The sequence below is a fragment of the Mesorhizobium sp. J428 genome (assembly GCF_024699925.1).
Classification (GTDB): Bacteria; Pseudomonadota; Alphaproteobacteria; order Rhizobiales; family Rhizobiaceae; genus Mesorhizobium_A.
Map to the genome: position 1 here is coordinate 4,032,023 of NZ_JAJOMX010000001.1, position 224,505 is coordinate 4,256,527.

At 65.5% G+C, this 224,505-nt stretch carries 209 protein-coding genes, 1 tRNA gene, 19 pseudogenes and 1 riboswitch (2 of these 230 only partly in view); of the genes and pseudogenes, 125 read left to right on the forward strand and 104 right to left on the reverse strand.

All coding sequences use genetic code 11. From position 1 onward, the window contains the following. From LRS09_RS20230 to LRS09_RS20265, 8 genes and pseudogenes are all read left to right on the forward strand, one after another. A protein-coding gene (locus tag LRS09_RS20230; protein WP_257808682.1) for a cytochrome c-type biogenesis protein crosses the window boundary here: on the forward strand, positions 1-336 show its 3' portion. The gene continues 135 nt to the left of window position 1, outside the view; 336 of the gene's 471 nt are visible here — the last part of the coding sequence; its start codon lies off the left edge, out of view; it ends in the stop codon at positions 334-336. A gap of 90 nt (positions 337-426) precedes the next feature. Next, positions 427-669, forward strand: coding sequence for an AbrB/MazE/SpoVT family DNA-binding domain-containing protein (locus tag LRS09_RS20235; protein WP_257808683.1), 243 nt, complete (start codon positions 427-429; stop codon positions 667-669). Then, positions 659-1,003 carry a type II toxin-antitoxin system PemK/MazF family toxin gene (locus tag LRS09_RS20240; protein WP_257808685.1) on the forward strand — a complete coding sequence of 115 codons (345 nt, stop codon included), beginning with the start codon at positions 659-661 and terminating at the stop codon, positions 1,001-1,003. Before LRS09_RS20235 ends, LRS09_RS20240 begins: the two co-directional genes overlap by 11 nt. 127 nt (positions 1,004-1,130) lie before the next feature. After that, positions 1,131-2,698, forward strand: a pseudogene (locus tag LRS09_RS20245) (Do family serine endopeptidase). Between the two features lie 186 nt (positions 2,699-2,884). After that, on the forward strand, positions 2,885-3,556 hold the full coding sequence (locus tag LRS09_RS20250; RefSeq protein ID WP_257808686.1) for a response regulator transcription factor: 672 nt from the start codon (positions 2,885-2,887) through the stop codon (positions 3,554-3,556). A gap of 1 nt (position 3,557) precedes the next feature. After that, positions 3,558-4,949 (forward strand): annotated as a pseudogene (locus tag LRS09_RS20255) (ATP-binding protein); the annotation flags it as partial. A 12-nt stretch (positions 4,950-4,961) separates the two neighbouring features. After that, positions 4,962-8,004, forward strand: a pseudogene (locus tag LRS09_RS20260) (bifunctional [glutamine synthetase] adenylyltransferase/[glutamine synthetase]-adenylyl-L-tyrosine phosphorylase). After that, a complete protein-coding gene (locus LRS09_RS20265) occupies positions 8,001-8,456 on the forward strand; it encodes an EF-hand domain-containing protein (RefSeq protein ID WP_257808687.1) in 456 nt (151 codons plus the stop codon). Before LRS09_RS20260 ends, LRS09_RS20265 begins: the two are co-directional and overlap by 4 nt. Positions 8,457-8,488: 32 nt before the next feature. On the opposite strand, the gene LRS09_RS20270 is transcribed toward LRS09_RS20265, so the two are convergent. Both LRS09_RS20270 and pepN read right to left on the reverse strand, forming a co-directional pair. Beyond that, positions 8,489-10,819, reverse strand: a complete 2,331-nt coding sequence (locus LRS09_RS20270; protein ID WP_257808688.1) for a PAS domain-containing sensor histidine kinase — start codon at positions 10,817-10,819, stop codon at positions 8,489-8,491. 244 nt (positions 10,820-11,063) lie between these two features. Next, on the reverse strand, positions 11,064-13,709 hold the full coding sequence (gene pepN / locus LRS09_RS20275) for an aminopeptidase N (RefSeq protein WP_257808689.1): 2,646 nt from the start codon (positions 13,707-13,709) through the stop codon (positions 11,064-11,066). 161 nt (positions 13,710-13,870) lie between these two features. Between pepN and LRS09_RS20280 the strand changes: the two genes are divergently transcribed. Both LRS09_RS20280 and LRS09_RS20285 read left to right on the forward strand, forming a co-directional pair. Further along, positions 13,871-16,168 (forward strand): xanthine dehydrogenase family protein molybdopterin-binding subunit, encoded by a 2,298-nt coding sequence (locus LRS09_RS20280; protein WP_257808690.1) that lies wholly within the window; start codon positions 13,871-13,873, stop codon positions 16,166-16,168. Positions 16,169-16,170: 2 nt separating this feature from the next. Then, positions 16,171-17,109, forward strand: coding sequence for a DMT family transporter (locus tag LRS09_RS20285; RefSeq protein WP_257808691.1), 939 nt, complete (start codon positions 16,171-16,173; stop codon positions 17,107-17,109). Between the two features lie 2 nt (positions 17,110-17,111). Here the strand turns inward: LRS09_RS20285 and LRS09_RS20290 are convergent, their stop codons facing one another. After that, on the reverse strand, positions 17,112-17,918 hold the full coding sequence (locus LRS09_RS20290) for a helix-turn-helix domain-containing protein (RefSeq protein WP_257808692.1): 807 nt from the start codon (positions 17,916-17,918) through the stop codon (positions 17,112-17,114). 124 nt (positions 17,919-18,042) lie between these two features. Between LRS09_RS20290 and LRS09_RS20295 the strand changes: the two genes are divergently transcribed. Continuing rightward, on the forward strand, positions 18,043-18,438 hold the full coding sequence (locus tag LRS09_RS20295) for a hypothetical protein (RefSeq protein WP_257808693.1): 396 nt from the start codon (positions 18,043-18,045) through the stop codon (positions 18,436-18,438). Positions 18,439-18,498: 60 nt separating this feature from the next. Here the strand turns inward: LRS09_RS20295 and LRS09_RS20300 are convergent, their stop codons facing one another. Together LRS09_RS20300 and LRS09_RS20305 are read right to left on the reverse strand one after the other, a co-directional pair. After that, positions 18,499-19,329 (reverse strand): uracil-DNA glycosylase family protein, encoded by an 831-nt coding sequence (locus LRS09_RS20300; protein ID WP_257808694.1) that lies wholly within the window; start codon positions 19,327-19,329, stop codon positions 18,499-18,501. A 72-nt stretch (positions 19,330-19,401) separates the two neighbouring features. Next, positions 19,402-19,998 carry a hypothetical protein gene (locus tag LRS09_RS20305; RefSeq protein ID WP_257808695.1) on the reverse strand — a complete coding sequence of 199 codons (597 nt, stop codon included), beginning with the start codon at positions 19,996-19,998 and terminating at the stop codon, positions 19,402-19,404. A 245-nt stretch (positions 19,999-20,243) separates the two neighbouring features. Here LRS09_RS20305 and LRS09_RS20310 point away from each other — a divergent pair, with 245 nt between their 5' ends. Both LRS09_RS20310 and LRS09_RS20315 read left to right on the forward strand, forming a co-directional pair. After that, positions 20,244-21,923, forward strand: coding sequence for an electron transfer flavoprotein-ubiquinone oxidoreductase (locus LRS09_RS20310; protein ID WP_257808697.1), 1,680 nt, complete (start codon positions 20,244-20,246; stop codon positions 21,921-21,923). A 74-nt stretch (positions 21,924-21,997) separates the two neighbouring features. Then, positions 21,998-22,591 carry a DUF922 domain-containing protein gene (locus tag LRS09_RS20315; RefSeq protein WP_257808699.1) on the forward strand — a complete coding sequence of 198 codons (594 nt, stop codon included), beginning with the start codon at positions 21,998-22,000 and terminating at the stop codon, positions 22,589-22,591. An 82-nt stretch (positions 22,592-22,673) separates the two neighbouring features. On the opposite strand, the gene LRS09_RS20320 is transcribed toward LRS09_RS20315, so the two are convergent. After that, on the reverse strand, positions 22,674-23,309 hold the full coding sequence (locus LRS09_RS20320; protein WP_257808700.1) for a TetR/AcrR family transcriptional regulator C-terminal domain-containing protein: 636 nt from the start codon (positions 23,307-23,309) through the stop codon (positions 22,674-22,676). 17 nt (positions 23,310-23,326) lie between these two features. On the opposite strand from LRS09_RS20320, the gene LRS09_RS20325 reads away from it, so the two are divergent. Continuing rightward, the gene (locus tag LRS09_RS20325; protein ID WP_257808702.1) at positions 23,327-23,773 is read left to right on the forward strand and encodes a hypothetical protein; all 447 of its coding nucleotides are present in this window, start codon (positions 23,327-23,329) and stop codon (positions 23,771-23,773) included. A 185-nt stretch (positions 23,774-23,958) separates the two neighbouring features. Then, the gene (locus LRS09_RS20330) at positions 23,959-24,549 is read left to right on the forward strand and encodes a DUF922 domain-containing protein (RefSeq protein WP_257808703.1); all 591 of its coding nucleotides are present in this window, start codon (positions 23,959-23,961) and stop codon (positions 24,547-24,549) included. Here the strand turns inward: LRS09_RS20330 and LRS09_RS20335 are convergent. From LRS09_RS20335 to LRS09_RS20355, 5 genes are all read right to left on the reverse strand, one after another. After that, positions 24,530-25,561 (reverse strand): endonuclease/exonuclease/phosphatase family protein, encoded by a 1,032-nt coding sequence (locus tag LRS09_RS20335; RefSeq protein ID WP_257808705.1) that lies wholly within the window; start codon positions 25,559-25,561, stop codon positions 24,530-24,532. The two genes, LRS09_RS20330 and LRS09_RS20335, sit on opposite strands and share 20 nt — an antisense overlap. A gap of 44 nt (positions 25,562-25,605) precedes the next feature. Beyond that, positions 25,606-27,105: an AMP nucleosidase gene (locus tag LRS09_RS20340; RefSeq protein WP_257808706.1), complete on the reverse strand. Its 1,500-nt coding sequence runs from the start codon at positions 27,103-27,105 to the stop codon at positions 25,606-25,608. 56 nt (positions 27,106-27,161) lie between these two features. Next, positions 27,162-27,377, reverse strand: coding sequence for a hypothetical protein (locus tag LRS09_RS20345; protein ID WP_257808707.1), 216 nt, complete (start codon positions 27,375-27,377; stop codon positions 27,162-27,164). 24 nt (positions 27,378-27,401) lie between these two features. Beyond that, positions 27,402-27,566: a hypothetical protein gene (locus tag LRS09_RS20350; protein WP_257808708.1), complete on the reverse strand. Its 165-nt coding sequence runs from the start codon at positions 27,564-27,566 to the stop codon at positions 27,402-27,404. 197 nt (positions 27,567-27,763) lie between these two features. Further along, the gene (locus tag LRS09_RS20355) at positions 27,764-28,105 is read right to left on the reverse strand and encodes a DUF2147 domain-containing protein (protein ID WP_257808710.1); all 342 of its coding nucleotides are present in this window, start codon (positions 28,103-28,105) and stop codon (positions 27,764-27,766) included. Between the two features lie 450 nt (positions 28,106-28,555). On the opposite strand from LRS09_RS20355, the gene LRS09_RS20360 reads away from it, so the two are divergent. Continuing rightward, positions 28,556-28,822, forward strand: coding sequence for an SEL1-like repeat protein (locus LRS09_RS20360; RefSeq protein WP_085464738.1), 267 nt, complete (start codon positions 28,556-28,558; stop codon positions 28,820-28,822). A 113-nt stretch (positions 28,823-28,935) separates the two neighbouring features. Here the strand turns inward: LRS09_RS20360 and LRS09_RS20365 are convergent, their stop codons facing one another. Next, a complete protein-coding gene (locus LRS09_RS20365; RefSeq protein ID WP_257808712.1) occupies positions 28,936-29,562 on the reverse strand; it encodes a YitT family protein in 627 nt (208 codons plus the stop codon). Positions 29,563-29,670: 108 nt separating this feature from the next. Between LRS09_RS20365 and LRS09_RS20370 the strand changes: the two genes are divergently transcribed. Further along, the gene (locus LRS09_RS20370) at positions 29,671-30,753 is read left to right on the forward strand and encodes a DUF1353 domain-containing protein (protein ID WP_257808713.1); all 1,083 of its coding nucleotides are present in this window, start codon (positions 29,671-29,673) and stop codon (positions 30,751-30,753) included. Positions 30,754-30,783: 30 nt separating this feature from the next. On the opposite strand, the gene LRS09_RS20375 is transcribed toward LRS09_RS20370, so the two are convergent. Then, entirely contained in the window at positions 30,784-32,718 is a 1,935-nt protein-coding gene (locus LRS09_RS20375) for an acetyl/propionyl/methylcrotonyl-CoA carboxylase subunit alpha (RefSeq protein WP_257808715.1), read from the reverse strand. Between the two features lie 139 nt (positions 32,719-32,857). Between LRS09_RS20375 and LRS09_RS20380 the strand changes: the two genes are divergently transcribed. The 5 genes from LRS09_RS20380 to LRS09_RS20400 all read left to right on the forward strand — a co-directional run bounded on the left by LRS09_RS20380 (position 32,858) and on the right by LRS09_RS20400 (position 36,582). Further along, positions 32,858-34,606 (forward strand): ABC transporter ATP-binding protein/permease, encoded by a 1,749-nt coding sequence (locus tag LRS09_RS20380; RefSeq protein WP_257808716.1) that lies wholly within the window; start codon positions 32,858-32,860, stop codon positions 34,604-34,606. A gap of 223 nt (positions 34,607-34,829) precedes the next feature. After that, positions 34,830-35,297, forward strand: a complete 468-nt coding sequence (locus LRS09_RS20385) for a hypothetical protein (RefSeq protein WP_257808717.1) — start codon at positions 34,830-34,832, stop codon at positions 35,295-35,297. A 5-nt stretch (positions 35,298-35,302) separates the two neighbouring features. Next, complete coding sequence (locus LRS09_RS20390; RefSeq protein ID WP_257808718.1) at positions 35,303-35,689, forward strand: hypothetical protein; 387 nt, start codon at positions 35,303-35,305, stop codon at positions 35,687-35,689. 123 nt (positions 35,690-35,812) lie between these two features. After that, the gene (locus tag LRS09_RS30095) at positions 35,813-36,103 is read left to right on the forward strand and encodes a hypothetical protein (RefSeq protein WP_308240321.1); all 291 of its coding nucleotides are present in this window, start codon (positions 35,813-35,815) and stop codon (positions 36,101-36,103) included. Next, complete coding sequence (locus LRS09_RS20400; protein WP_257808719.1) at positions 36,100-36,582, forward strand: hypothetical protein; 483 nt, start codon at positions 36,100-36,102, stop codon at positions 36,580-36,582. The genes LRS09_RS30095 and LRS09_RS20400 overlap by 4 nt, the downstream gene beginning before the upstream one ends. An 11-nt stretch (positions 36,583-36,593) precedes the next feature. Here the strand turns inward: LRS09_RS20400 and LRS09_RS20405 are convergent, their stop codons facing one another. Beyond that, a complete protein-coding gene (locus tag LRS09_RS20405; protein WP_257808720.1) occupies positions 36,594-37,619 on the reverse strand; it encodes a fatty acid desaturase in 1,026 nt (341 codons plus the stop codon). Between the two features lie 352 nt (positions 37,620-37,971). On the opposite strand from LRS09_RS20405, the gene LRS09_RS20410 reads away from it, so the two are divergent. Continuing rightward, positions 37,972-38,124 (forward strand): hypothetical protein, encoded by a 153-nt coding sequence (locus tag LRS09_RS20410; protein WP_257808721.1) that lies wholly within the window; start codon positions 37,972-37,974, stop codon positions 38,122-38,124. Here the strand turns inward: LRS09_RS20410 and LRS09_RS20415 are convergent. From LRS09_RS20415 to LRS09_RS20435, 5 genes and pseudogenes are all read right to left on the reverse strand, one after another. Continuing rightward, positions 38,121-38,486, reverse strand: a complete 366-nt coding sequence (locus LRS09_RS20415) for a DUF982 domain-containing protein (RefSeq protein WP_257808722.1) — start codon at positions 38,484-38,486, stop codon at positions 38,121-38,123. The two genes, LRS09_RS20410 and LRS09_RS20415, sit on opposite strands and share 4 nt — an antisense overlap. Before the next feature lie 8 nt (positions 38,487-38,494). Then, a pseudogene (locus tag LRS09_RS20420) lies at positions 38,495-38,585 on the reverse strand (DUF2200 family protein); the annotation flags it as partial. Positions 38,586-38,616: 31 nt separating this feature from the next. Continuing rightward, positions 38,617-39,531, reverse strand: coding sequence for a S1C family serine protease (locus tag LRS09_RS20425; RefSeq protein WP_257808723.1), 915 nt, complete (start codon positions 39,529-39,531; stop codon positions 38,617-38,619). 117 nt (positions 39,532-39,648) lie between these two features. Next, positions 39,649-40,002 carry a DUF2200 domain-containing protein gene (locus tag LRS09_RS20430; protein WP_257808725.1) on the reverse strand — a complete coding sequence of 118 codons (354 nt, stop codon included), beginning with the start codon at positions 40,000-40,002 and terminating at the stop codon, positions 39,649-39,651. Between the two features lie 53 nt (positions 40,003-40,055). Continuing rightward, complete coding sequence (locus LRS09_RS20435) at positions 40,056-41,000, reverse strand: LysR family transcriptional regulator (protein WP_257808727.1); 945 nt, start codon at positions 40,998-41,000, stop codon at positions 40,056-40,058. 79 nt (positions 41,001-41,079) lie between these two features. On the opposite strand from LRS09_RS20435, the gene LRS09_RS20440 reads away from it, so the two are divergent. Further along, positions 41,080-41,949, forward strand: coding sequence for an oxidoreductase (locus tag LRS09_RS20440; RefSeq protein ID WP_257810270.1), 870 nt, complete (start codon positions 41,080-41,082; stop codon positions 41,947-41,949). 50 nt (positions 41,950-41,999) lie between these two features. On the opposite strand, the gene LRS09_RS20445 is transcribed toward LRS09_RS20440, so the two are convergent. Further along, positions 42,000-43,607 (reverse strand): carboxyl transferase domain-containing protein, encoded by a 1,608-nt coding sequence (locus LRS09_RS20445; protein ID WP_257808728.1) that lies wholly within the window; start codon positions 43,605-43,607, stop codon positions 42,000-42,002. A 307-nt stretch (positions 43,608-43,914) separates the two neighbouring features. Here LRS09_RS20445 and LRS09_RS20450 point away from each other — a divergent pair, with 307 nt between their 5' ends. Next, complete coding sequence (locus LRS09_RS20450; protein ID WP_257808729.1) at positions 43,915-45,051, forward strand: PcfJ domain-containing protein; 1,137 nt, start codon at positions 43,915-43,917, stop codon at positions 45,049-45,051. A gap of 32 nt (positions 45,052-45,083) precedes the next feature. Here the strand turns inward: LRS09_RS20450 and LRS09_RS20455 are convergent, their stop codons facing one another. Together LRS09_RS20455 and LRS09_RS20460 are read right to left on the reverse strand one after the other, a co-directional pair. Next, the gene (locus LRS09_RS20455) at positions 45,084-46,244 is read right to left on the reverse strand and encodes an isovaleryl-CoA dehydrogenase (protein WP_257808730.1); all 1,161 of its coding nucleotides are present in this window, start codon (positions 46,242-46,244) and stop codon (positions 45,084-45,086) included. 101 nt (positions 46,245-46,345) lie between these two features. Beyond that, positions 46,346-46,942, reverse strand: a pseudogene (locus tag LRS09_RS20460) (TetR/AcrR family transcriptional regulator); the annotation flags it as partial. Between the two features lie 219 nt (positions 46,943-47,161). On the opposite strand from LRS09_RS20460, the gene LRS09_RS20465 reads away from it, so the two are divergent. Further along, entirely contained in the window at positions 47,162-48,175 is a 1,014-nt protein-coding gene (locus LRS09_RS20465) for an NADP-dependent oxidoreductase (protein WP_257808731.1), read from the forward strand. Positions 48,176-48,191: 16 nt separating this feature from the next. Here the strand turns inward: LRS09_RS20465 and LRS09_RS20470 are convergent, their stop codons facing one another. From LRS09_RS20470 to LRS09_RS20495, 7 genes are all read right to left on the reverse strand, one after another. Continuing rightward, positions 48,192-49,301, reverse strand: a complete 1,110-nt coding sequence (locus LRS09_RS20470; RefSeq protein ID WP_257808732.1) for a pyridoxal phosphate-dependent aminotransferase — start codon at positions 49,299-49,301, stop codon at positions 48,192-48,194. A gap of 115 nt (positions 49,302-49,416) precedes the next feature. Next, positions 49,417-50,511 (reverse strand): porin, encoded by a 1,095-nt coding sequence (locus LRS09_RS20475; RefSeq protein WP_257808733.1) that lies wholly within the window; start codon positions 50,509-50,511, stop codon positions 49,417-49,419. 336 nt (positions 50,512-50,847) lie between these two features. Beyond that, a complete protein-coding gene (locus LRS09_RS20480; RefSeq protein WP_374684863.1) occupies positions 50,848-51,393 on the reverse strand; it encodes a hypothetical protein in 546 nt (181 codons plus the stop codon). Beyond that, positions 51,311-51,727: a porin gene (locus LRS09_RS30395; RefSeq protein WP_374684864.1), complete on the reverse strand. Its 417-nt coding sequence runs from the start codon at positions 51,725-51,727 to the stop codon at positions 51,311-51,313. Before LRS09_RS30395 ends, LRS09_RS20480 begins: the two co-directional genes overlap by 83 nt. Further along, positions 51,624-51,995, reverse strand: a complete 372-nt coding sequence (locus tag LRS09_RS20485; protein ID WP_257808735.1) for a porin — start codon at positions 51,993-51,995, stop codon at positions 51,624-51,626. Before LRS09_RS20485 ends, LRS09_RS30395 begins: the two co-directional genes overlap by 104 nt. A 379-nt stretch (positions 51,996-52,374) precedes the next feature. Then, on the reverse strand, positions 52,375-53,427 hold the full coding sequence (locus tag LRS09_RS20490) for a serine hydrolase (RefSeq protein ID WP_257808736.1): 1,053 nt from the start codon (positions 53,425-53,427) through the stop codon (positions 52,375-52,377). Between the two features lie 139 nt (positions 53,428-53,566). Further along, complete coding sequence (locus LRS09_RS20495; protein WP_257808737.1) at positions 53,567-54,901, reverse strand: porin; 1,335 nt, start codon at positions 54,899-54,901, stop codon at positions 53,567-53,569. 155 nt (positions 54,902-55,056) lie between these two features. Further along, positions 55,057-55,259, forward strand: a riboswitch (cobalamin riboswitch). Positions 55,260-55,410: 151 nt separating this feature from the next. Here LRS09_RS20495 and LRS09_RS20500 point away from each other — a divergent pair. The 7 genes from LRS09_RS20500 to LRS09_RS20530 all read left to right on the forward strand — a co-directional run bounded on the left by LRS09_RS20500 (position 55,411) and on the right by LRS09_RS20530 (position 62,826). Further along, positions 55,411-57,210 carry a TonB-dependent siderophore receptor gene (locus tag LRS09_RS20500; RefSeq protein ID WP_257808738.1) on the forward strand — a complete coding sequence of 600 codons (1,800 nt, stop codon included), beginning with the start codon at positions 55,411-55,413 and terminating at the stop codon, positions 57,208-57,210. A gap of 245 nt (positions 57,211-57,455) precedes the next feature. Further along, complete coding sequence (locus tag LRS09_RS20505) at positions 57,456-58,268, forward strand: ABC transporter substrate-binding protein (protein ID WP_257808740.1); 813 nt, start codon at positions 57,456-57,458, stop codon at positions 58,266-58,268. After that, positions 58,265-59,254, forward strand: coding sequence for an iron ABC transporter permease (locus LRS09_RS20510; protein WP_257808741.1), 990 nt, complete (start codon positions 58,265-58,267; stop codon positions 59,252-59,254). The genes LRS09_RS20505 and LRS09_RS20510 overlap by 4 nt, the downstream gene beginning before the upstream one ends. Further along, a complete protein-coding gene (locus LRS09_RS20515) occupies positions 59,254-60,033 on the forward strand; it encodes an ABC transporter ATP-binding protein (RefSeq protein ID WP_257808742.1) in 780 nt (259 codons plus the stop codon). Before LRS09_RS20510 ends, LRS09_RS20515 begins: the two co-directional genes overlap by 1 nt. After that, positions 60,030-61,478, forward strand: a complete 1,449-nt coding sequence (locus LRS09_RS20520) for an energy transducer TonB (protein ID WP_257808744.1) — start codon at positions 60,030-60,032, stop codon at positions 61,476-61,478. The genes LRS09_RS20515 and LRS09_RS20520 overlap by 4 nt, the downstream gene beginning before the upstream one ends. An 81-nt stretch (positions 61,479-61,559) precedes the next feature. Beyond that, positions 61,560-61,650 (forward strand) — tRNA-Ser (locus tag LRS09_RS20525). Positions 61,651-62,199: 549 nt separating this feature from the next. Further along, the gene (locus LRS09_RS20530; RefSeq protein WP_257808745.1) at positions 62,200-62,826 is read left to right on the forward strand and encodes a transglutaminase-like domain-containing protein; all 627 of its coding nucleotides are present in this window, start codon (positions 62,200-62,202) and stop codon (positions 62,824-62,826) included. A 38-nt stretch (positions 62,827-62,864) separates the two neighbouring features. Here LRS09_RS20530 and LRS09_RS20535 read toward each other — a convergent pair whose 3' ends face one another. Then, positions 62,865-63,521, reverse strand: coding sequence for a DUF5074 domain-containing protein (locus LRS09_RS20535; RefSeq protein WP_257810271.1), 657 nt, complete (start codon positions 63,519-63,521; stop codon positions 62,865-62,867). A gap of 9 nt (positions 63,522-63,530) precedes the next feature. Continuing rightward, positions 63,531-64,751: a helix-turn-helix domain-containing protein gene (locus LRS09_RS20540; protein ID WP_257808746.1), complete on the reverse strand. Its 1,221-nt coding sequence runs from the start codon at positions 64,749-64,751 to the stop codon at positions 63,531-63,533. Positions 64,752-65,145: 394 nt separating this feature from the next. Between LRS09_RS20540 and LRS09_RS20545 the strand changes: the two genes are divergently transcribed. From LRS09_RS20545 to LRS09_RS20555, 3 genes are read left to right on the forward strand one after another with little or no spacing between them, the layout of a single operon-like run. After that, positions 65,146-65,850, forward strand: coding sequence for a DUF899 domain-containing protein (locus LRS09_RS20545; RefSeq protein WP_257808747.1), 705 nt, complete (start codon positions 65,146-65,148; stop codon positions 65,848-65,850). 44 nt (positions 65,851-65,894) lie between these two features. Further along, on the forward strand, positions 65,895-67,208 hold the full coding sequence (locus LRS09_RS20550) for an MFS transporter (RefSeq protein ID WP_257808748.1): 1,314 nt from the start codon (positions 65,895-65,897) through the stop codon (positions 67,206-67,208). Next, a complete protein-coding gene (locus LRS09_RS20555) occupies positions 67,177-67,929 on the forward strand; it encodes a DUF899 domain-containing protein (RefSeq protein ID WP_257808749.1) in 753 nt (250 codons plus the stop codon). The genes LRS09_RS20550 and LRS09_RS20555 overlap by 32 nt, the downstream gene beginning before the upstream one ends. A gap of 865 nt (positions 67,930-68,794) precedes the next feature. Here LRS09_RS20555 and LRS09_RS20560 read toward each other — a convergent pair. Both LRS09_RS20560 and LRS09_RS20565 read right to left on the reverse strand, forming a co-directional pair. Then, positions 68,795-71,107: a molybdopterin cofactor-binding domain-containing protein gene (locus LRS09_RS20560; protein WP_257808750.1), complete on the reverse strand. Its 2,313-nt coding sequence runs from the start codon at positions 71,105-71,107 to the stop codon at positions 68,795-68,797. Between the two features lie 11 nt (positions 71,108-71,118). Continuing rightward, positions 71,119-71,580, reverse strand: coding sequence for a (2Fe-2S)-binding protein (locus LRS09_RS20565; protein WP_257808751.1), 462 nt, complete (start codon positions 71,578-71,580; stop codon positions 71,119-71,121). 327 nt (positions 71,581-71,907) lie between these two features. On the opposite strand from LRS09_RS20565, the pseudogene LRS09_RS20570 reads away from it, so the two are divergent. Both LRS09_RS20570 and LRS09_RS20575 read left to right on the forward strand, forming a co-directional pair. Continuing rightward, positions 71,908-72,635 (forward strand): annotated as a pseudogene (locus LRS09_RS20570) (response regulator). A 345-nt stretch (positions 72,636-72,980) separates the two neighbouring features. Beyond that, positions 72,981-74,060, forward strand: coding sequence for an ATP-binding protein (locus LRS09_RS20575; protein WP_257808752.1), 1,080 nt, complete (start codon positions 72,981-72,983; stop codon positions 74,058-74,060). Positions 74,061-74,356: 296 nt separating this feature from the next. On the opposite strand, the gene LRS09_RS20580 is transcribed toward LRS09_RS20575, so the two are convergent. Continuing rightward, positions 74,357-74,689: a helix-turn-helix transcriptional regulator gene (locus LRS09_RS20580; RefSeq protein WP_257808753.1), complete on the reverse strand. Its 333-nt coding sequence runs from the start codon at positions 74,687-74,689 to the stop codon at positions 74,357-74,359. A 163-nt stretch (positions 74,690-74,852) separates the two neighbouring features. On the opposite strand from LRS09_RS20580, the gene LRS09_RS20585 reads away from it, so the two are divergent. Then, the gene (locus LRS09_RS20585) at positions 74,853-75,332 is read left to right on the forward strand and encodes an OsmC family protein (RefSeq protein WP_257808754.1); all 480 of its coding nucleotides are present in this window, start codon (positions 74,853-74,855) and stop codon (positions 75,330-75,332) included. Here the strand turns inward: LRS09_RS20585 and arsH are convergent. Then, positions 75,269-76,000 carry an arsenical resistance protein ArsH gene (gene arsH, locus LRS09_RS20590; protein WP_257808755.1) on the reverse strand — a complete coding sequence of 244 codons (732 nt, stop codon included), beginning with the start codon at positions 75,998-76,000 and terminating at the stop codon, positions 75,269-75,271. The two genes, LRS09_RS20585 and arsH, sit on opposite strands and share 64 nt — an antisense overlap. Positions 76,001-76,275: 275 nt before the next feature. On the opposite strand from arsH, the gene LRS09_RS20595 reads away from it, so the two are divergent. Next, entirely contained in the window at positions 76,276-77,190 is a 915-nt protein-coding gene (locus LRS09_RS20595; protein WP_257808756.1) for a DMT family transporter, read from the forward strand. Between the two features lie 38 nt (positions 77,191-77,228). Here LRS09_RS20595 and LRS09_RS20600 read toward each other — a convergent pair whose 3' ends face one another. From LRS09_RS20600 to LRS09_RS20620, 5 genes and pseudogenes are all read right to left on the reverse strand, one after another. Beyond that, entirely contained in the window at positions 77,229-77,894 is a 666-nt protein-coding gene (locus LRS09_RS20600) for a molybdopterin-binding protein (RefSeq protein WP_257808757.1), read from the reverse strand. Next, positions 77,869-78,366, reverse strand: coding sequence for a hypothetical protein (locus tag LRS09_RS20605; protein ID WP_257808758.1), 498 nt, complete (start codon positions 78,364-78,366; stop codon positions 77,869-77,871). Before LRS09_RS20605 ends, LRS09_RS20600 begins: the two co-directional genes overlap by 26 nt. 125 nt (positions 78,367-78,491) lie before the next feature. Then, on the reverse strand, positions 78,492-78,875 hold the full coding sequence (locus LRS09_RS20610) for a cytochrome c family protein (protein ID WP_374684865.1): 384 nt from the start codon (positions 78,873-78,875) through the stop codon (positions 78,492-78,494). Positions 78,876-78,943: 68 nt separating this feature from the next. Continuing rightward, a pseudogene (locus LRS09_RS20615) lies at positions 78,944-81,410 on the reverse strand (arsenate reductase (azurin) large subunit). Between the two features lie 11 nt (positions 81,411-81,421). Then, positions 81,422-81,946: an arsenate reductase (azurin) small subunit gene (locus LRS09_RS20620; RefSeq protein WP_257808759.1), complete on the reverse strand. Its 525-nt coding sequence runs from the start codon at positions 81,944-81,946 to the stop codon at positions 81,422-81,424. A 413-nt stretch (positions 81,947-82,359) separates the two neighbouring features. Between LRS09_RS20620 and LRS09_RS20625 the strand changes: the two genes are divergently transcribed. Genes LRS09_RS20625 through LRS09_RS20635 form a run of 3 tightly spaced genes read left to right on the forward strand, consistent with a single transcriptional unit; the run spans position 82,360 to position 85,854 of the window. Beyond that, positions 82,360-83,082: a PhnD/SsuA/transferrin family substrate-binding protein gene (locus LRS09_RS20625; RefSeq protein WP_308240363.1), complete on the forward strand. Its 723-nt coding sequence runs from the start codon at positions 82,360-82,362 to the stop codon at positions 83,080-83,082. Beyond that, complete coding sequence (locus LRS09_RS20630) at positions 83,079-84,542, forward strand: sensor histidine kinase (protein WP_257808760.1); 1,464 nt, start codon at positions 83,079-83,081, stop codon at positions 84,540-84,542. Before LRS09_RS20625 ends, LRS09_RS20630 begins: the two co-directional genes overlap by 4 nt. Beyond that, the gene (locus LRS09_RS20635) at positions 84,520-85,854 is read left to right on the forward strand and encodes a sigma-54 dependent transcriptional regulator (RefSeq protein ID WP_308240322.1); all 1,335 of its coding nucleotides are present in this window, start codon (positions 84,520-84,522) and stop codon (positions 85,852-85,854) included. The genes LRS09_RS20630 and LRS09_RS20635 overlap by 23 nt, the downstream gene beginning before the upstream one ends. A gap of 332 nt (positions 85,855-86,186) precedes the next feature. Here LRS09_RS20635 and LRS09_RS20640 read toward each other — a convergent pair whose 3' ends face one another. From LRS09_RS20640 to LRS09_RS20655, 4 genes are all read right to left on the reverse strand, one after another. Next, entirely contained in the window at positions 86,187-86,354 is a 168-nt protein-coding gene (locus LRS09_RS20640; RefSeq protein ID WP_257808761.1) for a hypothetical protein, read from the reverse strand. A gap of 67 nt (positions 86,355-86,421) precedes the next feature. Continuing rightward, positions 86,422-86,814 carry a hypothetical protein gene (locus tag LRS09_RS20645; protein ID WP_257808762.1) on the reverse strand — a complete coding sequence of 131 codons (393 nt, stop codon included), beginning with the start codon at positions 86,812-86,814 and terminating at the stop codon, positions 86,422-86,424. Between the two features lie 74 nt (positions 86,815-86,888). Next, entirely contained in the window at positions 86,889-88,517 is a 1,629-nt protein-coding gene (groL, locus tag LRS09_RS20650) for a chaperonin GroEL (protein WP_257808763.1), read from the reverse strand. Positions 88,518-88,558: 41 nt separating this feature from the next. Further along, on the reverse strand, positions 88,559-88,876 hold the full coding sequence (locus LRS09_RS20655) for a co-chaperone GroES (RefSeq protein WP_257808764.1): 318 nt from the start codon (positions 88,874-88,876) through the stop codon (positions 88,559-88,561). Between the two features lie 497 nt (positions 88,877-89,373). On the opposite strand from LRS09_RS20655, the gene LRS09_RS20660 reads away from it, so the two are divergent. The 7 genes from LRS09_RS20660 to LRS09_RS20690 all read left to right on the forward strand — a co-directional run bounded on the left by LRS09_RS20660 (position 89,374) and on the right by LRS09_RS20690 (position 93,421). Next, a complete protein-coding gene (locus tag LRS09_RS20660) occupies positions 89,374-89,637 on the forward strand; it encodes a hypothetical protein (RefSeq protein WP_257808765.1) in 264 nt (87 codons plus the stop codon). Continuing rightward, the gene (locus LRS09_RS20665; protein ID WP_374684866.1) at positions 89,634-89,936 is read left to right on the forward strand and encodes a hypothetical protein; all 303 of its coding nucleotides are present in this window, start codon (positions 89,634-89,636) and stop codon (positions 89,934-89,936) included. Before LRS09_RS20660 ends, LRS09_RS20665 begins: the two co-directional genes overlap by 4 nt. A gap of 171 nt (positions 89,937-90,107) precedes the next feature. Beyond that, positions 90,108-90,350 (forward strand): hypothetical protein, encoded by a 243-nt coding sequence (locus tag LRS09_RS20670; protein WP_257808766.1) that lies wholly within the window; start codon positions 90,108-90,110, stop codon positions 90,348-90,350. After that, positions 90,347-90,682: a hypothetical protein gene (locus tag LRS09_RS20675; RefSeq protein WP_257808767.1), complete on the forward strand. Its 336-nt coding sequence runs from the start codon at positions 90,347-90,349 to the stop codon at positions 90,680-90,682. Before LRS09_RS20670 ends, LRS09_RS20675 begins: the two co-directional genes overlap by 4 nt. Further along, positions 90,679-90,942, forward strand: coding sequence for a DUF1488 domain-containing protein (locus tag LRS09_RS20680; RefSeq protein WP_257808769.1), 264 nt, complete (start codon positions 90,679-90,681; stop codon positions 90,940-90,942). Before LRS09_RS20675 ends, LRS09_RS20680 begins: the two co-directional genes overlap by 4 nt. Positions 90,943-90,953: 11 nt before the next feature. Then, positions 90,954-91,841, forward strand: a complete 888-nt coding sequence (locus tag LRS09_RS20685) for a transglutaminase family protein (RefSeq protein ID WP_257810275.1) — start codon at positions 90,954-90,956, stop codon at positions 91,839-91,841. Between the two features lie 653 nt (positions 91,842-92,494). Further along, positions 92,495-93,421 (forward strand): GGDEF domain-containing protein, encoded by a 927-nt coding sequence (locus LRS09_RS20690; RefSeq protein WP_257808770.1) that lies wholly within the window; start codon positions 92,495-92,497, stop codon positions 93,419-93,421. A gap of 78 nt (positions 93,422-93,499) precedes the next feature. Here LRS09_RS20690 and LRS09_RS20695 read toward each other — a convergent pair whose 3' ends face one another. After that, positions 93,500-94,036 carry a MarR family winged helix-turn-helix transcriptional regulator gene (locus tag LRS09_RS20695; RefSeq protein ID WP_257808771.1) on the reverse strand — a complete coding sequence of 179 codons (537 nt, stop codon included), beginning with the start codon at positions 94,034-94,036 and terminating at the stop codon, positions 93,500-93,502. Between the two features lie 164 nt (positions 94,037-94,200). On the opposite strand from LRS09_RS20695, the gene LRS09_RS20700 reads away from it, so the two are divergent. Together LRS09_RS20700 and LRS09_RS20705 are read left to right on the forward strand one after the other, a co-directional pair. Next, a complete protein-coding gene (locus LRS09_RS20700; RefSeq protein WP_374684867.1) occupies positions 94,201-94,671 on the forward strand; it encodes a hypothetical protein in 471 nt (156 codons plus the stop codon). Between the two features lie 224 nt (positions 94,672-94,895). After that, complete coding sequence (locus tag LRS09_RS20705) at positions 94,896-95,768, forward strand: NAD(P)-dependent oxidoreductase (RefSeq protein WP_257808774.1); 873 nt, start codon at positions 94,896-94,898, stop codon at positions 95,766-95,768. An 18-nt stretch (positions 95,769-95,786) separates the two neighbouring features. Here LRS09_RS20705 and LRS09_RS20710 read toward each other — a convergent pair whose 3' ends face one another. The 10 genes and pseudogenes from LRS09_RS20710 to LRS09_RS20755 all read right to left on the reverse strand — a co-directional run bounded on the left by LRS09_RS20710 (position 95,787) and on the right by LRS09_RS20755 (position 105,246). Continuing rightward, positions 95,787-96,677: an amidohydrolase gene (locus LRS09_RS20710; protein WP_257808776.1), complete on the reverse strand. Its 891-nt coding sequence runs from the start codon at positions 96,675-96,677 to the stop codon at positions 95,787-95,789. Then, positions 96,674-97,795 carry a VWA domain-containing protein gene (locus LRS09_RS20715; RefSeq protein ID WP_257808778.1) on the reverse strand — a complete coding sequence of 374 codons (1,122 nt, stop codon included), beginning with the start codon at positions 97,793-97,795 and terminating at the stop codon, positions 96,674-96,676. Before LRS09_RS20715 ends, LRS09_RS20710 begins: the two co-directional genes overlap by 4 nt. Next, positions 97,792-98,664 (reverse strand): MoxR family ATPase, encoded by an 873-nt coding sequence (locus LRS09_RS20720; RefSeq protein WP_257808779.1) that lies wholly within the window; start codon positions 98,662-98,664, stop codon positions 97,792-97,794. Before LRS09_RS20720 ends, LRS09_RS20715 begins: the two co-directional genes overlap by 4 nt. A gap of 40 nt (positions 98,665-98,704) precedes the next feature. After that, positions 98,705-99,712 (reverse strand): xanthine dehydrogenase family protein molybdopterin-binding subunit, encoded by a 1,008-nt coding sequence (locus LRS09_RS20725; RefSeq protein ID WP_257808781.1) that lies wholly within the window; start codon positions 99,710-99,712, stop codon positions 98,705-98,707. Position 99,713: 1 nt separating this feature from the next. Then, positions 99,714-101,081 (reverse strand): xanthine dehydrogenase family protein molybdopterin-binding subunit, encoded by a 1,368-nt coding sequence (locus tag LRS09_RS20730; protein ID WP_257808783.1) that lies wholly within the window; start codon positions 101,079-101,081, stop codon positions 99,714-99,716. 10 nt (positions 101,082-101,091) lie between these two features. Then, entirely contained in the window at positions 101,092-101,574 is a 483-nt protein-coding gene (locus tag LRS09_RS20735; protein ID WP_257808785.1) for a (2Fe-2S)-binding protein, read from the reverse strand. Positions 101,575-101,622: 48 nt separating this feature from the next. Continuing rightward, positions 101,623-102,422 (reverse strand): annotated as a pseudogene (locus tag LRS09_RS20740) (xanthine dehydrogenase family protein subunit M). 20 nt (positions 102,423-102,442) lie between these two features. Next, positions 102,443-102,886, reverse strand: a complete 444-nt coding sequence (locus tag LRS09_RS20745; protein WP_257808786.1) for an SRPBCC family protein — start codon at positions 102,884-102,886, stop codon at positions 102,443-102,445. Positions 102,887-103,133: 247 nt separating this feature from the next. Next, positions 103,134-103,964, reverse strand: coding sequence for an AraC family transcriptional regulator (locus LRS09_RS20750; protein WP_257808788.1), 831 nt, complete (start codon positions 103,962-103,964; stop codon positions 103,134-103,136). Between the two features lie 73 nt (positions 103,965-104,037). Next, positions 104,038-105,246 carry an NADH:flavin oxidoreductase/NADH oxidase gene (locus LRS09_RS20755; RefSeq protein WP_257808789.1) on the reverse strand — a complete coding sequence of 403 codons (1,209 nt, stop codon included), beginning with the start codon at positions 105,244-105,246 and terminating at the stop codon, positions 104,038-104,040. A 210-nt stretch (positions 105,247-105,456) separates the two neighbouring features. On the opposite strand from LRS09_RS20755, the gene LRS09_RS20760 reads away from it, so the two are divergent. From LRS09_RS20760 to LRS09_RS20795, 8 genes are all read left to right on the forward strand, one after another. Continuing rightward, entirely contained in the window at positions 105,457-107,088 is a 1,632-nt protein-coding gene (locus LRS09_RS20760; RefSeq protein WP_257808790.1) for a long-chain-fatty-acid--CoA ligase, read from the forward strand. Positions 107,089-107,195: 107 nt separating this feature from the next. After that, on the forward strand, positions 107,196-108,326 hold the full coding sequence (locus LRS09_RS20765; RefSeq protein ID WP_257808791.1) for an acyl-CoA dehydrogenase family protein: 1,131 nt from the start codon (positions 107,196-107,198) through the stop codon (positions 108,324-108,326). A 17-nt stretch (positions 108,327-108,343) separates the two neighbouring features. Continuing rightward, on the forward strand, positions 108,344-109,120 hold the full coding sequence (locus tag LRS09_RS20770; protein WP_257808793.1) for an enoyl-CoA hydratase/isomerase family protein: 777 nt from the start codon (positions 108,344-108,346) through the stop codon (positions 109,118-109,120). Next, positions 109,120-110,277, forward strand: a complete 1,158-nt coding sequence (locus tag LRS09_RS20775) for an acyl-CoA dehydrogenase family protein (RefSeq protein WP_257808794.1) — start codon at positions 109,120-109,122, stop codon at positions 110,275-110,277. Before LRS09_RS20770 ends, LRS09_RS20775 begins: the two co-directional genes overlap by 1 nt. Positions 110,278-110,336: 59 nt before the next feature. Next, complete coding sequence (locus LRS09_RS20780) at positions 110,337-111,134, forward strand: ABC transporter ATP-binding protein (protein WP_257808796.1); 798 nt, start codon at positions 110,337-110,339, stop codon at positions 111,132-111,134. Beyond that, positions 111,127-111,870, forward strand: a complete 744-nt coding sequence (locus tag LRS09_RS20785; RefSeq protein WP_257808797.1) for an ABC transporter ATP-binding protein — start codon at positions 111,127-111,129, stop codon at positions 111,868-111,870. The genes LRS09_RS20780 and LRS09_RS20785 overlap by 8 nt, the downstream gene beginning before the upstream one ends. After that, the gene (locus LRS09_RS20790; RefSeq protein WP_257808800.1) at positions 111,867-112,757 is read left to right on the forward strand and encodes a branched-chain amino acid ABC transporter permease; all 891 of its coding nucleotides are present in this window, start codon (positions 111,867-111,869) and stop codon (positions 112,755-112,757) included. Before LRS09_RS20785 ends, LRS09_RS20790 begins: the two co-directional genes overlap by 4 nt. Continuing rightward, a complete protein-coding gene (locus LRS09_RS20795; protein ID WP_257808801.1) occupies positions 112,757-113,731 on the forward strand; it encodes a branched-chain amino acid ABC transporter permease in 975 nt (324 codons plus the stop codon). Before LRS09_RS20790 ends, LRS09_RS20795 begins: the two co-directional genes overlap by 1 nt. 17 nt (positions 113,732-113,748) lie before the next feature. On the opposite strand, the gene LRS09_RS20800 is transcribed toward LRS09_RS20795, so the two are convergent. Continuing rightward, positions 113,749-114,528 (reverse strand): IclR family transcriptional regulator, encoded by a 780-nt coding sequence (locus LRS09_RS20800; protein WP_085464784.1) that lies wholly within the window; start codon positions 114,526-114,528, stop codon positions 113,749-113,751. 189 nt (positions 114,529-114,717) lie between these two features. On the opposite strand from LRS09_RS20800, the pseudogene LRS09_RS30400 reads away from it, so the two are divergent. The 13 genes and pseudogenes from LRS09_RS30400 to LRS09_RS20865 all read left to right on the forward strand — a co-directional run. After that, positions 114,718-114,987: pseudogene (locus tag LRS09_RS30400) on the forward strand (LLM class flavin-dependent oxidoreductase); the annotation flags it as partial. 88 nt (positions 114,988-115,075) lie between these two features. Continuing rightward, positions 115,076-116,032 carry an LLM class flavin-dependent oxidoreductase gene (locus tag LRS09_RS20810; protein ID WP_257808803.1) on the forward strand — a complete coding sequence of 319 codons (957 nt, stop codon included), beginning with the start codon at positions 115,076-115,078 and terminating at the stop codon, positions 116,030-116,032. A gap of 34 nt (positions 116,033-116,066) precedes the next feature. Next, the gene (locus LRS09_RS20815; RefSeq protein WP_257808804.1) at positions 116,067-116,825 is read left to right on the forward strand and encodes an SDR family NAD(P)-dependent oxidoreductase; all 759 of its coding nucleotides are present in this window, start codon (positions 116,067-116,069) and stop codon (positions 116,823-116,825) included. A gap of 86 nt (positions 116,826-116,911) precedes the next feature. Further along, positions 116,912-118,231 carry an ABC transporter substrate-binding protein gene (locus LRS09_RS20820; RefSeq protein ID WP_308240323.1) on the forward strand — a complete coding sequence of 440 codons (1,320 nt, stop codon included), beginning with the start codon at positions 116,912-116,914 and terminating at the stop codon, positions 118,229-118,231. Beyond that, positions 118,228-119,121 carry an SMP-30/gluconolactonase/LRE family protein gene (locus LRS09_RS20825; RefSeq protein ID WP_257808806.1) on the forward strand — a complete coding sequence of 298 codons (894 nt, stop codon included), beginning with the start codon at positions 118,228-118,230 and terminating at the stop codon, positions 119,119-119,121. The genes LRS09_RS20820 and LRS09_RS20825 overlap by 4 nt, the downstream gene beginning before the upstream one ends. Then, a complete protein-coding gene (locus LRS09_RS20830) occupies positions 119,121-121,235 on the forward strand; it encodes an acetate--CoA ligase family protein (protein WP_257808807.1) in 2,115 nt (704 codons plus the stop codon). The genes LRS09_RS20825 and LRS09_RS20830 overlap by 1 nt, the downstream gene beginning before the upstream one ends. A gap of 10 nt (positions 121,236-121,245) precedes the next feature. Then, complete coding sequence (locus LRS09_RS20835) at positions 121,246-121,767, forward strand: nuclear transport factor 2 family protein (protein ID WP_257808809.1); 522 nt, start codon at positions 121,246-121,248, stop codon at positions 121,765-121,767. 224 nt (positions 121,768-121,991) lie between these two features. After that, a complete protein-coding gene (locus tag LRS09_RS20840) occupies positions 121,992-122,492 on the forward strand; it encodes a flavin reductase family protein (protein ID WP_257808811.1) in 501 nt (166 codons plus the stop codon). 42 nt (positions 122,493-122,534) lie between these two features. Beyond that, entirely contained in the window at positions 122,535-124,136 is a 1,602-nt protein-coding gene (locus LRS09_RS20845) for an SDR family oxidoreductase (protein WP_257808812.1), read from the forward strand. Then, complete coding sequence (locus tag LRS09_RS20850; protein WP_257808813.1) at positions 124,133-124,426, forward strand: hypothetical protein; 294 nt, start codon at positions 124,133-124,135, stop codon at positions 124,424-124,426. The genes LRS09_RS20845 and LRS09_RS20850 overlap by 4 nt, the downstream gene beginning before the upstream one ends. A 34-nt stretch (positions 124,427-124,460) precedes the next feature. Next, the gene (locus LRS09_RS20855; RefSeq protein ID WP_257808814.1) at positions 124,461-125,534 is read left to right on the forward strand and encodes an LLM class flavin-dependent oxidoreductase; all 1,074 of its coding nucleotides are present in this window, start codon (positions 124,461-124,463) and stop codon (positions 125,532-125,534) included. A gap of 587 nt (positions 125,535-126,121) precedes the next feature. Further along, positions 126,122-126,904, forward strand: coding sequence for a porin (locus tag LRS09_RS20860; protein WP_257808815.1), 783 nt, complete (start codon positions 126,122-126,124; stop codon positions 126,902-126,904). Continuing rightward, on the forward strand, positions 126,864-127,205 hold the full coding sequence (locus LRS09_RS20865; RefSeq protein ID WP_257808817.1) for a hypothetical protein: 342 nt from the start codon (positions 126,864-126,866) through the stop codon (positions 127,203-127,205). The genes LRS09_RS20860 and LRS09_RS20865 overlap by 41 nt, the downstream gene beginning before the upstream one ends. A 244-nt stretch (positions 127,206-127,449) precedes the next feature. On the opposite strand, the gene LRS09_RS20870 is transcribed toward LRS09_RS20865, so the two are convergent. Next, complete coding sequence (locus LRS09_RS20870) at positions 127,450-128,334, reverse strand: alpha/beta fold hydrolase (RefSeq protein WP_257808818.1); 885 nt, start codon at positions 128,332-128,334, stop codon at positions 127,450-127,452. A gap of 75 nt (positions 128,335-128,409) precedes the next feature. After that, a complete protein-coding gene (locus LRS09_RS20875) occupies positions 128,410-130,572 on the reverse strand; it encodes a transglycosylase SLT domain-containing protein (RefSeq protein WP_257808819.1) in 2,163 nt (720 codons plus the stop codon). Between the two features lie 210 nt (positions 130,573-130,782). Here LRS09_RS20875 and dapA point away from each other — a divergent pair, with 210 nt between their 5' ends. Continuing rightward, positions 130,783-131,664 (forward strand): 4-hydroxy-tetrahydrodipicolinate synthase, encoded by an 882-nt coding sequence (dapA, locus tag LRS09_RS20880; RefSeq protein WP_257810276.1) that lies wholly within the window; start codon positions 130,783-130,785, stop codon positions 131,662-131,664. Positions 131,665-131,668: 4 nt separating this feature from the next. Further along, positions 131,669-132,146 (forward strand): annotated as a pseudogene (gene smpB, locus LRS09_RS20885) (SsrA-binding protein SmpB). Positions 132,147-132,151: 5 nt separating this feature from the next. On the opposite strand, the gene LRS09_RS20890 reads toward smpB, so the two are convergent. Then, the gene (locus LRS09_RS20890; RefSeq protein WP_257808820.1) at positions 132,152-132,823 is read right to left on the reverse strand and encodes a uracil-DNA glycosylase; all 672 of its coding nucleotides are present in this window, start codon (positions 132,821-132,823) and stop codon (positions 132,152-132,154) included. An 18-nt stretch (positions 132,824-132,841) separates the two neighbouring features. Beyond that, positions 132,842-133,423, reverse strand: coding sequence for an NYN domain-containing protein (locus LRS09_RS20895; RefSeq protein ID WP_257810277.1), 582 nt, complete (start codon positions 133,421-133,423; stop codon positions 132,842-132,844). A 274-nt stretch (positions 133,424-133,697) separates the two neighbouring features. Between LRS09_RS20895 and rpoZ the strand changes: the two genes are divergently transcribed. The 7 genes and pseudogenes from rpoZ to era all read left to right on the forward strand — a co-directional run bounded on the left by rpoZ (position 133,698) and on the right by era (position 139,893). Then, complete coding sequence (gene rpoZ / locus LRS09_RS20900) at positions 133,698-134,102, forward strand: DNA-directed RNA polymerase subunit omega (RefSeq protein ID WP_257808821.1); 405 nt, start codon at positions 133,698-133,700, stop codon at positions 134,100-134,102. 109 nt (positions 134,103-134,211) lie between these two features. Further along, positions 134,212-136,440, forward strand: coding sequence for a bifunctional (p)ppGpp synthetase/guanosine-3',5'-bis(diphosphate) 3'-pyrophosphohydrolase (locus tag LRS09_RS20905; protein WP_257808822.1), 2,229 nt, complete (start codon positions 134,212-134,214; stop codon positions 136,438-136,440). Positions 136,441-136,450: 10 nt separating this feature from the next. Next, the gene (pyrE, locus tag LRS09_RS20910; protein WP_257808824.1) at positions 136,451-137,029 is read left to right on the forward strand and encodes an orotate phosphoribosyltransferase; all 579 of its coding nucleotides are present in this window, start codon (positions 136,451-136,453) and stop codon (positions 137,027-137,029) included. 1 nt (position 137,030) lies between these two features. Beyond that, positions 137,031-137,430: pseudogene (gene acpS / locus LRS09_RS20915) on the forward strand (holo-ACP synthase). A 77-nt stretch (positions 137,431-137,507) separates the two neighbouring features. Continuing rightward, on the forward strand, positions 137,508-138,254 hold the full coding sequence (gene lepB / locus LRS09_RS20920; RefSeq protein WP_257808825.1) for a signal peptidase I: 747 nt from the start codon (positions 137,508-137,510) through the stop codon (positions 138,252-138,254). Continuing rightward, on the forward strand, positions 138,254-138,967 hold the full coding sequence (gene rnc / locus LRS09_RS20925; protein WP_257808827.1) for a ribonuclease III: 714 nt from the start codon (positions 138,254-138,256) through the stop codon (positions 138,965-138,967). Before lepB ends, rnc begins: the two co-directional genes overlap by 1 nt. Further along, positions 138,964-139,893 carry a GTPase Era gene (era, locus tag LRS09_RS20930; RefSeq protein WP_257808829.1) on the forward strand — a complete coding sequence of 310 codons (930 nt, stop codon included), beginning with the start codon at positions 138,964-138,966 and terminating at the stop codon, positions 139,891-139,893. Before rnc ends, era begins: the two co-directional genes overlap by 4 nt. A gap of 15 nt (positions 139,894-139,908) precedes the next feature. Here era and LRS09_RS20935 read toward each other — a convergent pair whose 3' ends face one another. Further along, complete coding sequence (locus LRS09_RS20935) at positions 139,909-142,005, reverse strand: EAL domain-containing protein (RefSeq protein ID WP_257808830.1); 2,097 nt, start codon at positions 142,003-142,005, stop codon at positions 139,909-139,911. Between the two features lie 159 nt (positions 142,006-142,164). Here LRS09_RS20935 and recO point away from each other — a divergent pair, with 159 nt between their 5' ends. From recO to LRS09_RS20950, 3 genes are all read left to right on the forward strand, one after another. After that, positions 142,165-142,917: a DNA repair protein RecO gene (gene recO, locus LRS09_RS20940; RefSeq protein ID WP_257808832.1), complete on the forward strand. Its 753-nt coding sequence runs from the start codon at positions 142,165-142,167 to the stop codon at positions 142,915-142,917. Next, complete coding sequence (locus tag LRS09_RS20945) at positions 142,914-143,429, forward strand: PaaI family thioesterase (RefSeq protein ID WP_257808834.1); 516 nt, start codon at positions 142,914-142,916, stop codon at positions 143,427-143,429. The genes recO and LRS09_RS20945 overlap by 4 nt, the downstream gene beginning before the upstream one ends. Positions 143,430-143,494: 65 nt before the next feature. After that, the gene (locus LRS09_RS20950) at positions 143,495-146,260 is read left to right on the forward strand and encodes a DUF2339 domain-containing protein (RefSeq protein WP_257808836.1); all 2,766 of its coding nucleotides are present in this window, start codon (positions 143,495-143,497) and stop codon (positions 146,258-146,260) included. Here LRS09_RS20950 and LRS09_RS20955 read toward each other — a convergent pair. Continuing rightward, a complete protein-coding gene (locus LRS09_RS20955; RefSeq protein WP_257810278.1) occupies positions 146,214-147,413 on the reverse strand; it encodes an MFS transporter in 1,200 nt (399 codons plus the stop codon). The genes LRS09_RS20950 and LRS09_RS20955 overlap by 47 nt on opposite strands. 281 nt (positions 147,414-147,694) lie before the next feature. On the opposite strand from LRS09_RS20955, the gene LRS09_RS20960 reads away from it, so the two are divergent. The 4 genes from LRS09_RS20960 to LRS09_RS20975 all read left to right on the forward strand — a co-directional run bounded on the left by LRS09_RS20960 (position 147,695) and on the right by LRS09_RS20975 (position 151,682). After that, positions 147,695-148,213: an RNA polymerase sigma factor gene (locus LRS09_RS20960; RefSeq protein WP_257808837.1), complete on the forward strand. Its 519-nt coding sequence runs from the start codon at positions 147,695-147,697 to the stop codon at positions 148,211-148,213. Further along, complete coding sequence (locus tag LRS09_RS20965; protein WP_257808838.1) at positions 148,210-148,998, forward strand: anti-sigma factor; 789 nt, start codon at positions 148,210-148,212, stop codon at positions 148,996-148,998. The genes LRS09_RS20960 and LRS09_RS20965 overlap by 4 nt, the downstream gene beginning before the upstream one ends. A gap of 125 nt (positions 148,999-149,123) precedes the next feature. After that, positions 149,124-150,218 carry a GNAT family N-acetyltransferase/peptidase C39 family protein gene (locus LRS09_RS20970; RefSeq protein ID WP_257808840.1) on the forward strand — a complete coding sequence of 365 codons (1,095 nt, stop codon included), beginning with the start codon at positions 149,124-149,126 and terminating at the stop codon, positions 150,216-150,218. Beyond that, positions 150,219-151,682: a RimK family protein gene (locus tag LRS09_RS20975; RefSeq protein WP_257808842.1), complete on the forward strand. Its 1,464-nt coding sequence runs from the start codon at positions 150,219-150,221 to the stop codon at positions 151,680-151,682. It abuts the gene before it with no gap. Between the two features lie 3 nt (positions 151,683-151,685). Here LRS09_RS20975 and LRS09_RS20980 read toward each other — a convergent pair whose 3' ends face one another. After that, on the reverse strand, positions 151,686-152,288 hold the full coding sequence (locus tag LRS09_RS20980) for an HD family hydrolase (protein WP_257808843.1): 603 nt from the start codon (positions 152,286-152,288) through the stop codon (positions 151,686-151,688). Then, the gene (locus LRS09_RS20985) at positions 152,288-153,148 is read right to left on the reverse strand and encodes a folate-binding protein YgfZ (RefSeq protein ID WP_257808844.1); all 861 of its coding nucleotides are present in this window, start codon (positions 153,146-153,148) and stop codon (positions 152,288-152,290) included. Before LRS09_RS20985 ends, LRS09_RS20980 begins: the two co-directional genes overlap by 1 nt. Positions 153,149-153,244: 96 nt before the next feature. Between LRS09_RS20985 and LRS09_RS20990 the strand changes: the two genes are divergently transcribed. Beyond that, positions 153,245-154,579, forward strand: coding sequence for a dihydroorotase (locus LRS09_RS20990; protein WP_257808845.1), 1,335 nt, complete (start codon positions 153,245-153,247; stop codon positions 154,577-154,579). A 53-nt stretch (positions 154,580-154,632) separates the two neighbouring features. On the opposite strand, the gene LRS09_RS20995 is transcribed toward LRS09_RS20990, so the two are convergent. The 5 genes from LRS09_RS20995 to LRS09_RS21015 form a co-directional block, all read right to left on the reverse strand. After that, positions 154,633-154,950 carry a four helix bundle protein gene (locus LRS09_RS20995; RefSeq protein ID WP_374684868.1) on the reverse strand — a complete coding sequence of 106 codons (318 nt, stop codon included), beginning with the start codon at positions 154,948-154,950 and terminating at the stop codon, positions 154,633-154,635. A 114-nt stretch (positions 154,951-155,064) separates the two neighbouring features. Further along, positions 155,065-155,865, reverse strand: a complete 801-nt coding sequence (locus LRS09_RS21000; protein WP_257808846.1) for a hypothetical protein — start codon at positions 155,863-155,865, stop codon at positions 155,065-155,067. Between the two features lie 51 nt (positions 155,866-155,916). Beyond that, positions 155,917-156,174: a hypothetical protein gene (locus LRS09_RS21005; protein ID WP_257808847.1), complete on the reverse strand. Its 258-nt coding sequence runs from the start codon at positions 156,172-156,174 to the stop codon at positions 155,917-155,919. Between the two features lie 134 nt (positions 156,175-156,308). Further along, the gene (locus LRS09_RS21010) at positions 156,309-156,683 is read right to left on the reverse strand and encodes a TIGR02301 family protein (protein WP_257808848.1); all 375 of its coding nucleotides are present in this window, start codon (positions 156,681-156,683) and stop codon (positions 156,309-156,311) included. A gap of 44 nt (positions 156,684-156,727) precedes the next feature. Then, positions 156,728-157,132 carry an NUDIX hydrolase gene (locus tag LRS09_RS21015; protein WP_257808849.1) on the reverse strand — a complete coding sequence of 135 codons (405 nt, stop codon included), beginning with the start codon at positions 157,130-157,132 and terminating at the stop codon, positions 156,728-156,730. 83 nt (positions 157,133-157,215) lie between these two features. On the opposite strand from LRS09_RS21015, the pseudogene LRS09_RS21020 reads away from it, so the two are divergent. Next, positions 157,216-157,975: pseudogene (locus LRS09_RS21020) on the forward strand (SOS response-associated peptidase). Between the two features lie 6 nt (positions 157,976-157,981). Here LRS09_RS21020 and LRS09_RS21025 read toward each other — a convergent pair. Both LRS09_RS21025 and LRS09_RS21030 read right to left on the reverse strand, forming a co-directional pair. Continuing rightward, positions 157,982-158,140: a transcriptional regulator gene (locus LRS09_RS21025; RefSeq protein WP_257808850.1), complete on the reverse strand. Its 159-nt coding sequence runs from the start codon at positions 158,138-158,140 to the stop codon at positions 157,982-157,984. A gap of 111 nt (positions 158,141-158,251) precedes the next feature. Then, positions 158,252-158,443, reverse strand: a complete 192-nt coding sequence (locus LRS09_RS21030) for a hypothetical protein (RefSeq protein WP_257808852.1) — start codon at positions 158,441-158,443, stop codon at positions 158,252-158,254. Between the two features lie 122 nt (positions 158,444-158,565). On the opposite strand from LRS09_RS21030, the gene cysS reads away from it, so the two are divergent. The 11 genes and pseudogenes from cysS to rarD all read left to right on the forward strand — a co-directional run bounded on the left by cysS (position 158,566) and on the right by rarD (position 168,198). Further along, complete coding sequence (gene cysS, locus LRS09_RS21035) at positions 158,566-160,056, forward strand: cysteine--tRNA ligase (protein WP_257808853.1); 1,491 nt, start codon at positions 158,566-158,568, stop codon at positions 160,054-160,056. Positions 160,057-160,298: 242 nt separating this feature from the next. Continuing rightward, entirely contained in the window at positions 160,299-160,721 is a 423-nt protein-coding gene (locus LRS09_RS21040; RefSeq protein WP_257808854.1) for an endonuclease domain-containing protein, read from the forward strand. Further along, positions 160,718-161,101 carry a VOC family protein gene (locus tag LRS09_RS21045; RefSeq protein ID WP_257808855.1) on the forward strand — a complete coding sequence of 128 codons (384 nt, stop codon included), beginning with the start codon at positions 160,718-160,720 and terminating at the stop codon, positions 161,099-161,101. Before LRS09_RS21040 ends, LRS09_RS21045 begins: the two co-directional genes overlap by 4 nt. A 3-nt stretch (positions 161,102-161,104) precedes the next feature. Continuing rightward, positions 161,105-161,596 (forward strand): GFA family protein, encoded by a 492-nt coding sequence (locus tag LRS09_RS21050; RefSeq protein ID WP_257808856.1) that lies wholly within the window; start codon positions 161,105-161,107, stop codon positions 161,594-161,596. Beyond that, positions 161,593-162,072: a GFA family protein gene (locus LRS09_RS21055; RefSeq protein ID WP_257808857.1), complete on the forward strand. Its 480-nt coding sequence runs from the start codon at positions 161,593-161,595 to the stop codon at positions 162,070-162,072. The genes LRS09_RS21050 and LRS09_RS21055 overlap by 4 nt, the downstream gene beginning before the upstream one ends. Before the next feature lie 49 nt (positions 162,073-162,121). Beyond that, positions 162,122-163,738: a citramalate synthase gene (gene cimA / locus LRS09_RS21060; protein WP_257808858.1), complete on the forward strand. Its 1,617-nt coding sequence runs from the start codon at positions 162,122-162,124 to the stop codon at positions 163,736-163,738. A 656-nt stretch (positions 163,739-164,394) separates the two neighbouring features. Beyond that, a pseudogene (locus tag LRS09_RS21065) lies at positions 164,395-164,656 on the forward strand (alpha-isopropylmalate synthase regulatory domain-containing protein); the annotation flags it as partial. Positions 164,657-164,704: 48 nt separating this feature from the next. After that, entirely contained in the window at positions 164,705-165,283 is a 579-nt protein-coding gene (locus LRS09_RS21070) for a hypothetical protein (protein ID WP_257808859.1), read from the forward strand. A gap of 58 nt (positions 165,284-165,341) precedes the next feature. Continuing rightward, entirely contained in the window at positions 165,342-165,743 is a 402-nt protein-coding gene (locus LRS09_RS21075) for a MarR family winged helix-turn-helix transcriptional regulator (protein ID WP_257808860.1), read from the forward strand. A gap of 87 nt (positions 165,744-165,830) precedes the next feature. After that, on the forward strand, positions 165,831-167,126 hold the full coding sequence (locus tag LRS09_RS21080; protein WP_257808861.1) for an MFS transporter: 1,296 nt from the start codon (positions 165,831-165,833) through the stop codon (positions 167,124-167,126). Between the two features lie 136 nt (positions 167,127-167,262). Beyond that, entirely contained in the window at positions 167,263-168,198 is a 936-nt protein-coding gene (gene rarD / locus LRS09_RS21085; protein ID WP_257808862.1) for an EamA family transporter RarD, read from the forward strand. Positions 168,199-168,201: 3 nt separating this feature from the next. Here the strand turns inward: rarD and LRS09_RS21090 are convergent, their stop codons facing one another. Together LRS09_RS21090 and LRS09_RS21095 are read right to left on the reverse strand one after the other, a co-directional pair. Beyond that, entirely contained in the window at positions 168,202-169,197 is a 996-nt protein-coding gene (locus LRS09_RS21090) for a CorA family divalent cation transporter (RefSeq protein WP_257808863.1), read from the reverse strand. Positions 169,198-169,217: 20 nt separating this feature from the next. Continuing rightward, positions 169,218-169,823 (reverse strand): TIGR00730 family Rossman fold protein, encoded by a 606-nt coding sequence (locus tag LRS09_RS21095; protein WP_257808864.1) that lies wholly within the window; start codon positions 169,821-169,823, stop codon positions 169,218-169,220. 151 nt (positions 169,824-169,974) lie between these two features. Between LRS09_RS21095 and LRS09_RS21100 the strand changes: the two genes are divergently transcribed. From LRS09_RS21100 to LRS09_RS21120, 5 genes are all read left to right on the forward strand, one after another. Further along, positions 169,975-171,462 (forward strand): LysM peptidoglycan-binding domain-containing protein, encoded by a 1,488-nt coding sequence (locus LRS09_RS21100; protein WP_257808866.1) that lies wholly within the window; start codon positions 169,975-169,977, stop codon positions 171,460-171,462. Positions 171,463-171,586: 124 nt separating this feature from the next. After that, the gene (locus tag LRS09_RS21105) at positions 171,587-171,871 is read left to right on the forward strand and encodes an ArsR/SmtB family transcription factor (protein WP_374684928.1); all 285 of its coding nucleotides are present in this window, start codon (positions 171,587-171,589) and stop codon (positions 171,869-171,871) included. A 28-nt stretch (positions 171,872-171,899) separates the two neighbouring features. After that, positions 171,900-173,792, forward strand: coding sequence for an ABC transporter ATP-binding protein/permease (locus tag LRS09_RS21110; protein ID WP_257808869.1), 1,893 nt, complete (start codon positions 171,900-171,902; stop codon positions 173,790-173,792). Positions 173,793-173,891: 99 nt separating this feature from the next. Continuing rightward, positions 173,892-174,590 (forward strand): phosphatidylserine decarboxylase, encoded by a 699-nt coding sequence (locus LRS09_RS21115; RefSeq protein ID WP_257808870.1) that lies wholly within the window; start codon positions 173,892-173,894, stop codon positions 174,588-174,590. A gap of 7 nt (positions 174,591-174,597) precedes the next feature. Then, positions 174,598-175,443, forward strand: a complete 846-nt coding sequence (locus tag LRS09_RS21120) for a phosphatidylcholine/phosphatidylserine synthase (protein WP_257810280.1) — start codon at positions 174,598-174,600, stop codon at positions 175,441-175,443. Here LRS09_RS21120 and LRS09_RS21125 read toward each other — a convergent pair. After that, positions 175,440-177,665 carry an AMP-binding protein gene (locus LRS09_RS21125; RefSeq protein ID WP_257808871.1) on the reverse strand — a complete coding sequence of 742 codons (2,226 nt, stop codon included), beginning with the start codon at positions 177,663-177,665 and terminating at the stop codon, positions 175,440-175,442. The genes LRS09_RS21120 and LRS09_RS21125 overlap by 4 nt on opposite strands. Before the next feature lie 310 nt (positions 177,666-177,975). Between LRS09_RS21125 and LRS09_RS21130 the strand changes: the two genes are divergently transcribed. Together LRS09_RS21130 and LRS09_RS21135 are read left to right on the forward strand one after the other, a co-directional pair. Continuing rightward, a complete protein-coding gene (locus tag LRS09_RS21130; RefSeq protein WP_257808872.1) occupies positions 177,976-179,751 on the forward strand; it encodes an SLC13 family permease in 1,776 nt (591 codons plus the stop codon). Positions 179,752-179,815: 64 nt separating this feature from the next. Further along, positions 179,816-180,160: a RidA family protein gene (locus LRS09_RS21135; RefSeq protein WP_257808873.1), complete on the forward strand. Its 345-nt coding sequence runs from the start codon at positions 179,816-179,818 to the stop codon at positions 180,158-180,160. 33 nt (positions 180,161-180,193) lie between these two features. Here LRS09_RS21135 and LRS09_RS21140 read toward each other — a convergent pair whose 3' ends face one another. Then, positions 180,194-181,684, reverse strand: coding sequence for an NAD(P)/FAD-dependent oxidoreductase (locus tag LRS09_RS21140; protein ID WP_257808874.1), 1,491 nt, complete (start codon positions 181,682-181,684; stop codon positions 180,194-180,196). Positions 181,685-181,781: 97 nt separating this feature from the next. Next, on the reverse strand, positions 181,782-182,234 hold the full coding sequence (locus LRS09_RS21145; RefSeq protein ID WP_257808875.1) for a cupin domain-containing protein: 453 nt from the start codon (positions 182,232-182,234) through the stop codon (positions 181,782-181,784). Positions 182,235-182,465: 231 nt separating this feature from the next. On the opposite strand from LRS09_RS21145, the gene LRS09_RS21150 reads away from it, so the two are divergent. Next, entirely contained in the window at positions 182,466-183,434 is a 969-nt protein-coding gene (locus tag LRS09_RS21150) for an AraC family transcriptional regulator (protein WP_257808876.1), read from the forward strand. A 3-nt stretch (positions 183,435-183,437) separates the two neighbouring features. On the opposite strand, the gene LRS09_RS21155 is transcribed toward LRS09_RS21150, so the two are convergent. From LRS09_RS21155 to LRS09_RS21185, 7 genes and pseudogenes are all read right to left on the reverse strand, one after another. Continuing rightward, a complete protein-coding gene (locus LRS09_RS21155) occupies positions 183,438-183,671 on the reverse strand; it encodes a hypothetical protein (RefSeq protein WP_257808877.1) in 234 nt (77 codons plus the stop codon). Between the two features lie 74 nt (positions 183,672-183,745). Further along, entirely contained in the window at positions 183,746-184,492 is a 747-nt protein-coding gene (locus LRS09_RS21160; RefSeq protein WP_257808878.1) for an SDR family NAD(P)-dependent oxidoreductase, read from the reverse strand. Between the two features lie 11 nt (positions 184,493-184,503). After that, positions 184,504-185,970, reverse strand: a complete 1,467-nt coding sequence (purF, locus tag LRS09_RS21165; protein WP_257808879.1) for an amidophosphoribosyltransferase — start codon at positions 185,968-185,970, stop codon at positions 184,504-184,506. Positions 185,971-186,019: 49 nt separating this feature from the next. Next, positions 186,020-186,617 (reverse strand): annotated as a pseudogene (locus LRS09_RS21170) (CvpA family protein). Positions 186,618-186,635: 18 nt separating this feature from the next. Further along, positions 186,636-188,033, reverse strand: a complete 1,398-nt coding sequence (radA, locus tag LRS09_RS21175; RefSeq protein ID WP_257808880.1) for a DNA repair protein RadA — start codon at positions 188,031-188,033, stop codon at positions 186,636-186,638. Next, complete coding sequence (alr, locus tag LRS09_RS21180) at positions 188,033-189,199, reverse strand: alanine racemase (RefSeq protein WP_257808882.1); 1,167 nt, start codon at positions 189,197-189,199, stop codon at positions 188,033-188,035. Before alr ends, radA begins: the two co-directional genes overlap by 1 nt. 2 nt (positions 189,200-189,201) lie before the next feature. Further along, positions 189,202-190,693 (reverse strand): annotated as a pseudogene (locus LRS09_RS21185) (replicative DNA helicase). 280 nt (positions 190,694-190,973) lie between these two features. Here LRS09_RS21185 and LRS09_RS21190 point away from each other — a divergent pair. After that, positions 190,974-191,612, forward strand: coding sequence for an exopolysaccharide biosynthesis protein (locus tag LRS09_RS21190; RefSeq protein ID WP_257808883.1), 639 nt, complete (start codon positions 190,974-190,976; stop codon positions 191,610-191,612). Here the strand turns inward: LRS09_RS21190 and LRS09_RS21195 are convergent, their stop codons facing one another. The 6 genes and pseudogenes from LRS09_RS21195 to LRS09_RS21225 all read right to left on the reverse strand — a co-directional run bounded on the left by LRS09_RS21195 (position 191,613) and on the right by LRS09_RS21225 (position 196,916). Then, positions 191,613-192,884: a cyclopropane-fatty-acyl-phospholipid synthase family protein gene (locus tag LRS09_RS21195; RefSeq protein ID WP_257808884.1), complete on the reverse strand. Its 1,272-nt coding sequence runs from the start codon at positions 192,882-192,884 to the stop codon at positions 191,613-191,615. It lies immediately after the preceding gene. Positions 192,885-193,015: 131 nt separating this feature from the next. Beyond that, positions 193,016-193,591 carry a 50S ribosomal protein L9 gene (gene rplI, locus LRS09_RS21200; RefSeq protein WP_257808885.1) on the reverse strand — a complete coding sequence of 192 codons (576 nt, stop codon included), beginning with the start codon at positions 193,589-193,591 and terminating at the stop codon, positions 193,016-193,018. Positions 193,592-193,785: 194 nt separating this feature from the next. After that, on the reverse strand, positions 193,786-194,034 hold the full coding sequence (gene rpsR / locus LRS09_RS21205; RefSeq protein WP_085467663.1) for a 30S ribosomal protein S18: 249 nt from the start codon (positions 194,032-194,034) through the stop codon (positions 193,786-193,788). Further along, positions 194,034-194,510, reverse strand: coding sequence for a 30S ribosomal protein S6 (gene rpsF, locus LRS09_RS21210; protein WP_257808886.1), 477 nt, complete (start codon positions 194,508-194,510; stop codon positions 194,034-194,036). Before rpsF ends, rpsR begins: the two co-directional genes overlap by 1 nt. A gap of 222 nt (positions 194,511-194,732) precedes the next feature. Continuing rightward, a pseudogene (locus LRS09_RS30405) lies at positions 194,733-196,695 on the reverse strand (LTA synthase family protein). 59 nt (positions 196,696-196,754) lie between these two features. Further along, a complete protein-coding gene (locus tag LRS09_RS21225; protein ID WP_257808891.1) occupies positions 196,755-196,916 on the reverse strand; it encodes a hypothetical protein in 162 nt (53 codons plus the stop codon). Here LRS09_RS21225 and fabD point away from each other — a divergent pair. The 7 genes from fabD to gmk all read left to right on the forward strand — a co-directional run bounded on the left by fabD (position 196,900) and on the right by gmk (position 203,317). Beyond that, positions 196,900-197,841 carry an ACP S-malonyltransferase gene (fabD, locus tag LRS09_RS21230; RefSeq protein ID WP_257808892.1) on the forward strand — a complete coding sequence of 314 codons (942 nt, stop codon included), beginning with the start codon at positions 196,900-196,902 and terminating at the stop codon, positions 197,839-197,841. The genes LRS09_RS21225 and fabD overlap by 17 nt on opposite strands. Positions 197,842-197,891: 50 nt before the next feature. Further along, entirely contained in the window at positions 197,892-198,629 is a 738-nt protein-coding gene (fabG, locus tag LRS09_RS21235) for a 3-oxoacyl-[acyl-carrier-protein] reductase (RefSeq protein WP_257808895.1), read from the forward strand. A gap of 211 nt (positions 198,630-198,840) precedes the next feature. Further along, positions 198,841-199,077: an acyl carrier protein gene (locus LRS09_RS21240; RefSeq protein WP_085464877.1), complete on the forward strand. Its 237-nt coding sequence runs from the start codon at positions 198,841-198,843 to the stop codon at positions 199,075-199,077. Between the two features lie 70 nt (positions 199,078-199,147). Then, the gene (gene fabF / locus LRS09_RS21245; protein WP_257808896.1) at positions 199,148-200,410 is read left to right on the forward strand and encodes a beta-ketoacyl-ACP synthase II; all 1,263 of its coding nucleotides are present in this window, start codon (positions 199,148-199,150) and stop codon (positions 200,408-200,410) included. Positions 200,411-200,517: 107 nt separating this feature from the next. Continuing rightward, a complete protein-coding gene (gene mltG, locus LRS09_RS21250) occupies positions 200,518-201,726 on the forward strand; it encodes an endolytic transglycosylase MltG (RefSeq protein WP_257808898.1) in 1,209 nt (402 codons plus the stop codon). Between the two features lie 43 nt (positions 201,727-201,769). After that, positions 201,770-202,657 (forward strand): YicC/YloC family endoribonuclease, encoded by an 888-nt coding sequence (locus LRS09_RS21255; RefSeq protein ID WP_257808899.1) that lies wholly within the window; start codon positions 201,770-201,772, stop codon positions 202,655-202,657. A gap of 3 nt (positions 202,658-202,660) precedes the next feature. Continuing rightward, positions 202,661-203,317, forward strand: a complete 657-nt coding sequence (gene gmk, locus LRS09_RS21260) for a guanylate kinase (protein WP_257808900.1) — start codon at positions 202,661-202,663, stop codon at positions 203,315-203,317. 5 nt (positions 203,318-203,322) lie between these two features. On the opposite strand, the gene rsmA is transcribed toward gmk, so the two are convergent. The 7 genes from rsmA to LRS09_RS21295 all read right to left on the reverse strand — a co-directional run bounded on the left by rsmA (position 203,323) and on the right by LRS09_RS21295 (position 211,918). Next, positions 203,323-204,156 (reverse strand): 16S rRNA (adenine(1518)-N(6)/adenine(1519)-N(6))-dimethyltransferase RsmA, encoded by an 834-nt coding sequence (gene rsmA / locus LRS09_RS21265; RefSeq protein WP_257808901.1) that lies wholly within the window; start codon positions 204,154-204,156, stop codon positions 203,323-203,325. Continuing rightward, on the reverse strand, positions 204,153-205,157 hold the full coding sequence (gene pdxA, locus LRS09_RS21270) for a 4-hydroxythreonine-4-phosphate dehydrogenase PdxA (protein ID WP_257808902.1): 1,005 nt from the start codon (positions 205,155-205,157) through the stop codon (positions 204,153-204,155). Before pdxA ends, rsmA begins: the two co-directional genes overlap by 4 nt. A gap of 13 nt (positions 205,158-205,170) precedes the next feature. Beyond that, positions 205,171-206,106 carry a peptidylprolyl isomerase gene (locus LRS09_RS21275; RefSeq protein ID WP_257808903.1) on the reverse strand — a complete coding sequence of 312 codons (936 nt, stop codon included), beginning with the start codon at positions 206,104-206,106 and terminating at the stop codon, positions 205,171-205,173. Positions 206,107-206,192: 86 nt separating this feature from the next. Beyond that, the gene (locus LRS09_RS21280) at positions 206,193-208,517 is read right to left on the reverse strand and encodes an LPS-assembly protein LptD (RefSeq protein ID WP_257810281.1); all 2,325 of its coding nucleotides are present in this window, start codon (positions 208,515-208,517) and stop codon (positions 206,193-206,195) included. 161 nt (positions 208,518-208,678) lie between these two features. After that, complete coding sequence (gene lptG / locus LRS09_RS21285) at positions 208,679-209,767, reverse strand: LPS export ABC transporter permease LptG (protein ID WP_257808904.1); 1,089 nt, start codon at positions 209,765-209,767, stop codon at positions 208,679-208,681. Continuing rightward, positions 209,764-210,969 carry an LPS export ABC transporter permease LptF gene (gene lptF, locus LRS09_RS21290; protein ID WP_257808905.1) on the reverse strand — a complete coding sequence of 402 codons (1,206 nt, stop codon included), beginning with the start codon at positions 210,967-210,969 and terminating at the stop codon, positions 209,764-209,766. The genes lptG and lptF overlap by 4 nt, the downstream gene beginning before the upstream one ends. 184 nt (positions 210,970-211,153) lie before the next feature. Further along, the gene (locus LRS09_RS21295; protein WP_257808906.1) at positions 211,154-211,918 is read right to left on the reverse strand and encodes a phosphatase PAP2 family protein; all 765 of its coding nucleotides are present in this window, start codon (positions 211,916-211,918) and stop codon (positions 211,154-211,156) included. A 197-nt stretch (positions 211,919-212,115) separates the two neighbouring features. Between LRS09_RS21295 and LRS09_RS21300 the strand changes: the two are divergent. Continuing rightward, positions 212,116-213,601 (forward strand): annotated as a pseudogene (locus LRS09_RS21300) (leucyl aminopeptidase). 11 nt (positions 213,602-213,612) lie between these two features. Further along, a pseudogene (locus tag LRS09_RS21305) lies at positions 213,613-214,050 on the forward strand (DNA polymerase III subunit chi); the annotation flags it as partial. Positions 214,051-214,192: 142 nt separating this feature from the next. On the opposite strand, the gene LRS09_RS21310 reads toward LRS09_RS21305, so the two are convergent. After that, positions 214,193-214,354 carry a hypothetical protein gene (locus LRS09_RS21310; RefSeq protein WP_257808908.1) on the reverse strand — a complete coding sequence of 54 codons (162 nt, stop codon included), beginning with the start codon at positions 214,352-214,354 and terminating at the stop codon, positions 214,193-214,195. Between the two features lie 138 nt (positions 214,355-214,492). Here LRS09_RS21310 and LRS09_RS21315 point away from each other — a divergent pair, with 138 nt between their 5' ends. Together LRS09_RS21315 and LRS09_RS21320 are read left to right on the forward strand one after the other, a co-directional pair. Further along, complete coding sequence (locus LRS09_RS21315; RefSeq protein ID WP_257808909.1) at positions 214,493-215,083, forward strand: hypothetical protein; 591 nt, start codon at positions 214,493-214,495, stop codon at positions 215,081-215,083. Between the two features lie 452 nt (positions 215,084-215,535). Further along, positions 215,536-215,994, forward strand: a complete 459-nt coding sequence (locus LRS09_RS21320; RefSeq protein ID WP_257808910.1) for a hypothetical protein — start codon at positions 215,536-215,538, stop codon at positions 215,992-215,994. A gap of 87 nt (positions 215,995-216,081) precedes the next feature. Here the strand turns inward: LRS09_RS21320 and LRS09_RS21325 are convergent, their stop codons facing one another. Together LRS09_RS21325 and LRS09_RS21330 are read right to left on the reverse strand one after the other, a co-directional pair. Further along, on the reverse strand, positions 216,082-216,888 hold the full coding sequence (locus tag LRS09_RS21325) for a crotonase/enoyl-CoA hydratase family protein (protein ID WP_257808911.1): 807 nt from the start codon (positions 216,886-216,888) through the stop codon (positions 216,082-216,084). Next, positions 216,885-218,762, reverse strand: coding sequence for an ABC-F family ATP-binding cassette domain-containing protein (locus LRS09_RS21330; protein ID WP_257808912.1), 1,878 nt, complete (start codon positions 218,760-218,762; stop codon positions 216,885-216,887). The genes LRS09_RS21325 and LRS09_RS21330 overlap by 4 nt, the downstream gene beginning before the upstream one ends. A gap of 247 nt (positions 218,763-219,009) precedes the next feature. Between LRS09_RS21330 and rpsU the strand changes: the two genes are divergently transcribed. Then, positions 219,010-219,276 carry a 30S ribosomal protein S21 gene (gene rpsU, locus LRS09_RS21335; RefSeq protein ID WP_257808913.1) on the forward strand — a complete coding sequence of 89 codons (267 nt, stop codon included), beginning with the start codon at positions 219,010-219,012 and terminating at the stop codon, positions 219,274-219,276. 29 nt (positions 219,277-219,305) lie between these two features. On the opposite strand, the gene LRS09_RS21340 is transcribed toward rpsU, so the two are convergent. Then, complete coding sequence (locus tag LRS09_RS21340; protein ID WP_257808914.1) at positions 219,306-219,818, reverse strand: DinB family protein; 513 nt, start codon at positions 219,816-219,818, stop codon at positions 219,306-219,308. Positions 219,819-219,880: 62 nt separating this feature from the next. Between LRS09_RS21340 and LRS09_RS21345 the strand changes: the two genes are divergently transcribed. Both LRS09_RS21345 and ndk read left to right on the forward strand, forming a co-directional pair. Then, entirely contained in the window at positions 219,881-220,576 is a 696-nt protein-coding gene (locus tag LRS09_RS21345) for a glutathione S-transferase family protein (RefSeq protein ID WP_257808915.1), read from the forward strand. A gap of 82 nt (positions 220,577-220,658) precedes the next feature. After that, the gene (gene ndk, locus LRS09_RS21350; RefSeq protein WP_257808916.1) at positions 220,659-221,081 is read left to right on the forward strand and encodes a nucleoside-diphosphate kinase; all 423 of its coding nucleotides are present in this window, start codon (positions 220,659-220,661) and stop codon (positions 221,079-221,081) included. 49 nt (positions 221,082-221,130) lie between these two features. Here the strand turns inward: ndk and LRS09_RS21355 are convergent, their stop codons facing one another. The 4 genes and pseudogenes from LRS09_RS21355 to pgsA all read right to left on the reverse strand — a co-directional run. Next, entirely contained in the window at positions 221,131-223,317 is a 2,187-nt protein-coding gene (locus LRS09_RS21355) for a bifunctional diguanylate cyclase/phosphodiesterase (protein WP_257808918.1), read from the reverse strand. Positions 223,318-223,627: 310 nt separating this feature from the next. Beyond that, entirely contained in the window at positions 223,628-224,089 is a 462-nt protein-coding gene (locus tag LRS09_RS21360) for a molybdenum cofactor biosynthesis protein MoaE (RefSeq protein WP_257808919.1), read from the reverse strand. 2 nt (positions 224,090-224,091) lie between these two features. Further along, positions 224,092-224,358, reverse strand: a complete 267-nt coding sequence (gene moaD / locus LRS09_RS21365) for a molybdopterin converting factor subunit 1 (RefSeq protein WP_257808920.1) — start codon at positions 224,356-224,358, stop codon at positions 224,092-224,094. Next, positions 224,351-224,505 (reverse strand): annotated as a pseudogene (pgsA, locus tag LRS09_RS21370) (CDP-diacylglycerol--glycerol-3-phosphate 3-phosphatidyltransferase) (it continues 437 nt past the right edge of the window). Before pgsA ends, moaD begins: the two are co-directional and overlap by 8 nt.

The window sequence follows — 224,505 nt, forward strand, 5'->3', positions numbered from 1 at the left end:
GGCCTGCGCTGCATGATCTGCCAGAACCAGTCGATCGACGAATCGGATGCGGACCTTGCGCGCGACCTGCGCATCCTGGTGCGCCAGCGGCTCGTCGCAGGCGACACGGACCAGCAGGTGATCGCCTATGTCGTCTCGCGCTACGGCGAGTTCGTGCTGCTGAAGCCCATCTTCAATTGGCGCAACGCGCTTCTGTGGGGCACCCCGGTGCTGCTGCTCCTCGCGGGCGGAGGCTATATCCTGCTCGCTGCGCGCCGGCGCCGGCCGGCGCCCGCCCAGGCTCTCTCCGACGAGGAGAAGGCAGCCCTCGCCGATGCGCTGCGGCGGGAGGAGTAAGACGTTCATCAGGCTTTCGTTGCGAACCGGCTCCGGATCGACTATGTATCGTCAATGTAGATACTCTGCGCGTCAGCCGGGAGATGTTGAATGATCGCCACCGTAGCGAAATGGGGAAACAGCCTGGCTGTGCGGATTCCGGCCGCGTTCGCACGGGAAACCGCGATTGGCGACGGTGTTTCGGTGGATATTTCCGTGGTGGACGGAATGATCGTCATGCGGCCGGTAAACGACCCGCACGCCTACGACCTGAACGATCTTCTTGCCGGAATAACGGACGACAACCGCCACGGTGAAGTGGCTACCGGTCAGGCGGTCGGCAATGAGGTCTGACAAGCCCTACTGCCCTGACCGCTTCGACATCATTCATATCCAGTTCAACCCGCAGGCCGGCCGGGAACAGGCGGACAAGCGCTATGCGTTCGTGCTGTCGCCGAGAAAATACAACCAGATCGCACGCCTGTGCGTCCTGTGCCCGATTACCACGCAGGTGAAGGGATACCCCTTCGAAGTCGCGATACCCGATGGCGGCAAGACGCGAGGCGTGGTCCTGTCGGACCAGATCAAAAGCCTCGACTGGTCGGCCCGCGGCTCCGAGTTCCACGAAAACCGACCTGATATCGCTCCGCCGCTGATCGGCAAGCTGAAGGCGCTTCTGCCGTTCTGAAACCGGAGGGCCTCACGTCCCCGCCAACATTACGAAACTTTCATTTCCCGGAAAGAACGCCGTAATGTGACCGCCTCTATCTCTCATGTCCGACGGTGCGCAGGGCGCATCAGATTCTGGAAAGGACATGATCGAGATGAGCAACGTTTCTTCCCCGGCGAGAAAGCGACTGCTGGCTGCGGCCGCTTCCCTCGCGATCGCCGGCGCGATCGGCGTCGGCGCAGTGACCAGCGCGACGATCCCCGTCTTCGCCGAGGCGGTGCGGGTCGATGCCCCGCAGGCTCCGGCTTCGCCGACGTGGTCGAGAAGGTTTCCCCGGCAGTTGTGAGTGTGCGCGTCAAGTCGCGCATCGAGTCCGCCTCGGACGATTCCGGCTCGCTCTTCGGCGGCCCAGGCGGTGGCTTCTTCAACGGTCCCGGTTTCGACGAGCTTCCCAACGACCATCCGCTCAAGCGCTTCTTCCGCGAGTTCCGCGGCGACGGTCCCCGTGCCGAAGGTCCGCGTTCGGAGCGCCGTCAGGAGCGCCAGCAGCGCCGCGCCGAGCGGATGCGCCCGTCCTCGCAGGGCTCCGGCTTCTTCATCTCCGAGGACGGCTACCTCGTCACCAACAATCACGTCGTGAGCGGCGGTGCTGAATACACCGTCGTGATGGACAATGGCGACGAGCTCGACGCCAAGCTGGTCGGCACCGACGAGCGGACCGATCTTGCCGTGCTCAAGGTCGATGCCCAGCGCAAGTTCACCTATGTGGCCTTTGCCGACGACTCGAAGATCCGTGTCGGTGACTGGGTCGTGGCGGTCGGCAATCCGTTCGGCCTCGGTGGCACGGTGACGGCCGGCATCGTCTCGGCGCGCGGCCGCGACATCGGCGCCGGCCCTTATGACGACTTCATCCAGATTGACGCGGCGGTTAACCGCGGCAACTCCGGCGGCCCGGCTTTCAACCTCAACGGGGAAGTGGTCGGCATCAACACGGCGATCTTCTCGCCTTCGGGCGGCAATGTCGGCATCGCCTTCGCCATCCCCGCGACCACGGCCAAGGACGTCGTCGCCAAGCTGATGGACGGTGGTTCGATCCAGCGCGGCTGGCTGGGCGTCCAGATCCAGCCGGTGACGGACGAGATCGCCGAATCGATCGGCCTCGACAAGCCGCGCGGCGCGCTGGTGAGCGAGGCGCAGGCGGACGGCCCGGCCAAGGCGGTGGGCATCGCCGCGGGTGACGTGATCGTCTCGGTCGACAAGAAGCCCGTGGCCTCGCCGCGTGAGCTCGCCCGACTGGTCGGCAACATCGACCCCGGCAAGAACGTATCGGTCGAGGTGTGGCGCGCCGGCAAGTCGCAGACCTTCGAGGTCAAGCTCGGCACGCTGCCGGGCGCCCAGGACCGCGCCGACACGACCCCGGACAAGGCCACGCCCGAGACCGGTTCGCTCGAGGGCTTCGGCCTGACCGTCACCAAGGCGGAAGACGGCAAGGGCCTCGTCGTGACCGACGTCGAATCCGACAGCGAAGCCGCCGATCGCGGCATCCAGGCGGGCGACGTGATCACCGCGGTGAACTCGAAGGAAGTCTCCAGCGCGGCCGATGTCGAGGCCGCGGTGCAGGAAGCCTCAAAGGCCGGCCGCAAGGCGGTGCTATTCCAGGTGACCCGCGACCAGACCAACCGCTTCGTCGCCCTTCCGGTGGCGCGCGGCTGACGATCCAGGGGCCGGCCGCTTGTGAGGAGCGGCCGGCTTCGCGGACAGGCGCGGGCCGTTCGACTCTCGCGCCGGCGGCAGCGGGCTCCCCCCATCGCCCGCTGTCCGCTTTTCAGGCAGGTCGATCGCGAGATCGGGCGGAACGCGCAGTCCTGCTTTTTCCGCCAGATCGCCTATATGTGACGCATGAAGATTCTGGTAATCGAGGACGACCGCGAGGCGGCGGAATATCTGGAGCGGGCGCTCACCGAGGCCGGCCATACCGCCCATGTCGCGCGCGACGGCGAGACGGGCTTCAGCCTTGCAGATTCCGGCGATTACGACATCCTCGTCATCGACCGCATGCTCCCGCGCCGCGACGGCCTGTCGGTCATCGCGGGGCTCAGGGCACGCGGCAACGAGACGCCGGTGCTGATCCTCTCCGCGCTCGGCGAGGTCGACGACCGAGTCACTGGGCTGCGCGCCGGCGGCGACGACTATCTCACCAAGCCCTATGCCTTCTCCGAACTCCTGGCGCGCGTCGAGGTGCTGAAGCGGCGCGCGACCTCGCGCGACAGCGAGACCACCTACCGGACGGGCGACCTCGAGCTCGACCGCCTGTCGCACGCGGTGCGGCGCGCCGGCAAGGAGATCGCGCTGCAGCCGCGCGAGTTCCGCCTGCTCGAATACCTGATGCGGCATGCGGGGCAGGTGGTGACCCGCACCATGCTGCTGGAGAACGTCTGGGACTATCATTTCGACCCCCAGACCAACGTGATCGACGTTCACGTCTCGCGGCTGCGCTCGAAGATCGAGAAGGGCTTCGAGAAGCCGCTGCTCCACACCGTCCGCGGCGCGGGCTACATGCTCCGGGCCTGACATGGGCCGACTGCCCGCGATCTTCCGCACGACGGCCGCCCGGCTGTCCGCGCTCTATCTCCTGCTCTTTGCGGCGTCGGCGCTGGTGCTGGTCGTCTACATGACGTCGCTGTCGACGCGCATGCTGACCGACCAGACGCGCGAGACGATCCTGGAGGAGGTGCTGTCGCTCTCGCGCTTCTACGAGAGCGGCGGCCTGTCGCGGCTCGTGCGGGTGGTGTCACAGCGCTCTCGCCAGCCTGGCGCCTATCTTTATCTCCTGACCGACCCCAACGGCCGCCCGCTGGCCGGCAATGTCGAGAGCCTGGAGCCCGGCGTTCTGGAGACGGACGGCTGGACCGAGCGGCCGTTCTCCTATCGCCGCTACGGCGATGCGAACAACCAGGCCCAGACAGTGGACGGCCACAGGGCGATTGCACAGGTGGTGCGGCTGCCCAACACCATGATCATCCTGGTTGGCCGCGATCTCGGCGAGCCGGAGCAGTTCCGGCTGGTGGTTCGCCGCGCCCTGACCGCGGCATTGGCGCTGATGGGCATCGGCGCCTTCGTCATCTGGTTCTTCGTCGGCCGCCAGGCGCTGCACCGCATCGACAACATCTCCGACGCCTCGAAGCGCATCATGGGCGGCGACCTTTCCGGCCGGCTGCCGGTGACGGGCACGGGCGACGAGTTCGACCGGCTGTCGGAGAACCTGAACGGCATGCTCGCCCGCATCGGCGCGCTGAACGACGGCCTGAAGCAGGTTTCGGACAACATCGCGCATGACCTCAAGACGCCGCTCACCCGGCTGCGCAACCGCGTCGAGGCGACGCTCGCCGGCTCGCGCACGGAGGCCGAGTATCGCGAGGCGCTGGAGGCGGCGATCGCCGAATCCGACCAGCTCATCCGCACCTTCAACGCGATCCTGATGATCTCGCGGCTGGAGGCCGGCTATTCGGCGGAGGCGACGGACGAGGTCGATCTCGCCGCGATCCTGCGCGACGTGGTGGAACTCTACGAGCCGGCCGCAGAGGAAGCGGGCGTGACGCTGACCGCCGAGGACAATGCGGAGGCGAAGATCACCGGCAACAGGGAACTGATCGGCCAGGCGCTGTCCAATATTGTCGACAACGCGATCAAGTATTCCGCCGGCGCCGACGGCGGGGCGAAGGTAACCGTGTCCATCACCCGGCAGGACGGAACTTTCCGCCTCGGCGTCGCCGACAACGGGCCGGGCATCCCGCCCGAGGACCGCGTGCAGGCGACGGAACGCTTCGTGCGGCTGGAGAAGAGCCGGTCGCAGCCCGGCTCCGGCCTGGGTCTCAGCCTTGCCAAGGCGGTGATGACATTCCACGGTGGCACGCTGGAACTGTCCGGGAGGGAGCCCGGCTTGCTGGTGGAAATGGTGTTTCCGCGTCAGGGGGGGATGATGGCAAAGGCAGCGGCCGCGAAAGAGGCGGCGGGGGAGGGGAACTGGTTCGGGGCTGCTCCGGCGCGGCTCGTGCCGCTCGACGCGGGGGCGGCGAAGGCCGAATTTGCCGACCTGATCTCGAATGCCGGCGAGGCGGGACTGGACGGTCTTGTGGCCGATCTCTCACGCGCTGGCGCGACGGTGGATTTCCTCGAAGCGGCGCTCGACCTCTCGTCCTTCCTGCGCGACAGCATGCGCCGCGCACCGCAGATTCTCGACCACCTGCGCGCCGCGCCCGCGCCCGAGCGGATCGACGCCATCCTGGGGGAGGTGGAGGCCCTCGGCCGCGCGCCCGAGATCGCCGAGGCAAGGCTGATGGCCGAGCTCAGACGGCTCAAGACGGAAGCGCATGCGCTGATCGCGCTATGCGACCTCGCGCGTGTGTTCGATGCCGAGGCCACCGTCCACCGGCTGAGCAGGCTTGCCGATGCGGCGATCGGCGCGGCGGTCTCGTTCCTGCTGCGCGACGCCCACAACCAGGGCAAGATCACCCTGCCTGATCCGTCCGACCCGTCGAAGGAGTCCGGCTGGATCCTGCTTGCAATGGGCAAGCTTGGCGCACATGAGCTCAATTTCTCCTCCGACATCGACCTGATCTCGTTCTTCGATCCGGAAGCGCGGGCGATCACCGATCCCTACGAGGCGAACGAGTTGTTCGCGCGGCTGACGCGGCGGCTGGTGCGTATCCTCCAGGACCGCACCGAGGACGGCTATGTCTTCCGCACCGACCTGAGGCTCAGGCCCGACCCGGGCTCGACGCCCCTGGCGATTCCCGTCAGCGCGGCGCTGCACTACTACGAGAGCCGCGGCCAGAATTGGGAACGGGCGGCGATGATCAAGGCGCGGCCGGTCGCAGGCGACATCGAGGCGGGCAGCGCCTTCCTCGCCGAGCTGAAACCTTATGTCTGGCGCAAATACATGGACTTCGCCGCGATTGCCGATGTCCATTCGATCAAGCGGCAGATCCATGCCCATAAGGGGCACGGCGACATCGCGGTCAAGGGCCACAACGTCAAGCTCGGGCGCGGCGGCATCCGCGAGATCGAGTTCTTCGTCCAGACGCAGCAACTGATCGCCGGCGGCCGCTTCCAGGAACTGCGCGGGCGCGAGACGGTGGCGATGCTGGGCGAGCTCGCGAACCGCGGCTGGATCTCGCCCGAGGCGCGCGACGCGTTGGTCAAGCAAGTACTGGTTCCTGCGCGACGTCGAGCATGCGATCCAGATGGTGGCGGACGAGCAGACGCATCTCTTGCCCGAGGACGACGAGGGGCTGGAGCGCATCGCGCATATGCGCGGCTACAAGGATGCGACCGCCTTCTCCGCCGACTTCCGCGCCTCGCTGCAGGTGGTGGAGAAGCACTACGCGGCGCTGTTCGAATCCGCGCCGCAGCTTTCCGCGGGCGTCGGCAATCTCGTCTTCACCGGCGATGTCGACGATCCCGACACGCTGCAGACGCTGTCGCAGCTCGGTTTCGAGCGGCCGAGCGACATCTGCCGCGTCATCCGCACCTGGCATTTCGGTCGCTACCGCGCAGCGCAGTCCGCCGAGGCGAGGGAACGGCTGACGGAGCTGACGCCAGCACTCCTGCAGGCCTTCGGCAACACACGGCGCGCCGACGAGGCGCTGATGCGCTTCGATGCGTTCCTCGCCGGCTTGCCGGCGGGCATCCAGCTCTTCTCGCTGCTCCAGTCCAACCCGGCGTTGCTGAACCTTCTGGCGATGATCATGGGCGCTGCACCGCGGCTGGCGGCGATCATCACCAAACGGCCGCACGTCTTCGACGGCCTGCTCGACCCGATGCTGATGGCGGAGCTGCCGGACCGGCGCTATCTCGCCGGGCGTCTCGGCGCCTTCCTCGAGGCCGTGAGCCTGCACGAAGAAATCCTCGACCGGCTGCGCATCTTTGCGGCGGAACAGAAATTCCTGATCGGCATCCGCCTGCTCACGGGTGCGATCGACGCGACGCGCGCCGGCAAGGCGTTTTCCGACCTCGCCGACCTCACCATCGGGGCGGCGCTGGAGGCCGTCCGTGCCGAGTTCTCCGTCCGGCATGGCAGGGTGGCGGGCGAGAAGGTGGCCCTGCTCGGCATGGGCAAGCTCGGCAGCCACGAACTCACCGCAGGTTCCGACGTCGACATGATCCTGCTCTACGACCATTCGGAGGCCGCCGAGGAGTCCGACGGCGAAAAGCCGCTGGCGCCGGCGCTCTATTTCACGCGGTTGACGCAGCGCCTGATCGCAGCCGTGTCGGCGCCGACGGCGGAGGGCGTTCTCTACGAGATCGACCTGCGCCTGCGGCCCTCCGGCAACAAGGGTCCGGTCGCCACCCACATCGTTTCGTTCCGCAAATACCAGCGCGAGGAGGCCGAGACCTGGGAGCACATGGCGCTGACCCGGGCGCGCGTGGTGGCGGGCGACGCCGATTTTGCCGCCGCGATCGAGTTGGAGGTCGCGGGCGTCGTCGCGGCGCCCCGCGATTTCGCCTCCGTGGCGCGCGAGGCGCGGCAGATGCGGGCGCTGATCGAAAAGGAGAAGCCGCCGGCCGACGAATGGGACCTGAAGCTGGTGCCGGGCGGGCTGATCGACCTTGAATTCGTCGCGCAGGTCGCATCGCTGACCGACCGTGTCGAGGGCGAGGGGCGGACGACCGCCACGGCCGAGGTGCTGCGCCGCCTCGCGGACGACTTCGCGGGCGCGCAGGTTCGTGGCGACCTCTTCGAGGCGCATCGACTCTATACAGGCCTCACGCAGGTAATGCGGCTCTGTCTGACCGAAAACTTCGATCCCGCCGATATTCCGCCCGGTTTGTCCGATCTGCTCATCCGCAGTGCCGACGCGCCGGACCTCGGTGTCCTGCGCGCGCTGCTGCACGATACGACCGGGAACGTGCGAAAGCATTTCGACGCTCTCCTAAGTGGAAATCCGCATCGCGGTAGTGGAAATGACATGATCCGGTGCCCATGTGCGGATCAGGTCGAAGAATGGAGCAGAGAATGAAGAAGTCGGTTCTAGCCTGGACTTTCGTGGCGTTTGCCGGTGCTATCGGGGCCACCGCGTCCCAGGCTGTCGCGCAGGACGAGGCGCGTTTCGAACGTCTGGATGCGGACAAGAGCGGCGATATCTCGTTTGAGGAATTCGTTACAGTGGTCAAGGATCGCCTCGAGAAGGCGGACTCGGATGGTGACGGCAAGCTGACGGTCGAGGAGATTTCCACGACCTTCCAGGGGCCGCAGGCCAAGGATCAGGCGGCGACGCTCGTCAAACACTTCGATGCGGACAAGGACGGCACTGTCACCCTCACCGAGGTGGAGGAGCGTCGCAAGCAGCGCTTCGCCAAGCTGGACACCAACTCCGACGGCAAGCTGGTGAGGGAAGAGATGTCCAGCGGGGCGGCCGCGCCGGCCCGCAGCACCGGTAAGGGTGACCGGCTGAAGGCGTCGGCCGACTGAGGCCGGCCGGCGGCCGTATCGGGGCCGCCTCGTCAGGCAGCCTTTCGTGACGGCTGCGCTGCCGCCTTCTTCTTCACCGGGATGCGCACGGAGACGATTGTCCCGACGCCTTCGGTGGAGCGGATCTTGAGGGCGCCGCCATGCAGTTGGGCCAGCGATCGCGAGATGGCGAGCCCTAACCCGGAACCGGCATGGCTCTTGGTGAACTGGTTCTCGACCTGCTCGAAGGGCTTGCCGAGCTTCTTGAGCGCTTCGCGCGGGATGCCGCAGCCATTGTCCTCAATGGTGAGGATGACCGCGCCGGAGGTTTTTCGGGCGCGAAGGGAAATCTTGCCGCCGGGACCGGTGAACTTGACCGCGTTCGACAGGAGGTTGATCGCGATCTGCTTGATCGCGCGGCGGTCGGCGTTCAGCGTCATCGAATCCGCGATCTTGGTCTCGATCGTGATCGATTTCTGCGCCGCCTGCAGCGAGATTACTCGCACGGTCTCACGCACCAGCGGGCAGAGGTCGATCTGCTCGCGGTCGATCGAGAAGCGGCCCGCCTCGATCTTGGACATGTCGAGGATGTCGTTGATGACGCCGAGCAGGTAGTTGCCGCTGCCCTGGATGTCGCGGACATATTCCTCGTAGCGTTCCGAGCCGAGCGGGCCGAACAGACCTGACTGCATCAGCTCCGAGAAGCCGATGATCGCATTGAGCGGCGTGCGCAACTCGTGCGACATGTTGGCGAGGAATTCCGACTTGGCGCGGTTGGCAGCCTCGGCGCGCTCCGTCTCGCGCATGCACTTCTTGTTGAGTTCCGCCAGCTCGCGTGCACGGTCCTCCTCGGCCTTGCGGGCGACGGACAGGTCGTGGATCGTCGCCATGAGGCGGCGCTCGCTGTCGACCAGCTTTTCCTGGTGCTGCTTGATCTGGGTGATGTCGGCGCCAACCGACACGATGCCGCCGTCGCGCGTCACCATCTCGTTGACCTGCACCCAGCGGCCGTCCTTGAACTGGCGCTCATAGGTGACCGCGCCGTTGCGGCCATTGCCATTGGCGAGCCGGCGCTCGGAGGCGAACGCGGTCATCCGCTCCTCGATCGTGGCGCGCGGCGTTCCCTGCTCGACGTCTGCATCGGCGAGGCCTGCCTGTTCCTGGAAGCGCGTATTGCACATCACCAGCCGCTGGTGCGAATCCCACAGCACGAAGGTCTCGGAAATGTTCTCGATCGCGGTGCGCAGACGGGCGTCCGCTTCCTCCGACTGCATGGCGAGGTGATACTGCTCGGTGACGTCGATGGCGATGCCGAGCAAATGTACGTCCTGCGCATCGGGATCGATGATCTGCGCCCTTGCCCGCACCCACACCCATTGCCCGTTGGCGTGGCGCATGCGGAAGACCCGGTCGATCTGGTCGACCTCGCGGGCGGCGAGCGCCTTGGCCACCGTGAACAGGTCGCCGTCTTCTTCGTGGATGATCTCGTTGACCTCGCCGAAGGACAGCATCGCGTCGCTGGGTTCGTAGCCCAGCATCTCGTACATCGAGCGCGACCAGAACAGCCGCCCGCGGCCCATATCCCAGTCCCACAGGCCGCAGCGGCCGCGCAGCAACGCGGAGTCGATGCGCTGATGGGCTTCCGAATAGATCCTGTCGGCGGCCTGCGCCCGCGCCGCCTGGGCGAAATAGGCGTAGAGGATGACGATCAGCACGCTCGAGGTCAGTACGAACAGCGTCACGTTGAGCGAGACGAGCTTGCGCCAGTCGGCGAACACGGCGTCGGCGGACACCAGCGCCACGGCCGCAAATTTGCGATCGGGCCCGAGATCCGCCGCGGCGAACCAGTGATTGCCGTCGATCGTCACGTCCATCACCCCGGCGCGCTTGCCGAACATGAAGAGCGGCTGGCCGCCGCCGATCTGGCTCTCGAGCCAGCGGCCTTCCCAGCCGATGTCGCGGGGGGCGGCCGCCGTCACGCGGAAGCTGCTGTCGGTCACCAGGAGAACGTGGGTCTGTGCGAGGTTGCCGGTCTGAGCCGCCGCGTCCACCGCGCGCCGGTGGAGGTCGGCGGCGTCCGGCGAAGCGGCCATTTCGGCCTTGAGCGTGGCGGCGATCTCCGATGCCGCGAGCGCCACCATCGAACGCGCGTCGCGCTCGATGTCGTCACGCAGCGCCAGCAGCGAAAGCGCCCGCGTCGCGGCCACGACGATGAGGAAGATGACGATCAGCGCCGGGATCGACCGCCGCAGATAAGGCTCCGCCGCCAGCAGCCGCTTGTAGGCGGGCGCGACGATGATGTCCGGGATTTTCGTCCGTTCGCCGCCTCGTCCGCCGGCAAAAAAACGCCCGCCAGTCGCCCCCCAGGCGCCTGTCTTTCCCATTGAAGGGCCCCGCAAAAGTTGTTGTTCCGGCTATCTGTTCGGAAACGCCGCACATCCGAATCGCCGTATAAGAATCAAACGTGATTCGCCTTGTCCAGAGGCCGATTCAGAAAATCTTTACGATTTGGAATTTTGGCGCCGAAAGTCGCGCTCAAGGCCCTGTGCAGGTGCCTGAGGAGGGCTCTTTGCGCTCGACATCGTTCACCGAGGCCGGCAGGCATTCTTGCCGCCGGCTCGGGGGTCTCTAGGCCAGCGTCCGTTCCACGATGTCGCGCAGGTCGGCCGACAGCGCAGGCGCGGCCTTGATCCGCGACAGCGTCGCACGCGCGCGCTCCCTGCGGGCCTCTTCGAGCGACCGCCAGGAGCGGAACGCCGTGGCGAGGCGCGCCGAGAGCTGCGGGTTCTTTGGATCGACCGACAGCGCGATCTCGGCCAACAGCTCATAGCCCGCGCCGTCGATGCGGTGGAAGCCGGTCTGGTTGGCCGTCGTGTAGGTGCCGATCAGCGACCGCACGCGGTTGGGGTTGCCGAGCGAGAAGCCGGGATGTGTCATCAGCGCGCGCACGCGGTCGACCGCGCCGTCGCCGGGCGCGATCGCCTGAATCTGGAACCACTTGTCCATCACCAGCGGATCGTTGCCAAACCGCGCCTCGAAATCCGCCAGCGCGTCGGCGGCCTCGGCCGAACCCGGATGGCGCATCGTCAGCACCGAAAGGGCCGCGGCGCGGTCCGTCATGTTGCCCGCCTCGCGATACTGGCGCGCGGCGATGTCCGGCGAGGCGGTCGCGAGGGTGACATAGTCGAGCATGACGTTGCGCAGCGCCCGCCGCCCGCCGCTCGCCGCGTCGGGGGAATAGCCGCCGGTGTCGGCAAGGCTCTCGTAAGTCGACAGGAAGCTGTCGGCGTTCGCCGTGGCGATCACGCCGGCGAGCAGGTTGCGCGCCGAAAGGATCGCGTCCGGATCGATGTTCGAGCCGATCTCGCGGGCGATGTCGGCCTCGGCCGGCAGGGTCAGCGCCAGCGCCTTGTAGGCCGGTTCCAGTGCCTGGCTGCGCACCGTCTCCAGGCAGATCTGCGAGAGTTCGGGCGCGATCTTCGCCGCCTTGCCGCCGCGGATGGCGCCGGCCGCGTCGATCAGCGCGCCGGACATCAGGCTGGTCAGCGCCTGCCAGCGTGAGAACAGGTCGCTGTCGTTGCGGGCGAGAAGCATGCGTTCCTGCAGCGGCTGGTCGAAGGCGATTGTCACCGGGGCGGAGAAGCCGCGGTTGAGCGAGATCGCCGGCCGCTCGGCCAGACCCTCGAAACGGATGACGTGCCGGCGCTTCTTCAGGTGGATGACGCCGTCCTCGACGGTGGCGCCGCTGACCGACGAGCAGGCGATGTCGTTTCCGTCGGCGCCGACCAGACCGAAGGCAAGCGGAATATGCATCGCCTTTTTGCGGCTCTCGCCGGGGGTCGGCGGCACCGACTGCTCGATCTCCAGCGTCAGCGTCGCGGCATTCGCATCATGCGTGGCCGAGACCATCAGGTTCGGCGTGCCGGCCTGGTGATACCAGAGCGAGAACTGCGAGAGGTCGCGGCGCGACACGTCCTCGAAGACCTTGACGAAATCCTCGATCGTCGCGGCCTCGCCGTCGTGGCGCTCGAAATAGAGGTCCATGCCGCGCCGGAAGTCCTCCGCGCCGAGGATGGTGCGGATCATGCCCACGACCTCCGAGCCCTTCTCGTAGACGGTGGCCGTGTAGAAGTTGTTGATCTCGCGATACCGCCGCGGACGGACGGGATGCGCCAGCGGCCCCTGGTCCTCGGGGAACTGGTGCGCGCGCAGCGTGCGCACGTCGGCGATGCGCTCGACCGCGCGCGAGCGCTCGTCCGCCGAGAATTCGTGGTCGCGGAAGACGGTCAGCCCTTCCTTCAGGCAGAGCTGGAACCAGTCGCGGCAAGTGATTCTGTTGCCTGTCCAATTGTGGAAATACTCGTGCGCGATGATCGCCTCGATATTGGCGAAATCGGCGTCCGTCGCGGTCTCGCGGTCGGCCAGCACGTATTTGTCGTTGAAGATGTTGAGGCCCTTGTTCTCCATCGCGCCCATGTTGAAGTCGGACACGGCGACAATGTTGAACACGTCGAGATCGTATTCACGGCCGAACGTCTCCTCGTCCCAGCGCATCGAGCGCTTCAGCGCGTCCATCGCATAGGCCGCGCGGCCCTGCTTGCCGTGCTCGACGAAGATGCCGAGCCGCACCTTGCGTCCGGACATGGTGACGAACTGATCCGCCACTTCGGCGAGATCGCCGGCGACGAGCGCGAAGAGATAGGACGGCTTCGGATGCGGATCGAACCATTCGGCGAAGTGCCAGCCGTCGGCGAGCTCGCCCGCAGCCCCCGGATTGCCGTTGGCAAGCAGCAGCGGCGCCTCGGCGCGCCGTGCCTCGATCCGGACCGTATAGACCGAGAGCACGTCGGGCCGATCGAGGAAATAAGTGATCCGGCGGAAGCCTTCCGCCTCGCACTGGGTGCAGTAATTGCCGCCCGAGCGGTAGAGACCCATCAGTGCCGTGTTTGCGGACGGCGCGGTCTCCGTCTCGATCGCCAGCCGGAAGGAGCGCGTGCGCGGCGGTGTCGCGATTGTCAGTTGCTGCGGTGTTGCCTCGTAGCTGCCGGGCTCCAGCGCCACGCCGTCGATCGAGATCGCGAGCAGCGCGATGCCGTCGCCATCGAGCACAAGCGGGGTCGAGGCGGTCACGCCGTCGCGCCGCTCGATCGTCAGCTCGGCGATCACGCGCGTCCTGTCAGGATCGAGCCGGAAGGTCAGGGATGTCCTGGGAATGAGCCAGTCGCTCGGACGATAATCCTCGAGCCTGAACACCTGGCCTGTATCTGTGCGCATGCAACGTCTTTCGGGCTCGGCCGCGGCCTTGGTCCAAACGGTCGAAGCCCTTGGCGCGACAAACTGTTATGCTAGGTCTTTACACGAAACATCGGCTCGTCAAAACTCACGGTGCGTAAGCATTCGCACCCGCACCAGCCGCAGATCCACGAGGAAAGACCATGACTGTTCAAACTCCCAAGTTTGGAATGGGCGCATCCGTGCTGCGCAAGGAGGATGACGCGTTCATCTTCGGGCGCGGACACTACACCGACGATTTCGCGCCGGCAGGCATGCTGCACCTCTATGTCCTGCGCTCGCCCACTGCGCGGGCGAAGTTCACCATCGTCTCGACGGAGGCCGCGAAGGCGGCGCCGGGTGTCCATCTGGTGCTGACCGCCGCCGACATCGATCTCGGCGACCTGAAGTCCGGCGCGATGCAGAAGCAGCCGGACGGCACGCGCGCGACGCCCCGCGACATCCCGATCCTGTGCCGCGACGAGGTGTCCTATGTCGGCGACGCGGTGGCTTGCGTCGTTGCGGAAAGCCGCGCGCTGGCGCAGGACGCGGCGGAACTGATCGAAATCGACTACGAGGACATGGAGCCCGTTGCGTTGACGGCGCAGGCGCTCGATGCGGATGTGCCGCTGGTCTGGCCCCAACACGGCAGCAATCGCGCCTTCCGCTATGAACTCGGCGACGCGGCAAAGACCGAGGCGGCCTTCGCCAAGGCGAAGCACGTGACCAGGACCGTGTTCCGCAACAACCGCCTCGTCTGCAACTACATGGAGCCGCGCGCGGCGCTTGCGGAGTGGAACGCGCAGGAGGAGAGGCTGGTCCTGACCGTCGGGTCGCAGGGCGTGCATTCGATGCAGCGGATCCTTGCCGGCGTGTTGGGCATTGCGCCCGCCGGCCTGCGCGTCGTCACGCCGGATGTCGGCGGCGGCTTCGGCCCGAAGACCTTCGTCTATCGCGAATATGCGCTGGTGCTGGATGCCGCGCGCCGTCTCGGCCGGCCAGTGAAGTGGGCGAGCGACCGCACGGAGCACTTCCTCACCGATGCACAGGGACGCGACAATGAGGTGGTGGCAGAGATGGCGATGGACGCGAACGGCCGCTTCCTGGGCCTGCGCGTCGGCCTGGTTGCCAATCTGGGAGCCTATTGCTCGCAGTACGGACCGTTCATCCCCTATGTCGGCGCGACGATGTCGACCGGCGTCTACGACATCAAGGCGCTGCATGTCGAGATCGACGGTGTCTACACCAACACCTGCCCGGTGGACGCCTATCGCGGCGCCGGCCGGCCGGAAGCGGCCTATCTGCTGGAGAAGCTGGTCGACGCCTGCGCGCGCGACATGAACCTGTCGCCCGCCGAGATCCGCCGCCGCAATTTCATCCGGCCGGAGCAGTTCCCCTATACGACTGCGACGGGTCGCAGATACGATGTCGGCGAGTTCGACGGGCACATGACGCTGGCGCTGGAACGAGCCGACTGGAACGGCTTCGAGGCGCGCCGGCAGGCATCGAAAGCGGCCGGCAGGCTGCGCGGCATCGGCATGGCGACCTATGTCGAGGCCTGCGCCTTCGCCGGCTCCGAAGCCGCCCACCTGACGCTGAACGGCGACGGCACCGTGACGCTGTTCATCGGCACCCAGACCAACGGCCAGGGCCACGCCACGGCCTATTCGCAGTTCGTCGCCGAGAAGCTCAACCTGCCGATCGAGAAGATCCATGTCCGGCAGGGCGACACCGACGAGTTGGACAAGGGCGGCGGCACCGGCGGCTCGCGGTCAATTCCGCTCGGCGGCGTCTCGGCTGCCTATGCCGGCGAGAACCTCGCCGAGAAGATCAAGAAGATCGCCGCGGACGAACTGGAGGCGGGCGCTGCCGACATCGAGCTCGTCGACGGCACCGCACGCATCGTCGGTACCGACCGCTCGCTCGATTTCGCCGCGATCGCGAAGGCTGCCAAGAGCCCGGAGGACCTGAAGGGGTTCGGCGAGTTCGTCCAGGACGAGGCCACCTATCCGAACGGCACCCATATCTGCGAAGTCGAGATCGATCCGGCTACCGGCATGACGGAGATCCTGCGCTACACGATCGTCGACGACTTCGGCACCGTGGTGAACCCGATCCTGCTCGCGGGACAGGTGCATGGCGGCGTCGTGCAGGGCATAGGCCAGGCGCTGACCGAGGACGCGGTCTACGGCGAGGACGGGCAATTGCTGACGGCGAGCTTCATGGACTACGGCATGCCGCGGGCGGATCTGATTCCGTTCATTGACTTTTCGACCCGCAACGTGCCCTCGACCACCAACGCGCTCGGCATCAAGGGCGCGGGCGAGGCGGGCACGATCGGCGCCACGCCGGCGGTGATGAACGCGGTGACGGATGCGCTGTGGCAGGCCCATCGCATTGGCCACATCGAGATGCCGGCGACGCCCCTGAGGGTCTGGCAGGCGATCCGGGACGCTGCCTGAACGTGCCACATTTCACGTTCTCGCGGCCGGTGGCCGCGATCATCCTGAAAACGTCGTCGATCGCGGTTTTTGTGGGGATGCAGTCCTTCATCAAGCTGGCCGGGGTCGTCCCGGCCGGCCAGATCGTGTTCTTCCGCTCCTTCTTCGCGTTGATACCGATCCTGATCCTGCTGGCCTGGACGGGCGAACTCAGGACGGCGTTCTATACGAGCCGTCCGGGACGCCACGTGGTGCGCGGCCTTGTCGGCGTCTCGTCGATGGCGCTCGGCTTCTTCGCCCTGACGCGGCTGCCGCTGCCCGAGGCGATCATGCTCAACTACGCGCAGCCCCTGCTGGTGGTCGTCATCAGCGCGCTGGTGCTGGGCGAGGTGGTGCGCGTCTTCCGTTGGACGGCGGTCGCGGTCGGCTTCCTCGGCGTGCTGATCATCTCATGGCCGAAGCTTACCCTGTTCACGTCGCCGGACGGGATGGGAAGCGCCGAGGCGGTCGGCGTTGCTGCGGCCCTCGTCGCGGCCGCCATCTCGGCCGTCGCGTTGCTGCAGGTTCGATCGCTGGTTCAGACGGAAAAATCATCGACGGTTGTCATTTGGTTCTCGCTCACCGCCTCGGCTGCGGGCCTGTTCACGCTCCCTTTCGGCTGGGCGCCGCTGACGGGTTGGCAGTTCTTTTACCTCGTGATGAGCGGCATCTGCGGCGGTGTCGCCCAGGTGCTGATGACTGAATCCTACCGCCACGCCAGCGTCGCGACGGTCGCGCCCTTCGAATACACCTCGATCCTGTTCGGGCTCGCGGCGGGATATCTACTGTTTGGCGATCTTCCGACTGTCCATTCGATCGTCGGCGGGGCGATCGTCGTGGGGTCCGGCCTGATGATCATCTGGCGCGAGCAGCGGCTGGGGCTGGAGCGCGGCAAGGCGCGCAAGGTCATGCCGCCACAATAGGCTCAGGCAGACGCTCTGGCCGCGGCAAGCGCCCGCAGCGTTTCGGCCGTCTGCGCGTCGGCCGGGAAGAAGGATTCGATCGCAATCTCCGACACCGTCACGTCCAGCGGCGTGCCGAAGACGGTGACGGTCGAGATGAACGACAGGCTGACACCGGCCGCCTTGATGCGCAACGGCACGGCGATGTTCGAATAGTCATGCCTGACCGGGCCGCCGTTCGAGCGGCCAGGATAGGCGCGAAGCTCGGCTTCGAGGTCCGCGACCTCCGGATTGCCGCTCGCTGCCGCCAGCCGCTTCAGCCGCTCCAGCACATGCGCGCGCCATTCCGCCAGGTTCTCGATGCGCGGCGCGAGACCGCCCGGATGGAGGCTCAGCTTGAGCACGTTGATCGGCGGCTCGAGCAGGCTCGCTTCTTCGATATCTTGGAGGAATGGCGCGATCGCTGCGTTCGCGCGGATCAGGTTCCAGCACCCGTCGACGGCGAGCGCCGGGTTCGGCTCGTGCGCCGCGAGCACGCGGCCGATCGCCGCCATTGCCGGCGCGAAGGCTTCATCCTCGACCAGCCGCTCGGGATAGGTCGGCGCATAGCCGGCCGCGAGCAGCATCCGGTTGCGCTGGCGCAGCGGCAGGTCGAGGCGCTCGGCGAGCCGGATCACCATGTCGCGCGACGGAGCCGCGCGCCCGCTTTCGAGGAAACTCAGATGCCGCTGGGAGATCTCGGCCTCGAGAGCAAGGTCGAGCTGGCTCATGCGGCGGCGGGCGCGCCACTCACGCAGCAGGTGGCCAACGGAGGTGTGCGGCGTATCCATGCCGCAAAGCTAGCCCGGTTCGGGAATGGTTGCCATTACCTGGCACGTAATCGCCAACACGATCCGCGCGATCGATGATCCGCAGCAATCCGGTCGATGCCGGTGCAACTGAAAGGACCGCAACATGTCTATCGCCGTTACCCCCTATGTCCGCAACGTCCTCCTTCTCGATGGTCTCGTCAGCGGCGCGGCCGGAATCGTCATGGCGGCCGGCGCTTCGCTGCTCGCTCCGCTCCTGTCGCTTCCGGTCGATCTCCTGTTCTGGGCGGGCATCGTGCTCTTGCCCTGGTGCGCGGCGCTCGTTTTCCTCGCGCGCCGGTCGGCCATCTCCCGGATGCTGATGCTGGACGTGATCGCGATCAACGCGCTCTGGGTCGCGGCGAGCTTCGGCATCATGGTCGCCGGCCTCGTCCAACCCAACCTGCTCGGCGTGCTGTTCGTTACGGCGCAAGCGCTGACGGTGGCGCTGTTCGTCGCGTTGCAGCTTGGCGTCATGCTACGCGCCGGCGCAGCGGCCTGAGACGACCTGCGTGGAGGCCGGGGCCGGAGAGGCCGCGCTCCGGCTTTCGCATCTCGGCGGTCAGCCGGCGTCCCGCAGCTTCGCCTTCACTTCCAGGAAATCGCGCCAGGCGAGCTTCTTGTGGGCGGGGTTGCGGAGCAGATAGGCCGGGTGCAGCGTCGGCATCAGCGGGATTTCGACGCCGGTGCCGATCGAATGCGCCTTCCATGCCCCGCGCAGCCGCATGATTCCGGTTTGGGTCTTCAGCAGCGCCTTGGTCGATGCGTTGCCGAGCGTGACGAGCACGTTGGGATTCACCAGTTCGATCTGCCGCTCGATGAACGGGCGGCAGATCTCGGTCTCCATCGGCGACGGATCGCGGTTGCCCGGCGGCCGCCACGGAATGACGTTGGCGATGTAGACGGACGTGCGGTCGTATCCGATCGCCGCGAGCATCCGATCCAGCAGCTGGCCCGAACGGCCGACGAAGGGCAGGCCCTCCAGATCCTCCTCGCGTCCGGGGGCCTCGCCGACGAACATCACCGACGCTGCAGGATTGCCGTCTGCGAAGACCAATGACTTGGCCGTGAATTTGAGATTGCAGCCGTCGAAGCCGGCGAGAATCTCCCTCAATTCGTCGAGCGAGCCGGCGGAGCGTGCGGCCTCCCGGGCGCGCGCTGCCTGCGCCTCGTCGGGCACGCTGGCGGCAATTGCCGGAGCTGGCGGTCTCGCGGCGGCTTGCTGCCGCGGCACCTCGACCGGGGCCGGGGGAGCGGCGGGCGGCGGCGCGGCCCTGGCCGACAGGGCGAACCGATCCACGGGCGCGTCGTCGAGCGCCTCGTCCACGCCCGTCTCGGCGTAGAAGCGCAGAAGCTCCTCGAGGGAGGCGCGGGTGTCGATGGCGTCGGTCATGGTCAATTCGCGCGGCCATACTGCCGCTGCCCATTCAATAGGGCGGTGCCGGTCCTGCGTAAACCTCCATGCTCACGACAGCGGAATGCGCGGGTCCTGCCGGAGGTAGAATTCCAGCTTCGGCGTGAAGTCCGTGACGAAGAACTTGAAGTCGGCGGTTTCCAGCGGATCGACATGGCCGTCGGAGAAGACGATGCGATCGTTCGGCTCGAAGTCGGTATCGTGGATGCGGAAGGAATCCGACGACCGGTTTTCCGGATTGACGCGCCTCTGGTCGAAGGAGAGGCCGTCGCCGTGCACGCTCGGAATGCCGAGCTGCTCCTGCAACTCGAACTCGTATTCCGTCCAGGCGATGCCGCTGTTGTTGAGCGAGCGGATGCGGAGGTGCATCATGCCGGTGGCAAATTGGCCCGGCTGGCCTTGGGTGCGGATCTGGGAGGCGACCCGGATGACGAGTGTCACGGGGCTCGCCGACACCATCTCCTGTTCGATGACGAACGGATCGGCCTTCGTGCCGATGCCAGACACGCCAAGAAGGATGAAACCGCCGAGCTCGTCGGAGAAGGAATAGGCGCCGGAGCGCCACACATGCGGTTCGCCACCCTCCGCCACAGCGAGGAAGGGCAGGGCGGCAAGACATCCTGCGATCACCTTCCAGAGAGCAGCCATCGTCTCGTCCGGCAGAACGTGCTTGGGCGAGGATAGACTCGTTCGACGGCAAATGGATACGGCGAATCCATAGGCGCCGGAAATCGCCGGGCGAAATCGGGAATTGAATTGACGTTTACGTTAAGGTAAATTTATAGCAATTAATCTAACGAACGTTAGAAATATGCGACGCTTTCGCGCGGCAGCGGGTCTGGTGCAGGCGTGAGAATTAAGGCAAGAGGATCGGCGACCGGCCGGAGGACGAGATGAGCGAAGTCGAACGCGAGAGCATGGAATTCGATGTGGTGATCGTCGGAGCGGGCCCCGCCGGCCTGGCCGCCGCCATCCGGCTCAAGCAGGTCAATCCCGAGCTCTCGGTCGTCGTGCTCGAGAAGGGCGGCGAGGTCGGCGCGCACATCCTCTCCGGCGCCGTGGTCGACCCGATCGGCATCGACAGGCTGCTGCCGGACTGGCGCGAGGATGCCGACCACCCGTTCCGGACCGAGGTCAAGGATGACCATTTCCTGGTGCTCGGACCGGCCGGCTCCGTGCGCATGCCCAACATCCTGATGCCGCCGCTGATGAACAATCACGGCAACTACATCGTCTCGCTCGGCAATGTCTGCCGCTGGCTCGCGACCAGGGCCGAGGCGCTGGGCGTCGAGATCTATCCGGGCTTCGCCGCCGCGAACCTCACCTATGACGAGAACGGCGCGGTCACCGGCGTCATCACCGGCGACATGGGCGTGGAGAGGGACGGCACGCCGGGCCCCGGCTTCGCCCCCGGCATGGCGCTCTACGGCAAATATGTGCTGATCGGGGAGGGCGTACGCGGCTCGCTCGCCAAGCAGCTCATCGCGCAGTTCAAGCTGTCCGACGGCAAGGAGCCGCAGAAATTCGGCATCGGCCTCAAGGAACTCTGGCAGGTCAAGCCCGAGAACCACAAGCGCGGGCTTGTGCAGCATTCCTTCGGCTGGCCGCTCGGCATGTCCACCGGCGGCGGGTCGTTCCTCTACCATTTCGACGACAACCTGGTCGCGGTCGGCTTCGTCGTCCATTTGAATTACAAGAACCCGTATCTCTCACCCTTCGAAGAGTTCCAGCGCTTCAAGACGCATCCGGCGATCCGTGGCACCTTCGAGGGCGCCAAGCGCCTTTCCTATGGCGCGCGCGCGATCACCGAGGGCGGCTGGCAGTCGGTGCCGAAGGTGTCGTTTCCGGGCGGTGCGCTGCTCGGCTGCTCGGCCGGCCTCGTCAACGTGCCGCGCATCAAGGGCTCGCACAATGCGGTGCTCTCCGGCATCCTCGCGGCCGAGCATGTGGTGGACGCGATCGCCGCCGGCCGCCAGCACGACGACCTGATCTCCTACGAGGAGGCCTGGCGCGCGAGCGACATCGGCAAGGACCTGAAGCGCGTGCGCAACGTCAAGCCGCTCTGGTCGCGCTTCGGCACGCTGATCGGCGTCGGCCTCGGCGGGCTGGACATGTGGACGAACCAGCTCTTCGGCCTGTCGCTCTTCGGCACGCTGACGCACGGCAAGACCGATGCAGCCTCGCTGGAACCGGCCGCCAAGCACAAGAAGATCGCCTATCCGAAGGCTGACGGCGTGCTGACCTTCGACCGCCTGTCGTCGGTGTTCCTCTCCAACACCAACCATGCCGAAGACCAGCCGGTGCACCTGCAGGTCAAGGACATGGCCCTGCAGAAGACCTCGGAGCACGACGTCTTTGCCGGCCCGTCGACCCGCTATTGCCCCGCGGGCGTCTACGAATGGGTCGATGCGGAGGGTAACGCCGCCGCCGACAAGATGGGCGTCGACGTCAAGTTCGTGATCAACGCGCAGAACTGCGTCCACTGCAAGACCTGCGACATCAAGGATCCGAACCAGAACATCAACTGGGTGCCGCCGCAGGGCGGCGAGGGGCCCGTTTACGTTAACATGTAACCGGACTGCACGCGCAGATTGCCATCACGCCCGCCGCATGTTTTTCTGGCGTGGGTTTGGGAGCAGTGGCGGGAATGCGTGGTTTCGCAAAGCTTGGGATGGTGGTCGGCGCTGCCCTGATAGCGTCGACCCTGGCGGTCCGCGCGGATGTGACCGTCAAGACGAAGTATTACGACATCAAGGGCAAGACCGGCCTCGAACTGTTCTATGACATGAACAGGAAGGGGCCGCGCCACGGCTTCCTCACCAAGGCGATCGCCCAGACCCAGTTCAAGACCGACATCAAGGGCGACCTGGTCTATTCGAAAGGCATCTGTCGGACGCAAGGCGCGAAGATGGTGATGGAGATAACCTACGTTTATCCCCGTCCGGTCGACAAGCTGCCTGCCGCGCTCGCCCGCCGCTGGAAAAGGTTCCAGGCGACGAACGTCGCGCATGAGGAGATGCACGGCAGGCTCGCCAAGAAGATGGTGAGCGACGTCAACCGCACCTTGCGCGGCTTCAGGATGGCCGACGGCCAGTCCTGCCGCAAGGCCAACGCGAAGCTGATGAAGGATCTCGACAGGATCATTGTCGCCTACAACAAGTCCCAGGTCGACTTCGACAAGCGCGAGCACCGCGACGGCGGGCCGGTGGAAAAGAGCGTCCTGGCGCTGGTGGCCCGCTGAACGGGGCGACTTGAAGGCCGCCGTTATGCCCCTTGCCGGCCTGCCCCGGCCCCGTTGAGAGCCGCAAACCGCATCACTTGCATCAACTCTTTAATGCGGCGAGCCCGTTGACGACGAGATCGACGCCGAAATCGAAACGCGTATCCTGGTGGGTTTCCAGCAGTTCCGGCAGGCTCGCCCGGATGTTTGGATAGCCCTCCGACGAGGCGAAGAATGCCTCAAGCGGCCCGGCGAGCGGGTGCGCGCCGGCGCAGTGTCGGCTCTTCTCTGCCAGCGCCTGCTCCTCGATGACGAAACCCATCACATAATACATCAGCGAGAATACCGCTCGCGGGGCGACGCTGTCGTCGAAGCCCGCCCGGCGCAATGATCCGACGAGAATCTCTCCCAATCCCAGCACATTGGCCCGGGCGACGAAGGTTCCGGCGAATACGCGCGCGCCGTCGCGGCGGGACAGGAGGGCACGGCGCATTTCCTGCGCACCGCTGCGCAGGACCTCCCCGTAGTCGCCGCCGACCGGAATCCTGTCCGCCACCCCGGCGACAAGAGCCTCGGCCATTTCGTCCAGAAGGGCCGGCTTGCCCGAAAAATGCCAGTAGAGGGCGGGGGCCTGCACCTGAAGCGCGTCGGCCAGCCGTCGCATGCTCAGCCCCTCGACCCCCACTTCATCCAGCAGATCCAGCGCGTGCGCGACAATTCCGGAACGGGTGAGAGCCATGCGAATCCTCTTGCCGAGTGACCTTAACAGCGTTAAGTCAATTTAACGATGTTAAATTGGAGATGGCTATGCGACTTGATCTCGACGAACTTCCGATCATCTGGATGCGCGACCATGACGAAGGCGAGGTGCATGACGATGAGGAGGACAATCGACGTTTCCTTGCCGTGCTCCAGCGCGGCGAGCCTTTCGTCATGATTGCGGAGCGCGCGCCGTCATTGCCTGATTTCGCTAAGGTGGATGCCGAGGAACGGCGGAGGCGGGCCAAGCTGCTCAAGGACCACAGACGCGACCTCGCGCGGCTGTGCCGGGGTATGATCCTCGTCGGTCGTGCCGCCAACTTGCCGATGCCGATACGAAAGGGGATCGAGGCCATCTCGTCGGCCGCCGGGATCGCGCTTCTGTTCGCCGACAGCGAGCCGGCGGCGCGTGACCTTGCCCGGGCGCGACTCGCGGATCGATAGGTTGCTTTCCCGCTTCGAGCCTTAGGAAGCCGGCGCCGGCGTCCGCGCAGCATTGGAAGGGGCGTGAGTCGACGCCGATTTCCGCTTGGTCAACACGCAGCACTCCCGAATTGGTGAACGAATAGTCAACATTGTCTTGAAACCGTTGGTTTCTTGTGATGCACTTGGGGCGACGGAGATACCGCATGCGCCTGTTTGCCTGTTCATGCTGTTTTCTTGCCCTCCTCGGCGTGATCACGCCGGCGAAGGCTGGTCCTAAGGTTTCGTCGCGAACGACGAGCTTCCCGATCTCCGGAGAAACGGGCGACGCACTTCTCAGGCAGCTCGAGCAGAAGGGGCCGAAGCACGGCTTCACCTCTCGCGCGATCGCGCAGACGCGCTACACGATGAATTCGGAAGCGGACTGGGTCCACACCGACGGCATATGCAAGGTGACGCGGCCCCAGGTCCGGCTCGACATCAATTACATCTATCCCGAAGTGAAGAGCGAAGTCAGCGGCCCGCTGCGCAGCCGCTGGCAGCGCTTCATGGCCGGCATCAGGAAGCACGAGGAACAGCACGGCCGCATCGCGCGCGAAATGGCCGCGGAGGCCGATCGCACCATCGCGGGCCTGAAGGTCGCGGACGGCAAGTCCTGCGGCAGGCTGCGGGCGGAGATGAAGCGGGTCGTGGCTGCGATCGTCGCCCGCTACGAGGCGCGCCAGCGCCAGTTCGACGTGGTCGAGCACTCGAGCGGCGGCAACATCGAAGGCCTGGTCAAGCGCCTGGTGAAGTAGCAGCGGGCTTCAGCACCACCGTCGTGCCGGACGCCTCCGGCCTGGCCTGCGAGGGCACCCAGAACTCGGTCAGGACCGGCAGGTGGTCGGAGCCGACACCCTCCGCGCGTTCCAGCTTCGTGACGATCACTCCGGCGCCCGCCAGCACATGGTCGATGCCAAGCCCGACCGCGCGCCGCAACGCATCCGGTAGGCTGCGCGGCAGCCAGGACGGGCCGACCGGGCCTGCATCCTCCAGCCGCGAGGATGCGGCGATCTTCGAGAATGTCTGGCTCCAGCGCGCCGCGTTGAAATCGCCGGCGAGAATCGTGGCATCCGGCAATTGCGACAGGCGCGGCGCGATGCGTTCGACCTGCGCCGGCTGCTCGAACGGCCACGGCCAGTAGAGATGAAGTGCTGCGACCGTCACGATCTCTCCGGCGAAATCGATCGGAGCGATGGCGAGCGTGCCGCCGTCGATGCATTCGCCCGTGGCACCCTGCGCGAGGGGTCTGCGCGACAGGATCGCAACGCCGCCGACCTCGCCGCGCGCATCGCAGAATGTGCTGTAGGGGTACGCGGCTGACAGTGTCTCCAGCCGCTGCCGCCACATCGCCGACACCTCGTTGACGGTCACGACATCGGGATGCAGCCGCGCGATCAGCGACAGGAAGCGACCCGGCTCCGAATGATCGAACCGGGCATTGAGGTGCAGCAGCCGATAGGTTGCGCGGTCGTCGGGCGCGGCGGACGCCTTCGCCTGGTTGCTGATGGCGTTGTCGAACCAGGTTCCCGGCGTGACGAAGACAGCGCCCGTGGCAAGCGCAAGCCCGGCGAAGGCCTCACGCCGGAAGCCCGCCGGGATCAGTCCGAACGCACCCACCGCCAAGAGAGCCGCGAGATGCAGCCGGAAATGCGAGAAGGAATCGAGGGCCGGGTGCAGCCTGCCAAGGAAGCCGAGCCCGATCGCTGCGGCAGCGACGCCGCACACGACGAGCAACAGAAGGGACAGGACGGTGGCGGCGCGCGTCATGCGCGCTTCCTCGCCTGCGATTGCGGCAGGGATAGGGACGGACCCTATTGGAACGCGGTCTCGGAGAAGCTCCTCAGCTTGCGTGAATGCAGCCGTTCGGGCGGCATCGCGGCGAGCTTTTCCACGGCCCTGATGCCGATGGTGAGGTGCTGGGCTACCTGGCGCTTGTAGAACTCCGTCGCCATGCCGGGCAGTTTCAGCTCGCCGTGCAGCGGCTTGTCGGAGACGCACAGCAGCGTGCCGTAGGGCACCCGGAAGCGGAACCCGTTGGCAGCGATGGTGGCGGATTCCATGTCGAGGCCGATCGCGCGCGACTGCGACAGGCGCTGGACCGGCCCGCGCTGGTCGCGCAGCTCCCAGTTGCGGTTGTCGATCGTCGCGACCGTGCCGGTGCGCATGATGCGCTTGAGCTCGAAGCCGGAGAGGCCGGTCACCTCGGCCACCGCCTCCTGCAGCGCCACCTGCACCTCGGCCAGCGCCGGGATCGGCACCCAGACCGGCAGGTCGTCGTCGAGCACGTGGTCCTCGCGCACATAGGCATGCGCCAGCACGTAGTCGCCGAGCGCCTGCGTGTTGCGCAGGCCGGCGCAGTGGCCGAGCATCAGCCAGGCATGCGGCCTCAGCACCGCGATATGGTCGGTAATCGTCTTGGCGTTGGACGGCCCGACGCCGATATTGACCATCGTGATGCCGGAATGCCCGGGCTTGACGAGGTGATAGGCCGGCATCTGCGGCAGGCGAGGCGGGTGCGAGCCTTCGGATGGCCCGGATTCACCCGCCTGCGTGATCAGGTTGCCCGGCTCGACGAACGCTTCGTATCCGCCGCCGCCGTTGACCATCAGCTCGCGGGCGTGATTGCAGAACTCGTCGATGTAGAACTGGTAGTTGGTGAACAGGACGAAATTCTGGAAATGGTTGGGGCTGGTCGCCGTGTAGTGCGACAGGCGGTGCAGCGAATAGTCGATGCGCTGTGCGGTGAAGGGCGCGAGCGGCATCGGTTCGCCCGGCGCCGGCTCGTAGGTTCCGTTGGCGATCAGGTCGTCGGTCGCGTTGAGGTCCGGCACGTCGAAGATGTCGCGCAGCGGCCGCATCAGCCGGTCGGCGATTGAGCCTTCCACATGCGTGCCTTCGAGGAAGGCGAAGTGGAGCGGTATCGGCGTCTCGGATTCGGCGATCGTCACCGGCACGCCGTGATTGCGCATGATCAGCCCGAGCTGATCGACGAGATAGGTCTCGAACAGGTCCGGCCGGGTGATGGTGGTCGAATAGTGCCCCGGGTCATACATGTGGCCGTAGGCGTAGCGGGAGTCGATCTGCGCGTAGGACGAGGTCGAAATCCTCACCTCGGGATAGAAGGCCCGGAACCGGCGCAGAGGCTGGTCCTTGGCGAGGCTCGCGAAGGACTCGCGCAGGAAGGCGGTGTTGCGCTCGTAGAGGTGGCGCAGGAGCTGCACCGCCTCGCGAGCGTCGGTGAAACTCTGCCGGGCGAACGGCTCCGGGGTGACGACTGTTTCGATCGGCTTGGGATAGATTCTCTTTTCCATGCTCCATTATAGTCGAGCAGCATGACGCTTGGGAGTATCTCCCGCGAGAATCAGTTTCAACGCATCCGCTGCAATCCGACCGCGAGAACGAAGCCGACGCCGCTGGGCTTGGCGATCTGGCCGCCGACCAGCATGACGTCGGTCACGATAGCCTCGGGCGCGGCGTTGACCTTGCTGACGGCAAGGGCGGTCGAGCCGATGAACAGCGCGATCAGTGCGAGCCGCGGCAGCATCCGGACGATGTCGGCAATGGGGTTGGCGTAAGTGGTCATCTTCTTGTCTCGTTTCGTTCCGGATCAGAGCTCGGCGCCGCCGCATTTCACCGCGGTATCGAAGACGCAGGGCACGACTTGGTTCGTCTTCCAGCGGCGATCCCGGCCGGCCTCGGCCACGATCATCGCGAACACCATTCCGAACAGGATGGTCATCAGGCTGACGATGGTGAGGCGGCGGGCGAGCATTGGTTGATCCCTCAGTGTTGAGGGGAAGATGCCAGATGCGCTCTGAACTCATCCTGAGACGGCCGTTCATCCGCGGTTCAGGGAAGTAAACACGCTTTTCCCGGTGATCCTGGATGGAGCCGCATGGCCAGGACCGGTCGGGAGAAACAAAAGGGGCCGCGCGTGGCGGCCCCTTCTTCGTCCGAATATGATCGATGCTACTGCCGGGTCAGGCTTTCCGACTTGCAGATCACCCCGCCGAGGACGCAGCCGGACAGCGACAGCGTATTGCCCTTCACGGAGGCCTTGCCGTTGTAGGTCTTGCCTTCGTCGAGCTTGTTGACCTTGCCCTTGTAGGAGCCGTCGGCGCCCTTCATGCAGCCGATCGACTTGCCCTTGTATTCGCCGGTCAGCACCGTGCCGCAGAAATTGCCGCCGGAGCCGGCATATTGGATAAGCGTACCGTTCGGCCGCTTCCAGGTGCCTTCGATGGGGTCCGCGAGCGCAGCGCCGGCCATCATCAGCGTTGCCGCGGCCGTCGCCATTGCAATTCGATACATGTTTTCCTCCTGCGCGGGATCGGCGGCGGAGCGGGACCTCCCATCCGCATGCGCCTTACGCAAACGTCAACGTAAACCAGCCGTGGGCGAAACGGAAGCGGTGCGATGGCGGCGGATCGAGGAATTTCGCCATCGCCCGCCAGCACATTTCAGATCTCCCGCCACCCGCTTCCCCTCGATGCGCGACGATCGAAAGATGAGCCGTGGTTAGCGGAGTCTTTCGTCGCGACGACGGGATTTTATGCGCATTCGAACGGAATCGCGAGAAGTCCGGCAGCTTCGATGCTTAACGGAATCTGCCGTTTACCTATTGTTTTAGCTTTGTTTTCCGCAAATTAAGCACGCCTGTTCACCCGCAATTCAAGCCTCCCCGCCATTCTCGAACCCATCAGACAACGCCTCGGAACGGACCAAACCGGCGGGGCAACAGCGACAGACAGGGGACAGAAAATGGCACGTTTCGAGATGTTTGAGGCAGGCTTCGGATCGATGGGCGCCAACGCCCAGGCGGACATCCTTTTCGAGCTGGGCATGATGTATGCGACCGGCCGCGACTGCGAGGTCGATCCGGTGGCGGCGCACAAGTGGTTCAACATCGCTGCGATCAAGGGCTCCGCCCGCGCCGCCGAGCTGCGTGCCGAGCTGGCGGTGTCGATGTCCAAGCCGGAACTCGCCCGGGCGCTCCGTGAGGCGCGCGAATGGATGACCATGCACTGATTGCTGTCACGCGAACAGGGCGGTTCGCGTCGTCTGGGCGGGGGACGCCGTGACGACGTGGAAAGGCCGCGACCGGCAGGGGACAATGCCGGCGCGGCTTTTCTCTTTTTCGCTCAGCTCATGCCCATGTAACGGCCGGGCTTGTGGTTGATGCCCAGGATCAGGTTGACCACGGCGGCACCGACGAGCGATAGCGCCACCTTTTCCAGCGGCAGGACGAAAAAGGCGGCGACGAGGATCATCACGTCCACCGCAAGCTGGAACCAACCCGCTCGCATGATGCCCTTGTCTTGCAGATAAAGGGCAAGAATGTTCAGCCCGCCAAGTCCGGCGCGATGGCGGAACAGGATTAAGAGGCCCATGCCGATCAGCCCGCCCCCGGTCGCAGCCGCGTAGAGCGGGTCGAGCGCCGCGATGTCGATCCAGCCCGGCGTTAGGCGTGAGAACAGCGACAGAAGCGCCACGGCCGCGAAGGTGCGCAGCGTGTAGGGCCAGCCCATCCGCAGGATCGCCAGCGCATAGAACGGCAGGTTGACGACGAAGAAGATCGGGCCGAAGCCGTAGCCGGTCAGATAGTTCACCAGCATGGAGACACCGGCAACGCCGCCCGTGGCCAGCGTCGCCTCGGTGTAGAGCGTCACGCCGAGAGAAGCGAGAAGCGTGCCCAGCAAAAGCGCAAGCACGTCCTCATAGAGACGGTGCTTCTGTTCGGGTAACCTGCCGGCATCTTCGACGCTCATGCTGCAAGTGCTAACAGCGGCGATTGCGGCGTGCAATGGAGCCGGAACATTTTGACTTCCGAATTATGGAGAAGTATTTTTATGAAGTAATTGGAGGAAGGGGGATAAATGAAAAGAGCTATCTGTTTTATTTTCGCTGCCTTGTGCGTTCAGGATGCTCTTTCCCAAGAAAACGGGAAGTTTGTAGGTACGCCGGTCATCCTCGAGCAGCATCCAGGTGGAAAGCCGAAACCTTTCAAGCTGTTCCGAGAGGTCATCTATACAGATCCGTCGGGAGATGATTGGAAAGTGCCGGCCGGTAGCTTCACCGACGGAGCGACGATTCCCTGGCTGGCGGAACTGATCACGGGCGACAACTACAGCGGCCCTTACCTTGCCGCAGCGGTCGTGCACGATTTCTATTGCTGTGTTCAGACCCGGGACCAGGTCAAGACCCATCACAACTTCTACTATGGTATGCGGGCCGACAACACCGACGGCTGGCTTGCGTGGCTGATGTATGCCGCGGTGCGGCTTGGCGGTCCTACCTGGTCGGATCTGAAGTCTGAGAATGGCGAGATCAGCGGCGAATGCGTCGTGGGCGGCCCGATGGCGGTCAGCAAGGACCTCGCCGCTCCCGCTGCCACCTGGCCCGTGACCGGACCGACGGCAGCCTTCGCAGGCGCGGCTATATCCGCAGAGAAGGAACGCAACCGTTTCGTCGCAAGCAAGGTCGTCGCGATCGCGAAGACGTTGAGGGAGACGGATGGACAATATCTGGACGTCGGCCCCGACGGCAGGATCGAGGCGTCCTTCGAAGGCGTCGAGACGATCGTGTCGGCGGCGCGCGCGGCCGTGACGTTCAACAACTACACCGGCGGCACGACAGATTTTAGAAATCTTGGATTGCTCGCTCCCATCGAAGGAGATCTAGAGGAATTTGTTGCTGCGGTGGCTTCGCAAGGTGGGCTGGCCAAGACCGCGACGGAGTGGAACGCCTCGGAACTCTCCACGATCGGCATCGCGGCTGCAGAACTCCCTTCTGTTCTTCCTGGGGACTATCTCGCCAATGTGCCGGCGGCCTCGATCTACGACAAGGTCGGCGTCGGCTGGGCGAATCCGGCGCTGAAGGTCGAGGACAAGGTGATCTGGAACAATGCGATCACCGCTGACAAGGTGATCCAGGACTGGCAGGCGAACTTCCAGCGATAAGTCCACCGCGGAACTGTGTCGGATCGCGGTTCATTCCGCAAATCGCACCAGCACGGTTCCGTCGGTCACCTGCTGCCCTTCGGCGACGATATCGGCCACCTCGCCGTCATGGGGGGCGGCGATGGTGTGTTCCATCTTCATGGCTTCCAGCACCAGCAGCGCCTGACCCTTGCTGACATGCTCGCCGACGCTGGCCCGCACCACCTTCACCAGTCCCGGCATCGGCGCGCGCAGGCTGCCCGTGCCGGCGCCGGCATCGGCGGCATCGGCAAACGGGTCGGGCGCCTTGAAACTGTGGGCGACGGCGCCTTCGAACACCGTTACGTGTCCCGGCCATGCCGCCACGCGCGCCGCTGCGGGGGCGGGGCGTTCCGCGCCGTCGATCTCGACCCCGAGCCGCCCGGCCCTGACCTGCACCGAGGCCGTGACCTCCGTCTCGCCATAGCCGAGCGCCACCTTGCGCCGCACCGGGCTCCAGTGCGCGTAGCCGGAAAGGGCGTCCCACGGATCGGCGCTGGCCGGCGTCAGGCTCGCACCCGACGCGGCCACGGCGGCTGCGGCGACCGCTTCCACCGAGGGCGGGGGAAGCGCGGTCAGCGCCGCCTGCTTGCGGCCGATCAGGCCGGTGTCGACATCGCCGGATGCGAAATCTGCGTCGGCGGCGAGCGCGGCGAGGAAGGCCGTGTTGACGGTCGAGCCGGCGATCTCGGTGCGCCGCAGCGCTGCACCGAGCGCGGTAAGCGCGCCGCCGCGGTCCGCCGCGTGGACGACGAGCTTGGCGATCATCGGATCGTAGAAGGGCGAGATCGCATCGCCCTGGCGCACGCCCGTCTCGATGCGGATCGCGGTTCCCTCCGCGCCGGAGGTCGGGAACTTCAGGTGATGTAGCGTGCCGATTGCCGGCAGGAAGTCGCGCGTCGGGTCTTCGGCATAGATGCGCGCCTCGAAGGCGTGGCCGGACAGGCGGATTTCGTCTTGCGACAGCGGCAGCTTCTCGCCAGCCGCGACACGCAGCTGCCATTCGACCAGGTCGACGCCGGTGACCATCTCCGTCACCGGATGCTCGACCTGGAGGCGCGTGTTCATCTCCATGAACCAGAAGCGGTCGGGCCTGAGGCCCTCGGATCCGTCGACGATGAACTCGATCGTGCCGGCGCCCGAATAGCGGATCGCCTTCGCAGCCTTGACGGCCGCATCGGTCATCGCCGCCCGCATCTCGGCCGTCATGCCGGGGGCAGGGGCCTCCTCGATCACCTTCTGGTGCCGGCGCTGCGCCGAGCAGTCGCGCTCGAAGAGGTGGACGGCATTGCCGTGATTGTCGCCAAACACCTGCACCTCGATATGGCGCGGCTTCTCGACGTATTTCTCGATCAGCACCGCCTCGTCGCCGAAGGCCGCTTTGGCCTCGCGCTTGGCGGAGGCCAGCGCATCGGCGAAATCGTCGGGATGGTCGACGCGGCGCATGCCCTTGCCGCCGCCGCCGGCCCGCGCCTTGATCAGCACGGGATAGCCGATCTCCTTGGCCTTTCCGGCAAGCAGAACCAGCGCCTGGCCGGCGCCGTGATAGCCGGGCACCACCGGAACGCCGGCCTTTTCCATCAGTGCCTTGGCCGCGTCCTTCAGGCCCATGGCGCGGATCGAGGCGGCGGACGGGCCGATGAAGACGAGACCGGCGGCAGTCACCTGGTCGACAAAGCCGGGGTTCTCGGAGAGGAAGCCGTAGCCCGGGTGGATCGCCTCGGCCCCCGCGGCAAGCGCGGCCTCAACGATCCGGTCGCCGCGCAGATAGCTTTCCGAAACCGGCGCCGGCCCGATCCGCACCGCCTCGTCGGCTTCGCGCACGAACAGCGACGCGGCGTCCGCATCCGAATGGACCGCCACGGTGGCGATGCCCATGCGGCGGGCGGTCCGGATGATGCGGCAGGCGATCTCGCCGCGGTTTGCGATCAGGATCTTCTTGAACATGCACGATCCATAGCCTTGCGGCGAACGGATATGAAGGCCCCTTCGAATGTCGATCGCCTGCTGTCAGGCGGGCGACCTCTCCCGCCTGTCCTTCTGCTGGGCTAGTGTCCCGCTTCCGATCACCAGAGGGTTTCGATTCATGGATGCCGTCGCCCCGCAGGGACTTCGCGCGCAGTTCGCGACGATGTGGACCGCACTCTGGGCATCGCCGGTGCGGCGCGGCATCCTGATGCTCTACTTCGGCATCACGGCCGTGATCCTCGCGACCGCGTTCGGCCAGGTGCTGCTGAACCGCTGGAACCAGCCCTTCTACGATTCGCTGGAAAAGCGCGACCTCACGGCCTTTCTCGACCAACTCCTGGTCTTCGGCTACATCGCCGGCTCGCTGCTGGTGCTGAACGTGGCACAGGCCTGGCTGAACCAGATGCTGCACATCAAGCTGCGTGAAGGCCTGGCGCGCGATCTCATCGGCGAATGGATGAAGCCCCGCCGCGCCTTTCGCCTCGGCTATGCCGGCGACATCGGCGTCAATCCAGACCAGCGCCTGCACGAGGATGCGCGGCATCTCGCCGATCTGACCGCCGACCTGTCGATCGGCCTGATGCAGGCGACCATACTGCTCGCGAGTTTCGTCGGCGTGCTGTGGTCGATTTCCAGCAACTTCACCTTCGTCGTCGGCGGCCGGAGCCTCGACATCCCGGGCTACATGGTATGGGCAGCCTTCCTCTATGCCGGCCTGGGCTCGGGACTGAGCTGGCTCGCCGGCCGCCCGCTGATCCGCCTCAACGAGGCGCGCTACGCGCGCGAGGCCGAGCTGCGCTTCTCGCTGATGCGGGTCAATGAACGCGTCGATGCCATCTCGCTCGCCGGCGGCGAAGCGGACGAGAAGGCGAGGCTGGAACGCGACCTGCAGACCGTGCTGGCGGCGGCACGGCGCATCATGAGCGCGGCGGTGCGGCTGACATGGGTGACGGCCGGCTACGGCTGGATCACTGTCGTGGCGCCGATCGTGATCGCCTCGCCGGTCTACTTCTCGGGCAGCCTCTCCTTTGGCGGGCTGATGATGGCGGCAGCCGCCTTCAACCAGGTCAACGGCGCGCTGCGCTGGTTCATCGACAATATCGGCGGCATTGCCGACTGGCGCGCGACGCTGCTACGCATCGCCACCTTCCGCACCAGCGTGGTGGCGATGGATGCGCTGCACGGCTCGAAGGAGCGGATCGCGGTCGTTTCGGATGAGCCGGACCGTTTGACGCTGGACAATCTCTACGTCGCCTCGCCGGACGGCTGCGCCCGGCTTTCGGTGCCGCAGGCGCATGTCGAGGCGGGCGGGCGGCTGCACATCGTCGGCGAGCCGGGCGCGGGCAAGACGCTGCTCTTCCACGCGATCGCCGGCCTGTGGCCCTGGGGCGGCGGCACGATCCGGTTGCCGAAGGATAAGACGGTCGCTTTCCTGCCCGGCCAGCCCTTCATCCCGCGGGGCACGCTCGCGGGCGTGCTGGCCTATCCGCTCTCCACCCCGGTCGCTGAGGCAGAGGCCGTGCATGCGCTGGAGCGCGTCGGCCTCACCCGGATCAAGGGCCGGCTGGACGAGGGCGAGCGCTGGGACAGGGAACTGAGCGATGACGACCAACGCCTGCTCGCCTTTGCCCGGGTGCTGGTGCAGAAGCCGGACTTCATCGTCGTCGACGAGGCGCTGGACGCGCTGGGCGAGACGGCGCGCGAGCGCGTGCTGGACGCGCTGGAGGAGGTCCTGCCGGGAACGGCGCTGCTGACCATCGGTACAGTGGCGCCCAGGGATACGCGCCTCGGCCCGGTCGTCGGCCTGCGCTTCGACCGGAACGGAAAGGCCCTCGGCAAGAACGGGGAAAAGGCCGCGACCGCCTGAGGCAGCCGCACCGCCCGGCCTCGTCTGGGGCGTGGGTCGCCTTGATGTCCCCTTACGCCGCGAGTCGGATCGGAGTGGGACAGCACCTCGAAATACAGAGAAACGTTATTCATATGTAGGCAAACAAGATAGAATTGGAGCATTTCTCTCCACTTTCTAAGTACAATACTCTGTTAACCATACTATACGACCATGAATCAAGAATTCCTGCGGGAGAGGTGTCATGGAATTTCGAAATCCGATCTTCGTCGTGTCTGCTTTGATTTGTATGCACACGAATAATGCGGGTGCGGCGACGAGCAACGTCATCTTCGATGCAACCGTCGACGCCACCTGCACGCTGCAGGTCGTCTCCGACGGCACGATGGCGGTGAGCACCAACCTGCAGAACCTCAGTTCCAAGAATGCGGGGGGCAGCGCCGGCAGCGTCACGCTTTCGACGACCGGAGGCGTGGAGATCGGCGTCAATCCGACGGTCGTCGCAACTCCTCCCTCGGGCGATTCCGCGACCACCTGGACCCCGGAATACTCTGTCTCGGGCGCTCATACCGTGGCATTGACGAGCACGGACACGGCGCTTTCCACCGCGGGCACATCGAATGTCACTGTACATTTGACCGGCACCAAGAGCGGTAGCGACCGGTTCACCAACGGCGCCTACCAGGCCGTCGTCACGGTCACCTGCGAGTAGGCGCCATGTGGAAGCGCCTTCTCCTGTCCTCGACCTTGGTGGCGATGGCCGCGCCCTCCCTGGCGCAATCCATGTCGCCGATGCGCGGCGAGATCACCAGCTTCACCGATTCCTTCGCGGTGAAGGTCTTTCCGGCCAATCCCTACGGGCACTGGATCGACGTCTCGGTGAAGGTCTATGACCAGAATTTCCGCCCGGTCGACGCAAGAATATCTCCCGGAACCTTCAAGCTTGCGGGCGGGGCGTCCCGGTCCGTTATTGTCGTTGTTCCTTTCGATGGCAGCACGTCGCGTAAGATACGTATCTGTACGGAAAGCGTTCCTTTTCCAGGCCAGCAAACCCAGATAAGGGCACAGATATGTGGCAGGTTCCTTGCGCAGCGGCGGTCTTGAGCCAGATCCTGCTTGCCACGCCGGCTTACTCCGAGGACGTCTACAATCTCTACCAGCGCCAGACCGGCTTCTCGCTGCCGGGCGTGACCTTGCCGCAGGGCCAGGACGAGGTGCGCGCGGCGGATGGGCACGACCTGCCGTTCGGCGGTGTCGGGCTCGGGCGCCTATCTCGACGTCGGCGTGATCCAGGGCGCGGCGCGCGACACGGGCGAGACGGCAGCCTATGGCCGCGTCGTCATCCCTCTGGAGCGGCCGCGCAAGCGCGTCGACTGCACACGCCTCTATGAGCTCGAGGTTGAGCGGCTGCAGATGGAGATCCGGCTGCTCAAGATGGGCCTTGCCGATGGAAGCGGTGCGACGCGCACGCAGAAGGCCGGCTGGGCCGAGGAAGGCTGGACGAACGCGGGCCAATGAGGACGGGGCGCATCGCTGGATCTGTCACCGCGCTCGCAGCGGGGGCAGCGTTCCTGACAGGCTCGCCGGGAGCAGGGCTCGCGGCGGTGATCGGCTCCTGCACCATCGTGGTGCAGTCCAGCGGCACGATGAAGGTCGCGCCCTCGCTCACCGCCATGAGCTCGCGCAATTCCGGCGGCAGCGCTGCCCAGGTGTCGGTCAATCCGCAATCGCTGGTCTGCAACATCCTGGCGCTGCTCGACTGCTACTCCATCTCGACGCCTGCGCCCGCCTCGTTCCTGACCTGGCCCTCCGGCTGGAGCGGCTCGGCCTCGTTCGTCTCGGCCTTCACGATCAACGGCGGCGTCGAGCGCCCGGGCAATACGCCGGTGATGGTCGCCAACGGAACGAAGACGCTGGATATTCATCTCGACGCCACCGGCAGCGGCATCTTCCGCGCCGGCGCCTATCAGGCGCAGGTCACCGTTCGGTGCGAATAAGGCCGCAGTGGCTATGCCATCGCCTCGCGGAACGACACCAGGCGCCTGGCGCGCTCGTCCCAAAGCACCAGCTTCACGCAGCGCAGGCTGTCGAGGATGGTGATGCGGCCGATCTCGGACAGTTGCGGATGGTCGCGCAGCACTTCGGGCAGCCGGTAGAACGGCACGCGGCTCGACAGATGGTGCACGTGATGGATGCCGATATTGCCGGTCAGCCATTGCAGTGGGCGCGGCAGCAGGTAGTTCGATGCGCCGTGCAGCGCGCTCTCCTCGAACGTCCACTCCGATCCGTCCGACCAGTGCGTGTCCTCGAACTGGTGCTGGACGTAAAACAGCCAGATGCCCGCCGCTCCCGCCAGAACCGCGATTGCGAGATGCACGGCGAGGAACGGTACGATGCCGGTCAGCCAGATCAAAAACGCGCCGAGCGCGACGATAACCAGATTGGTCAGCATGGTGGACCGCCACGGCATTCCGGTGACCCGGAAGGTTTCGAACGGCCAGCGGTGCTTCAGCACGAACAGGTAGACCGGCCCGATCACGAACATCACCAGCGGATTGCGGTAAAGCCGGTAGCGCAACCTGCCCCAGCGCGACAGGGCACGATATTCCGCCACCGTCAGCGTCAGGATGTCGCCGACGCCGCGTTCGTCGAGATTACCGGCCGAGGCATGGTGCGTCGCATGGGCCGCCCGCCAGTAATCGTAGGGCGTCAGCGTCAGAATGCCCAGCGTCCGGCCGGTCCAGTCGTCTGCGCGGCGGTGGGCGAAGAAGGCGCCGTGACCGCAGTCGTGCTGGATCATGAACAGGCGCAGGAGGAAGCCGGCAGCAGGCACGATCAGCACCAGGCCCCACCAGAAGCCGTAATGGGCCGACGCCAGCGCCAGCCCCCAGAAGACGAGGAAGGGAGCAAGCGTCACGACCAGTTCGAACAGGCTGCGGCGGCGGTCGGGCTGGCGATAGCGGCTCAATGCCTTCAGCCACGACTTGGCGGAGGGCGGGGCAGCGGACTGCATTGGCGCGACGTGGACGTTCATCCGAGGCCTCCAAAGGCACGGCGCGAAGCGCATGGCCTGGGTGTTGGCGCATTGTGCGGCGCCGTTGGGTGAGGTCTGGCGGATTGACCGTCCCGGCGTTTGCCACGGGCAGGCGCGCTTGGCAATCGGAAAGCTCGAACCGGCGCCGGCAGGGAGGCAAGGCGAGAGCCGGGATGGCGCGCCCGTAAGACCTCTCCGATCATCGTTTCATTTCTTTCCGGGGTAGCGAATAGCGCGGAACGGCAAGAAGTTGGCCCGGCCGGATGCTGAAATCGGCATCCGGCCCGCCGCCTGCGCAGGTTGCTTTGCGCACTCGATCCCAATAGGCAGGGTCCATCCAAGGAGATCGACTATGCCGAGACCGCCGAACTACAATCACGAACGCCAGGAGCGGGATCGCGCCAAGGCGAAGAAGAAAGCCGAGAAGCTCGCTGCGAAGGCGGCCGCGAAAGAACGAGGCATCGACAAGGTCGATACCGAAGCGGAGGTTGAGTCGGAGGATTAGCCTGCCGCGATCGTCGCTTTCTGATCGACGAACACGCCGGCTTCGCGGGCCGCGGCGACGAAAGCGCGCCGCGCTCCGATGGGTGGTTTGCCGCCATTCTGGACGTCAGAACAGGCCTGGAGGGCCGCCCGATGCTTTTCGGTGCGTTTTCCGGGCCATCGGTTGAGGAGGAAATCCGAAGTGTCGCGGGCGGTTCGGAGGGTGAGCAGTCCACCCGTCGCGTCGACCTTGACGAGGATGGGCATATCGAATTGATCTTTTTCCATCGCCGCTCTTACGGCAATGGAAGGACAGAAGCGAGGAAATACCTGCCCGACCTGCCAATGTGGGTGGGCGAACCGGAACGCGGGCCAGCGTGACATGCGCGCCGTCACGCCTTCCGCAAGATCTTCTCCATCGTCTTGCCCTTCGCCAGTTCGTCGATGAGCTGGTCCAGATTAGCGGATCTCGCGCATCAGCGGGTCCTCGATCTCTTCGACCCGGATGTCGTAGCTAGTTCCGCGGCGCGTTCGGCCCGTGCCGCAGCAACGCGTCGCGGTCGGCCGAGCGGATCCGCACCCAGTTCTCCCGCCCGTCGCGCACGACGCGCAGCGGCACCTCAATGCCGGCCGGCCCGCTCGACCAGAGCGTGCGGTAGAAATCGGCGAGGCCGTGGACCTCCTTGTCGCGCAGCTCGGCGATCACATCGCCCTGGCGAAGCCCTGCCTCCTCCGCGGGCCCGCCCTCGGCGACGGACAGCACGACCACCGTGCCGTTGCGCTCGGCCGAATAGGCGCCGAGCCAGGGACGCGGCGGGGCGGGCGTGCGGCCGCGCCGCACCAGATCGTCGAGAATCGGCTTCAAAAGGTCGATCGGCACCGACATGTTGATGCCGGAGGTCTCGCCGTCCTCCATCATCTCCAACCGCAGCGAACCGATGCCAATGAGCCGGCCGTCCTCGCCGACGACAGCAGCACCTCCCCAGGACGGATGCGCCGGCGCAGTGAAGATTGCCTCCTCCAGCAGATATTCCCAGTAGCCGGCGAACTCCTGCCGCGCCACGATCGCACCCTCGACGAAGCGGCCGGCGCCGTCGGCAAAGGTGATCCTGTCGCCGACTCCTACCTCGGCGGAACTGCCGAGCGGCATCGCCGGCAGATCGAGCCGGCCGAGCGCTTTGACAAGACCGAAGCCGGTCTCCTGGTCGTAGGCGAGGGGATGCGCCGGCACGACACGGCCGTCATGCCGGGTGAGCCATATTTCGTCGGCCTCCGTGATCAGGTAGCCGATGGTGAGCACCAGCCCGTCCGCATTGATGACGACACCGGACCCCTCGCGCTCGGTGCCGAGTACGCCGGCGGTGAAGGCGTCGTCCGGAATGCGAGCGCGAAGCGCCACGATGGAGGAGCGGATGGAGGATCTGGGCATGACGGCACTCCGGCGCTGCGTGCGACTGAGGGATCACAATATAGGTATTCCGCCGGCCAGGAGATGCAAGGTATCGCTCCGCTGCCCGTTTGCGGAGGGGACAGTCGTTCAAGACCCTCACCCCTCCCGCAATATCTTCTCCATCGTCTTGCCCTTCGCCAGCTCGTCGATGAGCTTGTCCAGGTAGCGGATCTCGCGCATCAGCGGATCCTCGATCTCCTCCACCCGGATGCCGCAGATCAGGCCTTTGATCTGGGCGCGGGACGGGTTGGGGTGAGGGGCCTTGGCGAAGAACGTTTCGAGGTCGGTCTTGTCCGAGAGGATGGCCTCCAGTTCGTCGGGGCCGTAGCCCGTCAGCCAGGAGATGATCTTGTCAACCTCGGCCTTCGTGCGGCCCTTCTTTTCCGCCTTGGCGATGTAGTGCGGATAGACGCTGGCGAAGCTGATCGAATAGATCCGGTGCCTGGGCATGGCGGGTCCTCCAACGATGACATCAAAGCACGGATAGCTAAGGCCATCCACGGCTACACCGTGGCATCCAGGCTCTTGCCATCTGCCGAGAGGCGTTGCGTCGCGATGTGGTCGACAAAAGCGCGCAAGGGCGTAGGCATGAACCGGCTGGAAAAATAAAGGCGCGGCCCGTCGAAAGCGGGCCACCAGTCGCGCAGGAGAGGCACGAGCGCTCCGCTCTCCAGATGCGGATCAAGCCAGTTTCGAAAGGTGTTGATCAGCCCATGCCCGGCGATCGCAAGCCCTATGGCCGCCGCCGCGCTTGCCGCACCGATGATCAGCCGCGCGGACGGATCGATGATCAATGTTTCCCCCGCCTTCTCGAATTCCCACTCGGTTACCGCCCCGCCGGCAAGCCGCATCCTGATGCAGTCATGCTCAAGTATATCGCGCGGATGCGCCGGCGCGCCGCGTCGGCTGACATAATCCGGCGAGGCGGCCACCGCGCCCCATTGCCGGTGCGGACCGATGGGCACCGCTATCATATCCTGCGCCAGATGCTCGCCATAGCGTATGCCGGCGTCGCAGCCGGCTGCGTTGATGTCGACCAGTCGGTCGTCGACCATCACCTCCATGCGCACTTCTGGAAACTTGGCGAGAAAGCCGTCGATCAGCGGAGGCAGGATATCGACCATCACCGCGCCGGGGACGTTCAGCTTCAGCCGCCCCCGGATCTTGCCTTTCTGGCTCGCCGCGTCGTCCAGGGCAGCGCGAGCCTCGGCCATGACGGGTTCGAAACGCTCGGCCAGCGCTCGGCCTGCCTCCGTGAGCTGAACGCTGCGGGTGGTCCGGATGAGAAGCGGAACGCCGAGCCGCTGCTCCAGCCGCGTGATTGTCTCGCTCACCGTTGACGGCGACACCCCAAGCCAGCGCGCGGCGGTGCGAAATCCGTTGCCTCTCGATACCGCGAGAAAGACGGAAACGTCATCGAGCGGCGGAAACGAATGATTGTTCGGCATGGCGAACAGCCTATTCGCCTCGGGTATGGTTATCAAGGCTCAACCGATCAGCCATATGCTCGGCAAAGGAGACCGCACAATGACCAATCTTCCTGCTTCCGCCGCCGGCCGCTTCACGTTCCCCGGCACCTCGATTTCAGTGAACCGCATGGGCTATGGCGCCATGCAACTGGCCGGCCCGCATGTGTTCGGCGAACCCAAAGACCCCGACGAGGCGCGCGCTGTGTTGCGCGAGGCGCTGACGCTCGGCATCGATCACATCGATACGAGTGATTTCTACGGTCCGCACGTAACCAATCGCCTGATCCGCGAAGCGCTTCACCCCTATCCCGCAAACCTGACGCTGGTGACGAAGATCGGCGCCTGGCGCAACGATGAAGGCGACTGGATCCTCGAACATGGCGCCGATTTTCTGCGCAGGTCCGTCGAAGACAATCTCGAGCGACTGGGCCTGGAACGCATGGCGATCGTCAACCTGCGCATCGAGGGCCCGCAGCAGGACGTCGCCGGTCCGATGCGCACCATACGAAAGATGCAGGAGGAAGGTCTGCTCGAACACATCGGCATTAGCACGGTGGACATGGCGCAACTGCGAGCCGCCCGCGATATCGCTCCGATTGTCTGTGTCCAGAACCACTACAACCTCGTCCACCGCGATGACGATGCCATGATCGATGCGCTGGCCGCAGACGGCATCGCCTATGTTCCCTATTTCCCGCTGGGCGGCTTCGCGCCGTTGCAGACGGAAGAGCTGAATCGGGTGGCCGGCGAAATGGAGCAGTCGCCGCAGAGCGTTGCGCTTGCCTGGCTGCTGCAGCGCAGCCCGAACATTCTGCTTATTCCGGGAACGTCCCGGCGGGCACATCTGCACGCGAACGTCGCGGCCGCTCAGCTAACGCTGAGCGAGGCGCAAAGGGCAAGGCTGGACGCGATAGCCGGCCTGAGTTGAAGGATAGCGGCGGGCCACCGTCGCACCCGCAAAAAGTGGAGATGAGGGCGCTACATCCTGAACACGCCGACCCTCGTCTCCTCCACCTCCGCGTTGAGCGCGGCGCTGAGGCTCAGCGCCAGGACCTCGCGGGTGTGGGCCGGGTCAATGATGCCGTCGTCCCACAGCCGGGCGGAGGAATAGAGCGGGTGGCCTTCCTTCTCGTATTTCTCCAGGACCGGCGCGCGGAAGGCGGCTTCCTCCTGGGTGCTCCATGACCCGCCCTTGCGCTCGATGCCCTCGCGCTTGACCAGCGCCAGCACCGTGGCCGCCTGCTCGCCGCCCATCACCGAAATGCGCGCATTGGGCCACATCCACAGAAAGCGGGGCGAATAGGCCCGCCCGCACATGCCATAGTTGCCGGCGCCGAACGAACCGCCGATGATGACCGTGACCTTGGGCACTTTCGCGGTGGCGACGGCGGTGACCAGCTTGGCGCCGTCCTTGGCGATGCCGCCGGCCTCGTATTTGCGCCCCACCATGAAGCCGGTGATGTTCTGTAGGAAGACCAGCGGAATCTTCCGCTGCGTGCACAGCTCGATGAAATGCGCGCCCTTGAGCGCACTTTCCGAGAACAGCACGCCATTGTTGGCGATGATGCCGACCGGCAGGCCGTGGATGCGGGCGAAGCCGGTGACCAGCGTCGTGCCGTAGTTCGCCTTGAACTCGTCGAGCTCCGAGCCGTCGACCACGCGCGCAATGACCTCGCGCACGTCGTAGGGCTGGCGCGTGTCCTGCGGCACGATGCCGTGGATTTCGCCCGGGTCGAACAGCGGCGGGCGCGGCGGCTCGGTCGCAAGCTGCAGGCGCTTCGTCCGGTTGAGGTTGCGCATGATCTTGCGGGTGATGGCGAGCGCATGCGCGTCGTTCATCGCATAGTGATCGGCGACACCCGACTGACGGGTGTGGACCTCGGTGCCGCCGAGGTCCTCGGCCGAGACCTCCTCGCCGGTCGCCGCCTTCACCAGCGGCGGGCCGCCGAGGAAGATGGTCGCCTGGTTGCGTACCATGATCGTCTCGTCCGACATCGCCGGCACATAGGCGCCGCCGGCGGTGCAGGAGCCCATGACGCAGGCGATCTGCGGAATGCCGGCGGCCGAGAGGTTCGCCTGGTTGAAGAAGATGCGCCCAAAGTGCTCGCGGTCGGGGAAGACCTCGTCCTGGTTGGGCAGGTTCGCGCCGCCGGAATCGACGAGATAGATGCAGGGCAGGTTGTTCTCCCGCGCGATCTCCTGCGCGCGCAGATGCTTCTTCACCGTCATCGGATAGTAGGTGCCGCCCTTCACGGTGGCGTCGTTGACGACGATCATGCATTCGCGGCCTTCGATCCGGCCGATGCCGGCAATCATGCCTGCGGACGCGATGTCGCCGCCATACATGTCCCACGCCGCGAACTGGCCGATTTCGAGAAAGGGCGCGCCTGTGTCGAGCAACTGGGCCAGGCGGTCGCGCGGGAGCAGCTTGCCGCGCGACACATGCCGCTCCCGCTGCTCCTCCGGCCCGCCCTGTTCGACGATCGCAGCCTTGGCCCGGATATCGGCGACGAGCCCGCGCATCTTCTCGGCATTGGCCCGGAAGGCATCGGAAGTGGGGGAAATCTGGGACTGGATGACGGGCATGTGCTCCCTCTGGCTTCTATGGCCTTGGCACGGGTTTAGCAGCGGCGAAGGAAACGGGGTAGGGGTCGCAGGCCCATCGCGGAGGGAGCCACCCTTCCAAGTCTGCTCGATGTTGCTCCCTTAGCAGAGGAGCGCCCGCCACAATCCCGCCCCGATCCACCCCTAGCAGCCCGTTCCCGCCGCTTCCGCTGGGGAAGAGGCTGTTCGTCCGAGGAGACCGTCATGACCGGCCAACCGAGAGCCACGCACATCGCGCCGGCGCTCGCATTGCGTCCGGCAGACAGGACTCCAGTGAGGATAAACGGCCATGGCACGTTCCCAATTGAAACAGCGGCGCGACGCCGAGCGCCAGCGCATCGAGGCCTATGAGGCGACGCTCCGGCGCGTCTTTGCGGCACCTCGGCCCGCGCCCGATTTCGAGAACGCGATCGACGAGGTCAAGCGCGGCTTCGTGAACGACATCGTGCGGCCTTCGCACGAGTGGCGGCCGAAGCTGAAGACGCGCGACCCCGGCCGGCTCAGGCTGGCCGCGGCGCGCCATCTCTTCGCGCGCTATGCCGTGCCCGCCCATCTCGAGCGGATCTGGATCGAGCCGGGAGGGCTCGACCCGGCCGAGGCGATGCTGCGCAGGCGCTGGTATGTGGCGGCGGCCCGCGGCGACTCGCTCTACAAGGCCGGCGCTTCCGAGTGGCTCAGCCGCAAGGAGGTGCACGCCTTCCTGCGCGCGCGGGGAGACCTGCGCTTCGAAGAGGCGTTCTGGCTCGCCATCGCCCAGGGCATATCGGAAGATCCGATGCTGGCGCTGCGGATCGCGCGGTCGCGGATCGCCGCGACGCCGCGGGCCGAGCTCGGCTTCTGGCGCGAGGCGGCGTGCTTTTTCTGCGCCCACCCGACGAGCCGCGAGGAGATCGACGATCTCTGCGACTATATCGTCGCCGCGCGTGAGCGCGACCGTCGCTTCAGTCTGAAGGGGCGCACGCTCGCCTCGCTCCGGCGCCTGTCGGCAGAGTGGCATCGTGACATGGCGGCGGTGGCGCGGATCGAGGCAATGCGCAGGCGGCTGGCCGGGCCGCAGGCGGCAAGCGAGACGCGCTGGGCCGGCTCCAGGCTGCAGAACTGGAGCTGGCAGCCGCCGGGCAAGGAGGCGAGGGCGCGGCGCGAGGAGTTCGTGATGGTTCAGTTGACCAGCGCGGAGGACCTCGTTGCCGAAAGCCGCGCGATGCACCACTGCGTGTGGACCTATGCGGGCAAGTGCATCGCCGGTCAGGCCTCGATCTGGTCGCTGCGGAGGAAGGCAGGCAAGGACGCCTCGCGGCTGCTCACCGTCGAGCTCGACCGCGATGACCGTGCCGTGCAGATCCGCGGCTTCGGCAACCGGCTGGCCTCGGCGGACGAGACCAAGGTGCTCGACCGCTGGGCGCAGGCCAGGGGCGTGTCACTGTGAAAAGGCCTCGCGCGGCGCGAATGCCGCGCGGGTCATCCCTCAGCCATGATCTCGCGGCCGATCAGCCAGCGCCTGATCTCGCTGGTTCCGGCGCCGATCTCGTAGAGCTTGGCATCGCGCAGCAGGCGGCCGGTGGGGTAGTCGTTGACGTAGCCGTTGCCGCCGAGGAGCTGGATGGCGTCCAGCGCCATGAGTGTTGCCTTTTCGGCGGCGTAGAGCACGCAGCCGGCGGAGTCCTTTCGCGTGGTCTCGCCGCGGTCGCAGGCCTGGGCCACGGCGTAGACATAGGCTCTGGCCGCGTTCATCGTCGCATACATGTCGGCCAGCTTGCCCTGGACGAGCTGGAATTCGCCGATCGGCTGGCCGAACTGCTTGCGCTCGTGCACATAGGGCACAGCGACGTCCATGCAGGCGGCCATGATGCCGACCGGGCCGGCGGCGAGCACGACGCGCTCGTAGTCGAGCCCGCTCATCAGCACCTCGACGCCACGGCCTTCCTCATGCAGCACGTTCTCGAACGGCACCTCGACGTCATCGAAGACCAGCTCGCCGGTGTTCGAGCCGCGCATGCCGAGCTTGTCGAGCTTCTGCGCGACCGAAAACCCTTTCGTGGCGGTGTCGAGGATGAAGGCGGTGATGCCGCGCGAGGCGCGCTCGGGATCGGTCTTGGCATAGACCACCAGGGTGTGCGCATCAGGCCCGTTGGTGATCCACATCTTGGAACCGTTGAGCACGTAGCGGTCGTTCCTTTTCTCGGCCCGCAGCCGCATCGACACGACATCGGACCCCGATCCGCTCTCCGACATGGCGAGTGCGCCGACATGCTCGCCGGAACAGAGCGCTGGCAGGAAGCGCTGCTTCTGCTCAACCGTGCCCCAGCGGGTGATCTGGTTGACGCAGAGGTTCGAATGCGCGCCATAGGACAGGCCGACCGAGGCCGAAGCACGCGAAATTTCCTCTACGGCGATTACCTGCGCGAGGTAGCCAAGCCCCGTGCCGCCGAAATCGGGCTCGGCGGTGATGCCGAGCAGGCCGAGATCGCCGAACTCTTTCCAGAGCTGTTGCGGGAACTCGTTTGAGCGGTCGATGCCGGCGGCTAGCGGCGCGATGCGCTCCTGCGCAAAGCGGCGCACCAGGTCGCGCAGCGCGTCGATCTCCTCGCCGAGGCCGAAATTGAGCGTATTGGTATACATGTCGCTCCTCCTGACGGTGCCAATCTATCCCCGCGCCTTGCCCTTCCCCGCAGCCGGAAGGGGGAGGGGTAAGGGGTAGGGGTGTCTCCCAAAATTCCCGTCGCCGACGCCGCGCCCACCAGCCGCATCGTCATCGTGTGGTAGGTCTCCGCCACTTCCTCGACCGACAGGCGCTCGTCGGGGCGGAACCAGACGATGACGCCGGTGATCATCTGGATGATCGCCATGGCGGTGAGCCCGACGTCATCGATGGCGAAGGCGCCGCTCTCGGCTCCCTCGCGCAGGATCCGGCGCAGCTCCTTCTCATAGGAGTTTCGCAGCCGCAGGATTTCAGTCAGCCGAGCCGGCGACAGGCTCCTGAGCTCGAGGTTCGAGACATGCGTCGAATGCCGCCGCGCGACGTGGAAGGCGATATGGTTGCGCACGAAGGCCGACAGGCCGCCTCGCGGATCGCGCGCCAGCGGCCGGGCCGCCTCCCAGGACGCGATCAGGCCTTCCATATGCTCGCGCATCAGCGTGAAGAGCAGGTCTTCCTTGGTGGGGAAGTAACGGTAGAGCGCGGCGGCCTGCACGCCGACCTCCTCGCCGAGCTGGCGCATCGACACCGCGTCGTAGCCGTGTCGCGCGATCAGCTTCAGCGCCGCCTCGCGGATCGCCGCCTCGGTGCGTTCGCCGTCGGATCCCGTCGTGCGCGCCATGAGCTCCTCCCAACAAATGCAGTAATAAAACGATCGTTCATTTAATTCAAGATGACTCGGCCGGTGTGACGACGGTGGCCCGCGGAACGACCGCTCCGCCTGCATATATGTGAAGCGGAAACGGAAGGCTGGCGTTTCGAAGCCGGGTCGGGCATCTGAGGACGGCATCCGTCCCCGCTGTGTCGAGGCCGGGCCGGACCGTTTGATGGAGGATAAGCGATGCCCACGAATACAAGGATCGTTCTCGCCGCCAGGCCGCAGGGCCGTCCGAAGCCGACCGATTTCCGCATCGAGACGGTCGATGCGCCGCAACCGGCGGAGGGCGAGGTGCTGCTGAAGATTCTCTATCTCTCGCTCGACCCCTACATGCGCGGCCGTATGAACGACGCCAAATCCTACGCCAAGCCGGTGGACATCGACGCGGTGATGGAAGGCGGCACGGTTGCCGAGGTGGTGGCGTCGCGAAATCCGAAATTCGCCGTGGGCGACGTCGTGCTGTCCCATTCGGGCTGGCAGAGCTTTGCGATCTCCGATGGCGCGGGGCTGCGGAAGCTCGATGCCTCCGCCGCACCGTTGACCACCGCGCTCGGCGTGCTGGGCATGCCGGGCTTCACCGCCTATTCCGGCCTGCTCACCATCGGCAAGCCGAAGCCGGGCGAGACGGTCGTGGTGGCGGCGGCGAGCGGCGCGGTCGGCTCGGTCGTCGGGCAGATCGCGCGCATCAAGGGCGCGCGCGCCGTCGGCATCGCGGGCGGACCGGAGAAATGCGCCTTCGTGCGCAACGAACTTCGCTTCGACGCCGTGGTGGACCATCGGTCACCGGACTTCGCCGCCGAGCTGAAGGCCGCCTCCCCGGACGGGATCGACGTCTATTTCGAGAATGTCGGCGGCCATGTCTGGGATGCCGTCTTCCCGCTGCTGAACGAGTTTGCGCGCATTCCGGTCTGCGGGCTGATCGCTCAGTATAACGCCACCGAGCATGCGGGAACGGACCGCCTGCCGACGATGATGCGCGAGGTGCTGAGCCGCAGCCTCAACATCCGCGGCTTCATCCAGCGCGAGTTCGTCGACCAGCGGAAGGATTTCTATCGCGACATGGCGGGCTGGATCGCGGATGGCTCCGTGCGCTACCGTGAAGACATCGTCGACGGCCTTGAGAACGCGCCGCAGGCCTTCATGGGCCTGCTGGAGGGCAAGAACTTCGGCAAGCTGGTGGTGCGCGTCGCGTCGTAGGCGGTGCGCACTTCAGTCAGTTGCCGCGCGCGGTGGCCAGAGCGCCCGGCAGTTCCTCGGCGAAGATGGCGAGCTCTTCTTCCGGACCGGTGCTGACCCGGATGCAGCGGTCGAGCCTAGGGGCCATCGGCTTGCGCACGAACACGTCGCGGTCGATCAGCGATTGCATGACCTTCAGGGCGAAGGCGCCGTCGCCGCCGCAATCGATCGTGACGAAGTTCGTCGCGGAAGGCAGCGCGGCGAGGCCGTTGTCCGATGTGATGCCCTCGATGCGCCGTCGGCCGTCGGCGATGCGTTCCAGCACCTCCGCGAGCCATGCTTGGTCCTCGACCGCCGCGGCGGCCGCGACCTGCGTCATCCGGCTCATGCCGAAATGGTTGCGCACCTTGTCAAATGCGCGGATCGTCTCGGCCTCGCCGATCGCATAGCCGCAGCGCATGCCGGCAAGCCCGTAGGCCTTGGAGAAGGTGCGCATGCGCAGCACGTTCGGCCGGGCGATGTCGAGGGGAGGGCGTGAGGAAGCGGGTGCCATCTCCGTATAGGCCTCGTCGAGCACGAGCAGCGTCGTGTCCGGCAGCGCCTCTATGAAACGCTGGATCTCGCCGCCCTCCCACCATGTGCCCATCGGATTGTCCGGATTGGCGAGATAGACGAGCGGTGCTGCCTCGCGCTCCACGGCATCGAGCAGCGCCTCGATGTCCTCGCGGTCATCGCGATAGGGCGCGGCAACGAGCCGGCCGCCGAAACCCGCGACGTGATAATTGAAGGTGGGATAAGCGCCGAGCGAGGTGACGACCGGCTGCCCCGGTTCGACGAAGAGGCGCACGATGAGGCCGAGCAGGCCGTCGATGCCTTCGCCGATCATGATGTTTTCGGGCGCGACGCCATGATGGGAGGCCACCAGCTGCCGCAACTCGTGGTTCTCGGGGTCGCAGTATTTCCACATCTCAGGTGCTGCCGCTGCGATCGCGGCCGCGACGCGCGGCGACGCGCCGAAGCCGTTTTCGTTGGCGCCGATCCGGGCGCGGAACGGCCGTCCGCGCTGCCGCTCCTGTGTTTCCGGTCCGACGAAGGGAACCGTGGCCGGCAGCGACTGGGCAAGGGAGGTGAGGCGGGGGCGGCTCATGCGGGAGGCTCTGTTGTTTGCACTTCCTTAGAGAAATAGGAGGTTGGCAACAATCGCCCTGAGCAGAAAAGGCCCGGCACACGGCCGGGCCTCTCCAAAGGATCGTCTGTGCGGCTCAGAACGAGCGCTGGAAGCGCAGGTAGCCCGAAACGGTGCCGCTAAGCGTCTCGATCTTGTCATGCTGGATTTCCGAGCGGACCTCGAAGTCGGTCACGGGCACCCAGACCAGCGACAGTTCGGCCGAATGACCGTCCAGGCCGGTCTTCACGTCCGTGCCGCCAATGTAGAAGTCGCTGAAATGCTGATAGCCGACCGAGGCGCCGAACGTGTCGGTGAACTGATGCCCGTAGGAGGCCAGGATCGACCATTCGGAATTGCCGTTACCACCATTGATCGTTTCGAAGGCAGTGGCGGCAGGGCCGTGCAGCGTGCCGTAGGTGTGATCGCCGTCGGCATAGTAGCCGATCAGGCGGAAGGACGAGCCTTCCATGTTCGGCACGTTGACCTGCAGGCCGAGCGAACCCGCGAAGCCGCCGCTGTTGGTGCCGGGAACACCACCGAGGACGTAGGACGAACCGTCAAAGCTCTCAGCGTAGCCAACACGCCCCCAGACGCCACCCCAGCCGGCTGCATAGCCGAGCACGCCGACGACGTCGGGCATGTAGCCCTCACCGGCCAGCGCGTCGTCCTCGAGCGACAGCACGCCGAAGAAGCCATTGCGCTCGAAATTGTACTGCATGATCGCGCGCTGCTGGTCGCCATAGGACATGGAGTTGTCCGAGTGCGAGCCGGTAGTCGCGACGTCGCCGACGACTGTGTCGGCCCAGGCCGATTCGGAGTAGCCAGCACGGAAGCCTCCGAGGCTGAGCCAGGCCTGATCGGCGCGGACTGGCCCGTCGTTGACGCCGTTCCACGACGCCTGGAAGCGGATGTAGGAACGCAGTGTGCCCCATTCGGTCTCGGAGCGAGCATCAAAGTTGAGACGGGCACGTACCGTCTTGTCCCATGCGTCCACGGCGAAGCCGTTATAGTTCGGCGTCTCGCCATCGCTGGAGGTGCCGATCTGGTAGCGGACATAACCGGAAATGCGCAGGCAGGTTTGGGTACCTGGAATGTAGAAGAAGCCGGCGCCATAGACGTCGCAGATACGGACGTATTCAATGGGTTCAGGCTCGGGAGCCATCACGGCGTCGGCGGCATACGCCGACATGGCTGAGGCCGCCAACATGGCTGCGGCTGAGGTGTAGCTGAGAATTCGCATATTTTACCCTTCTGACGAGCCGATCCGCAAATCTGGAGTCACCCGCTTGGGGGAATTCGGCAGGATGAAACGACAGCAGAACTGCTGCAGGCGGATGAACGGCTCCGGCCCTTCTGGATTCCCGTTCGAGGAACGAATAGAGGGCTTCGTTCTTGGTTTTGTGACTGTCGTATGAACTGTGCAATGAAATGAGAGGTGAGGCACACAGGACACACACTTCTCCTTGCGTCTTCGCAACGCCGAAAGCCCGGCCAAAGGCCGGGCTGGAATTGATGGACGCTGTGCTTAGAAGAAGCGGGTGAACCGCAGGTAGCCGGACACGGTTCCGTCCAGCGTCTCGATCTTGTCGTGCTGGACCTCGGAGCGGACCTCGAAGTTCGTCACCGGCACCCAGACCAGCGACAGTTCGGCCGAGTGGCCGTCCAGGCCGGTCTTCACGTCGGTACCGCCCCAGTAGAAATCGCTGAAATACTGATAGCCGACCGAGGCCCCGAACGTCTCGGTGAACTGATGCCCGTAGGACGCCAGGATCGACCATTCGGAGTTTCCGTTGCCACCATAAATCGTTTCGAAGGCAGTGGCGGCAGGGCCGTGCAGCGTGCCGTAGGTGTGGTCGCCGTCCGCGTAGTAGCCGATCAGTCGGAACGACGAGCCTTCCATGTTCGGGACGTTGACCTGAAGGCCGAGCGAACCAGCGAAGCCGCCGCTGTTGGTGCCGGGAACACCACCTAGGACGTAGGACGAACCGTCAAAACTCTCGGTGTAGCCGACGCGACCCCAGACTCCGCCCCATCCGGCTGCATAGCCGAGGACCGCGACAGCGTCGGGCACGTAACCCTCTCCGGCTAGCGCGTCGTCTTCCAGCGACAGCACGCCGAAGAAGCCGTTGCGCTCGAAATTGTATCTGCATGATCGCGCGGCGCTGGTCGCCGAAGGACATTGCGTTGTCGGAATGCGATCCGAACGTCCCCACCTCGCCGACGACCGTGTCGGACCAGGCCGATTCGGAATAGCCGGCGCGGAAGCCGCCGAGGCTCAGCCATGCCTGGTGGGCCGTGACCTCACCATCGCCGACGCCGTTCCAGTCGGCCTGGAAGCGGATGTAGGAGCGCAAGGTGCCCCATTCCGTCTCCGAGCGGGCGTCGAAATTCACCCGCGCGCGCACGCCCTTGTTCCAGCCGTCCGGCTCGAAGCCATTGTAGTTGGGCGTCTCGCCATCGCTTGCCGCGCCGATCTGGGTACCAGACATAGCCGGAGATCTGCAGGCAGGTCTCGGTGCCGGGGATGTAGAAGAAGCCGGCGCCATAGGCATCGCACACACGGACATATTCGACCGGCTCGGGTTCAGGCGCCAGCACCGCGTCCGCCGCGAATACGACGCCGGGCGACACCGACAGCGCGCCGGCGATGGAGAGGAGTTTCAAGGACTTCATGGTTGACCCCGGTTATGTTGCATTGCGCCGGGCTGACGTGGATCTGTCGGGGCCCCGGCATACGCACGCTGCGGACACATGGTCCGAATGGTGCGTAATGTAATAACATTACACAGCTATATGATGGCGCGAAAGCGCTAGTTTCAGCTGGCGAGGATGTCACGCCTCAGAAGTGCATTCCTGCAACACCTGAAACGCCGACGATCGCTCGCCTATAGAATATACATGATAAAAATTATCAAGATATTTTGTGCCGCCTTCAATCACAAACGCGCCGCTATTTGTGACAGCATGGCAAAATCCAGCACCGTCGCGGCCTCGTCGCTCGGCAGCGGCACGGTCGAGAACTTGACGATCACCACCCTGGAGACGGGGTCGATCAAAAGGCGCTGCCCGTGGATACCTTCTCCCGCGAAGTGGTCATGCGGCGTGCCGAGCTGGTACCCAGCACGACCTGTAGCGTCCGTCCGGGAAGGAGGCGGAAAAATTTCCGTCGATCCAGGCCTGCCGGTCTCCGTTCCTGCGCATATCGTCGATCCAATCGCCTGGAATGACCTGCTGTCCGTCGTGACGGCCTCCATCGAGCACGAGCTGGCCAAAACGCGCCAGGTCGCGTGCCGTCACGCACATTCCTCCTGCGGCACGGGCCGCACCAATGCGATCGACGGTGACATAAGCAGGCCCACGAGCGCCCATCGGCGTCCAAAGCCGGTCGCGCATTGTACTCGTGCAATCGGATTCCGGTGGCGCGCTCGATCACGATGCCGAGCATGTCCGTGTTGGGGGAGGCATAGGCGAAGACTTTCCCGTGCGGTCCGTCGGCTTTGGGCAGCCCGATCAGCACGGCTTCCATGCTTTCCGGCTTCGTTCCGGACCTCTCCGGGTTCCACAGCATCGAACGGCGGTAGCGATCGAAGTCGCCTTCGAGGTCCAGATAGTCTTCGACGAAACCCAGGCTGACGGTCATGTCGAAGAGGTGCCGCACGGTGGCCGTTTCGTAAGCCGAGCCCGCTGGAACCTGCACATAGTTCGACACCGGCGCCGACGGATCGAGCTTGCCGTCGCCGACGGCGATCCCTGCCAGCATGCCCGTCACGGATTTCGAGATGGAAAATATGAGGTGCGGTCGGACTGTCGATCCGTGGGGCGCGTTCCATTCGGCAACGACGTTGCCGTTGCGCATTGCGACAAAGCAGTCGCCATGTGCCAGGGCGAGGTGCTCGGCGGCCGGTACCTGTGTTCCATCCGGCCGCGTCAGCGTCATGGTCTCCAGGCGTGATGCGCCCGGGCTGCCCGCATTGCTCTCAATCCCGCTGGTAATCGTCGCGGTTGGAACGAATTCGCTGACGTTGGCAAAGCTCCATCGATGATACGGCGCCTCGCGCCAGTTCGAGAGCGTGATGTTCTGGCGAGTAAAGGGAATGGCTGTCATCGGGAGGATCTCAGTGCGCAGACACTATTGCGTCGCGAGCGCGGTCCGGCAATCCCGATCGGGTTGGTTCAGCCGGAAAAGAAAAACCCGGCGGTTGCCCGCCGGGTCTTCTGGATATCACGCTGATCTGATCTGTCGATCAGAAGAAGCGGGTGAAGCGGAGGATGCCGGAAAGCGTGCCGTCCTCAAGATCATTATCGTCATAATTGAGTTCGGTCCGAACCTCGAAGTTCGTGACCGGCACCCACACCAAGCCGAGGTCAGCAGACCAGCCATCGACGCCCGACGAAATATCAGTTCCGGCGAGGTAGAAATCGTTGAAATACTGCACGCCGACCGATGCCCCGAAGGTCTCGGTGAACTGGTGATAGTAAGACGCCAGCACAGACCATTCGGAGTTGCCCATGGTGGAATAGGCAGTCCAACTGCTGCCAGCACCATACTGATGGTCACCATCAGCATAGTAGCCGATCAGTCGGAAGGACGAACCTGGCATGTTCGGCACGTTGATCTGGGTGCCGATCGAAGCCGCGAAGCCACCATCGTTTACACCGCCAAAGCCATCCGGGGTGCCATCAAAGCTCTCATCGTATGCCGCACGCGCCCACACGGCGCCCCAGTCGGCACCGTATCCAATCAACGCCACGACATCAGGCACATACCCTTCGCCGTCCAACGTATCGTCTTCCAGCGAAATCGTGCCGAAGAAGCCATTGGAGGAGAAGTTATACTGAATCAGAGCACGCTGCTGGTAACCGTAATAGAGGCCACCCCAAGTGTGCGAACCGAAGCTCGAAATACCATTGACTGTCTCGGCCCAAGCCGATTCGGTGTAACCCATCCGAAGGCCACCCAATTCGATGAAAGCCTGATCAGCTGCGACTTTGCCGTCGCCGACGCCGTTCCAGTCAGCCTGGAACCGAATATAGGAGCGGAGAGTACCCCACTCGGTCTCAGACCGCGCGTCGAAGTTCACACGAGCGCGCACGCTCTTGTTCCATCCGTCACGGGCAAAAGCCCAATAGTTCGGAGTGTCACCAGCGCCCTCGCTTGTCGCACCGATCTGGTACCACACATAGCCCGAGATCTGCAGGCAGGTTTCGGTGCCGGGGATGTAGAAGAAGCCCGAACCATAGGCGTCGCAGACGCGAACATATTCCACCGGCTCCGGCTCGGGCGCCATGACGGCGTCCGCGGCATTCGCACTGGTCGCCGCTGCGAGGGCAGCCGCCGAGCCGAGAAGAAGGCCCCTAATATTCATTGTTATGCTCTCCGTTTCGAACTGTTCCCGAAAGCGCCAGCGGTCGGCTGCTGTGCGTCCCTTGCCGAATTTGTGCGGGACTTCTTTTGCCAGTTCAACAGGAACGTCGCCGTTTGGCCGCATTTCCGGCCAGTTGCGGCGGCTCTGTTGCGGAAATGTGACTGTTGGCTGACTGCGAATTGTGCAGATGGCGTGGTTTCGGTCGCTCTGCACCCGGCATTGGCTAGTTGCGCGCATTTTCAGGGGACTAGTCAATCGGTCGAACCGTTTCGAATCGCTGGAGAATCGGCAAACTGAAGCACGTCGCTCCCTCCGCTCTGTCTGGTTCGCCGCTGTGCCGCGCAATTGACCGCGCCCGGGCGGCTTGTTACGAGATTCCCGCCGAAGGTTTCCGCGTCCTCGGGGCGCGGATGAAAAGGGAATACGGAACGGGATCGTCCCCAGGCCGTAGCTGCCCCCGCAACTGTGAACGGTGAGGCGCATTCACGAAGCCACTGGGCGCAATGCCCGGGAAGGCGAATGCGCCGACGAGCCGTGAGCCAGGAGACCTGCCTTCGACGTCACCTTCCGGATGCGGGGAGCTTCCGGGGCTGTTTCGAACAGCGGTGGCGAGAAGTCATCGCTGGGTCGGGATCGCAACACCCCACCAGCGCAAACGCAGTCTGATCCGGCAGGGACCGGTGGGGGATGATATGAAGGTTTACGGGGCAAGGACACTTACATTGGCGGCGCAGACGGCGCTTGCTGCCATTCTTCTTGCGGGGACGGCGCCGGCAGAAGCGCAGGAAATCGACATCGGCGAGATTGTGGTGACGCCGAACCGCACGCCGGGCGACAAGACTAAAACCGGCTCCAAGGTAGAGAAGGTCACGAAGAAGGAGATCGAGGAGAGGTCGCAGCCGACGGTCATCGACTATCTCGATACCGTTCCGGGCGTCGCGATCAGCCAGCCGGGCAGCGTCGGCGGCGAGGGGTCCCTTGCCGTGCGCGGCCAGCCCAAGCGGTATGTGAAGACCTTGTTCAACGGCATAGATATCGGCGACCCGACCGCGCCGCAGGTCCAGACGTCCTACCAGTACCTGCTCACCGGCGGGATCGAGGAGATCGAGGTTCTCAAGGGATCGCAAAGCACGCTCTACGGTTCGGAAGCGATCGCGGGCGTGATCAGCCTTTCGACGTTGACCGACTACAAGATCGGCGTGCAGCACCTCTTCCACATCGAAGGCGGCTCCAACGGCACGGCGCTTGGCCGCTACGGCCTGCGCGCCGCGACGGAGATGTCCCGCGCCGGGATAAACATCACCGGATTCCGCACGGACGGCATCTCGTCAGCGGCGAACGGCACTGAACGTGACGGCTATGAAAACGTGACCGTCGATGCTGCTGCCGAGCATCGCTTCAACGAGAATTTCTCGGTGTTCGGTTCGCTTCTCTACATCAATGCCTCGGCCGAGTTCGACGATTCCTTCCCGATCGGCGACAATCTGACCGCGACCAACCACAGCCGCCAGCTGGCGGGGCGCATGGGTTTCAATCTCGATCTCATGGACGGCCGCGCGCGCAACACCTTCTCCGTGCAGGGTTTCGACATCGACCGGTCGATCACCGGCACGTTCTTCGACGGCGAATATCTCGGCGATCGCGTGAAGGCGGACTATCAGGGCGCTTTCGACGTGACGGAGCGGATCACGCTCCAGTATGGCGCCGACTACGAGCGCCAGTCGATTGAGGTGCCCGGCGCGTCTGCCGATTTCACCATCGGCGGAGTGTGGGGACAGGCGGTTTTCCAGCCCGTCGACAGCCTGACGCTGACGGCCGGCGGCCGCTATGACGACCATAGCGCGTTCGGCGGCTACGGGACCTATCGCGCCTCGGCCTCCTATGCCTTCCCGACCAACACCCGACTGCACGCCTCGGTCGGCACGGGCTTCCGCGCGCCGAGCCTGAACGAACTGTACGGCCCGTTCGGCGCCAACCCGCTCCTGCAGCCCGAGACGAGCATCAGCTACGACATCGGCGTCGAGCAGAGGCTGGCGAACAATCTGATCGCCGACGTCACGTTCTTCCAGATCGATATCGACAACCTGATCGCCTATTCGGGCCCCGGCTACAACCAGGTCCCGGGCGTGACGACCTCGCGTGGCGTCGAGACGTCGGTTGCGTGGACGGCGACCGAGTGGCTCAGCCTCGCCGGCTCCTACACCTACACGGACTCGCACACGGCAACCGGCGCGCGCAACATCCGTATTCCGCGCCATGCGATCGGCCTGTCGACGGTCGTGCAGCCGGCGGAGAAGTGGACGTTTTCCGCCTCCGGCAAGGTCGCGCTCGATACGGTCGATTCCGGCGATTTCCAGCTGGACGACTATTTCCTGCTGAACGCGAAGCTCGCCTACAAGCCGACGGATGCCACCGAAGTCTATGTCCGTGTCGAGAACGCCTTCGACGTCGACTACCAGACGGTCCGGGGCTACGCCACGCCGGGCTTCTCCGCCTTCACGGGCGTGAAGGCGACGTTCTGATGGATGAGCGTCCGGCGGCAGAGGGGAAAGGCGGCGCCCTGCGACGCTCCCCTCCGTCCTGCCGGACATCTCTCCCCGCAGGGGGGAGGTTCCCAGGCTCCGCGCTTTCGTCCACCTTGCACCGCTGGGGTTCGGCGAAACCTTCCGAGACAGCCAATCTCCCCCCTCGTGGGGGAGATGTCCGGCAGGACAGAGGACGGCGCCACAGAGCGCCTATCCTCGCATTCGGCCTGAGCCTTGGGTTTGTGAGCGTCGCGGTCGCCGCGCCGCCCTCCCGCGTGATGTCGCTCAACGTCTGCACCGATCAGTTGGCCATGCTGCTCGCCACGCCCGGCCAGCTCGTCTCGGTGTCGGAGCTCGCGTCGGACCCTGGCCTTTCCTTCCATTCCGCGCTCGCGACTTCCTATCCGCACAATCGCGGGCTGGCGGAGGAGGTGCTGGTAGCGAAACCGGACGTGGTCATCACGGGCGCCTATTCGCTGCACAACACCACGCCGCTCCTGCGCCGCCTCGGCTACCGGATCGAGGAATTCCAGTATTCGCAGACGCTGGACACGATCCCGGGCGAGATCCGGCGCATGGGGGCGATTCTTGGTGCTACCTCCCGCGCCGAAGAGATGGCGTCTTCGTTCGAAAGCGAGCTGTCGCGCATCGAGGCCGGGCGGTGCGGATCGCCGCCGACCGCCATCGCCTACGACCAGAACGGCATCGCCATGGGTGCCGGCTCGCTGGTCGACTCGGCGATGCAGGCGGCGGGCCTGCGCAACATCGCAGCCGAGCTTGGTTATTCCGGCATGGCGCCGTTTCCGCTTGAACTGCTGGTCGAGAAGAAGCCCGACATCGTCGTGCTGCCCGAGCCGCTGGCCGACACGCCGGCGCTGGCCGACCTGATCGCCTCGCATCCGGCGATCAGGGCCCTGGGGCAGGGCACGCTGCGCATTCATCTGCCGCGCGGTTCAGCTTCCTGCGGCGGGCCGTTCGTCATCGAGGCGGTGAAGGCGTTGGCCGAGGCGCGGCGGCGTGTCGTCTCTTGCCCGCCAGGCGGGTCCGCGCCATGAGCCGCCGCGCGCTCATCGGGCTGCTCGCCGCCACGACGGTGGTCTTTCTCCTGCTGTCGCTGCTGACCGGGCCTGCCAGCTACGGCCCGCTGGAGAGCATCCGGGCGCTGGTCGCAGGCGGCGACGAGGCAGCATCGATCATCCTGCGCGAAATCAGGCTGCCGCGCGCCCTGCTCGGTCTCATGGTGGGTTTCGGCCTCGGCGCTTCGGGCGCGGCCCTCCAGGGATTCCTGCGCAATCCGCTGGCCGAGCCCGGGATCATCGGCGTCTCGGCCTCGGCGTCGCTCGGCGCTGTGACGGTGTTCTACAGCGGCCTTGCCGGTGCTTCGATCCTGGCCTTGCCCGCCGGAGCACTCGTCGGGGCCGCCGCCTCGGTGCTGCTCCTGCTCGGCATATCCGCCCGGCACGGTTCGACTTTGACGCTCATTCTCTCCGGCGTCGCGCTGTCCAGCCTTGCCGGCGCGCTCACCTCGCTGGCTCTCAACCTCTCGCCGAATCCTTTCGCCAGCTACGAGATCATCTTCTGGCTGCTCGGTTCGCTGAAGGATCGCTCGATGGTCCACGTTTTTATCGCGCTGCCCCTGATGGTAGTTGGTGCTGCGCTCCTGTTCGCCTCCAGCCGCGCGCTCGATGCGCTGACACTGGGTGAGGAGAGCGCGGCAAGCCTTGGCATCGACATGCGCCGGGCGCGGCTGTCCGTCGTTGCCGGTGTGGCGCTGATGGTAGGGGCGGCCACCGCCGTGGCGGGCGCCATCGGCTTTGTCGGCCTCGTCATGCCGCACCTGATCCGCCCGCTTACCGACCGCATGCCTGGCAGCCTGATCCTGCCGGCGGGACTGGGCGGCGCCGCGCTGCTTCTCGCCGCCGATGTTGCGGTGCGGGTTGCTATCCCCGCGCGCGAATTGAATGTTGGCGTGGTCACCGCGCTCATCGGCGCGCCGTTCTTCCTCTGGCTCGTCGCGCGTACAAGGCGGGAGACGTTGTGATGCGGCTTTCGGCGCGCGAACTTTCGATCAGTCTCTCCGGCCGCCGGGTCCTGGACGGCGTCTCGATCGACCTCGAACCGGGCCAGGTGGTCGGCCTGCTCGGTCCCAACGGCGCCGGCAAGTCTACCCTGATGCGCACGCTCGCCGGGCTGATCGAAACGCAGCAGGTGTGGCTGGACGACCGCTCCCTGTCGGCGATGGGCTCGATCGAACGCGCACAAAAAATCGCCTTCCTGCCGCAGCAGCGTTCCATCGGCTGGTCGCTGGCGGTGGAGCAGGTGGTGATGCTCGGGCGCATACCGTGGCGGGCTTACGGACAGCGGCCGTCCGAACAGGATGAGGCGATCGCCGCCGACGCGATGCGCCTGCTGCAGGTCGACGGCCTCGCCGCGCGGCCGGCCACCGAACTGTCCGGCGGGGAGCAGGCGAGGGTGCTCGCCGCCCGCGCAGTCGCGCAGGACACGCCGTTCCTAATTGCCGACGAGCCCGCATCCGGGCTCGATCCCGCGCACCAGATCTCGATGATGCAGGCTTTCCGCGCGGTGGCGGCGAAGGGGCGCTGCGTGCTCGTCTCGCTGCACGACCTGACGCTCGCGGCGCGCTGGTGCGACCGGATCATCGTGCTGGATGGAGGAAGGGTCGCTGCGGACGGTGAGCCGGGAGCGGTGCTCGACGCCGAACTGCTCCAGTCCGTCTATGGCGTCACCGCCCATGTCGCGCACGAAGGCGGCAAGCTGGTGCTTGCGCCGCTCGCCCTGTCGCAGGCGAGGCAGCCGTGATCCAGTGGCCGTCGATCCTGCCGGCGAAGACGGACGGGACGGTGCCCGAGCCCGTCGCGCTGCCGGTCGAGACGGCTTCCGGCGCGGATAGATTTCGGTTCGAATTTCCGCGGCTTGCGCCCGATGGTGAAAGTGCCGGGGAAGCCTCGTCCGACATCGCCGCGCCCGGCGCAGAAGTGGCGACGCCGCTCGCCAGGACCCGTTGGAACGCCGCCGCGCTGGCGGTGTCGCTGGTCTTCCATGCGGTCGCCGTCGCCGGGCTCGGCATGCTCGTCTGGCATGAGGGTGTCGAAGCCGAAACGGACGCCATCTCGGTCGAGATCGTGGCCGATCCGGCGCCTGAGCCATCGGAAGAGCCCTCCGTCGCGGGCGATGCCAGCGAGATGCTGGATGCAGCTGCGCCCGCCGATCGGCCGGAACCCGGCGCGGAGGATGTCGAGAAGCAGGCCGATCTCGCCGAGGCCTCCGTGGCGGAAACGCAAGAACCGCCGTCCGCCGATCCTGTCGTTCCGGCTCCGCTGCCGCAGTTTCAGCCTCTGCCGCCGCTGACGGAGATGGACATTGATCAGCCTGTGCCGGGCGCGGCTGTCGCTCTCGAATCGGATGCCGAAGCCGATCTCGCAGCGGTCACGCCGGATGTGTCGCCGTCGTCCCAGCCGGCCGGATCGCCCGGCGAGGCCGCCGCGACACGTCGGGATGTCGTCGACAAGCCGGCGCCGGACGCGCCGCCGGAGGCCGGGGAAACAAACGACGCGAGCGCGGCAGTTCCCGTGCTTGCCGCGCGCCCCTCGCTCGAATCGATGCTGCCGGCGATCGCCGTCCCCGAACAGCCGCTCTTCCCGGCGGCCGCTATGCCGGAGCCACCCGCGCCGGCGCAGGCGAAGCAGGCCGACGCACCGAAGATTGCCAGGTCTGCCCCAGTCGAAACAAATCGCAAGCCGCCGGCCAAGGCAGCGCCTACGCAAAAGAAGGCCGAGCCGACCAGATCGGCCAAAGCCCAGGACCAGCCCCGCAAGACAGACACGAAGCCGGCCGCGCGGGCGGACAAGCCCGAACGGCGCGAGCGCGGCACGGCGGCGCCGACCGGCGGGGCCAAGGCCAGGGACAAGGCCCGCCCGGCAAGCCAGGCGGGCTCCGTCGCCTCCGCCGCAGCGTCGTCCGGCGACCGCGAAGCCTACGGCCTCAAGGTCAACGGTCACGTCCAGCGCTACAAGCGCTACCCGGACGCCGCCGCGCGCGGCGGTATGAAGGGAGCGGTGAAAGTGTCGATCAGCATCGGCGGCTCAGGCAATCTCGCCTCTGCGCGGGTCACGGCGAGTTCCGGCTACCCTGTGCTCGACAGCGAGGCGCTCGCCACCGTGCGCCGCGCAGCGCCCTATCCGAAGCCTCCGGCGAGCTTCGGCGGCACGGCGCGCTTCTCACTGACGCTGCGCTACAGCCGGTAGCCTTCCGGCCGCTTCGCGATTTCGCTATTTCGCGAATGCGTTGTTGATTGTGCCCGGGCTTTTCAGTATCGGGAAGCCACCGGAGAGGTGGCCGAGTGGTCGAAGGCGCTCCCCTGCTAAGGGAGTAGAGGTCAAAAGCTTCTCGAGGGTTCGAATCCCTTCCTCTCCGCCATTTCGGAACAGAAATGGACACTGATTTCGTTGAGGTTCTAACCTCACCCGTGCCCGTCAATGTCCTCGTAGCTCGTACTCCCTTCTGCGGGAGGTGCGCGCTTTGGCTGCTAATGGCTCGAGTCGCGTAAATTTATGGCAAGGGGCGACAGTGCAGGACCTCGCAGATGCCGTAGGCCCGTGGTCATCGCTGTCGCAGAACTTGGGCACAGAATTGCCGCTTTGAGCGGGATTTTCGAGACAAGCGCCTGATTGACAACTTTTGAAAATTTGCCCTCCTTGTCGTGTCTCAATCCTTCACTGGAAGAGACAGCCATGCGCAAATCCTACTATACTTCCCACAGCATCTACTCCGGGCCTAGGTCGTATCGCGAAACGTTGATGCGCGGTGGCATCGAGCCTGAGTCGGTTGCCCAGTGGATTTGCTCGTTCATGCAGCATCCTCGCGGGGCCGAGTCCAAAGAACGAGGCTTCACACCCGAACAGGCCGCCGACCTGGAGCTTCGTTCCGTCGCGGAGATTCTGTCTGTACTCGTAAAACGCAATTTGCTTGAAGGGGATACGGGCACAGCCCAAAGTCGGCGGCGTATGCCGGGATTTCGCTATACTGGCGTTCAGCACATTTCGTGAGCGCGGCATCCCGGCTCGTCTCCGCGTCGGGTTTGCCGACCATTTGGTGCCTGGCCGTTGGGAAGATCATTGGCTTTGCGAATGGTATGACGGCGAGCGCTGGAAACGGCTCGATGTGGAGTTTGCAGCTGTCCACGGGATTTCCTTCGACACCTTGGACGTGCCGCGCGAGCGATTCCTGACAGCAAGCGAGGCATGGTTTCGGATCCAAGGGATGCCCGAGATCGCTTCGCAATTTGGCGTGTCGAGCCTCGACCTTGGTGGCGAGTGGTTCGTGGCGGGAAGCCTGTTTCGCGAAATCGCAGCTTTGCGCGGGCTGGAACTGAAACCGTGGAATTATTGGGGTCTATCAGAGGAACCTTTCCTGCGTTTCGGCCGAATGGTCGCAAGAGGCGTGGGCCCTACTCGACCAGCTCGCTTACGGCTCAAGGGCGCCGATGTCGACAGGGACGGCGAGCCGGAAGCTGTAGCCGATTGGCCCTTACCAGAGCAGGTTATCAGCTTCCCATACAGCGAGCCTGTGGCCGTCGTGTTGCGATGTTCCTGAACTGCGTGACAACGCTACTCAGACCCCTTCTCCAAGCCTCAAAGGACTCCACGCGCGATCGATCGCCTCGGCCTGCGTATCGTGCGAACTTTGGCGCTATCTACAGCCCCGCAGAAAAAACGGTCGCGTCCGTCGGATTCAAGCCCCGAAACTCCAATTCCCCGTGGCATGTCCAGTCGTTCCAGCACTTCACCGGTCGAAGGATCGATACGGCGAACATCGCTTTCGTTGTTCTCCCATGTGCCGTGCCAGAGCTCGCCGTCGACCCAGGTGACGCCGGTGACGAAACGATCGGTTTCAATCGTGCGCAGCACCGTTCCCGTCTCGGGGTCCACCTGATAAATCCTGCGGCCGCGATGCTGTCCGACCCAGAGCGTGCCTTCGGCCCAGGCAAGGCCTGAATCGTCGCGATTGCCGGGCGCCGGAATCGTGGCGAGCACCTCGCCCGTCTTCGGATCGATCCTCCGGATCACCGCGTCTGCGATCTGGAACAGGTGCTCGCCATCGAACGCCGTGCCTGCATCGGCAGCAACATCGAGCGAGGTCTGCATCTCCCCGCTGTCGGGATCAAAAGCGCTCAGCCTGTCACCGGTCGCCATCCAGACCCTGCGGCCGTCAAAGCTGACCCCGTGGACGCGTTCCACTCCGGGAAACGGACCATATTCGCGAATGATCTCGGCGGCTGAGCGTTTCATGTCCACATCCTAGCCCACGACGCCGATGGCGGGGAGTAACAAGCTCGTCGGGAAACCCGGAACGCTCATCGCGATCCAGCGACGTGCGCGTCCCTGGCCGAACCATTCCGCCTTGCCATCTGCCGCAAGGCCGTCGAGCGCCCGCTGCACCGTACGCGGACTGACATCGAGCGCCAGCGCCAGCGCGGAACTGGACCAGGCCTCGCCATCGGCCAGAAGGGCCAGCACCTCGCCATGCTCGTCTTCAACGGGCGGTGCGAACACCGCGACCACGTCGGCCTGCTGTGGTTCGAGTACGAACCCCCGCTCGGTGGCATGTATCTTCGCCAGGGGCCTGATCGCGTCGCGCAAGCGCCCAATCTCGACCCGCAGTCGCGCGCGATGCGATTCGTCTGCCTCCCGGGCGCGAAAGACGCGAGCGAGAAGCTCTTCTCGGGATGCATCTTCCGGCCAGACCTCACCGAGCACACGCATCAGCGCGAACAGGACCGGGCGATTGGCCAGAGAAATGCGGGCTGTCTGGCCGCGCACTGCATTGCGGCACGCGTCGACGACGAGCGCCTCCGATGCGACCAGCGCCTCGATCTCGTCGAGACGAAGAAGCCGTCCTCCATCGCGCGCGACCAATCGCGCGGCGGGCGCTTCGAACGCCCGCACGGCCCGGTCGGCCTCGGCCTTCAATGCCGCATTCCCGACGCCGGCGGCCGTGCGTCTCGCGCGGTCGAGCGCATCGCGGGCCGGTCCGGCGCGTATGCGGCGTATCGCAATCCCCGCGACCACCAGCTCGTAGCCCACCCGCGATATCGCCGGCAACGCACCGGCATCAAGACCGCCCAGAACCCGCTCCGCCTCGTCGAGGCGACCGATCAGCAGCAGAGCCCGCGCTTCGAGATAGCGGGCATGCGCTGCGTTCGCGAGGTCTCCGAACGCTTCCAATGTCGCTCTGGCGCCGCCCAGCTTCTCCACGGGCCGGCCAAGGTCGCGTGACACGAGCGCAATCTCGGCCTCGGCGAGGCTGCATCGGGCACGGGCGGCAGGCTCCTTATCGCCGAAAAGGCGCGCTGCGTTTCCCAGCAGTTCCTTCGCGCGGACGAGATCGCCGAGCTGCGCCATTGCGATGCCACGCAAGGCAAGCGCCGGAGCGTCGTCGCGCAATGAGACGCGCTTGAGCGCCGCAAGCGGATCGCCGGCAGCCAGCGCGCTCGCCGCGGCAGCAATCAGAGGGTCCATGTGTTTCCCGTCACACTTGTTACTCACACCTTCCTGCCGTGCGCCCGTACATCTTTCCCAGGTTCAACGCCGTAACGGCGAAGCTCAACTGGACGTTCAGAAATGACGACATCCATCGTAGCAAAAAGGCGCTCTCCGGATACCCGGCGGACCCGCCATGACGCGCGCTGGCTCGGACTTGCGGCGTCGCCGACCTTCGCATTGATGGCCTGGGTTTCGGCGAATGACATGCAGAACATGCTGTGCGTGTCCGCACCCGGCGCTCTGCCCATTGGCGGCATGGCCTTCATGTACCTGCTGATGAGCTTTTTCCACCTGCCGCCCTGGCTGAAGCTCGCGCCCGCCTTTCGCGAGAACCGACGCAACTACCATCCCCAGACCGAGGAGACTGACCATGCATCCAACCATCGTTTCACGCGAAGACTGGCTCACCGCGCGCAAGGCGCTTCTGGCCAGGGAACTCGACATGACCCATGCGCTCGACGCCTTGCGCGCCGAACGCCGGCAGATGCCCTGGGTCAGGGTCGAGAAGGGCTACGTCTTCGACGGTTCCGACGGCAAGTGCACCTTGCTCGACCTGTTCGGCGACCGCAGCCAGCTCGCCATCTATCATTTCATGCTCACGCCGGGCTCGGACCATCTCTGCCCGGGGTGTTCCTATACGATGGATCACGTCGACTCCGCGCGGCAGCATTTCGAGCAGGCCGATCTTGCCTTCGCAGCCATATCGCGTGCGCCGATCGCGCGGATCGAGCAGGTGAAAGCCCGGATGGGCTGGACGTTTCCCTGGGTCTCGTCCGGAGACGGCGACTTCAACTACGACTTCGGCGTGTCCTTCACCGAGGCAGATCGTGCTGCCGGGCGTGCGCTCTACAACTACGACAAGACCAGGATCCGGAAGTCTTCGGACATGTTCGGCATCAGCGTCTTCGTCAAAGACGGGGACGACGTCTTCCACACCTATTCGACCTACCATCGCGGCACCGAACTGCTGATGGGCGCCTTCAACTGGCTCGACCTCACGCCCAGAGGCCGCAACGAGACCGACGGAACCATGAGCTGGGTTCGTCTGCACGACGAATACCCGCAATCGGAATAGCCCCACGCTGCGACCCGCCGCGACACCAGGAACAGGAGGATATCATGTCCGCAGCCGTCGCAAATCGAACCTCTTGGCCGATCTCGACCTGGCTCTCCGTCGTGTCGCTGACCTTTGGCAGCTTTGCATTGATCAGCAGCGAATTGCTGCCCATGGCAGTGCTTACACCAATGGCCGCTGATCTCGGTATTTCAGAAGGCGCTGCCGGCCAGGCGGTGACACTCACGGCCTTGTGTGCCGGTATCGCGGCGCCGACGGTGGCGCTCATCATCGGGCGCCTGGACCGCAAGCTGATCAATCTGACCCTCTGCGCCCTGGTGATTGCTTCGAACCTCGCTGCTGCCCTCACCTCCGATTACTCCGTGCTGCTGGCCGCCCGCATGCTCCTGGGCATCGCCATCGGCGGCTTCTTTGCTCTGGCCGGGGCCACTGTCGTCCGGCTCGTCACTATGGAAGACATGGGCAAAGGCATGTCGATCGTCTTCATGGGCCTCTCGGCGGGGCTTGTCGCCGCTCCGGCGCTTGCCACCCTGATCGGAGAAGCCTTCGGCTGGCGCACGGCATTCATGGCTGCCGCTGCCTGCGGCCTGCTCGCATTGCTCTTGCAGGCCGTCTGTCTGCCGAGCGTGCCGGCGACAGGCGCAACGAGCCTTTCGAGCCTGTTCAGCTTGTTGAAACGGCGACCTGTAAGGGTCGGACTGTCGGTCGGGCTGCTGTTCTTCGGAGGCGAGGTAAGCGGCTTCACCTTCATGCGACCCTATCTCGAAACCAATGGCGGACTGAGTGCGACGTCCATCGCCCCTGTCCTGCTGGTGCTCGGTCTCGCCAGTCTGCTGGGAAGCGCAGTTGCCGGAGCGGTTGCAGATCGCGTGCTGCGCGAAGGTTTTGCCGCCACTTTCCTGATGCTGGCGATCGCCACGGCGGGCCTGTTGGCGCTCAGCAATGCTTACGTTGCGGTCTTCGTCTTTGCTGCTGCCTGGGGCATCGCCATAGGCGCCGGGCCGGTGATGACCCAAACGTGGATGGGACGTGCCGCGCCCGACCAGCTCGAAGGCGTGGGCGGCCTGTTTCTCGCCGTCATTCAGCTCGGCGTCACCTTGGGCGCGGTCGCTGGTGGTATCGCCGTGGAGGTCGTCGGAACAAGCGCTCCGCTCTATGTCACTTTAACCTGTGCCGTTCTGGCGGTCACGCTGATTGCAACGCAAGGGGCTCCTGATGGGCTGTCGCAGACGCCTCTCTCGCCATGGATCCGGCCGGATGACCGGAGGTGGAGAACCGCCATGGCCTCACTCCTTCACTTCCATTCAAAGACAAGAGGAGACGATCATGCCCCACAAGACAGATTATGCAGCCCCTGAACTCGTCGATCGCGCTACATTCCAAACAGAATTGGACGCATTGCGCCTTCGCGAGAAGGCGCACACAAGGGAGGGTGACGCCATATCAGCCGCCCGCCGGCGGCTGCCGATGGTGAAAGTCGATGGCGACACGTCCCTCATAGGCGACAGTGGAGCGGTCACATTGCTGGATGCATTCGAGGGACGCCGAATGCTCATCGCCTACTATTACATGTGGTTCGATGGCCAGCCCGCGTCTGAGCAATGCGAGGGTTGCACCTTCTTCACAACCCAGGTGCGCGAGCTGTCCCATATCCATTCGCGCGATGCTACCTACGCCACGTTCTGCCAGGGATCATATGAGGAAAGCGTCAGATACCGCGATTTCATGGGCTGGAAGATGCCATGGTATTCTGTGCCAGAGGCATCACTCCAGACGCTTCTTGTCGGCCGCCGGCCGCGCATGATGTATCTTGTCTGCTATCTGAGGCGGGGATCGGACGTCTTCGAGACCTACTGGACGACCCGCCGCGGCGTGGAGGCGATGGACAACAGTTACCGTCTGCTCGACCTGACGGTCTATGGGCGGCAGGAGGATTTTGAGGACTCGCCCGCCGGCTGGCCACAGCATTGGGGCGAAACCAACCATCCGTTTCGACGCGATGGCCGTCCCATCTCCCAATGGCGCCGTTTGGAGGCGGGGCATTACGACAGTCTTCGAGCGGATAACGACCGGAATTGAGCCTGCAACAAGCGGACTCTCTTCGATAGCTTTGGCTTTGCAAAGGGATTTTCGTATCGTGCTTATTGGTCATGCCCGCTCATAGGAGCGCCTACGCCGCCGGCGGAAACCAAGAGACGGCGCGTCACCGTCGAGTTCATTGACAGATTGGAAGGCAGCTTTCGCCGCGTAACCGCCCAAGACCTGCCGGACCGTTTGCCACCAATTCGGAAGTTTGGAAGGCGAGTGAAGTGCCGCGATTCCACCTTTTCGCAGGTATTCGAGGCTTGGCACGAAGCCTCTCCGCACGAACGGATTGGGCGCCGCATAATGTCGGGACTTTTTATCTCGAGCGCCGAACGATGAAGATGGCCGCGATCGGAAGCCGCCCGAGTTCAGGTAGGCAGGGAGGGGCGAGGTAGCTCCGCGCTGAATTCTCGGGAGGGGCGGTTCCTTCCTCCGATAAGGGTTCCCTTTTTCCTGCTCTTGCCGCTTCGACGACGGCCAACCAATTCGAACAGTTCACCTAGGTGTCTTCCTGTCGGAAGCAGGGCCAGTCAGGCTTGGAAGCGGTGACCTTAGCCGGTCCTCTGCAGCGCGTCGATACGGAAGAGCCGACAGGTCCGAAAGCCGTTCACCGCTGATTTGCGAGGACGGGCCGTCGCTGGCAGCGCGGGAGTGTCAGGATATTGTCTGTGTAAGGCGTCACGATATCCTCGGAACTGACGCGGGAAGAGTTTCGGGAACAGCGTCGCGACGACGCTGTGGAGGTAGCGCATGGCCTCACGATCGCGCTCCTTCCACGCTGCGAAGGGATGTCCTTCCCTGCCTTCTTCACGATGTGTTCCTTCTGGCAACGGCGTTCGTCCCGGGTCAGACCCTCGCGTCAGGCCGGCAGGACCGTCCTTGTCCGCCGCTCGCCGATCGTCTCGGTGACCGCCAGCGGCAGCGATCGCAGGCGTCGCCCGGTGGCGGCAAAGATTGCATTGGCGACGGCTGCGGCGGCCGGCACGACGCCCGGCTCGCCGACGCCGCAGGGCGGCTCGTCGCTCTCGACGATGGCGACCGTCACCTCGGGCGCGTTGGCGAGGCGCTGGATCGGGAAGTCGTGGAAATTAGTTTCCATCACCGCGCCGTTCTGCACGGTGATCTCGCTCATCAGGGCACTGGTGACGCCGTACAGCGCGCCACCCTCGATCTGAGCGACCACCTGATCGGGGTTGATGATCAGGCCCGCGTCGATTGCGCAGAAAATCCGGTCGACACGCAGTTCCCCGTCGTCGGCGACGGTGACCTCGGCGATCTGGGCAACGACGCTGCGATAGCACTCCTCGATCGCGATGCCGCGCCCGCGCCCCGGCGCCATCGGACCTCCCCAACCCGCCAGCTCCGCGACACGATCGAGGACCGCCAGATGGCGCGGGCTCTCGCGCAGCATGGCGCGACGATAGGCAAGCGGATCGGCACCGGCCGCCAGCGCGCATTCATCGATGAAACTTTCGGTGAAGAAGGTGTTGAACGAGAAGCCGTTGGAGCGCCAGAAGTGGATCGGCAGGTGCGTGGGCACGTGCTGGCTGCGGGTGCGTCGGTTAGGCATAGAGTAGTGAAGCTTGTCGAGGCCCTCGATGGTGAGGTAGTCGCCGTCCGGTCCAGGCGTGAACGGCATGTTGCGGCTGCCCATGGAGTTGAAGATGGACTGCGAGGCAACGAGCGCGTCGTAGGCGATCGGCAGCCCGTTGGGGCCTAGCGCCATGCGCAGGCGAGCCGCAGCCTGGCTGCGGTAAAGGCCGCGTCCGATATCCTCCTCGCGCGACCACATCACCTTGACCGCGCGGCCCGCGTGGCGGGCGGCAAGGAAGCAGGCCTCCGCAATCACGTCCTGGTCGCTGCGCCGCCCGAAGGCACCGCCATTCATGGTGATGTGCAAGGTGACGTCACGAGGGCTCACGCCTGCCCAACCCATGCCCCGGCCAACCCCTGATCGCATGGTCACCCGGTTCTGCGACGGCGCCCAGACCTCTGCCGTTGCGCCATCGCGCAGGATCGCGGTGGCGTTCATCGATTCCATGCAGGCGTGAGTGACGAAGGGAACGCGATAGTCGGCTTCAATCACCGAAGCGCCGGCCGCCGAAAGCGCGGATGGCGCATCGCCATCGTCGATGTGGCCATAGGCGGTCTCGGACGACAGCGCCGCCTGAAGGCGTTCCGACAGGGTTGTGCTGTTCTCGTCATCGGCCTCCGTCTGCGTCCACTCGACATCGAGAAGCCAGGCGGCCTGTTCGGCCTGCCACCAGGATGCGGCAACGACTGCGACGTGTCGGTTGTCGATCACGGCCACGTCGACGATGCCCGGCGCGGCGCGCACTGCAGCCTCGTTCCCGATCCGCACGACCTGCGCGCCGAAGACCGGCGCATGGCGCATCGAGGCATGCAGCATGTCCGGAAGCACGACATCCATGCCGAAGACGGGCTCTCCGCGCACCTTCGCCGGAATGTCGACGCGCTGCTGCGGGCGACCGATGATCCGCCATTCGGACCGAGGCTTGAGCTCGGGAGCGGCCGGCGGCGACAGCTGCGCGGCAGCCTGCGCAAGGTCGCCATAGGCGATGCGACGCCCGGTCGCCTCATGATGGACCGCGCCTTCGCGCGTGGACAGTTCGCTCTCCGGCGCGTTCAGTCGGAGAGCGGCCGCTGTCACCAGCATCGCGCGCGCCGCAGCGCCGGCAACCCGCATCGGGTGCCAGAGACCCATTGTCGAGCCGGAAGCGCCGGTGGCGATGAAACCCATCTGTCCAAGCACGCGCCGCCCCAGCCAGACGACGGGGCCGGCGGCTTCTTCGGGGCGGACCTGCAGGACGTTGAACCAGGCGGAATAGGCTGGATGGGCCTCGGTGGGAAACTCGACCCTGATGCGGTCGTCGAACGGCAAATCCATCTCCTCGGCCACGACCATGGCTAGGCCGGTGTGGATCCCCTGGCCCATCTCGGTGCGGGGCACGTTGATGACGACGCTGCCGTCCGAATAGAGGACGACGAAGGCGTTCAGGCTCGCCCGCTCGCCATCGACAGAGCCGCCGCGCAGACCGTCGACGTCGACCGTGGACAGGAACCCGACACCGCCAACGGCGGCAACGAGCGCCGTGCCGCCCAGCGCGGCGCCCGTCATGAGGAAGGCGCGTCGGGATAGGATCCTTGGCATGGTCTGCTCCTCTATTCGCGCGCGAGTGCGGCTGCGCGGTGGATGGCGCGGCGGATGCGCGGATACGTCCCGCAGCGGCAAATGTTGGTGATGGCGGCGTCGATCTCGTCGTCGGAGGGATCGGGGTTCTGTCGGAGCAGGTCTGTCGCCGCGACCAGGAAACCCGGCTGGCAGAAGCCGCATTGCGGCACCTGTTCCTCGATCCACGCTTGCTGGACGACGGAAAGGTTACCCTGCGCGTCGGCGAGACCTTCGACGGTGACGACGGATGCGCCTTCGACATCGCCGACGGGCACGATGCAGGAGGGCGTCGAGACACCGTCGATCAGCACCCGGCAAGCGCCGCACTGGGCGATGCCGCAGCCATATTTGGGACCCAGGATCTCGAGGTCTTCGCGAAGCACCCACAGAAGTGGCTTGTCCGCGTCGACCGACACATCGGCGGGCGTGTTGTTGACGATAAAGGCGACCATGACGGCTCCTGACGGCGACGCGTGTTCAAAGACGAGGCGACAAGGCGCGCGCTGCCGCGCGTCGCGTTCCGGAAGCAGAGGGTGGAGGTCGATATCCGGCGACGGCCCGCCGGATAGTCTGTGGAACCCCGTGTTTCCAGGCTGAAGCTATCGGCGGCGCGTCGCACCGCTGTGCCTGACATGTCGCGGAGTGTATCGATGTGTATCGGAGTGGATGGTCGCGGCCTGAGAACGCGCCGATCCGGTTACAAACGGATACACTTTCGCCCGAGCCGCAGCGCACAGACGGCGTTATAAGAGGGCATGTTTTAGCCTTCGAGATCTGCCATGGAGCGTGTGCCCCACATTGCCGTCGTCGACGACCACCGCGAAATCCGCGACCTCGTCGGGAAAGCTACCTGCAGCAGCAAGGCTATCGCGTCAGCACGGCGGAGAACGGCACCGCGCTTCGGCGGCTACTCGAAAGGGGCGCCCCCGATCTGGTCGTTCTCGACATCATGATGCCCGGCGAGGACGGCCTCACACTTTGCCGCGATCTACGCGCCCGGTCCGGGCCGGCCATTCCCATCATCTTCCTCACCGCCCGGACGGAGGAGACTGATCGTGTTATCGGGCTCGAACTCGGGGCCGACGATTATCTCATCAAGCCGTTCTCCTCGCGCGAACTCCTGGCGCGGATCAAGGCCGTCCTGCGGCGCGTCAACAGCCTGCCGCCGCAGCGTGCGGCGCGACGTATGGGTTCCGTGCGCTTCGAGCGCTGGGTGCTCAGCCTGGCCCGGCGCGAATTGCAGAGCGACGACGGGATCGGCGTTCCCCTGTCAACGGCGGAATTCCGGTTGCTCAAGGTCTTCGTCGACCACCCCGGCATGGTTCTCAGCCGCGACCAGCTGCTCGACCTCACCGTCGGTCGAGAGGCCGAACCGTTCGACCGGTCGATCGACAACCAGATCAGTCGCCTGCGACGCAAGGTCGAGATCGATCCGAAGAACCCGACGATCATCCAGACTCATCGCGGCGGCGGCTACAGTTTCATACCGGAGGTCTACGCGGAATGAAGCCGCTGCTGGCGCTCTGGCAGAAGAGCCTCATGGTGCAGCTCCTTTCATGGATGCTCATCGCGCTGTTTGCCTCCCAGGCGATCAGCCTTGCCATCTTGTGGGACTATCTGCAGGCCGATCTTCGCGCATCCGCGCGCGCCGAAATCAGCAGTCGAGCGGCTGCGGTATCCCGGCTTGTCGAGACGGCGCCGCCAGACCTACGCCAAGACCTCATACGCATCAGCAGTACCGAGACCTCTCGCTTCTGGGTGTCCGATGGGCGCCCGGTGACGCTGGAGGACTGGGTCCGGCAGGCGTTCGTCCAATTCGAAATCCCGCTGGCGAAGCTGCTGACGGCCACCGATGAAGCCACCGCTGTCAGCGCCGCAGACGAGAGCCATCTTCCGGCGGGGCATGGACCCGCAATACTTCCTCTCCGGCGCGACATGGACGATGCCGGCGCAGGATCAGGGCGAACTGCCGGTCATGGCCAGATATCTCGACTTCGCCAAGCTGAACGGCGCCGGGGTGATCGTCCCGCTGGCGGATGGTCGGGTTCTCAACGCCGCGTTCTACAAGAACATCTCGCCCTCGGTCTGGCGCACGCACCTGCCCTTGTCGCTGACACTGACGGCAATCCTCGTCGCTCTCGCGGGGTTCTTGACGGTTCGTCGGATCGCAAGCCCGCTGCGTCAGCTCACGCAGGCCGCAGAGACACTGGGCCGTGGCGAAGCCGTCTCGCCGCTGGTCGAGCGCGGGCCTGAAGACATTCGTCGCACGACGATCGCCTTCAACGGTATGCAGGAGCGCATTCATCGCTTCGTTGCCGACCAGACGAGAATGCTCGCTGCCATCGGCCACGACCTGCGCACGCCGTTGACGACCATGCGGTTGCGCGCCGAACTCATCGAAGACACCGAACTCCAGGAGCGGATGCTCGACACGATCGAGGAAATGCAGGCATTGACGGAGTCGGCGCTCGCCTTGGCGCGCCAGGAGACCAGCGCCGAGCCCACCCGCACGATCGACCTGGCCGCTCTCGTGGAGAGCGTCTGCGACGACCTGGCAGACATAGGCCAGCCTGTGCGCTTCAAGCCCGGCGAGCGGATCACCTATCGCTGCCGTCCCGACGGTTTGAGGCGCGTGATCCGAAACCTGATCGAGAACGCGGTGCGGTATGCCGGAGGCGCCGATGTCAGCCTCGCTGCCGAGGCGGCCAGTGTAAAGATCCTCGTGGAGGATGACGGTCCGGGCATCCCGATCGACAGCATCGAAGACGTCTTCGCACCCTTCTTCCGCCTGGAAGGCTCACGTTCGCGCGAGACCGGGGGCAGCGGGCTCGGTCTCTCAATCGCCCGCGCGATCGCCCGTCAGCATGGCGGCGACATCATTCTCTCACCACGCGCGCCCGGACTTCGGGCCATGGTTGTATTGCCAGGATGACTTGACGGCAGCGCCGGTGTCGCCTCGACGGGGGATCGAGGCCGAGGTGCAATTCGCGCCGAAAGGAGAAGTCGGGGCGGAAACCGGTCGCGACGACAATGCGATCGACTTTCTCGACCCCTCCGCGCCTATCGGATTCCACCGCGACCAGGTTCCCGGCGCATCGATAATCGCGCCAGAAGGCGGTGTACGGCCTCAGCATCGCGATAGCGCACGACGAAGGGCGCGTCGGCGCGACCGTCAGTCGACATCAGGTCGTGTCCCTGCCGTGCGATCCCGGTCACCTCGGCGCCGAGCTATGCGCGTTCTGTCATCTTTCGGCGTGCCGGCTCTGGCGGACAGCTTCCGTCCGCGCAGCATTCGTCCGCGAGGTAGCCGATCAGAGCCTGCATCGACGGATACTCGGCGCGACAGATGAGCGTTGTCGCATGCCGCTCCTGGCTCACCAGCCCCGTCTCGATCAGCCGCTTGCAGTGATGCGAAAGCGTGGACGCCGGGATTCCGAGCCTCTCCTGGATGCTGCCGACCGGCAGTCCCTCGTCGCCTGCGCGCACAAGGATTCGGTAGATGTTCAGGCGTGTGGGGTTGCCGAGCGCTTCGAGTTGCGATGCTGCCTGTTCGAGCTTCATGCGAGGAGCGTAATCATTCCGAAGCCGACGGTCAATCGAATTTCGATGAATCTCGAAATTCGATTGACCAAGGATGCCTGAAACTCTCGCTCATTTTGATCTCGATCAGCACGCGCTTGCGCCGAAGAGGATATGGGGGAGGGGATCATTTGGAGTCGATGCGATGCTGGAATACCGGGTCGAAGCGAAACGCGTGGATGCGCATGGAAGCATGGCGCGTTGCAAGGACGCCGAGGTGCGGCTCGACACGGACGTGAACGACCGTCGCGATGCCTTCAATCCGGCCGAAATGCTGCTGGCATCGCTGGCGGCTTGCATGATCAAGGGGATCGAGCGCGCGGCGCCTGTGCTTAAGTTCCATTTCCGGGGTGTCGAGGTGCGCCTGCACGGGATGCGCCAGGACGCCCCGCCGCGAATGTCCGAAATGGACTACGAGATCGTCGTCGATACCGATGAAGACGACCGTCGTATCGAACTGCTGCACATCAATGTCCGGAAATACGGCACGATCTTCAACACGGTTCCGCCGCAGCCAGTCTGTCCGGCCGGATGGTCCGAAAGGGCTGAACTGCCCGCGCTTCAGATCGACTGCTGGTTCACCCGCTTCGACACTTCCTCCGCGCTTTCCACGCGCTCCGAGTAGCGATCGGTCAGGTAGTCCGATCGGTCGCGCAGAAGGAGCGTGAACTTCATCAGTTCCTCCATCACGTCGACGATGCGGTTGTAGTAGGGCGACGGCTTCATCCGCCCCTCGGCATCGAACTCGTTGAAGGCCTTGGCCACCGAGGACTGGTTGGGGATGGTGACCATGCGCATCCAACGGCCCAGCACACGGAGCTGATTGACCGCATTGAAGCTCTGAGAGCCCCCGCAGACCTGCATCACCGCAAGCGTCCGCCCCTGCGTCGGCCGCACGCCACCGAGCGACAGCGGAAGCCAGTCAATCTGCGCCTTCATGATCCCGGTCATCGAACCGTGCCGCTCCGGCGAGCACCAGACCTGTCCCTCCGACCATGTCGACAATTCGCGCAGTTCCTTGACCTTCGGGTGATCCGCCGGGACCGAGTCTGGAAGTGGCAAGCCCGCCGGATTGAAGATGCGCACCTCGGCGCCCAGCCGCCGCAGGATCCGCGCCCCTTCCTCTGTCGCCAGCCGCGAATAGGAGCGCTCGCGCAGCGACCCGTACAGCATCAAGATTCGCGCCGGATGTAACGATCGGGGCGCGTCGAACAAGGCCCCGGGGTCGATGGCCTGGAACTGTGCCTCGTCGAGATTGGGGCATGAGACGATGGGCTCGGCTGCTTCGGTCATGTCGTCCTATTTGAATCCCTGCAATGCGACTTTATTTCGAAGAAATTAGAAATATTGAAACCAGTCGCTCGGCGTCAAGGATATTTCGGCCATCATCGAAATTCCTTTCGCCCGTCGCTGGGGAATGATAGGCTTCCGTGTCTCATAAGCATTACAAGGCCATGTCCCGACCTCCCAGAAGACCCGGTTACGACCGCTGCGATGCGGATGGGTGCGACAGCCGCCACGGCTGACCTGTTTCCTCCCGCCCGTAACCACTTCTGGAGTTCCGTCTCATGCGCACATCCCTGCGTCTGCCTCCTGCCGCCTTGCTCATTCTCGCCTGCGCCCTCTGGGGCGGCGCAACCGTCCTCAATAAGGCGCTTCTCGCTTCGATCCCTCCCGTGCCGCTGCTGGTCTTGCAGCTTGCGCCAAGCGCGATCGTTCTCTGGTTGACCTTCGGCCTCTCCAGTCGAAAGGCCGCTCCGAAATCCGTTATCCTGCCGCTGGTTCTGCTCGGCCTCCTCAATCCCGGCATTTCCTACACACTCAGCCTGATGGGACTGGCCCACATATCGGCGAGCGTCTCCACGCTGCTATGGGCTGCCGAACCGTTGATGATCCTGGGCCTTGCCGCGATCTTTCTGCGGGAGCCGGTCACGCCGCGCCTGTTGGGGGTGATGCTCGCCGGCATGTTCGGCGTTCTCCTGGTTGCAGATGCACTGGGAGGCTTCCAAGGCAACGACCCCGCCGGGGTCCTGCTCCTGCTTTCCGGTATTCTGTGCTGCGCGTTCTACACGGTCTTCTCCCGGAAGCTTAGCGAGGCGGCGGACTCGCTGTATATCGTGGCGGTGCAGCAGACGGCTGGACTGACATGGGCGGCCGCGCTGTTGGTTGCGGGCACGTCCTACGGCAGTTTGGCGGATATCGCTGACGTGCCGCTCGAGCGTGCGGCGGTAGCGGCGCTGTCTGGCCTCCTGTACTACGCCGCGGCTTACTGGCTCTACATCGCGGCGCTCCGGTCGGTTCCTGCGGCGGTCGCGGGGAGCTATTTCAACGCAATCCCCGTATTCGGCGTCACCTTCGCATTCCTGTTTCTCGGCGAAAGACTGACATCGATCCAGTGGGTAGGCGCGGCGGTCATCCTCGTGTCCGTCTTCGAACTCGTAAGGCTGACCCGTACAGATGCACGCCAGCCCGGGACCACTTAGCCGCCGTTCTGCTGCCGTCAGATGTAATTCTGATCGACTCAGATGGCTTCGAACGCGACCCGCATTCCGGGCTCGACACGGTTCACGCCGGGCGGCAGAAGCACGATCCCGTCGGATTGAGAAATTGCCCGCAGGCTAGCGGACGAGCCGCGGCCGAGCATGGTCAGGCGCGGCAATCCATCGGACCCTGCGGCGGCGAGGCGCACCGGCACGAACTCGGTGCGGTCGGGACGCTTCTCGTAAGTGAAATCGGCAACCGCCTGCGCCCATATCGGCGCGGTGTTCGACAGGCCCGCCAGTCTGCGCAGGGCCGGCAGTGCGATCATGCGGAAGGTGACGAGCGTGGCATTCGGGTTGCCGGGGAGCCCTAGGAATAGCGCCGGACCCAGCCGTCCCACCTTCACCGGCTTGCCGGGCCGCATGGCGACTTTCATCACGTCGAGCATGCCGCCGCTGGAGCCGACAGCCCAGGTGACGTGGTCTTCCTCTCCGGCGGACACGCCGCCCGTGGTGATGATTGCGTCGCATCGCGCGGCTGCGTCGGCCAGAGTTGCGGCGATCGCGGCGCGCGTATCGGGCACGATGCCGAAGTCGAGCACCTCGGCCCAGCGGCACGCATCGAGGCTGGCGCGCAGCATCGCGCGGTTCGAGTTGAAGATCTGGCCGGGATGAAGCAGCTCACCCGGCTCGCGCAGTTCGGGCACCGGTCGAGATCAGTCCGATGCGGACCTTCCGGCGAACGTCGATCGCGGCCATTCCCTGACCGGCGAGGAGTGCGAGGTGCTGCGGTTTCAGCGTGATACCGGCATTCAGCAGGAGCTCGCCCCGGCGCACGTCTTCTCCGGTGATCCGCACATTCTGGCCTGTACGCGGCTTCTGGTCGATGACGATGGCGTCGCCGTCGAGACGGCATTTCTCCTGCATGACGACGGTGTCGAAACCGTGCGGGACCGGCGCCCCGGTCAGGATGCGGACCGAGCTTTCGAAGGATTGCGTGGGCTTGTCGCCCGCCGCAATGCGCCCCGTCACCTCGAGCCGCCACGGCCCCTGTCCCGCGAAGCTGTTCGACATCACCGCGTACCCGTCCATCGCGGAGGCATCGAACGGCGGAAGGTCCCGGCTCGCGCGTACATCCGAAGCGGTCACACGTCCGATCGCGGCGAGCAGGTCGAGCATTTCTGTTTCCGCCACCGGAACCGCCGTAGCGATCGCCTTGGCCGCGGCGATGTCGACGGGAATGACCGCCCCGGTCGCGCCGGCTTCGCAATGATCCGGAAGAGCAAGGGCAGACACTGTCATGGTCACTCCGGCAGGGTCTTGAGATAGGCGACGAGGTTGGCGAGTTCGTCCGGCTTCTTGATGCCGGCGAATGCCATCTTCGTGCCCGGAACCTTGGCCTTCGGCGCGACAAGATATTCGGTCAGGTGCGCATCGTCCCAGACGAGACCGGCGGCGCCAGCGTCCTTCATGGCCTTCGAGTAGTTGAAGCCTTCGACGGTGCCGGCTGTCCGGCCGATCACATCGCCGAGATGCGGGCCGACCTTGTTGGTCGTCGTATCGGTTGCGTGGCAGGCGACGCACTTCCTGAAGGCGGCCTTACCGGCCTCGATGTCCTGGGCGTAAGCCATGGTTGCGACGAGGACAAAAGCTCCCGTCGCCACGGTTTTGGCGGTCAATGATTTCACGATGCACTCCGGTCTGATGCTGACGACGCCGCCGGGCTGGCGTGGCCCGGCGGCGCAAGGCGCGGCGGTCAGCCCGCGCTGTATTCCATGGACTTGAACGACAGGTCCGCCGCCGAGGCCGGCGCATCCGAGATTTTTCGGATGTTGGCCCAGGTATGCTTGTAGTTCGGCAGGATCAGCTCGTTCGTCCCCGCATTGACGATGTTGCCCTGGGCGCCGTTAGGCGCGCCGAATACCATGAAGGTCTCCTTCCGCCGCGCGGTCGGCGTCGGATAGACCAGCGCCTGCGTCGCGCCGACGTCGTTGAAGACCTCGACCAGGTCGCCGGCCTTGACCCCGAGTTCGGCCATGTCCTCCGGGTTTATCTCGATATACGGGATCGGGAAGCGGTCGGAGACGAAGTCGTTGGCCTTATCCAGGAACCAGTTCTGCCAGATGACGTTGGCGCGGCCGTTGTTGATGAGGAACGCGTAGTTGTCCCTCTGGTAGGCCTTGCCGGGCGCCTGCAGCCCGCGCCACTCGCCGCCGCAGAACAGCGCCTTGCCATCCTCGCGGCCGTGGCGGGTGAACTTCCCGTCGGTGTAGAGGCGCTTGGTGCCGACAAGTTGGCCGTTCTCGAAGCCGACCACCGGCTCCTGCACTCCGTTGTTGCCCATGGCGCGCAGCCGGTCGTAGGTCACTTCCGGATTGCCGGAGTGATAGCCGTCCATGAAGGCGTCTTCCTCGGTCTTCCAGTCATAACCCTTGAACTGGTCGGCATAGGCGTCGCGGCCATCCTCCCGCAGCACCCGCTCCAGGTTCTGTGCGAGGCCCGCCGCGATCAGGCAGTCCGGCTTAGAGTTGCCCGGGCCGTCCATGTATTTCTCGACGAGGCGCATCCGGCGCTCGCCGTTCATGGAGGTCAGGTTCATCTCGCCGGATTCGACCGCCGGCAGGATGACGTGAGCGGCTTGGCCGATCTGGCTGTGGATGATGTCCACGTTGACCGAGAACAGCCCGCCCGCGTTGATCGCGCCGACGATCGCCTCGACGAGTTCTTCCCGCGTCGCGCCCGCATGAGCGTCCATGGCGTCCTTCACCATGTTGGTCCGGCGATTGTATTCGCGCTTGAACTCGGTCGCGTTGAGCGTCGTCTTATAGTGATCGTTGGCCCAGATGTGATGCACCTTGCCGTGCCCGGCGATGATCAGCTGGTCGATATAGGGCGCGGGCCGCCCGACATGCGCGTCCGAGGGACGGAAGTAGCCTTCCTGGTGGCCGCCCAGGCGGCAGACGCCACCGCCCTCGCGGCCGATGTTGCCGGTCGCCAGGCCGATGTTCACCAGAGCGCCGATGACGCGATAGTTGTCGTTGCCCCAGATGATGCCCTTCTCGTAGCCCGTGGCGCACTTGCGGCGTGAGCCGTCTTCCTTCGGTTTCGCGATCCACTCGGCTGCTTTGACGATGTCGGCTTCTGCAAGCCCGGTGATCGACGCACCCTCGGCCAGTGACATCTTGCCCTTGGCCCGCGCCATCTCGAACGAGCCGAGCGCCGCCGGATGCTGTTCGTCCTGCGGAACCGCAATGTCGCCCTGCAAAGTCGAGGCGGCGATGAAGTCCTTGTCCACCCAGCCCTGGTCGGCGATGTAGGTGAAGAGCGTGTTGAACAGCGCCAGGTCCGTGCCGGTCTTGATCGCCAGATGCAGCACGTTCTCCGCGCCCGCCTCCACTTCGCAGGCGTTTGCCGTCACGGTGCGGCGCGGATCGACGATGATCACCTTTGCGCCGTTCCGCATCCCCGGCACCATGTGGTTCAAGAACAGGTTGGTCTGGCATTCGAGCGGGTTGGTTCCCACCAGCATGATCGTGTCGGTCAGCGTGTAGTCCTCGTAGGCGTAGTTCAGTTCGTCGACGCCCATGTCGCGGGTGGAGTGGACCTCGGAATTGTAGGCCGGACGGTTGTGGATTCGGCAGTTCTTGACCTTCATCGATCCGAAATAGAGCTTGCCCGTGCCCCAGGTGTTCTCGTAGCCGCCGGCCGATCCGCCATGGTCGAACATCGAGACGAACAGGTCGTTCTCGTCGTCCTTGTCGATGACCCGGGCGGTGACGCGCGCGACGAGGTCGAGCGCGTCGTTCCAACTGGTCGGCTGCCAGGTGCCGTAGCGCCAGACCATCGGCTCGGTCAGCCGCTGCTGCTGGGTGCCGGTCTTGTCGGAGCGGCGGTTCTCGGCCATACGCGCGCCGCGCACGGAGCCGAGGCCGGAATTCACCACGCAGCCGTGGTCCGGCTTGATGACGAGATGGACGTCCTTCCCGTCCTGCTTCACGACGTTGTACATCGACGGCGCATACCAGGCGTCGGTGTCGGCCGGCTGCTGCTCGGCGAGGTTCACGCCGAAGGCGTTGGCGGCGGCGTCGATGCCGCCCTGCTTGTTCACCGGCCATGTACGCATGGTAGCCGCAGCCGACGATGCAGTAGTGGCAGGTCACATTGTGCTTCTTCGCATCCGCCGGGATGATCGGCAGGCGATCGATATGTCGCTTGTAAGCCATGGTTTCCTCCCTCAGAGCACGTTCGACAGGCGGCCGTAGAGAAGCTCGTCGACGCCCTCGGCGTAGATGTCGCCCTTCTCGTCCACCCTCAGCGCGTATTGCGGCAGGTTCTGCGTGGCCTGGCCCCAGATCTGCTGTCCGCCCGCCTCGCAATCGAAGCGGGAGTAGTGGCCGGGGCAGTTCAGCGTCCGGTCAGCGGCGACGTAGTTGAGCGGGAAGCCCTTGTGCGGGCAGATGGTGGAAAAGCCGACGATGTCACCGTCGGGGCCTGCGCCACCTTCGACCGACGTGCCGAGCTTCAGGAGCACGCCCGGCGCGTTCTCGTCCGGATATGTCACGTCGAACGGCTCGTTCGGCTTGAGGTCGGCGACGTTGCCGAGGCGGTTCGACGGATAGTCGAGACGCGCGAGCGCCACCTGGGCCCTTGCCGGCGCTGCCGGAAGAGCCACTGACGTCGCCGTGGCCGCGGCCGCAAGCGCGCCGCCGCGAAGAAACTGTCGGCGACCGACATCGACCAATTTGTTGCACCTATCCATCCCATCCTCCCTGGTTCGCGACTGGGTACGGTTGGGATGGTGCAAGGAGGGTGCCAGTCGCGGGAAACGGGCCGGCACCCTCCAAATCCAGCGTCTTACGGCAGGCGCGAATTGGTCGCGTCCGGATTTCCGGACATGCTGCGCCGCCGTTGGTCCGGAAACCCGGACGTAGCCCAGAAGTGTAGGATTCCGGTCGATTTCGATGCCCTGGAGCGTTAGTCTGTCGGCTCAGGGAGGATGGAGTTCTTGTTCGTACGTACCCAGCCACGAGCCAGGTATTCAACCGTCGATCGGCGTTTGCACTGATCGGCAGCGCCGCGCTTTCTCTTGCACTTGCGCCGCCCCGTGCCACCGCTCAGGACGGGTTCAAGTTCGGTCTGACGCCGGTCTTTCTGTCAAACGACCTCGAACTGCTGGCACTCCTTCGCGCCTACCTGACCGAGGCGATCGGCGAGCCGGTTGAACTGGTCAGCCGACGGACCTATCAGGAGATCACGGCGCTGCTCGTCGCGGGCCAGCTCCATGCGGCGTGGATCTGCGGCTATCCCTATGTCCAGTTCAAGTCGGATCTTGATCTCGTTGCCGCGCCGTCCTGGCATGGCAAGCCGCTCTACCAGTCCTACCTGATCGCCGCCGCCGACAGGCCTGTCGACCGATGGGAAGACTTGAAGGGCGACATCCACGCCTTTTCCGACCCGGACTCCAATTCCGGCTTCCTCGTGACCCGCGCGCTTCTGGCCGAGAACGGGTTGAAACCGGAAGGCTTCTTCGCCCGCACCTTCTACACCTACGGCCACCGTAACGTGATCCGCGCAGTCGCGTCGGGGCTTGCCCAGTCCGGCAGCGTCGACGGTTATGTCTGGGACGTGACGCGCGAGATGGAGCCGGACCTCGTTAACCAGACGCGGATCGTGCGCCGGTCCGAATGGCTCGGCTTTCCGCCCGTGGCCTCGCCCAGGGCGCTTGCCGGCGACCCGCGGATCGCCCGTCTCAAGGCTGCGCTGACGGCGATGGACCGTCACGAGGAGGGCCGCAAGGTCCTGGCGCTGCTGCGGCTCGACGGCTTCGTCGCTGCCGAGCCGGCGCTCTTCGACACGATTGCCGCCAAGGTCGATACTGTGAGGCGGTTCGGATGAGGTTCTTCGGTCGCTTCCGCGCCATTCCGGTCTCGTACCGCGTGCCCATCCTGGTGGCACTCCTGATGGTGGCGATCAGCGCGGTGATCTCGGAGCGGGTGCTCGACCGCCTGTCCCGCACGCAAGAAGCCTTCATCGATGGTCTTGCCGGCAGCTATCTCGACGGATTGACCGCTGCCATTCTGCCGGCCGTTCTGCGTGGCGACGTCTGGGAAGTCTTCGACGCGCTCGACCGTTCCCAGAAATCCTACCAGGCGCTGTCGCCGATCGAGGCAGTCGTCACGGGTGCCGACGGCAAGGTAATCGCAGCCACGGACCCGACCCGCATCCCGTCCTTCTCGGCGCTTCCGGAGGCCTATGCGTCGCGCTACGGCGCGCACACCGTGACCTTCGACCGCGAGGCGGACACCGGCTTCGCCTTCCGCGACCTCGTCTATCAGGGCCAGAAGATCGGTGCGATCCACACCGCCTTCGATGCCTCTCATATCTTCGCCGAGCGCCGCGAGATCCTGGCGACGCTACTTGTCACCAACGGCGTCCTCGCCGCCATCTTCTCGCTCGGCGGCTTCCTGCTGGTCCGCCGCATGATCGAGCCGATGCGGGTTCTGGAGGATCACATGCGCGCGGCCGCCAACGGCGTTGCCGAGCCCATCTCGTCGCGCGAGTTTCCGTCGCGCGGTGGCGAGGTCGCGAGCCTCTTCAATGGCTATAACGCGCTGGTGCATGCCGAACGGGAACGCGCCAATTTTGCGATGCAATTGGCCGAGGAGGAGAAGCTGGCGAGCCTCGGACGCCTCGCCTCCGGCATGGCGCACGAAATCAACAACCCGCTCGGCGGGCTGTTCAACGCCATCGACACGCTGAAGACGCATGGGCGGACGCCGGGCGTGCGCGACACGTCGATCAGCCTGATCGAACGCGGGCTGAACGGTATCCGCGAGGTCGTCGAGGCGGCACTCGCGACCTATCGGCCCGAACGATCCGCCCGGCCGCTCAGCGCCGACGATCTGGAGGACGTCAGGGTGCTCATGAAGCCTGAGCTGCGCCGACGCCGGCAGAGGCTGGACTGGCGGGTCGACTGGCCGGCCGAGGTCGCCGCGACGATCCCCGGCGGCCCGGTGCGGCAGGCGGTCCTGAACCTGCTGCTCAACGCCAGCGCCGCTACACCCGAGGGCGGCACAATCGGCCTGGGCGTCGATCGGACGACGGAACGGCTGAAGATTTCGGTCTCCGACGAAGGTCCGGGCATGCCAAGGGATTCGATCGCAATGCTGAGCGATGACGATCCCGGACCTGCGGTGCGTGCCGGACGAGGACTGGGTCTATGGATGGTCCGCCGCATGGTCGACGCCTGCGGAGGAAAGGCCAGCGTCGATCCAAGACCATCGGGAGGGTCGGTCGTGACCCTGATTCTGCCGATCCCGGAGGAAACACGGAATGAACGCAGCCATGCTGCCTGAACGCGCCCACGTCGGACTGGTCGAGGACGATCCCGTCATGGGCGGTTCCATCGTCCAGCGACTGGAGCTTGAAGGCTGGGACGTCACCTGGTGGCAGACCGGGGGCGAGGCTGTCGCGGGACTGGGCCGCCTCGCCGGCTCCCTCGACCTCGTGATCTGCGACATACGACTGCCGGACATGTCCGGCGAGGCGGTGTTCGAGCAAATGACTCGGCAGCCGAACGCGCCTCCGTTCCTGTTCGTCACGGGCTTTGCCGAGATCGACCAGGCCGTCCGCCTCATGCGCTCCGGAGCGGTCGACTTCATGACCAAGCCGTTCGCCATGGACGATTTCCTGAAGCGGATCGCCACTGGCCGGCGGAGCACGCGCTCCGGCATACGGCTGAGGGAATACGTGCTTGGGCAGTCGCCGGCGATCCAGCACGCCGAAGACCTCATTCATCGCTACGCTGCGCATGACCTGCCGGTGCTGATCACCGGTGAGACCGGATCCGGCAAGGAGGTCGCGGCGCGGCTCCTGCATCAGGTCTCGGCCCGCGCGGAGCAGCCCTTCGTCGCGGTGAACTGCGCCGCGATCCCCGCCGATCTCTTGGAAAGCGAGCTGTTTGGCCACGAGAAGGGTTCCTTCACCGGCGCACACCAGAGGCATCTCGGCTACGCCGAGCGCGCTCGGGGCGGCACGCTCTTCCTCGACGAGATCGGCGACATGCCGCCAGCACTTCAGGCCAAGCTCCTGCGCCTGATCGAGAGCGAATCCTTCACCCGCCTCGGCGGCGAGGCAGCCGTCCCCTTTCGCGCCCGGATCGTCGCGGCCACGCATCGCGCCCTGGCGCCTGGCCAGGCATCCGGCTTCCGCGAGGACCTCTACTTCCGGCTCGCCGTGCTTCCGGTCGACATCCCGCCGCTCAGGCAGCGGCCGGAGGACATCGTTTGGCTGCTCGACCGCTTTCTTGAAAATGCCGCCGCTCGCTCCGACGCCCGCATCCGCGGCTTCAGCGCCTTGACAGAAGAAGCAGCGCTTTCACACCCGTGGCCGGGCAACGTTCGCGAGCTGCGCAACCGCGTCGACCGCGCCGTGGCACTGACGGCGTCGGAATGGATCATGCCGGGCGATCTCTTTCCGGATCGTCCGGGAAAGCAGGCCAGACCAGGTTTCCTCCCGCTGGCCGACGTCCGCGACGCGGCAGAGCGCCGGCAGATCGAGCGGGCGCTCGAACAGACCGATGGCCAGGTCATCAAGGCTGCAGAACTGCTCGGCATCGGCCGCTCGACGCTGTGGGAGAAGATGACGCGGCTGGGGGTTAGAGGCTAGGCTCGCTCCCACACTGAGCGCCGAATTGAAGGCTGGATCGGGGCCGAAAACGGACCGGCCGCGCCTCTACGATCAGTAACGTGAGCTGGGCGGGCGGCTGGATACCGGAGATATGCTGATCGCATCCCCATGCCCATCCGTCATCCCAATGTCGGCGTGGATCGGTGAGGCTGGCCTGCACCTCAGTCAATAGTTAATGCTGGTCAGAACCATGTAGACGATCGTTGCAGCAACTCCACCGACCAGTAACATCAGGAGCCAGAGGGACGGTTCTGCCTTCATTCGATCGCGATATCGCATCGGCGCCTGCCTTTCCGAGCTCGATATGCACCTCAGACCAATCTGTTGTCCTCGGCCTTCTGGCGGTCGCGGCGACGTGTGCCGTCGGTGTCCGACTTGCGGTGCCGTTCAGCCGCTGCCTTCCTGATCTGCTCGAAGCGATTGTCGTCGACTTGCTCAGGCGGTTGCTGCGGATTCGGCTTCTTCTCAAACGAGATCATGACTGAAATCCTTTCCCTTCGCGGGAGCGCTCGGGCGTGAAGCCGAGCGCCGCCGAGATAGGTGTTTCTATGCCGACAGGGCGGTGGCGCAGGCTTCGGCACCGCGCCTGTCAGGCGTGGTCTGTCCGGGCATCGTCGCCCAGCCACCGGCTTCGACGAACTGCCGCTTCTTGTAGATGTCAGTGATCACCTTGAACTCGGCGAGTTTCGCCGCGGAATCCGGTGCCGCGTTGAACCGTTCAACGCATATGGCGGATGCCAGCTCTCCGCGGGCCGTGTCACCGGCCGCTTTCGCCATGGTTTGCGAGGTGCCGCCGGTGACCCAGCCGCCCCAGCTGAACCCGACGACAATCGTGGCGATCATCGCCGCGATACATGCCCAGACCAGAACGGTCTTCGAAGGCTGGTAGTCTTCCCATCGGCGGGAGAGGGATGGTTTTGTGGTGCTTTGCGTGGCCATGGAGATCTTCCTTCCAGATTGTGGTGAGGATTGCTTCGTCCGGCCGCGCCGGCCGAACGGTTCAGGCACTGTTCTCAGTATCCGCCCATGCCGCCATTCCCGGCGGCGGGCGCGGAATCTTTCGCGGGAATGTCGGCGATCATCGCTTCGGCGGTGATCAGCAGGGAGGCGATCGAGCCGGCGTCCTGAAGTGCGGTTCTGACGACCTTTGCCGGATCGACGATGCCGGCCTTGATCATGTCGACATAGGTTTCGGTCTGGGCGTCGAAGCCCTGGTTGCGGTCCTTGCTGTCGGTCAGCCTGCCGACGACGATCGAGCCCTCCACGCCGGCGTTCTCGGCGATCTGCCGGACCGGAGCCTCCAGCGCTCTGAGCACGATTGAGATGCCGGCGGTCACGTCGGCGTTGGCGCCCGTCAGCGAGGTCAGCACGGTCCTGGCGCGCAGCAGCGCCACGCCCCCGCCCGGCACGATGCCTTCCTCGACAGCCGCGCGCGTGGCGTTCAGCGCGTCGTCGATACGGTCCTTCTTCTCCTTGACCTCGGCCTCGGTCACGCCGCCGACGCGGATGACCGCGATGCCGCCGGCGAGTTTCGCCAGCCGCTCCTGCAGCTTTTCCTTGTCGTAGTCCGAGGTGGTCTCCTCGATCTGCGCCTTGATCTGAGCGATGCGCGCAGCGATCCCGGTCTTGTCGCCGGAACCGTCGATGATCGTCGTCGTATCCTTCTCGATGACGACGCGCCTGGCACGGCCGAGCATATCGAGCGTGACGTTTTCGAGCTTGATGCCGAGGTCTTCGGCAATCAGCTGGCCGGCAGTCAGCACGGCGATGTCTTCCAGCATGGCCTTGCGGCGATCGCCGAAACCGGGAGCCTTGACCGCCGCAACTTTGAGACCGCCGCGCAGCTTGTTGACGACCAGCGTGGCCAGCGCCTCGCCCTCGACGTCTTCGGAAATGATCAGCAGCGGCTTTCCGCCTTGCACCACGGCTTCCAGAATCGGCAGCATGGCCTGCAGATTGCCGAGCTTCTTCTCGTGGATGAGGATGTAAGGATCATCCAGTTCCACGCGCATCTTCTCGGCATTGGTGACGAAGTAGGGAGAGAGGTAGCCACGATCGAACTGCATGCCCTCGACCACGTCGAGTTCGGTCTCGGCCGTTTTGGCTTCCTCGACGGTGATCACACCCTCATTGCCGACCTTGTCCATCGCCCTCGCAATCATCTCGCCGATGGTCCCGTCGCCATTGGCGGCGATCGTGCCGACCTGCGCGATCTCAGCCGACGACTTGACCTTCCTGGCGCGTGACTGGATCTCCTTGACGACGGCCGCGACGCCAATGTCGATGCCGCGTTTCAGGTCCATCGGGTTCATCCCGGCGGCGACAAGCTTGGCACCCTCTCGCAGGATCGAGGCCGCGAGCACCGTTGCAGTGGTGGTTCCGTCGCCGGCGAGGTCGTTCGTCTTGGATGCCACCTCGCGCACCATCTGTGCGCCCATGTTCTCGAACTTGTCGGCAAGCTCGATCTCCTTGGCGACGGTGACGCCGTCCTTGGTGATGCGCGGTGCGCCATAGGCCTTGTCGATGACGACGTTGCGTCCCTTCGGCCCGAGCGTCACCTTGACCGCATTGTTCAGCAGTTCGACGCCGCGCAACATGCGGTCGCGGGCTTCGCCGGCGAATTTGATTTCCTTGGCAGACATGATGTTCGTCCAGTTCGGTCTTGAGATCGGGTATAGGCCGCTCAGGCGGCCTTGCTGGTGGCCGCTTCGGTCTTCTCGACGATGCCCATGATGTCGGACTCCTTCACGATCAGGAGTTCCTCGCCGTCGAGCTTGACCTCGGCGCCGGACCACTTGCCGAACAGGATCAGGTCGCCCACCTTGACGTCGAGGGGAACCAACTGGCCGCTTTCGTCACGGGAGCCCGGGCCGACGGCGATCACCATGCCTTCCTGCGGCTTTTCCTTCGCGGTGTCGGGGATGATGATCCCGCCTTTGGATTTGAGTTCGCCGTCCGCACGTCGCAGGACGACGCGGTCATGGAGGGGCCGGAATTTCATGAGAATTCTTTCTGGGGTCGGCGCATAGGGCGACCGCTTCAGATACATAGCGGCTTTGGCACTCGAATGATAGGAGTGCCAGAATTATTTCGAAGGCCTAAGAATATTGATCAATCAGGCTGTCGCACCCATCCTCGTCAAAAGGAAATTCGATCGGATTTCAGAAATATTTTTCCGGAGATTTATTTTGCTGCATGCGCAGAAATAAATAAAAATGCTGATCGCCTTGCAGGAGGCGCGATCTTAGTCCATATATGAATCTCGTTGATTTGGCCGATTTGGCTTCGCGGTGTCAGAGACTACGACCCGCCATTCACCACCGAATTCTCGATAGCGAATGCATTTAGCGCCGATCCGGCGCGCATATCGCTCTGTTCGAACATGGGAATGAATCCCGCGGCTGACCACGGATGTACTGGCAGCACGGAGGTTCGTTCCGGTTCGAATGGGATGATGCGGGAGGCGCGTTCGCGCCCTTTTCGCGGAGGTATCGACCCATGACAATGCGCACGACGCAAACCGTCGTCCGATTCTCCGCACCCTTCATGCTGGCCGGTTTCAACGCCCCGCAGCCCGCCGGCGACTATCGTGTGGACCACGATGAAGAACTGCTGGAGATATCCTCCCGCCTCGCCTGGAGACGTGTAGGCGCCTTTATTCACCTGCCGGCCATCGGCATCGATGGCCACACACATCAGATGGCGCCGATCGATCCTGCCGTTCTCGACGCCGCACTTGAAAAGGATCACCAGAGGTCATGATATCGACGAGCTCCAGCCGGCCAACAGCCCGCCGCGCCCGACACGAGTCTCCTACCCATCTCTTCACGATCGGTCAGGCTGTCCGGTTGCGAGGCGGATTTGGCAGGCTGCCTCAACATGCAGAAATCTACCGCATCACCGGCACATTGCCGCCGCGAGGAGATTCGCTCCAGTATCGCATCCGCAACGATGACGAGCGTCATGAGCGGGTGACAACGCAAGACAGCCTCGAGCCGGTCGACATGTCGCAATCCGGCGGCGGCGCAACGCTCATCGAAAGGACGTTCGGAGATGGCTAAGGGTCAGAAGCGAAGCAGTCGCGAGATCAGAAAGCCGAAGCAGGAGAAGGCTCCGTCCAAGCCGGAAAGCAGCTTCGGGAGCCAGGTCAAGGTTGCCGCAAATGCCAATGGACCTGGCGGCAAGGGTAGAAACTGAGTTCAAGATGCTCCTGCGGGCGAGGAAGGATGACGATGCACGTCGTGGTCGAATTCTATCGCACCCGGGATGTGGATGATGCGCACGCCGTGGTCGGTCGCGAGACCACGGAAGCGGCCGACCTCGACGATGCCGTGGAAGTCGCGCGACGACTTTCGGAAACGCTCGACATGCCGCAACGACCCGACGCGATGACGATCACCGATGCGGCCGGCGCGGTGCTCTATGCCGGCGCGGTCGAGGCCGACGCATCCGATGAAGAAAGACAACGATCATGAATGCCCACGACAACGACGCCGAGCGGCAGCAAGATGCCGCAGCCTTCGCCATCGACGTATGGGAAAACGAGGGCGGCGCGCAGTGCCGTGATTCCTTGGACCATCACTATGGCCGGCGGGTCGAAATGGATCGGTCCTGGACCGTCTATCATGTCTTCACTGGCGTCCCGGCGCGTATCGGCGGCATCGCGATGGTCGGCCTGAGCCGAAAGGCGGCAACCGACGGCATGCTGTCGCTCAATCGCCGCAACCAATCGCGCCGCCGAGATGGAGGCAGCCTGATGTCCGTCATCCGGACCGCATCACATACAGCAGAGGAATGCCAACGGTGACCCTCGAATTTCCCAACCCGAGCCGCAGCTTCGACGAGGTGCGCAACGCTGTTCGCTTTATCGGCCATGACGGCATGTTCGAAGTGCCGTTCTTTGTCGAGACCACCGCGCTCGCACAGTCCGGAAGGACGCCCCGGTCAGAGAGTGATTTCCTTGCCGCTTTCGACTCAGCGCGCAGTTCGATCCAGGACGTCGCGCGCGAGGCCTATTCCAATGGCCGACGCGCCTCCTACACGCTTACTGCCATCGATTTCCGATGAGGCATCATTCGATGCTGATCCGCTACGGCTACGAGATCACGTTGACCTGCCAGCAGCCAACCGCGCTGGTGTGCCTGCTATCCGTGCACGAAGATCGCGCGGCCGACATCAGGGTGCCGGAGACGACGTTCACGACACCCGATGTTCCCATTTCGACCTACCGCGATCTGTTCGGCAACCGCTGCCGGAGGCTGGTCGCGCCTGCCGGCGACCTGACCATGTGGGGCGATGCGACGATCTGGGACGACGGACAGCTGGACAGGGTGGTGCCAGACGCACGCGAACTCGCGGTCCCGGAGCTGCCGGACGGTTGCCTCGTCTACCTGATGGGAAGCCGCTACTGCGAGACTGACCGTCTCAGCCAGATCGCCTGGGATCTGTTCGGCACAATCCCCGCCGGTTGGGGGCGCGTGCAGGCGATCTGCGACTTTGTCCATGACCACATCCGCTTCGACTACATGCAGGCGAGGTCGACACGCACGGCTTTCGAGACCTTCAACGAACGCGTCGGCGTCTGTCGCGACTTCGCGCATCTGGCAGTGACCTTTTGCCGATGCCTCAACATCCCCGCGCGCTACGTCAACGGTCATCTCGGCGATATCGGCGTCCCGGTCGTCGACCCGATGGACTTCAGCGCGTGGATGGAAGTGTTCCTCGATGGCGAATGGCACACCTTCGATCCCCGCAACAACGTGCCCCGTATCGGCCGGATCGTCGTGTCGCGCGGCCGCGACGCGACCGACATACCGCTTGTCAACTCATTCGGCCCGCATGTTCTCAAGGCATTCAGGGTATGGACCTATGAGGTAACGGGCTTGCAACCGGTGCAGGGACATTCCCGGCCGGGCGATGCGCGACCGGACACCCTGGTTACAGGCGACACCGCAAAGCATACCTGAAGCGCCGCAGGCCTTTCAAAAGACAACCCGCTTCAGTCAGGCACCGACCATGGCGCGCTGACCGTGGTTGACGTCACGCGCCTCCCGTGCGAGCGCCAAGAGCGTTGAATGACGGATTTCCCCGCAGCCAGAAGCGGACCGGCAACAACCCGCCCCGCGACAGGCAGGTAGGTTAAGCATCGCGCGACTAAGCGGCGGTCTGCGCCGCGTCGGATGGCTGTCAATGTCAGATTTACGGTGCGGCGAGGCCGGTCATTGTCTTGGCGCCCCGGCGGATGTAGATGCACCGCGGGCATCACGCTTAAAATTTGACTAAAAAGCCGCGTCGACGGTTAGCGGGGAGCAAGCAACAGGTCCCGTAAAACGGGCCGTTCGGAGGTGCTTCGTGTCGACGAATGTCTATGTCCTGCTGCTCAATCCGGCCATCGCCTGCATCCTGGCTTCGGCGATGTTGATCATCTGGTATCATCGGCCGAGCGCGGACGCCATGCGGACGGCTGCGATCGGGCTCTTCGCGTTCGCCGTGGCGTTCGTGCTTCAGGACATCGTCCCTGCGATGCCTATCCCGGCTTTCGAACCTGTTCACGAACCTGGCATTTCTGTCGGCCGTAACACTGATCTGCGTCGCGGTCATCGAGACGGCGGGCGGCAAGGTGCCATTGCTAGCACTCGGCCTCACTGCTCTCGCGACGGTCGGCGCCATCCTGTGGTGGCTCTATGCCGACAACGACCTGACCGCCCGCATCCATGTGATGAACGTCTCGCATGCCGTGATGTCCCTGGTGACGCTGATCGCCACCTTCCGCTCGCGATCGCGGGGATGGGGCAGGTCCCTCGCCATCGCGGTCTCGACCCTCGCGCTCCTCAACTTTTCCTGGCGTCCCCTGCAGGTGATGTGGGAAGGCAATTTCTACGCGGACCAGAACGCGCTTCACAATTCGATCTACTGGAACACCACGCGTCTCGGCTCCCCCATCCTGGCCGTGTTCGCCGCCTTGTCGCTGCTCGTCGGCCTGGCAGTCGTCCTGATGAAGGAGCTCAAGCTGGAGGCCCGTCTCGACAAGCTCTCGGGCTGCCTCAACCGCCGTGGCTTCGAGGAGCAGTCGCTGCACCTCCTCCAGGCGCCCGACCGTTCGACGCTGCGTCTGACGATGATCGTCGCCGACATCGATCGTTTCAAGCAGATCAACGACACGCTCGGCCACGCGACGGGCGACGCGGTGATCCGCGCATTCGGCCGAACTCTCATGGAGACGATGCCTCCGGATGCCGTCGTTGGACGCATCGGGGGAGAGGAATTCGCCGTACTGCTCGCCGGCGAGGGCGCCGACCGGGCGCACGAGATCACCGTGTCGTTCCAGAAGGATCTTTCAAAAACGCTCCAGGGCCAGGACCTCCCGCTCGCCACCGCAAGCTTCGGGATCTACAATTGCGGCTATCAGGACGATCTCAGCACCGTCCTGAGCCGCGCGGACCTCGCGCTATACGAAGCCAAGAACGACGGCCGGGACGCCATTCGAATGCATCATCCCCGTCTGAGGACCGTTCGAACGAGAGCGAAGAAGGCTACCGGCTCCTGAGTGCTCGCCGTGCGCGCCGGAGCCGGGCACGTTCCCTTAGCTCACTTCCAGCTCGCAGCCGTTCGCAGGTCCCGCTGCCTATTCCCTTTGTTCGGCTGTTGGTTCGGCGCCGGATCTGATGTTCTCGGCCGTCACATTCCGCGGTCCGGGAAATCCAGGCTCCGGTTTCTTGAGGGCGCCGACAAAATCGACTGAAACGGCATGCGCCTTGTTCATGAAACCGATGATGAGTTCCAACTGCTCCTCGTCGTAGTCTTCGTAGAGGGCTTCCATTTTTTCCTGAAGCGGAGCGTAGATCCGAAACAATTCGCGCATCTTTTCGGCCTGCGGTGCCGCCAGCACGCGCCTGCGATCTGTGGGATCGGGTAGGCGTTGTATGAAGCCGGCCTGCTCGAGCCGATCCAGGAGCGCCGTCACCGCGCCGCTCGTCAGGCCGGTCCACTGCGCAAGCTCGCCTGCGCTCGCCCGTCCCCGCATCTCAAGAATGTCCAGGCATTCCATATCCGTAGTGTTCAGTTTGACCTGTGCCGCGACGGCCTGGCTGACGAGCAGCGATTGCGCGCTCGCTCGTCTGATCGCGTCGGTGAGTTCTCGGTGTAGAGTGTCTCTTGACATTCAAGTATCTCGATAATTAAGATATTGTAGTTATCAAGATAGCGGATCGAAGCAGGCAGGACCAGCGCCCTGTGCAGTTCGCGGCGCGAACGCTCGCCGGGGAAGGCATAGCGTGCGGCAGGCATCGTCATGCTCCGCAACCGTTCTCACATGGGATGGACAAATTGTTCGAACCCGCGGCCTTCTATTCAATCATGGCTCCCGCAATTGCCGGCACCGTAGGTTTGGGCGGCGGCTTCTACGAGACCCTTCTGGTCGACAAGGCATGGCCGAAGATGCCGGCCATGATCCAGCCCGACCGCGGAGGAATCAATCGAAAGCTTTTCTGGGGACCTGTCCACGGGCTGTTCGAGCTGGGACTGCTCGCCGCCATCTGGTCGACGTGGTCCCTTCCCACGGTTTGCTTTTGGGTATGGTGCGCGTTCGCCGCGCATCTCGTCGTCCGCATCTGGTCGTTTGCATATTTCATCCCAATGGCGATTCGGTTCGAAGCGGGATCGGTAGGCGATTCCGACACGACGTCCCGGGCGGCGAGAAAATGGATCAGGTTGAGCCGTCTGCGGCTTCCTCTCGAGTTCCTTGCGGTCGCTCTGCTCTTTGTCGCGCTCGGACAGTACGCTGCGGCCGGATCTTAGGAACGTCGCCTGCCGAAGAGGCAAGGATTCGATCCACCGCACCATGCACTCCGTCACATTTCGACAACCGATGGCTGGCAACGGTGCGGCCACCCTCTTCCACGGCAACGTACCTGTGCCCATGCGGTCGGGCGACTGGGTCTTGCCTGCTGCGCGAGGCTCGGTCAAACCTTCCACGGCGTCTCGGCAGCAGTTGGGATGCTGCGTGAAACGAGGAACTGCGGATGAATGAACGGGTCGGCATGATCGGCGTGGGTCTGATGGGCCACGGGATCGCGAAGAACATCGCGCTGAAGGGCTGGAGCCTGCGCTACCTGCGCCATCCCGGCAACCAGCCGACGGACGATCTCGACCGCGCGGGCGCGCAGGGCTGCGACACGGCGGCGGAGCTTGCCGGCGCGAGCGACATCCTCGTCCTGTGCGTGACCGGCACGCCGCAGGTCGAGGACGTGCTCCTGGGCAGCGGGCGGGTGCTGGAGGCGCTGCGCCCCGGCATGGTCGTGATCGACTGCTCGACGGCCAACCCCACCTCGACCGTGTCGCTTGCCGCCAAGGTGGCGGAGAAGGGCGCGCATTTCGTCGATGCCGCCATGACCCGCACGCCGAAGGAGGCGGAGGAGGGCAGGCTGAACTTGCTCGTCGGCGGTGACCCCGCAACTGTGGCGCGGGTCAGGCCGCTGCTCTCGGCCTTTGCGGAGAACATCTTCGAGGCCGGCGGGGTCGGCACCGGCCACCAGCTCAAGCTCCTGCACAATTTCGTCTCGCTCGGCTCGGTGACGCTGATCGCCGAGGCCGTGGCCTGCGCCGGCAAGGGCGGCGTGTCGATGGACGCGCTGGTCGAATGCCTCGCCAAGGGCGGCGGCGGCGGGGTCGCGCTGGAGCGGCTGCGTCCCTACATCGCGAGCGGCGAGACGGCGCAGCTGCGCTTTTCGATCGCCAATGCCGCCAAGGACCTGTCCTATTATCGTCGGCTCGCGGAAGACCTGGGCGCGGCGGATCTCGTCGCCCAAGGCGTCTCGCGAACGCTCGAAGGCCTGGTCGGCCGCGGCGAGGGCGAGGCGTTCGTGCCGGAAACGATCAGGCTGCTGCAAGGCTGACATCTCGGCCTGCGCCGGTCAAACCGGCCGATATACCCGTTCCGCCGTCTTCCAGAAGATGTTCTCCCGGTCCTGCGGCGGAAGCTTCGCCGCGGCCGCGATATGTGCGGCGACAAGCGACGGGTAGTTGGTCCACAGCTTCTCGATCGGGAAGTTGGAACCGAACATCAGTCGCTGGCTGCCGAGGATGGCGTTGGCGCGCGCGACGATGAAGGCGATCAGGTCCGGATCGTTGCGGTGGACGAAGGTGCCGAGGCCGGACAGTTTGGCGGAGAAATTGTCGAAGCCCGCCATGGCGGCAAGGCCTGCTTCCCACGGGTTCACCGTCTTCGCCTCATGATCGACCAGCATGCCGGTGTGGGTGAGGATGAAATCGATCCCGGGGTTCTCGCCGACCAGCACCGCGCCGTCGCGCATCTGGCCGGGGAAGAGCTGCAGGTCGAAGGAGAAGCCATAGTCCTTCAGCCGCGCCACGTTGCGCCGCACGGTCGCGTCGATCACCTGGTCGGCCGAAGCGGCGAAGCGGAACTGCGGGGTCTCGTGCCAGTGCAACTGCATGCGCACGCCGCGCACGCGCGGATAGGCTTTCAGCCGGTCGAGCTGCGGGCGCACGTCGTCCACCGTCATGTCGGCATAGGCGACGATGGCGTGCGGCCAGCCGGTCGCGTCGGCGGTCTCCTGCAGCCAGGCCGCCTCCTTCTCGAAATCCTCTTTCGCCCAGTTGGTCTGGACATAGACCGCCTTCTCGACGCCGGTGCCCGCGCGGTCCGCGAGATATTCGCTCATCGGATAGTCGCGGCGGATCGGCTCATGCGGCCCGAAGATGCGCGGCACCATCGGCCCCACCAGCCAGGGCTGGTCTGCCTGCCGCCAGACGTGGAAGTGGGAATCGATGATCCTCTGCGTCATGAGGCCCTCCAGAGTGTCGCCGCGTCGGGGGCGGGGCGGGCGAGCGAGAGAAGAAAGCCGGACAGCGCCTCGACCGACGATCCGTCCACCAGATCGTCCAGCCAGGGAAGGATCGCCTTCAGCGCCGCGGTCTCCGGGCGAAAGCGCGGATCGCCCGCGAGCGGCGTCGCCAGCGCCAACCTGCACGCGCTCGCCGACAGCCGCCGGAACGCGGTCTCCATCTCGGCATGCCCGCCGCGCTCCAGCCCGTCGGAAAGGACCACGACGGATGCGCCCCGCGCCATGGCCGCGTAGCGCGGCACCGAAAGGAAGGCGGCAAGCGACGGCCCGATCCGCGTGCCGCCGTCCCAGTCGTCGACGAGCGCGGCCGCCTTCGCCAATGCCTGCGCGCGGTCGCGGACGCGCAGCGCGGGCGTGATGCGGGTGAGCCGGGTGCCGAAGGTGAAGATTTCGGCCCGGTCTGCCGCCTGGACGGCAGCATGCGCCACGCCGAGATAGTCGGTCGTATGCAGTTTCATCGATCCGGAGACGTCGATCAGAAGCACCAGCGGACGTGCAACGACCTTGCGCCGCCGCAGCGGAGGATCCGGCACGTCGCCGTCGGCGCGCACGATCAGCCTGAGCGCGCGGCGCAGGTCGGTCGCCCCGCCGGAGTTCATCCGCTGCGACCGGAAGGAGCGACGCTTCGGCAGCGCGGCGGCGAGCTGGCGGCACAGCTCCGCCAGCATGTCTCCGTCGCGCTGGAAGCTGCGTGTCCCGGCCCGGTCGATCGTGGACGCGAGCGCGCCGCTCGCCTCCAGCCTGGGTGCCGCCACTGTCTGTTCGAGATGGCCGCGATCGTCCTTGACCTCCGTCTCTTCGTCGTCGCCGTCGGCGACAAGGCTCTGCTCGCCGTGAAAATAGGCGCGGAACAGCACCTCGAACTCGTCGCGCCGGTCCGGATCGATGGCGAAGGTTGCAAGCGCCGCGAGACGGATGTCGTCGATCGTGCGCGGCCCGAGCAGCGTGATCGAGCGCATGAAGGCCTCGGCCTGCTCCGGCGCGATCCTGAAGCCGAAGCTGCGCAGGAGGCGGGCGAAGCCGGGAAAAGGGCGGGCGGCGCGGGGCAGGGCGTTCATGCCAGCGCCTCCTCGAGTATCGCATCGAGCTCGGGCGCGAGGCAGGCGAGGTCCTCCTCATCCTTGACCACGACGCCGATCGCGCGGCGGAAGGCTTCCGGCCACGGACTGCCGGACTTTTCCAGCATCGTCGCCGCATTCGCCCACTCGACCGCCTCGGCGATGCCGGGCGGCTTGGCGAGCGGCTGGCGGCGGATGTCGCGCACCGCGTTTGCAACTGCCCTCGCGGTCTCCCGCGCGACGTCGCCGGCCCGCAGCATGATGATCTCCGCCTCGCGCGCCGCGTCGGGATAGCCGATCCAGTGGTAGACGCAGCGCCGCCGCAGCGCCTCGGCGAGCTCGCGCGTGCGGTTGGAGGTCAGGATCACCACGGGCCGCGTCGCAGCAGCGATCGTGCCGCGCTCGGGGATGGTGATCTGGAAGTCGGACAGGAACTCCAGCAAGAGCGCCTCGAACTCATGGTCGGAACGGTCGATCTCGTCGACCAGCAGCACGCGGCGCTCCGGCGCGCGCAGCACCTGCATCAGCGGCCGGTCGATGAGGAAACGGTCGTCGTAGATGTCGACCTCGCGCTCGCCCGCCTGCCGGATCGCAAGCAACTGGCGCTGGTAGTTCCACTCGTAGAGCGCATGCGCGGCGTCGATGCCCTCGTAGCACTGCAGCCGCACCACCTCGCGTCCGAGCGCCGCGGCGATCGCCTTCGCGGCCTCCGTCTTGCCGACGCCCGGCGCGCCTTCGAGCAGCAGCGGCTTGCCGAGCCGGATCGCGAGGAAGATCGCCGTGGAGAGGCCGTCGTCAGCGATGTAGTCCGCGCCCTTGAGCATCGCGGCGACCGCTTCCGGGGAGGCGATGGAGTCGGCGCCGTTCATGCGCCGGACCTGCCAGCGGACGGAAGCAGTTCCATCGTCGTTACGCCGCCGCCCGCTGCGCTTTGAGCGCGCGCAAAATCTTTTCCGGCGTGATCGGCAGCGAATCGATCCGCACGCCGACCGCGTCGAACACGGCGTTCGCCACCGCCGGAATCTGCGGATTGGCGCACATCTCGCCGACGCCCTTCGCCCCATAAGGTCCGTCCGCCGCCGGCCGCTCCAGCACGATCGTCTCGGTCTCGGCGAGGTTTCCCGGTCCCGGCATCAGATATTCATTGAAGTCGCGCCCGCCGTGCTCGCGCGCCGGATAGTAGGGCTCCGTCGTCTCGTAGAGCGCGTGGCTGATGCCCATCCAGGAGCCGCCGACGAGTTGCTGCTCGACAATGCGCGGATTGAGCGCGCGGCCGACCTCGAAGACGTTCTTCACCGAGACGACGTCGACCTCGCCGGTCTCGTCGTCGACCTCGACATCGACCACCGTGCAGGCATGTGCGTAGCAGGTCGCCGGCTTCATCGCGCCGGTCTCTGTCTCGGGGAAGGAGCGCGGCACAAGGAACATGCCGCGCCCGGAAATCGAGCGGCCATATTTGAAATGTGCCGCAAGCGCCGTGTCGAACACCGAGATCGACTTCTGCGGCGCGCCCTTGACGTGGATCATGCCCTTGCCGTCGGTGTCGAGGTCGCCCGCATCCACCTCCAGCGCCTCGGCCGCCACTTCCAGCATCACCTGCCGCGCCTCGCGCGCGGCTTGCGCCACCGCGTTGCCGATTCGGTGCGTACCGCGCGAGGCGAAGGTGCCCATGCAGTGCGGACCGGTGTCGGTGTCGGCGGTGTCGATCGTCACCTGCTCGGTCGGGATGCCGATCGTCTCGGCGCAGATCTGCGCCATCACCTGCCGCAACCCCTGGCCGAGGTCGACGGAGGACAGGGTCACCATGAAGGCGCCGGTCGGCGTCGAATGCACCAGCGCCTGGCTCGGGTCGCCGCCGAGGTTCATGCCGGTCGGATAGTTGATCGCGGCGACGCCGCGTCCGCGTCTCAGCGCCATCTCAGGCCTCCCTGCGTTTCGACGACATCTTCATGAACCGCTCCGCCACCGGCCAGCCGGCGGCGATCGAGGCTTCCTGCATGCACTCGACAAGGGCTGCCCCCTCCGTCGGCTGGCGATGCGCCTTCATGTCGCCGTCGCGGTAGGCGTTGATGAAGCGGAACTCGAGCGGGTCCATGCCGATCAGCCGCGCCAGCTTGTCCATCTGCACTTCGAGCGCGAAGTCGGCGATGGTGACGCCGAAGCCGCGCATGGCCGAGGAGGGCGTCCGGTTGGTGTAGACGCAGTAGGTGTCCACCCAGACGTTCGGGATCGTATACGGGCCGGGATAGTGCGCCGCCCCCTTCTGCGCGCCATAGGGCGAGTGGCGCGAATAGGCGCCCGCATCGGTGTAGCCGGTGACCTGGCGGGCGATGATCCGCCCGTCCTTCATCACCCCGTCCTTGATCGTGATCGTCTCCGCCGCGCGCGGCGAGGAGATCTGCATCTCCTCCTCGCGGCTGTAGATGAACGACACCGGACGGCCGGTCAGCCGCGCCGCCAGGATCGCGATCGGCTCGACCGTCACGTCGACCTTGCCGCCAAAGCCGCCGCCCGCCGTTCCGCCCACCATGTGCAGCTTGTGGCCGGGCATCTGCAGGATGATCGAGGCATTGTCGAGCGTGAAGAACATCGCCTGGGTATTGGTGTAGCAGGTGAAGCGGTCGTTGCCCTCGGGCGCGACGATGCAGCCGGTCGTCTCCGTCGGCGCCTGCTCGATCGGCGAGGAATGGTAGGTCTCCCCGAGCACGAAGTCGGCTTCCGCGAACCCTTTCTCGACGTCGCCGAAGCGCACCTTGCGCGAAGCGCCGCTGTCGTACCGGTAGTAGTTCTGGCCGTGATGTTCGTTGACCAGCGGCGCGTCCGGCTTCAGCGCCTCCAGCATGTCGAAGACGGCCGGCAGCACCTCGTAGTCGACCTTGACCTTGGCCGCCGCCTCGTTGGCTGCCCGCTCGCTGTCGGCCAGCACCGCCACCACAGCCTCGCCCTTCCAGCGCACCTTGCCCTCGGCCAGCACGTGCTCGTCCGGCGGGCCGACCTGGATCAGGATCAGGATCGTGTAGAGGTTCTGCGGCACGTCCTTGGCGGTGAGGATGCGCACCACGCCCGGATGCTTCTCCGCCTCCGACAGGTCGATGCCGCGGATGCGCGCATGATGGTGCGGGCTGCGCACCATCTTGAGGTGCAGGAGATTCGGAAAGGTCCGGTCGGCGAAGAACGCGGTCATGCCGGTCACGTGGTTGGGCACGTCGGACCGCTGCAGCGACTGGCCGATCTCGTTCAGGTCGTCCTTGCGCTCGTCGGCGAAGTAGCTCTTGCGCAGTTCCATCAGACCCTCCTCAGGCCGCGTTCTGCGAGTTCGACCGTGCGGCCGAGAGGATCGCCTGGATGATCGGTTCGTAGCCGGTGCAGCGGCAGATGTTGCCGGAGATCGCCTCGACCACGTCCTCGCGGGTCGGGTTCGGCACGCGGGCGAGCAGCGCCTTGGCGGCCATGATCATGCCCGGGGTGCAGAAGCCGCATTGGGCTGCGAAACCGTCGAGGAAGGCGCGCTGCAGCGGATGCAGGATCCCGTCGCTGGCAAGCCCCGCAGTGGTCTCGATGTGCGCGCCGTTGCAGGTTTCGGCCAGCGTCAGGCAGGAGAGTTTCAGGTCGCCGTCGACGATGACCGAGCAGGCGCCGCAGGTGCCCTGGTGGCAGCCGCCCTTGGGCGAGGTGTCCCCGAACCGGTCGCGCAAGGCGTTCAGCAGCGTCAGCCCGCTGTCGATGAACTCCGCGCGCTCTGTGCCGTTGAGCGTGAGCTGGACTGGTACCTTCACCATGTTTCCTCCCTGCGTGGCTCTGGCTGCGTCGGGTGTTCCGGGTCCGCGTTACTCCAGGAGAAGGCGCCCGAGATGCACGGGCAGGACTTCCGCCCGGTGCACCAGCCACTGGCGATGGCGTCGGTGATCGGCGAGGTGCCGTCGGTGGCGACCGTCAATGCAGCGGCGATGCCCTCGGCGGTCCGCGCCTTGCCCGACAGCGCTGCCTCCGCCGCCCTCGCGCGCATCGGCCTGTCGGCCATGCAGCCGAGCGCGATCCGCGCCGAACTGATCACGCCGCCATCCTCCTCGATGACCGCCGCGATGCTGAGCACGGAGACGCCCTTGGGCTTCACCCGCGAGACCTTCTTGAAGCGGAACGCTCCGGCCGCCGGCAGGGCGAAACTCACCCCGGTCACGATGCGCCCGCGCGGCAGCATATCCCGCCCTGCCAGGAAGGCTTCGATCGGCTGGTCGCCATCGGAAAAATGCACGGTCGCGTCGAGCGCCAACAGCGCCACGGCGAAGTCGCCATAGGGCGCGGCAGCGAAAAGGTTGCCGCCCACCGTCGCCATGTTGCGGACGGCGGGCCCTCCGACCGCGCGCGCCGCCGCCGCAATCGTCGCGAGATCCGGATGGCGCGCGATGGCTGCCATCGTCACCGATGCGCCGAGCCGGACCCGCCCGCCTTCGACCAAGATCGCGGCCAGCGTCGGGTCGGTGACGCGCACCAGTTTCGAGAAGGACACGTCGCCCTCGTTGTTCGCCCGCACCGCGAGCGTGCCGCCGCCGAGATAGCGTGCGTCGACAGCGTCGAGTGCTGCGGCAGCGTCGGCGACGGAGGGGAAGCTCTGCAGGGTCAGTCCCATGGCGGCCTCCTGGTTCGAGCTCAGGCCTGCCCGGAGAAATGGGCCTTCAGCGCGTTGAAGCCGCCCTGGAAGACGTTGTCGCCCATCCCCTTGGCGATCTCGTCGCCCTTGTCGGCCGGCGCGTCGAACGTACTTGTCCAGACCGCGAAGGCACGGTCCCCGTCCGTCACGCGTTCCAGCTTCAGCGTCGCCGTGTGGTTCGAGATCGGGGCAGGGTGCTCGATGATCGAATAGGTGGTCAGGTGGTCGGTGTCGGAGAAGGCGATGAGCTTTTCGCGGATGGTCGCCCCCGACGCCACCTTGAACTTGCGGACGCAGCCGATGTCGGTCGCCTTCTTGCCGTCCTCGATCTCGCTCTCGACCATGCGTGGATGCCAGGAGGGCAGCCCGTTGAAGTCGCGGACGCGCGCCCAGACCTTTTCGATGGGAGCGTCGATGACGCTGGAGATGGTGACCGATGCCATGTTCGCCTGCCTCGCGGGTTGGATGAGGTCAGGCTAGGGCGTCTTCGGAGGCCGCGCTTATCAAGGAGTCTTGTCGGCTTATCGATCCGTCTGAAAATCGTTCAGAGACTGTTTCGAAACTCGCTCTGGCGACTCAGATGGTGGCGTTCTCGAGAACCGGAGCGCAGCGGACATTTGGGTCCGTGAGCACCGGAAGCGCAGAAAACGCCATCAGATGGCCGCCAGAGTAGAGTTTCCAAGCAGTCTCTCAGAGGCCGGCCCGCGCCGCCTCGCGGTATAGCGTCGGCGGCACGCCGGCATGGTCGCGGAAGAAGCGCGAGAAGTTTCCCGCCGTGGTGAAGCCGAGCTGGCAGGCGACGGAGATCAGCGGCTCCTGTGTCGAGCGCAGCTGCCGCAAGGCCTCGTCCATCCTCAGCGTGTTCCAGTAGACGTTGGGGGTCAGCGAGGTCTGCTCCTTGAACAGGGCGAAGAAATGCGGCCGCGACAGGCCGACCTCGCGCGCAACGTCGTCCAGGCTCATCCGCTCGCAGACATTGCCCTTCATCAGCTCGATCGCCTTTCGGATGCGGTGGTCGAGCATGGCGTTCGCCGCCAGGCCGCGCAGCCGGCGCGGATGCGCCTCGTCCGCGGCGTCGAACAGGCTGTCGATCAGCCGTTCGATCTCATAGGGCGCCAGGTCGTCCAGCCCGTAGTCGTCGCAGAGCTGGTCGAGCAGGGATGCGGCGGCGCGGTGCAGCCAGGGCTCCAGCGGAATGGTCGGCTCGACAAAGAGCGGCGCGCCGGACGACAGTCCCCGCCGCAGCCGCGCCCAGGCCGGGTCGATGTAGAACGCGAGGAACAGGCCGGGTCGGCCCTCGCAGGCGAGGTCGTGGCTGTGCGGTTCGAGCGGGTTGATCGCCGCCGCCGTCGCCGCACCCAGATGCACCGCGCCGTCGCCGATGGTCATGCGCCCGGCAGCGCCCTCGATCCAGACGATGATATGCGCTTCGGGATGCGCATGGGTGACGAAATCGCTTTCGACGTTCAGCACAGACACATGCCCGAACGCGCCCTTGAAGAGCCGGATCGAGGTGGCCATCGTTTCCTCCCGGGGCGCTTGTTCTGTCGTTTTGCCCCGTCTTCGGAAATCTTTGTCCTCAACTCGGCGCGCGTCAAGCGGCCGTGGAAGGCTTTTCCGGCGCCGCCGGCCTGTCCCACGACGACACGCTCTTTGGCCGGTCGAGCTGCAGCGTCGTCGCCGGCGGCTTGGCGTCGGGATGGACGAAGCCGAAGCCCAGCCAGTTGTTCGGCCGGGCGCGGATATATTGCGGCGGGTAACGGATGTCGGCCCCAAGTGCCGCCGCCGCATGCAGACCCCAGCGCGGATTGTCGAGCATCGGCCGCGCAAGCGCCACGAAGTCGGCCTCGTCGGAAGCGATGATCGCCTCGGCCTGTTCGGGCTTGGCGATCATTCCCACCGCCATCGCCGCAAGCCCGGTTCTCCTCTTGATCGCGGTTGCGAACGGAACCTGGTGACCCGGCGTCGCCGGCGGGATCGCGATGCCGGGCCTGATGTTGCCAGACGACATCACGACATAGTCCAGCCCTTGCGCTTCCAGCGCCTTCGCCAGGTCGACCGCGTCGTCCAGCGTCGAGCCTTCCGGGGTCCAGTCGGTGCTGTTCATCCGGAAGCCCAGCGCCTTGCTGCGTGGCCAGACGGCGCGCACCGCACGCACGATCTCGATCGCGAAGCGGTTGCGCCTGTCCGTCGACCCGCCCCAGCCGTCGGTACGCCGATTGGTGATTGGCGACAGGAAGGAGTGGATCAGATAGCCGTGCGCGCCGTGGATCTCGACCAGGTCGAACCCCGCGCGATCGGCCCGCACGGCCGCATCCGCGAAGGCCTCGATGATGCTCCGGATGCCTTCGTCGGTCAGTTCTTCCGGCTCCTGCCAGCCGGCGTCATAGGCGATGGGGGAGGGGGCTACCGGCTTCCACGCGCCTTCCTCCGGCGGCAATGGTTCGCCGCGCCAGCGCTCGGGGATTGTGCGCGTCGCGGCCTTGCGGCCGGTGTGGGTCAACTGGATGCCGAGCCTGGCGGAGGAGAGGTTGCGCGCCTGCGCGACGAGAGATCCGAGCGCTTGCTCCTGCTCGTCGGTGTAGAGGCCGAGGCAGCCATGGGTCCCGAGGCCGGCTGCCTCGACGGAGGTGGCCTCCATGATCACGAGTCCCGCGCCCGACATCATCAGGTTGCCGATGTGGATCAGGTGCCAGGGCTGCGCGACGCCGCGCTCGCCGCTGTATTGGCACATCGGCGAGACGACGATGCGGTTGTCGAGGTCGAGGCCGCCCAGTCTGCCTTGGGAAAACAGCGCGCTCACTCCGGTCTCCTCCCGATGTCGCTCCAAACGCCCTTTTCCCCGAGCCTCCGCCTGCATGCAAACGGCCGCCGCGCGCATGTCCGACTTTCAAGGATATGAAACTCTCTTACTCATCCGAGTTTGAATTGACTCCACAGCCTTCCGCCGGGATTTTCCGCCGCAAGATGCCGCGACCCGTCCGGGGACAGCGGTCGCGCAGGAGGAAACCCCATGTTTGGCCTGATGCAGGACCAGCCGCTGCTGATCTCGTCGCTCATCGAACATGCGGCGCGATTCCATCCCCATTCCGAGATCGTCAGCCGCACCTGCGAAGGCCCGACGGCGCGCCTGACCTATTCCAGCCTGCGTGCCCGCGCTGCGAAACTCGCCAACGCGCTGCTGCGCATGGGCATCAAGCCGGGCGACCGCGTCGCCTCGCTCGCCTGGAACACGCACCGGCATATGGAGCTCTATTTCGCCGTCTCCGGCATCGGCGCCGTGCTGAACACGGTCAATCCGCGTCTTTTCCCCGAGCAGATCGACTACATCGTCAATCATGCCGAGAACCGCGTCCTGTTCTTCGACATCACCTTCGCCGGCCTCGTCTCGGAGCTGAAGCCGAAGTTCTCGACCGTCGAGCGCTTCGTGGCGCTGACCGATACCGACCACCTCCCGAAGGAGGTCGACGGCGTGGTCGCCTACGAGGACCTGCTGGACGTCGAAAGCGACGCCATCTCCTGGCCGGTCTTCGACGAGCGCCAGGCGTCCGCGCTCTGCTACACCTCGGGCACCACGGGCAACCCGAAGGGTGTGCTCTATTCGCACCGCTCCACCATCCTGCATTCCTTCATGGTCTGCACGACGGACGGCTTCAAGCTCGGCCGCGCCGACAGCGTGCTGCTCGTCGTGCCGCTGTTCCATGTCAACGCCTGGGGCATCCCCTATGCCTCCGCCATGTGCGGCGCGAAGCTCGTGCTGCCCGGGCCGAAGCTCGACGGCAAGAGCCTGTTCGAACTCGCGGTGAAGGAGGAATGCACCTTCTCGCTCGGCGTCCCGACCGTCTGGCTCGGCTTCTTCAAGCATATCGACGACACGCCGGGCCTTGACGTGTCGAAGCTCAAGCTCGAGCGCGTGGTGGTGGGCGGCTCCGCTGCCCCGCGTGCGATCATCGAGCGTTTCCGCCGCGACCACGGCGTCTTCGTCCTGCATGCCTGGGGCATGAGCGAGACGAGCCCGGTCGCGACGATCGGAAACCTGCTGCCGGCGCACGAGAACCTGCCGGTGGACAACCAGATCGACATCCAGGCCAAGCAGGGCAGGCCGGTCTACGGCATCGACATCAAGATCACCGGCGAGGACGGTTCCGACCTGCCGATGGACGGCTCTGTCTCTGGCGATCTCAAGGTGCGCGGCCCCTGGGTTACCAAGGGCTACTTCAAGGGCGAGGGCGGCAATGTCCTCGACGCCGAAGGTTGGTTCGCCACCGGCGACGTCGCCAAGATCGATGCCGAGGGCTACGTTCAGCTCACCGACCGTTCCAAGGACGTGATCAAGTCCGGCGGCGAGTGGATTTCCTCGATCGACCTTGAGAACGCGGCGGTAGGCCATCCCGCGGTGCAGGAGGCCGCGGTGATCGGCCTGCCGCATCCGAAGTGGCAGGAACGCCCGCTTCTCATCGTCGTCCGCAAGCCCGGCGTTGAGGCCTCGCGCGAAGAGCTGCTCGACTTCCTGTCCACCCGCGTCGCCAAATGGTGGCTGCCCGACGACGTCGCCTTCGTCGACGAGCTGCCCCACACCGCGACCGGCAAGCTCCTCAAGACGAAGCTGCGCGACCAGTTCAGGAATCACGCGCTGCCCGCCTGACTCGATTCACATCCGTGAAAGTATGCTGCACATCGATGCAGTGATTGTGCCACGCCGCCTGATCGCCTAGCCTTTGCGCGACAGCACGGCCCCATCCGGGAGGAATGATGCCGCAGACAGTTTTCGACGATCCCGATGGCACGCTTGCGATGCTGCGCGACAGCGTGGCGACGCTGGCGTCGCGTCAGCCGGGAGCAGCATCCCTGCGCGCCAAGCGTGCCAGGTCGGGCGATGTCGACCGCGATCTCTGGAACTCCATGGCTGAAGCCGGCTGGACCGGCCTGCTGCTGCCCGAGGATCTCGGCGGTGCGGGTCTCGGCCTCGCCGAACAGGCCGTGCTCTCGGAGTCCCTGGGCCGGGCGCTGATTTCCGAGCCGGTCGGCGCGGGCGCGGTCTTCGCCTCCACCCTTCTGCGCGACGCGCCGGCTTCCGCCGAGCGCGACCGTCTCGCGGCCGGTCTTGTCTCCGGCGAGCTCTTCGTCTCTCCGGCCTGGCAGGACCCGTCGCAGCATGTGCATGGCGCGCCGCTCAAGGCGGCCGTGGACGCCGATGGCGTCGTGCTCACCGGCGATCGCCACTTCGTCGACGGCGCGAGCTCTGCGACTGATTTTCTGGTCGTGGTGGATGCCGGCAGCGAGGCGCTTGTGGTGTCCGTGCCTGCGAATGCATCAGGCCTCTCGGCGTCGGAGAAGGCAGGCGTCGACGGCGCAGCCATCGGCCGCTTGCACTTCGAGCGCTGCCGCGTCGCGGCAAGTCGCGTGATCGGCCGTGGCCCGAGTGTTGCTGCGCTCGTGGAAGCCGCCGTGACCAATGCGCGGATCGCCATCGCGGCGGAGCTCGCGGGCATCGCCAGCAAGGCCATCGAGATGACGATCGCCTACACCAAGGACCGCATCCAGTTCGGCAAGCCGATCGCGAGCTTCCAGGCGGTGCAGCACCGCATGGTCGAGATGTGGAGCGATGCGGAATTCGCCTGCGCCTCGGTCGTCAACGCGGTCGTGCGCCAGTCGGAAGACGATGCGAAAGAAGCGGCCATGGCCGTGCTCGCGGCAAAGGCGCGCTGCGGCGACGCGGCGACCTCGATCTGCCGCCGCGCGGTGCACCTGCACGGCGCCATGGGCTTCACCGATGAGCACGACATCGGCCTCTACCTGAAGCGCGCCATCGCGCTCAGCGCGACGCTCGGTCAGCCCGAGGCGATGCGCCTGGAATTCGTCGAAGTAGAACGCGCGGCCTGACTGCGGGAGGAAATGCAATGCGTAACAATCTGATCAAGGTCGACATCGCCGACCACATCGCGCTCGTGAAGATGGACAGCCCTCCGGTCAACGCCTACTCGCGTGACTTCTCCGAGGAGATGATCGAGACCTTCGACGAGCTGAACGATACGCCCGAAGTGCGCTGCATCGTCATCACCGGCCGCGAGAAGATCTTCTCCGCCGGCGCCGACATCAAGAACCGCCAGGCCATCGGCGACATCAAGGGCGAGACCTACCGTCATATGCGCCGCGCCCGCGAGGTTTCCAACTCGATCATGGAACAGAACCGGCCGGTCATCGCCGCCGTCAACGGTCCCGCGCTCGGTGCCGGCATGGGCCCGGTCATCGCCGCCGACATCATCGTGGCGTCCGAGAACGCCGTGTTCGGCCTGCCGGAGATCGACATCGGCCTGATGGGCGGCGTCAGCCACATCACCACCATCTTCCCGAAGTCGCTTGCCCGCCGCATGGTGCTCACCGGCTACCGCGTGCCGGCCGCCGAGGCTTACCGCCGCGGCATCATCGAGGCCTGCGTGCCGCTCGAGGACCTGATGGAAGAGGCGATGAAGCTCGCCCGCAACATCGCCTCCAAGAGCCCGAAGGCGCTGTCGCTCGCCAAGCGCGCCATCAACACGGTCGGCTCTATGCCGCTGCGCGAGGGCTATCGGTTCGAGCAGAACCTCACCAACGAGATGACCCGTCACGAGGACTCCAAGGAGGCCATGCGCGCCTTCATCGAGAAGCGCCCGGCGGTGTTCAAGGACACGATCTGATGGCGACCGACTGGAATGCGATGTCGGACGACGACTTCCGGGCCGCTTTCCGCGACCTGGTCGAGCGTCGTCTTCCTCCCGAACTGCGCTTCATGCGCAAGCAGCGGCCTCTCTTCGACGAGGTTGCCGTCTGGTACCATGCGCTGAACGAAGAAGGCTGGCTGTCGCCGGTCTGGCCGGTCGAATATGGCGGCATGGGGCTGAATCCGGCCAAGCACATGATCTATGTCGAGGAGTGGGGGCGCCTCGGCTGCCCGCGCATCCCCGACCATGGTCTCGGCCTGATCGGCCCGCTGCTGCTCGCCTTCGGCACGGAAGAGCAGAAGAACTACTATCTGCCCAAGATCCTGTCCGGCGAGCACGTCTGGTGCCAGGGCTACTCGGAGCCGAATTCCGGTTCGGACCTCGCGAGCCTGCGCACCGCGGCCGTGCGCGACGGCGACCACTTCGTCGTCAACGGCCAGAAGATCTGGACCACGCTGGCGCATTGCGCCAACTGGATCTTTGCGCTGGTGCGCACCTCGCGTGACGAGAAGGTGCGTCAGAAGGGCATCACCGTCCTTCTGATCGACATGACGACGCCAGGCGTGAAGGTCCGCCCGATCGCCAATCTGCGCGGCGAGACGGACTTCTGCGAAGTCTTCTTCGACAATGTCCGCGTTCCGGTCGGGAACTTGGTCGGCGAAGTGGACCAGGGCTGGAACGTTGCGAAGTCGGTGCTCGGCCACGAGCGCATCTTCCTCGGCGCGCCGACGCGTCCCGAGATCGCGATGGAGCGGCTGGACAAGCTCGCCCGCGCCCGCGGCGCTTTCGAGGATCCGGCCTTCCGCTCCCGCTATGCGAAGCACCGGCTGGACCTGTATGATCTCGGTTCCGCCTTCGAGCGTTTCGCCAAGGTGCTGCGCGAGGGGGGAGAGCTTGGCGCGGACGTGTCCCTGCTCAAGATCTTCACGACCGAGCTCTATCAGCGGATCACGGAGGAGATGTTGTTGCTGGCCGGCGAGGATGCCCGCTATTTCGACGACATCGAAGCCGGAAACGACGAGGTCGATGCGATGAACCTGTTCCTGGATTCGCGTGCGCCGGCCATCTTCGGCGGCTCCAACGAGATCCAGAAGAACATCCTTGCCAAGGCTGTGCTCGGCCTGCCGAGCTAGGCCTCGACGTGTGGGCGGTCCGCGCGCCGGGACAGGCGCGGGACCGATAGGGAGGAAACATGGCGAATAGCTCTGCGGTCCTGTCGCGGACCGAGACTGCGCAGGACGCGGACAACGTGCTGGTCGCCGAAGGGCTGACCAAGGTCTTTGCCGGCTTCGCTGCCGTGAAGGACGTGAACCTCGCCGTTCGGCGGGGCTCGATTCATGCGCTGATCGGACCGAACGGCGCTGGCAAGACGACCTGCTTCAACCTCCTGACCAAGACGCTCGCGCCGACCAGCGGCAAGATCGTCTTCGACGGCGAGGACATCTCCTCGCTGCGCACGTCCCAGGTCGCACGCCGCGGCCTCGTGCGCTCGTTTCAGATTTCGGCCACCTTCCCGAACCTCACCGCCCGCGAGAACGTTCGCGTGGCGCTGCAGTCGTCCTACGGCACGGCGTATCAGTTCTGGCGCTCGCTGCGGGCGGTCGCGCCGCTGAACAGGCGCGCCGACGAACTGCTCGATCAGGTGGGGCTGGCCAACAGCCGCGAGACACCCGCCGCCGAGCTTTCCTACGGCAAGAAGCGCGCGCTGGAGATCGCCACCACGCTGGCGCTCGAGCCGCGCGTCATGCTGCTGGACGAGCCGACCGCCGGCATGGGTCACGAGGACATCGAACCCATCACCGACCTGATCAAGCGCGCCGCCGTCGGGCGCACGGTGCTTCTGGTCGAGCACAATCTCTCGGTCGTTTCGACGCTCTGCGACAAGATCACCGTGCTGCAGCACGGCCAGGTGCTCGCCGAAGGCAACTACGCCGAGGTTTCGAACAATCCCGCGGTCGTCACCGCCTATATGGGAGGCGTCGATGAGTAGCGTTGCCGTCGAGAAGGCATCGCCGGCCGCGAGCAGCGCGCCGATGCTGAAGATCGACAATCTGAGCGCCTGGTACGCGGAATCGAAGGTCCTGCACGGCATGACGTTCGACGTGCGCGAAGGCGAGCTCCTCACCCTCATCGGGCGCAACGGCGCGGGCAAGACGACGACGTTGCGCTCGATCATGGGCATCGTCCAGAAGCGCACCGGCTCGATCAATTTCAACGGCACCGAGCTGGTCGGCAAGCGCACATTCCAGATCGCGCGGCTCGGCATCGGCTACTGCCCCGAGGAGCGCGCGATCTTCTCGTCGCTGTCGGTGCGGGAGAACCTGTTCCTGCCGCCGGTGCTGCGCGAAGGCGGCATCACCGACGATCAGCTCTACGCGACTTTTCCGAACCTCAAGGCTCGCGCCAACAGCCAGGGAACGAAACTCTCCGGTGGCGAACAGCAGATGCTGGCGATTGCCCGCATCCTGCGCACCGGCTCGCGCCTGCTCCTGCTCGACGAGCCGAGCGAAGGGCTTGCGCCGGTCGTCGTCAAGGAGATCGGCGAAACCATCCAGCGGCTGAAGTCGCAGGGGTTCACGATCGTGCTGGTCGAGCAGAACCTGCGCTTCGCGCGCCTGGTCGCCGACCGGCACGTGGTCGTCGAGAACGGGAGGGTGGCCGACATCCTGACCAATGCCGAGCTCGAGGCCGACATGGGCCGCGTAAAATCCTATCTGGGGGTGTGAGCGATGTTCGAAGGCATCGATGCACCCAACTGCTCTTCGGGCAGATCCTGCTCGGCCTCATCAACGGCTCATTCTACGCGATGCTGTCGATGGGCCTCGCCATCATCTTCGGCCTGATGAGCGTCGTGAATTTCACGCACGGCGCCCAGTACATGCTCGGCGCTTTCGTCGCCTGGCTCCTGCTGAACTTCCTAGGGGTGAACTACTGGGGCGCCCTCATCCTTGCACCGATCGTCGTCGCCGTGACCGGCATGGTGATGGAACGGCTGCTGCTGCGGCCGCTCCAGGGGCTTGACCATCTCTACGGGCTCCTCGCCACCTACGCCGTGGCGCTGATCGTCGAGGGCCTCGTGCGCTACAAATACGGTTCGACCGGCCTGCCGCACGAGAACCCGATCCCCGGCGGCATGAATCTGGGTTTCATGTTCCTCCCCTATTACCGCCTGTGGGTGGTGGTCTTCTCGCTCGTGACCTGCCTGGGCACCTGGTATCTCATCGAATACACCAAGCTCGGCGCCTACCTGCGCGCCGCCAACGAGAAGCCGCAGATCGTCGAAACCTTCGGCATCAACGTGCCGAAGATGATGACGCTCACCTATGGCTTCGGCGTCGGCCTCGCCGGCCTGTCGGGCGTGCTGGCCGCGCCCATCTACCAGGTCTCGCCGTCGATGGGCTCCAGCCTCATGATCGTGGTCTTCGCCGTGGTCGTCATCGGCGGCATGGGCTCGATCGCGGGAGCGGCCGTCACCGGCTACATGCTCGGCGTCGTCGAGGGGCTCACCAAGGTGTTCTACCCCGAGGCTGCCAGCGTCGTGATCTTCCTGTTCATGATCGTCTCGCTCTATCTGCGCCCGGCCGGCCTGTTCGCCAGCAAGGAGTCCGTCTGATGCCTCGCCTGCTCATCCTTGCCGTGGTTGCGGTGCTGGCGATCCTGGCGCCCTTCTACTTCTACTCCGTCACGCTGATGACGGTGATGTGCTTCATCATCTTCGCGTGCTCGTTCAACCTCCTACTCGGCTATACCGGGCTGCTCTGCTTCGGCCACGCCATGTTCTTCGGCGGCGCGGCCTATGTCACCGGACTGATCCTCAAGACCACGCCGATCTCGACCGAACTCGCCATCCTGGCGGGCGGCGGGGCGGCGGGGCTTCTCGGCCTCGTCATCGGCTATCTCACGATGCGCCGCCAGGGCATCCAGTTTGCGATGATCACGCTCGCCTTCTCTCAGTTCATCTACTTCATCTTCCTCCAGGCGCCGTTCACCGGCGGCGAGGATGGCATGCAGGCGATCCCGCGCAACGACCTGTTCGGCTTCGTCGACATCAGCTCGAACATGACGTTCTACTATGTCGTGCTGGCCATCACCGCGCTGTGCGTCTTCATCTACTACCGCGTCGTCCACTCACCCTATGGCGAGGTATTGAAGGCCGTGCGCGACAACCAGCCCCGCGTCGAGTCGCTCGGTTTCGATCCCGAGAAGATTAAGCTCTTGGCTTTCGTCATCTCCGCCGCGATGGCGGGCGTGGCCGGCGGCATGAAGGCGACCGTCTACCAGTTCGCCACGCTCACCGATGCGTCCTGGCCTGTGTCGGGCGAGGTCATCCTGATGACGCTGCTCGGCGGCCTCGGCACGCTGATCGGCCCGGTCTTCGGCGCCGCCGGCATCATCCTGCTCAACGACTATCTCGCCGGTTTCGGCGAATGGGCGCTGGTTTCGCAGGGCGTCATCCTGCTGATCGTCATCGTCTTCTTCCGCCGCGGCTTTGTCGGCGAACTGACCGCGCTCGCGAAATATCTGCGCCGCCGCTCTGCGCCGTCGGATGCCAAGGCCAAGCAGGTCGAGGTGAAGCCCGCGCACTGAGCGCGGGCTTTCATAAGCTAGAACTCGATGTCGATCGGCTGCTCGAAGGGATCGTTCGGACGGACCGTCTTCACCGCCCGGCGCAGCGTCGCCAGGTAGCGGTCGTGGTTGGCGCGGATGCGCTCCGCCGCGCCGCCGAGGCCGAGCACCACCGGCTGACCCTGGATGGTGATCGGCAGAAGGACGCAGATCGTGCCGCCGCCGAGAAACGGCACGTTCTCCGCCGAACAGTAGCCCTTCTCCCGGATCTCGTGAATCTTCGCCAGCATGTCCGGGATCTTCACCTTCTCGGCGGATTTGTCGGTGGCAATGTTGGCGCGGCGCACGATGTTGTCGATCTTGTCGTCGGGCAGCGTCGACATCAGCGTCCAGCCGACGGCCGACTGGGTGAGGGGACGCAGGGTCCCCTCGTCGACATGGAACCGCAGCGCGTGCACCGACTGGATGATCTGGACGTATTGCAGGTAGACGTCGTTCTTGGTGCCAATCGAAACCGTCTCGCCGGTGGCGGCGTGCACGTCCTGCATCGCCTCCAGGACCCGGCTGTTTCCGAACAGCGCGCGCGGGATCCAGTCGCCGAGCGAGGTCACTTTCGGCGTCGGGAAATAGAGCCTCTCGCGGCGGTCGTAGTTGAGGTAGCCGAGGGTGACGAGCGTTTTGAGGAGCACGGTGCTGCTCGATTGCGGATAGCCGAGCGCGACCGCGATCTCCGACATCGACTTCGGCTGTCTAACCTTCTTGAAATATTCGAGAATTTCAATCGCGCGCGTCGCCGACTTGACCTGTGACGTCAGCATTCTTCGCCCCTCCCGGCCAACGCCAATTTCACGATCGTGAAACTGCGCAGCACGTATGAATTGCATATGGCCTCGTCAGACTGCGCATGACATGGTGCCCGCCGTCAAGTCCGGCGCCTGTCGTGCGACGGCTCGACGCAAGAACAAGACGGACGACCGAAGTGGATCGCCCGCGTTCCGGAGGAAACCATGAAGCTCGGAGTGTTCTATGAACATCAGCTTCCGCAGCCCTGGGTGGAGGGTGCGGAGCAGAAGCTGTTCAACGACGCTCTCGACCAGATCGAACTCGCCGACCGGCTCGGCTTCGATCACATGTGGGAAGTCGAGCATCATTTCCTGGAAGAGTATTCGCACTCCTCCGCGCCTGAGGTTTTCCTCGGCGCCGTATCCCAGCGCACCAAGAACATCCGCATCGGGCACGGCATCTGCCTGTCCTCGCCGCGTTACAATCATCCGGCCCGCGTCGCCGAACGCCTCGGCACGCTCGACCTGATCTCCAACGGCCGCGTCGAGTGGGGGCACCGGCGAGTCCGGTTCCCTGATCGAGATGCACGGCTTCGGCATCGAGCCCGAGCAGAAGACCGCGATGTGGCGCGAGGGGGTCGAGCAGACCGCCAACATGATGACCATGCGGCCCTATCCGGGCTACGAAGGACAGTTCTTCTCGATGCCGGTGCGCAACGTCGTGCCGAAGCCGGTGCAAAAGCCGCACCCGCCGATCTGGATGGCCTGCTCCCGCCGCGAGAGCATTCTGCGTGCCGCCCGTCACGGCGTCGGCGCCCTGGTGTTCGGCTTCGTCGAGGCGAGTCAGGCGAAGCTATGGCGCGACGAATACTACGCAATTATCAAGTCTGACGAATGCGTGCCGATCGGTCATGCGGTAAACGCCAACTTCGCCACGCTCAACGGCATGATGGTTCACGAGAACCATGACGAGGCGATCCGGCGCGGGCTCGATGGCTTCCGCTTCTTCGGCTATTCGATCGCCCACTACGCTGTCTATGGCGAGCACCAGCCGGGCGTCACCAATCTCTGGAAGCGCTTCCTCACTATTAAGGAAGACATGAAGGAGACGCCCGGCTCCGGCTCGATCGGAACGCCGAAGAGCGTGCGCGAGCACCTGAAGGGCTACGCCGACGTCGGCATCGACCAGATGATCTTCATCCAGCAGTCAGGCATGAACCGCCACGAGCACATCTGCGAGGCGCTCGAACTGTTCGCCAGCGAGGTCATGCCGGAGCTCAAGGAGCGCGAGGACGAGCGGGTGAAGAAGAAGGACGAGGAACTCGCCCCCTTCATCGAGAAGGCGCTCGCCCGCAAGCCCCGCATGGCGGAGCTCGCCGAGCATGAGGTGCCCAACGTCGAATCCATCGGCATCGTGCTCGAGCGCCGCTCCGGCAAGGATTACGCCACGGCGGGTGGCACCTATGCCGACCCGACGCGCGGCGGCGCGATCCCGATGGCTTCGCGCGAGACCTTCGCCAAGGCAGCGAAGGCGGGTTGAACGAGAACTATGTCGTATCAGGGAAGGGAAGTGCATGGCTGGTAGGCTCGAAGGGCGCGTCGCGCTCGTGACCGGCGGGGGGCGCGGCATAGGGCGCGCCATCTCCGAGGCGTATGCCCGCGAGGGCGCCGCCGTCGGCGTGCTGGACCTCAAGCCCGAGATCGCCAGCGAAGCCGCGGATGCCATCAACGCGGCGGGCGGCAAGGCGCTGCCGCTGGTGGCCAATGTCGGCAAGCGCGACGAGGTCTTCGCGGCGGCGGCGAAGCTGAAGGAGGCTTTCGGCCCGACGACCATCCTGGTCAACAATGCGATGTTCAACCGCTACGGCTCGCTCCTGGAGCAGGACGAGAAGACGATTGGCCTGATGATCGACGTCGGCTTCAAGGGCGTCATCTGGGGCTATCAGGCCGTGGTGCCGCAGATGCAGGAAGCGGGTGGCGGTGCCATCGTCAACATCGCCTCTCCGGCGGCGCTGATCGCGTTCAAGCACGGCATCATGTACAGCTCGGTCAAGGCCGCGGTGCAGGCGTCGACGCGTTCGGCCGCCGCCGAGTTCGGCCCGATGAACATCCGCGTCAACGCCATCGCGCCGGGCTCCACTCGCACCGACGGCGCCAACCTCGTCGTCGACGAGGCAGGCTGGGAGCGCCGGCGCCAGAAGGTGCCGCTCGGCCGTCTCGGCGAGCCGGAAGACATCGCCAATGCGGCGGTGTTCCTTGCAAGCGAGGAGTCAAGCTGGGTCAGCGGCGACATGATGCTCGTCGATGGCGCGATGACGTTCGCATTTTCATGAGATCAGCCGGCGGAGGGCCGCCGGATGTGCAACCAGCTCAGACGGGGCAAGGAAAAACCCTGGGGAGCGCAAGTGGAGGAAATCGCATGTTGAAGACTAACAGGTTCACGGTCGCAGCCGCATTGCTTGCCGGTTCGACCATTCTGTCGGCCGGCGCCGGATTCGCGCAGGAGATTTCCGGCGACATCGTCAAGATCGGCGTCATGGCCGACCAGTCCGGCCCTTATGCCGACAATGGCGGTCCGGGCTCGGTCGAGGCGGCCAAGATGGCCATCGAGGACTTTGGCGGCGAGGTCAACGGCAAGAAGATCGAACTGGTCATCGCCGACGACCAGAACAAGCCCGACATCGGCGCGGCCATCGCGCAGAAGTGGGTCGACCAGGAAGGCGTCGACGCCATCGTCGGCGGCTCCGCCTCCTCGATCGCGCTCGCCATCCAGAAGATCATGGCCGAGAAGAAGAAGCCCTACATGCTTGCCGGCACGGCATCGTCCTCGCTGACCAACGATGCCTGCTCGCCGATGGGCTCGCAGTGGGTGCTCGACACCTATTCGCTGGCCAAGGGCGTGATCAAGTCGATGCTCGCCGCCGGCAATGACAGCTTCTACTTCATCACCGTCGACTACACCTTCGGCAAGACCTGGCAGGCCGACGCGACCAAGTTCATCGAGGACGGCGGCGGCAAGGTCATGGGCTCGGTCCTGCACCCGCTCAACACCAACGACTTCTCGTCCTATCTGCTGCAGGCGCAGGCCAGCGGCGCAAAGGTCATCGTGCTGGCCAATTCCGGCGCCGACTTCGCCAACGCCGTGAAGCAGGCGCAGGAGTTCGGCATCCAGGCGGGCGGCCAGCAGGTCGTCGCGCTCGGCTTGCAGATCAACCAGGTTCACGGCATCGGCCTCGAGGCCGTCAAGGGCATGTCGATGGTCACCCCGGGCTACTGGGACCTGAACGACGAGACCCGCGCCTTCGCCGACAAGTTCAAGAAGCGGTTCCGCGACCGCATCCCGAACGAGACCATGTCGGGCACCTACAGCGCGATCACGCACTACCTGAAGTCGGTCAAGGAAGCCGGGACCGACGACGGCGAGAAGGTCGTCGCCAAGATGCACGAGCTGCCGATCAACGACTTCCAGATGAAGGACGTCAAGATCCGCGCCGACGGCCAGGTCATGCGTCCGATGTATGCGGTAACGATCAAGTCGCCCGACGAGGTCAAGCAGCCGCATGCGACTACTACACCGTCACCGCCACAATCCCGGCGGAAGACGTCTGGCGGCCGGCCACCGAAAGCACCTGCCCGCTCCTCAAATAGGCCTCCCAAGCCTGCGGCGGGGGGACACGATCTCCCCGCCGTCTTTTTCAGCATATCGATGGAAAGGACCGGCGGATGTCGTTTCGGATGAGCCGTGTCTCCGACCAGGCGGATTTCCTGGGTGAAAGCCCGGTCTGGGATTCGCAGGGCCGGCATCTTTATTGGGTGGATGGATTCTCGCGGCTGATCCGGTCGCACGATCCTGCCACCGGGACGTTCCGGTCCTGGCAGGCGCCTTCCATGGTCGGCTCTATCGCGCTCGGCGCCGGCGACACGCTGATCGCCGGCCTCGCCGACGGCATCTACAGCCTCGATCTTGCGACCGGTGCGTTCTCGCCGCTGTTCCGCCCCGATCCAGTCGACCCGGCGATCCGCTTCAACGACGGCAAGAACGATCGCCAGGGGCGGTTCCTGTGCGGCACCATGGGGGTCCATGCCGACCCGCTCGGCAAGCTCTATCGGCTCGACGGCTCCGGCCGCATCGAGATGTTCGCCACCGGCATCCATATTTCCAATGCGCTCTGCTTCAGCCCCGACGGCGCGACGATGTATTTCGCCGACAGCCTGGAGCGGAAGATCCGCGCCTACGACTATTCGACCGACGACGCCCCGTCGAAGGGCTACCGGATCGCGATCGACACCGAGCCTTATGGTTCGGGCCCCGACGGCGCGACCGTCGACGCCGAAGGCGGCATCTGGGTCTGTCTGATCCAGATCGGCAAGATCGCGCGCTTCTTCCCCGACGGTTCGCTCGACAGGATGATCGACGCGCCCACCGATATGCCGTCCTGCGTCGCCTTCGGCGGGCCGGATCTCGCCACCCTTTTCGTGACGTCCATCAAGGATTCCGGCTCCGGCCGTGCCATCTCGAAGCACCCGGACGGCGGCATTCTCTTCGCGATCGACGGCCTCGGGGTCGGCGGGCTTCCGGAAGCCCGCTTCGACCAGGGCGCCGTCGCGACAAACATGGAACAGGCCTGATGCTCAACCGCTCGCAAAGTCTCTCCGCCCTTCTGGCGCCGAACTCCGTCGCGCTGGTGGGCGCATCGGACGACGTGACCCGCATCGGCGGCCGGCCGTTGCGCTACCTGCGCGAGGCGGGCTTCAAGGGCGCCGTCTACCCGGTCAACCCGAAGCGCGAGACCGTGCAGGGCCTCCAGGCCTATGCGTCCGTCGGCGCTCTGCCCGAGGCGCCTGACGTCGCGATCCTCGCCGCACCGGCGGCGGCGACCGTCCAGGCGGTGAGGGAATGCGCCGAGCGCAACGTCAAGGCGGCGATCGTGTTCTCCGCCGGTTTCGCCGAGACGGACGAGGCCGGCCGCGCCTTGCAGGACGAGATGACGGGCATCGCGCGCGAATCCGGCATGCGGCTGCTCGGTCCCAATTGTCTTGGCGTGTTCAACTCCTCGATCGGCTTCTACGGCACCTTCTCGGCCATGCTGGACACCGGCCTCGTCAAGCCTGGCCCGATCGGTATCGTCTCGCAGAGTGGCGCCTACGGCTCGCACCTGATGTATCTCGCCCGCCTGCGCGGACTCGGCATGAACCACCTCGTCACCACCGGCAACGAGTGCGACATCAACGTCGCGGAAGCGCTGCGCTGGATGGTCGAGCAGCCCGACATCAATGTCGTCATGGCCTATGCCGAAGGCATCAAGGACCGCGACACCTTCATCGAGGCGCTCGAAGTGGCCCGCGAACGGCGCAAGGCGATCGTCTTCATGAAGGTCGGCCGTTCCGAGGTCGGCGCACATGCGGTCAGTTCTCACACCGCGGCACTCGCCGGATCCGACGCCGTGTTCGATTCGGTCTTCCGCCAGTATGGCGTCTGGCGGGCGCAGACCACGGCCGAGCAGATCGACATCGCCGCCGCCTGCTCGCGCGGCGTCTATCCCAAGAGCAATTCACTCGGCATCTTCACCATGTCCGGCGGCTTCGGCATCCAGATGGCTGACGACGCCGAGACCGCCGGGCTCGACGTCAAGCCGATGCCTGAAAAGGCGCAGGAAGAACTCAAGGCGATGCTGCCTTATGCCTCTCCGCGCAATCCGGTCGACGCCACGGCGCAGGCCGTCACCGACCTGCCGCTGATGACAAGCTTCATCTCGGCCATGCTCGAAAAGGGTGACTACGGCTTCTTCGCCGGCATCTTCGGCAGCGGGCCAGCGAGCCCTACCTTCTCCGGCAAGCTGCGCCAGGCGCTGGAGACCGCGGCCGCCGCCTCGCGCGACACGATCATGACGCTGACGATGACCGCGCCCGACGAGATTGTCCGCGCCTATGAGGACAAGGGTTTCATCGTCGCCCAGGACGGTTCGGCGCTGATGAAGACGCTCGGCGCTATGGTTCACTTCCGCGACAGCTTCGAGCGCGCCGCGGGCCGCAAGCGCGAGCTCGCGCCCGGCGAACGCGTTGAATTCTCCGGCGGTGCCCTCAGCGAGCGCGAGGCGAAGCCCATCCTCGCCAAGGCCGGCGTCACCTTCCCGAAGGAGGCGCTCATCAAGGCCGGCGACGAAGCCGGCGCGGTAGCCGCCTCGGTCGGCTTCCCGGTCGTGCTGAAGATTTCGTCGCCCGACATCGCGCACAAGACAGAGATCGGCGGCGTCATCGTCGGCGTGAAGGACGAGGCCGCCGCGCGCGAAGCCGCGGCAACCATCTTCGCCCGCGCCGCCGAAAAGCGGCCGGACGCCCGCATCGAGGGCATCCTCGTTTCGCCGATGATCTCTGACGGCGTCGAGATCATCGCCGGCGTGGTGAGCGACCCGGCCTTCGGGCCGGTGGTCATGTTCGGCCTCGGCGGCGTCTTCGTCGAGGTGTTGAAGGACGTCACTTTCCGTGCGGCTCCCTTCGATGTCGCGGAGGCGCACCGCATGATCCGCGAGATCCGCGGCTTCGCGATGCTGGAAGGGGTGCGCGGCGCCGCACCCTCCGACATCGACGCGCTGGCGCAGATGCTGTCGGCGCTGTCGCGCTTCGCCGCCGCCAATGCCGACACGATCGAGAGCATCGATCTCAATCCGGTGCGGGTGATGGAGAAAGGCAAGGGCCTTGTCGCACTGGACGCATTGATTGTTCCGGCGTCGCGAAAGGCGTGAGGAGGAGACCATGGACCAGGCGAAGCTCAACGAACTCATCGACCGAGAGGCGATCCGCGACTGCCTCTACCGCTATTGCCGCGGCATCGACCGCGGCGACGAGGCGGCGCTGCGCAGTTCCTACTGGCCGGACGCGACCGACCAGCATGGAGCCTATTCGGGTCCGGTGGAAGGCTTCATCCAGATGGCGTTGGGTGTCTTCAAGACCAATCCGCGCAACATCCACCAGGTCTCCAACATCCTGATCGAGTTCCGCGGCGCCTCAGACGCGCGGGTCGAGACCTATTTCAATGCCCTTCAGCGTGGCCCAGGACAGGACGGCGTCGTGCGCCAGTTCCTGCTCGCCGGCCGGTATTGCGACGCGTTCGAGAAGCGCGGCGATGAGTGGCGGGTCGCGCGACGGACGGTTGTCTACGACTGGGTCGAGGAGCAGACGCCGCCTGAAGGATCGGATGCGGAGCGCTTCGGCGTTCGCCAGCCGGTTGGAGGGTTCTTCCCGCACGATCCTGTCTACGCTCTTTTGAAAGACTGAATTTCTTCAAGAATATGAATGTCGTCCTCAGATGATTGAATTGCTTGAACAGGATAGGCGAGGGCGCACAATGGTTTCCATGCGGAGGGGAGAAGAATTTCCGACGTCCGCAATGGAGGTCCTCAGCGATGGCTACGGTCCAGGATACGCATCCGGCTCTTCGCCCTTTGGCGTCGCCCCGCGGGCTGGCGCGGGGTGCTGAGCGCATGCCGGAGATTGTCGAAATGCCTGCTTCCGACACCGTGAGCGACGCCGACTTCAAGACGGCGATGCGACAGGTGACCTCGTCGGTCGCGGTGATCACCGCGCGGTCCGGCAAGGCGCGCAACGGCCTGACGGCCACCGCCGTCTGTTCCGTGTCCGCCGACCCGCCGATGATGCTGGTCTGCATCAACCGCAGCGCCACCGCCGAGAGCCTGATCGCCGAGAGCGGCTCCTTCGCCATCAACTTCCTGTCCGACCAGCAGCACAGGATCGCGCGGCTGTTCTCGACGTCGAAGCTGAGCGCCGAGGAGCGGTTCGGCGAAGGCCGTTGGATCTCGATGGCGACCGGCTCGCCTGTGCTGGAAGGGGCCGTCGCGGCCTTCGACTGCAAGGTCGTGGAGAGGGTGCTCTCCGGGACGCATCACATCTATTTCGGACGGGTGGTCGGCGTGACGTCGCTCGACCAGGAAGCCCTGCTTTACCGCGACGGATCGTTCCGCCGCTTGGCTGCGGTCGGCTGACGGCCGCCGCGCTTATTTTCGCTGACTTCGGGAGGAATGCTGATGGACGGATCAGGACGCATTGTCGTCATCACGGGTGCCGCCGGCGGGATCGGTCGCGAGGCGGTCGCCGCGTTCCTGCGCGACGGCGACACGATCGTGGCGGTCGACCAGGCCGGCTCTGGTGTCCGCGAACTTGCAGCCTCCCTCGGTCCGCAGCATTCGGGCGAGGAATGCGATATCGGCAGCGAGGCCCAGATCGTCGCGCTGTTCGACCGCATCTCGGCACGCTACGGCCGCGTCGACGTGCTGATCAACAATGCCGCGCTCGGCCCGACGATGACGCCGACGGTCGACACCGGCATCGATCTATTCCGCCGCACGCTGTCGGTCAACCTCATCGGGCCGTTCATCATGGCCCGAGAGGCCGCGAAGCGCATGCCGAACGGTGGCGCGATCGTGAACACCGCCTCGCTCGCCGGCGTGTTGGGCAATCCCCGCCGCAACGCCTACTCGGCATCGAAGGCGGGGCTGATCTCCTTCACCAAGTCGCTCGCCTGCGAGTGGGCGTCGAAAGGCATCAGGGTCTGCGCCGTGGCTCCCGGCTACGTCCGCACGCCGATGGTCGCCGAACTGGAGCGGACCGGAAAGGCCGACCTCGCCGCCGTGCGCCGCCGCGTGCCGATGGGCCGCATGGGCAGGCCGGACGAGATGGCGGCCGCGCTGCATTTCCTGGCGTCGAGCCGGGCCGGCTACATCACCGGCTCGGTCCTCGCGGTCGATGGTGGCTGGATGTCGTTCAACCAGCCGGGCGATGCGCATCCGCCCGTCGACGGCACGCCGGACCTCGAACTGAACCGTCCCGCCGTGTCGAAGGCCGCGCGCGTCGTGCTGGTGACGGGCGGCGCCAAGGGCATCGGCGAGGCCGTTGCGCGCAAGTTCGCCGCCAATGGCGACACGGTCGTCGTCGCGGACCGGGACGGCGAGGGGGCGGCTTCCGTCACCAAGTCTCTCGGCCCTGCGCATATCGCCCACACTGTCGACGTGTCTTCGGACGCGGAGGTCGTCGCGCTCTTCGAGGCGATCCGGCAGCGCTTCGGCGGGCTCGACGTGCTCGTCAACAACGCCGCGATCTCCGACACCTTCCGTCCAGCGCTCGAGCAAACCACGGCCGATCTCGAGAGGGTGCTCGATATCAATCTCACCGGCGCCTTCCTTTGCGCGCGCGAGGCAGTGAAGTCGATGCGGGCCGGCGGCATGATCGTCAACACGGGTTCGATCAATACCTTCCTGCCCTTCGTGCCGCGACATGCCTATGGCGCCTCGAAGGCCGGCATCGATATCCTGACCCGCTGCATGGCGGCGGAGCTCGGGCCGTCCGGCATCCGCATCGCCACCGTGGCGCCCGGTTATATCCGCACGCCCGGCGTCGCGGCGCTCGAACAGTCCGGCCGCGTCGACACCGCGTCTATCCGCCGCCGCATCCCGATGGGCGACCTCGGTCGACCGGACGACATCGCCGACGCGGCTCTCTTCCTGGCCTCGGAGGAGGCCTCATACATCAACGGCTCGATCCTTTATGTCGACGGCGGCTGGACCTCGTTCGGCAATGCCGGCTTCGCCAGCGGTTTTTCGGACGAGACGGTTTCGGAGGCGGCGGAATGATCGTCGACTATTCGCCTTCCAGTGGGCTCTCACTGCTCGAGGCCGAGGATTTCAAGGGCTTCAAGCTGCGTATGGCCGGGGCCGAGGCCCGGCCGGCGATCGACGGCGTCACCTTCGTCGATGACGGCAACGTGCTGATCGGCGTCGACACGGTGCCGGCGCTGCCCGGCGCCCCGGCGACGGCCGAATGGCGGGCCGGATACCAGGCGATGGTCGACTACGCCGCGAAGAAAGGCTGGATCGACGCCGCCACGAATTCAATCCGCGCGCATGTCGAGCGCGTGCCCTGAACAGCCAACAAGCAGAGCATCCGAGGAAACTTCAATGGAATTCGGAACATTTATCCTGGCCGCCCAGCGCGGTTATCACCAGTCGTCCGACCAGGTCATCCGCAACTCGATCGAGCAGGCGCAGGCCGCCGAGCGCGCCGGCTGGGACGTCGCATGGTTCGCCGAGCACCATTTCAACAACTACAGCCTCGTGCCGTCGCCGCTGATGATGGTCGCCGCGCTCTCGGGCGTGACCAAGACGATCCGCCTCGGCACGGCTGTCTGCGTGCTGCCGCTCTACCAGCCTCAGCGTCTCCTCTCCGAGATCGGTTTCGCCGACATCGTCTCTAACGGCCGCCTCGAGCTCGGCGTCGGCTCCGGCTACCAGCAGTTCGAGTTCTCGCGCTTCGGCGTCAACGTCGACGAAGCCCCTGCGGTCTTCTCTGAATATCTCGACATCATCCTGAAGGGCCTCAACCAGAAGATCTTCGAGCACCAGGGCACGCACATCAGCATCCCGCCGACGGCGATCTCCGTGCGCACGGTGCAGAAGCCGACGCCGCCGATCTGGCTCGCCGCCGGTTCCGCCCGCTCGATGGGCCGCGCCTATCGTGAGGGCCACAACCTTTTCGTGACCGCCTTGCATGGCGGCCTCGATCAGGTGCGGAACCTGCGCGAGATGATCGAGAAGGCGGCTGAGACGGAAGGCAGGAAGGCGAGTGATGCCAAGATCTCGCTGCTGCGCTGCTGCTACGCCAGCGACGACCAGGCCGAGATCGATTCCTATCTCGACAATGCGCGCTTCCAGCGCCGCCTGTCGGAAGCCCTGCATCAGCGTCGCCAGCAGAGCGCGGACGGCTACATGCTGCAGGAGACGCCGACCCAGCAGGACCTCTCCTTCGAGACCATGCAGAAGAACCTGCCCATCGGCAGCATCAACCGCGTCATCGACCGGCTGCTCGAGGAGATCGAGATCCTCAAGTGCGACCAGATCGCAGTCCAGACACAGCTCGGCGACTTCGACCAGAAGACCATGGTGAAGCAGATCGAGCTCTGGGGCGAAAAGATCATCCCGGCCGTGAACAAGGCGCTCGGCGGCTCCGCCACGCTCAAGGTCGCGAACGGCTGATCCGCATCGGATAAAGAATACGGGGCGTCGGGCATCAGCCCCGGCGCCCTTTTCCTTTTCGGAATGCGGTTCGTGACGATCACTCCTCTCGAGCCAGCCCGCGAATCATCCCGGTGATTCTCTCCGCCAGCCCGACTTGGACGCGTCCAGACCGGCGAACGGAAACCGGATGATGGAGAGACCGTTCTGCTCACCTTGCCTGCGGAGAGGGCGCGTTGCACCCTCGCAGGGCGTCACTGAGGCTGATTGTCGGCCAGCCCGTCACATTGGGGCGGAATGGCGCAATTCCGCCGTTTTCCGGGCCGTTCGGCGATATCTTTCTGCTTCGTTAAGCGCCCTGGTTAAGGCTTCCTTTCGCTCCCTCGGCAAATCGTGTCATTTGTGCAACAGCAATTGGGCATAGCGGTGTGTGCAAGGCGGCGGGGGCAAGTTGACGGTTGAACTGGCGGGGCCGTTCGGTAATTGTCGGTCGGGAAGAGAAGCGACTTCGGAAGCGACTTTTCGCCTTTAGGGGATGGGGCAGGGAACGCTGTCCTTCAGCAAAAAATACCCAGACCCGTTTATTAACTTTGACTGGAGGTCAGAAAATGAACATCAAGAGCCTTCTCATCGGCTCCGCTGCGGCTCTCGTCGCAGTGACCGGCGCCCGCGCCGCCGACGCCGTCATGGCGCCGGAGCCCGAGCCGGTCGAATACGTCCGCGTCTGCGACGCGCACGGCAACGGCTTCTTCTACATCCCCGGCACCGAGACCTGCCTGCAGATCTCCGGCTATGTCTGGTATCAGATCGGCGCGAACAGCTATCGCGATCCCGGCGACACCTTTGGCTATCAGGGCCAGGGCCATTCGTCGGGTGAGGGCTGGTTCAAGAGCGTTCGCGCTCGCGTGAACTTCGACGCTCGCTCCGAGACCGAGTGGGGCACGCTGCGTTCCTACATCCGCCTTCAGGCGTCGTGGAACGGCGCTGGTGATGGTCCGGTCGCTGCTGACCAGGCCTATATCATGCTCGGCGGCTTCATGGCTGGTTACTCGGAATCGTTCTGGGTTGACTCGAAGAACGGCGGGCCGTCGAACTACGGTTCGCACTCGTGGTCGGGCATGTCCTACGGTTATTCGCAGCGCGCCCTCATCGGCTACCGCTTCGACTCGAACGGTTTCTTTGGTGCTCTCTCGCTTGAAGACGACACGCTCACCGGCGAAGGCTACATGCCTGACGTTGTTGCCAAGCTTGGCTATAGCGCTGGTTGGGGTGCGGTGTGGGCGAAGGTTGCCTACGACGAGAGCCTCGAGTCGTTCGCGGCTCAGGTCGGCTCAGATCAACGTTCCGAACATGCCCGGCTCGTCGCTGCGCGTGATCGGCTTCTACTCTGAGGACGTCGGCAACGCCTATGGCATCTATTATGATGGCGGCTTGCCTCCGTTTACCACTGTGAACGCCGAGTGGTCGATCTTGGCCTCGTACAACCAGCAGTTCTCTGAGACGCTGGGCGCTTCGATCGCTGGTCAGCATTTCAGCGGCTTCGATGGCTTCCCGGATGGTTATCTGGTGGAAGGTTCGGTCGTGTGGTTCCCGGTTTCGCAGTTTGAGGTTCGCGGCGAACTCGCTTACGCCAAGACCGACGGCTTCGACGGCACCGTCTCCGGCTTCCTGCGCTTCACGCGTTACTTCTAATCGGCTCACGAGCTGATTTGACGAGACCCGGCGGGCAACCGCCGGGTCTTTCGTTTTAGTTGGATCGTTGGCTTCCTACCCGAACCGTGTGCCGGCGCGACTTATCCTTAACATTGGCGCAATCACCTGCGGCGTCTCCAGCTTAGTTAGGGACCACGCGCCCGCGAGCGGCTCAACCGCCTGTTCCCGGATGTCGACAAAGCTCGCCCCCGGCACAGCCAATGGCTCGCAGGCCGTGCGAACCTCAGCTCCGCTCCGCCTTCTCCAAGAAACGCGCGATTCTCTCGGGCAGATCCCCCGTCTCCAGCAGCGGCGCGTGGCCTTGGCCCTCGACCGTGATCGTCTCCATGGCCGGATGCCGCCGCGCCATCTCCTCGAGCGTCTCGGCCGAGAGCAGCTTCGAATTCTCGCCGCGGATCGCGAGCACCGGAATGCCGCGCAGTCCTTCGAACTGCGGCCACATCTGCGGCAGCGGCTTGTTGAGGTCGATCGAGCTCATCGTGTTGAGCAGCGCCGGGTCGAAGTCGGCGACGAGCGTTCCGTTCTCCTCGCGGTAGAAGGCGCGCGCCATCCGCTCCCAGTCGGCATCCGTCAGCGCGGGGAAATTGTCCTTCTGCGCCGCGCGGCTGATCTCTACCGCTTCCGCGAAGGTCCGCGGCTTCGGCGCGCGTTCGAGATAGGCGCGGATCTGCGCCAGCGCTGCGCCCTCGACCACCGGGCCGATGTCGTTGAAGACGACCGCTTTCAACACGGCGGGCCGCATCGCCGCGAGGACATGGATGATCAACCCGCCGCGCGAAGTGCCGATGAAGCCGCCATGCTCGATTCCCATCGCCGCGAGACCGGCGAGGATATCGCCGCTCTCGATGACGACATTGTAGTTCTGCCAGTCGCGGTCATAGGCCGAGCGGCCGCGGCCGCGATAGTCGAAGGCGACCACCTGACGCGGTGTTTTCGGATGGCGCGCCAGATAGAGCGCGAGGTCGTGGAAATCCGCGGCGTTGCGGGTCAGGCCGGCCAGGCAGATCGCGGGGAGGGCGGATGGATTGCGCTCGCCGTAGATCCGCGCATAAAGCTTCAAACCGTCGGTCGAGCTGTAGTGGAAATCCTCGTAACCAGCCTGCTTCATCCGTTCCTCCCGATGCCTTGTTCAAAGCCATACAGGGGAACGCCCGGGTGGCAAAGCCACTCGGGATCGCTCGGCTCAGCGCCCTTCGACGAGGTCGGCTGCGATGTCGAACTTGCCGGTCAGCCGCATCTTGTAGACCTGATAGTTCTCCATCACGCGCTGCACATAGTGGCGCGTCTCGGTGAACGGGATCCGCTCGATCCAGTCGACGACCTCCTCGACCGGCCTGCCGCGCGGGTCGCCGTAGCGTTTTACCCAGTCCTGCGCGCGCCGCGGGCCGGCATTGTAGCCGGCGAACGTCAGCACATAGGAGCCGGAAAAGCGGCCGAGCTGCTCGGACAGGAATTCCGAGCCGAGCGTCGCGTTGTAGCCGGGATCGGTGGTCAGCAGCACCTTGGAGAACGGCATGCCGGCCTTCCGTGCCATCTCCTTCGCGGTGTCCGGCAGCAGTTGCAGCAGCCCTTGCGCGCCTGCGCCGGACACTGCGCCGACCTTGAACTCGCTTTCCTGTCGGGCGATCGCATAGGCGAGCGCCTTGCCTGCGCCCGAAATGTTCGCGGTCTCGGGGATCGCGCCGGTCGGATGCGCCAGCGAGCCGATCGCCATGCCGCGCGAGGCCGCGATCTTGCCGACCCGCAGCGCGAGATAATGGTCGCCGCGCGCCTCGGCCATGCTCGCCAGCAAGGCGAGTTCGCCGGGGCTGTCGAGCTCACCCGCCAGTTCCCGGTAGAGCGTGTCGGCGTCGGCGGCGTAGCCGGCTTCCTCGATCCGGCGGATCGCCGTCACCGCGTCGCGGCTCTCGAAGGCCGTGCGTTCGGCGTCCGTTGCAGCGGGCATGTCGATAGGAATGGTCTTCCTGCCGAGCTTCTGCGCCGCGAGCTGGCCGTAGAAGGCAGTGCCGTGTTCCGCCGCCTTCTCATAGTTCGATCTGGCGTCGCCCGGCGCCCCGGCGTCGATCGCCCGGCCGAGCCAGTAATGGGCGCGGGAGGAGGAGATTGGCCCCGCCGCGATCCCGGCGATCTTCTCGAAATGACCGGCCGCCGTCTTCGCGTCTTTCAGCATCCTCAGCGCGATCCAGCCTGCATGAAACTCCGCGTCCGCCGCCATCGCTGGAGATTCGGCTGCATGCGCGGCGGCGAGCTTATAGGCGGTGCGAAAATCGCCGAGGTCCATCAGTTCGCGCACGAGCACGCGCCGCTCCACCCACCATGCGTCCGGATCGGCGAGCGCTTCCTTCGCGGTCGGTGCCTTCAGCATCTCGGCGGCGGCCTCGGTATATTTCCCGGCGCGGCGCAACTGCTTGGCGCTGGCGAAGAAATAGCCGGCACTGCGTTCTTCCTTCGGCACATCGTCCAGCAGTTTGCGCGCGTTGCGGTCGCCCTTGATCACCGCCATCCAGGCGGCGGCCAACTTCTCGGCACCCGCAAGGCCCGCCACGCGCATGGCCGAGGTCGTCCGGTCGTTGTAAAGCATGAACTCCATGCGCGCGTGGTGATCCGCCTTGGACAGGACCTGGGAGAATTCCTTCAGCACGGCGGCTTCCGTCGCCGATTCCAGCTTCTGCGCGCGCCAGAACCCGGCAAGCGTCGTGCGGGCCGCCGCCGCATCGCCGAGCGCCGCCTGCGCCCGCGCGAGGATCCGTGCACCCTCCACAGTCTCGGGCGCGGCCCCTGCGAATGCCGCGAGGACGGTTCGCGGATCAGCATTCTCCCGCAGCAGGGCCCGTTCCGTGTTCCGCTTCAGGTCGTTGATCCCGGGCCAGCCGGAAAGCATCCGGATCGCTGTCTCGATCTCACCGCTCGGCACAGCCGGCTGGTTTGAGATCGCGGTCGCCCAGGTCAGGATGTCGTGGTCGAGCGAGCCGAAGCGAAGCGCGTTGCGCGCGGCGACCGCGCCGGTCACGTCGCCGGCATCGAGGGCGGCAAGCCCGAGCTTCAGGAGCGCGATGTCGCCTGCCGGCCGCACGGCCTTCTGCGGCTGCGCCGACTTGGCGGTGGGCGGGGGAGTGGTCAGCGCCGGAAGCGTCGGCAGCACCGGAACGATGGGGGCGGCAGGGCCGGATCGCTTGAGGCGGCTGCCGTCCGGATCCGTATTGGGTCTGTCCATCCCCGCGGTCACGGGCGGCCGCGCCCCGGCCGTAGAGGTCAGGGCGTTCGGATAAAGCACCCAGCCGCCAGCCGCGAGCGCGACCAGGGCGCTGCCGAGGGCAAGCCGATATGGGAAGAGACTGGCGTTCATGCCGGCGATCCCTCTTCAGCACTCCGGACAAACCCTGCAGGGGACACTGGCAAGGGTAGCCGTCCGAGCGTGAAGACTTGGTGAATGAATGGTTATGGCGTCGGGCCGCATCATCGAGTAGAGCACGGGGCCTGCTTGCCGCATCCGCGTGGCAAGACTATGTTGCCGCGCTTTCGCGCATGTAACCGCGCATCAGGAGAAATGCTGATCATGTTCCAGGGGTCGTTCACCGCGCTCGTCACGCCGTTCCGCGCCGATGGCGGGGTCGACGAGAAAGCGTTTGCCGACTTCGTGGACTGGCAGATCGCGGAGGGCACCAACGGCCTCGTCCCGGTCGGCACGACCGGCGAGTCGCCGACGCTCACGCATGAAGAGCATCATTCGGTCGTTCGCGCCTGCATCAAGGCGGCGAAGGGCAGGGTTCCGGTCATGGCCGGCGCCGGCTCCAACAACACGGCCGAAGCCATCAGCCTCGCCACCGAGGCCGAAAAGTCCGGCGCCGATGCCGTCCTGGTCGTCACGCCTTACTACAACAAGCCGACCCAGCGCGGGCTCTACGAGCATTTCGCCGCTGTCGCGCGGGCGACAAAGCTGCCGATCTTCATCTACAACATCCCGCCGCGCTCGGTCATCGACATGACGCCTGAGACGATGGGCAGGCTGCGCAACGATTTCAAGAACATCGTCGGCGTCAAGGACGCGACCGGCAGGGTCGAGCGCGTCTCCGAGCAGCGCATCACCTGCGGCAAGGACTTCATCCAGCTCTCGGGCGAGGATGCGTCCGCTCTCGGCTTCAACGCCCATGGCGGCGTCGGCTGCATTTCGGTCACGTCCAATGTCGTGCCGCGGCTGTGCGCCGAGTTCCAGGCCGCGACGCTCGCCAACGACTGGGAGCGCGCGCTGGAGCTGCAGGACCAGTTGATGCCGCTGCACAAGACGATTTTTATCGAGGCCGGCGTGACGGGCTCAAAATACGCGCTGTCGAAGCTCGGCCGCGTCGCCAACGTCGTGCGCTCGCCGCTCGTCACCGTGGAACCCTCGACAGCGGAGAAGATCGACGCGGCGATGAGAAGCGTCGGTCTCCTGAATTAGCAGCATGGCCACAGGACGTGACGACCCCAACAACAGGACCGTGGCAGAGAACCGCAAGGCGCGGTTCTCCTACGAGGTGCTGGACACGCTTGAGACGGGACTGGTTCTGTCCGGGCACCGAGGTGAAATCGCTGCGCCAGGGGCAGGCGAACATCCAGGAGTCCTACGCCTCCGTCGAGGGCGGGGAGCTGTGGCTGATCAACTCCTACCTGCCGGAATACCTGCAGGCCAACCGCTTCAACCACGAGCCGCGCCGGCGCCGCAAGCTGCTCACCAGCAAGCGCGAACGTGCGCGCCTCGCCCAGGCGGTCGAGCGCGAAGGCATGACGCTCGTGCCGCTGAAGATCTATTTCAACGACCGCGGCCGCGCCAAGCTGCTGCTGGCGGTGGCGCGCGGCAAGAAGCTGCACGACAAGCGCCAGACGGAAAAGGAACGCGACTGGAACCGTGAGAAGGGACGCCTGCTCAAGGAGCGGGGGTAGTCCGTCTAGACGTTTCGACCAAGAAAACGCGCCACATTCGCGAACACGCCGACGAACATCTCTTCGGTCAGCACGCCGGTGTTCGTGTTGTAGCGCGAGCAGTGATAGCTCGAGAACACGCTGACGCCGCCGATCTCGGTCGCCGCGCCGTGTTTGAACGGATGTGCCGCGACGCGGCCGCCCAGCGCACGTATCGTCGACTGGTGTGCGATGGCCCCCAGCGTCACGATAGCGCGCAGGTTCGGAAAACGCCCGACCGTCGCTGAAAGAAACCCCCGGCAGGTGTTGATTTCGCTGCTCTCCGGCTTGTTGGCCGGCGGCACGCAGCGCACCGCGTTGGTGATCGCTGTGTCGATCAGTTCCAGGCTGTCGTCGGGTCGTGCCAGAAACTCGCCGCGCGCAAAGCCGAAGCTTTTCAGCGTCCGGTAGAGCAGGTCGCCCGCATAATCCCCGGTGAAGGGCCGGCCGGTGCGGTTCGCGCCGCGCAGCCCGGGCGCCAGCCCGATGATGAGCAGCCTCACCGAGGCGTCGTCGGACGCGGGCAGGAAGGTCGGCACGGGTCCGTTGAACCAGCCTGGCTCCTTCGCCCGCCATTCGGCGACGAAATCGTGCAGGCGAGGGCACAGCGGACAGTCGTGGGGAGGTTCCGCAGCACCGCGGAGAATCGCATCGATCATCCGGCGATCATGCCCGGATCAGAGATCGTCGTCAGCCGGTTCCTGAGGTTCGATGCGCCGCGGCGGGCGTTCCGCGAGTTCTCGTCCGACATCGGCGCGCAACGTCATCAGGTCGACGAAATGATCGGCCTGCCGGCGCAGGTCGTCGGCGATCATCGGCGGCTGCGAGGACATGGTCGAGATCACCGTCACCTTGCGGCCCCGCCGTTGCAACGCCTCGACCAGTGAGCGGAAATCGCCGTCGCCTGAAAAGATCACATAGTGGTCGACGAATTCGGTGAGCTCCAGCGCGTCGATCGCGAGCTCGATGTCCATGTTGCCCTTGATCTTGCGCCGGCCGCTCGCATCCGTGAATTCCTTGGCCGGCTTCGTAACGACCTTGTATCCGTTATAGTCGAGCCAATCGATCAGTGGACGTATGGAAGAATATTCCTGATCTTCTATGATCGCTGTATAATAATTTGCACGAAGAAGGTATCCTTTCTTCTGAAAGTATACAAGAAGCTTGCGGTAGTCTATATCGAATCCAAGGGACCGCGAGGTTGCATATAGATTAGCTCCGTCGATGAAGAGCGCAATCTTCTCCCGGGAATCAAACATGTTAAAACATCCCAAAAACGACGTGCAGACAATCCAAATCGGGCAACAGTAAATAGTTCCCAATCCCACCTGCAACTCACTTAGCGCTGTGATTGGGCTAATCAAGGGCAGGCTGTGCCTCGGCAACAAAATGTGACCGTATGTGATCTTGTGCCGCGGCCGACGCTCCGCTGGCATGCCGCCCGGGCCGCGATGCCTCAAGCTTGTAATTTAGGCTTGAAGGCGATATGCAGCGCGCCAATATTCCCGACATTCAAGCAGGAAAGGGGCATCGATGGCCCGCGTCACAGTTGAAGACTGCATCGACAAGGTCGAGAACCGTTTCGAACTCGTTCTGCTCGCCGGCCACCGCGCCCGCCAGATCAGCCAGGGCGCCCCGATCACGGTCGATCGCGATAACGACAAGAACCCCGTGGTCGCGCTGCGCGAAATCGCAGACGAGACGCTGTCCCCGGACGATCTCAAGGAAGACCTGATCCACTCGCTGCAGAAGCATGTCGAAGTGGACGAGCCGGAGGCGGACGCCGCCGAGCTGGTTGACCGTCAGGGCGCTGCCGGCGAAGTGGTCAGCGTCGAGGAAGACGGTGACGACCAGGTCGCCTTCGACCGGATGAGCGAAGAAGAACTGCTCGCCGGTATCGAGGGGCTGGTTGCGCCGGAGAAAAACGACGACTTCTGAGCCGCTTCCGGCCCGCGGCGCTTCCGTGCCGCCACAATCGCAGCTATTTAATCCATGCGCCGCGCGAACGTGCGGCGCATGTTTCATTTTTTAGGTTTGGTCATATCCGATGATGCGTCAATACGAGCTTGTCGAGCGCGTCCAGCGCTACAAGCCCGACGTGAACGAGGCGCTGCTCAACAAGGCCTATGTCTATGCGATGCAGAAGCATGGCCATCAGCGCCGGGCATCGGGAGACCCCTATTTCTCGCATCCGCTCGAAGTCGCCGCGATCCTGACGGACATGCATCTGGACGAGTCGACCATCGCGGTCGCGCTCCTGCATGACACGATCGAGGACACGACCGCAACGCGCGCCGAGATCGACGAACTGTTCGGACCCGACATCGGCAAGCTGGTCGAGGGCCTGACAAAGCTCAAGCGCCTCGACCTCGTCTCCAAGCGCGCCGAGCAGGCGGAGAACCTGCGCAAGCTCCTCATCGCCATCTCGGAGGACGTGCGCGTTCTGCTCGTCAAGCTGGCCGACCGGCTGCACAACATGCGCACCCTCCATCACGTGCCCGAGGCGAAGCGGCTGCGCATCGCCGAAGAGACGATGGAGATTTATGCCCCGCTTGCCGGCCGCATGGGCATGCAGGACATGCGCGAGGAGCTGGAGGAGCTCGCCTTCCGCTATGTCAATCCGGAGGCCTACCGCACCGTGACGGCGCGGCTCGCGGCCTTCATGGACAAGAGCCGCGGCGTGATCCAGGGCATCGAGAAGGCCCTGTCTGACATGTTCGCTACGACCGGCCTCAAGGCCTCTGTGAAAAGCCGCCAGAAGAAGCCGTGGTCGGTCTTCCGCAAGATGGAGGCCAAGGCGCTCTCCTTCGAACAGCTGTCCGACATCATCGGCTTCCGCGTCATCGTCGAGACGGTCGACGACTGTTATCGCGCGCTCGGCGCCATCCACACGACCTGGCAGATGGTGCCGGGCCGCTTCAAGGACTACATCTCGATCCCGAAGCAGAACGACTACCGCTCGCTGCATACCACGATCGTGGGCCCGTCGCGCCAGCGCGTCGAGCTGCAGATCAGGACCCAGGAGATGGACCGCGTCGCCGAATATGGCGTGGCCGCGCACTCCATCTACAAGGACGGTCCGAAGAAGCCGAATGGCGCCGCCTACAAGGTGTCGAGCGAGACCAACGCCTATGCGTGGCTGCGCCGCACCATCGAGTCGCTCGCCGACGGCGACAATCCCGAGGACTTCCTGGAGAACACCAAGCTCGAACTGTTCCAGGACCAGGTCTTCTGCTTCACGCCCAAGGGTATGCTGATCGCTTTGCCGCGCGGTGCGACGCCGATCGACTTCGCCTATGCGGTGCACACCGACGTCGGCGACACCTGTGTCGGCGCCAAGGTCAACGGCCGGGTCATGCCCCTGATGACCGAGCTTCAGAACGGCGACGAGGTCGAGATCATCCGCTCGAAGTCGCAGGTCCCGCCCGCGGCCTGGGAAGCCGTCGTCGTCACCGGCAAGGCACGCTCGGCGATCCGCCGCGCCACCCGCACCGCCATCCGCAAGCAGTATTCGGGCCTCGGCACCCGCATCCTCGAACGCGCCTTCGAGCGCTCGGGTCGCACCTTCTCCAAGGCCGAGTTGAAGCAGGTCCTGCCGCGCCTCGCCCGTAAGGACGTCGAGGACGTGCTGGCCGCCGTCGGGCGGGGAGAGCTGTCTTCGATCGACGTGATGCGGGCGGTCAATCCCGACATCAAGGAGATCAAGTCGGCGCCGGCTCCGAAGGTGAAGGAAGAGGGCTGGTCCAAGCTGCGCAATGCGGCGGGCATGCTGTTCCAGGTGCCGGGGCTGTCGTCCCGCAAGACGGACGCCAAGGGCGACAGCCGCGCGGCGCTGCCGATCCGCGGCGTGCGCGGCGACCTGCCGGTGCGTTTCGCGCCGGAAGGGGCGGTGCCCGGTGACCGCATCGTCGGCATCCTCCAGCCCGGCACAGGCATCACCATCTATCCGATCCAGTCGCCCTCGCTCACCGCCTTCGATGACCAGCCGGAACGCTGGATCGACGTTCGCTGGGACATTTCCGAGGACAAGAAGGAGCGCTTCCCGGCCCGCATCAGCGTGACGGCGCTGAACGCGCCCGGATCGCTCGCCGAGATTGCGCAGATCATTGCGGCGAACGACGCCAACATCCATACGCTGTCCATGGTGCGGCCGGCGCCCGATTTCACCGAGATGGTCGTCGACCTTGAGGTGTGGGACCTGAAGCACCTGAACCGGCTGATCTCGCAGCTCAAGGCGAATGAGGCGGTCAGGCTGGCCAAGCGCGTGAATGGATAGAGAGGGGCTCATGACGACGGACGAGGTCATCCAGATTTTTCGCGACACGGGAGCGGTGCTCGAAGGGCACTTCATCCTGACGTCGGGCCTGCGCAGCCCGGTCTTCCTGCAGAAGGCGCGCGTTTTCATGCATGCCGACAAGACGGCGGTCCTGTGCAAGGCGCTGGCGGAGAAGATCCGCCGGGAGGTGCCCGGCACGATCGACTATGTCGTCGGCCCCGCCGTCGGCGGCATCATTCCCGCCTACGAGACGTCGCGCCATCTCGGCGTCCCGGCGATCTGGGTCGAGCGCGAGGGCGGCGAGTTTCGCCTGCGCCGCTTCGAGATCGAGAAAGGGGCACGCGTGGTGATCGTGGAGGACATCGTCACCACCGGCCTGTCGATCCGCGAGACGATCACCTGTCTGCGGGAGATCGGCGCCGAGGTGCTCGCCGCCGCCTGCATCGTCGACCGCTCGGCCGGCAAGACGAATGTCGGCGTGCCGCTCGTCTCGCTGGCGCAGTATGAAGTGCCGGCCTATCCGGCAGACCGCCTGCCGCCCGAGCTTGCCGCGATCCCGGCAGTGAAGCCCGGCAGCCGGAATCTCTGACATGATCATCGGCCTCGGCAGCGACCTGATCGACATCCGCCGCGTGCAGAAATCGCTCGACCGCTTCGGCGAGCGCTTCACGCAGCGCATCTTTACCGAGATCGAGCAGGCGAAATCGGATCGCCGCAAGGAGCGCGCGGCCTCACGCCAAGCGCTTCGCCGCCAAGGAGGCCTGTTCAAAGGCGCTCGGCACCGGTCTTTCGCGCGGCGTCTTCTGGCGCGACATGGGGGTGGTCAACCTGCCCGGAGGCAAGCCGACCATGCATCTGACCAACGGCGCGGCGAAGCGGCTGGAGGCGATGACGCCGCCCGGACACCGCGCCGTGATCCACCTGACGATTACCGACGACTTCCCGCTCGCTCAGGCGTTCGTGATCATCGAAGCCTTGCCGGCGGCCTGAGCGACCGGAGTTTCGCCGCATTTGCGTTGCCCCACGCGAGGCAAGTGGCTAAAGACGTGACCGGAAACGAGGAAGCGATGAGCGTGGCAGAGAAGACAGGCAAGAAGTCCGGCGGGCTTGGCGAAACCGTCAGCGTCATTGTCCAGGCGCTGATCCTCGCGCTCGTCATCCGCACTTTCCTGTTCCAGCCCTTTTCGATTCCATCCGGCTCGATGCGCCCCACGCTGCTCGAAGGCGACTACCTGTTCGTGACCAAGTGGGCCTACGGCTATTCGCGCCACTCGCTGCCGTTCTCGCCGAACCTCTTCTCCGGCCGCATCTTCGGCTCCGATCCCGAGCGCGGCGACGTGGCCGTGTTCAAATATCCGCCCAATCCCTCGCTCGACTACATCAAGCGTGTCATCGGCCTGCCTGGCGACCGCATCCGGATGATCGAAGGCGTGCTCAACATCAATGGCACGCCGGTGCAGCGCGTGAAGACCGGCGAGATCAACAATCCCGACATCACAGAGGAGAACCGGCCGGTCGACGTCTATCGCGAGACGCTGCCGAACGGTGTCTCCTACGACACGCTCGACCTGACGCCGAACGGCATCAGCGACAACACGCGCGAGTTCACGGTCCCGGCGGGCCATTATTTCATGATGGGCGACAACCGCGACAACTCGGCCGACAGCCGCGTCTTCGGCTTCGTGCCGGCGGAAAATCTCGTCGGTCGCGCCAACATCATCTTCTTCTCGATCTCCGACGGCTCGAGCCCGCTCGAGATCTGGAAGTGGCCGACCGACCTGCGTCCGGGCCGCCTGTTCAACTCCGTGCACTGATGGCGCTGAAGCGGCCGACGGGAGAAGATCTGGCGCGGATCGTCTGCGAACGGACCGGCCACGCCTTTGGAAATCTCGGCTTGCTCCAGACCGCGCTCACCCATTCGAGCACGGGTGGAGCCACGAACAACGAGCGCCTCGAATTCCTCGGCGACCGCGTTCTCGCGCTCGTCGTCTCGGACATGCTGTTCTCCTCGTTCCCCGACGCCAGGGAGGGCGAGCTTGCGGTCAGGCTCAACGCGCTCGTGCGCGCCGAGACCTGCGCCGATGTTGCACTCGAGATTGGGCTTGAGACGATCATCAGGGCTGACTCCGCCGTGCGCGCCGGTGTCGGCGCCAAGGCGAAGAACGTTCTGGCCGACGCCACCGAGGCCCTGATCGCCGCGATCTATCTCGACGGCGGCATCAATGCGGCCCGCGCCTTCATCCTTCGCTACTGGGAGAAGCGTTCGCGCGCGATCGAGACGCTGCCGCGCGACGCCAAGACCGAGCTGCAGGAATGGGCCGCCCAGCAGTCCGGCGCCCGACCCGCCTATTCGGTCGAGAAACGCGAAGGCCCCGACCACGCGCCGGTGTTCACGGTCGTGGTCGAGCTGCCGGGCTATTCCGGGGCGAGGGCGACCGGCCGCTCCAAGCAGGCGGCGGAACGCGCCGCCGCCGAGGCATTCCTGGCGCGCGAGGGCATCGGCGCGGCGAAGGAGACAGTGTCGTGAGCGATGTGAAGGACAGTGCGGCCAAAGGCGCGCCCGCGACCCGTTCGGGCTTCGTCGCCCTCATCGGCGCGCCGAATGCCGGCAAGTCGACGCTGGTGAACCAGCTCGTCGGCACCAAGGTGTCGATCGTCACGCACAAGGTGCAGACGACACGAGCGATCGTGCGCGGCATCGCGATCCATGGCGCGGCGCAGATCGTCTTCGTCGATACGCCGGGCATCTTCAAGCCGCGGCGCAGGCTGGACACCGCCATGGTCACGACTGCCTGGGGCGGGGCGAAGGATGCCGACATCGTGCTCGTCCTCATCGACGCCGAACGCGGCCTCAAGGGCGATGCGGCCGCGATCCTCGAACGGGTTGCCGACGTGAGGCAGCCGAAGGCGCTGATCCTCAACAAGGTGGACCGCGTCAAGCGCGAGACGCTGCTGGCGCTCACGGCCGAGTGCAACGAGCGTGCCACCTTTGAGCGTACCTTCATGGTCTCGGCGCTCACCGGCTCTGGCTGCCGCGACCTCCTCGACTGGCTCGCCGAGGCGCTGCCCGCGGGGCCGTGGTATTTTCCCGAGGACCAGATCTCCGACCTGCCGATGCGCCAGCTCGCCGCCGAGATCACTCGGGAGAAGCTGTATCTGCGACTGCATCAGGAGTTGCCTTACTCCTCCACGGTGGAAACCGAGAAGTGGGAGGAGAAGCCCGACGGGTCCGTGCGCATCGAGCAGGTGATCTTCGTCGAGCGCGACAGCCAGAAAAAGATCGTGCTCGGCGAGAAGGGCCAGACCATCAAGGCGATCGGTCAGTCCGCGCGCAAGGAGATCGCCGAGATCCTCGAACAGAAGGTGCATCTCTTCCTGTTCGTGAAGGTGCGCGAGAACTGGGGCGACGACCCCGAGCGCTACCGCGAGATGGGCCTGGAGTTTCCCGGATAGCGCCCGCTCCGGCGATCACACCGCTTTCGTGACCGGCGGCGCGCAGCGCTCGATGAGGTCGCCGATCGGTTCCGGCCTGTGCAGCAGGAAGCCCTGGCCGTAATCGACGCCCATCTCGGCCGGCATTTCCAGCGTCTCCTGCTTCTCGATCTTCTCTGCCACGACCGAATAGCCGAGGCTGCGCGCGATGCCGATGATCGCCGAGACGATCTCGCGGTCGTAGCGGCTCTCCGTCATATGCTCCACGAAGGAGCCGTTGATCTTGATGGCATCGATCGGGAAGCGGCGCAGATATTCGAAAGAGCTCATGCCGGCCCCGAAATCGTCGAGGCTGACGCGGCACTTGCGCTGCCGCGCATTGAGGATGAACTGCTCCGCCGCCTCGAAATTCGTAACGGCGGCGGTTTCGGTGATCTCGAACATGATGCTGTGGGGCGAGGTGCCCGTTTCGACCATGACGGTGTCGACAAACTCCCACAGCAGCGGATCGCTGAGTGTCTGCGCCGACAGGTTGAAGGCGAGCGTGATGCCGCTGCGGGCCGCGGCCGTGCCGTAGCGCATCAGCGTCGTCCGGAAGATCCAGCGGTCGAGCTTTGCCGCGACGCCGAAGCGCTCCGCTGCGGGAATGAACTCGCCCGGCGGGATCAGCCGCCCGTCCTTGGCGATCAGTCGCACCAGCACCTCGACATGGCCGCAGGCCTCCCAGGAATGGCCGATCGGGTGGATTTGCTGCCCGAACAGCGCGATTCGGTCGCTCTCCAGCGCATCCATCGTGTCCGAGGCCATCCGCGCCGCGTTGAGGCCCACGGTCGCCGCGCTCCCCTGCGCGGAGAACAGCGCATGGCGGTTCCTCCCCGTTGCCTTGGCGGCGTAGCAGGCGTCGTCGGCCGAGGCGAGCGCGTCCGACACGGTGACCGTGGCGTCGGCGATGAAGGCGATGCCGATGCTGGCTGCCAGCCGTCGCGCGCCAGAGCTTGGGCCGAGGTCGGCATCGCGGATCGCGGCCAGGATGTCGTCGGCAAGCTTCTCGGCGGGCGCCACGTCGCAGGCCGGCACCACCAGTGCGAATTCGTCGCCGCCGAGGCGCGCCGCGTATGCGCCGGGCGGCAGGACGGCGCGTATATCGTCTGCTATCCGCCGCAATGCCACGTCGCCGGCCGCATGTCCTGCGAAGTCGTTCAACGCCTTGAAGTAATCGAGATCGATGTAGAACACCGCAAGCGGGAATTTTCCGCCTTCGTCGCGCAGTTGCGTCAGCGCGTCATCGAAGGCCGTTCGGTTGAGCAGGCCGGTGAGGGGATCGTGCCTGGCGGCATAGGCCAGCTCCTGCTCGCGCTTATGTTCGTCGGTCACATCCCTGACAGTGCCCAGCAGGTAACCGGAGGAATTCGGTTCCGGAATATAGCGGATCAGCGACTCGACGTAGCGCACCTCGCCGTCGCGGCGGATGATGCGGTAGCGGCTGGTGACCACATGCGTGGAGCCAACCGGAACCTGATGCGCCTCTTCGGCGGCCGCCTTGTCGTCGGGATGCAGGAAGCCGAACCAGAAATCGCTCGGCACTTCGTCGCGATCGCTCGTCACGCCGAATATCCCGCGCGTGCGCTCGTCCCAGAAGCTGCGCTTGCCGTCGATATCATGGTGCCAGATGCCGGTGCCGCTCGCCTCGAGTGCAAGGCGCAGGCGCGCATTGAGCTGTTCCAGCGCCTGCTCGGCCGCCTTCTGCCGTGTAATGTCGGTCTGCACGCCGACCACGCGCGTCGGCTTGCCGTTCTTGTCCCGCTCCACCACTCCGCCGCGGTCGAGTACCCAGATCCACTTGCCCGACTTGTGCCGCAGCCTGAGCTCGGTCTCGATGATCTCGGTCAGGCCGGCAAGATGCTTCTCACCGCTCGCGAGGGCGCGATCCTTGTCGTCGGGATGGGTCAGTCTCAGCCAAAGATCGCTGACCGGAGGCAGTTCTCCCGGCTCGTAGCCGAGCATCCGCTCCCAGGTCGGCGAGTAGAAGCACTCATCGGTCTTGAGGTTCCAGTCCCACACGCCGAGCTTCGCCCGGTCGAGCGCGAGTTCCCAGAATGCTTCGTCACGGCGGCTGCTGGCCTTTTTCGCCATTCCTTCACCCGGTAACTGCCAATGCCGAAAAGATCACAATCTCAAGAACAATACCTTAATCGAAGACATGCGCTGCCGACCTTCATGCAACGCCCGCGCAGTGTCACCGGTCAGCGCCCGCGCCTTGCTTTCGTCCGCCCATCCGGCCAGACTCGGTGGATGGAGTGGCGTGACGAGGGAATCATAATCGGTGTGCGACGTCATGGCGAGACAAGCGCCATCGTCGAGGCGATGACGCGCGCGCATGGCCGCCATCTCGGCCTCGTGCGCGGCGGCCGTTCGCGCAAGATGCAGCCGATGCTGCAGCCCGGCAACCGGGTCGATCTCATCTGGCGCGCACGTCTCGACGAGCATCTTGGCACCTTCCAGGCCGAGCCGATCGAGCTCAACGCCGCGCGCCTGTTCGACGCCGCGACCGCCGTGTTCGGCCTGCAGATGCTGGCCGCGCATCTGCGTCTGCTGCCCGAGCGCGATCCGCATCCGGCGCTCTACGAGACCCTCGGCCTTGTGCTTTCCCATCTCGACGATGCCGCCTCGGCCGGCGAGCTCGCGGTCCGCTTCGAGCTTCTGGTCCTCGATGAGCTTGGCTTTGGACTCGACCTTTCAGAATGTGCGGCGACGGGAACACGCGATGATCTCGTCTATGTGTCGCCCAAGTCCGGCCGTGCCGTGTCGCGCGCGGCGGGCGAGCCCTGGCGCGACGCGATGCTGCCCCTGCCGGCCTTCCTCGACCGCCGCTCCGGCATGCGGGCGGATGCCTCCGCCTTCGAGCAGGCCTTCCGCCTGACAGGCTATTTCTTCGAGCGACACGTCTACGAGCCGCGCGGCATCGGCCAGCCCGAGGCGCGGGCGAGTTTCATTGCCGCAGTGCGCCGCGCTTTTCCGAGCAATGCAGGAGCAGCAGCCGAATGACCGCAGTCGAGCTTTTCCCCGGCTATGTCGCGCAGAGGGGGATCGGCACGATCCCGCGCGAGGATGTCGGACTCTATTCGGGCATCGAACTGCTGCAGCGTCTCATCGACGGCCATTATCCCGCCCCGCCGATCGGCGAGCGGCTGAATTTCGGCCTGACCGAGGTTTCCGAGGGCAGGGCGGTCTTCCGCGGCCTGCCGGGCGAGCGCCATCTCAATCCGCTCGGCTCCGTCCATGGTGGCTGGACCGGCACGATTATGGATTCCGCGCTGGCGTGCGCGGTCCAGACGCTGCTCGCCAGGGGCGAGGCGTATACGACGGTGGAATTCAAGGTGAACCTCACCCGGCCAATCACCAGCCGCACGGGCGAGGTCGTATGCGAGGGCAGGGTGGTGAGCAAGGGCCGCACGATCGCCGTGTCGGAGGCGACGCTGAAGGACAAGGACGGCAAGCTGCTCGCCTTCGGAACCGAGACCTGCACGATCTTTCCTGTCGCCAATCTTGCAGGTTGAGCCTCCGGGCAACACAGTCCTGATACCCCGCCTCTATGCTCCGCCGGCCAAACGGGAGGACCGCCATGTTCGACGGCTTCATAGGCACGATCGCGATCGTTGCACTGATCTACTTCGTGTTCCGGCTCTATTCGCGCGTCGGCGCGCTGGAGGCGGAGGTCGGCAAGCTGCGTGCGGTCGCCCGCCAGCAGGGACATGCGGCCGATGCGCTGCCGTCGGAGATGGCCGCCTATGCGCCGGAGCTCGCCGAGCAGGACGACGATGAACCCATCGCCGCGCGTGTCGACGACCGGCCCGCCGACGAAGACGCCGAGGAGGCTGCCGGTCCCTGGGCGCGGGCGGCGCGCGAGGCTGCCGAAACGCCTCCCGAACCCGCGGCGTCCGCCGAGGCGTCGAAGCCGGCCAAGCCCGACATCGAGACCGCGCTCGGCACCCGCTGGGCGGTCTGGGTCGGCGGCCTTGCGCTCGCCTTCGGCGCCGTCTTCCTGATCCGCTACTCGATCGAGGCCGGCATCTTCGGGCCGCGCGTGCGTCTTTCGCTCGCAGCCCTCCTCGGTATCGTGCTTGTTGGCGCCGGCGAATTCGTGCGCCGCACCGGCTTCCGCGTGCCTGTGCAGGGTGCCGCCGGAGCCTATGTGCCGGGTATTCTCACTGCCGCTGGCGCCTTCGCCCTGTTCGGCACGGTCTACGCCGCGCATGGCATCTACGGCTTCATCGGCCCGGCCGCCGCCTTCATTCTCCTCGGCGTGATCGGCGTCGGCACGATCGCCGCCGCGCTCGTCCACGGCCAGGCGTTGGCCGGCGTCGGCCTGCTCGGCTCGCTGCTGACGCCAATGCTGGTCGCATCGCAGGCGCCGAGCCCCTGGTCGCTGTTCGGCTATCTCGCCATCGTGCTCGCCGCGAACACCGCGGTGGCGCGCATCCGTTCCTGGTCGCTGTTGGCTTCCGCCGGCGTCCTGGGCGCGGGCGTCTGGTCGATGGTGTATCTGGCGGAGGCCTCGCCGGCTGATCCTGCGCCGGTGCTTTTCATCCAGCTCGTCGTGCTCGCAGCCCTCGTCTTCCTGTGGTTTCGCGGTCGTCCAACCGACGAGCCGACAAACTGGCGCGACACGCCGTCGATCGCCGCGGCCCTGTCCACCGGCCTGTCCGCCTGCGCACTGCTGGTGTTGGATGAGCTCGTCTTCGCCGGTTCCGCCCCATGGGGCGCGGTCCTCGTCGCCGCGATGATCGCGGCGGCATGGCTGCGCAGCCGCGCCGTGACCATCCTGCACGCCGCCGGTCTTGTCGCCGTCATCGCCTTCGCCCGCGTCGCGCTCGCTGCCGACTTCTCCATCTACGCCTTCGACGGCATCCTGATCTTCGACGGCGGTATGCCGTCCATGCCGCGGTCGACAGCGATGCTTGTCGGCATCCTGCTGTCCCTTCTGTTCCTCGCCCTCGGTCTCTGGACCGCGTTCCGCGCGGCCTCGGGGGACGCCCTGCGCTCAGCCTCGTGGTCGCTCTGGGCGGCGGCTGCGCCCGTTGCCATCGTCGCGGCGCTGTGGTTCGCCTTCGGCTATATCGATCGCGACTATCGCTACGCCTTTGCCATGCTGGTGCTTGCCGGCGTGCTCGCGGCCGGCGCCGAAATGATCTCGCGGCGCGAGACGCCGGCGCTTGCCGGCGGCTGGGCGGTGTCCTTCGCGCTGGCCGGTGCGTTCGCCGCGGCGGTCGTCTTCTTCCACGCCGCCTTCGGCACGCTTCTCACCACCATCCTGTGCGGCCTTCTGGCGCTTGCGCCGGCCTTCGCGACCCGCCTGCGTTCATGGCCGGCACTCGGCTGGCTCTGCGTCACGGCCGTGGCGGTGACGATCGCGCGCATCCTGCCTGATCCGACCATCGTCGGCGCGTCCCGGCTCGGCACCATGCCGGTCTTCAACGCGCTCCTGCCCGGCTACGGCCTGCCGGCGCTCGCCTTCATAGCCGCCGCCTGGCAGCTTGGCCGCACCACGGGCGGTGCGCCCCGCATCGTCGTGGAGGCCGCCGCCGCACTCTTCGCGCTGCTAACGGTCGCCATGCTGGTCCGCCATGCCATGAACGCCGGCATCATCGACGGCGCGGAGCCGCGCCTTGCCGAACAGGCGATCTACACCCTGATCGCGCTCGGTGCCGGCGCCATCCTGATCGCGCTCGACCTGCGCTCGCCAAGCCCGGTCTTCCGATACGGCTCGATGGCGGCCGGCGTGGTCTCTGTGCTTCTGATCGTCGCGCAGCACTTCGGCTTCCAGAACCCGCTCTTCACCAACGAGTCCGTCGGGCCAATCCCCTTTATCGACCTGATCCTGCTCGGCTACCTGCTGCCGGGTCTGGCGGCGGCGGCCGTCGCCGCGTTCGCGCGGAACCGCAGGCCTGCCTGGTATGTCGCCATGCTGGCGCTGCTTTCGGCGACGCTCATCTTCGCCTGGGCGACGCTGGCTTTGCGCCGGCTGTTCCACGGCGAATATCTCGGCCTCGTCAATGGCATGGATCAGGTGGAGACCTACGCCTATTCGGCGCTATGGCTCACCATCGGCGTGCTGGTGCTGGTGGTCGGCGTGCGTCTGCGCTCGCAGGTGCTACGAATCGCCTCGGCGGTGGTCATCGCGGTTGCCGTCGGCAAGGTGTTCCTGTTCGACATGTCGGAGCTGGAAGGCGTGCTGCGCGCACTCTCCTTCATCGGCCTCGGCGCGGTGCTGATAGGCATCGGCCTGTTCTACCAGCGGCTTCTGGTCCGTTCGAGAACCGCCGATGCCGCCAGCGCGGAGATCACTCCGCCGGCGCCAGCACCGGGCGATCGACCGGCCGTTCCTTGATCGGCCAGTGCACCGCGGCCGCGAACAGGCCGAGCGCGACGCCGAGCCACCACACGATGTCGTAGCTGCCGTAGATGTCGTAGAGGTAGCCGCCGAGCCAGACGCCCAGGAACGAGCCGACCTGGTGCGACAGGAAGACGATGCCGCCCAGAAGGCCGAGGTGGCGTGTCCCGAACATGATCGCCACCAGGCCGTTGGTCGGCGGCACGGTCGACAGCCAAAGGAGGCCCATCAGCACCGCGAACGTGATCACCACGAACGGCGTTTGCGGCACCAGCAGGAACCAGGTGATGAGGATCGAGCGGCCGAGATAGATCAACGACAGGAAGATCGGCTTCGAATAGCGCTGGCCGATGAAGCCCGAGGCGAGCGAGCCGATGATGTTGAAGAAGCCGATCAGCGCCAGCGAGATCACCGCATAGCGCGCTTCGATGCCGATGTCGGAAATGTAGGCCGGAAAGTGGGCGGTGATGAAGGCGACCTGGAAGCCGCAGACGAAGAAGCCGGAGACGAGCAGCAGATAGCTCTGGTGGCCGAACGCCTCCTTAAGCGCTGCCCCCATCGACTGGTCGATCTCGGCCTTGCTGGTGAGACCGGTCTGCGCATTGCCGCGAAGCGGAATGGCGAGCACCGGGACGACCAGCATCATCGCGCTCATCGCCACCAGCGAGTTAAACCAGCCATAGGCGTCGATCAGGCCCTGCGACAGCGGCGCGAACAGGAACATGCCGGCCGATCCCGCCGCCGTGCCGATGCCGAAGGCGAGGCTGCGCTTTTCCGGCGCAACGTTGCGCGCGAAGGCCGCCAGCACGATGCCGAACGAGCCGGACGCGACGCCGAGGCCGACCAGCACGCCGCCGCCGATGTGCAGCAGGGTCGGGCTATCGGCCACCGCCATCAGGATCAGGCCGCTGGCGTAGAGGATGCCCGACAGCGCCAGCACCCGCCAGGTGCCGAACTTATCGGCGATCGCGCCGAAGAACGGCGTGCCTAGTCCCCAGGCGAGATTTTGGATCGCCATGGCAAGGCCGAAGGTCGTGCGATCCCAGCCCTTGTCCGCCAGCATGGGAAGCTGGAAGAAGCCCATCGCGGAGCGCGGGCCGAACGTCAGCGCGGCGATCAGGCAGCCGCAGATGATGACGAGCCACGGCATCGAGGGAGCCGGGCGTGCTTGCGCGGTGGAAAGGGACACGGGAATCTCCTGCGGAGGCGTCTATTGTGTATATGCACGATAGCGGACTTGGCGGTCGCGTCCAATGAGTTGCGCAGACCCATCGTTCAATTCCGTTGATCGATCGCGGCGTCGGGAATAGCGGCGCTCTCTGCGGCGTTCATGCAACAGGCTGCTCTCATGCGACGCTTGTGCCGCGGGCAGTCCGGCGTATCAATGGCGCCGGCGCGCCGGAATCGGCCGGTCGCCGCGCCGGACAGGACATGGACGAGAAACGGGGTGCGATCCTTGCCGAGTTGCCGCGCCTGCGCCGCTATGCGCGCGCGCTGATGCGCGACCGCGACCTCGCGGACGATCTGGTGCAGGACTGCATCGAGAAGGCGCTGGCTCGCATCGACGGCTGGCAGAGCGGCGAAAACCCGCGGCGATGGCTGTTTACGATCATGCACAACCTCTTCGTCGACCAGATACGCAGGGTGAAGCGGCGGGGCGAGACCGTCAGCTACGAGACCGCGACCGGTCCGGCCCTGGTCACGGAACCCGCGCAGTTCGACAGCATCGCGGCGCGTGAGGTGCTGCAGGCCTTGCAGGCGATCGCGCCGGACCGCCGGTCCGCGCTGGTGCTTGTGGCCGTCGAGGGGCTGACCTATGCGGAGGCCGCCATCGTTCTCGGTATCCCCGCCGGCACGGTCATGTCGCGAATCGCAAGGGGAAGGGAAGACCTGCGCAAGGAACTGGAGGATGCCTCGCGCCGACGGACGATAAAGGTAGTCGAGCGATGACCGCGGAATTCACCGAGCGCGACATCCATCTGGCCCTGGACGGCGAACTGCCGGCCGAGCGCCTGCGCGACTTCGACGCCTGGCTGGACGCCAATCCGGACATGAAGAACAAGGCCGCCCGCTTCGACGCCGACCGTCAGCGCCTCCAGACAGCGCTTGGCTCCGTTGCCTACGAGCCGGTGCCTGCCAAGCTGACGCAGGCGATCCTCGGTGACGGCTCGGACCTGTTCGGCATGCGAAGCTGGTGGCGTGGGGCGGTCGCGGCCGGCCTCTTCGTTGCGGCCGCGGCTGGCGGATATGCGCTGGGCGTCCTCGGCGGCCCGTCGCGGATCGCCGGCCTGGCTGATCCGGTCGCCGAGCGGGCGGTCACGGCGCATCGCATCTACTCTGCCGAGAAGCTGCATGTCGTCGAGGTGGGTGCCGACCAGAAGGACCATCTCGTCGGCTGGCTCTCCAAGCGTGTCGGAACCCCGCTCACCGCGCCGGATCTTGCGCCGGAGGGCTTCAGCCTCGTCGGCGGCCGGCTCCTGCCCTCGGGCGAGAAGGTCGCGGCGCAGTTCATGTATCAGGACTATTCGGGCAACCGCATCTCGCTGTACGTGACGCAGACTGCGGGCACCAACGAAACCGGCTTCCGCCTGTTCGAGAATGCGGATGCCCGCGCCTTCTATTGGCTGGACGGCGGTTTCGGCTATGCGATCGCCGGCGCCGTTCCCGAAGCGACGATGGAGGCGGTGGCGCGGGCCGCGTACAAGCAGCTCCTTCCCGGCGCGGCGAAAGGCTAGTGGTCGGCAATGGAAACTGTCACAATTCGGCCTGAATCGCGGCGCGAAAGCGCGAGCCGTCGACAGGCGCCAAAGCGCCTGATATCGGCGTAACACCTTCTCGCAGACGAGGTCATCCTCTCCGCATGCCCGCCGCGATACGCCCGGCCCGCGCTTCCGATATCGACGCGCTCGTGCGGATCGAGAACGCCGTTTTCCCGACCGATCGAATCTCCCGCCGCTCCTTCCGACAGTTGATCGAACGCGAGACCGCCGAGACGCTGGTCGCCGAAGTCGACGGCGAGATCGCCGGCTACTGCATGGTCCTGTTCCGGCGGGGCAGCGGCGTCGCCCGGCTCTATTCCATCGCGGTCGCTGCCGAGCAGGGCGGTTCGGGCGTCGGGCGCCTGCTGCTCGACGCGGCCGAGAAGATCGCCTTCGACCACGACCGGCTCGTCCTGCGCCTCGAAGTTCGCGACGACAATGCCCGCGCCATCCGCATCTACGAGAAAGCGGGATACCGGCGCATCGGCATGGAGCCGGATTACTACGAGGACCATGCGCCCGCGCTGCGCTACGAGAAGGTGCTGCGCGGCGACGCGGGTTTTGTCACCACCGCACCGTTCTACGAGCAGACCGCCGATTTCACCTGCGGCCCGTCCTGCCTGATGATGGCGATGGCGCATTTCCTGCCTGGCTTCACCCCGTCGCCCGTCATGGAGGTGCGCCTGTGGCGTGAGGCGACCACCGTCTTCATGATGTCCGGCCCCGGCGGCTGCGAGCCCTTCGGCCTTGCCGTCGCCGCGCACGAGAACGGCCTCTCGGCCGAGATCATCGTCTCCTTCTACGGCGCGCTGTTCCTGCAATCGGTGCGCAGCGCCGAGAAGAAGCGCGTCATGGAACTCGCCCAGGTCGATTTCAGGAACCGGGCAGAGGACTACGGCATTCCCGTCGCAACGCGCTCCTTCACGCTGGACGATATCCGCGAAGCGATCGCGCAGGGAAAGCTGGCCGTGGTGCTGATCAGCGGGTTCGTCATGTTTGGCAAGAAGGTGCCGCACTGGGTGCTCGCGATCGGCGACGACGGCGAGCACATCGTCATCCACGACCCGTGGATCGAGGGCGCGCATGCCGAGACGACGGCGGACGCGGCCAACATCCCGATCCCCTACGACGTCTTCATGCGGATGGCCCAGTTCGGCAAGAAGCTGCGCGCCGCCGTCATTCTCGGAAAGCGATAGATGACCTGGGTTATCCTGACCGGCCGGCAGAGCGATATCGATCCCTACGCCACGCCGCACAAGATCATCACCACGCGCGACTACCTCACCCATCCCTCGCTGTTTCGCGGCGTGCGGCCGAAGGTCATCAACCTGTCCAACAATGTCGGCTACCAGAGCCGCGGCTACTACGCCTCGCTGCTCGCCGGCTCGCGTGGGCATAAGGTGATCCCGACGGTCGAGACGATGATCGACCTGTCGGAGAAGAAGCTCTACGAGCACGCGCTTCCGGAGCTCGAAGTGGCGCTCAACCGCTGCCGCAAGGACATCGGCGGCGAGTTCCCCTCGCGCGTCGCCGTCTTCTTTGGCATCGGCCCCTCAAAGGCATGGAACGCGTTCGCAAGGCTGCTGTTCGACTGGTTCCGGGCGCCTGCGCTCGAAGTGTCGATCAAGGACGGCGGCGAATGGGCCTCGATCCGCAAGATCGGCTTCCTGCCGCTCGCGCGCATGAACGACGAGGAAGAGAAGGCTTTCCTCGAAAGCCTTGAGGGCTACACCAGCCGCGAATGGCGCGATTCGAAGGAGCGGACCCCGGCCCGCTACACCTTCGCGACGCTGATCAACCCGCAGGAGGAGCTTTCCCCGTCGTCGATCTCGTCGCTGAAATACTGGGCGCGCATCGCCGAGAAGATGGGTGTGGAGGTCGAGCCGATCACGAGGAAGGACCTGGCCAAGCTTGCCAATTACGACGCGCTGTTCATCCGAGAGACGACGTCGATCTCGAACCACACCTATCGCTTCGCCCGCCGCGCCCAGCAGGAGGGCATGCCGGTCATCGACGACCCGCTGTCGATGATCCGCTGCACCAACAAGGTCTACCTGAACGAGCTGATGACCTTCAACAAGGTGCCGGTGCCTCCGACGGTAACCATCGCCGGCGTCGCCGACCTGGAACCCGCCGCCCATGCGCTCGGCTTCCCGCTGGTGCTGAAGATCCCCGACAGCGCTTTTTCGCGCGGGGTCAAGAAGGCCTCCAACCTGGAGGAGCTGAAGGCGCTGGCGACGGCGTGGCTGGAAGATTCCGACCTGATCATCGCGCAGAAATACATCCCCACTCAGTTCGACTGGCGCGTCGGCGTGCTCGGCGGCGAGCCCCTCTTCGCCGTGCAGTATCTGATGGCCAAGAAGCACTGGCAGATCGTCAACCACGACCGCGGCGGAAAGCCCGACCAGGGCGGCGTCAAGGCCTTCACGCTCAAGGAAACCCCCAAGATCGTCATCGACACGGCGGTCAAGGCCGCCCGCTGCATCGGCGATGGCCTCTACGGCGTAGACCTGAAGGAGACTGCAGACGGCGTCTATGTCATCGAGGTCAACGACAATCCCGACCTCGACCACGGCTACGAGGATTCAGGCGAGAAGGACGAAGTCTGGGTGAAGCTCACCCAGTGGTTCCTCGACCGGCTGGAGCGGACGGGACGGTAGCCGCTACGCCTTGACCAGCGCCTGGTAGCGCTTCAGGAACTCGCGCTCCACCGCCTTCGCAGGCTTCGGCGCGAGGTCGAGCTTTTCCGGCGAGATCCAGCGTGGCCGGCCGAAATACTGCGCCGCCTCGGCAGTCGTGAAGCCGGCCAGCTCCGTCGCCTCGAAATAGGCGGCCACATGGTCGGCGCGCTTGATGTCCTTCTTCAGCGCCTCGGACAATTTCGCCGGCAGGCCGAAGCGCAGGTGGATCGCCGCCTGCAGCCGCGCCTCTACCTCCTTGTAGCCACCGCCGACCACCGCCTTGAACGGCGAGATCATGTCGCCGATGACATATTCCGGCGCGTCGTGCAGCAGGGCGGCGAGCCGCTGCGCAAGCGTCGCGTCCGGCCGGATCGCATGGAAGATCGCCTCGACGACCAGCGAATGCTGGCCGACCGAAAAGGCGTGGTCGCCGCGCGTCTGGCCGTTCCAGCGCGCCACGCGCGCCAGCCCATGCGCGACGTCACCGATCTCGACGTCGAGCGGAGAAGGGTCGAGCAGGTCGAGCCGGCGGCCCGACAGCATGCGTTGCCAGGCACGCGCAGGAGCGCCGGGACGATCCGCCATCAGTCCGCTCCGGCGTCCGCATCCTGCGGGAAGGTGAAGCGCGCATGCGGCGGGATCGCAAGCGCCACCGCCGTTTCGTCGGCCAGGATCGGCACGCCTGCGTCGACGGCGTCCTTCACCCTGTCGATCCTGACGATCGCCAGTCCCCGCTCGCCCGCGACGGTGCCGAGCGTGCCGATCGCCCGTCCGTTGGCGGTGATTTCGGTGCCAGGCGCTGGCAGCGGCCCGTCGCCATGCGCCACCAGCACGCGCCGTCGCGCGGTGCCGCGATGCTGCATGCGCGAGACGACCTCCTGGCCGACATAGCAGCCCTTCCTGAAGCCGACACCGCCGTTCTGGTCGAGCAGCACATCGTGCGGGAAAACGTCGGAGAGCTGATAGTCACTCCCGCTCTCCGCCACGCCGTTTTCGATCCGCAGCAGGTGCCAGTCTTCGGGCACGTCCGAGCCCGCCGCACCGCCATGGCGCCGCCAGACTATCGGCTCGACGAAGCGCAGGTCGCGGAAGGCTTGCGTTGAATCATTTCCTGAAGCGCCTGAATCACCACCCCACTCGATCGTGACAAACGTTTGATCGAGCTTGGAAATCTCCGCCTTCGCCCGCAGCCGGTAGAGCATCAGGCGCCGCGACAGCTCGTCCGCGACATCCGCCCGGCAGTCGATCAGGAAGGTGTCGGCCCCGTCACGCGCGATCAGGAAGTCGAACAGGATCTTGCCCTGCGGCGTCAGCAGCGCGCACGGCTTGATCGCACCTTCAGGCAGGTCCGACAGGTCCGCCGTCACGATGTTCTGCAGGAAATGTTCGGCGTCTGGTCCCGACACTCGGATCAGCGCGCGGTCGGCGAGGGATACGCTCGGCATCGTGAATCCCGTCTTGCATTGGCAGGGGCCATTACGTAAGCCGCGTCGATCTCTCCGGCAAGGGCGCCGGCCGGGGGCAACTGCCAGGGAAACGCCATGTCAGCGACTTTCGACCTGATCCTCAAGGGCGGCACGGTCGTCAACCACGACGGCGAGGGCGTGCGCGACGTCGGCATCGCCGCCGGCCGCATCCATGCGCTGGGCGATCTTTCGCGCGCCAGCGCCGGCGAGACGATCAATTGCACCGGCCTGCATGTCCTGCCGGGCGTGGTCGACAGCCAGGTGCATTTCCGCGAGCCCGGCCTGGAGCACAAGGAAGACCTGGAGACCGGTTCGCGCGCGGCCGTGCTTGGCGGCGTCACGGCCGTCTTCGAGATGCCCAACACCAAGCCGCTGACGACCAGCGAGGCAGCACTTGCCGACAAGGTCGCCCGCGCCACCGGCCGCATGCATTGCGACTTCGCCTTCTGGGTGGGCGGCACGCGCGACAACGCGAAGGACGTGGCCGAACTGGAGCGGCTCCCGGGTGCCGCCGGCATAAAGGTCTTCATGGGCTCGTCTACCGGCGATCTGCTGGTCGAGGACGACGACGGCGTTTATTCGATCCTGAAGAACACCCGCCGCCGCGCCGCCTTCCACTCCGAGGACGAGTTCCGCCTGCGCGAGCGTCTCGGCGAGCGCGTTCCCGGCGACCCGGCCTCCCATCCCGTCTGGCGCGACGAGATCGCGGCCCTGCAGTGCACGCAGCGCCTCGTCGCGGTCGCCCGCCGTGCCCGCGCCCGCATCCATGTCCTGCACATCTCGACGGCGGAGGAGATCGAGTTCCTCGAGCATCATAAGGATGTCGCCACCTGCGAGGCGACACCGCACCACCTGACGCTGACGGCCGACGATTATGCCCGCCTCGGCACGCTCCTCCAGATGAACCCGCCGGTGCGCTCGGCTCGCCACCGCGACGGCGTCTGGCGCGGTATCTCGGACGGCATCGTCGACGTGCTCGGCTCCGACCATGCGCCGCACACGCTGGAGGAGAAGAAGAAGCCCTATCCGGACTCGCCCTCCGGCATGACGGGCGTCCAGACGCTCGTTCCGGTGATGCTCGACCACGTCAATGCCGGCCGCCTGACCTTGCAGCGCTTCGTCGACCTCTCCAGCCACGGCCCGAACCGCATCTTCGGCATGGCGCGCAAGGGCCGCATCGCCGCCGGCTACGATGCGGACTTCACCATCGTCGACATGAAGCGCCGAGAAACGATCAGCAACGAACAGCAGGGCTCGAAAGCCGGCTGGACCCCGCATCACGGCCGCGAGGTCACCGGCTGGCCCGTCGGCACCATCGTGCGCGGCATGCGCGTGATGTGGGACGGCGACGTCGTGACGGCCGGGCGGGGCAGGGCGGTGGAGTTTGCGGAGGCGGGAGTAGGGCAGTAGGCAGTAGGCAGTAGGCAGTAGGCAGTAGGCAGTAGGCAGTAGGGATTGCCTTCCTAGCTTGCTTCGATCTTGCGGATCAGGGCTCGCAGCATCTTGCCTAACTGGTCGCATTCGAGCAGCAGACGATCCGCCTCATCTTTCGAGCTGAAATCGAGACGAACCGAAAGAAGAAGATGGGTCTCGAACTCTTTCAGCGAGCCCTGCGCAATGCGAAGGAACTGTTGGTAAGAGCCCTTGCTGTCGCGGCCATATCCTTCGGCAATGTTGGCGGCAATTGAAGTCGCTGCGCGGCGAATTTGATTTGTCAGACCGTACTGCTCGGATTTGGGCCAATCTTTGGTGAGGCTATAGGCTTCGACTGACAGGTCCATGGCGCGCTGCCAGACAAGAAGATCTCTGTACGAATCGATTTTCGCCGAGTCCACTTCCCTACTGCCTACTGCCTACTGCCTACTGCCTACTGCCTACTGCCTACTGCCTACTGCCTAATCCCCCGCCACAAAAAACATCCACCGCCCCTCCGGCGTGATGCCGACGCGGTAGAAGATATAGGCGCCGTAGTTCTTCATGTCCTCGTAGTCGCCGGCGGTGACGATGCGGAACAGCTCCACCCGCTGCGGCGGCGTCAGCTTCTCGATCGGGACGGCGAAGAAATACGGCCAGACATAGAGCTCTTCCGGCTTGCCGGCGTCGATATGGACGAAGCCCGCCTCCAGCACCTCCTCAAGGATGGCGAGGATCTCGTGGCCTTCGCCGTCGCCCGACTGCTGCTTGAGGAATTCGATCAGGTCGCCCTCCACGCCGCCGAAGGACAGTGTGGTTGCCCCGTCGCCCATGCCGAGCAGCGGCCGCAGCTTCTCGATGTCGCCGCTCTTGGTCGCCTCGAGGATCAGTTCGCGCATCCGCCGCGTCGGCCCCGGCAGCCGCGACAGGTCGTAGATGATCTCCGGCACGACGGCGTCGGGATCGACATGCGGCCGCGCCGGATCGGCCGTCTCTTCCTCCGACGGCTCGGTTTCCGCCGGCTCGCCGTCGGCGGGCGGCGCGCTCTCAGACGGTGTGGCGTCCTGCGGCGGGGTTGCGGGGTTCGGTGTCGGCGCCTCGCCGGACCTGTCCGGCGTCAGGTCTGGCAGCGGCGTGGGGTCGGTGACCTCGGGCGGCGCCGTCTCGTCCGGCTTGATCTCGCTCAGCGCGAAGGCCTGCCCGGCGCAAAGAAGCGTAGAGGCGACCAATGCCGCCCGCAAAGCGATCGTGGTCGCGCGAACTGTTCGCGAAGCGTGAGCCATATCGTCCTGCCTGCCTGCTCGGGTCGATGAAAGCGCCGGAGCGCCGCGACGTCAATGGCGGCAGATGCCCGGGGTGAATTCGCCGGCGATGATTCTCTCCCGCATGCGATCGACAAGCGCCACGGCGGCGTCCTCGCCGCAGGTCCGCAGCAACTCGGTGAAGGCGGTGGAAAGGGCGACTTCGGCGATCAGTTCCGGCTCGATCCCGGCGGACAGGCCATCCGCCCAGGCTTCCGTCTGGCTCTCCAGCGCCGTAAGACGCTTTTCCTCGCGCATCAGCGCGTCGAGCTCGCCTAAACCTTGACCCATCGACTCAATCCACTCGTTGTCGAAGCCAGTGTGCCTGATTCACCGGCCGGCAACCATCCTTAACGCACGATTAAAACTTTTAGCACATTTGAATCCACACGCACCCCCGCCTTTGCACGAAAGTAAGCGCAAGGTTAATTGCCGAACCTGGCCGCGATATCGCGCGACAGTTCCTCGCCTTCCTTCATGTAGCGCGAGATCGCCGTATAGGCGGATTCCGTGCAGGTGGAGTAGCCGGCGGCGAAGGAGCGGTAGCCGTTGTTGAAGCTCGACACGTAGCGGGCGCGCAGCGCCGGCTCCGGGTTCTCCGTCCGCAGCAGCGTCTCCATCTCCTCACGCCACTGGTTCGAGGTCTCGCCGCACAGGTTGCGCAGATAGTGCAGCGAGCCGAGGATCTCGGAGAGCCGCAGCAGCCGGCTCTCGAAGGGCGCCTCGGCCGCGCGCGCCGACACCGGTGCGGCCAGCACCGCCGACAGGAGTGCAACCGAAAGAAGAGCCCCACGCGTCATGCGTCCCTTCTGGCCAAAGATTTGGGCTGCCGCAAGGCGGCGTATCATGGGGAAAGCAGCCTTTGCGCGACTGCGAGCACGGACGGGATGACTGGCAGGCAGGCCATGTCGGCGAGCGTGAACCAGCCGGCGGTCTCCGCGTCGTCCCCGGCGACCGGCTCGCCGCCCGCATAGACGCCGCGGAACACGTTGAGCTCGAACGTCGAGCCCGAGCCCTCGCGCTCGATCAGCAGCGTCTCGACCGGTTCGACCGCCTCCGCTCCCAGCCCAGTCTCCTCGAACAGCTCGCGCCGCACGGCCGCCTCCAGGCTCTCGCCATCCTCCACGCGCCCGCCCGGAAACGCATAGAGCCCCTTCGCCGGCGCCCGCCCGCGCCTGACCAGCAGCACGCGGTCGCGGTCGACCAGTGCGATCGAGACGGCGGGGAGGGGAGCGTGGGACACAGTCATGCTGCGAACCTAGGCGCGTCGGGATGGATGGGCAATGCGCCCGATACTTGACGGAGCGCGCCGCCATCGTCACATCTCGCCTCATGTGCGGACGTTTCACATTGACCGCGACGCCCGCGGAGCTGGAGGCGCTGCTGGCGCTCCTCGATCTCGAGGATTTCCCGCCCCGCTACAATATCGCGCCGACCCAGCCCATCCTGATGGTCATCGCCGGCCCGCGCAACGAGCCCGGCTCCAACCTGCCGGACCGCCGCGCGCTCCTGGTACGCTGGGGCCTGATCCCGGGCTGGGCGAAGGATCCGAAGGACATGCCGCTCTTGATCAACGCCCGGTCGGAGACCCGCGGCCGAGAAGGCCTCCTTCCGCGCCGCCATGCGGCATCGCCGCACGCTGGTCCCGGCCACGGGCTTCTATGAGTGGAAGCGCGACGGCTCGAAGAAGAGCCAGCCTTATTTCATCCGCCCGCGCGGTGGCGGCATCGTGATGTTCGGCGGCCTGATGGAGACATGGTCGGAGCCCGGCGGCTCGGAGATCGACACCGGCGCGATCCTGACCACGGCGGCCAACGGCACCATCGCCGCGATCCACGACCGCATGCCGGTCGTCATCCGGCCGGAGGATTTTGCGCGCTGGCTCGACTGCCGTTTCAGCGAGCCGCGTGACGTGGCGGACCTGCTCAGGCCTGTCTCGCCCGACTATTTCGAGGCGATCCCGATCTCGGACAAGGTCAACAAGGTCGCCAATACCGGCCCGGAGATCCAGGATCCGGCGACGGTCGGCGAGCAGCCCGCGCCGGCGGCGAAGGCGCCGCCAAAGGACGAGCGTCAGATCGAGCTGTTCTGACGCCCGTCAGCTCGCGCGCTTCAGCACGAACTGGTTTTTCAGGTTCTTCTTCCGGGCGCACAGCAGCGCGGCCATGATCGCGGCCGGACCGATGGCGCGGTAGTGGCTGACGAGTGCCGCATATTGCTGTCGGGCGCGTTCGGCTTCGCTGATCGTACGGGTCATTTTCTTCCCTCTGGTCCCGTTGTTTCGACGTGCAGGCAGCCGGATGACGTTCGATTGGGACCGAATTCTGTCCCGGGAGGGGCATTTCCCGGATGGCGGCCTTTTACCGATTCATGGTTGATCGTTTGTCAACGCAGTGATGTCGAAACGACACACCTCATACAGGTGCAATCGCCTCGCCGGTTGCTCCTGTCTCGCCCCGCTCTGTATCCACACCGTGTCGCGCGGGTCCGGCATCGTCTCCTCTTGACGCAACGCCCGCCCGCGCCGCATAAAGCGCGCGATGAAAACGATCTTCGCCATTTGCGGGATTTGCATTATCGGCTAGCGCTTTCGCTGGTCCGGTCGTTTTCGCCTTCTCTCAAAAGACAGCAAACGCCCCGGCCAGCAGGCCCGCGCATTCGCGCGCATGATTGGGTGGATGGATGTCTGAGGGGTTCAAGGGCCTGAGGCTCTACAACACGCTGACGCGGACGAAGGAGGACTTCGTCCCGATCGATGCGGCGCGCGTGCGCATGTATGTCTGCGGCCCGACGGTCTACGACTACGCCCATATCGGCAATGCGCGGCCGGCGATCGTTTTCGACGTGCTCTACCGGCTGCTGCGCCATCTCTACGGCGCGGACCATGTCACCTATGTCCGCAACATCACCGACGTGGACGACAAGATCAACGCGCGTGCGCTGCGCGACTATGGCGCCGAGATCGAGGCCGGAAAGCTATCGCTCAACGAGGCGATCCGCAAGGTCACCGAGCCGACCTACGAGCAGTACCAGAAGGACGTCACCGCGCTCGGCTGCCTGCCCCCCACCTTCCAGCCGCGCGCGACCGAATTCATGCTGCCCCGCGCCGACGGCAAGTCCGACATGGCTACGCTGATTCAATCCCTCATCGATCGCGGCCATGCCTATGTTTCCAATGGCGAAGTCCTGTTCGACGTGGCTTCGATGGCCGACTACGGCCAGCTCTCCAAGCGCCCGCTCGATGAACAGCAGGCCGGCGCGCGCATCGCCGTCGATGCGCACAAGAAGAACCCGGCCGATTTCGTGCTCTGGAAGGAGAGCTCAGTCGACGAGCCCGGATGGGAAGCGTCGTTTCGCGTCTCGGACGACAACCGTCGCGCCCTGGACCTGCCCTCGAACATGGTCGCCATCCGTGGCCGGCCCGGCTGGCACATCGAATGCTCGGCCATGTCGGCCGCCTATCTCGGCGAGGTGTTCGACATCCATGGCGGCGGCCTCGACCTGATCTTCCCTCACCACGAAAACGAGATCGCCCAGTCCCGCTGCGCCCACGGCACCGAGGTGATGGCCAACTACTGGCTCCACAACGGCTTCCTCCAGGTTGAGGGGAAGAAGATGTCGAAGTCGGACGGCAATTTCGTCACCATCCACGAACTGCTGGAGACGGAGAAATTCGGCGGCCGGACGTGGCCGGGTGAGGTGCTGCGGCTGGCGATGCTGATGACGCACTATCGCGAGCCGATTGATTTCAGCGTGCGCAAGCTTGAGGAGGCGGAGAACACGCTGCGGAAATGGAAACGCGCCGCCGATCTCGCCGACCTCGCGGCAGCGACCGTTCCGGCGGCCGTAATCGATCCGCTCGCCGACGACCTGGGCAGTTATCAGGCCTTCCAGGCGCTCAGCGAGCTCGCTTCCTCCGCCTCGTCTGAGATCGCAGCCGCCGCCTCGCTCAAGACTGCGCTGGCATTCCTCGGCTTCGACACCGGCGGCACCGACGTCGACACCGCCGCCGTGCAACAAACCGTCACCCGCCGCCTCGCCTTCATCGCTCAGAAGAACTGGGCCGAAGCCGACCGCATCCGCGACGAGCTTCTGGCGCAAGGCATTCAGCTCAAGGACGGCAAGGACCCGACGACCGGCGAGCGCATCACGACATGGGAGGTGAAGCGGTGAGGACGGAGCGCGAGACGTCTGCGGGACAGCGCCCCCCCTCTGTCCTGCCGGACATCTCCCCCACAAGGGGGGAGATTGGCAGCTCCACTGTGGTCGCACTTCCTCGGATCTTGGCGATTGGCGAAAGCCGACGTGACGGCCAATCTCCCCCCTCGTGGGGGAGATGTCCGGCAGGACGGAGGGGGGCGCCGTAGAACTCCCACCTTCGGCCACACCGCATGTGGAATGGCGGAGGCCTGACCATGCCGCACACGCCGCTGCCTCCGAACAATCGGGACCGCGCCAAGGCCATGCGCCGGAAGATGACCCAGGCGGAGCTGAAGCTGTGGAACGAAGCGCGCGCCCATCGGCTGGGAGGCCTGTCGCTGCGGCGACAATACGGCATCGGCGACTACATCGTCGACTTCGCCTGTCCCGCCAATAGGCTGGTCATCGAACTGGACGGCAGCCAGCACGGCGAAGAGGAGGTTGCGGAGCGCGACGCGCGGCGGACTGCGTTTCTGGAGGCCAGCGGCTGGACCATCCTCCGCTTCTGGAATGACGACGTGCTGCGCGACATCGAGGGCGTGTGCCAGCACATCGTCACCGCGGCGGGCCTCGCCGCGGGGGATGCTGCGCGCTACGCTCGCCCGTCTGCAGCCACCCCGGAGGAGCATCACCCATGATCGACCACACCGGCATACCCATCTCCGACCCCGACAAGGCAAAAACCTTCTACGACGCGGCGATGGGCGCCATCGGCGCAAAGGTCCTTATGACCGTGCCGAAGGAGTTCACCGGCGGCAAATGGGTCGCCGGCTATGGCCGCACGAAGCCTGATTTCTGGCTGACCGAGTCCGACGCGATCGGCCCCGGCCGCCACTATGCCTTCACGGCCGCCTCCCGCGCCGAGGTCGACGCCTTCTACACGGCGGCGCTTGCCGCCGGCGGCCGCGACAACGGCGCGCCGGGCATCCGTGCCCATTACCATCCCGACTATTACGGCGCCTTCGTCTTCGATCCCGACGGCAACAATGTCGAAGCCGTCTGCCACAGGCCGGAGTGAGACATGAGCCTCGACAACCGGCCGATCTATTCCGGCGGCTGCCAGTGCGGCGCGGTGCGCTTTCGCGTCGAGGGCGCGCTTGGCGATGCGTCCGTCTGCCATTGCCGCATGTGCCAGAAGGCGTCCGGCAATTTCTACCTGCCGCTGGTCTCGGTGCGGCATGCGAAGCTCGAATGGACGCGCGGCGAACGCAAGCGCTTCCAATCCTCAAACTATGCGTGGCGCGGCTTCTGCGGCGACTGCGGCACGCCGCTCACCTATGAGGCGCCGGACGGGGTGGCGCTTGCGATCGCCGCCTTCGACGACCCGTCGACCATCCGCCCCATCATCCAGTGGGGCGTCGAGGCGAAGCTGCCCTATGTCGACGAGGTGCCTGATCTGCCCGGGGAGGAGACGATGGCGGACATCGCCGACGCGCCCTTCCTCGCCGATCTCGTCTCCTACCAGCATCCAGACTACGATACGGACCAGTGGCCAGCGGAGGATAAGTCATGACGGAAACCATCAGGACAGGCGGCTGCCAGTGCGGCGCGGTGCGCTTCCGCATCCGCGGCGCGCTGGGGCGCCCCTCGATCTGCCATTGCCGCATGTGCCAGAAGGCGTTCGGCTCCTTCTTCGGCCCGCTGGTGACGGCGCCGAAGGACGGCGTCGAATGGACGCGCAACGAGCCGGCCTATTTCCAGTCGTCGGTCAACATCTCGCGCGGCTTCTGCCAGCGCTGCGGCACGCCGCTCACCTATCGCCACCCGGAGGGCCTGGAGATCGCCATCGGCGCCTTCGACGACCGCTCGGACCTGAAGCCGCTGATCCAGGTCCACACCGGCTCGGCCATTCCCTGGGTCACCGAGATCTTCGACGCGCCGAAGCGCTCGGCCGACGGCGACTCCGCGAACCGCGAGGAAGGGATGATCTCCTTCCAGCACCCCGACCATGACACCGACAACTGGCCGGTCGAGGGGCTGCGCCTGTGAACGGGATACCGCAAGTCCTTTCCCGCACGGGGAGGGGGAAGGCAAGGCAATGACCCGCGAACGCCTCTACCTGTTCGACACGACGCTGCGCGACGGCCAGCAGACGCCGGGCATCGACTTCTCCGTCGAGGACAAGGTCGCGATTGCCAGGATGCTTGACGAGTTCGGCATGGCCTATGTCGAGGGCGGCTATCCCGGCGCGAACCCGACCGACACGGCCTTCTTCGAGAAGAGCCGGACGCATCACGCGTCCTTTGTCGCCTTCGGCATGACCAAGCGCGCCGGCGTCTCGGCCTCCAACGATCCGGGGCTGGCGGCCCTCTTGCAGGCGAAGTCCGATGCGATCTGCTTCGTCGCCAAGAGCTGGGACTATCACGTCCGCGTCGCGCTCGGCTGCACCAACGAGGAGAACCTTGAATCGATCGCGGAGTCGGTAAAGGCCGCCGTCTCCGCCGGCCGCGAGGCGATGATCGACTGCGAGCACTTCTTCGACGGCTTCAAGGCCAACCCGGACTATGCGCTGGCCTGCGCGAAGGCTGCCTTCGAGGCCGGCGCCCGCTGGGTGGTGCTGTGCGACACCAATGGCGGCACGCAGCCGTCGGAGGTGCGCGAGATCGTCGGCAAAGTCATCGCGGCCGGTATCCCGGGCCGCAACCTCGGCATCCATGCCCATGACGACACCGGCCAGGCGGTGGCGAACTCGCTGGCCGCCGTCGAAGCCGGCGCGCGCCAGATCCAGGGCACCCTGAACGGCATAGGCGAGCGCTGCGGCAACGCCAACCTCGTCACCCTGATCCCGACGCTGATGCTCAAGCCCGCTTATGCGCAGCGCTTCGACACCGGCATCCCGGCCGCGTCCCTTGCAGGCATCTCGCGCCTGTCGCGCAATTTCGACGAGTTGCTCAACCGCGCGCCCGAGCCGCAGGCCCCCTATGTCGGCTCCTCGGCCTTCGCCACCAAGGCCGGCATCCACGCCTCTGCGCTGGTGAAGGAGCCGGCGACCTACGAACACGTGCCGCCGGAAAGCGTGGGAAACCGCCGCCGCGTCATGGTCTCCGACCAGGGCGGCAAGTCGAACTTCATCGCCGAGCTCAAGCGCCGCGGCATCGAGGTGGGTAAATCCGACCGCCGCCTCGACACGCTGATTTCATTGGTCAAGGAACGCGAGGCGATGGGTTATGCCTATGAGGGCGCCGACGCCTCGTTCGAATTGCTGGCGCGTCGCACGCTCGGCTCGGTGCCGGAGTTCTTCCGCGTCGAAAGCTTCCGCTGCATGGTCGAGCGCCGCTACGACGCCAAGGGCAGCATCAAGACCGTCTCGGAAGCCATTGTGAAGATTCAGATCGACGGCGAAGAGCGCATGTCGGTCGCCGAGGGCCACGGCCCGGTCAACGCGCTTGACATCGCGCTGCGCAAGGATCTCGGCCGCTTCCAGAACGAGATCGCCGACATGACGCTGGTCGACTTCAAGGTGCGTATCCTCAACGGCGGCACCGAGGCCATCACGCGCGTCCTGATCGAAAGCCACGATTCCACCGGCGCCCGCTGGTGGACGGTCGGCGTCTCCGACAACATCATCGACGCCTCTTTCCAGGCGCTGATGGATTCGATCGTCTACAAGCTGATGAAGAACCGGGAAATGGCGGGGCTCGTGGCGGCGGAGTAGGATGAAATGGATCGGCAAGAACTTTATAAGGAGATGTATCGCGCCGAGTTGGAGAGAAAGGATCGGCTCATAGAGGGGCTTTCGGCAAGGCTTACAGTGATTTTCGCTTCAGTAGTCGCGTGGTGGTATTTGCTTGAGAAAATCAAAAATATAGATGATCCAAGCGAGGGTATGATTGCATTTCTTATGCTGTGCTCTCTTATAATTATGATATTTTCAATTTGGTTTTCGGTAAAATGCGTCTATAATTATACATATGGGTACATTCAATCACCGAAAACGCTCGAAATATACTATCAGCAACTCAAGAGTCATTACTCTGCATTCGAGGGACAACCCGAGGATGCCGATGACGAATTTGAAAAATATATCTGTAGGGAATACATAGCCCATTCAACCCGCAATGGGCAGAACAATGATCTGAGATCTCACTATCTCCACCTTGCAACCGGCGCGATAGTGCTTAATCTGTTTCCGATATCGATGGCATATCTTATCATTGTAATCACTCAGCTAGGATTTGTGCAATGAGCGACAAGGACAAGGCTCCGCCTCCTCCCCCACCGCCGCCGCCACCTGAGAGACTTATAAAAGACGGCAACAAGCCGGGTACTGCCTAAGGACTAGTCACGAGACCTAGACAATGGCCGATCACCGCGCTGCGCAAGGATTTCGGCCGCTTCCAGGGCGAGATCGCCGACATGACGCTGGTCGACTTCAAGGTGCGCATCCTGAAAGGCGGCACCGAGGCCATCACGCGCGTCCTGGTCGAAAGCCACGATTACACCGGTGCCCCGCTGGTGGACGGTCGGCGTCTCCGACAACATCATCGACGCCTCCTTCCAGGCGCTGATGGATTCGATCGTCTACAAGCTGATGAAGAACCGGGAAATGGCGGGGCTGGTGGCGGCGGAGTGAAAGTGGGAAGATTTGTCCATCGCGTGTCGCAATGATGAGGGTTGAACGATGGGCTCCATGATCTCTTGGATCGCGTTCAAGGACATGTCTGTCACCGAAGCCGCGGTTGCCTTTGGGCTAACCCTGAGCGGGCAATCCGGCGAAGTTTTTGATTACGACGTGAGCGCCACGCGTTCGGGGGACTGGTCGATCGTCGTCTTCAACGACATCAACCTTGACCTTGCCGCTGAAACGGAACTTGCCCGACTATCCCGTCGCGGCGACATCTTGGTGGTCCACGTCAACGAGACTACGATGATGCAGACCAGCGAGCAGTGGCGCAACGGCCGGCAGGTCTGGAGCGTTTGGCATGATGCCCAGATCGACCCCAGGCATCTTGAGGAGGAGGGTAATCTGCCGCCCGCCTATGACGGCATCGAGCGCAGGAGGATGGCCGAACAAGACGAGGAGGATGCTGGGGATGCGTCGGTCGACTTCGTCTCGGAAATTCCGCTCGATTTGGCCGAAGATGTGACCAGGTTCCGGTATGACAGGTCGGATTCCGAGTTCTTCGAACTGGTGCCTGGCGGTGACAGCCTGCCGAAGAAGACCAGCTTTTTCGGAAGCCTAAAGAGCATGTTCAGATAGGGCGTGATTTTCCGTAGCGCATCTTGTCCTAACTGATATGCGGGTATATACCCGCACCATGTCCGGCGACACTTGCCACTGCATGATCCTGCGCAAGGCGGCGCGGCGCGTCTCGGCGCGCTACGACGAGGCGTTGGCGCCGTTGGGCGTCAACATCGCGCAGTTCAGCCTGCTGCGGCACATCAGGCGGATGGCGCCGGTGTCGCTGACGGATCTTGCAGCGCGGGTCGAACTCGACCGCTCGACGGTGGGGCGCAACGCCAAGGTGCTGCAGCGGATGGGGCTCGTCGCGAGTGCAGCCGGCGAGGACCAGCGCGAAGCCGTGCTCTCGGTCACCGAGGCCGGCAGGACGGTCCTGCGCGACGGCGCGCCGCTGTGGGATGGCGTGCAGGACGACATCGAGGCGCGGTTGGGGGAGGGGAAGCTCGAACAGCTGCATCACTTGCTCGCCGCCCTCTGACCGAAGCGGCAGGCGCGCCCGACAGATGGTTTTATAGGTATATACCCGCAAATCCGCCGACCCGGCGAACGGAAAGGAACCGCTCACATGTTCTCCGCAAGCCTGGCCCGCTGGATGGCCGCGCGCGATCTGCACTATGGCTGGGTCGTCGCCGCGACCACCTTCCTCACCATGCTGGCGACCGCCGGTGCAATGGGCTCGGCCGGCGTGATGATCCAGCCGCTGCACCAGGAGTTCGGCTGGGACATTGCCGACATCTCCTCGGCGATGGCGGTGCGCCTGGTCCTGTTCGGCCTGTTCGGTCCCTTCGCGGCCGCCTTCATGAACCATTTCGGCGTGCGCCAGGTCGTCGCGACCGCGCTCGCGCTGATCGTCTTCGGCATTGTCGCCTCCTTCTTCATGACCGAGGTCTGGCAGTTGCTCCTGCTGTGGGGCGTCGTGCTGGGCATCGGGACAGGCATGACGGCGCTGGTGCTTGGCGCCACGGTCGCCGCGCGCTGGTTCACGCAGCGCCGCGGCCTCGTCGTCGGCCTGCTGACCGCCAGCAACGCCACCGGCCAGCTCGTCTTCCTGCCGCTGCTTGCAGCCCTGACCGAAGCCTATGGCTGGCGCACCGCGCTCGCCTTCACGGTGGCGGTCATCGCGCTCGCAATGGTTCTGGTCCTCGCCCTCATGCGCGACTATCCCGCCGATGTCGGCCTGCCGGCCTATGGCGACACCGCGGTGTCGGCTCCGCCGCGGCAGGACCACAGCCTGCTCGCCACGCTCGCCTCGCCGCTTTTGGTCCTGCGCGAGGCGACGGCCAGCCCGGTGTTCTGGGTCCTCTTCGGCACGTTCTTCGTCTGCGGCCTGTCGACCAACGGCCTGATCCAGACCCACTGGATCTCGATCTGCGGCGACTTCGGCATGGCGGCGGTGACGGCCGCCGGCACACTCGCCGTCATCGGCGTCTTCGACTTCGTCGGCACCATCTTCGCCGGCTGGCTGTCCGACCGCTACGACAACCGCTTCCTCCTGTTCTGGTTCTACGGCCTGCGCGGCCTGTCGCTCATCTACCTCTCCATGTCGGGCTTCAGCGCGCTCGAACTGTCGATCTTCGCCGTGTTCTATGGGTTGGACTGGGTCGCGACCGTGCCGCCGACGGTCAAGCTGGCAGCGGAGAACTTCGGCCGCGAAAAGGCCGGCCTCGTCTTCGGCTGGGTCTTTGCCGGCCACCAGCTCGGCGCCGCGACCGCGGCCTTCGGCGCCGGCTATCTCCGCAGCGACTTCGACACATACATGCCCGCGCTCCAGATCGCCGGCCTCATGTGCCTGCTGGCCTCCGTCTCGGTTCTGCTGCTGAGACGTCCGGGAACCGCGGCACCCCTCCCGCAGGCGGGCTGAGCCTCGGGCGCATGCTCCCATATCGCCCCTTGCCCGCCGGCAAGGGGCGATCGGCTTGATCCATCAACGGCTTTCACCTGATCCATCAGCGCTTTGAAATGGCGTGATGCTTCGCAAATGTGCATAAGCCCATGCCATGACCACGGTGACCGACACAGGCGCAGGCGCGCCGCCCGCTGAGCCGGCCCCGTCCGGCGACACGCTGAAAGGCTTCTTCTTCGCGCTGACGGCCTATCTTCTGTGGGGCTTTCTGCCGCTCTTCATGAAGCTCGTGGCGCATCTGCCGACCCTAGAGGTGCTGGCGCACCGCGTCATTTGGTCGGTGCCTATAGCGCTCCTGCTCCTTGTCTGGCTCGGCCGCACCTCCGACATCAGCCGCGCGCTGCGCTCGCCGCGCACCATGATGCAGGCCGCGGTGGCCGCCGCCTTCATCTCGTGCAACTGGGGCATCTATGTCTGGGCGATCTCGGTCGACCGCGTGCTCGAGACCGCGCTCGGCTACTACATCAATCCGCTCCTGACGGTGCTCGTCGGCGCGCTTTTGCTCGGCGAGCGCATGAGCAGGGCGCAGATGGTGGCGATCGGCTTCGCCGTCGCAGCCGTCGCGGTGCTCACCTGGGACGCTGGAGGCCTGCCCTGGGTTTCGCTGGCGCTGGCCGGCACCTGGGCGGCCTACGCCTTCTTCAAGCGCACGCTGCCGGTCGGCCCGGCGCAGGGCTTCCTTCTCGAAGTGCTGATCCTGCTCGTCCCGGCGCTTGCCGTCGCGGCGTGGTTCCAGGCGACGGGGCGGGGGCACTTCTTCGAGCCGGGCGGCTACGAGGCCGTTCTCTTCGTCGGCTGCGGCGTCGTCACCGCGGTTCCGCTGATCATTTATGCCACGGGCGCGAAGCTGCTCACGCTGTCCACCATCGGCATCATGCAGCACATCGCCCCCACGCTCATCTTCCTCATGGCGGTGTTCGTCTTCCACGAGCCTTTCAGCCAGGTGAAGCTCTTTGCCTTCGCGCTGATCTGGATCGCGCTGGCGATGTATACCTGGTCGTTCCTGAGCAGGCGCGGGGCGGCTCGCTGACCCTCAGCCGGGCCCGCCCAGGCGGCGCACGCCCATGAACACCGCGCCGGCGACCGCCACCGCGATCGCAGTCACCAGCCAGAACCCGGCCGACCCGCCTGCAAGCGGAATGCCTTCGACGTTCATGCCGAACAGGCCGGAGATGATCGTCATCGGCATCAGCACGGCGGTCAGCACCGACAGCAGGTAGAGCAGCCGGTTCGACTGCGCGGTCAGCTTCGCCAGCAACTCGTCCTGCAGCAGGCGGGCGCGGGCCTGGATCTGTTCGCAATCGTGGTGCAGCGCGGTGGCCCTGGCCGCCAGCCGCGCCGACATCGCCGCCGCCGGCGAGGGCAGGTCGGCCTCATGCGCATGGTTGAGGTCGCGGAACAGCGTCGTCACCGTGGCGACCTGCCGGTGCAGCAGCACCGCGTCGCGCCGTGTGGCGGTGAGCGCCTCGCGCTCGCCGTGCCAGCTATCGGTGACGATGCGGTCCTCGATCGTGTCCAGCGCCTCGGCGAGCTTGCGGATCTCGGCGTCGAGGTGTGACAATGTCTGCGACACCACCGCCTCGACAAGCTCATAGGGCGAGCGGAACCGCTTGCCGCGCTCGACGGCCGTCCGCGCTGCCTCGACGGAGCGCAGCGGCTGCCGACGTCCGCTCACCAGCGCCGTCTCTGAGACCGCGAAGCGCAGCCGTCCGACCTCGCGCCCGGCGCTGTAGTGCTCGTGGCGCAGGTCCGGCAGCTCGCCGTGCAGCCAGCCGTCCTCGAAGTCGATGTGGCAGCTCGCCTGGCCCGCCAGGAGCGTGGCGCGGGCGGCGTCAGGTAAGCGCGGGTCGCATTCGATCGCGCGCCGGGCGCGCGCATCGGTCAGCGAATAGCTGCGCCAGCTCCACTCGGTCGGTCCGCCCCCGCTCGACAACGCCCCCTCGGCATCGAAATCGAAGGCGAAGACGAGGCCGTCCTCATCGTTCGGGCTGAACGGGGCGCGACCTTGCGCGGCTGCGGAATCGGGCATTCCGCAGCTCAATCACAGATTTACAACCGTTCGATGACAGCCTCGTCGCCCGCCGCGCGGCCCGGCTCTGCGGCGTCCAGGATCGCCGGCACGATCCCGTCGGCCGTGTCCACGACCAGCGGCTGGACCAGATGCCCGGTGTGGACGAAGCCTTCGGCGCGCATGTGGTCGATCAGCGTCAGCATCGGGTTCCAGAAGCCGCCGATATTGCCGTAGACGATCGGCTTGCGGTGCCGGCCGAGTTGCGCCCAGGTCATGATCTCGACGATCTCCTCCACCGTGCCGATGCCGCCCGGCAACGCCACGAATGCGTCGGATTCCTCGAACATCCTGTGTTTGCGCTGGTGCATGTCCTCGGTGATGACGAGTTCGTCGAGCCGTTCCAGCGCGCTCTCGGTGGCTTCCTTGTTCATCAGGAAGCGCGGGATGATGCCCATGACCTTGCCGCCGGCTTCGCGCGTGCCGGAGGCTACCGCGCCCATGATGCCCTTGGTCCCGCCGCCATAGACGAGGCGCAGACCGTGCGATGCGATGGAGCGGCCGAGCGTGCGGCCGGCTTCGAGATAGGTCTCGCCCCGGCCGGGCGAGGAACCGCAATAGACGCAGATGGATCGAATCGTGCTCATGATGACGATAGCCGCCACGACAGGCCGCCAAGGTCAAGGCTCGGCGTTGTCGCTGGCTGCCTTCGGACGACCGGGAAATGCCGCGTTTTCCTTGTCGCAGGTGCGAAAACAGTCTAGACCCGGCGCAATTGGCTAAGGAAATCGCGGGAAGATGCTGTCGACACCGTTGAAGGCATTGCTGGGCGTGTTGGGGTCCGTCGTCGTGGTCGGCGGAGGCGCCTATCTGGGCGGTGCATTCGACCGCTTCATCGCTGCGCCGCCGGCGCAGCTTGCCGCGCTGCCGCCCCCGACCGCGACCGACGGCAAGCCCGGGCAGCCAGCGTCGGTCACGACACCTACCGAGGCCAGGCCGCAGGCGCAGGACAAGCCCGCCGCCACCGTGCCGGGCAACCCCGAGCCGGCGAAGGCCGGCATCGTTCCGCCGAGCTTCGACATCCTGCGCGTCGAGCCGGACGGCTCGATCGTCATCGCCGGCAAGGCGCCGGGCGGATCGAAGGTCGAGATTCTTGCCGGCTCCAAGGTGATCGGCCAGGCCGCCGCCGGTCCGGAAGGCGATTTCGCTGTCGTGGTCGACAATCCGCTGGCTCCCGGCAGCTACCAGCTCGTGCTGCGCGCCACCGACGACGCCAATGGCACCGCCATGTCGACGGAGACCGCGATCGTGTCGATCCCGCAGAAGCCGGATGGCCAGGTGCTCGCTTTGGTGGAGCAGCCCGGCCAGCCGAGCAAGCTGATCACCGTTCCCGAGCCGATGGTGGCGAAGCCCGCCGAGCCGGCCGCTCCCGCACCGGCCAAGCCTGACCAGCCCGCGGCACCTCAGGCGAACCAGAGCGCCGTGCCGGCACCGGCCGCGCCGCCTGCCGAGGCCAAGCCCGCGCCTGCCGAAGTCGCGGTGGCCAAGCCCGAGCCGACGCAACCCGCGCCGAACGACCTGCATGTCGAGGTCAAGGCGATCGAGATCGAAGGCAACAAGGTGTTCGTCGCCGGCGTCGCGACGCCGAAGAAGCCGGTGCGCGCCTATGCCAACGAGCTGATGCTGGGCGAAACCCGCTCGTCGGAATCGGGCGAGTTCCTGATTGAGACGCTGCGCGACCTGCCGGTCGGCGACTACATTGTTCGCGCCGACCTCCTGGCGGACGATGGCCAGAAGGTGCTGATGCGCGCCCAGGTCCCGTTCCGCCGCGAAGCCGGTGAATCGGTCGCCGCGGTCGCGCCGGAGCCCAAGCCGGCTGCCGAAGCGTCTCAGCCGGCATCGCCCGCCGCTGCGACGGACGCTCCGTCAGCGCCTGCGGCCGAAGCAAAGCCCACCGCCGAGCCGGCCGCGAAGCCAGAGCAGCAGGCCTCTGCGCAGCCGCCTTCGGTGACCGCCGAGCCGTTGCAGTCGGTCGACGGCGCCGTCATCATCCGCCGCGGCGACACGCTGTGGCGCATTTCGCGCCGGGTCTACGGCCGTGGCGTGCGCTACTCCACGATCTACCTCGCCAATCAGAACCAGATCGCCGATCCGGACCGTATCTGGCCGGGCCAGGTCTTTGCCGTGCCGGTCAAGACGGACGAGGGCGAGACCGCCGACATGGAGGCGGTCGCCAACCAGAAGGCCAGTCCCGAGGACATCGGCAAGTCCAGCGCCGTTCGCTGAAATCGGGGAATCGTGCGTTTGGGCAGTTGCGTTGAGATCGTTCATCGTCTATCGCCGATGAACGATGAATCTGATCGAACTCCAATCGTCCAAAGCGGCTGCCTTGCCGTGCTCTCTCGACGAGATGGCGCGCCGGCTGGCGGCCTTGGCGCATCCGGCGCGCCTGCGCATCCTGCGCCACCTCTCCGGTCGTGGCGCCTGCTGCTGCAAGGAAGTGGTCGAGCAGCTCGATCTGGCGCAGTCGACCGTCTCCCAGCACCTTAAGGTTCTGGTCGACGCCGGCCTCGTCCGCTTCTCCCCGGAGCGCCAGCGCTCCCGATACACCGTGAACGTCGAGGAAGTGGCGCGCCTGTCACGGGCGCTGTCGGGCTACCTTGATGACTGCAGCGCGACCAACTGCTGCGACTGAAGACAACAAGAAGACCAGGAAACGCACCGTGGCCACCAAGACCGTCTCCGCCGATTCCGGCTCGCTCTGGAAAACACTGCTCAATCTCTGGCCCTATATGTGGCCGGAGGGACGCATGGACCTCAAGTTGCGCGTGCTGTGGGCGACGCTGTTCCTGGTCGTCGCGAAGATCGTCCTGATCCTCGTGCCCTATTTCTTCAAATGGTCGACCGACGCGCTTGCCAGGGACGGCGGGCCGATGCCGGACCTGCCGGCCTTCCTGCTCGCGCCGGTAATGCTCGTCATCGCCTACAACGTGGTGCGCATCGCCCAGTGGGGCTTCAACCAGCTGCGCGACGCGCTGTTCGCCCGGGTAGGCCAGCATGCCGTCCGGCAGCTCGCCTACAAGACCTTCGTCCACCTCCACCGCCTGTCCCTGCGCTTCCATCTCGAGCGCCGAACCGGCGGCCTGTCCCGCGTCATCGAGCGCGGCACCAAGGGCATCGAGACGATCGTGCGCTTCACGATCCTCAACACGCTGCCGACGATCCTCGAATTCGCCATGACCGCCGTCATCTTCGCGGTCGCGTACGGCGTCATCTATGTCGTCATCGTTGCCGTCACGGTGGTGGCCTACACCTGGTTCACCGTCTGGGCGTCCGACTGGCGCATCGCCATCCGCCGCGAGATGAACGACAGCGACACGGACGCCAACACCAAGGCGATCGATTCGCTGCTGAACTTCGAGACGGTGAAGTATTTCAACAACGAGCAGATGGAGGCCGCGCGCTTCGACCGCTCGATGGCGCGTTACGAGGACGCGGCGACCAAGACCTGGACCTCGCTCGGCTGGCTGAACTTCGGCCAGGGCGTCATCTTCGGCATCGGCATGACGGCCTGCATGGTGCTTTCCGCGCTCGAGGTGCAGGCCGGCACCCAGACCATCGGCGACTTCGTCTTCATCAACGCCATGCTGATGCAGCTCTCTGTGCCGCTCAACTTCATCGGCTTCATCTACCGCGAGATCCGCCAGGGACTCACCGACATCGAACAGATGTTCGACCTGCTCGACGTGAAGGAGGAAGTGACCGACCGGCCGGACGCGAAGCCGCTCGCGGTCCAAGCCGGCGCCATCCGCTTCGAGGACGTGCATTTCTCCTACGACTCAAACCGGCCGATCCTCAAGGGCGTCTCCTTCGAGGTTCCGGCCGGCAAGACGGTGGCCATCGTCGGCCCGTCCGGCGCGGGCAAGTCGACAATCTCGCGGCTGCTCTTCCGCTTCTACGACATCCAGCAGGGCCGTGTCACGATCGACGGTCAGGACATCCGCGACGTCACGCAGGAGAGCCTGCGGGCGCAGATCGGCATGGTTCCGCAGGACACGGTGCTGTTCAACGACACCATCCTTTACAACATCCGCTACGGCCGCATGAGCGCCCCCGAGGAGGAGGTGAAGCGGGCGGCCGAACTGGCGCAGATCTCGAAATTCATCGAGACGCTGCCGGACGGCTACCGCTCGATGGTAGGCGAGCGCGGCCTCAAGCTCTCGGGCGGCGAGAAGCAGCGCGTGGCGATCGCCCGCACCATCCTCAAGGCGCCGCCGATCCTGATGCTGGACGAGGCCACCTCGGCGCTCGACACGCAGACCGAGCAGGAGATCCAGGACGCGCTCGACCTCGTGAGCCGCGGCCGCACCACGCTCGTCATCGCCCACCGGCTCTCTACCGTCATCTCCGCCGATGAAATCATCGTGCTGCGCGACGGCCGCATCGCCGAGCGCGGCACGCATCGCGACCTGCTCGCCAAAGGCGGCCTCTACGCGACGATGTGGGACCGCCAGCGCGAGGCGACGGAGGCCGAGGAACGCCTGCGCCGGGCGCGCGAGACCGACGACGACGGCGTGATCGTCCGTCGCCGCACGGCCGAGGTCGCGCAGAGCTGACGAGCCGCCTTCAGGCAACCGCCGCGCGCGCCGTGCGTTGCGACAGGGATGGGATTGGTCTAATCAGTCGCCCTGTCCAACCGGGAGCGGGCTATCGCGATGAGCCTTGTCGACAGCATCAAGAGCGCCATGGTGCCCGTGCACCGGGAAGGCTACCCCTTCATCGCAGGCTTCGGCATCGCGACGCTCGTGCTCGGCCTGGTCTGGCAGCCGCTGTTCTGGATCGGGCTGATCCTCACCGGCTGGTGCGCCTATTTCTTCCGCGATCCGCAGCGCGTCACGCCGGTCGACGATTCGCTGGTCGTCAGCCCCGCCGACGGCATCGTGTCCGCGGTCGGCCCGGCGATCCCGCCGCGCGAACTGGGGCTCGGCGGCGACGAGATGCTGCGCATCTCGGTCTTCATGAACGTCTTCTCCTGCCATGTGAACCGCTCGCCGGTGCGCGGCCGCATCACCCGCATCGAGCACCGGCCCGGCAGGTTTCTCAACGCCGAGCTCGACAAGGCGAGCGAGGAGAACGAGCGCAACGGCCTCGTCATCGACGCGCCGCACGGAACGGTCGGCGTGGTGCAGATCGCCGGCCTTGTCGCCCGCCGCATCGTCTGCTGGGCCGACGAGGGCTCGCCGATCACGGTCGGCGAACGCTTCGGCCTGATCCGCTTCGGCTCGCGCGTCGACGTCTATCTTCCCACCGGCGTCAGGCCGCGCGTCGCTGTCGGCCAGACCTCGGTCGCCGGCGAGACCGTGATCGCCGATTTCAGCGGCGAAGCGGGCTTCCCGCTGGTGCGGGTGTCGTAGTCGCATGATGGAGACACCGTTTCCTCCGTTCGATCCGCATGGCGCGCCGACCCGTCATGGCGCGAAGATCCGCGACATTCCGCTCAGGATGATGCTGCCCAACCTGATCACGGTCCTGGCGATCTGCGCCGGCCTCTCCGGCATCAGGCTCGCCTTCGAGGGCCGCTTCGAGATCGCTGTTATCATGGTGCTGTTCGCCGCCTTCCTCGATGGCATCGACGGGCGCGTCGCGCGGATGCTGAAGGCGACGTCCAAGTTCGGCGAGCAGATGGATTCGCTGGCCGACATCGTCAATTTCGGCGCCGCCCCCGCGCTCGTCCTTTACGCCTACCTTCTCGACCGCGCCGGGCCGATCGGCTGGACAGCAGCCCTTCTCTTCGCCATCGCCTGTGGGCTCCGGCTCGCTCGTTTCAACGTCCAGATCGCCGATCCCGACCGCCCCGCCTGGATGGCGGACTATTTCACCGGCGTTCCTGCCCCGGCCGGCGCGGTGCTGGTCATGCTGCCGGTCTATCTCGGCTTCCTCGGTTTCGAGGCCAATCTCTTCGTCGCCTATCTGTCCTGTGCCTACACCGTGATCGTGGCGGTGCTGCTCGTCTCCACCCTGCCTGTCTTCTCCGGCAAGAGCTCCGGCTCCAGGGTCCGCGGCGATGTCGTCTTCCCGCTGATTCTCGTCGCGGTGTTCTACGTGCTGATGCTGTCGAGCTTCACCTGGGAGACGATGGCGGCGACGGCCGTCGCCTATCTGTTGTTCCTGCCGTTCAGCGTGAAGCTCTATGCGCGGCGGCTCCAGAAGGAGAGGCGCGCGGCGGACATCGCCAAGTCCGGCAAGGCGCCGGCTGAGGAAGCCTAGGCGGTCTTCTCGATCCCGAGGCTCTCCATCGCGATCCGGCGCGCGGTGACGTAGTCGACCTTGCCTGAGCCGAGCAGCGGGATCGCATCGACCGTGATGATCGTGTCCGGCACGATGAGTTCGGCGACACCCGAAGCCTTGCCGAAGGCGCGCAATTCCGATTTCTCGGCCGCGGTATTGGTCGTCAATAGCACGACCTTCTCGCCGCGCTTGCGGTCGGGCACGGCGACGGCCGCATGCCGTTCCTCCGGCCACAGCTGCTGCACCAGAAGTTCCACGGCCCCAAGGGACACCATCTCGCCGGCGATCTTGGCGAAGCGGCGGGCGCGACCGCGGATCGAGAGATAGCCCTCGCGGTCGAAGGCGACGACGTCGCCGGTGTCGTGCCAGCCGTCCGGGGGAGGGGTGACGTTCTCCGCTCCGCGCGTCGAGATATAGCCGCGCATCACGTTCGGCCCTGAGATCCACAGCCGGCCGCCGTCCTCGATGCCGTCCACCGGCTCGATCCGGCTGCGTATGCCGGGCAGCAGGCGCCCGACGCTGCCCTGCCGCGAGTGGGTCCGCGTGTTCAGCGCCACCACCGGCGAGGCCTCGGTCAGGCCGTAGCCCTCGACGATGTCGGCTCCGAACCGTTCGCGCCAGATCCGGCGCGTCTCGGCCTGCAGCGGCTCCGCGCCCGCAACCACCAGCCGCAGGCTGGCGAAGTCGCCGTCGTCCGCGGTCCTCGCATAGGCCGAGAGGAACGTATCCGTCGCAAAGGTGATGGTCGGCCTCACCTTCGCCGCCGTCTCCGGGATCTGCTTGAAATGCAGCGGCGACGGATAGAGGTAGAGCCGCACGCCGTAGACGAGCGGCAGGATCGTCCCGCCGGTCAGCCCGTAGGAATGGAAGGCCGGCAGCACGTTCAGCAGCGTGTCGGCGGGCGTAAAGACGATGCGCGCCTCGATCTGCGCCGTGTTGGAAAGCAGGTTCTCGTGCGTGAGCACCACGCCCTTCGGGCGGCTGTCGGAGCCGGAGGTGAACAGGATGACACCGGGCGCGGAAGACTTCACCGGCGTGACCGGCCAGCGCCACAGCAGGGCTGCCGACGCCTTCTCGAATGCGGTGACCGAAGGCCGCACGTCCTCCAGCCAGAGGAAACGAGCCCCGGCCTCCTCGATCGCGGCGACGATGTCGGCGAGCTGCGCCTTGTCGACGAAGGCGCGCGAGGACACCACGATGCGGACCGCGCCGGCACGGATCGCCGCGGTCACGTTCGCAGGCCCTGCCGTGTAGTTGATCATCGTCGCAACGCAGCCGGCCGACTGCAGGCCGACGAAGGAGGTGACGAGGCCCACCGAGTTCGGCAGCATCAGTCCGACCGCCTCGCCGCCGCTGCTGACCGCGGCGAATCGGGCGCCGAGAACCCGCGCCGCGATCAGCATGTCGCGATAGCTGAGCGGTCCGGAAAGGCCGTCTTCGACGATGATGCGCTCGGGACCGTAGAGCCTCGCCGCGCCCGAAACCGCCGCGAACAGGCTGCGCGGCACGCTTGCCGCGACACGCGCCTCCGCAACCCGGTCGAACAATGCGTTGGACGAGGTGGTCGGCGCGCGGCCGGGCCGGACGATGGAACTGTCGAGCGAGATCGGCTCGAGGGCGGCGATGGTAAGCTTTGGCAGCCAGCGGCGCGGCGCCTCCGCTTCCGGCGCGAGCGACATCGGCAGGTGCCGGCTTCCGCCGATATGGATCGCGACGATGTCCGCCCCCGCCGTCACGGCGATTCGCGCCACGGCGCGGAACAGCCGGAACGACTTGAGGTCGGGCTCGACCGTCTGCGGGAAATAGACCGCCAGCCGCCCCTTGCCCCTCAGATGCCGCACCAGACGCCGGCTGACGAAGACGTGCGAGGCGTTGAACGGGATGGTGCGGGCGAGCGTGCGGAACGGCTCCAGCCATGTTGAGGCGGCAGATTCCTCGTCCAGGATATGCAGCGTGTCATCGGGCAGCAGTGCCAGCATCAGTGCCGGATCGAGCCGCGACTGGTGGCTGATGGCATAGATCACCGGCGCATCGGCCTGGCGGGCGATTCGAATCCGACCGTCCGATATGCGGAAGGCGAGCTTCAGCGGCAGGTAGAGCACGGCCTGCTGGAAGGTCACGCCGAGGCGGTATCCCTGCCAGAGCGCCGTGAGGACGTAGACAACAATCAGTGCGGCGACGATCATTCCGGTCAGGATCATGCCGTTCTCCGAGCACCAAGCTGGCCGCGGCGAGCCGATGCCGCACGTGAGGGGATAGGGTAACGCGATGGGGCCGGGCGTCAATCCGCCTATCCGGGGGGAGCCGGCTGCGTCTACTTGCCGACGACGCTATCTCCCGCCAAAATGTCTGTGGTCCCCTTGCTGCATTGCAAAAAACGTTGATCATTCAGCCGTAGCGGAAGCGTGTCGGATACGCTACGCCAACCGAGCTGCCGCAGATGGTCCAGAGCTGACACAGTGCAACTGTGTCTCGCGCAAGACGTTTTCGGCGATCCTAGGGACATCTGCATTGACCACCGACCAGATCATCGCGCTCGCCGTCGTCACATTGATGATGGGTGCCTTCGTCTGGGGCAGGTTTCGCTACGATCTCGTGGCAGCCTGCGCGTTGCTCGCCGCGGTCGCGGTGGGTATCGTTCCCTACGAAGCTGCCTTTTCCGGCTTCAGCGACGATATCGTCATCATCGTCGGCTCCGCCCTGCTGGTCAGCGCGGCTGTCGCGCGCTCGGGAATCATGGAAGCGGTCATCCAGCGATTCGCGCCTGATCTTGCCGGTGTGCGCAGCCAATTGATCTTGCTGGTTGCCGTGGTGACGCTGCTCTCCGCATTCGTGAAGAATATCGGCGCGCTGGCGATCATGATGCCGATCGCCTTCCAGTTCGCAAAACGTTCGTCGGTCTCGCCCTCCGTCTTCCTGATGCCGATGGCGTTCGGTTCGCTCCTCGGCGGACTGATGACGCTCGTGGGCACATCTCCCAACATCATCGTCTCGCGCATGCGTGCCGAGATCAGCGGCGAGGGGTTCGGAATGTTCGACTTCACGCCGGTCGGCGCCGCGCTGTCGCTGGTCGGGCTGGCGTTTCTGGCCCTGTTTTACTGGCTGCTGCCGTCCCGCACGCGCGCGACCGCGGCTTTGCACGATGCGATCGACATCAAGAACTACATCTCCGAGGCCCGCGTGGCCGCCGATTCCGCGGTCCTGGGCAAGACGGTCGCCGACCTCGTCAAGCTCTCCGGGGGCAATGCGATGGTGACGTCGATCATCCGCAGCCGTGGTCAACGCACCACTCCGCTTCCGGACGCGATCCTCAAGGATGGCGACATCCTGCTGCTGGAGGGCGACCCGGAGGCGCTCGACCGGCTCACGACGAGAGGCAGGCTCAAGCTCAGCGGCGACCGACGCGAAATGCGTAACAGAGGCATGGCTGAGATCGGCGCGGTCGAGGCCGTGATCACCGAAAGTTCGTTTCTCGTCGGCCTGTCCGCACAGCGGCTGGAACTTCACGACCGCTTTGGTGTCAACCTGCTGGCCTTGAGCCGCATGGGCGAACGCATCACCGAGAGGGTCGGCGAAACGACGCTCCGCGTCGGCGATGTCATCGTTCTGCAGGGCGACCGCGAACGCCTTCCTGAGATCTTGCGCGAACTCGGCTGCCTTCCGCTGGCCGAACGCCCGATCAAGCTCGGCAGCGTAAGGCGGGGGCTGGTGCCGCTTCTCATCCTGCTCGCCGCCATGAGCGCGACCGCGCTTTCGATCGTGCCGGTGCCCGTCGCCTTCTTCGGCGCAGCCGTTGCGATGGTGCTGTTCAGGACCATCCCGGTGCGCGACGTCTACAGCGCGATCGACGGCCCGATCCTGGTCATGTTGGCTGCGCTGATCCCGGTGTCGGATACCCTTCGTTCCACCGGGGTCACAGACCTCGCAGCGGCCGGACTGGCCGACATTGCGCAGACTCTTCCGGCTTGGGGTGCGCTAGGCCTCATCCTGGTCGCTGCGATGGCGGTGACGCCGTTCCTCAACAATGCCGCGACGGTGCTGGTCATGGCACCGATCGCCGCGGGCTTCGCCAGCGGCCTCGGCTACCGGCCCGATGCGTTTCTCATGGCGGTGGCCATTGGCGCGGGATGCGATTTCCTCACCCCGATCGGCCACCAGTGCAACACGCTGGTCATGGGGCCGGGTGGCTACAAATTCTCCGATTATCCGCGGCTCGGCCTGCCGCTTTCCGTGCTTGTCGTCCTGGTCGCAGTGCCTTTGCTGCTGATGGTCTGGCCTGTAAATTGAACTTCCCCTTGCGGTCATTTTCGGCTTGTCCGATAAGCGCACCGCAGGAAGCATGGAGATTGAAATGACCATCCGCCGTATCGAAGCCGGGCCGCGCATGAGCCAGGCCGTTGTCCATGGAAACACGGTCTATCTCGCAGGCCAGGTCGGCACCCCCGGCAAGAGCGTGGCCGAGCAGACGGCCGAGGTTCTGGCGAGCATCGACCGGCTTCTGGCGCTCGCGGGCACGGACAAGTCGAAGCTTTTGACCGCACAGATCTGGCTCGACGACATGCGCGACTTCGCCGAGATGAACGGCGTATGGGACGCCTGGGTCGACAAGGCCAACGCACCGGCGCGCGCAACAGGCGGCGCCCCGCTCGCGACCTCTGGTCACCGCGTCGAAATCATCGTCTCCGCGGCCGTCTAGGAGAGGGAAGGGCGGCTTCGCGCCGCCCTCCGTTCACGCCGCCATATATTGCGGCGCCGACTTCAGGTAGCGCGCATAGGCGTCGGCATTGGGCGGCGACAGGTTCTCGGCCAGCGGATTGAGCTTGCGCTCCTTCGCGCCGATGTCGTCCAGGATCTCGTCGAAATGCTTGAAATGGTAGGGCGCGACGCAGAGCCCGCCATAGACGCCGGCCGCCGGCCGTTCCTTGCGCTTCCAGTTCAGCATCATCTCGATATTGTCGTTCATCTCGGCAGGCGTCGGCTGCTTGGCCAGCTGCCCGTCGGCGTAGCGGACCAGCCAGTTGGCGGCGAGTTCTGCGCAGAGCACGGTGCAGAACGACGAATTGAAGCCGACGAATCCCATGTCGGGCAGGTCCGGATTGGCGATGATGCGATAGAGGCGGTATTGCCCATCCGGCTCCACCAGCTTCCTGCGATACTCCTCGGGCAGGAACGGCACGCCGAGCTTCCAGCCGACCGCGAGCACAGCGATGTCGACACCGACCCGCTCGCCGCCCGAGAGAGCGACGGTCTTGCCCTCGTAGTGATCGAACGTGCCCTGAATCGCCTTAATCCGCCCGTCCGCCACCATGTCGTAGAGGCCGGGGGTGACGATCGGCACCGAACAGTTGATGCCGGTCTCGATCGGAGTCTTGGGCTTCAGGCCGGTCTTCTTCAGCTTGAGCTGCATCGACAGCAGGCTTTCCAGCGCCCGCCAGTTCGCCCAGACGACGGGCCGGGCGATCGCATGGTTGATCCGCGCCATCGCGGTCTGGCCCCAGCCGGGGAACATCTTCTCCTGCGCGCGGATGTAGAGGATGCGCTTGAAGTTGATCAGGCCGCCGATGAAGTAGGGGATGCGCCACACGGCTTCGCGATAGACGATCGTCACCTGCGACGCGCCCGACTTCACCGCGTTGACGGCAATGTCGGTCGCCGACTTCGAGAAGCCCAGCACGACGACGCGCTTGCCCCTCACTATCGACGGGTCGGTGTAGTCGGACGAGTGCATCACCTGCCCCCCGGCGGCGGTAAAGCCGTCCTGGCCCGGATGGGAGAGCATGTTCTTGTCGCTGAACTGGCCGGTGCACACCGCGACGAAATCGTAGCTTTCCGCCGTCTCCGGCTGCCCCTTCGGCGCAAGCGTCAGGGCCCAGCCCGGCTTGCCGTCTTCGCGGCGCGCCATACCGGTGACGGAGGTGTCGAACCGGATCAGGCGGGTGATGCCGTTCTCCCTGGCGTAGTCCGCGAGATAGGCATGCACCTGCGGGCCTTTCGGCCATTCGGGATAGGCCTCCGGCATCGGCTTCGACGTATAGCGGTAGAGCTCTTTCGGGCTCTGCGTCTGCACGTCGGGATAGGAACGCGAGGGCTCCCAGACGCCGCCGAGATCATGGCTGCGCTCGATGACCGTCACATTATGACCGCGTTCCCGAAACGCCTTCGCAGCGGCAAGCCCGCTCACGCCCGCGCCGATGACGCAGACCGTCTTCTTCTCGACCATGTTGGTTGCTCCTTAGGCGGCAGGCATGGCTCCGCCGGGCGCAGCCGATTGCTGCGCTCCCGGGGCCGTCGCGCGGCCGCAGTCGGTGGGGGTTAGCTCAGGTGTTGGCCTCGGGCGGCAGGAAGTCGACCTCATGCGCGGCCGAGACTTTCACCACCTCGTCCGTGTCCGTCATATTGTCGAGCTTCTTGAACAGGTCCTCCAGCATGCCGGCGGGCGAGACCCAGAACAGCGCGCGCGTCGGCTTGTCGGACTTGTTGAAATAGCCGTGCGGAATGCCGCGGGGCATGCGCACCAGGTCGCCGGCCTTCGCCTTCACCCACTGTCCGTCGAGCTTCAGGTCGAGCTCGCCTTCCTGCACGAGGATGAATTCGTCCTGCGTCGGATGGATGTGCACCGGCACGAACTGGCCGGGGTCGCTGTTGGTCTCGAAGGCGAAAGTGCTGTCGCAGACGGCCTTCGGGAAATAGACCTGGCCAAGGATGTTCCACGTCGTCCCGGCAAAGCCGGAGCCGTTCGCGGTGATGCCTTTGTCGAGTTGCTTGGTCATGTACGGATCCCATTGTGTTTGACACGAGGCGTTCTGGCGACGCCTTCCATGTTCCGCGGCGACAATGCCACGGCCGCCGGGCCGCCTCTATCCGCGATGCGCACCGACTATCCGGAAAACGAATCCGATTTGCCGCTGCGGCCGAAGGCCGCGAAATCCGTTTGGAAACCGGCAAAGCGATGCTAACGTAACGGCATGCACGCTGAAGCCGGTTCTCCGCCTGCGGTTCCGTTGTCTAGCCACGTCCTGTTCCAGTCGGATGATCTCGACTGCGCCAGGGAACGGGTTGCGCAGAAGTTCTGCCGCCATCGCCTCGACATCATCGGCGACAAGCGGTTCTTCCGCGCGGCACATCATCATTTGCCCGGCGACATGATCTCGCTGAACTACATCAGCTACGGCGCTGACGTGCTGATCGATCCAGGCGAACTCACCGATTTCTATCTGATCCAGATGCCGGTCGCCGGCTCGGCGACGATCCGCAACGGCCACAAGGAGTTCCTGACCGACCGCTCGACGGCGTCGATCCTCAACGCCGACCTCGCCACGCGCATGCGCTGGTGGCAGGGCTGCGCGCAGATCCTGATCCAGATCCGCAAGGCGCCGTTCCTCGATTTCGCCGAGCGCGTGCTCGACCGCGAACTGCCGGGCCCGGTGATCTTCGACCCGCTGGTCGATTTCTCCCGGCCCCAGATGCAGTCGTGGCGAGGCTTTGCGAACGGCCTGTTCTATTCGGCGGAAGCGCTGGCCAACGCGCCGCACGGCGCGGAAATCCAGATGGCCTTCAACGAGCAGCGGCTGATGGAGATCTTCCTGCGCGAACAGCCGAACAACATGTCGCTGTTCATGGACGGCGGGGCGAAGGGGCCGTCGCCCAGGCACCTGCGCCGCGCCGACGAATATATCCGCGAGCATGCCGGACTGCCGATCTCGCTGCTCGACATCGCGGATGCGGCGGGCGTCAATGCGCGCACGCTTCAGATCGCCTACAAATCGGCCTATGGCGTGTCGCCGATGCAGGCTCTGCAAAGGGAGCGGCTGAAACGCGTGCGCTTCGAACTGCTGGCGAGCGGCGGCCGGGCCAATATCACCGAGACGGCGATGAAATGGGGCTTTGCCCATCTCGGCCGCTTCTCAGGCGACTACCGGCGCGCCTTCGGCGAGCTGCCGCGCGAGACGGCGCGGCGCGCGGCGGACTAGGTCTTATTCCTCGGCCGGCGCCGCAGGCGCATCGTCGCCATAGTTTTCGCCTTCCATGAAGGAGGACGCGGTCGGGATGCACTGCAGCGACCAGCCCGTCTCCACGGGCGTCTTCTTGTATTCCTCGATCGCCGCGACGCATTCGTCCCGCGTCTCGAACGCGCTCGGCATCACCGCCATGCCGCCGCCCGGGCCGGCGACGACCAGATACCAGATATAGACGGCTGCGGCAGACATGTCGGGTCTCCGAATCTTGATGATACCGCCGTAGGCTGCGCTTCAAAAGCGGCGCAAGCCGGGCGGAGTAAAGCCTATTCCGGCTGCCGGTAATCCGTCCAGCCGCCCTTGCGGACGTTCCAGATGCGGCCGGTGTCGGTCAGCGACGAGGCTGCCAGGCCCAGGATGCTCGCGGCGACGTCGGCCGGGACGGGCAGAGTGTCCGGGTTCTCTCCCGGCATCGCCTGCGCCCGCATCGCAGTGCGGGTCGCGCCCGGATCGACGATGTTGACCCTGAGCGCCATGTTCTTCGTCTCGTCGGCCCAGGAGCGGGCCAGCGCTTCGACGGCGGCCTTGGAGGCTGCGTAGGGCGCCCAGAAGGCGCGGGCGGAATGCGCCGCGCCCGACGAGATCACGATCGCCCGGCCTGCATCCGAAAGCCGCAGCAGCGGGTCGACCGAGCGGATCAGCCGCCATGTGCCGGTGACGTTGACCGCCATCACCTTGTCGAACACCTTTGCCTCGACATGGCCGATCGGCGCGATCACGCCGAGCACGCCGGCGTTCGCCACCAGAATGTCGAGCTTGCCCCAGCGCTGGTGGATCGAGCCGCCGAGACGGTCGATGCCGGCCATGTCGGTCAGGTCGAGCGGCACCAGGGTCGCGGACCCGCCGGCCGCCTTGATCTCGTCGTCCAGCTCCTCCAGCCCGCCGACGGTGCGCGCAACGGCAATCACATGCGCTCCGGCGGCGGCCATCTGCTTCGCCAGATGATAGCCGATGCCGCGCGACGCGCCGGTGACGAGCGCGACGCGCCCGGAAAGGTCGGGTGTTTCGGTCATGTCGTCTTCCGTCAGGCCCGTGTGGCTAGAACCGAGAGTGTGCGGACATTGTCCGCGCCTTCATGGTCCATCAGGCGGGTCGGATATTGCGTCGTGAAGCAGGCGTCGCAGAACTGCGGCTGGTCGTTGTCGCGCGCGGCCTCGCCGACGGCGCGATAGAGCCCGTCGATCGACAGGAAGCCGAGCGAATCGACGCGGATGAAGTCGGCCATCTCCTTGACCGACATGCGCGACGCGAGAAGCTTCGAGGTCTCGGGCGTGTCGACGCCGTAGAAACAGGAGGCGCGGGTGGGCGGCGAGGCGATGCGCATGTGCACTTCCCTGGCGCCCGCGTCGCGCACCATCTGCACGATCTTCTGCGAGGTCGTGCCGCGCACGATCGAATCGTCGACGAGCACCACGCGCTTGCCCTCGATCATCGAGCGGTTGGCATTGTGCTTCAGCTTCACGCCCATGTGGCGGATCGAATCGCCCGGCTGGATGAAGGTGCGGCCGACATAGTGGTTGCGGATGATGCCGAGCTCGAAGGGCAGTTTGGCTTCCTGCGAGAAGCCGATGGCCGCCGGTGTGCCGGAATCTGGCACCGGCACGATGATGTCGGCATCGACCGGGCTTTCCTTGGCCAGTTCCATGCCGATGCGCTTGCGCACGTCATAGACGTTGCGGCCCTCGACCGACGAGTCCGGCCGCGAGAAGTAGACATACTCGAAGATGCAGAACCGCGATTTCTGCGGCTCGAACGGGAACAGGCTCTCGATGCCCTTCGAAGTGATGACCACCATCTCGCCGGGCTTCAGATCACGGACGAACCGCGCGCCGATGATATCCAGCGCGCAGGTCTCTGAGGCGAGGATCCAGGCGCCGTCGAGGTCGCCCAGCACCAGCGGCCGGATGCCGAGCGGGTCGCGGCAGCCGATCATCTTCTTCGACGACAGCGCGACCAGCGAGAACGCACCCTCGATCTGGCGCACCGCGTCGATGAAGCGCGCATTGAGGTCGCGCTCCTTGCTCATCGCCACGAGATGCAGGATCGTCTCGGTGTCCGAGGTGGACGAGAAGATCGCGCCCTGCTTCTGCAGCGTGCGCTGCACGGTCATCGCATTGGTCAGGTTGCCGTTGTGCGCAACCGCGAAGCCGCCGTCGGCGAGCTCGGCGAAAAAGGGCTGGATGTTGCGCACGCCCGCACCGCCGGTGGTGGCATAGCGCGTATGGCCGATGGCGCGGCTGCCCTTGAGGCTGTCGATCACCGCCTGCTTGGTGAAGGTGTCGCCGATCAGGCCGACATGGCGCTCGACATGGAACTGGCTGCCGTCGAAGGAGACAATGCCCGCCGCCTCCTGGCCGCGGTGCTGCAGCGCATGCAGGCCGAGCGTGACGATCGCGGCCGCGTCCTGGCGTCCGAAGATGCCGAAGACCCCGCACTCGTCGTGGAAGCCGTCGCCGTCCGACGAAAAAGGCGTGTCATGCACGTCAGCCATATGTCGTGCTCCCTAAAGGTAAGAACCGCGGCAGGCCGCGGTTCCGTGGTCAGTTGCTCGTTTCGCCTTCCGGCTCCGGTTCCGCCGGCGTATCGGCCGCCGGTGCGTTCTCGTCTGCCGCGGGCGCGTCGTTCGACCCGATCGGCAGTTTGCCGAGGATCGATTTGTCCGGATCGTCCGGCAAAAGCGCCTGCAGCCGCTGCCCGATCGTCTCCAGCAGCGGCCGCGACTTGGCGTTGGCGATCCATGAGGGCTGGTTCGTACCCGACGAGCCAGTTGAAGAACAACAGGCCGACGGCCACCACCAGGATGCCGCGCGCGGCGCCATAGAGGAAGCCGAGCGTGCGATCGAGCGCGCCAACACGGCTGTCGATGATGAAATCGGCGATCTTCATTGTGATCACGGTCACCACGATCAGCGCGATGAAGAACACGATCGCCGCAGAGACGGCGAGTGCGAGCTGCTTCTGGTCCACATAGGGTGTCACATAAGGCAGCACCATGGGGTAGAAGAAAAATGCCGCAGCCGCAGCCGCTACCCAGGAGGCGATCGACAGGACCTCGCGCGACAGCCCGCGCACCATCGCCAGCATCGCCGAGACGAGGGTGAAGCCGACGAGAATTCCGTCCAGCAATGTGATCGGCATCGTGTCTCCCGTTCCGTGTCAGTCGTCGTCGCTGCGGCGCTTCGATCCGGCAATCCGGGCAACGAGATCGGCAAGGTGCTCCGGCTGGGTCGAACGGATGGACAGCGCAGTCGGCAGCTCGCCCGACGAAGCGGGCATCACCGCCTGCCGGAATCCGAGCTTTTCCGCTTCTTTGAGACGCTGCGCCGCGTGCGCCACTGGCCTGATGGCTCCCGATAGGCTGATTTCGCCGAAATAGACGCAATCCGCCGGAAGGGCAAGGCCGGTCAGGGACGAAACCAGCGCGGCGGCGACCGCGAGATCGGCAGCCGGCTCCGAAATCCTGTAGCCGCCCGCAACGTTGAGATAGACGTCGTGCGTGGCGAAGCGCACGCCGCAATGCGCCTCGAGCACTGCCAGTACCATCGACAGCCGCGCGCTGTCCCAGCCGACCAGGGAGCGCCGCGGCGTGCCGAGCGGCGAGGGGGCCACCAGCGCCTGGATCTCCACCAGAACCGGCCTGGTGCCTTCCATGCCGGCGAAAACGGCGGCACCGGGCGCCTTTCCGCTGCGCTCGCCGAGGAACAATTCGGACGGGTTCGCCACGTCGCGCAGGCCTTTGTCCGACATCTCGAACACGCCGATCTCGTCGGTCGGGCCGAAGCGGTTCTTGATTGTGCGCAGGATGCGGTAGTGGTGGCCGCCTTCGCCCTCGAAGTAGAGCACGGCGTCGACCATGTGCTCGACGACGCGGGGGCCCGCGATCTGGCCTTCCTTGGTGACATGGCCGACGAGCACGATGGCAGCACCCGTCGACTTGGCGTAGCGGATCATCGCCTGCGCCGAGGCGCGCACCTGCGTCACCGTGCCCGGGGCCGATTCGGCAAGGTCCGTCCACAGCGTCTGGATCGAATCGAGGATCACCATGTCTGGCCGCTTGCCGTCGGCAAGCGTGGCGAGAATGTCCTCGACATTGGTCTCCGCAGCGAGCTCCACCGTCGAATCGGCCACGGTGAGGCGCTGGGCGCGCAGCCTGATCTGCGCCACCGCTTCTTCGCCGGAGACGTAGACGACACGGTGCCCGCGCCGCGCCAGCGCCGCGGCCGCCTGAGTCAGCAGTGTCGACTTCCCGATGCCCGGATCGCCACCGACCAGAAGCGCGGAACCGCGCACGAAGCCGCCGCCGGTCACGCGATCCAGCTCGCCGATACCGGAAATGATGCGCGGCGCATCCTCGATGTCGCCGGACAGGCTGGTCAGCGCCACCGCGCGCCCCTTGCGCGCGCTCTTCAGCGTCTGCGGGCCGGAGCCGATGCCGCCGGCCGTGCCTTCCTCGACCAGCGTGTTCCACTCGCCGCAGGCATCGCACTTGCCCGCCCAGCGCTGGTGCACGGCGCCGCAGTTCTGGCAGATGAATTGGGTCCGCGCGCGGGCCATCAGCTTCCCGAAACGTATCGCCGGTGATAGCGCCGCCCCAGCGACGTCAGCAGCTCGTAGGAGATGGTGCCGGCCGCCTCGGCCGCCTCGTCGATCGGCAGGTTCGGCCCGAACAGTTCGATGAAGTCGCCCTTCGCCACCATGTCCGGCCCGAGATCGGTGACGTCGAACATCGTCAGGTCCATCGTCACGCGTCCGAGGATCGGCACGCGCCGGCCCTGGATGAAGCCGTGGCCACCAGGCCGCCCGGTATCGCGCAGCGGGATGCCCGCGGCCGAGGAAGAGCGCGGATAGCCGTCGGCGTAGCCGATCGCCGCGATCGCGATGGTCGTGTCGCGAGCCAGCGTCTGGCTCGCGCCGTAACCGACCGTTTCGCCCGCTTGCGCATAGCGCACCTGAACGATCCGCGCCTCCGCCGTCACGACAGGGCGCATCGGACTTGGAGAGCCCGACACCAGCGCGCCGCCATAGACGGCGATGCCCGGCCGCGTCAGGGAAAAGTGATACTCGGCGCCGAGAAGCACGCCGGGCGAATTGGCCAGGCTTGATTCGATGCCTGGAAAAGCCGCCGCAACCGCTTGGAAAGATTCGAGCTGTCGCCGGTTGAGCGGGTGTGCGGGCTGGTCGGCGCAGGCGAGGTGGCTCATCACCAGGATGGGTTCCACCGCCCGCGTCAGGCTGTTCTCCTCGGCGAAGGACAGCGCCTCCGGCACGGTCAGGCCGAGCCTGTTCATGCCGGTGTCGACATGGATCGCGCAGGGTAGCCGTTCGCCGCTGACGCCCGAGATCACTTCCCAGAGGCGCAGGTCCGCCGGCGAGTTCAACACCGGTATGAGGCGATTCTCGATGTAGAGGCTGCCGGATTCCTCCGAAAACAGCCCGTTGAGCACGTAGATGGTCGCATCGGGCGCCACGGCGCGCACGGCGGCTCCTTCTTCCGGCAGGGCGACGAAGTAGCGCGCGCAGCCGGCCTCGGCCAGCGCCGGCACCACGCGGTCAATGCCGAGGCCGTAGGCGTCGCCCTTGACGACGCCGGCAGTCAGGGCTGGCTCGCAGATCTTCGCCAGCGCGGCATAGTTCGCCTTGAGCGCGTCGAGGTGGATCGTCAGGCTCCCACCGGCGAAGCGGATGTCGGAACCGGCTGCGTGATGGCTTTCCGACACCACGCCTACTCGAACCGCTCGGGCAGGTGATGCTCTTCGGCCAGGTCCGAGAAGCGGGTGAACTCGCCGTGGAAGGCGAGCGACACGGTGCCCGTCGGTCCGTGGCGCTGCTTGGCGATGATGACCTCGGCCTTGCCGCGCGCCTCGTTCATCTCATTCTCCCACTTCACATAGTCCTCGGTGCCGAACTTCGGCTCCTTGTTCTTGAGGTAGTATTCCTCGCGATACACGAAAATGACCACGTCCGCGTCCTGCTCGATGGAGCCGGATTCGCGCAGGTCCGAAAGCTGCGGGCGCTTGTCATCGCGGCTTTCCACCTGGCGGGAAAGCTGCGAGAGCGCGATGATCGGCACGCCGAGCTCCTTGGCCAGCGCCTTGAGGCCCGTGGTGATTTCGGTGATCTCCTGCACGCGATTCTGTGATGCCTTGGCGCTCGAGCCCTGCATCAGCTGGATATAGTCGATCACGATGACGTCGAGGCCGCGCTGCCGCTTCAGTCGCCGGGCGCGCGCGGCGAGCTGCGCGATCGATATGCCGCCTGTCTGGTCGATATAGAGCGGGATCTTCTGCAGGGTCTGCGTGCAGGCGACCAGCTTTTCGAAGTCCGCTTCCGTCAGGTCGCCGCGCCGGATCTTGGAGGAGGGGACTTCCGCCTGCTCGGAGATGATGCGGGTGGCGAGCTGCTCGGACGACATTTCGAGCGAGAAGAAACCGATGACTCCGCCGTTCGCCGCCTTGAACGAGCCGTCGGCCTGCTGCGCCGGCACATAGGCCTCGGCGATGTTGAACGCGATGTTGGTCGCCAGCGACGTCTTGCCCATGCCGGGACGCCCTGCGAGGACGATCAGGTCGGAGGCCTGCAGGCCGCCCATGCGGTTGTCGAGGTCGCGCAGGCCGGTCGCGATGCCGGACAGGTGTCCGTCGCGCTGATAGGCCGCCGCCGCCATGTCGATCGCCGTGCGCACCGCATCGCCGAAGCTCTCGAAGCCGCCGTCGTAGCGCCCGGTCTCGGCGAGCTCGAACAGGCGCCGCTCGGCATCCTCGATCTGTTCCGACGGCGACATGTCGACGGGCGCGTCATAGGCGATGTTGACCATGTCCTCGCCGACCGTGATCAGCGCGCGCCGCGTCGCCAGGTCGTAGATCGCCCGGCCGTAGTCCGCCGCGTTGATGACCGTCACCGCCTCGGCCGCGATGCGCGCGAGATAGTGCGGGCACGGTCAGGTCGCCGATCTTGCCGTCGGTGGGAAGGAAGGTCTTGATCGTCACCGGGCTGGCCATCTTGCCCATCCGGATCAGCTCGCCGGCCACCTCGAAGATCTTGCGGTGCAGCGGCTCGTAGAAATGCGACGGCTTCAGGAAGTCGGAGACGCGGTAATAGGCGTCGTTGTTAACCAGGATCGCGCCCAGCAGCGCCTGCTCGGCCTCGATATTATTCGGCGCCTCGCGGTAGAGCGGCGTCTCCGCGGGGGCGTTCTTGCGCAGTGCTTCAGCCATGATGTCCCGTCACTTCCTCGGGATTGAGCTAACAGCACGACGCGCTCGCCGGGGCGACTTTCCTTCGGAACTGCCCACGATTCACAGGCGTCGCGAAAGTGGGCGGATTTCCTGTTGACGCGAATCAAGCACTCAAGATAGCGCCTCCGTCTCCGGAACAAAACAGGAATATGGCTGAAACCGGCACGATGGAGTCCAAAAATCCGGCGCAATCTCCATGCCTTAACCTGATCGCAAGCCGGGTCGGACAGCTTGGCGGCATCAGTTGAAGGAGCCAGCCTTGAGCATCGAATTCGCCGACACCAGGGAATCGCTCTACCAGGCGCTGACGCGGGCGATCGATTCCATCGAGGGGTCGACCATCACTCTGCGCAAGCTGCTGGCCCTCGTCGGCGAGCACGGGCTTCTCTTCCTCTGCGCGCTGCTGACGATCCCCTTCCTGATCCCAGTCTCGATTCCCGGCGTGAGCACGGTCTTCGGCGCGGCGATCATTCTGGTCTCGATCGGCATCACCACGAACCGGATGCCGTGGCTGCCGGACAGGATCATGGACAAGGAGATGGATGCCGTAAAACTCTCCGGCATCCTGCGGCGCGGCGCCGAAGTCGTCGCCAAGGTCGAGACCTACATCCGTCCGCGCGCGCAGGGGATCACCGGCAGCGGCATCGCGAGCCGCATCAACGGTCTCGCTTTGATCTTCGCCGGCGTGCTCCTGATGGCGCCGCTCGGCCTTGTGCCATTCTCCAACACGCTGCCGGCCTTCGCGATCCTGCTGCTCGCGGTCGGCATGTCGCAACGCGACGGCCTCGTCGTGCTCGCCGGCTACGCGATGATCGTCGCCACGCTCATCTATTTCGGCGTGCTCGCCTGGCTCGCCTTTGCAGCCGGGCAGGGCCTGGCCGGCTTCTTCGGCGGCTGATCAGCCGTCTTCGCGCTGCCGGTTGCGCCGCCTGGGCGATGGCTCGTCGCGGTCTTCGCCGCGCAGTTCGTCTTCCGCCTCGGCAATGTAGTCGCGCGTGATCGGCAGCACCGCGTTCGATTTCGTCAGCTGGATCTGGAACACCACGAGGTCCTGCCACCGGAACGAGGCTTCGGACGCCGCGAGGTAGAACTCCCACATCCGGCAGAAGCGCTCGTCATAGAGCGCCTTGGCTTTGTCGCGGTTGGCGAGGAAACGCTCGCGCCAGGCCTTGAGCGTCTCGGCATAGTGCAACCGCAGCACTTCGACATCCGTCACCGCGAGCCCCGACCGCTCGATCGCCGGCAGTATCTCCGACAGTGCGGGGATGTAGCCGCCGGGGAAGATGTATTTGCGGATAAACGCGTTCGTCGCCACCGGCCGGCCGCTGCGCCCGATCGTGTGCATCAGCATCACGCCGTCCGGCTTCAGCAGCGAGGCCGCCTTGTCGAAGTAGGTCTGGAAGTGGTTCACGCCGACATGCTCGAACATGCCGACCGACACGATGCGGTCGAACCGCTCCTGCAGGTCGCGATAGTCGCGCAGCTCGAAATGGACGTGGTTCTCGAGGTGTTCGGACTGGGCGCGCTGGGTGGCGACGGCGTGCTGTTCGGTGGACAGCGTCACGCCCAGCACGCTCGCGTCGAAATGCCGGGCGAGATAGAGGCCGAGCCCGCCCCAGCCCGAGCCGATGTCGAGCACGCTCAGCTGCGGGCTCATCCGCAGCTTGGCCGCGAGATGCCGCTTCTTGGCCTCCTGTGCCTCCTCGAGCGTCATGTCGGGCCGCTCGTAATAAGCGCAGGAATACTGCATGTCCGTGTCGAGGAAGAGCCGGTAGAGCTCGCCGGACAGATCGTAGTGGCTGTGGACGTTGGCGCGGGATCGCGCGGCATTGTTCAGTTGGTGCACGCGGCGCAGGCCGTAGCGGATGCCCTCGATCGCGCGCGCCCACACCGCCTCGACGCCGGCTGGTCCCATGTTCTGGAACGCGATGCGCACCAGTTCGAAGACGTCGCCCTCGACGATGTCGATCTCGCCGTCCATATAGGCTTCGGGCAGCGCCAGCGTCGGGTCCAGCGCCATGGCGATTTCGGCGTGGCGCGTGTGGATCACCACATGCACATGCTGGCCGCTGCCATCCCCGAAATGAACCGATTTTCCCTTGGGCCCCGTGACGGTGAGGTTCCCCGTCCGGACCAGCCCGCTGACCACACTCTGCAGGAGTCTGTTCATCATGCAATTCCCGATACTAAGGTAGGCTTAATATAGCGGGGCTTGCAAATTCGGCAATTGTTCCAGTCGCTGGAACGATAAGGCCCAGGCGTTGCCGCCCGGGCCTCTCATGCTCAGCCGATCGTGTCGGATCAGGCTTCTTCGTCTTCTTCCGCGTTCGGATCGAAGAAGGCGTCCGGACGGGCGTTCTCGTTGATGTCGTCGCCGTAGATCGCCTCGGCGGTCGTCAGCGTTTCGCCCTTGGCCTGGCGTTCGGCCTCGTCGGCGGAGCGGGCGATGTTGAGCGTGATCGTGACCTCGACCTCCGGGTGGAGCGCGATCGCGACGTTGCGCAGGCCGATCTCCTTGATCGGCTGGTTGAGCTCGACCTGGTTGCGCGAGACGGTGAAGCCCTCGGCGGTCAGCAGGTCGGCGATGTCGCGGGTCGAGACCGAACCGTAGAGCTGGCCGGTCTCGCCGGCGGAGCGCACGGCCACGAACGACTTGCCGTCGAGCTGGTCGGCGATCTTCTGGGCTTCGGACTTGCGCTCGAGGTTGCGGGCTTCGAGCTGGGCGCGCTGGCCTTCGAACTTCTTCTTGTTGGCCTCGTTGGCGCGCAGCGCCTTGCCCTGCGGCAGGAGGAAATTGCGGGCAAATCCGTCCTTGACCTTGACGGTCTCGCCCATCTGGCCGAGGCGGGAAATGCGTTCGAGGAGAATGACTTCCATGGTCTTGTCCTTTCAGAACCGCAAGCGGTTGATTCAGAATCTGAAAGGCAGGGAGCAAGTGGGACGCATGGGCGTCCGTGTCGCTGTCCTGCCGGTTGGCAGTTAGGGCATCGCCCAACCCGGGATTTGGGATCGCGCCCTGCCGTGCCCGTCACGGGAGGGGGAGGCGGGCGGAAGAACCGCCCGCTTCGAGATCAGCGCACTACGTACGGCAGGAGCGCGAGGAAGCGGGCACGCTTGATCGCCTGGGCGAGTTCGCGCTGCTTCTTCTGGCTGACGGCCGTGATGCGGGACGGAACGATCTTGCCGCGCTCGGAAATGTAGCGCTGCAGGAGACGCACGTCCTTATAGTCGATGCGCGGCGCATTGGCGCCCGAGAACGGGCAGGTCTTGCGACGGCGGTGGAAGGGGCGCCGCTGCGGGGCGGAAACGGTCTCGGCCATTATTCTGCTGCTCCTTCGAAGTTGTCGCGCGGACGGCGCGGACCACGGTCACCACCATCACGGTCGCCGCCGAAGCTGCGCGGCGGACGGTCGCCGCGTTCGCGGTCGCCGAAGCGGGACGGACGGTCGCCACGATCACCGCGGTCGTCGCGGTCGCGCTTCTGCAGCATCGCGGACTGGCCTTCCTCGTGCTTGTCGACCTTGATGGTCATGAAGCGGAGGACGTCTTCCGACAGGCCCATCTGACGCTCCATCTCCTTGACGGCGGCTGCCGGCGCGGTGATGTCCATCAGCGTGTAATACGCCTTGCGGTTCTTGTTGACGCGGTAGGTAAGGGACTTCAGTCCCCAGTTCTCGACCCGGCCCACCGAACCACCACCCGCGGAGATGACGCCCTTGTACTGTTCGACAAGTGCATCGACCTGCTGCGGCGAGAGGTCCTGCCGGGCAAGGAACACGTGCTCGTAAAGTGCCATTCGTTCTTTGCCTTTCTTCGTTTCCCTGTCGGTCCCGGCGGCAAAAGCCTCTGCAACTTCTCTTTGACCCTCAGGGCGATCGCCGTTTGGGGAAGAAAGGAGCATGACGAGACGGTCGAGAGCGGAGACACGGGAGGCGGAAGGACTTTTCCTTCACGACGGAGGCGTCAAGCCTCCGGCCCTCCGTTCAGCCCCCAGCTGGGACCGGCAGATTGCGCGCGCTTATACAGGGTTTCGGGTGAATGGCAAGCCGTAGGGCCCTGCGATGAGCGGTCCGACCGGCGAACGCTTCGGGAAGAAGCGCTTGGCGCCGAACCTGTCGCCAAACAGCACGTCGTACTGCAGCAGGCGCATGTCCGAGATCAGCGGTTCGATCCTCTCGCTGCGCGACCAGTCGCGCACGTCCTTGCCCTGCGGGTCGATCAGGATGTGCCGGTCGACCACGCTGTAGCGCTCGTGCAGTTCGCCGAGCACGCCGGTGTAGTAGGGATGCTCAATGCCTGCCTGCCGCAGCACCAGCAGCGGCATGAAGGAGGGGCTCACCGTCCCGATATCCTTGGCCACGCCCTTGCGGTTCGACCAGACGACCAGCGGCGTCTCGCGCACCCGCTTCATCTCGTCCGCAGAACCGTTCCGCGGAGCGACATTGTCTTTCAGGAAGCCGGTGTTCACATAGGCAGGCCCGAGCGGCGGCAGATGGTCGCCGAAATAGGCGATCACGGTCGGGCGGTCGCGCTGTTCAGCCCACTCGATCAGCCGGCGGAACGACTTGTCCGCATCGTGCATGCCTTCGGAGAAGGTGGCGATGGAACCGCGGGTCCAGTCGTCCTTGCCGCCCGAGACGCGAATGGACTCCTCCGGATAGCGTCCCGGCTCGTATGGACCGTGGCTCTGCAGCGTCACCGCGAACAGGAACAGCGGATCGGCCGCCTGATCGGCACGCGCGATGATCTGGTCGACGAGAGCCGCGTCGGAGACCAGCGTGCCGCGCTTCTCCATCGCGGGCAGGTTCTCGACCGAGCGGAAATCCTCGAAGCCGAACGCCTTGTAGACCTGGGCGCGGTTCCAGAACCACCCTTCGAACGGGTGCATCGCCTGCGTTTCATAGCCCTCGCTGGCGAGGAACGAGGCGAGCGTCGGCGCGCTGTTGCGCACATATTGCTGGGTACGGGATGCTGCCATAAGGCAGAAAGGCGTTCGAAAAACCCGTCAGCGCCTCGAATTCCACATTGGCGGTCATGCCGCCGAACTCCGGCGAGAAGGTATGGCCGGACAGGTGCTCGCGGGTGAAGGCGAGCGGATCGGGCGTCAGCGTTACGCCGGGCAGGCGGGTCGGGTCCCAGAACGATTCGCTCATCACCATGATGATGTCGGGGCGTTCCCGCGGCATCGAGATCGGCTGCAGTTCCGGCATGCCGATCTTCTGGATGGCCTCCTCCGAATAGCCCTTGGGCGCTGCGACCTTCGCCATTGGCACGTTGAGCGCGAAGGCGAGCGTGAAGCCGTTGTGCTGGTAGTTGGCCTTCTGGTCCCACATCATCGGGCTGATGCGCAGCCGATCGCGGGTCCAGGAGAAGGTGGAGTAGTCGAGGATCGATGCGTAGAGCGCCACCAGCGGCACGGCGACCGCGAGGCGCACGATCCGGGCCGACATCAGGATCGTCCGGCCGCGCCGGCGCCATCCGATCCAGGCGACCGGCACGAGGGCTGCGAGGGCGAGGAGCCCCAGCGCCATCAGGATCGCCGTTCCGATACGTTCGCGCACGAGCAGCGGCAGGAGTTCGAGGATCTGCCGGCTGTAGAGGAAATCGGTCGGATAAAGCGGGTCGCCAAGATAATAGGACTTCTGCAGACCGGTCGCCGCCAGGCCGAGCACCACCGGTGCCAGCACCAGCACGCCCATATGAAGCCGGCCGAGCAGGGCGTCCAGTGCGAGCAGCAGCAGGGTGAACAATGCCACCGTCGCCCAGGCCGGACGGTAGGGTTCGAAGAAGAAGAGAAAAGCTTCCCCGATCGATCCGCGCGCCACTGATTCGACCGCCAGCGTCAGCAGCGTGGCGATCAGTACGGTGGTGGCGACGTTGCGGGCGGTTCCGAGGCAGTGCGCGGCGCGGCGCGAGAGATGGCCCCGGCGGCGGTGTTCGGACGCGAGAACCGTCCCATCGGCAGATGCATACTCAGACAATTCGCTATCCTCGGCCCGACTGTGGCGCCAAACGACACCTTGCGGTTGTCATGCAACTGTCACAAAAGGAAGGCGTTCCACAGCCGGCGCAATAAAGAATTGTTGCAACGCGTCATTTTCGGCTGCGGATGCGCGGCAGCGCCGGGCTTGACTCCGCGCACCGCGCTGCGCCACACGGGCGTCGAGACGAAACCGGAGAAATCCATGTCGATCGCGTTCACATTTCCGGGCCAGGGCAGCCAGGCCGTCGGAATGGGCAAGGATCTGGCCGACGCGTTTCCCGAGGCGCGCGAGGTCTTCCGCGAGGTCGACGACGCGCTGGGCGAGAAGCTCTCTTCTCTTATGTGGGAAGGGCCGGAGGAAACGCTGACGCTGACGGCCAACGCGCAGCCGGCGCTGATGGCCGTCTCGATGGCCGCGATCCGTGTTCTCGAAGCCCGCGGCGTCACCGTGCTTGATCACGTCGCCTATGTCGCCGGCCATTCGCTCGGCGAATATTCCGCGCTCTGCGCTGCCGGCATGCTGTCGCTCTCCGACACGGCCAGGCTGCTGCGCATCCGTGGCAATGCCATGCAGGCGGCGGTTCCGGTGGGAGAGGGGGCTATGGCGGCGATCATCGGGCTGGAGCCCGTCGACGTCGAGGCGGCCTGCGCCGAGGCCGGCAAGGGCTCGGTCTGTCAGATCGCCAACGACAATGGCGGCGGCCAGCTCGTCATCTCCGGTGCCAAGGCCGCCGTCGAGCAGGCGGCGAAACTGTGCACCGAGAAGGGCGCCAAGCGGGCGCTGATGCTCTCTGTCTCCGCTCCCTTCCATTCCGCCCTGATGGCGCCGGCCGCTGACGCCATGCGCGAGGCGCTTGCCAAGGTCGCGAAAAACCCGCCGGTCGTGCCGGTGATCTCCAACGTCGTCGTCCAGCCGCTGACCGATGCCGAAGAGATCGCGCGCCGCCTCGTGGAGCAGGTCACCGGCCGCGTCCGCTGGCGCGAAACGGTCGAGTGGTTCGCCGCCAACAATATTTCCACGCTGTACGAGATCGGCTCCGGCAAGGTGCTTTCGGGCCTCGCCCGTCGCATCAACCGTGACATCGCGACCGCCAATGTCGGCACGCCCGCCGATATCGAGGCGGCCGTCGCGCAGCTCGCTTAGGCATTCAACCTCCGGCGTCTGCCGGATGGCCAACCGATGGGAGTTACCCCATGTTCGATCTGTCCGGGCGCAAGGCGCTGGTGACCGGCGCAACCGGCGGCCTCGGCGAGGCGATCGCCCGTGCGCTGCATGCGCAGGGCGCGACCGTGGGCATCCACGGGACGCGCCAGGAAAAGCTGGAGGCGCTGGCGGCCGATCTCGGCGACCGGGTCAAGCTCTTCCCGGCCGACCTCGGCAACCGCGAAGAGGTGAAGCAGCTCGGCCAGAAGGCAGAGGCTGAGCTCGGCGGCGTCGACATCCTCGTCAACAATGCCGGCATCACCCGCGACGGGCTGTTCGTGCGCATGTCGGATGACGACTGGGACAAGGTGCTCGAGGTCAATCTCGGCTCGGTCTTCCGGCTGACGCGCGAACTCACGCATCCGATGATGCGCCGCCGCTATGGCCGTATCGTCAACATCACCTCCGTCGTCGGCGTCACCGGCAATCCCGGCCAGGCCAACTATTGCGCCTCGAAGGCGGGCATGATTGGCTTCACCAAGTCGCTGGCGCAGGAGATCGCCAGCCGCAACATCACGGTGAATTGCGTCGCGCCCGGCTTCATCGAATCCGCGATGACCGAGAAGCTCAACGAGAAGCAGAAAGAGGCGATCCTCGGCTCCGTACCGGTGAAGCGCATGGGCGTTGGAGCCGACATCGCGGCCGCCGTGCTCTATCTCGCCTCTTCGGAAGCCGCCTACGTCACCGGCCAGACGCTGCACGTCAATGGCGGCATGGCGATGATTTGAGCACGTTGGAAATGCCGCTTTTCGCCTTGGACGCGGTGGTTTTTTCGTGTAATTCCGCGCTCGACCCCATCGGCGAAGCATGTTTCGACGCTGCAGGTGCCGTCTCCGGAGGCCTCGGGCTCCGTGGTGGACGGTAAGTCTTTTCAGCTTGATTAGCGGCAATCCGGTCGCTAACGAGGTTCAAACAAACGTGAATACGAGGGATGCCCCAATGAGCGACACCGCAGAACGCGTGAAGAAGATCGTCGTCGAGCATCTCGGCGTCGATGCCGAGAAGGTCACCGAAGGCGCGAGCTTCATCGACGATCTGGGCGCTGACAGCCTGGATACGGTCGAACTGGTCATGGCGTTCGAGGAAGAGTTCGGCGTCGAGATCCCGGACGACGCGGCCGAGACCATCCTCACGGTCGGCGACGCTGTGAAGTATATCGAAAAGGCCTCGGCCTGAGTTCGGCTCGGGCGCGCTTCGGCGCGCCCTTTCGGGCCGCATCAGATTCCTTGAGACAAGAGAGACCTGAATGAGGCGCGTCGTCGTTACCGGCATGGGTCTGCTGTCACCCTATGGGGTCGGCGTCGAACATGGCTGGCAACAGCTTCTCTCCGGCAAGAGTGCGGCCCGCACGATCGACAAGTTCGACGTCTCGGACCTGCCCTGCAAGATCGCCTGCAGCATTCCCCGCGGCGACGGCAGCGACAATACCTTCAATCCCGATCAGTTCCTCGAGCCCAAGGAACAGCGCAAGATCGGCGATTTCATCATCTATGGCATCGCCGCCGCCGACGAGGCGCTGAAGGATGCCGGCTGGTCGCCGCAGACGGCGGAAGACCAGAACGCCACCGGCGTTATGATCGGCTGCGGCATCGGCGGCATCGAGGGAATCTCCGAGCAGACGCTGGTGCTGGAGCAGCGCGGCCCGCGCCGCGTCACGCCGTTCTTCATTCCCGGCAACATCATCAACCTCGTCTCCGGCCAGGTCTCGATCCGCCACAAGCTCAAGGGGCCGAACCATGCCGTGGTCACCGCCTGCTCGACGGGCGCGCATGCGATCGGCGACGCCGCGCGCCTCGTCATGCTCGGCGACGCCGACGTCATGGTCGCGGGCGGCACCGAATCGCCGATCACCCGCCTTTCGATCGCCGGCTTCTCCGCCTGCCGTGCGCTGTCGACCGGATGGAACGACACGCCCGAGAAGGCCTCGCGTCCCTACGACCGCGACCGTGACGGCTTCGTCATGGGCGAGGGCGCCGGCATCGTCGTGCTCGAGGAACTGGAGCATGCCAAGGCGCGCGGCGCCAAGATCTACGCCGAATGGACCGGCTACGGCATGTCGGGCGACGCCTACCACATCACCGCCCCGGCGGAGGACGGCGACGGCGCGTTCCGCTCGATGAGCGCTGCGCTGAAGCGCGCGAAGATTTCCGCCGCCGACATCGACTACATCAATGCTCACGGCACCTCCACGATGGCCGACACGATCGAGCTCGGCGCGGTCGAGCGCCTGCTCGGCAATGCCGCCTCGCGGGTGTCGATGTCGTCGACGAAGTCGTCGATCGGCCACCTTCTCGGCGCGGCCGGTTCGGCCGAGGCGATCTTCTCGATCCTGGCGATTCGCGACAACGTCGCGCCTGCGACGATCAACCTGGACAATCCGTCCGCCGAGACGCCGATCGACCTCGTTCCGAACACGCCGCGCAAGCGCGAGATCAACACCGTCCTGTCGAACTCCTTCGGCTTCGGCGGAACCAACGCATCGCTGATATTCCAGCGTTATGCGGGTTGAGCCGGACTGCTCCCAAGGTCCGGCCGGCGACCTGCTTGTTGCGTCAATTTCGCCATATTCGACATTAGTGTCGAGGCCCTGTTGCACCTGACCAAGAGCGCGGAACGATGAGCACAAACCCATCGGATACCGGCAGCTTCGGCACTCGCCCCGATGCTCCGAACCCGATCGTCCCAAAGTCTGCGAGCGAGGCGCTGCGCCCGACGCCCGGCACCCCGCCACCGCGGCGCTCGCGCCGGGCGCGCAGCCAGTTCGTCATCTTCATGAACTTCGTCATGTCGGCGATCGTCCTGGTCACAATCGGCGCCGGCGCCGCGGTCTGGTACGGCAAATACGTCTTCGAGGGACCCGGCCCGTCGACCAAAAACGACACTGTCCTCATCAAGCCAAACACCGGCGTCAACGACATCGCCCTTCTGCTGGAGCGCAACAGGCTGATCAGCGACGCCAACATCTTCCGCCTCGGTGTGCGCGCCTACGGCAATGATTCGGCGCTCAAGGCCGGCGAATACGAGGTGAAGGCCGGCGCCTCCATGCGCGACATCATGGAACTCCTGAAGAGCGGCAAGTCGCTGCTCTACTCGCTGACCCTGCCGGAAGGGCTGACGGTCGAGCAGGCCTTCTCGCGGATCGCGACCAACGAGGCGCTGACCGGCGAAATGCCGGACGAGATGCCGCCAGAAGGGGCGCTGATCGCCGACACCCAGCGCGTCACCCGCGGCACCACGCGCAAGGAAGTCATCGCCAAGATGATCGAGGAGCAGAAGGAGCTGGTCGAAAGCATCTGGGCCCGCCGCGCCCCCGACCTGCCGCTGAAGGACATCAACGAGTTCGTCACGCTGGCCTCGATCGTCGAGAAGGAGACGGGCATCGCCGACGAGCGCTCGCGCGTGGCGGCGGTCTTCATCAACCGCCTCAACAAGGGCATGCGGCTGCAGTCCGATCCGACGATCGTCTACGGCATCTACGGCGGCAAGGGCAAACCGGCGGACAAGCCGATCACGCGCTCCGACATCGACAAGCCGACGCCCTACAACACCTACGCCATCAACGGCCTGCCGCCGGGACCGATCGCCAATCCGGGCCGCGCGGCGCTGGAAGCCGTGGCCAACCCCTCCAAGACGGACGACCTCTACTTCGTGGCGGATGGCACGGGCGGCCACGTCTTCGCCGCGACGCTGGACGAGCACAACGAGAACGTCGCCCGCTGGCGGCAGGTCGAGAAGAAGCAGGCCGAGGAGGCCGCCAAGGCTGCCGCCGAGGCTGCCAAGGCGGGTGCGGTCGGAACGACCGGCTCGACCGGCACGAGCCAGTGACGGCGGCCGCCGGCCGGCGGCATCGATGACGTTGGGGGACCACATGGCGCTTCAGAGCATGACCGGCTTCGCGCGGGCGGGCGCAAGCCTCGCCGGCACCACGATCGCCTGGGAGGCGCGCTCGGTGAACGGCAAGGGGCTCGACGTGCGCCTGCGCCTGCCGCCCGGCTTCGACCGGCTCGAAATGCCGGCTCGTCAGGCTGCGCAGAAGCGGTTCTCGCGCGGCAATGTCCAGGCCACGCTCACCCTGACGCGCGTCGGCATTACGGCACAGCCGGTTGTCAACGAGGAGTTCCTCAAGGACGTCGCCTCGCTCGCCAAGCGCCTGGAAAGCCAGTTCGGCTGTGCGCCGCCCACGGCCGACGGTCTGCTGGCGCTCCGCGGCGTGCTCGAGATCCCCGAGGCCGCGGTGTCCGAGGAGGAGACGGCGCGGACCGATGCGGAGATCCTGTCGGTGCTCGACCGCGCCCTCGACGGGCTCGTCGCTGCGCGCGAACATGAAGGCGTAGCACTCAGGCAGCTTCTGCTCGGCCATCTCGACACGATCGAGCAGCTGACGCTGCGCGCCGAGGCCGATGGTTCGCGCGAGCCGGCTGCGATCCGCGAGCGCATTGCCCAGCAGGTCAGGCTGCTGATCGACGCCGCTCCCTCGCTCGACGAGCAGCGCCTGCACACCGAGGCCGCGTTCCTCGCGACCAAGGCCGACATACGCGAGGAGATCGACCGGCTGAAGACGCATGTCGCCTCCGGCCGCGCACTGCTGGATTCGGGCACGGCCGCAGGCCGCAAGCTCGATTTCCTGGCGCAGGAATTCAATCGCGAATCGAACACGCTTTGCTCTAAATCGAACGCCGCGTCGGTGACGGCGATCGGCCTTGAACTGAAGGCGGTCGTCGACCAGTTCCGCGAGCAGGTCCAGAATCTGGAGTAGGACATGACCGGCGAGAGAGCCTCATCCGGCATCAGGCGTCGCGGCCTGATGCTCGTCCTGTCTTCCCCTTCGGGGGCGGGCAAGTCGACGATCGCGCGCAATCTTCTGGAGAACGATCCGGGGTTGGAACTGTCGGTCAGCGTCACCACCCGCCCGCGCCGGCCCAGCGAGATAGACGGCGTGCATTACCACTTCATCTCGCAGCGGGATTTCGACCGGCTGCGCGACACCGACGCGCTGCTCGAATGGGCCGAGGTGCACGGCAATTGCTACGGCACACCGCGCGAGCCGGCCGAGGCCGCCATGGCCGATGGCCGCGACATGCTGTTCGACATCGACTGGCAGGGGGCGGAGCAGCTGGATGAGAAGATGCGCGCCGACATCGTCTCGATCTTCATCCTGCCGCCCTCGATGGGCGAGCTGAAGACGCGGCTGCGCCGGCGCGCCGAAGACACCGACGCGGTGATCGAGAAGCGCCTGGCCAATGCCCGCGTCGAGATCGAGCACTGGCGCGCCTACGACTACGTCGTCGTCAACGACGATCTCAACCGCGCCTATTCGGAGGTCAGGTCGATCGTCACGGCCGAGCGCCTGCGCCGCGACCGCCGGCCGGGCCTGTTCGACTTCGTGACGAAGCTGCTGGACGAGAAGGCCGGCTGAACCGGCTATCCGAGTGCGTTCGCCAGCCTGACGAATTCCTCCACGCTCAGCGTCTCCGCCCGCCGCGTCCCGTCGATGCGGGCCTCGGCCAGCAGCGCCTCGCCGCCGACCGCCTTCAGGCTCTGCCGCAGCATCTTGCGCCGTTGGCCGAACGCGGCCTGCGTGACCCGCTCGAGCTTGCGCAGTTCCGCGGGCAGGGGCGCTTGCTTCGGCACCAGATGAACCACCGACGAAGTGACCTTGGGCGGCGGCCAGAAGGCCTGCGGTGAGATGTCGAAGGCGATCCGCGAATCCGCCCGCCAGCCGGCCAGCACGCCGAGCCGGCCATAGGCGTCGTCGCCGGCCTTGGCCACGACGCGCTCCGCCACTTCCTTCTGGAACATCAGCGTCAGCGATCGATAGAAGGGCGGCCAGGCGACAACTGTCAGCCATTTCACCAGCAGCTCCGTGCCGATGTTGTAGGGCAGGTTGGCGACGATGCGCACGTCGTCCACGCCTTCGACGAGGCCGGCATAGTCGATGTCGAGCGCATCACCGGAAATGACCTCCAGCCGCCCGGGATAGGCGTCGGCGATCTCGGCCAGCGCCGGCAGGCAGCGCTCGTCGCGCTCGATGGCGATCACCTTTGCCGCCTTGTGCATCAGCAGCGCCCGCGTCAGCCCGCCGGGCCCGGGCCCGATCTCGATGACCGTCGCGCCTGACAGGTCGCCCGCCGCGCGGGCCACCTTGCCGGTCAGGTTGAGGTCGAGCAGGAAGTTCTGGCCGAGCGACTTCTTCGCCGCCAGCCCATGCCGCTCGATCACCTCTCGCAGCGGCGGCAGGCCGTCGATGGCGCTCATATGGTGCGCGCCTGGTTGTCGGCGAGCATGCGCGCGAGCTTCAGCGCCGCAATCAGGCTGTCGGGCCGCGCCGTACCCGTCCCGGCAATGTCGAAGGCGGTTCCGTGGTCGGGCGAGGTGCGGATGAAGGGCAGGCCGAGCGTAACGTTCACCGCCTCGTCGAAGGCAAGCATCTTGGCCGGGATCAGCGCCTGGTCGTGATACATGCACAGCGCCGCGTCATAGCCGGCGCGGGCGCGCGGATGGAACATCGTGTCGGCGGGTGCGGGGCCGAATGCGTCGATGCCCTCGTGCCGCAATTGCTCGACCGCCGGCAGGATGATCTCCTCGTCCTCGGTGCCGATCGTTCCGCCTTCGCCTGCATGCGGGTTGAGTCCCAGCACGGCCAGTCGCGGCCTAGCGATGCCGAACCGGTCGCGCAGGTCGCGATGGACGATGCGCGCATTCGTCAGGATTCCTTGCGCGGTGAGCGCGGCGGGAACGTCGGCGATCGGGATATGGATGGTGACCGGAACGGTTCGCAGGTCCGGTCCCGCCAGCATCATCACCGCCGTCTCATCCCGGCCAGTCGCCTCGCTGGCGAGATAGGCCAGATATTCCGTGTGGCCGGGATGTTGGAAGCCAGCCTCGTAAAGCGTCTTCTTGGCGATCGGCAGCGTCACCACCGCGTCTGCCTCGCCGTCGAGCACATATCCGGTCGCCCGGTCGATCGCCTCGATGATGCCGGCGGCGTTGCCGACGGTCGACGCGCCGGGCGTGTCGATGAAGCGGCTCTCGAGCGGAAGGACGGGCAGGGCCTCGTCGAACAGCGATCCGGCCGTCCCGATCTTCGTTTTCGCGATCGGTATCTGGATGCCGAGTCGCCTGGCGCGGGCCGCGAGGTGGTCCGGGTCGGCCAGCAGTGCGAAGGGGGGGATATGCGCGTCGCGGCGCAGCAGCCATGCGGCAATGATGATATCCGGCCCGATCCCGGACGGATCGCCGATGCTCACTGCCAGCATGGAGGCGGACGCCTTATCGCTGAACGATGCGCGCGGTCTTGCGCAGCTCGTCGACGTATTTCTTGCTGAGTTCCTCGGCCTTCTCGTCGAGCTTGCCGTCGGTCTGCAGCATCATCTGTGCGGCGCGGTCGTCGTTCACCTCGCGCGACGAGCAGATGCCGATGAACTCGACGCCGGCCGGCGTCTCGCGCACCGGCGTGGCGGTTCCCGGCTTCGCGGCCTTGATCTGGGTCGCCCAGTCCGGCGGCAGTTCCGGCTCGAGGATGCGCGGGATGTCCTGAATGCTGACGTCGATCAGCCCCTTGGCGAACTGGCGCGTCGTCTCGCAGCCGTTGAAGCGCTGGCGCATTGCGTCGGCCTCGCGCTTGCGCTTGCCGAGGATCGCACCGCGCTCCTTCTGCGGCACGACGAAGGTTATCTTCTGGAGCATGTATTCCGTCGCCGACGGCTTCTTGCCGCCCAGCTCGAACACTTTGCGCACCATCTGCTGCTCTGTCATCATTTCGGTCGAGCGGTAGCGCGAGCCGAGCAGCTGGCTCCAGCCCATCTGGATACGGATGAATTCCTTCATGTGCTCGCGGCCGACCCCGGCCTGGCCGAGAATCTGGTCGAGCTGCGCCGGCTTCAGCTTGTTCGACGTCGCGAACCGGTTGTAGCTCTCGTCCACCGCCTGCTTGGAGATGCGGATGTTCCGGCGCGCCATCTCGTCGGACTTCAACGCCTGCTCGACCATGTCCTGCGCGGCCTTATCGGCGCCGCCCTTCTGGCGGAACAGCTTGTTCAGGGCGACCCGACGCTGGATGTCGTAGCTGGTGACGGCGGTGTTGTTGACGATATATTTGATCTCGCTCGCAACGGCGGGCGAGGCCGAAAACACGGCAGCTCCGCTCAATGCGGCAAGAACGACTGCGACAGTCGCGAATCTGGCGCGCTTCATAGCTGGATTCATCACTCCGTCCCGAACTTCGCGGTTTTCCTTAGGATACTCGCGTAAAATGCCGGATTACTGCGGCCAAACCGTGGCACGGCCGCCCGTTACTGGTCGAGCGCGTTGCTGCTCGATCCGAAATCGCCGATCGTCCGGAAGGCGATATTGAAGCCGACCGAAAGGGACTCTTTCTGATCCGTCGGTCGAACCTGCGTGAACGTCATCGAATAGGTGAAGCACTCGTCGTCGTACTGGAAGCCGATCGAGTTGCGCACCAGCCTGCTCTGCACGAAATCATGCGTCCCGGAGGCGAAGGCCGACCAGTTCTCGTTGAAGTCGAACTTGCCGGAAACGGTAAGTTCCTGCCGGTCCTCGGTGAAGCCGTAGAGCGGCTGCTTCTGGATATAGGCAAATCGCGTCGAGGTGGTCAGCCGGCCAACCGTGAAGCCCGTCTTGAGCTCCGCACGGCGTGTCTCGAAGGTCTGCTCGTCGAAGCGTCCGCTGGCGGACACCGAGAATCCCGTCGGGCTGGTCACGCCGAACAGCGCGACGAAATCGGACGAGTCCGTCTCCAGGCCGGAATAGGCGCCGACATTGACGAGGTCGGGCGACGCGAACGAGTTGTCGCCGGCGAGGTGGTAGGACTGACCGAAGATGCCGGTGGCACCCCAGCCGCTCCAGAACGAGCCGGTGTAGCGGACGCCGAGATTGGCCCGCGTTCCGCCCTCGACACGGTCGTAGCCGGAGAACTTGTCGCGTTCGAACAGCGTCGCGGCATCGAACACGAAGCTCTGCGCGTCTTCGTTCGGAATATCGAGCGTGCGGCCGTAGGCCTCGTTCGGGCGCACGAAAATCTGCGCCATCGGTTCGAAGACGTGGCTCGAATTGGCGCCGGCGAACAGCCACGGCCAGCGGAATTCCAGGCCGGCGGTCGCCATCGGACGGAAGTAGGAGGAGCGGATGTCCGCCTCGACGCCGGAATAGGCCAGCGCGGGATCGTGGCTATAGGCGAGGCCGTTCAGGTCGCCCGCCATCGCGTTGACGGCGGCGACCGAGGCCGCGCTCGGATTGGAATAGATGCCGTCGCCGCGCACATGCAGCAGCGGCGTGACAATGAAGCCGTTCCCGGTGACGATCTCGCGCTTCCACTCGGCTTCCGCGGTGACGCGGCCGGTTTCGCCTTCGATGCCGCTGACTCGGTAGACATCTCCAACAGAGACCCCTGGCGGGTCGTTGCGACCGTCGGCCACTGCGATGTCCTGACGACTGCGCGAAATTCCGGTCATGTTCATGTCGAAACGTATTTGGCCGCCGGCGACGTTCTCGACCGTCTTGGTGTAGTCGAGCGACGGCAGCACCCAAGGCTGCTTCGGATCGCGCGCTGAAGGATTCTCGGCTCCCGTAGAGAGATTGTCGAGATGCGTTTCCTGCACGTCGAACTTCATCAGACGCAGGTCGAAATAGTTCCGGTCGTTCAGGCCCGTGAGGTAGGCTTCGTTGCGCCGCACGATCTTGTCGTAGCCTTCGATCTCATAGGTGCGGCTGAAATTCTTGTCCGACTGCACCATGACGTCCCAGCCGAAGGTCCAGCGCGGATTGATTTTGAATTGACCCTTTGTGCCGATCATTCCACGGTTGGTGGCGGAGCTATCGACATTTTCTATCGGGCGGCCCAAACGGTCATAAAGACGAAATGCGTCCGGGCTCTGCTGGTGGATGCCCGCGATGCGGACTTCGTACTGGCCGTTGTTGAACTGCTGCCGCCACTGGACGTCGCCCAGGAAACCCTGACGGCCGTAATAGGTGCCCTTGAAGAGGGCGTCGTAGGTCGGCGACAGCGCGAGGTAGTAGGGAACGGTCAGGCTGGCGCCGAGCTCGCTCTCATAACCGATGCCGGGGATCAGGAAGCCGCTCTTACGCTTCACCGTCGGGTCCGGGATCGTGAAATAGGGAACATAGGCGATCGGAAGGCCGAACAGCTCGAACTTGGCGCGCTCGAAACGCACCGTCTTGGCCTCGCCGTTCCAGATGATCCGCTGCGCCTTCACCCGCCAGATCGGCGGCTTGTTGGGTTTTTCCTCGCACGGTTCGCAGGCGGTATAGACGCCGTTGTTAAAGGTGGTGAGGATGCCATTGCGGCGCTCCGCACTCTCCGCGGCGAAATAGGTCTTGTCCGCCGTCTCCACCCTGAGCGCATTGACGAAGCCGTCGCGGAAGTCCTCCGTGATGTCGACCTCGTCGGAATAGATCTTGGTTCCCTGCCGGTCGACCAGCTCGACATTGCCGCTGGCGATGACGCGACCGGTCTTGCGGTCGTAGGTCACACGCTGCGCCACGATTCGGTTGCCGCTGTACTCGATCTGCACCGATCCGGCCGCCGTCACGCGCTGCTGGTCGTTGTCGTAGATCAGCGTGTCGGCTTCCAGCAGCATCTGCTCATTGCCGCTGGGCTGCGGAACGAGGCTCTCGGCGGTCTGCGACAACGCCAAATTTGCAGGAATGACGGCGAGCGAAAGCACACAGGCTATCGCCGTCGCGCCGGACAGGCGCGCCGCGCGGGCCAGAATGCTCCCGCTACCCCTCTTCACCCCCACTAGCCGTCCTCCTTATGCAGCAGGAACGTCACGCCGAAAAATCCCGCGACGACAACTGGAAACCACGCAGCGACCACAGGCAGAACGAATCCCGAACTGCCGAATGCCTTCACGAGAACCGACGCAACATAAAGCAGAAAGCCGGCCGCGACGCCACCCAGAATCATAGGCGCGGACTGGCCGAGCCGGGCGAAGCGCATCGACACCGTGGCCGCGATCAGTGTCATCGCGACCAGCAGGAACGGCATCGCCAGAAGTGAATGATATTGCATGGCAAACGGGTTCGCGCTCAGGCCGAAAGACCGCGCCGAATCGATCTTGGCGTCGAGCTCGAAAAGCGGGATCGTTTCCGGCCTCGCGAACTGCTCCTCGACGAAATCCGGCTTCAGATCGGTCTTGATCGCCATGCGCGGCCGTTCAATGCGCCTGCCATTTGCATCGATGCGCTGAACGCCGGTCAACACCCAGGCGCCGGTGGTCAGTGCAGCGCGTTTGGCGTCGATCCTGTCGACGATCGAGCCGTCCTTGTCGAAGCGGATGAAGGTGGCTTGTGCAAGAAATCTTCCGCGCTGCGCCGACTTCTTCGCGCCGATGATCGTGACGCCCTCCTCGGTCCGCTGGCGCAGCCAGGGCAGGCCGAGCCCTCCGGGCGCGCTGCGCGCCCTGCCGCTGAACGAGGCCTCGATCTCCTCGGAATAGGATAGCGCGGCGGCCGACAGGCTGTTGAGCGCGGTGATGGTGACCGCCCCGATGAGGAAGCTCGCCAGGCAGAGCGGCGCGAGGAACTGCCAGGCCGAAATCCCGGCCGAGCGCGCGATCACCAGCTCGTATTTGCGGTTGAGCGACATCAGCGTCGCCATCGCCGCGAACAGGATGATGAACGGGATCGCCGTCTGGATGATCATCGGGATGCGCAGGGCCGAGACCATCATGCCGGCGCCCATCGAATATTCGGGCAGCGAGCCGGCGCGGCGCGAGAATTCGGTGAAGTCGACCAGGAAGGAGATGACGACGACGCCGATGAAGAACTGCGCCACGATCACGAGATAGCGGCGGAAGAAATAGGTGAAGAGCGTGCGGCCGATCATGCGCCGCCCCCCGCCCGCTGGCGGTAGCCCGCCATCCGCAACTGCAGCGCCAGCCTCTGCCGCTCGCTCCACGCCAGCAGCGCGCTGCCCCGTCTGTCCAGCCAGGCCGGTATCCTGAGCTGGCGTCCCGAAGCAAGCAGGATCAAGAAGATCGCGATGGTCCCGAGCGGCAGCGCATAGGTCAGCACCATCATGGTATGGCTGTTGCCCGAGGCGTTCATGAAGAAGAAGCCGAGGCCGCGCATGCAGAGCGCAAGGGTCGCCGCGGCCGCCAGGCTCCACAGCCTCTCCTGCCGGTTTGAGCGCGCGCCGCCGGCGAAATAGGTCGCGATCAGGCCGAACGCCACGGGAAAGAGCCATTCCGACAGGCGCCGGTGGAGTTCGGACCGAAGCTGCTCCGGCCGTTGCTTGGCGAAGAAGTCGTTCGGATCCGGATTGAGAAGGAATGAGATCGGCTGGTCCTTGGGGCGCAGCGCGGGCGTGCTGTCGGCAGAGCTGAACTGCGAGAAGTCGATCGCATAGGAGGCAAACTGGATGATCGACACGTCTCCCGTGGCGACCGTGCGTCGCTGGATCTCGCCCTCGCTCATCACCAGCAGTTCGCGCTCGCCCTGCGGCAGGATCACGCCGCGCTTGGCGTAGTAGATCAGCTCCGTCTTGTCGTCGCGGGCGTCCGCGATGAAGATGCCGCCGAAGGCGCCGCCGGGATGCTGTTCGGCGATCTGAATGTAGAGCCCGTCGTCCAGCCGCTTGAAAGACCCGGACTGTACGGCGAGCCGGACGAGGTCTGCACCTGCCTCGCTGACGATCGTGCGGATCTGTCGGTTCGTCCATGGTTCGACGAACAGCGCGATGCCGAGTGTCGCGAGCGTCAGGATCATGCCGAGAATGAGGATCGGCTTCGCGGTGAGCTTGTGCGACCCGCCGGCGCCCTCGATCACCGCGAGCTCGGAATCGGCGTTCATCGCCGACAGGGTCTGCGAGGCGCCGATCAGCAGTGCGAAGGGAGCGACGACCACTGCCATCGCCGGCACGAGCATGACCGCCAGGTGCAGGAAGGTGCTGATCGCCTGCCCAGAATCGGTCAGCACGTTCACATAGATCAGAACCTGCGTGATCATCACGACGACGGTCGTAGCCGCCAGCGTGATGAACGTCAGCCGGGCCGCGCGACGGAATATGTAGCGCTCGATCAGGTTCATCGTCTTGAGCGGGCCGTCCTTGCGCCTGGGGCGTGGTTGTTGACAGCGCGCGCGCTGATGTTGGGGAGCATACGCATCCGATATGGGGATGAAACGCCAGATTGGCTAAAAATGGGCGAAAAAACGCGGTTAACTTCGCGTAAACTGTTAACCGTTGACCAGAAAAGGAAATTATATCAGCTTGTTAACTGCCTATCTGCCCTGCTGAGCGATGCGCTTTTTGCTGTGCGAGCATCCGAATCCCGGTGGCCAGCAGCGTGAAGATCAGCAGCGAAAGCAGCGCACCGAGGATGACGTCGGACAGATAGTGTCCGCCGAAGGCGACGCGCAGCAGCGAAGTTCCGGTCGCGACCGTGAAGGCGGCGGCAAGCGCCCAGTTGCGGTAGGCCCTCGGGGTCAGCGTCGCCAGCGCCACCAGCCAGAACGAACTCGCGGCCTCGCCGGACACGAAGGAGCAGTTGGTCGCGCAATAGTCGGTGATATGGCCCGCCGGAACGAACGGGTAGGGGCCGCCGAAGAGGTCGGTCATGTAAGGCCTCGGCCGGCCCCAGTGCTCCTTGAGCACCAGGTTGACCAGCAATCCCGCGCCGATGACCATGGATGCCACCGCCGCGAGGCCCGCCCGGTCGAAGGGATGCGCCAGCGACCGCCGCGCCACGACGCGCCAGGTGATCGCGAGCAGCAGAAGCACGGCGAGCGTCACAGGCGTCACCTGCAGAAGCTGGCGGATCGGTCCGAATACCGGCGACGAGGACAGCGGGAACGTGCCGCAGATCTTGCCGGTCGCAACGCAGACGCGTTCCTTGAAGAACAGTTCGGAGACGGCGATGTCGATCCAGGGAAAGACGTTGAAGAACAGCAGCGTCCCGGCAATCAGCGCGATGAGGACGATCGCTGGCCGCCGGCCGGCACAGGGCCAGAGATAGTCGTCCTCGAGGAAGGGCGTCAAAGGTCCGTGCTCCGGGTCCGGGCATTGCGCATCGCGCCGCCCGGAGATCGTCTAGCAATAACGGCGGCGCGAAGGAAGCGCCAAAGAATAAAGAGATGTTGCGGCGCAGGCGCGCACCGACGCGCCGAACGTCGCGGATGCAGAGACGATCCGCGGTTTTGCCGCTATTCTGCGCGCGACTCGCATCCGGAGACATCATGACACTCGCTCTCGACATCGGCTTTTCCACCTCCTCGAAGGGAGCGGCCGACCTGCACGTCTTCCTCGCCGCGGCCGGGGAGGGCGGGTCGGTCGACGTGGCGGGCGATGCCGGGCCGCTCCTGGAGAAGGCGATCAAGGCTGGCGCGTTCTCGGCCAAGATGCTTTCCACGCTCGACATCATCGTGCCGGCGGGCATGGAGGTCGACCGTGTCCTCCTTGTCGGTGTCGGCGATCCAAAGGCGATCACCACCGACGGCTGGCTGAAGGTCGGTGGCGCGATCGCGTCCAACCTCAAGAAGGCGGCAAAGGTGTTTGTCCACGCCGACCTGGCCGGCTTCGATGGCGACGCATCCGCGATCGCCGACGTGGCGCTCGGCACGCTGCTGCGCACCTACCGCTTCGACCGTTACAAGACGAAGAAGGACGAGGGCGACGAGCAGCCGAAGCGGACCAAGGTCACGATCGTCACGCGCCGCGCCACCGCGGCGAAGGCCGCCTTCGCCGGCTCCGAGGCGGTCGCCTCCGGCGTGACGCTCGCCCGCGACCTCGTCAACGAGCCGGCGAACGTGCTCGGCCCGGTCGAGATGGCCGCGCAATGCAAGGAATTGGAGGCGCTCGGCGTCAAGGTCGAGATCCTGGCCGAGAAGGAGATGAAGAAGCTCGGCATGGGCGCTCTGCTCGGCGTGGCGCAGGGCAGCCCGCGCGGCGCCCGGCTGGTGGTGATGCAGTGGAACGGCGGCAAGGCCAAGGACAGGCCGGTCGCCTTCATCGGCAAGGGCGTCTCGTTCGACACAGGCGGCAATTCGATGAAGCCGGCCGCCGGCATGGAGGACATGAAGGGTGACATGGGCGGGGCCGCCGCTGTCATCGGCGCCATGCACGTGCTCGCCAGGCGCAAGGCGAAGGCCAATGTCGTCGGCATTGTCGGCCTGGTCGAGAACTCGGTCGACGGCAATGCCCAACGCCCCGGCGACATCGTCACCTCGATGTCGGGCCAGACGATCGAGGTGCTGAACACCGATGCCGAAGGCCGGCTCGTGCTCTGCGACGCGCTTTGGGTACTGCAACGACCGCTTCGCGCCGAAGTTCATGGTCAACCTCGCCACGCTGACTGGCGCGATCATGGTGGCGCTCGGCCAGTATCACGCCGGCCTGTTCTCGAACGACGACGAACTCGCGGGCCAGCTCACCGAGGCAGGCCTGGCGACCGCCGAGAAGCTCTGGCGCATGCCGATGGGGCCGGAATACGACAAGCTGCTGGAATCGAAGAATGCCGACATGAAGAACATCGGCGGCCGCTTCGGCGGCGCGATCACGGCGGCGCAGTTCCTCCGCCGCTTCGTCAAGGACACGCCCTGGGCGCATCTCGATATCGCCGGCACAGCGATGAACGCGCCGCCCAGCGAATATTCGATCTCCTGGGGCTCCGGCTTCGGCGTCCGGCTGCTGGACCGGCTGGTGAAGGACAACTACGAAGGCTGATGGCCGACGTCCTGTTCTACCACCTGACCGAATCGACGCTGGAAGAGGCGCTGCCGCCGCTGCTCGAGAAAAGCCTCGAGCGCGGCTGGCGGGTCGTGGTGCAGGCGGGCAGCGTCGAACGCCGCGACGCGCTCGACGCGCATTTGTGGACCTTCCGCGACGACAGCTTTCTCGGCCACGGGCTGGACAGCGATCCCAGCGCCGCCGACCAGCCGATCCTGCTCACCGTCTCGACCGGCAACGGCAATGCGGCGTCGGTGCGATTCGTCGTCGATGGTGCCGAGCCGCCGCCGCTCGACGGCTACGAGCGCGGCGTCTTCATCTTCGACGGCCACGACCAGGCGCAGCTGGAACTCGCGCGCGACCAGTGGAAGCGGATGAAGGCGGCGGGCCACGCCGTCACTTACTGGCAGCAGACAGACGGCCGGCGCTGGGAGCGCAAGGCCTGAGCGGCCTTTCCGAAAATCGCTCCGGCAAGTCGGATGACGGTGCCGGGGTAGCCATAGGCGACGAGCGAAGTTGGGTCCGTGCGCACCGGAAACGCCGTCATATGGCCGCCGGAGGCGAATCTCCAGACAGTATCCGGGTGGCTCAGGCCGGGCGGCGTTCGCCTCCGTCGCCCTGCAGCCTGCTCGCCTTGCGCGGTCGGCGCGGCGGCTGGGCTTGTGCCTCGCGCTTGGCTTTGGCCTCGGTCCGGCTCGTCCACCAGGCGGCGATCATGTAGCCGGCAAGCGCCAGAAGTATCCGTCTCATCGTCGTCTCCTTCGTTGCGATGTCCCGACAATTCGCCAGCGCGCGACGGGTTCCATGGAGGGGACGGCAGCGGGATCTGTCGTCTCGACAGGGCGGGCCCGCCATGCGACAGGAAGGCCGTCACGGTCGAACCCTCGCATGCGTATCCTCTTTCTTCTCCTGTTCCTCGCCGGCCTCGCCGTCGGCATCGGCTATCCCTTCGTTGTCTCCAACGTCTCGGGCCGCGAGATCGGGCGCTATCCCGCCTATGAGCGGCGCAGCGGCTACACGGTCGTCGAGGCGGACCTGTCCGCCGCCGATGCGCCGGTGCGGGTGCTGGTCGACATGTCCTCGCTCGGCAGCCTGACGCTTGACGGCGCGACGACCGCGCTCACGCTGACGGCGACCGTCGGCGGCCGGACCGTGCTCGCCACGACGCTGAAATTCGCCCACCAGCAGCCGCGCAGCGACAATCCGCAGGCCGGCGGCATGATCTACCGCGACGATGCCGGCCTGATCGACCCGGTCGAGAGCGGCCGCTACCGCTTCGTCCTCGGTCCCGGCGACGCCGAGCGGATCGAGATGCGCTCGGCCGAGATCATCCTCAGGGCAGGGGCCTCCGACATGGACCCCCGCGCCGTCCCCATCGGCTACACGCTGATGGCAATTGGCTTCGTCGGCTTCTTCGTGTCGCTCCAGCGGCGGAAGAAGACACCCGAAGCACCGCCGCCACCGAAATGGGGGCGGTAGGGGAATAGGGGATTTGGGCAGTAGGGATCGGGGCAGTCGGCGCCCCTACCATGCTGCATGGTCCTTGCCGGGGCGAGCCACCTGTCTCGCTCGCCCTGTGTGACGCCCCCTGCGGCCCGTCTTCCCGGGCGCCGGAGGCGACCCGGGATCCATTCCTCTCTCCGGTTACGCGCTGAAAACATCCCACGGTCGCAAGAAGAGGGTAGCGCCAACCCGCCAAGGTCAATCGATCCCGGCTGACCTCCGGTCGCCGGGATGACGATCACGGGAGGGGCGAGCGCTGTCTTGAGAGGAGCCGGAGAGATCAGTTCTGGCACATGACCGATGGATCGATTTCCGCTCCTTCCCTCGCCAACCTCTTGCCCGGCTTCGAGATTCTCACAACCGCCAACTTTTTCCATCCCCACCCCTCCAGACATGCACCACACTGGCTGCGATGAAAGGAGCCGGCGATGGGCTGGAGGGCGAAGGCGGGGAGGGAACAGGCGTTGAAGGCGAGGATCGTCATGCGCCTGTTCTCGATCGCCGACATGGCCGAACAGGCCGCCGGCCGCTCGTTCTGGGTCCGCTGGTGCGTGCTGTGGGCCGCCTGGCAGGCGAATACGCTGCTCCGGGCCTATGTCGAGGGCACGCTCCGGAGCTCCGCACGCGGACCCTGGACCCCCGTCCCGATGCCGGCCGGTTTCGGCGCCGATCCCGCCGATGCGGAGGATCTCGCCGATTCACTCAGGGCATTCGGGCTCTACATGCAGGCGGTGGCGGCGCAGCTGCGCCGTCTGTCGTTCCTGCACCGGGGGCAGGCCTCCGATGAGGCCGGCAACGAGGGCAACACGATCCACGGCCTCGACGCGTTCATCGAGAGATTGGGGAAAGCCGTGCTCTCGCCGGTCGAGTATCACGACACGTCCTGAAGTGCGCCTGTCGTGCCGCTTATCGCAGTGTCACCGCAGATAAGATCGGCCTTCCCATGCACGGGGAGGACAATCGCGCGCGTCGCCTCAGATCTCCTCGAAATTCCCCGAGCGGCCCTTGCCGGAGGCGAAGCGGGCGGCACCCGCATTGCCTTCAGAGCGGAAGGCTGCAGCACTCTCCCACTCGCGCACCAGCGCATCGGCGGGGTCGAGCGACCATTGGGCGATCGCGGAGGCCCGGTCGGCGCGCATGCAGGCCTGCGGGAATTTCGTCAGCTCGCGCGCGAGGTCGAGCGCCGTGTCGAGTGCCGCGCCGTCGGCGCAGACTCGGGTTGCCAGCCCGATGGCGAGCGATTCGGCGGCGTCGACCTTGCGGCCCGTGAGGATCAGGTCCATCGCCCGTCCATGGCCGACGATCCGCGGCAGCCGCACCGTGCCGCCGTCGATCAGCGGCACGCCCCACCGGCGGCAGTAGACGCCCATATAGGCGCTCTCTTCCAGCACCCTGAGGTCGCACCACAGTGCCAGCTCCATCCCACCGGCAACGGCGGGGCCGGAGATCGCGGCGATGACGGGCTTGGTGAGCGCGAGCCGGGTCGGACCCATCGGCCCCTTGCGCGGTCGGTCGTTGCGGCCGTCGAACTCGCCGTCGAGATCGTGCTCGGCGAACCACGTCTCGTCCATGCCGCCGGCGGCGCGCTTCAGGTCGAAGCCGGCACAGAAGGCGCCGGGAATGCCGGTCAGCACCGCGACCTTCTGGCTCGCGTCGCGGTCGAAGGCGGTGAACGCCTGGAACAGCGCATCCGCCATCTCGGGATCGACGGCGTTGCGCGCCTCCGGACGGTTGATCCGCACGACCGTGACGTCGTCGTTGAGCGTGACCTCGATCGTCATTCGGCTATGCCCTCCTCATACTCGGCGGACAGCGCCAGCCAGCGCTCTTCCTGGGCGGCGAGCTGGTGCGACAGGTCGGACCGCTCCTTGCCGAGCTGCGTCGCGGCCTTCGGATCCTTCTCGTAAAGGGCGGGATTGGCAAGTTGTTCCTCGATCGCGTCGATGCGCTTGCGCAGACGGTCCATCAGCGCTTCCGTCGCCCTGATCTCCTTGGCCAGCGGCTCCAGTGCCGCGCGCCGCTGCGCCGCCTCGCGCCGGCGGTCGGCCTTCGACGCCTTGTCCGCCTCGCGCTTCTCGCGCCGGTCGACCGCGACGCCGGTGACGATCTGGCGGTAGTCGTCCATGTCGCCGTCGAAGGGCGCGACCGTGCCGTCCCTGACCAGCCACAGCCGGTCGGCCGTCGCCTCGATCAGGTGGCGGTCGTGCGAGATCAGGATCACCGCGCCGTCGAACTCGTTGAGTGCATGAACGAGCTGCTCGCGCGAATCGATGTCGAGATGGTTGGTCGGCTCGTCGAGGATGAACAGGTTCGGCCCGTCGAACGAGGCAAGCCCCATCAGCAGCCGCGCCTTCTCGCCTCCGGAGAGGTCCTTGGCTGGTGTCTGCATCTTTTCCGTCGACAGGCCCATCTGGGCGACGCGCGCGCGCACCTTCGCCTCCGGAGCCTCCGGCATCAGCCGGCGCACATGCTCGATCGCGTTCTCCTCCGGGCGCAGGTCGTCGAGCTGGTGCTGGGCAAACATCGACACCTTGAGCTGCGGCGCGATCGTGATGCCGCCGCTCTCCTTGTCGAGTCGCCCGGCGAGGAACTTCGCGAAGGTCGACTTGCCGTTGCCGTTGGCGCCCAGCAGCGCGATGCGGTCGTCATGGTCGATGCGCAGCGTCAGGTTCTTCAGGATCGGCTTGCCGGGCTGGTAGCCGACCGTCGCCGACTGGATGGCGATGATCGGCGAGGCGGCCTCGCGCGCGGGATTGGGAAACGAGAACGGCCGCACGCTGTCGTTCATGACCGCGGCGATCGGCTTCATCCGCTCCAGCGCCTTGATGCGCGACTGCGCTTGGCGGGCCTTGGACGCCTTGGCGCGGAAGCGCTCGACGAAGGCCTCCATGTGCTTGCGCGCCGCCTCCTGCTTAACGCGCGCCTTTTCCTGATGCTCCAGCGCCTCCTCGCGCTGCCGCTCGAACTGGTCATAGCCGCCGCGCCAGTAGGTGAGCTTCTGCTGGTCGAGATGGACGATCGAGTTGACCGCGCGGTTCAAGAGGTCGCGGTCGTGGCTGATCAGGAGAACGGTGTGCGGATATTTCCCGACATAGTTCTCCAGCCACAGCGTGCCTTCGAGGTCGAGATAGTTGGTGGGCTCGTCCAGCAGCAGCAGGTCCGGCTCGGAGAAGAGCACGGCCGCAAGCGCGACGCGCATGCGCCAGCCGCCGGAGAAGGACGAGGCGGGCCGCTTCTGCGCGTCCTCGTCGAAGCCGAGGCCGGCAAGAATAGTGGCTGCGCGGGATTCGGCCGTATGCGCATCGATATCGGCAAGCCGCATATGGATCTCGCCGATACGGTTCGGGTCGGTCGCGGTCTCGGCCTCGACGAGCAGCGCGGCGCGCTCCTTGTCGGCGGCAAGCACGATCTCGATCAGGGAGTCCTCTGTGCCGGGAGCCTCCTGCGCGACCTGGCCGATGCGCAGGCCCTTCGGCAGCGAGATCGAACCGGTCTCCATGGGAAGCTCGCCGGTGATCGCCTTGAACAGCGTGGTCTTGCCGGTGCCGTTGCGCCCGACCAGGCCCGCCTTCGCGCCCGCCGGCAGGCTGAGCGAGGCGTGGTCGAGGAGAAGCCGCCCGGCGATCCGGAGCGAAAGGTCGTTGATCGTAAGCATGGTTCGAGCGTTTTGCACGCTGCGCGCGGCTTCGCAAGGCGGCCGAACCGGGCTTCCGGCGGGCCGCCGAAAGTGCGTTTAGAGACTTCGGAGCTTCGCGCTTGCCGCGGTCGAAGGTTTTTTCCGCGGGTGGGGTGCATTCTGGCGCAAAGCTGTTAACATGCGCGACGCAGAAATCGCCGGATCGTGATTTCATCCGACCGGTGCGCTCGCATCCCGAAATTCCAGACCGAGGTTAGGATATCCATTGCAGGTACTCGTTCGCGAAAACAATGTCGACCAGGCTCTCCGTGTCCTGAAGAAGAAGATGCAGCGTGAAGGCATCTTCCGCGAGATGAAGGCGCGTCAGGCATATGAGAAGCCGTCGGAGAAGCGCGCGCGAGAGAAGGCCGAGGCCGTCCGTCGGTCCCGCAAGGCCGCCCGCAAGCAGATGCAGCGCGAGGGCCTGCTGCCAGCGCCGAAGAAGAAGGTCATCGAGCGCAAGGGCCCGGATCGCGGCCCGCGCCCGGCCTGAGTATACGATAGATCAAGACGTGCGGGCGGCTATGCGAATTGCCGCCCGTTTTCTGTTCGCTGGAAGTAGATCAGGTCGAGCGTCAGCGACGGTTTGCCGAGGCTGGTCAGGATCGTGTGCGCCTGGCCGCGATGATGGGTTTGGTGGTTGAAAATGTGCGCAAGCGCCGGCGCCAGCCGCTGTGACACCGTGCGCATGTCCGTGACGGTCATGTACGTAAAACGGCCGGTCAGCGCCTTTTCGGTCAGGCCTTCGACATAGTTGGCGATCCTCTGGTCCTCCGCCTCGCGCGCGGCGCGCAGCTTGGCGACGTCGGAGAAGAGGATAGTGTCGAGCGTTGCAGGTGCCTGCCCTTCGCCGGTGAAGCGCTTCATCCAGATGCGGTCAGCGACGAGTATATGGTTGAGCGTCGCCATCATCGACCTGAAGAAGGCGCCGGTGTCGCGATTTAATTCGTCTTCCGACAATTCGAGAGCCGCGTCGTAAAGCTGCCCGTTCGCCCAGCTGTTGTAGGCGGCGAACATGCGAAAATGCTGCTTCACGTCTTTCCCTTTCGAGTGATCTTGATCAGACTGGCTCTTAACCCCCTCCAGTGAAGACGCCAATGACCATTCTCCTCTACGAACTCGTGGGCGCCGATCCCTCGCGCCCGTTCAGCCCGCATGTTTGGAAGATCGCGCTGGCGCTGGCCCACAAGGGTCTCGCTTTCGAGACCGTGCCGGTGCCGTTCACAGATGTGCCGAAGATCGAGGGCGGGTTCTCCAAGACCGTGCCCGTGATCCGCGACGGCGGGACGTTGAAGAAGGAATCCTTCGACATCGCGGTCTATCTCGAGGAGACCTATCCGGATCGGCCGAGCCTGTTCAAGGGCGAGGGCGGCAAGGCGGCGGCGCGCTTCGTCGAGCGCTGGTCGCTGGCGGTGGTCCGTCCCTATCTTGGGGGTGCCGCGCTGATGGATATCTACGGGCGCCTCGCTCCGGCGGATCAGGCCTATTTCCGTCCGTCGCGCGAGGCGCGGTTCGGCGGCCGGTCTATGGAGGAGGTATCGGGAGAGCGGGAGGCCGGACTTCATGTCTGGCGCGCCGGACTGGAGCCGCTGCGCGACATGCTCTCGTATCAGCCGTTCATCGGTGGCGACGGGCCGCTCTATGCCGACTACATCGTCGCCGGTTTCCTGCAGTGGGTGAGAGTTGTATCGCCCTTCCGCTTCCTCGACCCGGCCGATCCGGTGGCCGCCTGGTTCGAGCGCTGCCTCGACCTGCATGGCGGCCTGATGCGCAGAGTGCCGGCGGCGGCGTGACGCGGCCGCGCCCCTTGGCAATCGCCGGGGCGGCGTGTATGGAGCGCCACCCATCCGAAAACATATCTGACAAGGACGAAAAATGGCCGTCGAACGCACGTTTTCCATGATCAAGCCGGACGCCACCAAGCGCAATCTGACGGGCGCGATCACCAAGATGCTCGAGGATGCCGGCCTGCGCGTCGTCGCCTCCAAGCGCGTGTGGATGAGCCGCCGCGAGGCCGAGGGCTTCTATGCCGTGCACAAGGAGCGCCCCTTCTTCGGCGAACTGGTCGACTTCATGTCGTCCGGCCCGACGGTGGTGCAGGTGCTCGAAGGCGAGAACGCGATCGCCAAGAACCGTGAAGTGATGGGCGCGACCAACCCGGCCAACGCCGCCGAGGGCACCATCCGCAAGGTGCACGCTCTGTCGATCGGCGAGAACTCGGTCCACGGCTCCGACGCGCCGGAGACCGCGAAGGAAGAGATCGCCTACTGGTTCTCGGGCACCGAGATCGTCGGCTGATTTCAGCCGGCCGCGCAGTTTCGAAAGCCGGGCCTCGCGCCCGGCTTTTTCATGCGCGCCGCCTTAATAACTCGGCCGTTGGCGCAAGCGACGGCGCGGTCCTTGCGCGGGCGAGGAAGTCGTCGGCCGACAGCGGCGGCGCGTAGAGATAGCCCTGGAACATCCGGCAGCCGAAGGCGCGCAGCAGCATTTCCTGCTGTACCGTCTCGACATGCTCCGCCACCGCCGCCAGCCCCAGCGTGTCGGCCATGGCCAGGATGGTGCGCACCAGTGCCCGGTCGCTCTCCCTCGTCTCGATGTCGGCCACGAAGGAGCCATCGATCTTGACCTCGTCGAACGGCATCTGCCGCAGATAGGCGAGCGAGGAGTAGCCGGTGCCGAAATCGTCGAGCGAGAATCGGATGCCGAGCCGGCGCAGCTCATGCATCCGTTCCGCTGTGGCCCTCTGGTTCTCGGCCATCACCTGCTCGGTAAATTCGAGCATCAGGCGCGAGGCGTCGACCGCGTGTTCCTCGATCAGACCCCGGACATGCTGCACGAAGTCCGGGCTGCTGAAGGATTTGGGTGACACGTTGACCGAAAGGCGCAGATGCGCCGTCTCGGGATCAGCCTGCCAGGTGGCGAGCGTCCGCACGCCCTTGGCGAGCACCATACGCCCGAGGTCGTTGATCAGTCCCGATTTCTCGGCGAGCGGGATGAAGCGGTCCGGCCCGACGGGACCGAATTCCGGGTGGTTCCAGCGCAGCAACGCCTCGGCGGAGACCACCCTGCCGAACTGGTCGACCTGCGGCTGGAAATGCAGGTGCAGGCGGTCCTCCGCAAGCGCGGTGCGCAGATCGGCGACGAGGCGGAACTCTTCGTTCTCGTCTGCGGTGGCAGACGGGTCGAACATCGCCATTGCGTTGCGGCCGGACGCTTTGGCTCTGTACATCGCGATGTCGGCGCGCTTCAGCACCTCGTCGACGCGCGGCTCGTGGCCGTCGAAGACGACGATGCCGACGCTTGCGGAGGCGTGATGCTCGACCGCGCCGATCAGGTGCGGCCGCGCGAGTTCGCGCAGCACGGCCTGGGCGGTGCGGTTGGCGCGCGCGGAGGCATCCGCGTCGGTCGCGCCCGCATCCTCGATGCAGACGACGAATTCGTCGCCACCGATGCGGGCCACGAGATCGCCCGGCTCGACACAGGCCGAGAGCCTGCCTGCGACCTGCACGAGATAGGCGTCGCCGATGTCGTGGCCCTCGCTGTCGTTGAGCGTCTTGAAGTTGTCGAGGTCGATGAAGAGCAGCGCGCCGCGTCGCGCCACATGGCGCGTCCGCTCCAGCGTCTCGCCGAGCCTATCGAGCAGGGCACGGCGGTTCGGCAGGTGCGTGAGCGGGTCGAAATAGGCGAGTTCCTTGATCTCGAGTTCCTGCCGTTTGCGCAGTGAAATGTCCGAGGCGTAACCGTGCCAGACGATGGCGCCGCCAACCCTTTCGGGCGCCGCCGAGGCACGCAGCCATTTCTCGACGCCGTCGGGCGTGCGGATGCGGAACTCGTGGTCCCAGTATTTGAACGCCCGGTGGCATTCCCTGAGCGAATGATAGTAGGCGTCGAGGTCTTCGGGAACGATGAGCCTGGTGAACGTCTCGGGGTCCTGCGCCTGGGGGGCGTTGGGGATGCCGGTCAGCCTGTGGAAGCCTTCGCTGTAGTACAGGACGCGGAACGAGCCGTCCGCCTCTCTGCTATACTGGAACAGGCCGCCGGGGATCTGCGTGATCAGCTTCTTGTAGTGTTCCTCAAGCTTGAGGCGCTTAATCGTCTCGGTGATCTCGCGAACCGATCCCTCGTAGAACAGGGGCTTGCCGGTTCGGTTGTGGCGCACGATTCGGGCCGATTCCGAGATCCAGATGCGCTCGCGCGTCTTGTGCCGGTAAATCTCGGAGACGAAGTCCTCGACATGGCCCTGCGAGTGCAGGATACGGCGGAATTCGTCGCGGCGGCCAGGTTCGACATACCATTCTCCACCGATGTCGTGGACGCTGGCCAGCATCTCGGCCTCGCTCGAATAGCCGTTGAGCTTCACCAGTGCCTTGTTGGCGGAGAGCTGTCGGCCGTCGATCGACGAACGATAGATGCCCTCGGAAAGGTGCTCGATGAGGTCGCGGCTGTTCTGGTGTTCGTAGGAGGCCTCGATCCAGCGGCGGCGGTAGGAGAGGGTGGTCGAGACGAGAACGCCAATGACCAGCGGGATGGACATGACTAGCAAGCCTGTCCCCGCTCCCAGCCAGAAAAGGTTCGCCAACGCGTCCAGCATCGCCCCTGAGGATTATCCGAGTAGGGAGAGCTTACGTCAGGGCATTTCCCAAAGCTCTAACTGACGTGAAAAACAGCAGGCACGGTTAATGCGGAATTTATATGCAGGCAAACAATGTGCATATGCCGCCAGGTCGAGGAGTGCAGCGCTTTCCACTTAGGGACTACCGCTGAAATAGCACGGCCGAATTCCCGCGATCTGTCCTTTTCATAGGATTTTACCCGGGAATTCGCGATGCTGGGCGATCAGGCCGTCAGGACCAGCGGCCGAGCGCTTCCTCGTCCGATTCCTTGGCGTCGACCCACCCGCCCTCGGTGCCGTCGGCGAGATGTTCCTTCTTCCAGAAGGGCGCGCGCGACTTGAGGAAATCCATCAGGAAGGAGGCGGCGTCGAAGGCGGCCTGGCGGTGGGCGGAGGCGGCGACCACCAGAACGATGTTCCCGCCCGGCGCGATGCGGCCGACGCGATGGATCGCCGCGAGCGCGGTCACCGGCCACCGCGCGGCGGCCTCCTCGGCGATCCGCCGGATTTCCGCCTCGGCCATGCCGGGATAGTGTTCGAGTTCGAGCGCGGCGAGCGCCCCGTCCTCGCTGCGGCAGAGTCCGCTGAAGGTGACGACGGCGCCCGAGTCGCCCAGGCCGGCCAACAGCGCCGAGACCTCGGCGGAGAGATCGAAATCCTCCTTCTGGATCCTGATCTCGATTCGGGCCGCCATGGCTAGCCGCCGGTCATCGGGGGGAACAGGGCAACCTCGCGCGCGCCGGCGACCGGCTCGTCGTGGCGCGAATGCTCCTGGTTGATCGCGACGCGGATCGCTTCAGGATGGCGCAATGCCTCCTCATAGCCTTCGCCGCGTTCGCGCAGCCACAGGAGAAGGTCGCGCACCGTCTTTACCTCGGCGGGAAGCTCGACCTCTTCTTCCGGAAGGCCGATACGTTCTCTGACCCAGGCGAAGTAGATGAGCTTCACGGCTGCCTCACTCATCCACCACGTGCTTCAGCCCGGCGCGGAAATAGTCGTAACCGGTGTAAAGCGTCACGATCGCCGACACCCAGAGAAGGGTGATGCCGACCTGCGTCGTGTAGGGGAAGATCTTGTCGCCTGCGGGACCGGCCAGCAGGAAGGCGATGG

Coding starts and splice junctions, on each gene's coding strand:
- LRS09_RS20235 (WP_257808683.1), top strand. CDS start 427: ATGATCGCCACCGTAGCGAAATGGGGAAACAGCCTGGCTGTGCGGATT.
- LRS09_RS20240 (WP_257808685.1), top strand. CDS start 659: ATGAGGTCTGACAAGCCCTACTGCCCTGACCGCTTCGACATCATTCAT.
- LRS09_RS20250 (WP_257808686.1), top strand. CDS start 2,885: ATGAAGATTCTGGTAATCGAGGACGACCGCGAGGCGGCGGAATATCTG.
- LRS09_RS20265 (WP_257808687.1), top strand. CDS start 8,001: ATGAAGAAGTCGGTTCTAGCCTGGACTTTCGTGGCGTTTGCCGGTGCT.
- LRS09_RS20270 (WP_257808688.1), bottom strand. CDS start 10,819: ATGGGAAAGACAGGCGCCTGGGGGGCGACTGGCGGGCGTTTTTTTGCC.
- pepN (WP_257808689.1), bottom strand. CDS start 13,709: ATGCGCACAGATACAGGCCAGGTGTTCAGGCTCGAGGATTATCGTCCG.
- LRS09_RS20280 (WP_257808690.1), top strand. CDS start 13,871: ATGACTGTTCAAACTCCCAAGTTTGGAATGGGCGCATCCGTGCTGCGC.
- LRS09_RS20290 (WP_257808692.1), bottom strand. CDS start 17,918: ATGGATACGCCGCACACCTCCGTTGGCCACCTGCTGCGTGAGTGGCGC.
- LRS09_RS20295 (WP_257808693.1), top strand. CDS start 18,043: ATGTCTATCGCCGTTACCCCCTATGTCCGCAACGTCCTCCTTCTCGAT.
- LRS09_RS20300 (WP_257808694.1), bottom strand. CDS start 19,329: ATGACCGACGCCATCGACACCCGCGCCTCCCTCGAGGAGCTTCTGCGC.
- LRS09_RS20305 (WP_257808695.1), bottom strand. CDS start 19,998: ATGGCTGCTCTCTGGAAGGTGATCGCAGGATGTCTTGCCGCCCTGCCC.
- LRS09_RS20310 (WP_257808697.1), top strand. CDS start 20,244: ATGAGCGAAGTCGAACGCGAGAGCATGGAATTCGATGTGGTGATCGTC.
- LRS09_RS20315 (WP_257808699.1), top strand. CDS start 21,998: ATGCGTGGTTTCGCAAAGCTTGGGATGGTGGTCGGCGCTGCCCTGATA.
- LRS09_RS20320 (WP_257808700.1), bottom strand. CDS start 23,309: ATGGCTCTCACCCGTTCCGGAATTGTCGCGCACGCGCTGGATCTGCTG.
- LRS09_RS20330 (WP_257808703.1), top strand. CDS start 23,959: ATGCGCCTGTTTGCCTGTTCATGCTGTTTTCTTGCCCTCCTCGGCGTG.
- LRS09_RS20335 (WP_257808705.1), bottom strand. CDS start 25,561: ATGACGCGCGCCGCCACCGTCCTGTCCCTTCTGTTGCTCGTCGTGTGC.
- LRS09_RS20340 (WP_257808706.1), bottom strand. CDS start 27,105: ATGGAAAAGAGAATCTATCCCAAGCCGATCGAAACAGTCGTCACCCCG.
- LRS09_RS20345 (WP_257808707.1), bottom strand. CDS start 27,377: ATGACCACTTACGCCAACCCCATTGCCGACATCGTCCGGATGCTGCCG.
- LRS09_RS20350 (WP_257808708.1), bottom strand. CDS start 27,566: ATGCTCGCCCGCCGCCTCACCATCGTCAGCCTGATGACCATCCTGTTC.
- LRS09_RS20355 (WP_257808710.1), bottom strand. CDS start 28,105: ATGTATCGAATTGCAATGGCGACGGCCGCGGCAACGCTGATGATGGCC.
- LRS09_RS20360 (WP_085464738.1), top strand. CDS start 28,556: ATGGCACGTTTCGAGATGTTTGAGGCAGGCTTCGGATCGATGGGCGCC.
- LRS09_RS20365 (WP_257808712.1), bottom strand. CDS start 29,562: ATGAGCGTCGAAGATGCCGGCAGGTTACCCGAACAGAAGCACCGTCTC.
- LRS09_RS20370 (WP_257808713.1), top strand. CDS start 29,671: ATGAAAAGAGCTATCTGTTTTATTTTCGCTGCCTTGTGCGTTCAGGAT.
- LRS09_RS20375 (WP_257808715.1), bottom strand. CDS start 32,718: ATGTTCAAGAAGATCCTGATCGCAAACCGCGGCGAGATCGCCTGCCGC.
- LRS09_RS20380 (WP_257808716.1), top strand. CDS start 32,858: ATGGATGCCGTCGCCCCGCAGGGACTTCGCGCGCAGTTCGCGACGATG.
- LRS09_RS20385 (WP_257808717.1), top strand. CDS start 34,830: ATGGAATTTCGAAATCCGATCTTCGTCGTGTCTGCTTTGATTTGTATG.
- LRS09_RS20390 (WP_257808718.1), top strand. CDS start 35,303: ATGTGGAAGCGCCTTCTCCTGTCCTCGACCTTGGTGGCGATGGCCGCG.
- LRS09_RS30095 (WP_308240321.1), top strand. CDS start 35,813: ATGGGCACGACCTGCCGTTCGGCGGTGTCGGGCTCGGGCGCCTATCTC.
- LRS09_RS20400 (WP_257808719.1), top strand. CDS start 36,100: ATGAGGACGGGGCGCATCGCTGGATCTGTCACCGCGCTCGCAGCGGGG.
- LRS09_RS20405 (WP_257808720.1), bottom strand. CDS start 37,619: ATGAACGTCCACGTCGCGCCAATGCAGTCCGCTGCCCCGCCCTCCGCC.
- LRS09_RS20410 (WP_257808721.1), top strand. CDS start 37,972: ATGCCGAGACCGCCGAACTACAATCACGAACGCCAGGAGCGGGATCGC.
- LRS09_RS20415 (WP_257808722.1), bottom strand. CDS start 38,486: ATGTCACGCTGGCCCGCGTTCCGGTTCGCCCACCCACATTGGCAGGTC.
- LRS09_RS20425 (WP_257808723.1), bottom strand. CDS start 39,531: ATGCCCAGATCCTCCATCCGCTCCTCCATCGTGGCGCTTCGCGCTCGC.
- LRS09_RS20430 (WP_257808725.1), bottom strand. CDS start 40,002: ATGCCCAGGCACCGGATCTATTCGATCAGCTTCGCCAGCGTCTATCCG.
- LRS09_RS20435 (WP_257808727.1), bottom strand. CDS start 41,000: ATGCCGAACAATCATTCGTTTCCGCCGCTCGATGACGTTTCCGTCTTT.
- LRS09_RS20440 (WP_257810270.1), top strand. CDS start 41,080: ATGACCAATCTTCCTGCTTCCGCCGCCGGCCGCTTCACGTTCCCCGGC.
- LRS09_RS20445 (WP_257808728.1), bottom strand. CDS start 43,607: ATGCCCGTCATCCAGTCCCAGATTTCCCCCACTTCCGATGCCTTCCGG.
- LRS09_RS20450 (WP_257808729.1), top strand. CDS start 43,915: ATGGCACGTTCCCAATTGAAACAGCGGCGCGACGCCGAGCGCCAGCGC.
- LRS09_RS20455 (WP_257808730.1), bottom strand. CDS start 46,244: ATGTATACCAATACGCTCAATTTCGGCCTCGGCGAGGAGATCGACGCG.
- LRS09_RS20465 (WP_257808731.1), top strand. CDS start 47,162: ATGCCCACGAATACAAGGATCGTTCTCGCCGCCAGGCCGCAGGGCCGT.
- LRS09_RS20470 (WP_257808732.1), bottom strand. CDS start 49,301: ATGAGCCGCCCCCGCCTCACCTCCCTTGCCCAGTCGCTGCCGGCCACG.
- LRS09_RS20475 (WP_257808733.1), bottom strand. CDS start 50,511: ATGTCGGCGTATGCCGCCGACGCCGTGATGGCTCCCGAGCCTGAACCC.
- LRS09_RS20485 (WP_257808735.1), bottom strand. CDS start 51,995: ATGAAGTCCTTGAAACTCCTCTCCATCGCCGGCGCGCTGTCGGTGTCG.
- LRS09_RS20490 (WP_257808736.1), bottom strand. CDS start 53,427: ATGACAGCCATTCCCTTTACTCGCCAGAACATCACGCTCTCGAACTGG.
- LRS09_RS20510 (WP_257808741.1), top strand. CDS start 58,265: ATGAGCCGCCGCGCGCTCATCGGGCTGCTCGCCGCCACGACGGTGGTC.
- LRS09_RS20515 (WP_257808742.1), top strand. CDS start 59,254: ATGCGGCTTTCGGCGCGCGAACTTTCGATCAGTCTCTCCGGCCGCCGG.
- LRS09_RS20535 (WP_257810271.1), bottom strand. CDS start 63,521: ATGAAACGCTCAGCCGCCGAGATCATTCGCGAATATGGTCCGTTTCCC.
- LRS09_RS20540 (WP_257808746.1), bottom strand. CDS start 64,751: ATGGACCCTCTGATTGCTGCCGCGGCGAGCGCGCTGGCTGCCGGCGAT.
- LRS09_RS20545 (WP_257808747.1), top strand. CDS start 65,146: ATGCATCCAACCATCGTTTCACGCGAAGACTGGCTCACCGCGCGCAAG.
- LRS09_RS20550 (WP_257808748.1), top strand. CDS start 65,895: ATGTCCGCAGCCGTCGCAAATCGAACCTCTTGGCCGATCTCGACCTGG.
- LRS09_RS20555 (WP_257808749.1), top strand. CDS start 67,177: ATGCCCCACAAGACAGATTATGCAGCCCCTGAACTCGTCGATCGCGCT.
- LRS09_RS20560 (WP_257808750.1), bottom strand. CDS start 71,107: ATGCCAAGGATCCTATCCCGACGCGCCTTCCTCATGACGGGCGCCGCG.
- LRS09_RS20565 (WP_257808751.1), bottom strand. CDS start 71,580: ATGGTCGCCTTTATCGTCAACAACACGCCCGCCGATGTGTCGGTCGAC.
- LRS09_RS20575 (WP_257808752.1), top strand. CDS start 72,981: ATGAAGCCACCGCTGTCAGCGCCGCAGACGAGAGCCATCTTCCGGCGG.
- LRS09_RS20580 (WP_257808753.1), bottom strand. CDS start 74,689: ATGAAGCTCGAACAGGCAGCATCGCAACTCGAAGCGCTCGGCAACCCC.
- LRS09_RS20585 (WP_257808754.1), top strand. CDS start 74,853: ATGCTGGAATACCGGGTCGAAGCGAAACGCGTGGATGCGCATGGAAGC.
- arsH (WP_257808755.1), bottom strand. CDS start 76,000: ATGACCGAAGCAGCCGAGCCCATCGTCTCATGCCCCAATCTCGACGAG.
- LRS09_RS20595 (WP_257808756.1), top strand. CDS start 76,276: ATGCGCACATCCCTGCGTCTGCCTCCTGCCGCCTTGCTCATTCTCGCC.
- LRS09_RS20605 (WP_257808758.1), bottom strand. CDS start 78,366: ATGCTCGACCTGCTCGCCGCGATCGGACGTGTGACCGCTTCGGATGTA.
- LRS09_RS20620 (WP_257808759.1), bottom strand. CDS start 81,946: ATGGATAGGTGCAACAAATTGGTCGATGTCGGTCGCCGACAGTTTCTT.
- LRS09_RS20630 (WP_257808760.1), top strand. CDS start 83,079: ATGAGGTTCTTCGGTCGCTTCCGCGCCATTCCGGTCTCGTACCGCGTG.
- LRS09_RS20635 (WP_308240322.1), top strand. CDS start 84,520: ATGAACGCAGCCATGCTGCCTGAACGCGCCCACGTCGGACTGGTCGAG.
- LRS09_RS20640 (WP_257808761.1), bottom strand. CDS start 86,354: ATGATCTCGTTTGAGAAGAAGCCGAATCCGCAGCAACCGCCTGAGCAA.
- LRS09_RS20645 (WP_257808762.1), bottom strand. CDS start 86,814: ATGGCCACGCAAAGCACCACAAAACCATCCCTCTCCCGCCGATGGGAA.
- groL (WP_257808763.1), bottom strand. CDS start 88,517: ATGTCTGCCAAGGAAATCAAATTCGCCGGCGAAGCCCGCGACCGCATG.
- LRS09_RS20655 (WP_257808764.1), bottom strand. CDS start 88,876: ATGAAATTCCGGCCCCTCCATGACCGCGTCGTCCTGCGACGTGCGGAC.
- LRS09_RS20660 (WP_257808765.1), top strand. CDS start 89,374: ATGACAATGCGCACGACGCAAACCGTCGTCCGATTCTCCGCACCCTTC.
- LRS09_RS20665 (WP_374684866.1), top strand. CDS start 89,634: ATGATATCGACGAGCTCCAGCCGGCCAACAGCCCGCCGCGCCCGACAC.
- LRS09_RS20670 (WP_257808766.1), top strand. CDS start 90,108: ATGCACGTCGTGGTCGAATTCTATCGCACCCGGGATGTGGATGATGCG.
- LRS09_RS20675 (WP_257808767.1), top strand. CDS start 90,347: ATGAATGCCCACGACAACGACGCCGAGCGGCAGCAAGATGCCGCAGCC.
- LRS09_RS20685 (WP_257810275.1), top strand. CDS start 90,954: ATGCTGATCCGCTACGGCTACGAGATCACGTTGACCTGCCAGCAGCCA.
- LRS09_RS20695 (WP_257808771.1), bottom strand. CDS start 94,036: ATGTCAAGAGACACTCTACACCGAGAACTCACCGACGCGATCAGACGA.
- LRS09_RS20705 (WP_257808774.1), top strand. CDS start 94,896: ATGAATGAACGGGTCGGCATGATCGGCGTGGGTCTGATGGGCCACGGG.
- LRS09_RS20710 (WP_257808776.1), bottom strand. CDS start 96,677: ATGACGCAGAGGATCATCGATTCCCACTTCCACGTCTGGCGGCAGGCA.
- LRS09_RS20715 (WP_257808778.1), bottom strand. CDS start 97,795: ATGAACGCCCTGCCCCGCGCCGCCCGCCCTTTTCCCGGCTTCGCCCGC.
- LRS09_RS20720 (WP_257808779.1), bottom strand. CDS start 98,664: ATGAACGGCGCCGACTCCATCGCCTCCCCGGAAGCGGTCGCCGCGATG.
- LRS09_RS20725 (WP_257808781.1), bottom strand. CDS start 99,712: ATGGCGCTGAGACGCGGACGCGGCGTCGCCGCGATCAACTATCCGACC.
- LRS09_RS20730 (WP_257808783.1), bottom strand. CDS start 101,081: ATGGAACTGCGCAAGAGCTACTTCGCCGACGAGCGCAAGGACGACCTG.
- LRS09_RS20735 (WP_257808785.1), bottom strand. CDS start 101,574: ATGGTGAAGGTACCAGTCCAGCTCACGCTCAACGGCACAGAGCGCGCG.
- LRS09_RS20745 (WP_257808786.1), bottom strand. CDS start 102,886: ATGGCATCGGTCACCATCTCCAGCGTCATCGACGCTCCCATCGAAAAG.
- LRS09_RS20750 (WP_257808788.1), bottom strand. CDS start 103,964: ATGGCCACCTCGATCCGGCTCTTCAAGGGCGCGTTCGGGCATGTGTCT.
- LRS09_RS20760 (WP_257808790.1), top strand. CDS start 105,457: ATGTTTGGCCTGATGCAGGACCAGCCGCTGCTGATCTCGTCGCTCATC.
- LRS09_RS20765 (WP_257808791.1), top strand. CDS start 107,196: ATGCCGCAGACAGTTTTCGACGATCCCGATGGCACGCTTGCGATGCTG.
- LRS09_RS20770 (WP_257808793.1), top strand. CDS start 108,344: ATGCGTAACAATCTGATCAAGGTCGACATCGCCGACCACATCGCGCTC.
- LRS09_RS20775 (WP_257808794.1), top strand. CDS start 109,120: ATGGCGACCGACTGGAATGCGATGTCGGACGACGACTTCCGGGCCGCT.
- LRS09_RS20780 (WP_257808796.1), top strand. CDS start 110,337: ATGGCGAATAGCTCTGCGGTCCTGTCGCGGACCGAGACTGCGCAGGAC.
- LRS09_RS20785 (WP_257808797.1), top strand. CDS start 111,127: ATGAGTAGCGTTGCCGTCGAGAAGGCATCGCCGGCCGCGAGCAGCGCG.
- LRS09_RS20795 (WP_257808801.1), top strand. CDS start 112,757: ATGCCTCGCCTGCTCATCCTTGCCGTGGTTGCGGTGCTGGCGATCCTG.
- LRS09_RS20800 (WP_085464784.1), bottom strand. CDS start 114,528: ATGCTGACGTCACAGGTCAAGTCGGCGACGCGCGCGATTGAAATTCTC.
- LRS09_RS20810 (WP_257808803.1), top strand. CDS start 115,076: ATGCACGGCTTCGGCATCGAGCCCGAGCAGAAGACCGCGATGTGGCGC.
- LRS09_RS20815 (WP_257808804.1), top strand. CDS start 116,067: ATGGCTGGTAGGCTCGAAGGGCGCGTCGCGCTCGTGACCGGCGGGGGG.
- LRS09_RS20820 (WP_308240323.1), top strand. CDS start 116,912: ATGTTGAAGACTAACAGGTTCACGGTCGCAGCCGCATTGCTTGCCGGT.
- LRS09_RS20825 (WP_257808806.1), top strand. CDS start 118,228: ATGAGCCGTGTCTCCGACCAGGCGGATTTCCTGGGTGAAAGCCCGGTC.
- LRS09_RS20830 (WP_257808807.1), top strand. CDS start 119,121: ATGCTCAACCGCTCGCAAAGTCTCTCCGCCCTTCTGGCGCCGAACTCC.
- LRS09_RS20835 (WP_257808809.1), top strand. CDS start 121,246: ATGGACCAGGCGAAGCTCAACGAACTCATCGACCGAGAGGCGATCCGC.
- LRS09_RS20840 (WP_257808811.1), top strand. CDS start 121,992: ATGCCTGCTTCCGACACCGTGAGCGACGCCGACTTCAAGACGGCGATG.
- LRS09_RS20845 (WP_257808812.1), top strand. CDS start 122,535: ATGGACGGATCAGGACGCATTGTCGTCATCACGGGTGCCGCCGGCGGG.
- LRS09_RS20850 (WP_257808813.1), top strand. CDS start 124,133: ATGATCGTCGACTATTCGCCTTCCAGTGGGCTCTCACTGCTCGAGGCC.
- LRS09_RS20855 (WP_257808814.1), top strand. CDS start 124,461: ATGGAATTCGGAACATTTATCCTGGCCGCCCAGCGCGGTTATCACCAG.
- LRS09_RS20860 (WP_257808815.1), top strand. CDS start 126,122: ATGAACATCAAGAGCCTTCTCATCGGCTCCGCTGCGGCTCTCGTCGCA.
- LRS09_RS20865 (WP_257808817.1), top strand. CDS start 126,864: ATGCCCGGCTCGTCGCTGCGCGTGATCGGCTTCTACTCTGAGGACGTC.
- LRS09_RS20870 (WP_257808818.1), bottom strand. CDS start 128,334: ATGAAGCAGGCTGGTTACGAGGATTTCCACTACAGCTCGACCGACGGT.
- LRS09_RS20875 (WP_257808819.1), bottom strand. CDS start 130,572: ATGAACGCCAGTCTCTTCCCATATCGGCTTGCCCTCGGCAGCGCCCTG.
- dapA (WP_257810276.1), top strand. CDS start 130,783: ATGTTCCAGGGGTCGTTCACCGCGCTCGTCACGCCGTTCCGCGCCGAT.
- LRS09_RS20890 (WP_257808820.1), bottom strand. CDS start 132,823: ATGATCGATGCGATTCTCCGCGGTGCTGCGGAACCTCCCCACGACTGT.
- LRS09_RS20895 (WP_257810277.1), bottom strand. CDS start 133,423: ATGTTTGATTCCCGGGAGAAGATTGCGCTCTTCATCGACGGAGCTAAT.
- rpoZ (WP_257808821.1), top strand. CDS start 133,698: ATGGCCCGCGTCACAGTTGAAGACTGCATCGACAAGGTCGAGAACCGT.
- LRS09_RS20905 (WP_257808822.1), top strand. CDS start 134,212: ATGATGCGTCAATACGAGCTTGTCGAGCGCGTCCAGCGCTACAAGCCC.
- pyrE (WP_257808824.1), top strand. CDS start 136,451: ATGACGACGGACGAGGTCATCCAGATTTTTCGCGACACGGGAGCGGTG.
- lepB (WP_257808825.1), top strand. CDS start 137,508: ATGAGCGTGGCAGAGAAGACAGGCAAGAAGTCCGGCGGGCTTGGCGAA.
- rnc (WP_257808827.1), top strand. CDS start 138,254: ATGGCGCTGAAGCGGCCGACGGGAGAAGATCTGGCGCGGATCGTCTGC.
- LRS09_RS20935 (WP_257808830.1), bottom strand. CDS start 142,005: ATGGCGAAAAAGGCCAGCAGCCGCCGTGACGAAGCATTCTGGGAACTC.
- recO (WP_257808832.1), top strand. CDS start 142,165: ATGGAGTGGCGTGACGAGGGAATCATAATCGGTGTGCGACGTCATGGC.
- LRS09_RS20945 (WP_257808834.1), top strand. CDS start 142,914: ATGACCGCAGTCGAGCTTTTCCCCGGCTATGTCGCGCAGAGGGGGATC.
- LRS09_RS20950 (WP_257808836.1), top strand. CDS start 143,495: ATGTTCGACGGCTTCATAGGCACGATCGCGATCGTTGCACTGATCTAC.
- LRS09_RS20955 (WP_257810278.1), bottom strand. CDS start 147,413: ATGCCGTGGCTCGTCATCATCTGCGGCTGCCTGATCGCCGCGCTGACG.
- LRS09_RS20960 (WP_257808837.1), top strand. CDS start 147,695: ATGGACGAGAAACGGGGTGCGATCCTTGCCGAGTTGCCGCGCCTGCGC.
- LRS09_RS20965 (WP_257808838.1), top strand. CDS start 148,210: ATGACCGCGGAATTCACCGAGCGCGACATCCATCTGGCCCTGGACGGC.
- LRS09_RS20970 (WP_257808840.1), top strand. CDS start 149,124: ATGCCCGCCGCGATACGCCCGGCCCGCGCTTCCGATATCGACGCGCTC.
- LRS09_RS20975 (WP_257808842.1), top strand. CDS start 150,219: ATGACCTGGGTTATCCTGACCGGCCGGCAGAGCGATATCGATCCCTAC.
- LRS09_RS20980 (WP_257808843.1), bottom strand. CDS start 152,288: ATGGCGGATCGTCCCGGCGCTCCTGCGCGTGCCTGGCAACGCATGCTG.
- LRS09_RS20985 (WP_257808844.1), bottom strand. CDS start 153,148: ATGCCGAGCGTATCCCTCGCCGACCGCGCGCTGATCCGAGTGTCGGGA.
- LRS09_RS20990 (WP_257808845.1), top strand. CDS start 153,245: ATGTCAGCGACTTTCGACCTGATCCTCAAGGGCGGCACGGTCGTCAAC.
- LRS09_RS20995 (WP_374684868.1), bottom strand. CDS start 154,950: ATGGACCTGTCAGTCGAAGCCTATAGCCTCACCAAAGATTGGCCCAAA.
- LRS09_RS21000 (WP_257808846.1), bottom strand. CDS start 155,865: ATGGCTCACGCTTCGCGAACAGTTCGCGCGACCACGATCGCTTTGCGG.
- LRS09_RS21005 (WP_257808847.1), bottom strand. CDS start 156,174: ATGGGTCAAGGTTTAGGCGAGCTCGACGCGCTGATGCGCGAGGAAAAG.
- LRS09_RS21010 (WP_257808848.1), bottom strand. CDS start 156,683: ATGACGCGTGGGGCTCTTCTTTCGGTTGCACTCCTGTCGGCGGTGCTG.
- LRS09_RS21015 (WP_257808849.1), bottom strand. CDS start 157,132: ATGACTGTGTCCCACGCTCCCCTCCCCGCCGTCTCGATCGCACTGGTC.
- LRS09_RS21025 (WP_257808850.1), bottom strand. CDS start 158,140: ATGACCCGTACGATCAGCGAAGCCGAACGCGCCCGACAGCAATATGCG.
- LRS09_RS21030 (WP_257808852.1), bottom strand. CDS start 158,443: ATGGCGAAGATCGTTTTCATCGCGCGCTTTATGCGGCGCGGGCGGGCG.
- cysS (WP_257808853.1), top strand. CDS start 158,566: ATGTCTGAGGGGTTCAAGGGCCTGAGGCTCTACAACACGCTGACGCGG.
- LRS09_RS21040 (WP_257808854.1), top strand. CDS start 160,299: ATGCCGCACACGCCGCTGCCTCCGAACAATCGGGACCGCGCCAAGGCC.
- LRS09_RS21045 (WP_257808855.1), top strand. CDS start 160,718: ATGATCGACCACACCGGCATACCCATCTCCGACCCCGACAAGGCAAAA.
- LRS09_RS21050 (WP_257808856.1), top strand. CDS start 161,105: ATGAGCCTCGACAACCGGCCGATCTATTCCGGCGGCTGCCAGTGCGGC.
- LRS09_RS21055 (WP_257808857.1), top strand. CDS start 161,593: ATGACGGAAACCATCAGGACAGGCGGCTGCCAGTGCGGCGCGGTGCGC.
- cimA (WP_257808858.1), top strand. CDS start 162,122: ATGACCCGCGAACGCCTCTACCTGTTCGACACGACGCTGCGCGACGGC.
- LRS09_RS21070 (WP_257808859.1), top strand. CDS start 164,705: ATGGGCTCCATGATCTCTTGGATCGCGTTCAAGGACATGTCTGTCACC.
- LRS09_RS21075 (WP_257808860.1), top strand. CDS start 165,342: ATGTCCGGCGACACTTGCCACTGCATGATCCTGCGCAAGGCGGCGCGG.
- LRS09_RS21080 (WP_257808861.1), top strand. CDS start 165,831: ATGTTCTCCGCAAGCCTGGCCCGCTGGATGGCCGCGCGCGATCTGCAC.
- rarD (WP_257808862.1), top strand. CDS start 167,263: ATGACCACGGTGACCGACACAGGCGCAGGCGCGCCGCCCGCTGAGCCG.
- LRS09_RS21090 (WP_257808863.1), bottom strand. CDS start 169,197: ATGCCCGATTCCGCAGCCGCGCAAGGTCGCGCCCCGTTCAGCCCGAAC.
- LRS09_RS21095 (WP_257808864.1), bottom strand. CDS start 169,823: ATGAGCACGATTCGATCCATCTGCGTCTATTGCGGTTCCTCGCCCGGC.
- LRS09_RS21100 (WP_257808866.1), top strand. CDS start 169,975: ATGCTGTCGACACCGTTGAAGGCATTGCTGGGCGTGTTGGGGTCCGTC.
- LRS09_RS21105 (WP_374684928.1), top strand. CDS start 171,587: ATGGCGCGCCGGCTGGCGGCCTTGGCGCATCCGGCGCGCCTGCGCATC.
- LRS09_RS21115 (WP_257808870.1), top strand. CDS start 173,892: ATGAGCCTTGTCGACAGCATCAAGAGCGCCATGGTGCCCGTGCACCGG.
- LRS09_RS21120 (WP_257810280.1), top strand. CDS start 174,598: ATGGAGACACCGTTTCCTCCGTTCGATCCGCATGGCGCGCCGACCCGT.
- LRS09_RS21125 (WP_257808871.1), bottom strand. CDS start 177,665: ATGATCCTGACCGGAATGATCGTCGCCGCACTGATTGTTGTCTACGTC.
- LRS09_RS21135 (WP_257808873.1), top strand. CDS start 179,816: ATGACCATCCGCCGTATCGAAGCCGGGCCGCGCATGAGCCAGGCCGTT.
- LRS09_RS21140 (WP_257808874.1), bottom strand. CDS start 181,684: ATGGTCGAGAAGAAGACGGTCTGCGTCATCGGCGCGGGCGTGAGCGGG.
- LRS09_RS21145 (WP_257808875.1), bottom strand. CDS start 182,234: ATGACCAAGCAACTCGACAAAGGCATCACCGCGAACGGCTCCGGCTTT.
- LRS09_RS21155 (WP_257808877.1), bottom strand. CDS start 183,671: ATGTCTGCCGCAGCCGTCTATATCTGGTATCTGGTCGTCGCCGGCCCG.
- LRS09_RS21160 (WP_257808878.1), bottom strand. CDS start 184,492: ATGACCGAAACACCCGACCTTTCCGGGCGCGTCGCGCTCGTCACCGGC.
- purF (WP_257808879.1), bottom strand. CDS start 185,970: ATGGCTGACGTGCATGACACGCCTTTTTCGTCGGACGGCGACGGCTTC.
- radA (WP_257808880.1), bottom strand. CDS start 188,033: ATGGCCCGCGCGCGGACCCAATTCATCTGCCAGAACTGCGGCGCCGTG.
- LRS09_RS21195 (WP_257808884.1), bottom strand. CDS start 192,884: ATGAACAGACTCCTGCAGAGTGTGGTCAGCGGGCTGGTCCGGACGGGG.
- rplI (WP_257808885.1), bottom strand. CDS start 193,591: ATGGAAGTCATTCTCCTCGAACGCATTTCCCGCCTCGGCCAGATGGGC.
- rpsR (WP_085467663.1), bottom strand. CDS start 194,034: ATGGCCGAGACCGTTTCCGCCCCGCAGCGGCGCCCCTTCCACCGCCGT.
- rpsF (WP_257808886.1), bottom strand. CDS start 194,510: ATGGCACTTTACGAGCACGTGTTCCTTGCCCGGCAGGACCTCTCGCCG.
- fabD (WP_257808892.1), top strand. CDS start 196,900: ATGTCGATCGCGTTCACATTTCCGGGCCAGGGCAGCCAGGCCGTCGGA.
- fabG (WP_257808895.1), top strand. CDS start 197,892: ATGTTCGATCTGTCCGGGCGCAAGGCGCTGGTGACCGGCGCAACCGGC.
- LRS09_RS21240 (WP_085464877.1), top strand. CDS start 198,841: ATGAGCGACACCGCAGAACGCGTGAAGAAGATCGTCGTCGAGCATCTC.
- fabF (WP_257808896.1), top strand. CDS start 199,148: ATGAGGCGCGTCGTCGTTACCGGCATGGGTCTGCTGTCACCCTATGGG.
- mltG (WP_257808898.1), top strand. CDS start 200,518: ATGAGCACAAACCCATCGGATACCGGCAGCTTCGGCACTCGCCCCGAT.
- LRS09_RS21255 (WP_257808899.1), top strand. CDS start 201,770: ATGGCGCTTCAGAGCATGACCGGCTTCGCGCGGGCGGGCGCAAGCCTC.
- gmk (WP_257808900.1), top strand. CDS start 202,661: ATGACCGGCGAGAGAGCCTCATCCGGCATCAGGCGTCGCGGCCTGATG.
- rsmA (WP_257808901.1), bottom strand. CDS start 204,156: ATGAGCGCCATCGACGGCCTGCCGCCGCTGCGAGAGGTGATCGAGCGG.
- pdxA (WP_257808902.1), bottom strand. CDS start 205,157: ATGCTGGCAGTGAGCATCGGCGATCCGTCCGGGATCGGGCCGGATATC.
- LRS09_RS21275 (WP_257808903.1), bottom strand. CDS start 206,106: ATGAATCCAGCTATGAAGCGCGCCAGATTCGCGACTGTCGCAGTCGTT.
- LRS09_RS21280 (WP_257810281.1), bottom strand. CDS start 208,517: ATGCTGCTGGAAGCCGACACGCTGATCTACGACAACGACCAGCAGCGC.
- lptG (WP_257808904.1), bottom strand. CDS start 209,767: ATGATCGGCCGCACGCTCTTCACCTATTTCTTCCGCCGCTATCTCGTG.
- lptF (WP_257808905.1), bottom strand. CDS start 210,969: ATGAACCTGATCGAGCGCTACATATTCCGTCGCGCGGCCCGGCTGACG.
- LRS09_RS21310 (WP_257808908.1), bottom strand. CDS start 214,354: ATGAGACGGATACTTCTGGCGCTTGCCGGCTACATGATCGCCGCCTGG.
- LRS09_RS21315 (WP_257808909.1), top strand. CDS start 214,493: ATGCGTATCCTCTTTCTTCTCCTGTTCCTCGCCGGCCTCGCCGTCGGC.
- LRS09_RS21320 (WP_257808910.1), top strand. CDS start 215,536: ATGGGCTGGAGGGCGAAGGCGGGGAGGGAACAGGCGTTGAAGGCGAGG.
- LRS09_RS21325 (WP_257808911.1), bottom strand. CDS start 216,888: ATGACGATCGAGGTCACGCTCAACGACGACGTCACGGTCGTGCGGATC.
- LRS09_RS21330 (WP_257808912.1), bottom strand. CDS start 218,762: ATGCTTACGATCAACGACCTTTCGCTCCGGATCGCCGGGCGGCTTCTC.
- LRS09_RS21345 (WP_257808915.1), top strand. CDS start 219,881: ATGACCATTCTCCTCTACGAACTCGTGGGCGCCGATCCCTCGCGCCCG.
- ndk (WP_257808916.1), top strand. CDS start 220,659: ATGGCCGTCGAACGCACGTTTTCCATGATCAAGCCGGACGCCACCAAG.
- LRS09_RS21355 (WP_257808918.1), bottom strand. CDS start 223,317: ATGTCCATCCCGCTGGTCATTGGCGTTCTCGTCTCGACCACCCTCTCC.
- LRS09_RS21360 (WP_257808919.1), bottom strand. CDS start 224,089: ATGGCGGCCCGAATCGAGATCAGGATCCAGAAGGAGGATTTCGATCTC.
- moaD (WP_257808920.1), bottom strand. CDS start 224,358: ATGAGTGAGGCAGCCGTGAAGCTCATCTACTTCGCCTGGGTCAGAGAA.